The organism is Sphingobium sp. CECT 9361, assembly GCF_918741285.1.
Taxonomy (GTDB): Bacteria; Pseudomonadota; Alphaproteobacteria; order Sphingomonadales; family Sphingomonadaceae; genus Sphingobium.
In genome coordinates this window covers 1-228,270 of the sequence record NZ_CAKKNC010000003.1, presented here as the reverse complement: position 1 = coordinate 228,270, position 228,270 = coordinate 1, and the positions used below count along the sequence as shown (strand labels likewise).

Sequence of the window (228,270 nt, the reverse complement as noted above, 5' to 3'; positions counted from 1 at the left end):
ATAGCGACGCTTCAGATCGCTCACTTGGCCAAGAACGTACGATCCAGTCCAGAAGTCATTCGCCAATCGGCAGCGGGAGCGTGACCATGCTCGCAACTCACGCATCGTCGCTGGACCATCAAGCTCCCGACCCCGTCGCATCTCGCTGGCCGGTTTACGCCGCGGACGAGATTGAAGCGGCCGTGCACGTTCTGCAAAGTGGCCGGGTCAATTCCCTCCATCATGGCGATCACTGCGCGGCCCTCGAACGCGGATTCGCAAAGCTATGCAACATGCCCCGCGCCATCGCCTTGGCAAACGGAACGCTCGCGCTGGAAGTCGCGCTAAGGGCACTAGGTGTCGGGCCGGGTCACGAAGTCGTGGTCCCCGCTCGCAGCTTCATGGCAACGGCGAGTTGCGTTGTCGCCTGCGGAGCTAAGCCGGTCTTCGCAGACGTTGACCCGATCACCCAAAGCCTCACCCCCCAGACGATCGCACCCCGGATCAGTTCGAGGACGACGGCAATAATCGTGGTCCATCTCGCGGGCTATCCCGCCCCGGTCGATGAGATCGCGATCATGGCGAGCGACCTTGGCATCAAGCTGATAGAGGATTGCGCCCAGGCCCATGGCGCGACACTCGACGGACTGCCCGTCGGAGGGTTTGGCGATGCAGGTGCCTTCTCATTTTGCACCGACAAAATCATCTCCACAGGCGGCGAAGGCGGAATGCTGGTTCTAAGGGACGAGGCGGTATGGAAGCGCGCATGGGCGATCAAAGATCATGGCAAGGATCCATCCGTCGTCGCTCAGGGCGGGGATGGGATTGCGTTTCGCTGGTTGCACAATAATTTCGGCAGCAACTATCGCTTGACCGAAATGCAGGCCGCTATCGGCGTTGTCCAACTGTCAAAGCTGGAAGACTGGCTCGCTCAGCGTAGGGCGAATGCTGAGGCCTTGTTGGCAATGTTGACCGATATACCTTCATTGCGGCTGATCGAACCCGATGACCGTATCGCGCACGCTTATTATAAATTTTACGCGTTCATTCGCCCCGAACTTTTACGAGATGGCTGGACTAGGGACGACATAATCGCCCGCGCTCGGACCAGCGGCGTTCCGTGCCAATCGGGGAGTTGCCCCGAAATCTATCTCGAACGCGCTTTCATCGATGCCGGCCAAACCCCCGCCGAGCGCCTGCCCATGGCGCGCCATCTGGGGGAAACCAGCATCCTCTTACCGGTAGACCCCACCCTCAGCCCCGACCAATGCCGACATATGGGCCGGGTGCTTCGATCCATTCTGATCCGGGCAACGGTGGGCGACCATGCCTGACCGCAAGCCCGCCTTCATTATCATCGGCGCCGTAAAGGGCGCTACGACCTGGATTGCGCATCAGCTACGCTGTCATCCCGATCTGTGGCTCCCGGACGCCGAGCCACATTATTTCAGCACGGAATATGCGCGGGGCGAAAAGTGGTATGCTGCCTTGTTCGAAGAAGCGCCCGCCGATCGGATCGTTGGAGAAAAATCGGCTGACTATCTGGCGCATCCCGAAGCGGCCGCCCGGATGGCAGGTATGGTACCCGACGCTCGATTGATCGTTCAACTGCGCGATCCGGTCCAACGTGCCTATTCCGACTATTGCATGTTGTTTCGGCGCGGCATGGTGAAGGACGACCCCCGCCCATATCTTGATGGGAAGCGAGCAGCGCAGTCGCGATTTCTAGAGGGCGGCCTCTACGGCAGGCACCTGAACCGGCTCCTGCATCACTATCGTCGCGATCAACTCCATGTCATCTTTTATGAAACACTGCGCACGTCTGCCGACAAAGTCGTGGCGGAGGTTTGCGATCATATCGGTGTAAGGGTGCATATGACGCCGCAAGCACTATCGACGCGTCAGAATGACAGCGCCTCGCCGATGCTTCCGCTTGGCCTTCGCAGGTTTTTAAAGCCGATGCGCCCTGTTCTCGATCCCCTGCGTGCCAACCCACTCTTCTCGCGTTTGCGCGCATCGCTCGCGACGCCCGTGCACTACCCGCCGCTGACCGAAGAATTGCGAGCTATGCTTCGGGATTATTATCGGACGGATATGCTGGTCCTTCAGGATCTGCTGAGAACCGACCTGAGTGGGTGGCTGAGCGAGATACCACAGGGCGGCAAGGTCGAAGCGCGGGGCACGTTTGCCCGAACTGCTGAAATTGGGAGGACACCATGAAATCCTGGATAGTCGCACTGACTACGGTCGCAGCTCTATCGATCTCGGGATGCGCCAGCAGCGAGCGAGGCCTTTCGCCGCTTGTCGCGGTGGCTCCTACCCCCTATGAGCTCGGGCCGGGCGACCAGGTCCGGGTGAATGTCTACGGCCTGGACATGATGAGCGACACCTATCTCGTCTCCGACACAGGTGCCATTTCACTGCCCATGCTCGGCATCATCCCGGCGTCGGGCAAGACGGTGGAAGCTATTCAGCGGGATATCGCCGACGGCCTGCGCACGTCGAATTTGCTGATCGATCCGAAGGTTAGCGCGCAAATTGTGGCCTATCGGCCATTCTTCATCACTGGTGAAGTTCAGCGACCGGGACAATATCCCTTTGTGCCAGGCATGTCGGTCATGACCGCTGTTTCCGTAGCGGGCGGCTATACATTCCGCGCCTATACCAAGGAAGTCACCATCATGCGAGGCAAGCAAAAAGGGACAGCCTCCCCTGACAGCAGCATCATGCCCGGTGATCTGGTGCAGATTCGCGAAAGCTGGTTCTGACCGATGACACGGTTAGGGAGGGGCAAGACGGTAAGCTGCATGTCGTCGCGCTCTCTCAGACTGATCGTCGTGGCGGCGCTGGCGACTTCCCCACTCAGCGCCCAGGACATCAACCGCACGACGGCGATAGACGATCTGCCACGCCCCGGCTACGAACCTCGCACGATCCGGACGAATGGCTTCGTAATCATGCCTATGATCGAAACGGGCATCCGCTTCGACAATAATATCCTGGCCTCAGACCTGAACAAGCGATCGGACACTATTTTCCTGATCGAGCCGAGCATTGAGGCGCGTCGGGAAACGGGTGACTCCAACCTGCGCACACGCGCATATGCCAGTCTTTCGCGCTATGGTAAGAATTCGCGGGAGAACACATCCGAATTTGGAGCCTACCTCCAGTATCGCAAGGATGTCAGCCAGAAACAGTCGGTGTTCACCAAGGTCGCTTATGACCGCACATTCGAGCGACGCGGCGATCCGGAAGCGAACTTCGCCAGCGCGCGAAGGCCGGCTCTGATCGACATGACCTCAGCGGAACTGGAATATGGGCATAACGGCCCGCGCGTCGGAATTGTGGCGACGCTGGGCGTGACCAAACTCAATTATCTTTCGGTTGAGGATGCCGATCGCGATATGGTCACCTACCGCGCCGCCGTGAAAGGTAGCGTCAACCTATCCCAGCGGATCGCGGTTTTTGTTCAGCCTTTCGCCAATAGGCGGGTACCCAGGCTGAATCGGGACCGTTTCGGCGTCAACCGCACTACCACGACCTATGGTGCGACAACCGGCGTGGCGCTGCAAGTTGCAGACAGGTTGACCGGCGAAGTCGGCGTCGGCCTGTTTCACGCGGACCCCAAGGATCTCAATCTGCGTCCCTTTGACGGACTGGCAGCGAATGGCCGTGTAACCTGGCGTCCGCGCACGCGCACGGCCGTTATCTTCAACCTGTTTAGAGGGGATGTGGCGACCATTCGCAGTGGCGCGCTAGGACGCATCGATTCGCGCTTCGACCTGAATATCGATCAGGAAGCGCGCCATAACCTGATCCTGCGCGGGTCGCTGGGCGTACGTAACATTCACTATCGGGGCGGTTTTGACCAAGATCAGCGCTATTTCGACGTCGGCGTAAGCGCCCGCTATCTCGTCAACCGGCATATGTGGATCGAACCGGCTGCCAATCACAGTCGGCGCAACTCGGCAAACGCGTCCGAAGACTTCCATAAATGGAGGGTCGCACTGAAAATGGGCTTCATTTATTAACTGGATCTTGCGGCTATCTTGGGGCTTTACCGATCTGACGACAACGTGATTTTCAAGATTCGAGAGCGGATCAGGTGGTGAGGGACTCCCGCACCAAGACCTCCCACTGCGCTACGATCCGTGTGGGGGTCAGGCGCGATACCGAGCGTCTGGCCGCGCTGCCTAGACACTTTCGCAATTGCTGATCGACGATGAGGCGCTCGATCGCTCTGGCAAGGGCTGGCACGTCTCCGGGTGGAATTAATAGGCCATCGATACCCTGTATGATGAGATCAGATGGGCCAAATGGGCAATCGAAGGCTACCACTGGCAAACCGCTTGCCATGGCTTCGCCTAAGGCATTGGGAAACCCTTCAAAGCGCGACGACAAAGCCATGATGGCCGTTTCATGAACCCAACCACCGGGAATTTCGCTGGTGCCTGGCAATAATATTTGGTCGTTCAACCCTAAGGCACGTACCTGCATTTCCAGCGCAGGCCGCATCTCTCCCTCGCCCCATATCATTAACTTCCAGTCAGGATGTCTCGACGCTATGCGTGCGAACGCATCGATCAAAAGATCGAACCCCTTTTGATATGTCAGCCTGCCAACGGCAGAAACTACCCGCCGTTCCATGTTAATAAGTTGGCTCGACTGCGGCGGCAGAATTGGATTGGGAATAATGCGCGCCTTCGCCCGCACATTGGGCGGCAGACAGTCCATGCTCGCCCGTGTTTGCATCACGATAGCTTCTGCACGCCCGTAAAAGCGGGCCAGCAGAATGTTCCAGGCAGCATTTGCAGGTTGGGCCTGAGGATTGTTTCGCTCCGAAACGATAACCTTGTGCGACGTTCCTATGGTCGCCACAAGCGTCAGCAAGTTGATCTTTGTCAGCAATGATATGACGATATCGGGCTGTAACAGATTGAGTGCTCTTCGTATCGCAAGGATACGGCGCCCCTGCATAATGACGGAACGAATTTTCCCGCCGCCGCTACTTAGTCCAAGTCGCCGTATTTCCACGGCAGGATGGAAATCATGATAAATCGGATCTTCTGGTCGGTCGAACGCTAGAATGGTCACCTGCCATCCTTTCGTAATCCATGCAGTAGCGATCAGGCTGACAACTTTTTCCACGCCGCCAGCGCCTAAACCCGCAATTATAAAGACAGCATTCTGCTGACGAAGAGCATTCTCGGCAACGGGCAAGGCGGTAACTTGCGTCACTATCGTGGAATTGGACCGTCAGGTATGACGTTGCCAGCCTGCCCCATGATGCACGAAGCGGACCATCTCGGGTCGGCAGATATATGATCATATGCGAGAAGAAATCGAATCATGATGGGAGAGACTCACTAACCATCGCCTGCATAATGGATTGACTGCCGGAGCGAATAGTAGAACATGAAGTGACTGTGACCGGTGGCTATTCCGAAGATCGTTGTCTTTGATGTAGTAAGACAAAAGAGCGCTAACCTTTTCAAAAGAGTTGCTCCTGTTTCCCAGGTTCCCGGATCACACTATCGCAAACTCCGCATGCGTCATGGCGATGCCATCAGTAAGCGTGGCAAACTGCATGGCAGCGCCAGCGCCGTAGCCGCCTACATCGAATAGAGCGGCAGGTCGCGCTGCTGCTGGAGTTTCAATCGTCGGCATCAGGCCCGCCGCGACTTTCAAGAAGGCATGCGCCGATACGCCCTGTTTGCCATGCGGCAGAGGGGCAAGGTCCGTCTTAATTGTTCTCGTTATAGCAACCCGGCTGCCAAGCCCCTACCTTCTAGTCACAAAAAGAATGGACTATCTATCGAATGCTATGCGCGTAAGGCTCGGTGTTCTCATATCCCTTCGCCCACACAATCGGTGCGCGGCTTGTAGAAATCGCTGACCGCCGTAGCATCGGGCATTGCGAACATTACCTAGCGCAGCACCCAGTCGTGCGCGCTAGTGATGGTTGCAGAGGAACCGCAATGGCCAGCTACAGAGTCTCCTTTTTCAATGATATCCCGGACTCAACTGGACATGATCATCATGTCTGCCAGCGTTCGATCGAGATCACCGGTGCGGAAGACGAAGCTCAAGCGATCAGGCGCGCCATCGTCGAATTCGAGCGACTGGAAGGTGTGTCCCATTGGGATTTGCATGCAAGAACGATGGAATGTTCGCAGCTAGCGACGCCTTAGGCGATCTCGACCGCGATCGATGCTGAACAGAGCATTGATCTGACGGTTGGAAAGCCATGAGCCATGGAGCGGGAATGTTCGAGGAATTGGAACTCAAGCTGGAACTATCGCCAGAGGATGCAGCGTCGCTGGAAGCTTCCCCGCTGCTGCCGGACACTATGAACCGCGCCAAGCAGCGATCGATTTATTTCGACACACCGGATCAAAGCCTCGAGCAGGCCGGCCTGAGCCTTCGGATCAGGCGCCAGGGGCGTAAGCGGATTCAGACCGTCAAAGCGGGCAACGCCAGGTCTGCGGACATGTTCGTACGACCGGAGTGGGAGATCCCCGTCAAGAACGACACACCAATAATCGAGTGTTCTTCACCGGTTCATATGCTGATTGGCAAGGCAGTGGAGGATCTCGCGCCCGCCTTCGTGGTTTCCGTGGACCGGCATACATGGGACATCGATGAAGGCGGGGCTCACTTCGCGATCGCCCTGGATCGCGGCTTGGTCGTCGCGGGCGACCGTCGATCGTCTATCTGCGAGCTGGAACTGGAGCTCATAAGTGGCGATCCGGTTGGCCTATTCACCTTCGCACGCAAGATTGATGCGACCGCGCCGGTGCGCCTCGGTGTTCTCGCAAAGGCCGAACGTGGCTATGCGCTGCTGGGGCCCGCAGCCACCGTGTTCAAAGCCGAGCCTGTGGCCCTGTCCAAAGACATGTCGGCATCCCTGGCATTCCGGCACGTCGCCCAAACCTGTCTACGGCAGTTCCGGCTGAATGAGCGTCTGCTCGAAAATGGCTATCGAGCAGAGCCGTTACATCAGGCCCGTGTTGCCCTGCGCCGCCTTCGCGCGGCTTTTTCGATCTTCAAGGCGCTGACCGAAGGCGACGCGACCTGTGATCGGCTACGCGACGATCTGCGATGGCTTGCCGGTGAACTTGGTGAGGCGCGGAATCTGGACGTTTTGCTCGAACGCATCGATTCCGGCGTTCTTTACGAGCGGCTCGCCGTCGCTCACCGATCCGCCCTTGAGCGGGTCGCGGAGGTATTGGCGTCCGACCGCACGCGCGCGCTGATGCTCGATCTCACGGAATGGACCGTGAGGGGTCCATGGTTAAGGAACGCGCACACCGAAGCTCAACGCCAGATGCCCGCACGCGCATTTGCCGTCGGCCAGCTCGACCATCTCCGCCGCAAACTGAAAAGGGATGGCAGGCACCTGGCCGATCTTGCCGATGCCGCCCGGCACGAAGTACGGAAAGATGCCAAGAAACTGCGCTATGCGTCCGAGTTTTTCACGGCTCTTTTTGAACGAAAGCAGGGTCGGCGCAGATACAAGACATTCGTCGACATACTTGAGGACCTTCAGGACCAGCTAGGCCACCTGAACGACATTGCGACTGCGTCCGCCGTACTGGCTAAGCTCGATGCGCTTGACGTGGATGGAGCGTCGGCGGTGGTCGCGCCTAGCGGAAGGAAGAAGCTTCTCGCTGCTGCAGAAGACGCTCATGATGCTCTCGTCGATGCCAAACGCTTCTGGAGATAGCTGCAGACCCCCGCTTTCAAATCATCGGATCGTCGTCCACGGCACGGCCCCGGCACCAGACCAAAACGAGCGATTGTCAGCATGGCGCACGGGCGTGATCAGTGGCCGATCACCAGCGGCAGTTTACAGTTGGAGAGCATGCGTTTGGTGACGCCGCCAAACGCCTCCATCAGTCGACCGTGGCTGTAGGCGCCCATCAGAATGTATTCGGCGCGCCAGTGCCGGGCGGCATTTTCGATCAGAACGTCAGCGTGATGGACGCCGTCCTCAACGATCTTCACATTCGCGTGAATGCCGTGCCGTGCGAGATAGGCGGCGGCTTCCTCGGGCTCGATCTTCGCTGCGCCGTCGCGAACCATGAAGATTTCGACGTCGGAGGCGAGCTGTAGAAGGGGCACGCAGGCCCGCATCGTCGCCGCGACCGATTCCTGCCCATCCCAGGCGATGATGGCGCGACCCTTCGCGTTGAAGCTCTCGACCTCCTCGGGAACCGCCACGATCGGCTTTCGGGCATGCATGAGCACGCGACTCGTGATCGTGCGCATGTCCGGCAACGGATAGTCGTCAAGCGCGCGGTTTAGCACGATAAGGTCCGCGAGATTGGAAGCATCGATGACGCACTGGGCGAAATCGCCCGTCGCATCCTCCCAGCTCCAGGAGATATTTGCGCCTGCAACGCGTTCTTTCATCCGTGCCTTGTTCCGCGCCTCGTTCTCCCGTTCGTCATTCAAGAGGACCGAAGCACCAAGACCTCCATAAGCGTTTCCGGCATAGACTGGCGACGGGGTGACATCGATGCAGATCAAATGCCCGTCCAGGGCGCGAGTAAGGTCAATGGCAGTGTGCAGACGCGCAAACTGCCCATCATCGTCATGCACCAGCAAAAGGATGTTTTTCATGATCGCCTCCATGCCGTTGCCGCAATGTTACGCAGGCAGCGGGTGCGCCAATATGCGCAACAATACGTACGCAGCTGGTTACAGGAGCGCTGCAAATGGCAGCATTGCACAGCAAGCCACGGCACTCAGCGCCAATGCTGCCGCGGCGTCCCTGCCCTTAGTCCAGCCCGCGATGCTAACTGCAGTAGCGGCTTTGACCAGCGTATTGAGAATCATCGGCACGGCAAGAACCAAGGCGGCCGTTCGTTCATCGAGAAGGGTGGTAGGCAAACCACCGATTGTTATGATAGCCGCATCAACGTCAATAGCTCCTGAGATTGCGAGTGTGGCAGCAAGCCCTGCCTGGCCGAACTGCGCCAGCATCCAGCGCGATGTGACGGAAAACACCATTATCATGGCCATCATCCCGATTGCTGGCCACAAGTCGAAGGGGTTGCGTATCTTCACCTGATACGCACCGTCTCCCGGCTCAAGCGGCGCGGAGCGCAGCATCCAAAACGCAGCGGCACAGCTAATGATTGCAGGCGGCAAGGCCAGCAAGGCCACACCCTTTAATGCGATAGGGGCCAGCGCACCTACCATGACGAGCACCCGTAGGAACATGACGGCGGACGCCGAAGCGATAGCAGCGCTTAACATATGCTGATCGGCGTCGTTCTCCCGGAGTCGGCTCGCTAGCGCAGCGGTGACGGCGGTTGAGGAAACGAGCGCTCCTGCCCCTGCGGTCGCGAGTGTACCGTTTCGGGAGCCGAGCCGCTTGCAGGCCAAGTAGCCGACGAAGGAAAAACCGGACACGAGGACGACGACCAGCCAGAGGTTGCGCGGGTTCCATGCGTCATAGGGTCCATAGGGCCGGTCTGGGAGCAGCGGAAGGATTGCACCGGCAATGAGCGCGAACCGGGCAATCGCCCCGATCTCCAGCTCGGTCAGATGTTCAAGCCAGACGTGAAGTTGTGAGCGCAGCGCCAGGACCAGGGTCAAGAGGACGGCAATAACGCTGGCAACTTGTTGGTGGCCGGTCGTCGCCAGGTAGCCGCAGCCAAGCGTCAACAGGCCAACAATGCTAGCGGTACCGCTTACCGTTCCGTTCTTTCTGGACGTTCGGACGTATCCCAGAAGAATGAGGATCGCGCACGCCGCGACCAGAATGATCGCCAAGTTGGGGTCGATAGCATGTAGTATGCCGGCAAGACCGCCCTCTAGGCCGATTAGACCAAAGGTTCGGATCCCGGCAAAGCGAGTGCCGTCAGCGGCATTGCGCAGCGCCCAGCCGCGCTGCACACCGATGAGCAGCCCCAGCCCCAGCGCAAGAGACAGTGCCACTATTTTTGGAAAGACCGCGGGAACTGCAAGGTCAGTCACGAACCCATACAACTGGGCCTCCATGAGTGACGATGGCGCAAGCAATCGTAGGCCCTAGCTACTCCGCGCATGCGATGCATCGCGAGGCAGCTGGCAGCGCCTCCAGCCGACCGGAGGCTATGGGTTCACCGCAGACTCCGCAAAGCCCATAGGTTCCGGCCTGTAGGCGCGCGAGCGCTGCCTTGATCTGCGCAGCCTCTCCCAGAGCGGCCCGCTCAATCGCCGTGAGCGTTTCGTGGCCTTCCATCGCGACCGCCTGCTCCTCAAAGTCATCGTCTAGAAGTTCGCGCCGCTCCGCTTCGAGACGCTCGACCTCTATGTCGAGTGCGCCCAGCCGCGAGGCAAGGCGATCACGGATGCTGACAACGTCCATCGTCAGGCGACCTGATGCTCGGCAATCATCTCGGCTATCTCATCCAGCAGATGCAGTCGCTGCTTTTTAAGACCCTCGAGACGGTCGTCAGAACAAGCTTGGTTCCCGCTTTCGATCTGTCCGATCGCCTGAACAAGCTCATGGTGTTGACGTGCAAGGGAGCGGTAATGTTCGCTTTTGAGCTTGAGGCTGTGCAGCACTGCAATTTGCGCGGGAAACAACGCGTGGAGATCGTTACCAAGTTCACTCATGTACAATCCAATCCATCCATTCCTAAGCGCGATGATATGAAGTTTTGCGCCGAGCGCCCCCTATTGCCGGGTCCGTCTCTCGGTGTCGGTACGTGATGTTCCGGATGTCGGCCACGAAGGCTGCCCGTTAACATGAAATGCAGCTCACCCATGGCCAGCTGGAGGTGAGGACGCAGCTAAGCAATCCCCGCCCAATCTTCAGTCGGGCGGTATCTGATGGTTTGCCTGCGCCGCATGGTGTCGAAGCTGGCCGAGACAGATGAATCGTCTTGGTCTGGAACCCAATTAACAACGCCAGTGGGGCATACCCTGCGCAACTCTATTGTGATTCTCGCGTAGGGGTCTGCGCGCTGCCTCTACGTAACATTCCCAAAATCTTATCCCGCGCGACGCACATAAGTTCCCGTTAGATGCGAACAGGAGGAAAACCATGAGCGCGCACAAAACACCCAAGCATAGCATAATCGTTTGCCATCCCTCCCGGGACAGCTTTACCTGCACCGTGGCGAACCGTTACGCGCTCGCGGTACAGCGCGCCCGCCATGAAGTCGTTTTGCGCGACCTCTACGCCATAGGTTTCGATCCGGTGCTCAAGGACGCCGAACGGCCGTCCACTAATGGTTCAGTGCTCGCGGACGATGTGGAAAAAGAGCTCTCTCTTCTTGCCGGTTCGGACATCTTCGTTCTGATTTATCCGATCTGGTTCGGCCTGCCGCCTGCAATGCTCAAGGGCTATGTCGATCGCGTGTTCGGCGCTGGCTTCTCGCATCGCGCGGTGCGCGAGCAGATGATGCATCCGCTGATGACCGGGAAAGCTCTACTCAGCTTCACCTCGTCGGGATCGAGCCGCGCCTGGCTTGAGGAGCAGGGCGCTTACGAGTCGCTACGCACCGTCTTCGATACCTATATACGCCATGCATTTTCACTCGCGAGTGCACGCCACGTACATTTCCCGAACATCGTCGAGAACAGCAAGAAGAGCTATATCGACGAATGTCTGTTCGACGTTGAGGAAGAAGCCCGCGAGGCAGCGGCGGCTTTGCTCCTACCTTCACTCGACCGGAAATGAGGTGCGATCACACGCACATGTGATTGCGGAATGCTGTGGACGCAGCGAAAGCCCCAGAGCGGCGGCACCGTTTGCCCGCAAGCTGGCGACAGTCCCGACCGTATCGAGGCAAGTCCAGGGGTCGGAAAGCGGGACGGGGGCGTCGGTCTGTGACCGGGCCACGGTAAGATCCGCATCGGATGCTTCGGGCGGCCGCGCTTCGACGCGCGCGAACCGCTGGCGTTCATCGAGCCGCAGCCAAAGCCCATTAAAAGCGACGCCCGCTTGGCGCGCGACCTCTGCAATCCGATCACGTTCGTCATCCCGTCTGAACGTAGCGTCTGCTATCACGCTCTGCCCGGCAGCGAGTGCCTGCGTGGCTAGTCGCTCTATTTCGCGATAGACGGTTTGCGCGGTGCCTGCCGTGTAACTGCGGGGCGGTAGCCGCACCTCCGGCGCCACGCCAGCGATCCGCTTGCGTAGGACATCGCTGCGCAAGATGCGGGCCCCTGGCGCGCGCCCGATATGGCAGCCCAGTGCGCGGGCCAGCGTAGACTTGCCCGTTCCCGACAGGCCTCCGATCGCGACGAGACGCGGATCGGGGGCCGCCATCACACACTCGGCAAAATCAAGGTAGCGCAGCGCGCGCTTGGCCGCATCGCCAGCATCGCCCTCTTCCCTTGCCTGCGCCGCCTCGACATGCGCGCGCACGCACGCGCGCACGGCCAGGAACAAGGGCATGAGCCCGACAGCGGCCTCATCGAAGGCCGAAAGGTCAAGGTAGCGATTGTAAATGAGGTTTGCGGCACCCGCATACCCCTGTTCCCAAAGATCCATCAACAGGAAGGCGAGATCGTAGAGAACATCGCATGTTGCCAGCTCATCATCGAATTCGAGGCAATCGAACGGCACCAGTCGGCCATCGATCACAGCGATGTTGGCAAGATGCAGATCGCCATGACAATGGCGGACCTTACCCTCGCGACGACGTACGTTGAGGAGTTGGGAATGGTCGTCGAGGGACGCATAGAGCGTCCGGTTGACACCGGCGACACGGTCGGGTGGCAGCAGCTGCGAAAAGCGCGCCATCGCCCGGGCATTGCCGTCGATGACCGTGCGCAACCGCGTCGATCCGCATGGCACGTCGGCAATGGCTGCCCTGCGGTGGAAATCCACCAGCGCATCGGCGAGATCGCCCAGAGCCCCGTCATCGACGGCATCTCTTGCCAATGCATGCGAAAGGAGGGCATCGTCAGGGAACCGGCGCATTTCCAATACCCAGTCCCTGGCCGGCCCCTCGCCGTCAAGCGTGAGGCCGCCTTGCCCGTCATCCTGGATTGGATGGACAGCAACATATAGATCGGGCGCCGTCCTGCGATTTAGCCTAAGCTCGGCGTCCAGTGCGGCCTTGCGTTTCTCAGGCGTCGAGAAGTCGAGATAGCCAAGGTTGACCGGACGCTTGATTTTCCAGGCGCGGTCGCCGTGGAGAAAGATGCTTGCGGCATGGGTATCGATACGCTCAACCGGCCCCGGAGCGGCGAACGCCGCCCCGCAGGCCAGCCAAGTCGAGACATCGGCCCCATGGCGTTGCTCAACAGGGGCCGATGCCGCAGGCATCAATGTTCGATCATGATCTTGTGTGACCGGGCGGCTGCCTTTTCGTCCTTGGCCAACATGACCTGCAGCACACCATTTTCGAACTTTGCCCCTATCGCATTGGCATCGACGTCAGTTGGAAGCGCAATCTGGCGTGTGAACGTGCCGTAACGACGCTCGCTCATATAATAGCCACCATCCTTGCGTTCGGACTGCTCCTTCTTTTCGCCGGAGAGAATCAAGACGCCGTCGACCACTTCGAGGTGGACGTCGTCGGCAGTAAGCCCGGGCAGTTCGACGGACAGGCGATACTCCTTCTCCCCGACGGTCATTTCAAGCGCGGGAACAAGGCCGGTCGATCTGGGACCGAAGTTGAAGATGCTCGGCGCAAGACGGCCAAAATCCTCGAAAAGGCGGTCGATTTCGCTGCGGATCCATTGCATGGGCCCACCATCCGCGGGCAAGTTGCCGGCTGAGGGCGTGCGGGTCTTCACGGGGATCCTCTCATTCATGGCTAGCTCCATTCTTGGTGTGAACTCGGCAGGTCAGGCGAAGAGCCCAGGTTGATCGGCTGCGTCGAACGGCTCCGGCACGACTAGTTGGTTGTGTTCGTCGCAATGTTCGTGCGGCTTGGGGGCATGTACGAGCGCCTGAACGGCTGTCAGCCACCACTCCGAGGCGAGGAGAAAGGGCGCCTCGAGCAATTCTTCGGCTTCGCGCCAGAGCGTTTCGGGGAGCGTGTTCTTCGGGGTTGGCTGGGTAGTCATTATCGCCTCCTGTCGAGCATGACCACATTATGGCCCACCTTTGCGCAGCAATATTGGTAGTGATACTTAAGGAGCGCGCAGGCTAGGCACAAGAACCGCTGCATTCTCGATCTGACCGGCGCGAAGCGCCTAGAGCGCGTCGTTCGCTTGGTCCAGTGGATAAAGCCTGACGCTTGGTTTCAGGCCGGACCGGTCAGCGGCCTCGAGAAACGATGTGCCGTCGTCGCGGGTGAGATCGGCGACCGAGACGATTCGACGTTCGCCCCACAGAGTCGCGTAGGGAAAGGCCGAAATGTCGCTCATGTGGATGCCGGCGCAGGCGACCGTCCCGCCCTTGTCGACAGCCTGGAACGCAACGAGCACGAGCGCCCCGACCGGGGCAAAGATGAGAGCCGCATCGAGAGGAACGGGCGCTGCATCGCTGGAGCCGCCCGCCCAGATGCAGCCGAGCTACCGGGCAAAAGCCTGCCCGGCAAAGTCGCCGTCACGCGTGAAGGCAGAGACCTAACGGCCCTACCAAAGCGCAACCTGCGCCAGAATATGCGCAGTGCCGCCGAAGCCGTAGAGCACGATCTTCCGTGCGTCTCCAGCAAAGCGCAGCGCGCACCAGCCGATAAGACCTGCACACAGCAGGGGCGCAGCCTCCACGTCGGAGAAGCGCTCAGGCAGGACGAAGCAAAAATGGGCATGGGCGATGGCATGGGTCGCATAGCCGCCATCGAGGGTGGCACCGGTGAACTCTGCCTGATCGCGGCTCGCCTGCCGCTGTCCGTGAATCTACTGATTTTCCGTCAAGCCTCTTTGGCCGATCAGGCGATCGAGCGGCGGGGAATTCTCCTGAGCCGCGATCGACAGAGGCAGACATTCATTATGAAAGCGCTTGTCTATCAGGGACCGGGGGCCAAGGCGCTCGAAGACCATGCCAAACCCTGCGTCATCGAAGCCGGCGACGCAGTCGTACGGATCACCCACACCACCATTTGCGGTACCGATCTTCACATCCTCAAGGGGGACTTGCCCAGCTGCACGCCCGGTCGAATCCTCGGCCATGAGGGCGTGGGCGTGATCGAAAGCGTGGGCGTAGGGGTCACCGCTTTCAAGCCGGGCGACCATGTTTTGATATCCTGCATCACATCCTGCGGTCGCTGCGACTATTGTCGGCGCGGCATGTATTCCCATTGTGCGACCGGCGGATGGCTCCTGGGCAATATGATCGACGGGACGCAGGCGGAATATGTCCGAATTCCGCATGCGGACACCAGCTTATACCCGATTCCGCCCGGTGCCGACGAGGAAGCGCTGGTTATGCTCAGCGACATCCTCCCCACGGGCTTTGAATGCGGCGTGCTTAACGGCAAGGTGTCGCCCGGCGGCACCGTGGCCATCGTCGGCGCCGGGCCGATCGGCCTTGCCTGCCTGCTGACGGCGCAATTCTATTCGCCGGCGCAGATCATCATGGTCGATCTCGACGACAACCGGCTGGATGTCGCCAGGCGCTTCGGGGCGACCGATGTGATTAACAGCACGGCTGGCGACCCCGTCGCGGCCGTCAAGGCGCTGACGGAAGGACGCGGCGTCGATACCGCGGTGGAGGCTGTCGGCCTGCCAGCTACCTTCGCGCTTTGCCAGGACCTTGTGGCGCCCGGGGGGATCATCGCCAATGTCGGTGTGCACGGGGTCAAGGCCGATCTGCATCTCGAGCGCTTATGGTCGCAGAACATAGCAATCACGACGCGTCTGGTGGACACGGTATCGACCCCGATGCTCCTCAAGACCGTGACCGCGAAAAAGGTCGATCCAACCCAATTGATCACGCACCGCTTCTCGCTGGCCGACACCCTTGCGGCTTATGACACCTTCGGCCGCGCCGCGGAAACACATGCGCTCAAGGTGCTCATCACCCCATGACGGCGCGCATGGAAGAGATTGCCCGCGAGATCGTTCGCCTGCAGACGGAACTGGACAGGGAGATAGAGCGCAAGCGCAAGGCGCTAGGCTGGTCATTAAAGGAGCACCTTGTCCATTTTGAGCAGGGTATCGTGGCCGAACAGCGCCGCTTGCGGACGGGTGTCGCGACTTTTCTTGCACGCTCGTCCTTCACAATCATCCTCACCGCGCCCGTCATCTATTCGATGATCGTTCCGTTGGTGCTTCTCGATCTTTGGGTGAGCGCCTATCAGGCGATCTGCTTTCGGGCTTATGGAATCGTCCCGGTGCGCAGGGCGGATTATCTGGCGTTTGATCGTGGCCGGCTTGCCTATCTGAACCGGATCGAAGCGCTGAATTGCCTCTATTGCGGTTATGGCAACGGGGTCATCGCCTATGCCCGCGAGATTTCCAGCCGGACCGAGCAATATTGGTGCCCAATCAAACATGCCATCCGCATCTCCGATCCCCATCAGCGCTATTATGAGTTTCTCGAATTTGGCGATGCGCAGGGCTATAGGACACGGCTCGATGCGTTCCGCGCCGAACTGCGTCGCGCGCCTGACGATGAAGCGCCCATTGTCGGACCTCCGGTTGCCGGCTGACCATCGATCTTGATCTCAAGCCATCTGGGGCGCCCTTCACGCGAACCGGCGTGCGAATGCAAGCATCCTGTCTTGTGCGCCTCTCCGGATCATTGCGTAACGACTGGCATCGGGGCGGCCATATGCGAAGCGCTTCAGGCAATGGGCTCCCGAGTGGCGGCCACATATGCCGGAAATGCCGAACGCACCGCAGCCTTTACCACGCGAACCGGAATCAAAACCTATTCCTTCTCGGTCGCCGACCACGACGCCTGCGCCGCGGGCGTAGCTGCTGTCACCCGGGATCTCGGCCCGATCGACATACTGGTCAACAATGCCGGAATTGGCGCGATGTTCGCCAGTCGCAACCGTGCACAAGCGTAGGCCGACGACGTTCGTATCGTCGTACAGCAGTTGACCCGGGGTTGGTTTGTCGATCAGTCCCAGCATATAGAGCAATGAGGCGAGCCATCTCGCTATATCTCCCGGGCGCCGGATGTACCTATCGAGCAAGGAGATGCGGAAAGGGCTGCGCTTCCTTGACGATGCCCGCAGAACCGCTCTGGACGGCCAACGCTTTTCACCCTGTATCCGTCCCCTCCCCTAGGATCACAGGTCCTCGGACAAAGGGTGGTTGGCCACCAAGCCTCGCCAGCAATCGACTTGGATTCGCAGCGACTATTCGAAACACTCGCTCAAGCTTGGTAAGGCTAAGTCGGGAGTTCAATCCTCCCCGGCCGCACCAGCATCTGCCCCCCAGTGCACTACAGGTTCGGATATGCTTTTGCGGGTTATCCACCTGGCGATCAGCGCTGGCTTGGCGCCATGTTCGATTTCCACTACAACATCCCAATACGCCTGCCACTGTCCGGGGGCCTTTTCTTCGAGCAGGTTTAGCGCGAACCGCCCCCGTACGCGGTCGCCCGAAGGAACCGGTGACAGAAAACGAATTTTGTCGAAGCCATAGTTGAGGCTCATGCCTTCGCCTTCGACAGGCGGGACGGCATCGTAGAACATTGCCGAAAGTAGCGACAGGCTGAGGAAGCCGTGCGCGATCGTGCCGCCGAAAGGCGTAGCGACCGCTTGCTGCGGATCGACATGGATGAACTGACGATCCTCGGTCACATCGGCAAAGGCGTCAATCCGCGTTTGATCCACGATGAACCAACGCGACAAGTGAGACGCCTCCCCAGCCATTGCCATGAAAGCGTCCAGCGACATGGGTGACTGGGTCATATGAGATGCCCCTCAGTAATGGACCATGGCGCAACCGCGTCGATCGCCTGGGCGAGAGCTACGTCGCGATGTGAGAGGCCGGTGGCGTCATGTGTGGTCAGCACGATCTCTACCCGATTATAGACATTCGACCACTCAGGATGATGATCAGCCTTTTCAGCGATCAGGGCGACGGTGGCCATGAAACCGAAGGCTTCCGGGAAATTGGCGAACAGCAATGTGCGCGTTAGAGCGTCGCGGTCGGGTGTTGCTGTCCAAAGCGGCAACGCGGTAGCCAAGCCTTGCCGTTCCTCTGCCGTGAGTGCGCTGACCATAAATTCTCCTCCATAGCCTGCTTGCGCTATGCATTGTGCCGGGCTGACGACCATTGCCGTTGCAGTAGATCAGCGGTCGCGTCGCGGCATATCTCAACGGTCAGGCGGCCAGCCGGGCGCGTACCATCCGCCGGGTGCAGGATTGCGGGGCGCCATCCTGCATCCGGCGCCAGACCGAATGCGCAGCAAAGGCATTGCGCGGCTGGGGCAATTGGCACTCGCGATGGCGATGAAGCCGGCGTAAGCGGGGCTATACAGGCAACGCCGCGCTGACCGCGATCTCCAGCGCATAGGCCGGATTGGCGAGGACAGTCTGGATCGTCGTGCGCGTGGGCGCACAGCCCGGCACGATCCAGCGGTCCCAGGCCGCGTTGACGTCGGCCAGATAGGCGATATCGGCTAGATACAGGTTGGCAGTGAGCAGGCGCGACCGGTCGGTGCCCGCCTCGGCCAGCAGCGCGTCGATCCGTTCGAGTATCTCGCGCACCTGATCGGACACGGGACTGCTGCGATGGTCGATCGCGACCTGACCGGACAAGTGTACGACGCCGCCATGGACGACCGCACCGCTCATGCGCGGATTGCCCTGCAAGCGGATGATCTCAGGCATGCGCGCCACCGTTTGCCATGCGGCGATATTCGATTCGGGCGATAGCGCGGTTATGCACCTCGTCCGGCCCATCTGCGAGGCGCAGCGAACGCGCGAGCGCGTAGGCTGCGGCAAGCGGGAAATCCTGGCATACGCCACCGCCGCCGTGTGCCTGAATTGCATCATCGATGATCTTGAGCGCCAACCGGGGACCAGCGACCTTGATCATCGCGATCTCGGCCTGCGCCACTTTGTTGCCGACCTTGTCCATCATGTCGGCGGCCTTCAGGCAGAGCAGCCGGGTCATCTCGATATCGGTGCGCGCCTCGGCGACTCGCTGTTCCCAGATCGATTGGTCGGCGATCCGCTTCCCGAACGCCTCGCGCGCGAGCAACCGCGCCACCATCGCGTCGAGAGCCATTTCGGCAAGGCCTATCGCGCGCATACAATGGTGGATGCGCCCTGGGCCGAGCCGACCTTGCGCGACTTCGAACCCCCGCCCCTCGCCCAGCACGATATTGGCCGCGGGGACCCGTGTATTGTCGAACGTCACTTCACAATGGCCATGCGGCGCGTCGTCATAGCCCATCACCGTCAGCGCCCGGCCGATCGTGACGCCCGGCGTGTCGACAGGGACGAAAATCTGGCTGTGTCGCGCATGGCGCGGGGCGTCAGGATCGCTGACCCCAAGTACGATCAGCAATTGGCAGCGTGGGTCTCCCACGCCCGAAATCCACCATTTCCTGCCGTTGATCACATAATCGTCGCGCTGCCGCTCAATCCGGGTCGCGATGTTGGTTGCGTCCGAACTGGCGACCGCGGGTTCGGTCATCGCAAAGGCGGAGCGGATCGTACCGTCCATCAGCGGGCGCAGCCAGCGCGCCTTTTGTTCGGGCGTACCGTAACGGTGCAGTACCTCCATATTGCCGGTATCGGGCGCCGAACAGTTGAATATCTCCGACGCCCAGGGAATGCGCCCCATTTCCTCGGCGCAAGGTGCGTAGTCGAGATTGCTCAAGCCAGCGCCATGATAGTCGTCGCTGTCATGCGTCGACGGGGGCAGAAACAGATTCCACAGCCCTTCCGCTTTGGCTTTCTCCTTCAGCTCTTCGATCACAGGCAGCACGCGCCAACGGGTCGGCCCCTCGTCAATCTCAGCACGGTAGCGCGCCTGCGCGGGGGCGACATGCTCGGTCATGAAGGCGCGGACGCGGCCGGACCAATGGGTCTGTGTGTCCGAAAAGGAGAAATCCATGAACTGATCAGTTCCTTGTCTGTGCGAGGGCGAGCGCGGCGATGCGCTCCATCTGCTCGACTGCCTGAGCCGCCTGCGGCGAGGAGGCCGTGCCTCTGATAAGCCGCCCCTTGATGCCGTGGATGATCGCCGCCAGCCGGAACAGGCTGAACGCGACATAGAAATTGAGGCCATCGATCCCGTCACGACCTGTGCGACGGCAATAGGCAGCGATATAATCGCCCTCGCTCGGAATATTGCAGGCCCGCAGATCAAGCCCGGCAAGGCCGGTCGAATATCCCGGCGGCATACGATAGACCATCAGATGATAGCCGAAATCGGCGAGGGGATGGCCGAGTGTCGACAATTCCCAGTCGAGCACCGCGATCACACGTGGCTCAGTGGGATGGAACAGCATATTGTCACAGCGGAAGTCGCCATGGACGATGCTCGCTTCCTCGCCGGGCGGGATATTGGCGGGCAGCCATTCTATCAGTGCATCCATCGCAGGGAGGCGGCCCGCGTCGGCGTCGTCCCGATATTGCCCGGACCAACGGCCGATCTGCCGCTCGAAATAATTTCCCGGACGGCCATAGTCGTCCAGCCCGATGGCGGCGGGGTCCAAATTATGCAGACGCGCGATCGTGTCGTTCATCGCGTCGAAATAAGCGGGCCGGTCGGCGTCAGGCACTTCGGGGAAAGCGGTGTCCCAGAAATTGCGGCCTTCGACCAGTTCCATGACGTAGAAGGCGGTACCGATGATGCTGTCATCCATGCACAGGCCAAAGGTCGCGGGGACGGGAAAGCCCGCGCCGTGCAGCGCCGAGATCACCCGATACTCGCGATCGACTGCATGCGCGCCCTTCAGCAGCACACCGGGAGGCTTGCGGCGCAGCACATAGTTGCGACCCGGCGTGCCGAGCCGGTAAGTGGGATTGGACTGTCCACCCGAAAATTGTTGCACGTCGAGCGGCCCGGCAAAGCCCGGTACGGTGTCCGCCATCCAGTTGGCCAGCGCCGCCTCGTCGAAGCGCTGCGCTGCGCGGACCGGAGCAAGCGCAGCGTCAACCATGCGCGGCGACCCTGTCCTTATCGAAGGCGCGCGACATCTCGAAGTGCGGCTGTTCGAGCCCGGTGGCTGGGACAATTTCGCCGGTGCGGTCCCTGATGCGGTCAAGGCCAGCGAGCACTTGCTCCGCCGCACAGTCGCCGCCGCCGACATAGAGCCCCTGCGTCAGCGTGATATGGGCACATTCAAAACTACCCGCACCCGCGCACATGATCATGCCGTTGGGCGCATCGTCGCACACCAGTGCCAGCATCGCCGGTGCGACGAAGGCGGGATCAAGCGCGGCCAGATCTGCCTCGCTCATAACGTCCGCGGTCATGCGCGTCGCTGCCGACGGCGCGAGGCAATTGACATGGACGCCATATTTCGCCCCCTCCTGCGACAGCGTCTTCATGAAGCCGACCAATGCCAGCTTGGCTGCGCCATAGTTGGACTGGCCAAAATTGCCGTAAAGACCCGATGAGGACGTCGTCATCAGGATGCGGCCATGGCCCTGCGCGCGCATCGGTTCCCACGCCGCCTTGGTGCAATTGACCGATCCCATCAGATGCACGTCGATCACCGTGCGGAAGTCGGCAAGGTCCATTTTGGCGAAGCTGCGGTCACGCAGGATGCCGGCATTGTTGATCAGTATGTCGACCCGGCCCCACTGGTCGATTGCCTGGGTGACCATCGCCATCGCCTGTTCTGCGTCGGTAACACTGGCGCCGTTGGACAACGCTTCCCCACCTGCCGCGCGTATATCCTCCACGACCGCTTCGGCCATTGCGCTGCTGCCACCGCTGCCGTCGCGCGCTGCACCAAGGTCATTGACCAGCACCTTCGCACCGCGCTTCGCCAGAAGCAGCGCGTGGGCGCGGCCGAGACCACCGCCCGCGCCGGTCACGATCGCCACACGGCCCGTCAAGTCTATTGTCATGCTGTCTGCTCCGATGGTCAGATGAAGGAGGAAGGAAGGGTAGCGAGAAGATCGCTGCCGGATTCGACTGGCCGCAACCAAGCGTCGATCCGGGGCAATTCGCGCTCCATGAAATAGCGGCTGGCCCATAGCTTGCCGCCGCGAAAGGGATCGTCCGGGGTGCCGATGCATAGCAGTGCTCGGTCCAGCCATAGCCAGCCCGACACGCCGTGGCCGAAGGCGCGTAATACTGACGTCGCGTGGACTGCGGCCGCTTCTGGGCCGTAGGCCGCGAGAACGTCATAGGCGTCGCTAAGACGGTCCCACCAGGCGGCGAGCATGACGGCCTGTTCAGGCAAGGAGCTTTGCGCCCGACGGCAAGTATCGGCGACGCGGGCGCGCAGCAGCGCCAGCGCTGCGCCATGGTCGCGCAGCAATTTGCGACCCACAAAATCGAGGCTCTGTATGCCGGTCGTGCCCTCGTGGATCGGATTGAGCCGATTGTCGCGCCACAGCTGCTCAACGTCGAAGTCGCGGGTATAGCCGTATCCGCCATGGACCTGAATCGCGATGTCATTCGCCGCCAGCCCCCATTCCGACGCCCAAGTCTTGGCGATCGGCGTGAGCAGGCCCAGTAGCGCTTCAGCATCCTCGTCCCCGCGCGCCGCCTCGTCGCTCAGCCGCGCGCAATACAGCACCAGTGCGAGCGCGCCTTCGGCATAGCATTTGGCGGCAAGCAGCATATCCTTGACGTCGGGATGTTCGATGATCGGCGCGGCGGGGTCGGTTGCGCCGGGCGGGCGGCCCTGCACGCGCGCCTGCGCATAGCGCACCGCAAGCCGGTATCCGCGGTAGCCGAGCGCCGCCGCGCCGAGACCGACGCCGATCCGCGCTTCGTTCATCATCCGGAACATCTGCGGAAGCCCCTGCCCCGGCTCGCCAACCATCCAGCCGATCGCGCCTGCCGCGCCGCCGGGCCGGTGGACGCCCTCGCCCAAATTCATCAGGCAGTTGGTGGTGCCGCGATAGCCCATCTTGTGATTGAGACCAGCGATGGCAATGTCGTTACGGTCGCCATCGGGCAGCGCGCGCGGCACGATAAACAGCGATATGCCCTTCGTGCCGGGCACCGGCCGCCCCTGTGCGTCCGGCACCTTGGCGAGGACGAGATGGACGATATTGTCGGCGAGGTCGTGATCACCGCCCGATATCCACATTTTGTGACCAGTTAGGCGATAGCGCGCACCAAGTTCCTCACTACCATCAGGGACCGCCCGCGTGGCAATGTCGGCAAGGTTGGATCCAGCCTGCGGTTCGGACAGACACATGGTGCCGAACCAGCGGCCGGCGATCTGCGGTAGTGCGAATGTTTCGATCTGCGCCGCGCTACCAAATGTTGTAATCAGTCGCGCGTTGGCGATGGTCAGCATCGGATAAGCGGCAGTCGCGACATTAGCCGCAAGGAATTGCGCGAAGGAAGCGTTGGCAAGCAATCCTGGCAGTCCCATGCCGCCGACATCTGACGAAAAGCTCGCCGAGAAGAGGCCAAGTTCTGCATAGCGCCGCAAGGCCGCGCCGATTGCGGGCAGCGCATGTGCGCCGTCGGCGTCCATATAGGGTTCCTGCCTGTCGGACTCCTTGTAATGGGAAAGGAAAGCTTCCGCCGCGAGCCGCTCCGACAGGTCGAGTATCTCCTCCGCCATGACGCGGTCGATCCCCTCGCCCGACCCGTCGAACATATCCTCCAGCCTGAGCCAGTCCCACAGCAGGAAGTTCAGTTCGTCGCGCGATATCAGTATGTCGCTCATCATTCTCCCAACGGCGGCACTGAGCGCACTCCACGGTGTCTTCCAATCATGCGGCCATAAGAAGTGGGGGCAATGCCGTCGAATATCAAAGCCATATCGAAGGCATCGAAAAACGGCATTTGCGATACCCGCCCGTTCCCCACAGCCTGCGGCCGACACATAAGGATGAACGACGATGGTCGACAAGGGCGAAGGGAAGCTTCACCCCGATATGCAGGCGATGCTCGACCGCCGCGCGGCGCTTGGCCTGCCCGGTTTTGCCGCCGGGTCGCCCGATGACGCGCGGCGCACCTTCGCTCAGTCGCAGACGGCGTTGCCGCCCGACCGGGGCGCGCACATAGCGTTGGTCGAGGATATCGCAATTCCCGCGGCGCATGGGGCAATAGCAGCACGGCGCTATATCGCACGACCGGGGGCCGTGGGGGGCCGCATTCTGTATTTCCACGGCGGTGGATGGGTGTTCGGCACGCTCGATGGGTTCGATGCGGTCTGCCGCGATCTGGCCCAAGCCACTGGTGCCGAAATCATCAGCGTGGATTACCGTCTCGCGCCCGAGCATCGCTTTCCCGCGGCGATCGACGATGGCTGGACTGCGTTGCTGGCGTACAGCGATGCGCGTCCGCTGGCCGTGATGGGGGACAGCGCCGGCGGCAACATCGCCGCGGCGCTTGCCCTGCGCGCCCGCGACATGGGCGGGCCGAGCATTGACCTGCAAATATTGCTCTATCCGGTGTTGTCGCCTGATTTCGAGCGCGAGTCGGTGACGCGCTATGGCGGGGGCGACCATTTTATCTCGCGCGCAGACCTCGCCTGGTTCTGGGATCATTATGTGCCCGGCGATCAGCGCACCACCCCCTATGCAGCGCCGCTTGCCGCCGAAGGATTTCAGAGCCTGCCACCGGCGATCATGGTGCTGGCCGGATGCGACCCCCTACACGACGAAGGCGAAGCCTATGCGCGGGCGCTGGACGAAGCCGGGGTCACAGTCACGCTGCGCGATCATGCTGACATGGCCCACGGCTTCTTCACGTTGGTCGGACTGCTCAAGCGTGCGGACGAAGAAGTCTCGGCGGTCGGTACGCTAATCAGGACTCAGTTCGCCAGCACAGCCGTCATTCAGCCGGAGGCGCGTTGATCCGATCGGTCACGAGCGAGACGAAATGATCGATCAACGGTGAACTTCGCTGCTTTGGCCACAACATGCTGATCAGCAGCGGCAGGTCGAGATCGACGAGGTCGCGCAGCACAATACCCGGCGGTGTGCGTCGTGGATCGGCTGCAGTGATGATGCCGAGACCGATGCCGGCTGCCGCCAATTCATAAGCGATGTCGACCGCCATCACCTCTACCGCTATGTCGGGCGAAACCCCCTGTGCGTCGAACGCGGCGATCAGCCGATCATACAGGCGCGGCGATATATGGCGCGCGGGCCACAGCAAGGGTTCGCCGCCGATGTCCCGCAACGTCAGCACCGACTTTGCGGCAAGCGGATGCGTATCCGGTAAAGCTACGACAAACTTGTCATGGCCAATATACAGTGAGGAGAAATGCTCGCTGTCGGTCGCCTCGTCGATAACGAAGGCGACGTCGATCTCATCCGCCACCATTCGCGTGCGTTGGGTGTCGGAGGGGAGCGGAAAGGCACGTAGTTCTACCTCAGGATAGAGCGCGCGGAATTCGCGAAGAACGATTGGCAGCACGGGCCGCCGCAACATGGCTTCGGAAAAGGCGACGCGCAACGTGCCGAGGTCGCCCCGTGCCACGCGCCGGACGTGACGGCCTGCATCCTCAATCGAGAGCAGGATGCGCCGCACGTCTTCGGCCAGCGCCCGGCCGGCGGCGGTGATCGCGACGCCGCGTGCCTGCCGTTCGAACAGTTCGACATTCCCCAGTTCGCGTTCAAGGTCGGCAATCCGTCGCGATAGCGCGGACTGCGCGATATTCAGCCGGTCGGCGGCACGGTGGAGATTCTGCTCCTCGGCTACCGCCAGGAAATAGGGGAAGTGCTTGGCAATTCGTAGCGTTCGGAGCGTGGCGACTTCGCGAGGGACGGCAGGCTCAGACGGGGTGGACATGGCGCGGTTCAGCTTTGCTTGCGAGTGACCGGTCAGCGTCGCATCAATTTCACAGATCATGACCGGTTACGCCAGCGCAACGCGCACAACGGCGCGCAGGCAGATGATGTCCTGAGCGCGCCCCAATATCTCGACATCAGCTTGGTTGCTGCCGTCCAGATGCCGAGCAAGAACATGCCCGGCAACGGTGTCCGGCGTGAGCCCGCCGGCGGGCTGGTGCAGCGAGACGAGCGATGCCCGGGGCGAACCCGACCATTGGCGGACAAGATCGCACATGCAATCGCCGATCGCACCGGCACCATCGACTGATTGCGTCAGGCTGACGGGCTGGCCAAGACGGATATCGGAAAATCGGACGTGCGAGCGCGCCTCAATATTATGGGCAAAGCGGTTCTGGGCCAACGACATCGATGTCTCCATTTTATATCTATCTTTTATATCATAAGAGCAAGGCAACGCCAGAGTCAATCGCGTGGTTATCAGACGACTTCTGCTGTCAATCTAATGGCCGATTTTTGCGTTAGGGGGGCTCATACCTTCCTAAAAAAAGCCGCTCTTTACTATTAAAGATAGTTATAGCAGAGAGGCGACCTATCAGGAGATTTCGCATGGCAACATTGAACGAACCTTCGTCCACCAATGCACAGAGTTTCGCCGCCAGTCTTGCGGCGCGACGTTCGCCCATGCCCGATGCGCTGGTCGCGCCCGGCCCTGGCCGCGCAGAGATAGACAGCCTAGTCGAAATAGCCTTGCGCGTACCCGACCATGGCCGACTGGGACCCTGGCGACTGATTTTGATCGCGGGAGACGCCAAGAAGCGTTGGGTCGACCGGCTGATGACGCTTGCTGAGGCGCGTGAGGACACGGCCAAGGTCCGCGTCAGCACGCGCAAGCTCTCGTCCGCGCCGCTGGCGGTCGTGGTGGTGTCGGCGGCTATCGCGGGGCATAAAGTGCCCGAATGGGAGCAATGGCTTTCAGCGGGCGCGGTCTGCATGAACATCCTCAATGGCGCGCATGCAATGGGCTATGGCGGGCAGTGGCTAACCGGCTGGCATGCCTATGACCCGCAGGCGACGTCCATGCTGGGGCTGGACGAGGGGCAGAAAGTTGCCGGCGTCATCCTGATCGGCACGATCGCCGAGGCCGCGCCCGAACGCCAACGCGCAAGCGCAGATAGCGTGGCCCGCTGGCTGGACATCTGACCATGCGGATCTCCGGCATGGTCCCGTCAATGCCGCAGGGCGTCCGCCATGACAGTGGCCGCCGTGTCAAAACCGTGCCGACGCTCGTCGCCACCTGCGGTATAATGCTCACGGATCGCGCGCTCGACGCTTTGTGCGTCGCCCTCTTCGATCGCGCGATAGATGCGTTCATGTTCGCGCGCGAGGGACAGCCGCACGGAGCGGTCGGCGAACGAGCCATGCACCAACTTGCTGCGGGCAAGCACATCGACCTGAGCCGACCAGAGATTTTCGAGCGCGCCGACGACGAGGCTCATCGTCTCATTGCCGCAATTGCTGACCAGCTCGGTATGGAAAGCGCGTGCCAGACCGATGAAGGTGTTGGGATCGTCAATAGCAGCCATACAGGCGTCGATATTGGCGCGCAGCTGCGGCAGCACCGTCGTCTCTCGATCAGGACGCAACGCCGCCTGGGCCGCGCAGGCGGGTTCGAGCTGACGCATGCCATCGGACAGGTCCATCAGGCTGACCGAGCGCGCCTGAAGCACGAGTCCGAGCATGTAGGCGGCGGTGCCCGGATGGGGGACATGGATGATCGCGCCGCCGACATTGCCGCGCAACACGGTGATGAGCCCCTCAGTCTCCAGTATGCGGAAGGCTTCGCGGATGGCGGGCGGGCTGACGCCAAATTCGGTCAGCAGCTCTTCCTGCTTGGGCAGCATGTCGCCGTCCGCCAGGGCGCCCGACAGGATACGCGCGCGCAGGCTGGACGCCACAATTTCGGCCACGCGCGGCTGGCGCAGTCTTTTCTTGGGGGCCTTCATACCGCTGCCCCCCCATCGGCTGCGTGCATAACGTCCATCGATACCAATCGAAAAAGCATGAAAATTCCCTGTAGGCTCACCCCTTTGCAATAGGCCCTACTGCAATCTTTGCAAGTTCAAGCGCCCAAGACCCAAAAACCAGTCAGGAGAGACATATGACCGCCGACACGGACCGCTATCAGGTCTTCACGATTAGCATCACGCCCTTTGCTCAGGATGGGTCGATCGATGAGGTGGCGCTGCGACGGCATCTGGCGAAATTCGCCGGGTCGGGCGTCGGGGTCTATGTCGGCGGCGGGGGCAGCGGGGAAGGGTATACACTCTCGCGCGACGAGACAGCGCGGCTGCTCGCAATTGCAGTCGAGGAACTGAAGGGTAGGACGTCGATCCGCGCAATGGGTGTGGAGCCGCGGACGGCACGCCAGATGATCGACTTTCTCGACCTGGCGAAGCACGCAGGGGTCGACGCTGCGCAGGTCTATTCGCTCGACGTCGGCCATGGGCATGTGCCGACACCGCGCGAGCTTGGCGCCTATTTCGACGAAGTGCTGTCGAACAGCGACATTCCCGCAATCCTCTCGACCCACCAGTCGGTTGGCTATACGATTCCGGCGCCGGTGATCATTGACCTTTTCAATCGTTACGACCGGCTGATCGGCCTCAACATCAGTCATCAGGATCCGGGCTATCTGCGTACGCTGATCGACGCGCTGGGCGAGCGGGCCGACATCTGCGTAGGCGGGCCGCATCTCGCGCCGCTCGCGCTGGCGCTGGGCGGACATGGGTTCCTGACGTCGGAGGGCAATCTGGCGCCGCGCTTGTGCCGCAGTGTGATCGACGCGGCGCATGCCGGCGACAATGCCCTCTTCCTGGAGCGGTGGGGGAAGCTGATGCGACTGTTCATGGCGCTATACGGGAATGGCGGCATCCGCGTGACCAAGGCAGTGCTGGAGCATCAAGGACTCGCCGGTGGCTATCCCCGCTCCCCCCGCCTGCCGTCCGAACCCGAGGCACTGACCAACGCGCTGGCGGTGGTCGAGGAGATCGGCCTGGCCGAGATCGAAGGCTGGTGACGCTTTTCTTGCAGTCCGACGTAACCGACGCGCAGCGCTATTCAGCCGCGACTGCGTCGGGCTGCAAGGGCGGCGGTTCCAGAGTAGCCGATCGGTCGTCCCAATAGGCCGACTCGCGCGCCGTATCGATCGACCGCGCACCGCGCACCCCGAACTTGCGACGCGCTTCCTCCAGCGGCAGGTCCATATATTCCTCGTAGCGCGGTAGAAACAGCGCGTCAGAGTCGCGACCGACATTCATCGCATAGCTCGCCAGATCCCACATGGTCGTGAACAGCTCAGGATAATGGAGCGGTCCGCGCATGAACATGGGGATGGTGAGCAGCGTGTTCTGCACGTTGAGTAGCCCGGCCAGCTCGGGCGTGAAGTGGCGGAAGAGATTCCCATATTTAAGGAATGCGGGCATGATCTCCCCTATTCCGTCGAAACCGCCGCCACTCAATATGTGCATGATGTCGTGGATCTGCACACCGCGAAGGAAGAAATACTCGAAGCTGGAGCGTGGCTCAAAGGTCGGTATGATGTCGACCTGCATGTTGCCGCTGGACAGCCACGCATACCAGATCCCGCCCACCGAGCCTTCGGGACAGGATTTCATGTCGTCGCGCGTTATGCGCGACAGCCATCGGTCATCGAGCCAGCGATCGAATTCAGGCCAGTCGCGGCGGGCCTCGTCGAACAGGGCTTCGATGCGCGTGTGGTCCTGCACCTCGCGCACCGCCTCGATCAGAGGCGGGATGCCATAGGTGTTAGGACAATCGCGGCCGTTGCGTTTGAGGCACTGGTTCGTGACCCACTCGCGGATGCGATAGTCGTTCAGATATTTCGACGAGCTGATGAGAATGCTGCTCGGCGTCTCGATTACCTGTCGGCCGCGCTGCAGATATGGAAGATCCTCGTCCTTCATGGCGTCTCTCCTGTCATTGTAGTGCACGGCGACGATCAGGCTGCCTCGACCGCCTGCCGCTGGACAACGGGGCCGACCATCGCGCCCGGCAATGCGCCGGTGAACGCGCCGTTTTCAAAGGTCGGCACCCCGTTTACCAGCGTCAGCCGCATCGGCGCGGCGTCGCGGGTAAAGCGCCAAGTATTGCCGCCCTCACCATCGGGCACGTCGAACACGCGCTTCAACGGCTGTTCACTGATCTCATCGAGATTGAACACAGCGATGTCGGCGCGATACCCGGCCTTCAAGACGCCTCGATCAGCGAAGTTGAAATGATCGGCGACCTTGCCGGTCATCACCGCCACCGCTTCCTCCAGCGTCAGCTCCTTATTCTTGTAGAATTGCGTGAACAGCAGAATATTTTCGCCGCCGCCACACAGCATCTGGCCATGTGCGCCAGCATCGGAAATGCCGCCAACGGTCTTGGGATCCTTCAGCATCTCGACCGTCTTTTCATGCATCATTGGGTGCGGCGTACGGCTGACAATCGACTCGACGCCGTTGGCGATCACCCAGTCGGCCAGCGCATCGGCCGGATGGACGCCGCGCTGGGTAGCCAGATCCCCGAGGCTGAGCCCGGTCGGCCCCGCGCCAGTTTCGCTGTCGTTGAGTAGCATCATGTCAGGATTGGCGACGAGCGACTGCTTATAGGCCTTGTTATCCCAGCTGTCGCGGGCGCGGGCGCGGAAATCGGAATCGTTGAGCAGAGCGAGCTTCGCGTCCACGGTCGGGGCCTGAACGACTTCGTGCCAGACATATTCGTTCGCCTGCGCGAAGGATGAGGAGGAGAAGAAATTAAGCGCGGTCGTGGGGGGCACATGGCCGAAGCTGGGCCAGAAATCCAAGTCCTCGGTCTTCTGTCGTTGAGTGATCGCCCAGGTCTTTTCACGGATATCGTCCTGAAAGCGCAGCAGTGCGCCGGCGCCGGCCATCTGCACACGCACGCCGGTGCCGCGCGCAAGGCGGCCCAGCCGCTCCATCTGCTCGGGCGCTTCCAGATGGAAGAAGGTATCAAGAATGACCTGGAGCTGCGTGCCCTTATAGCGAGCGAGCACGCCGAACAGGGCGGTCCATTCGGCATCGTCAGCCATCTTACTGGGGATAGGTCGACCCTCGCTGTCGTCGTCGAGCAAGTTGGAGGACATGCCGAGTGCGCCCGCCTGCAGCGCGTCCTCCAAATAAGCGCACATCTGCTTGATCTCATCCGGCGTCGCTGCGCGATCCCAGGCGGCCATCCCCATCACGGCCAGCCGGATCGCGATATGACCGACATAACCGGCGATATTGCACGCAGTTCTGGCATTGCGATCCAGCGAATCCTTATATTCCGACCAGGTGCGCCAGTCCCAGGGCAACCGGTCGAGGAACGGCTTGATCGGCACTTCTTCGAAAAAGGTGAAGATCTTGACCATCTCCATCCGCACATCGGGATCATCCGACACTGGGGCGGCGGTGAAACCACAATTGCCGATAACCGCAGTGGTAACGCCGAAGCCAGGCAGCGGATCAAGACTGGGCTGCCACCACATCACCGCGTCCATATGGGTATGGGCCTCGATAAAGCCGGGCGTCACGATGCAATCGGTCGCGTCGACGATCCGCTCGCCGGCAGGGTCCAGGTTCTGGCCAATTTCGGCGATCAATCCATCGCGTACACGGACATCGGCCGCGTAGGACGGCGCGCCTGTGCCATCAACTACGGTGCCGTTGCGAATGAGAATATTTGTCATGAGCTCTCCTATCTCCTGATGACGCGAATAGTCCACATTATTTATAAGATTGCAATGTTAGATGTTTGGCAAGTTCCGGACTCGCTCGATCTCGATGCCATGCCCTTCCAGTCCGACGAAATTCGTGTCGCTGTTGGTCAACAGCACAATGCGGTGGATATCGAGGTCGTTGAGGATCTGGGCACCGATACCAAATTCGCGCAAGGCGACCGTCCGTCCGCCACTTTCTTCGCGGCCCTGCTGGCGCGCGCGAATGACGCAGGCGACGATGTCGGGCGCTGGCGAACTGAGGATCACGATGACCCCGCTGCCTTCCTCAGCAATCGCAGCCATCGCGCGATCCAGCATGCCGCCGCGGGCATCCTGCTCGGCGAACAGGTCGCCCATCGGGGAATGGACATGCATGCGCACCAGGGTCGGGCCAGCGGGATCGATCGCGCCCTTCACCAGCACGGCGATCTCGCCGCCCGTCACTTTGTTGCGATAGCTGATGACGCGCCATTCCCCGCCCCAGCGGCTGGAAAATGTCATCTCTTCCCCCCGTGCGACCAGATGGTCGTTGCGGCGGCGGTAGGCGATCAGGTCACGGATAGTGCCGATCTTCATAAGATGCTTCTGCGCAAACGGAATAAGGTCGTCGAGACGGGCCATCGCGCCGTCGTTTTTCATGATCTCGCAGATCACCCCGGACGGGTTGAGTCCGGCGAGGCGCGCAACATCGACCGCCGCCTCGGTATGCCCGGTGCGCACCAGTACGCCACCATTACGCGCAACCAGGGGGAACACATGGCCCGGCGTCACGATGCAGTCCGGCCCTTTCGACGCATCGATCGCAACTGAGATGGTCCGGGCGCGATCGGCGGCGCTGATTCCAGTGGTCACGCCTTCGCGGGCCTCTATCGATACGGTGAACGCGGTTTCGTGTCGCGTCTCGTTGGCCGGACTCATCAGGCCAAGGCCCAGTTGTTCAACCCGCTCCTGCGCCAGCGCCAGGCAGATCAGTCCGCGTCCGTGCGTCGCCATGAAATTGATTGCATCGGGCGTCGCCATCTGCGCCGGGATGACCAGATCGCCTTCATTCTCACGATCTTCGTCATCGACCAGGATGAACATGCGGCCATTCCGTGCCTCGTCGATGATCTCCTGCGGACTGGCGAGGAAGGAGTGCGGTAGGGCCGCTGGCAACGCGCCCATCACAGCACCTCGAACAGGCCGGCCGCGCCCATGCCGCCGCCGATGCACATCGTCACGACCACATGGCGCACACCGCGCCGCCTGCCCTCTATCAACGCGTGACCCACCATACGCGCGCCCGACATGCCGAACGGGTGGCCGATCGCGATCGCGCCGCCATCGACATTGAGCAGTTCGTCCGGAATGCCTAGCCGGTCGCGGCATGGCAGAACCTGTGCGGCAAAGGCTTCGTTGAGTTCCCATAGGCCGATGTCGCTGATCTTCAGCCCCTGCCGTTCGAGCAGGCGGGGGATCGCATAGAGCGGTCCGATCCCCATTTCTTCGGGGGGGCATCCGACCACGGCCATTCCGCGATAGACGCCCAGCGGAGACAGCCCTTCGCGCGCCGCGACACCGGCTTCCAGAAGCACACAGGCGGCCGCGCCGTCGGACAACTGGCTGGCATTGCCCGCGGTAACATATTGGCCCTGCGTAACAAGATCGCCGCCCGACCAGACTGGTTTCAGCGCAGAAAGCCCCTCGATAGCGGTGTCCGCTCGCGGCCCCTCGTCGCGATCCAATGTGATTTCGCGCTCGCTGACCGTGCCCGTCGCCTTGTCCGTCACCAGCATCCGCGTCGTTAACGGGGCGAGCTCGGCATCATAGCGCCCAGCGGCGTAGGCGGCGGCGGTGCGCTGCTGGCTTTGCAGCGCATAGGCGTCCTGAGCCTCCCGGCTCACACCATAGCGTTGCGCGACAAGCTCGGCAGTTTCGATCATTGGCACATACATATGGGGGCTATTCGCCAGCACGGCCTGCGACACCGCGCGATAGTCATTCTTGTGCGCATTCTGGGTGAGGCTGATCGATTCGACGCCTCCGCCGACGGCGACTTCCATGCCGTCATGGATAATCTGCTTCGCGGCGGTTGCGATCGCCATCAAACCCGACGCGCACTGGCGATCAAGCGACATGCCAGCGACGCTCTCCGGCAGGCCCGCCGCCGCTGCGGTCAACCGCCCGATATTGTATCCCTGCGTGCCCTGCTGCGCTGCGCAGCCCATCACCACATCCTCGACCCGCGCCGGATCGATCCCAGCGCGGCGGATCGCCTCCGCCACGGCATGACCTGACAGCAACGGCGCTTCGCTATCATTGAAAGCGCCGCGATAGGCCTTGCCGATCGGAGTGCGGGCGGTGGAGACGATGACAGCTTCGCGCATGATGTATCCTGTAATGGCGGCAGGATTGCCGCAGCTTCGCCAGCGTCTAGCGCCGCCGCCCCGCCCCCTGCCATTGCCATTGGGCGATCAGCACCGTCACAAGCCAGCATCACCATCCATGGCGATGAATGGGGCAGGTCAGGCGGCGAGGCCCGCCTTCCGCCAGCGTGCGAAGTCCACGACTTGCTGCGCCACCAATTGGGCCCGCGCGGCGACCTTTGGATCCTGGCAGATGCCGTCACCGTCAAACAGCCGCGCCGACACGTTGACGGCGAGCCCGAAGGGCGTGGGCTAGGCACGCAAAGCATGGGCGATCGATCTCATCGCGACCAATGTGGTGCCGCAAGCCTGCCAGCCGAAAGCCGTGACGATCGATCCGAATGCCCGCCCCTCCAGAGAGGGACTGTCGTCGCGCGCCATATCCTCCAGCAGGTCCAGGATGTTCTTCACCGGCCCCGACAGGCTGCCATGATAACCGGGCGACCCGACGATCACGCCATCGCACTGGCGTATCGTATCTATGAAACAGATCTCGGCATCGGTGCGCTCGGCCCGGTCCGGATTATACATCGGCAGGGCGGCAATGAACGGGCCGTCAAACAGCGCAACCTCCTTGAGCTTCAGCACGCGGGTGCGCGCCCGTGTCCCCTATGTGACACGCGCGAATGTGGTCGAGTGCCGAAGCCTGATCGGAGCGATCGGAATAGGGCAGCGGGGACGGCAAGGGAGCGATGCTCGCACGCTAACACTCCACCGCTCAAACGGCATTTGAAACAAATGGCGGCGGCGTGGACTGTCGAAACGACAAGCTACACCCTTTTTTTTTGAGAGATAGTGATGCGTTTTTCCCTGATTTTCGAGGCTCAGATCACCGACGCATCGCCGCGCGGCGAACGACAGGTATTTGACGAACTTGTCGAGCAGGCGCTGCTTGCCGAGCAACTGGGCTTCGACGTCATTTGGAGCGTGGAGCACACATCGCTCACCCATTATGCCCATATGAGCGCACCCGAAACCTTCCTGGCGTTTATCGCTGGCAAGACCTCACGCATCGGCATCGGCCATGGCGTCGTCTGCCTGATGCCGGCGATGAACCATCCGATCAAGGTCGCCGAGCGCATCGCTACGCTCGACCTGCTTTCGAAGGGACGGGTGCATTTCGGCGTGGGCAAGGGCGGTAGCCAGCAGGAAGCGGGAGCCTATGGCTATGACCTCAAGGAACTGCAGCCACTGATCGACGAAGCCATGTATCTGATCCCCAAGATGTTTGTGCAGGAGGAAGTCGAGCATAACGGCCCGCACCTGACGATCCCTGCGCGGCCAATTCACCCCAAACCTTACCAGGACCCGCATCCGCCCATGTACATGGCGTGCACCAATCTCGACACGCTCGCGCGGGCCGGGCAGCGCGGGTTGGGCGCGCTGGTGCTCGGTTTCGGCGGGCCGGAGGAAGTGGCGAAGAAGAATAAAATCTATCGCGATGCCTGGGCATCGCGCCTGCCCGAAGATCAGGTCGGATATCGCCCGATCCAGCATTTGGCCGCGCTCTGCCCGACCATCGTGCTAGACGACGCCGACCGGGCGCGCCAGATCGGCATCAAGGGCCAGCGATACTTCTACGAATCTCTCAATTACTGGTATGGCGGTGGACCCAAGCCCGAACCCGAAACCTGGGACGACAAGCTGCTGGAGGAGGGCACCGATACAATCATCACGACCAAGCTGGCGTCGGAGACGATCACGATGGACTTGCGGCCCGACGAGGACGGTCGTCGGCCGAGCGGGGGCATCCTGAGCGCGAAAAGCGCCTATGGCAACGTTGCCGACTGTATCGACTATGTCAGTCAACTCGCCGACGCAGGGGCGGACGAAATTCTGTTCATGACCAACATGGGCACCGTGCCGCAATGGGCGCAACTGGAGACGATCCGCAAAATCGGCACGCACGTCATCCCGCATTTTCGCTGAAGCCAGGGTAGGCAAGCGATGAGCATCGTGCGCGATCCCGTGAAGCTTGGCGGCCGCACGGCGGTCATCAGCGGGGCCGTGTCAGGGATCGGGCGGGCGCTGGCGCTACAGACTGCCGGTAGCGGCATGGCGGTCGCGGCGTGCGTCGGGGAAGGATTGGCCCGGCTGGGGTCATAACTGCGCGCCCGCAGGTGACCTTTTTGCGGCCGTGGTCAAGAAACTCGGCCCCGCCTGACGCGCTGCCGCATACAATCAGATGATCGACGCGCCGCCGTCCACCGCCAGGATTTGCCCGGTGATATGCGCGCCGGCGTCCGACGCAAGCAGCAATGTCGCACCCTTCAGGTCATCGTCGCAGCCAAGCTTGCCGCGCGGCGTGTCAGCAACCAGTTCGGCGCCGTGGGTGTCGATCACATAGCCGGTGAGCTTGGACGGAAAATAGCCGGGCGCGAGCGCATTGACGGTGATACCAAGCGCCCCCCATTCTGCGGCAAGCGCGCGCGTAAAATTGACGAGGCCGCCCTTGCTGGCATTGTAGGCGATGGTACCGATCATGCGAGGATGATGACCGAGCAGCCCCTCGACCGAGGCGATGTTGACGATGCGCCCCCAGGCCGCCGGGATCATATAATCGCGCGCGATTGCCTGTGCCATGAGAAACGGGCCGGTCAGGTTGACGGCCATCAGCTTGTTCCAGCCGTCGAGAGGCATTTCCTCCGTCTTGGCGCCCCAGGATGTGCCTGCATTGTTGACCAGTATGTCGATATGGTCGCCTTTCGCCTGAAGATCCGCGACGATCTGGGCCGGGGCTTGGGGATCGCCGACATCGGCGGCGATCGCCCGCGCGGTAATGCCCAAGGCCGCCAGATGCGCCGTCGCAGCGTCAAGCTCATGCTGCTTGCGCGCCGTCAGGATAATCTTTGCACCAAATTCGCCCAGCGCCTCCGCCATGGTAAGACCGAGGCCACGCGACCCTCCGGTGACGAGCGCCGTGCGGCCTGTGAGATCGAACAAGGTCTTCAACGATGTAGACATGCAAAACCCTTTTGTCGGGGCCGGATCAGCCGGCTGTGTAGCCGCCATCGACGAATACAGTCTGGCCGGTGACGAAGGCGGATGCGGGGGAGGCAAGGAACAGCAGCGCGCCCATCAGATCCTCAGTCTCACCAAGGCGACCCAGCGGCGTGCGGCGCACGATCTGTTCGTAGAGCGCGGGCTGGGTACGGACCAGTTCGCGGTTGAGATCCGTGACAATGACAGTCGCGCCCAGCGTGTTGACGGTTACGCCGTCCGCGCCGAATTCAAACGCGCAGGCTGCGCCGAGATTGGCGAGCCCCGCCTTCGATGCGCAATAGGCGGCGCGATTGGCCATTCCGCGGCCAGACAGAATCGACCCCATGTTGATTATCCGGCCATAACCGCGACCGATCATTGGCCGCACAAAGGCCCGGATGGTGTGGAAGGCTCCGACGACATTGACGTCGAGCACCTGGCGAAAATCCTCCGGCGCGATATTCAGCAAGGCCTGCGGATTGGTGATGCCCGCATTGTTGAACAATATGTCGATCCGGCCGACCGCATCGACGGCCTGCGCAGCGGCATCCTCCATCGAGGTGGCGTCGCTAGCGTCCGCTTCGACGATGCAGGCCCGGCGGCCTGTAGTGTCGATCGCTGCCGCTGCCGCGTCCAGCTTCGTGCGATTGCGACCCACAAGCACGATATCGGCTCCTGCCTCCGCCAGCGCCAGGGCACCGGCCGATCCGAGTCCGCCGCCCCCGCCAGTCACAACCGCGACCTGACCGTCTAGCGAAAAACGCTGCAGGCCGCTCAACGTCATAGCGTCATGCCCGCGAGCGACCGCAGTTCGATCAGCGCGGCGACGCGCGCATGGAGATGCGCATATTGCCCGGCCAGCAAGGCATCCTCGCTCTCCTTGAGCCTATGGGCCAGCGTCAGCATCTCCGCCAGCAGGCGGCTCTCATGGCCTTCGTCGGCCTGCGCCATATCCTTGTCCTTCATAGCCGGTATCCGTCCTGCCGCTCATCGGTCCAGCGCCGCGCCTTATAAGCGAAGCCCTGAAACTCTGAGCGCGGCACTTCGCACACGTCGACCCACATATTGCTGCGTTCCTTGATTGCGGCGCGCACCGACTGGACCAGTTGCGCGCGGTCCTCTGCGCCGAGACCCGACTGATGCTCAGCGACCGCGATCTTCACCTCGACCTCGGTCTTCCCGTCGCGCGTATAGACCCGGCCCTTATACTCGCCGACCTGCGGGTGGGCGAAAACGGCGGCGTCGAACATCGACGGCCAGATATTGTTGCCGCGGATTTTCATCATGTCGTCGAAGCGACCGATCATGCCGCATTCGATCGCATTCCAGGCTGCGCCGCCGCATTCCTGCCAGGGCACGAAGACCGCAGCGTCACCGGTGCGGAAGCGTACGGCGGGGCTGCCCTCGACCGACAGGTTCGTCACGACCATCTCGCCCTGTTCGCCGGGCCGGACAGGAGCGCCTGTTACCGGATCGACGATCTCGATCAAATGCTCCCATTCGAACAGACGGATCAGGCCGCGCGCGCCCTTGTCGCCGAACACGCCGGCCGCTGCAGTCGATCCGCCAAAACCATTGAGCTGGGTGCTACCATAGCCCTCTTGCAACCGGCAGCCCCAGTGTTCCTCGATCTTTTCCGCCCATTCGAGGGGATAGCCCTCCGCAGCAATGAACAGGCCGTGCATGTCCGGAAAGGCTTCGCGCGGGACAATACCACGTGCCAGCAGCGTTTCGGTTAGCGTGTGGAGATAATTGGTCGATGCATAGATGAAGTGAATGCCGCCCAGTTTCAGCATCAGATCGATCTTGGCGTCGGTCGACAGGTTGCCGCCGACATGAAAGGGGGTCGCGCCCAGGATACGGATCGCCTCGCCCGGCCCCCAGCCGCCCGTGGTCATGCCGCCGGCGGGCACGCAGTTGATCGCGGTGTCGCCCTTTCGCAGCCCCGCCATATACCACGGCAGCGCATGCAGATAGCCGAGCATATGCACGTCGCGCTGGGTGCGACCGTATATCTCCTGCCCCTGCCCCGATGTGCCGCTGGTCATGCTGATATGGACGACCTCGTCGCGATCGACACCCAGACGGCGGCCGAACGGCGGCGCGTCCTTCTGGTCCTCCAGGAAATCAGCCTTGGCTGAGGTAGGAAAGGCTTTCGTGTACCTATCAAGACTGTCGATGACGCCGCCTACCAGCCCCGCCTTGTCCATTCTGTCTCGATAATAGCCGCTTTTGGCGTAAAGCCGCGCGCATAGCGCCTGCACCTTGCGCAACTGATGCGCCTCCAGTTCTTCCCGCGTGACAGCGGCAAAGCGGCGCAGCAATGGGGAAGCGGCGAACGGATCGTGCAGGGCTGGTACGATCGACGGGGCGGCCATGCTTAGCCCTCCGCAGGCCGGAACGCTGGCAGCGTGATCTCCGCCGTGACCCGGTTGAACCCGATCTCTACGGGCATGCCCGCGCGCACATCCTCAGGCGCGCAATCGACCAGATTGCCGGTCATCCGGCAGCCCTCCTCAAGGTCGATCAGCGCGACGACATAGGGCACAAGATCGGCATAGATGTCGCGCGGCACCGGATGGCGCACAACGATCCAACTGAACACCGTCCCCTTGCCGCTCGCTTGCGTCCATTCGGGTCGTTCCAGCGAGCCGGGGCAGAAAGTGACGGCCGGGAACAGATATTCGCCGCTCGACGCGCAACGCTGGAGCATCAGCTTGCCCTCGCGCATCCCGTCCCAGAAAGGCGTGCTTTCCGAATCGGGGACCGGCAGGGGCTTTGCATAAGGTTTGCTGGCCATTTTTCAGTTCCTCAGGATCATGGCGCTGCCGCAGGTCATGGCGCCCGCCGTGGTGAGGGCGATCTCCGCACCCTCGATCTGGCGCGCACCCGACTGGCCGCGCAATTGCTCGACCGCTTCGATCACATGGTTGAAGCCGTGGATGTAGGCCTCGGACAAGAGGCCGCCGTGGGTGTTCACCGGCAGCGCGCCAGCGCGCGCGATCCGGCCATCCATCACGAACGGGCCGCCCTCGCCATCCTTGCAGAAGCCGAGCCCCTCCAGCGCCATCAACACGCTGTAGGTGAAGCAGTCATAGATTTCGGCGACGTCGACATCCTCGGGCTTTATGCCCGCGCTGCCCCACAAGTCGTCGGCCAGATATTTGAAGCAATTGTGGGAATGGCTGGGCCAGCGGATCGCATCGAACAGGTCGTCGCCCTGGCTGGGGCCGCCGCCATAGGCGCCGCCCATTATGTAGACCGGCTTCTGCTTGAGGTCGCGGGCATGTTCGGCGGCGGTGATGACGACCGCACAAGCGCCGTCGCTTTCCAGGCAGATGTCGTACATGCGGAAGGGATCGACGATGAAGCGCGAGTTGTAATAGTCGTCCTTCGTCATCGGCGTACGCTGCATCGCGCGCGGATTGATCACGGCATTGTCGCGGAAGGTGGTCGCGATTTCCGCCCAATGCTCTTCAGTCGTGCCGAAGTCGATCATGTGGCGGCGTGCCCACATCGCCATCGCTTGCGGATAGGTGATCCAGCCCAGCGGCGCTGTATATTGGGTGACACCATAAGCCGACATGTCGCGCCCGCCGCCCAGGCGAAATCCCGAGCGACCGTTCATGGCGCGGAAGCAGACGACGTTCTTCGCCAGTCCCGCCTCGATCGCCGCAGTCGCCGCCAGAGTGATCAGGTTCGCGCCATTGCCGCCCGCCGCATAGTCGACCGCATAGCCGGCATTCACTATGCCCATCTCCGTCGCAACGCCCATCGCCGGGGCGCTGTCGTTGAAGTTGAAACTGACGATGCCGTCGATATCGGCGACGGTGAGGCCTGCATCCTCAATCGCCTTCAGGCAAGCCTCGGTCGCGAGGCTGCGGACGGTCCGGCCGGAGAATTTGCTGTAGTCGGTCGTGCCGATCCCAGCGATCGCATATTTGTCGCGTAGCTTGAACATGGCTATCAGTCTTTCCTGGGCGCAACAGAGTGCGGCGTGCGGTTTTTCTGGCCGAAGCGTGGAGCGCGCTTCTCCTTGAAGGCCAGCAGGCCTTCGGTGGCGTCGGCTTCAGTGGTGGCGTAGCGGTGCACGAACGCGATCTCTTGCCGCAGTCCTTCTTCATAGGGCGTGTCGAGCGTCATGTTGGCGAGCCGCTTTGCCCCGGCAAGGCCAACCGCGCTCTTGGCCGCCATGGCTGTGATCCAGTCCTTCGCCGCTTCGACTAGCTCTGCATCGGGCACGACCTTCGTCACCAGGCCCCACTTCTCCGCCGCTTTTGCATCCAGCAGTTCGCCCGTCAGGATCAGATGCTTGGCGCGCAGCAGGCCAATCGCACGCGGCAGACGCTGCGACCCGCCCGCGCCCGGAAGCTGTCCGAAATTGAGATGCCCGTCGCCGATCTTCGCACTTTCCGAGGCGATTCCCATGTCGCAGGCCAGCAGCAGTTCGATGCCGCCTGCGACGCAGACGCCGTTGACTGCTGCGATCCAGATCGCCCGCGCCCTTTCGATGCTGGTTAGCATCACGTAGAAATCGTCGAGAAATGCCTGAAATTCAGCGGGCTTCTGATAAAGCCGGATATAGCCATCGAGATCGCCACCGGCCGAGAAACTGCGCCCCTCGCCCGTCAGCAGCACGAAATTGATCGCTGGCCTCGCCTCGATCTCGGCGACCGCCGCCTTCAACTCCTTGACAGTCGACCAGTCGAGCGGATTGAGCTTGTCCGGGCGCGCCAGCGTAAGATACGCGGTGCGGTCTTCATAGACGAGCGTAATGTTGTTGTACGTCATGCCGGCACAGCCCAGCGCCGCTTGGCGTCCGCAGTGAGTTCGCCCTTGGCGACCTTGCCCCCCGAAGACCGGGGCAGATCGTCCATCAACACGAGATATTCGGGAAACCACTCGCGCGATACGCCACGATCGTGGAGATGCGCGATGATAGCTTCCAGCGTCAGCGCATGATTGGCACGCGGGGATACATAGATGCACACCCGTTCGCCAAAAACCGGATCAGGGGCCGGCACGGCAGCGACCAGCGCGACGCCGGGGTGAGTCGCGACTTCGGCCTCTATAGCGGGCGCGGAGAGATTCTTACCGCCCCGGATGATGAATTCCGATGTACGGCCGACGACACGCAGATAGTCCTCGTCATCGATTTCAACGATATCGCCCATCAACATCCATCCATCTGGCGTGAATAATTTTCCGTTCGCGGCATCATCGTCCCAATAGCCAAGGCAGGTCGCCGGACCACGGCAGGCGGGCTGCCCCCGCCCAGCAACTTCCGCGCCGGTCGCAGGATCGAACAGGCGCACGTCCATCTCGGGAATGATTTTTCCCGCCGTCGTCAGCCGCCGGTCGCGGCTGTCGCTGGCTGTGGTGCGGCTGAGCGCGCCGGTCTCGTTGGATCCATAGAATTGCAGCACTACAGCACCGGTCACTTCCTCGAACTCGGCGGCGCGGCGATAGGGCACCGCTTCGCCGCCCGTGAACATCGAGCGCAGGGACGACAAATCGCGCGGTCGTTCGGCCTGTTCGTTGAGCAGCATGATGAATTGGGTGCTGACGCAGCACAGCACCGTCACCCGCTCGCGTTCGATCATGTCGAGCGCGACGCCCGCATCGAACTTCGGCAGAACCACCGTCGGGCAACCGAGGATCGCGGGCGAGAAATGTGCGGTCCACAACCCAAAACCGAACGGCGCCGGCACGGCTCCCAGAAAAATCTCGTCGGGTCCGAACCGTCCGGCCTCGGCCGCGAGCTGATGGAAATAGAACCAGCGATTTTGCGTGTGCATCACGCATTTCGGCATGCCGGTTGTCCCCGAAGTCGAGTTGATCAGGAAAAGTCCGTCGGGGTCGGACGGAGGGAAAGGCGCATGAAACGGGCGTTCGCCCGCGCTCCAGTTGCGAAAGGCGATCAGATCGGGAATCGTCAGCCAATGTTTGAGCGTCGCGCCTTGCGCCTGCACTGCTTCGACGAGCGCCTCGATCGACTGGTCGCGCATGTATTCATGGGAGATCAGAAGTTCGGCGCCGGTGTGCTTCAGAAGGTAGCTGATTTCGGCAAGGCCCGCGCGCGCGCCGATTCCGACCGCGACCATCCCTGCGCGCTCGACCGCTAGCAACGCAGCATGCACCGTCGGCCCGTCGGGCAGGATCACCGCGACCCGCGCGCCCGGCGCAAGTCCCTTGTCCGCGATCAGCGCCGCCAGCCGGTCGGCCGCGCGGTCATAGGCGCCCCAGCCGATGCGACCCTCCGGCGTAATCCACGCCGGTTCCTCTGGCTTACTTGCGGCCAGTGCGGCGACGCGTTGCGACAGGGTGCGGTCGCTCCACCAGCCAGCGGCACGATAGCGCGCCGCTTCGGCCGGATCGGCACGCATCGCGCGGGCGACATCAAGCGACTTCATGGAGCATTTCCCGTTGGCCGGCAGCGCCGAACGTGCAGTCCGGACCGAGCTTTGCAGAGAGGACATGCGCCGCGACCCGCTGGCGGTGAAAAGCGGCGGTGCCCCAAGCCTGGCTGAGCGCGGTCGCGCGCTTCAGGAGAAAATGCACGTCGACCTCCCAACTGAAGCCCATCGCGCCATGCACCTGGACGGCAGCGTGGGTGGCGATATCGGCTGCCGCCGCGGCAGCAAGGCGCGCGTGGCTGATCCGCGCACGGTTGTGTTCAGATGCGTCCGATGCGGCGGCGGCCAGCACAACCGGCCGGGCAAATTCAATCTTGATCTGGGCGTTGGCGAGCAAGTGCTTTACCGCCTGGAACCCACCGATCGATTTGCCGAACTGCTGGCGCTCCTTCGCATAAGCAGCGGCCATGTCGACCGCCCGTTGGGCGACGCCGAGCACTTGCGCACCGCCGAACAGCGCACCGCGGTCGAGCGCTTTGTCCCAAAACACTTGCACCGCCGATCCGTGCCCGATCCGCGTAGCAGCCGACGGGGTCCAGTCGACCCGGAAGAGCCGCCGGAATGGATCGAAGCTCGGCTGGCGCACCAGAGTGACGGCGTCGCGCGGTACCAGATGGATCGCCTCGCCATCAGCCAACAACAGCGCAACGGCGCTGTCGGCGTCAGCCACGAACGGATGTGTGGGATGGCCGATGGCGACAATTTCACCTGCAATCGCGCGGGTCGCCAGTGCCGCGTCCAATTCCGCCAGCATCGGCAGGACCACACCGGCCTGCTCGACTAGTGGCTCGGGCAGCAGCCAATAGCCGCAAGCGGTGGCGATGAGCGCCATTTCGGTCGCACCGAGCGCGCTGCCTCCCAAGCTTTCGGGCGCCATTACGCCGGGCAGGCCCATGGCGACGATGGCCTCCCACCGCTGCGTATCCCGTGCCGCAGATTCATCCAACATTCGTCGGAGGTCGGCGCTGCCGCAGCTTTCGCGCAGCAGTGCCTCGACCGTTTCGGCCAGCATCTCCTGCTCCTCAGTCAGACGGAAATCCATGACCGTCAGCCCCTCGGCAAGGCGAGCATACGCTCGGCGATGATGTTGCGCTGGATTTCGTTGGCCCCAGCATAGATCGGCCCGGCGAGCGAGAAGACATAGCCGTCGAGCCAGTCGCCCAGGTTCGCCGCGCGATCCGGCGCATCGGTCGTTAGTTCGGCTTCCGCCCCCAGCAGGGCGAGCGCCGTGCGATGCAGGTCGAGGTCGAGTTCCGACCAGAAAATCTTGTTGGTGCTGGTTTCCGGCCCAATCGCGCCACCCGCCATCAGTCGGCTGGCGGTGGCGTAGATCGACAGCGCATAGGCGTCGGCGTCCATCCACGCCTGCATGACCGAGGCGGCGAGCGCCGGGTCGGCCTGATTGGCGCGGCTGCGGTAAAGATCGACCAGATTCGCAGCGGCGACCTGAAAGCGGGCGGGGCTGCGTAGCATCAATCCGCGCTCGAAGCCCGCAGTCGACATGCAGACCGACCAGCCCTCGCCTTCGCCGCCCAACCGGTTTGCGACCGGCACGCGCACGTCGTCGAGGAAGATTTCGGCGAACACCGGCTTGCCGTCCATCCGCTTGATCGGCTGGACCGTGATGCCCGGCGCGTCGAGCGAGAACAGGATCAGCGAAAGCCCTTTATGCCGCTCACTGCCCGGCGCGCGGAACAAGCCAAATGCCCAGTCGGCATGCACAGCGCGTGACGACCAAATCTTGTGCCCCGACAGGATATAATCGTCGCCTTCGCGCGTGGCGGTTGCACGGACCCCGGCAAGGTCGCTGCCAGCCGTGGGTTCCGACCAGGCCTGCGCCCAAATCTCATCGCCTGCCGCCATGGCAGGCAAGAAGCGCGCCTTCTGTTCGGAGGTGCCATATTCGATGAGCGTGGGGCCGAGTAGGAAGATGCCGTTCTGATTGACGCGCAACGGCGCGCCCGCGCGATAATACTCTTCCTCGAAGATCAGCCAGCGGATGAGGTCCAGCCCGCGCCCGCCATAGGCCTGCGGCCAGGTGACCATGCTCCAGCCACCCTTATGCAGGGTCCGTTCCCATTCCCGATGTGCTTCGAAGCCATCGCTGGTGGAATCGAAATCGGGCAACGGCGCGCGCGGCACATGGCTGTCCAGCCAATCGCGCACTTCGGCGCGAAACGCTTGCTCCACCGGGGTGTAGCGAAGGTCCATCAGTATTCCGCCGCCTTACCGGTGGCGACGAAGGCGTCGCGCGCCTTTTGGCTATCCGCATGCAGGTACATTTCGAGCGTGAAGCCCTGTTCGAAACGATAGCCCTGATCGACGTCACGCGGCTCCAATCCGTTCAGCGCCTCCTTGGCGGTCGTCAACGCCTTGCGGCTCTTCGATGCGATGACCGCGCAGAAAGCGCGCGCTTCTGCGACCAAGTGATCCGGTGCAACGACTATTTCGACGGCACCCAGCCGATGGGCCTCCGCCGCGTCGATGCGGCCCGCGGTAAAGAAGGCGGCACGGACTTTTTGCAGCGGAAACATGCGCATCAGATGACTAGCTCCGCCCATCGCGCCGCGATCGACCTCCGGCAGCGAGAAGAAAGCGCCCTCTGCCGCGATTACCACATCGGAGGCGCCACAGATTCCGATTCCCGATCCGATGATGAAGCCATGGACAGCGGTCACCACCGGCACTTCGCACGCGCGAACGGCGCGGAAGGTGCGGAAATTGCCACGATTTAGCTGCACGATGCGCTCGGGATGCGCCTGCATCTCCTTGATATCAACGCCGCCGCAAAAACCCTTCCCCTCGGCGCGGATCAGTACGCAGCGGACATCGGGATTGCGGCCCATCTGTTCGACGATATCGGGCATCTCATTCCAGCCGGTGCTGTCCAGCGCATTGACCGGCGGATGATCGAGGATGATTTCGCCGATATGGTCGGCAATATGGGTACGGATCGGCATCAGACGACCTTTCGATCGCGCGTGGCGACGGGCATAATCGCCGCCAGCCGGGCCCGCGCGTCGGCCTCTATGCTTGCGAGCAAGGTAGCTACATCGGGTAGGTCGTCGATCCGGCCAGCAACCAATCCGGTCGCCATCAGGCCATTGTCCGCGTCGCCCGCGACGACGGCACGCTGAATGAGATAAGGCGCGGCGGCGGCGCGTAGTGCCTGAGACAGGCTGAGGCCGCCATGCGCCTGCATGTCACGCGCCATCCGCAGCAGTTCGGCCCAAGATGTCTCGGCATCGCGCTTGGTAGCCAGACCTGCCAGCGCCGCGCTCCAGAGCGAGCGGATCGTTCCGCTCTTGGCGTAGCGGTCGAAGGCCTGGTTGCAGATCATGCGCTGGGGCAAGCCATCGATGTTGCGCGTCACCTGGATATCGCCCGTCTGCGCTGCCAGATACGCGCGCTTGACGGCATCGGGCACCGGGCTCTCAAGCGTCATCAGAAATCGCGTGCCCATAGCGATGCCGACGGCGCCATAAGCGAGTGCAGCGGCCAATCCGCGGCCGTCGGCGAAACCGCCCGCCGCAACGACCGGGATATCCACCGCATCCAGCACCTGCGGCAACAAAATCGTCGATGCGACCGATCCGGTGTGCCCCCCGCCCTCGCCCCCCTGCACGACGATCATATCGACGCCCAGCTTCCACATTTTGCGCGCATGGTTGACCGCGCCGACGGTGGGCGCGCACAATATGCCAGCATCACGAAAGCGCGCGATCATTCGTGCATCGGGTCCACGACCGAAGCTGACGGCGCGTATCTGATCCCGGTTGGCGATGATGCTCCCGACGATCGCATCCGCGCCGGGCTGAAACATATGGAAATTAACGCCGAACGGGCGTGCCGTGAGGTTGCGCAGGTGCGCGATCTTGTCAGCCACTTCAGCGGGCTTCATGACGGCCGCGCCCAGAAAGCCGAAACCGCCTGCCTCGACCGTCGCCGCAACCAGCGCAGGTTCGGCGATCCAGCCCATTGCAGTCTGGATGATTGGCAGGCGGCACCCCAGCGCTCGGGTCAACGGTGTGTCTAGCGGATCGGTCATGACGGCTTGCCCGATCCGGCCTCAGCCTGTTTGTTCGATGCGGCGGCGCTTTTGCCGGTGACGCCGCCCAGCGCATGTCCAGTGGTAAGGTCATTCTGCGCATGGGCGAAATGATGCATGTGGAAGACAGCGTCCATCGCCGACCGCTTGCCACGCAGATCCTCGACCTGATGGATGGCCTGCTTGGTCAGCCACATGCCGAGCGACTCCTGGCCGACCAGCTTGGCGGCCATTTCTGCAACGGCCCGCTCCAGATCGGCGCGTGGCACGACTTTATTGACCATGCCGAAGCCATAGGCGCGATCGGCGCTCATTCTTTCGCCTAGCAGCAGGAATTCTTTGGCAACGCGCGGCGGCAGTTCAAAGCCATGGGCGAAATATTCGACCCCGGGAATGCCCATTATCCGACTGACCGGATCTTGGAAAAAAGCGTCATCGGATGCAACAATCAGGTCGCAGATCCAGGCGAGCATTAGCCCGCCGGCGATGCAGGCGCCCTGCACCATAGCAATGGTCGGCTTGCTTATGTCCCGCCAGCGACGGCACATACCCAGATAGACTTCTTGCTCGCGCGTGTAGAGAAATTCGGCGGCCGGCCGCCCAACATGATCGGGCAGCAAATGCGCGCGGGAGAAACTGCGGCTGACGTCGCGGCCGGGCGTACCGATGTCGTGCCCGGCGGAAAAATGCTTGCCCGCGCCAGCCAGCACGATCGCCTTGACCTCAGGATCATCAACGGCGCGGCGAAAGGCATCGTCGAGCGCATAAGTCATTTGGCTATTCTGCGCATTGTTGAAGCGTTCACGGTTCATCGTCACCCAGGCGACGCTTTCGCGCACGGCGTACAGGACAGGCGCATCCGTCTCATAGATAATATCCGGCTTTTCCGCCGATATGCCCGCCATCGCTCGTCCCGCTTCCTTCATTTATAATATCTATCTTTATAATGTTTAGCGCAGTCAACGGCGGTAATGATAGCATCCGAGCAAGCCAGCAGTGCCGTATCGGTATCGGGCGCCTGTCAAGCGATGCGCTGCGCCGATGGATTGCCCTTGATCAGCGTCGCGCGGATATCATGAGGGTCGAGTGCACGAATAATAGAGAGCGCTTCGGGCGTCGGCAGCGCAGTGACGGGCAGGACTTCACCGCTCCAGGCGAGGTCGAATCCGCAGTTGTCGCGGACCTCTTCAATCGTCACGCCGGGATGCAATGAAATCGGCCGGATCGCATGATCGCCTCCCCCGAAATCCATCACGCACAAATTGGAGATAATCCACCGCAGTTCCAGCCCCAGCGGCTTTCGGCCATTGGCCCAGCGCTTCGGGTTATAGCCGACCGAGCAAACATGATCGACTTCGCCTGCGACAAAACTGCGCCTGTTGTGCTGCGGGATGAAATAGCTGTTGGGATGGCTGGCGCTGTTACCGGGGAAGCCGCGCGCGCCGAGCAAAGCCGCCTTGGGTCGGACGTGGTCGCCGATCACGCTGATATTGGTCTGGCCGAACCGGTCGATCTGCACCGGCGCGACAAGCGCATGGCGGCGACCGCCCCACAGATTGTCAAAGGTGCGCGCGTAGGGCGCCCAGCCCTCCACAGTCGGCGACGTATCGCGCGGCCCGAGAGGCGCAGGCGTTTCAACCAGCATATTTTCCGCGTCGGTGATCATCAGGCGAGGGTTGAAGCTGAGCTTGGCAAGGCTGGCTCCCAACCGCGGGATCGGGGTGATGCCGGTTGCCAGCCATTCGGGATCGTCGCGCCATACTTCGGCGCAGGCGACAATCAGCAGTTCGGCCAGCGTGGCGGTCGTCTCTGTCACTTGGGAACCCTCAATAGACTGGCGCGGGAATGGCGCGGATCGCGTCGGTGCCACCAACCGCAGCGAGATAGGCGGCATCGTCGACTGCGACATACTTCCGGTGATAATCGGCCCAGCCCTCGCCCTCCGCCGCCGCATAGGTACGCAGATGCGGCAGATCGAGCTGATAGTCGGGCGCCGCACTGGTCGGGTGCGCCCCGAACGGCGCCTCTGCGACGCCGGTGATCAGCGACCGCTCGACCAGATGATAACGCGCATTAGAGGGCAGGCCGAGGTCTTGCGTCGCCACGATCTGCTCGGCCGTCACGAATGTATGCGCCGCCGCCCGCGCCATCAGTTCGTCGAAAAACGGGTCCGGCGACAGGGTCAATATATTGCCCTTCTCGTCCGATCGGTGGACATGGAGCAGCGCCACGTCCGGCCGGATCGCAGGCATGGCGAGCAGAGTCTCGCCATCGTCATAGGGACTGCGGATCGTGCGGAACGCCGGATGGTCCGCGATAGCCGTGCCAATGCCGACGCGGGTGGGCAGGAACGGTAGGCGCATCGCTGCAGCGCGCAAGCCCCAATGTAGCATGCCTTCGTCCAGTTCCCACACGGGGAGCCCCGCTTGACGCGCGGCCTTGAAATACGGCTCGATCGGGATGTGATCGAGCGAGACGAACGCGAAGATCAGCTTCGCGATCTTACCACTCGCGGCGAGCATACCGACATCCGGGCCGCCGTAGCTCACGATCGTCAGATCCTTGAGATCGGAGCGCGCGATCGCGCGGATTAGCGCCATCGGCTTACGCCGTGTTGCCCAGCCGCCGATGGCGATGGTCATCCCGTCGCGCAGCTGCGCCACGATGTCATCGATCGACATGCGTTTATCGAACATGATAATCCTTCGGGTGGCCGTGGGCTGCAGCATCCCAGGATCGGGTCGCCGCAGCCGACGGGCCGGTGGTCTTGGACTATTCCGCGGCGACGAGCGCCGGGCGCCCTTCTACCTTGACATCTTCGGCGACCGGGAATTTATACAGCTTCTCGGCATTGCCATGGAGAATCGCAGCCTTCACCGGCGCGGGTACGCCCGCCATGGAAGACTGGATCGTGCGCCAGCTATAGGGATAGTCGGCGCTGATATGCGGATAGTCTGTAGACCAGAGCACGCGCTCCGGATTCATCGCATTCAGATTGTTCAGGCCGAAACTGTCGGTCATGTAACCAAAGTAGAAATGCTCGTCGATATATTCGGACGGCAGCCGCTTCAGGCCGAAATGATTCACCTTTTCCAGCCGCTGATAATTATTGTCGATCTGTTCCTTCACATAGGGAACCCAGCCAAAATCAACTTCGGCAAAAGCGACCTTCAGATCAGGGTAGCGATCAAACACGCCGTTGAAGATGAACTCGATGCAGCGGTTGGGCGCGTCGAAGAAGCGGCCATAGCCTGGGAGCTTCGCCTTGTGCGGGCTGGGCTTGTAAATGCCGAGCGCGACATGGATGTTGAAGCTGACGTCCCGCTCGTGGATCGCGGCCCACAGATAGTCATGCTCGTCTGTCATGGTGGTTGTACCGGTCGGATAGGCCTGCGCCATCACCGCGCGCATCCCGGGACGGCCAAGCACGCGATCCATTTCCTCGACCGCGACCTTCACGCCCCCGCGGTTGGGTAGATAAACCAGACCGCAGAAGCGGCTGGGATCGTAAGCGACATATTCCGAAACCCAGTCATTATAGGCGCGGACCAGCGCGAGATGAAATTCCTCGTCCTCGACCAGTGCGATGGCGGCCTGGATCGACGGTGTTGGATACATAACCTCGGCGGTGACGCCGTCGCGGTCCTGCTCCTTGACGCGCTCGGCCGGATCCCAGCCACCCTTCCGCATATCGTCGAAGCGCATCCAAGCCTTCATCTCTTCAGGCTGAAGACCGGCGCAGGCGTTCCAGCCGAAATTACGCGGGCCGTCCAGGCCTTCGAAAATCCAGCCGTCGCCCTCGGGAAAGCTCTCCATGCGCGGCGCGCGGGCCTTGAACTTTTCTGCCACCCGCTTGGTAAAAAGGTCGCCGGGTTCGTTAAAGTGGCTGTCGGCCGAGATGAGTTTGGAGCTTCCTAAAGGCATATCATATCTCCTACATTGCTATCTTTTATATGATAGCAATCTTAAAAAAGAGGTCAATCGCGAATGTCAGGCATCTGCTTTTTAGCCTCTCAAATTGCGCGGGTTTTGCGGAACACCAATGTCCAGAAAGCGATGAAGGCGCCGACTAGGATCAACAGTATGCCCACGGTCACGAAAGTAGCGTGGATGCCGAGATTGAGACGCACCGGCGCCGTGAGCAGCGGGTTGAGAAAATGGCCCAGGAACAGCGCGGACGACGCGAGCCCGATCGCATAGCTACGCTGTCCGGGCGCCACCCGGTCTAGAATACGGTTCATAAAGAAAGGCATGTTGAGGCCCGCGCCGATCCCTTCGATAACTACGCAGAACAGGACGAAATTATAACTGGGGGCAAGGCCGGCGCCGACGAACCCAATGCCCATAAGGCTGGAAGAGATCACCAATGTCCATGCGCCGAGTCGGGCGTAGATGAAGCCGAAGGAAAAGGCCGCAAGGATGGAGATCGCGGCGCTGAGCGCGGGTACGCGTGATACGAGCACCGCGCTGGTGATGCCATTTTCCTTCAGGAGGAAGGGCATCTGAAAAGACGGCATGGTGTGGCCGATCGACATGACGAGCGACAGCAGCAGCAGCGGCCATATCTGCCAGACCGACGCGCGCTCCTGGTCGGGCGCAATACGTTCGCTGACGATCGGCCGGTTGAAGGCGATCAGCGAAATCAGCAGCAATACGCCGGGCAACAGGAACATGATGCCGGGCGCGCGCCAGCCGAATTTCTGCGCCAACGCGCCACCCAGGAGCATCGTCAGAACGGTGCCAATCGACGAGATGGCGTGGCGATAACCAAGCAGCTTTGATCGCAACGTGCCGGAAAATTGCGCAGCCAGGATGCTGGTCATCGCCACATCGGCGATTACCGCACTGAAGCCCAGGACGAACCGGCTGCCGAGAAGCAGATAATAATTATGCACAACCAACTGCATCAGGCCGGCAACGGTGCAGACGCCCAGGCTGAGAAAGGTCATGCCGCGCAGGTTACGGTTGGACACTAGCAGGCCAGCCAGGAGACCGGCGATGGCCATGCCGATCGGTGCCATCGTCACCACGAACTGCGCACTGAGTACGGCGTCCCGGCTCGCACTGAATTCGCGCGCAATCAACTGGAGCGCGGGGACGACGGTGGTAAGGGCCAGCGTGGTCTTGATGCCGCCGGTCAGCATAATGAGGATGATCAGCGAACGGCGCCATGCCGCAAGTTCGACCGCAGGCGACGGCGCGTTTGGAGCAATCTCGGAAATCGTCGCCATCAATCATTTCCTCTCTTACTTATCTTTATTGAGATAGCATGATTGGCGGCGTTTTCCGTTCGCCTTTTGGCATCTCCGCGGTGCTGAGCTTGCATCGTATCTTAGGCAATGGGCGAGCCGGTCCCCGGCATATTCGCATTTCAGTCTAGCGTCGCTCCGCCATCAACTCGCCATATCGCGCCAGTGACATGGCTGGCGGCGGGGCTTGCGAGAAAATGCACCACCCGCGCCACATCGTCGGGTGCGCCGATGATACCCCTTTCGTGGCGCTTCGAAGGTAAGGCCGAATCGGGCGAGGCGGACAGTCGCGCGGCCACCGCCCGAGTCCCTTCGGTGAGAATCGGACCGGCGGCCACGGCGTTGACGCGGATCGCATGCGACGACAGTTCTCGTGCCATCACACGGGTCAGCGCCTCAAGCCCAGCCTTTGACGCGGCATAAGCGGATTTTCCAGCGGTCGAGCGCTCACCCTGCACCGAACCGATATGCACGATCGCGCCGCCCCGCCCGCCGTCGCGCATTGCACGGGCGACGAGCTGGCTGATCCGCAGTGTCCCCTTAAGGTTGACGCCCAGCACGGCGTCCCAATGATCCTCTTCGAGATCCAGCAAAGGCATGCCGGGAAATATGCCCGCGGCATTGACCAATATGCCCGGGGCCGCACCGCCGAGCGCAGCCGTCAGTTTAGTCTCTATGCATAACCAGTCTGTGATATCGGCAGCCAGCGACATTCGCGTGTCGAGTTTAGCGGCCGCAGCCGCCAGCGTGTCGCCATTCTTGTCGATCAGCAGAAGCCGAGCACCAGCAGCCTGCAATTGCTGCGCTACCGCGAAACCGATCCCCGACGCGGCACCGGTCACCACCGCCAGTTGATCGTCCAGCCGCGCCAACGCCAGTAGTGACGAACGATCACTCATGATCGCGGGCGCGGACTGTCGGGTTGCCTGGCATCCTCATGCCCCTCTAGAAGTCCAGACCCAGCGCCACGCCATAATAGCGTGGACGATTATACGTGCCCGCAAGCACGGCGCCGAAGTCCGATGCGAATGTCAGGTAGCGATTGTTCGAAAGATTTTCACCGAACACTTGCGCCGTCATTTTCTTGCCCGCCAGATCGAAAGCCCAGATCAGACGCGCGCTATAGTTGGATTCCTTGCCGAAGAAAGGAACCTGCGCTGTGTTGGGCGCCTGCGACAGGATGGTGTACGTCGAGCTATTGCTCTTACCCGTGAAGTCGCCGCGCAGAGTCAGGCTGCCCACGTCCGCTGTCTCAAGTGTATACTGCGCCCCAGCGTGATAGGTCCATTTGGGGATGTTCGAGAACCTCGCCTGCGAGGCTACATTGGTTGGGACGCCGCCGACGGCCAATATATACTCCTTATAGACCGGATCGACATAGCCGACGTTACCGTCAACGCGGAACCCGCCGAATGCGACCTGGGTCTCGATCTCGAATCCACGATAACGCGCCTTACCGGCGTTGGTCAGAAGGTTGGTGTTCGTGGCGATATTATAGCCGTTGACCTGTAGATCGTCATAGTCAGTCTGATAAGCAGCGGCGTTAAAACGTAAATGCCGGTCGAACAGGTCGGCCTTGAAGCCAGCCTCATAGCTGATCGCCTTTTCCGGATCAAAGGGTGGGACGCCAACGGTCGGCGCATTGTAGCCGCCCGAGCGATAGGCCGATGCGGCGCGCGCATAGAGCAATATGTCCGGCGTCACTTTGTAGCTGATCGACCCCAGCCAGCCCACATTGTGCCACTTGTCCTTGCGCGACTGTGTCGCTCTGGTGGTGGTGATCGTCGTGGACACCGAGCTGGAATTAAGCGCCTTCTTGTCCTCAGTGTAGCGAATGCCGCCGACGATTTCGAGCTTGCCGTCTGCAAAGGATGGCTTCCACCCGGCCTGCACGAAGGCGGCATAGGATTTGGAATCGATCACGTAGGTCGTGCTGCGGTTGAGTCGGATCGCGCTGGTAGCGGAAAGCGGCGAGTTGAGGATCGTGGTAATCGTCTCATCGACAGACTCATCATAATAATAGAGGCCGACGAGATAATTGAAGTCGCCGACATCGCCCAGTAGCTGCAGTTCCTGTGTGAACTGGCGCTGCTGGCCCGGATTGGTCGGGGTGACATGAACCGACACGAACTCGACCGGCTGTCCCGCCACCGCAGGATTGGCAACCGTACCGCGCGTCGCGCCACCCCCCAGATTGCCGCGCAAATTCTGGTCGATCGTGTTGTAGGCGGTGATTGACTTGATACTGAACGCGTCGCTGACATGGTGGTCCAGCGTCAGCACGCCCCCCTTGGTTTCCACTACGGATTTGCCGCTGGTGCGCGGATCGCGATAGCTATAGTCGCGCGGCCCTACCCCAATCGGGAAAGCGATGCCGCTAGCCGTAGCTGCATTGGCGAAATAGGCGCGGCCAACAGGGGTGGCGGACAAGGCTTCCCAGCCGGTATAGGATATGATCTTGTTGTAGCGGCCCCGCAGATCGACCGTGAGGTTGCCCAGCTCACCACGAATGGCAGCGCCAAAGCCATAGCTGTCGAGCGCGCCACCCCATTGCGAGGGCGAATGATTGGGTGTTTTAACCCAGCCGTCGCGCGAGTGGCTCTGCGCGGTCAGTTTCACGCTGAAGGGCGTGTTACCGATCTTGCCAAGCTGCAGTATCGCTGAACCGATCACTTCCTCGCGCGATCCGTACGAAAAGCTGACCTTGCCGCCAAATTCCTCGGTGGGATTGCCCGTAGACAGCAGGATCGCGCCGCCGGTAGTGTTCCGGCCAAACAGAGTACCCTGCGGGCCGCGCAGTACCTCGATGCTGGAGACGTCGGGCAGATCGAACGTGTTGCCGCTGGGGCGCGGCGTATAAACACCATCGACATAGACGCCGACCGCGGGCTCGACGTAGAGCGCAGTCGACAGCGTGCCGATACCGCGAATGAAGATTGCCGGCGCGTTGCCACTGCCGCTCGCCTGAGTGATGCGCAGGCTTGGCACAAGTTGCGTGATGCCCTCGATCCGCACGATGTTTAGGTCGGTGAGTTGCTGCTGCGAAATCGCGCTTATCGAGACGGGAGTGGATTGGGCACTTTCCTCGCGCCGACGCGCCATGACGACAATATCCTGGATCAATCCCCGCGTGTCGGCTTGATCCTGCGAGATAGTCGCTTCGTCGCCTGCCTGTAATGGTGCGGCGTAAGATACTGCGGGCAAACAAGCCGCTATAAAGATGATACCGACGGCTGTGGAGCATCGTATGGTCCGCGATACCCGATCGCCCACTTCGATCCTTTGATCTCGGAACATATGCTACCACTCCATTAGTATCATTTTTTCTCCTTTTAGGACACGGTCGGAGCAGGACAAATGTGAAACGAACACGACAGCAATGCAAAGCGGGCATCTTCGGTCCAAAGTCCGCAGTAACCGTGACGAACCGGTTTATCTCATCGGGGGGGCAGATCAGGCAAAGACAAACGCCGACTGATCTCTTGCAATCTCTATGTTACCGACATCACCACGCTACATTAGATCAATACGCTGTGGGACGCCTGGAAGCTCCGGTACGCACGACGATCGAAACGCGTCTTACATCACCGCGCTATGCCCTGAAAATCGGAGCGGCTGCCGCAGTGCCATAGCGTTGGCACCGACCCACTCCGCCTTCAGCCGCGCATTTCTTCGACGAGTTCGGCAATGCGCCTGATCCCTTCCGCCGCATCCTGCACGCTGGCAAGCGAGAAGCTCAGGCGGATCGTGTTCTTTCGGGGATCGCTGGGGTAAAAGGCTGCTCCCGAAATTGTCGAAACTCCACGCTCCACCAGCGCCCTTTCGGCGAAACGGCTGCCATCCATCCCCTCGGGCAGTAGCACCCAGACATAGAGTCCGCCTTCGGGCCGCGTCCAACTCACGTCGGCAGGCATATGTCGCGCCAATGCGTCTAGCATCGACCCGCAACGCTCGGCATAGACTGCAGACATACGAACAGCCTCGCTATCTAGGTGATCGCGCACCACGTCGAGTAGCACCATCTGGTTGAGCGCGCTGGTTGCAAGATCGCTTGCCTGCTTAAGCAGGGTCAGCTTGCGTACCGCAGCCGCCGGCCCCGCGACCCATCCAACGCGAAGCGATGGCGCTATCGTCTTGGAAAAAGTTCCAGTGTACAGCACCCCGGCATTTTCGATGCTGCCGGTGCGGGCCACGCCGAGCGCGAGCAGCGATGGAATCGTCTCGCCGACGAAGCGCAGTTTTTCATAGCAACTGTCTTCGACGATCGGCGTACCCGCCGCAGCGGCCAGCGTCAGCAGGCCTTCACGCTCCGCACGAGTCAGAGTTGTGCCGGTGGGGTTGCGGAAGTCGGGGCCCGCATAGGCCAGCTTTGCGCCCGCAAGCGTCGCCCCTGTCGCAGTTGTATCCTCCGGAATCGCGATATACTGCGGCTGATAAGCATCGAACGCACGTAACGCCCCAATGAAGCTCGGCATCTCCACCGCCGCGACATCGCCGGGATCGAGCAGCATCTTGCCGATCAGATCGAGCGCCTGCTGTGAACCGTTGGTGATGACAATGTTCTCGATGCCGCACGGCACACCCAGCGATGCCATATACCCCGTCAGCCATTCGCGCAGCGGTAGGTGCCCTTCGCTCGGGGCATATTGCAGCGCCAAGCGGGCACGCGCGGGATCACCGAGAATGGCGGCGCTTGCTTCGGCCAGCAGATCGTAGGCAAAGATCGCGGGATCGGGCAGCCCGCCACCGAGATGGATCAGTGAGTGCTGGTTGATGAGGCGCATCCGTTCCCGGATTTCTGATGGCGCCACCCGCTTCATGCGGGTGGCGTAGAGACTATCCCAGTCGGGGCCTACGGCGGCCTTATCGAGTGTCATCCATTATCTCCGAAGCGGAAGCGCAGTTGTAGCCCGATCATGCGCGGCTCGTTGTAGATGCGCTGGTTGATGCCAAGGCCCGAATTGATCAGCGAAGCGCCGCCGATCTTGTAGGTCACATCGAACAGGTTGGTGACGAACAGGCTGGCATCGATGGGACTACCCAGCATCCGCTTCCATGCCAGATTGACATCCACCGTTCCCGTTTCCTTCTGGACGCTTTCGCCGTCGGGCACTGCGACACCGTTGACGTTGATGAACGGAACAAGGCCAAGGGTGATCGAAGACTTGTAGGCCCAGTTCGCGGACAGGCTGATGTCTCCGCGCTTGTCGCCGACAGGCAGTGTATAGGTGCCGCCGATGTTCAGCTTGTGCCGTGGTGTGAAAGGAAAGATGCGGCCTGTGAACAGCCCCGGCGCGTTGGTCACCGGGTCGCGCCGGTTGTAGTCCAGAAAGGCGCCATAGGTTGCTTCGGTATAGGCATAGGCGGCACTCAGGCTGAGATGCCCGTCGGGGCGCAGAACCGCTTCGGCTTCGATCCCCTTGATGCGCGCTGATGCGGCATTCACAAGCGCGCTCACCGTCGAGGTTCCTACGCTGAAGGTCTGGTTGAGCTGTGCTCCGGTGAGCTTGTCGGAATAGGCGGCGATATTGGTCCGCAGCCGCCAGTTACCGCCTAGATTCCAGTCCGCCTTCAGGCCGATCTCGACATCATTCAGGAATTCGGGCTGGTAAGTGAACAGGCTTTGGGCGTTGGGGATCGGTGGATTGGCCAGCAACACCGGCGCGGCGAGCGGGTTCAGCCCACCTGCACGATAGCCACGACGGGCCGCTATATAGGTCAAAATGGAGTCGGTGATTTTCCAGTCGAAGCCAAGAGTATAGCTGTCAGTATTGAAACTCGTGTTGAATTTCGCCGAACATTGCGGCGCATTGCCGGGGTCGGCAACAACCGTGCCCGTCGCGCCGGTGGTGCATCGCCCGCTCGCTACCTGGATCAATGTCAGGCCACGCTCATCGTGCGTCCGTCGATAGCCTGCCGTTGCCGTCAGACCCTTGACCAGCGCCGACAAATCATAGCTCAGCTGGCCATACACAGCCCGGCTGCGGTCCCGGACCCACTGATTGACATCAGTAGTACTGCCGAACACCGAAGTCTGGTGTATGTAATTGGCGGCCGGCGTCGTGGTGTTGGAGCCGAAGACCCCGACCGTATATGTCAGCACGTCGAAGGCCGTGCCTTGAACCTGGAACTCCTCGGACCATTGCTCGACATTGAGGGACCATGGCTCGGCCGGATTGGCCGGATGGCACGAGGCCGGGGTAGCGCAGATATCGAAATCGAGCAGCGTCAACGGCGTGCCATCATAATCGAACCGGTTGAGCTGCTTGATCCGACGCAAGCCGACGATGTTCTTGATCGTGAGCCCGTCGACCGGGTGCACCGTGGTGATGTTCGAGAAGCCCCAGGATCGGATCGCATCGCGACCCGGCACGCTGGAGATGGCAACATACGGCCCCAGCACGTTTTGCCTGGCCAGTTGCGCCTGAACGGCGCCGGCAAACAATCTGGGTATCGTGGCGTTGGGATCGACCGCCGTCAGGTGGTTAGAACTGCCGTTGGTCGTCGAACGGAGATAATCCGCGACAAGAATATTTTCGAAAGCATCCGAAGGCTGCCACAGGATCGATGCCCGCGCTGACCAATAGTTGCGATTATCCTGATCCTGGCCGGTGGTCTTGTTCAAGGTGAAGCCATCGCGCTCCTCCCATTTGCCGGCCACGCGGACCATCAGTGTTGGCGCGACGGGGAGATTTATCGCCCCTTCCAATCCGCGCTTGTTATAGTTTCCGATATCGCTCGCAAGGTAGCCGCCAAACGCATTGCCGGGTCGGCGCGGCTCGAACAGGATCGCGCCGCCGGTCGAATTGCGGCCAAACAGGGTGCCTTGGGGGCCTTTCAGAACCTGCACATTCTGCAGGTCATAATAACGGCCCGGACCGCCGCCATCGCCGATCGGAAGTGGTACCTGCGCCATATAAGCTGGCACGGTAACCTGCTGGCCGGAGATCGAAGCGCCCGAGCCGGATTGGGCGCGGATGACGTAGTTTTCCTCGTCGCGGCTGCTTTGCGCAGACGTCAGCGCCGGAACGATCTTGGAAAGGTCAGTCGCGTTTTCGATCCGTCGTTCGGTAAGCGTCGCGCCGTCGAACGCCTGCACCGCAATCGGCACGGCCTGAAGCGATTCTTCGCGCCTGCGGGCGGTGACGACAATTTCGTCCAACCCCGTTCGCGCTGAAGCCCCACCTTTCGGCGTCGTATTGGCGTCTTGCGCCCGTGTCGAAACCGATGTCATCAGGGCGAGCAACCCCGCGCCGCAAAGCAGCGGCAAACGTACCTTGGTCATGCTATCCTCCCTCAAAAGAGACCAGCGGATCTGCGCCCGACTTGGCCCGGTTGATTATCCGTTCATGCGTGGTGTCGTAATTCCTCCATCGATCGGTATGGCGGCGCCGGTGATGTAGGACGCGTCATCGGAGAGCAAAAAGGTGATCCCCTTGCCGAATTCCTCAAGCTGGCCGACCCGGTCGATATGCGACAGGCTGTCGAGATAGGCCTGACGATCGGGGGTCCGGGTCCAATGTGGGGGATTTCCCAGCACCACCGCATTGACGTTCACGCCCTTGCGCGCGACTTCCTTGCTGACCGAGCTGACGAGCGCGTGCAGCGCCAGCTTGCCCGATGCGTAGGCACTGCCCGATTCCTGGCCCATGACTGCCGACATCGAGCTGACGCAAACAACCTTGCCATAGCCTCGCGCAATCATCTGCGGCAGCAGCGCGCGCAGCACCATCGCCTGGCTGAAGAAATTGACCTCGAAGATCGCCCTGAAATGCGCGAGGTCGCTTTCAGCGAATTCATTCCACGGCGTCATCGGCGGTCCGCCGCCTACATTGTTCAACAGCAGATCGACCTTGCCATGTTCGGCGATCGCCGCTTCGGCCATCGCCGCGACAATCGACGCATCGGTGACGCTCCCCGCATACGTGCTGACAGTGGCGCCCAGCGCACGCAACTGTTCGGCCGAGGCCTGAAGCTTGGCATCATCGACGTCGTTCAGAACGAGCGTGGCGCCGCCCTTCGCAAGCTCGGTCGCGGTCGCAGCGCCGACCCCCTGGCCAGCGCCGGTGACAAGTGCGACCCGCCCGGCGAACCGGGCTGTCATGCCGCCTTCTTCTTGGGCGCGCCGAACATCGGGTTGGCGGCGTTGTTGGTCCAGATCAGATGCTGGACGAACTTCCAGTCGCCCTTCGCCTTGCTAAAGCTGAACAGATAGGTGCCTTCGTGGAGGCCCGAGACCCAGACGTCATCCTCCTGCCCCATCAGCGCCATCTGGTAATGGCATAGCGCCCAGGCCGACTGCCCGTCGTCGGACACGCGATTGATCAGCGTGCCGATCAGGTGGCGGATTTCCAGACCCTTGATCTTGGTCAGGTCCCGCTTTTCCATTTCGACGCCCTCGGCGCGGGGAAGCGCGGGATTCATGTGGAGCGCGATCAGCGCGTCGCGACCGCGCACGGTCTCGTCGAGCGTGCCCGACATGATGCGCTCGATGTCGTCGTCATAAATCTCGCCCAATATATCCCAGCGCCGGCTATCGCAGGCGAAGGCATATTCATGGACCAGCTCGACGATGCGCTGCTTGTCCGAAAGGAACTGCAGCTTGTCATCGATCGACATGCGCACGGCCTCGTGCATCGGCACCAGTTCGCGCCACTTGGCATAAGCATCCCAGATCATCCGAATATCTCCCAGAAATTAAAGGTCAGACGCCGCCCTTGCGGCCACCGGCGACGTTCAGCACTTCGCCGTTGATAAATTCGCCGTCGGCGCTGCACAGAAACGCGATCGTGGCGGCGATGTCGTGCGGCATGCCAATCCGACCGGCGAGCGTCATGTTCGCCATATAGGCGATCTCTTCAGGACGCCGGTTGCGCTTCATCAACGGGGTGAGGATCGGCCCCGGCGTCACGCAATTGGCGCGGATGTGCTGATCGGCATGATCGATCGCGAGCGATTTGGTGAGCGCGATGACACCGCCCTTGGCGGCGACATAGGCCGGGTTCTTCATCATACCCGTCAGCGCTGCGCCTGAGGACACGTTAATGATTGCTCCGCCGTCCGCTTCGCCGATCGCCGGGATTGCCGCCTTGCACATCAGGAAGGTCGAGGTGAGATTGAAGTCAACCCAGCGCGCCCAATCCTCAACGCTCATGTCGACGACAGTTTGCCCCGGTTTGCTACCGCCAACGACGTTGATCAGCGTCGTCAATCCGCCGAACGCTTCCTTTGCGGTGGCGACCGCCCGGCGGGCGTCGTCCCACGAAGTAGCGTCGGCCTTCAGCGCGCGAATGTCGGCGCTGCCCCCGGCGAGTTCGACGGTTTCGGCGAGACCGGCTTCATCGATATCGGTCGCGATAACCTTGGCGCCCCGTTCGATGAAAAGGCGCGCAGTTGCCTGGCCGATGCCGCCGCCAGCGGCCGTCACGATGGCGATCTGCCCGTCCAGCCGACTCACCGGTGTACCTCGGCCATCATGTCACGACTAAAATACGCAAGTCTGCCGCCGCTATCTGGCATACCTCTGCCCCCCCTAACGTGTTTGTTATCTATTATTGATATAATAGCTATGTTAGATATTAATGACGGTCAAGGCTGGCCGCGATGCTTGTTCGTGTGAATCCGAATGCAGCCAGCGCAGCGATTAGCAACGCTGCGCCGATCGCGACGAACGCGCCATGGATTCCAAGCGCCAGCCGCAAGGGCGTGACGATCAATGGGTTAAGGAAATCGGCGGCATAGAGGATCGTAAACATGAAACTGATCGCCCGCGCACGCAGATCGAGCGGTGCGCGGCCGAGTATCAGGGTCTCGATATGCGGCGCGATCATTCCCCCGCCGCCGCCGCTGATCACGGCACCAGCGGCAGTAACCAGCACCGATGCAGAAATGCCGATGATGAACAACCCGGCACCCAGCATCCCGATCACCAGGCAGGGCATCAGCCGCGTGCCCAGCCGGGCGAGGATTGGCCCATACGCGGCCCCCATCACACCCCCAGCAAGGACGCCACCCGCGATCACCAGCGATCGCTGGATCGGGCTGTCGATATGGTCTTCTGCCAGCAGAAAGGACAGCTGGATCGAGGTCATGAAATAGCCGGCGAACAGGCCAAGCGCCAAAAGGTACACCGGCCAAAGCTCGAACAGGTCGCGCACGGACCCGACCGCTTCATGTCGGCGCAGCGGAACCTGCGAACCCTTCAGCCCGAAAAGCGCAAAGACCAGGACGACAAAGGCAAGCAAGTAGATCCCGAACGGCGCTCGCCATCCCACCCTTTCGGCAAGCACGCCAGACAGCAGCAGGAAAACAAGCGCCGAAACGCCCGCCGTGCCCGCCTGGAATCCGAGAAAGCGGGCGCGAGACAGCCCGCTAAACCAGCTGCCCACGATGACGCCGATCGCAGTGGAAACATGCGCCACAGCCAAGCCGAGGATCATGCGAGCCACCAGCAAGACCGGCAAACTGTCCAGATAAAGACCGGAAGAGCCCGCTAGTCCAAAAACGACGAGCCCCGTCAACAGCACCGGCTTGGTGCCGAAACGATCAACCATTATCCCTGCCACAAGGCCCCCTGCGATCACCCCCAGCGCAGGCACGGTCATGATCATCTGCGCTGCGAACGCACCACCATTGGCGCCACCGAACTGCGCCGCGAGCAGCGGAAGAATCGGCCCGAGCGCAGCGAACATCATCGCCATGAGCGGCGATCCGGCCAGCAACACGGCAAGCGCCGTCAACGGTGGACGGAACTGGGCTGCGGCCGTTGGCGAGTTCGCCATCCGATCAGACGTTCGGATTGCGCCGCGCCACGGCATCCTCGCCGCGCGCCTTGATCCAGTCGGCAGCGTCCGAATGTGTCATGGCGTAGAACTGATTGGTCTTGATCGCATCGATGCAGATTTGCGCGGCGTCTTGCGGCGGCAGGCCGTCGTCACGCATTTTCTTCAGCATTTCGCGGAAACCCGGCGGTGCGGGATCGACCTCAAGCAGATCGGGGAGGCTCGCGGGTCGGCGCTTCTCCGAATCACCAAGCGTCGCGGGTACAGCACCGGGGCACAGTGCGGTGACATGAATATGGGATTTTGCCGCCGCCAGTTCGCGATAGAGGCTCTCGGCATAGGAAATGACCGCCGCCTTGCTTGCGCAATACGGGCCATTCCCGCCGACGCCCATGAACGAGCACACACCCGATGCCGTTATCACCACCTGCGCGTCGTTCGCCGCGACAAGCTTTGGCATGAAAGCCTGTACGGTATGGATCACGCCGAACAGATTGACGCCTAGCACCCAATTCCAGTCATTCATCGACATCATCGCCATCGGCCGGCCGACCAGCGTGACCCCCGCATTGGCAACAACCAATTGCGTGCCGCCGAATTCCTCCTGAACCTTGGTAGCCAGCGCCTGCATCGCATCCCATGACGCGACATCGGCGGCTTCGGCCATCACTTCGGTGCCATTAGCCCTCAACTCTTTGGCGATCGCATCGAGCGCGGGTCGCTCGACCTCGACATCGACCAGCACCAGCTTGCAACCCTCACCGGCCAGTCCGCGCGCGAGCGCTGCACCGATGCCGTTGGCGCCGCCCGTGATTACGGCGACGCGCCCCTCCAACCTTTCCATTGTCCCCCCAGACTTTTGTTTGTTTTTCAAATTAGAAGTTTTGACGTTCGGAACTATGCTACAGATCCTGCAACCGCCGCTCAGACCAAGGCTCAGCGGCTTGACGGTCAGAATTGGCCGATCAGGCGCACACCAAAATTGCGCGGCCGATTGAAGACGGCGGTCCCAAGCGACGTAAAGTCAGTCGCGAAAGTAATAAATCGCTGGTCCGTCAGGTTGTCGACAAAGGCTTGCGCCGTCAGGTTAAGCTTGCTGCTAACTGGAATTTTCGTCCAGATCACACGTGCGCTAAGGTTGATATCCCGACCGGATCTGATGTTCTTCACGACAGGCGAAAACTGGTCGACGCTTGCCAGGTCGGTACTGCTCTTTTGAGCGTAATCAACGCGGAAGGTGAGTGCGCCATAGTCCGTTTCGGAGGTTTTGACCTGCCCACCTATGTGGAACGTCCATTCCGGAACGTAGGAAAAATGCGCCGTGCTCTTAATATCGGTCAGTACTCCGTTCACGACGAAGAAGTACGACTTATATTCCGGATCGATATAGGAAACATTGCCATCGACCTGAAAATGCTGGCCAAGAACCGCTGTTCCTTCAACTTCAAATCCCTTGTACGCAGCCTTGGCGGCGTTGGCGATGAAGTTGGTTGAGGTCGTTCCGTTGCTGATGAACTGGTTAACCTGAAGATTGTCATAGTCTGTCTTGTAGAGCGTAGCGTTCAAGCGAACGCGACGATCAAACATATCCGTTTTCAGACCGGCTTCGTAGCTTACGGCTTTTTCGGGGCTATAAGGCTGGGCCGCGAGCGCGATGTTATTGAACCCGCCGGCCCGATAGCTCGACGCGACGCGCCCGTACAACATGACTTCGGGCGTAAACTTGAAGCTCGCCGAAAAGCTGTAGCCAAGATTGTACCAACTGTCCTTGCCGCTTTGCGTGGTGTTGGACGTCGTCGTGGTGGTCTGGATCGTATTAGAAGTCTCGCTTTTATCGTCCTTCGTATAGCGCAAGCCGGCAGTCAGTTCGAGGCGGTCGTCCAGGAATGCTGGCTTGAACCCGAGTTGACCAAATCCAGCCCATGATTTGGTGTTCTGCGAATAGGTCACGCTCCTGTTGACGCGAATGAAATTGCTGCCGACCGCCGACGCGAGAATCGTCGTCACATTTTCTTTCACGTCTTCATTGTAATAAAATAGACCCGCCAGATAGTTGAGCTGACCCAGATCACCGGTGAGTTGCAATTCCTGGCTGAACTGCGTCTGATGGCCGGGATTGTAGGGCGATGCGTGTACGCTGATGGGTTCTTTCGGGTTGCCCGGCATAGCGGGGTTGAGCACCGTGCCGATAACATAACTGCCGCCCAGATGGCCGACGAGCATTTGGTCCAGCTTGTTGTAGCTGGTGATCGATTTCAGGTTCAGCGCGTCGCTGATCAGCAAATCGAGCGTCAGCACATCGCCCCAGCCGCTGATCGTGGCATTGCCGGTCAGGCGCGGATCGCGATAGCTGAGATCGAGCGGCTTTGTGTTGACCAGGAACGGCGGCCCCGACGGATTGGCCGCAGCCGCATTCCGGTAAGCCGTCAGCGCGGCGGGCGTACCACCAATGACCTGCCAGCTCGTGAAGCTGTCGATTTCCGAATAGCGGAAGCGGTTGTCGATTGTGAGCTTGCCGATATCGCCACGCAGCGCGAAGCTGAGATTGGACGCCTTTTCGTTGCCGCCCCAGTCCGAACGGTTGAAGCCGGGCGAGTTGACCCATCCATTGCGCTTATGAAGCTGCCCGGCGAATTTGGCCTTGAAGCCGGTGTTGCCGATCTCTCCGGTCTGCAGAACCGCATTAACCAGCATCTCGCTATTCGAGCCATAGCCCAGCTCAACGCGGCCGCCTGCTTCCTCGGATGGCGCTTGGGTGGTGATCAGCACGGCGCCGCCGGTCGTGTTGCGACCGAACAACGTGCCCTGCGGGCCGCGTAGCACTTCAAGCCGCTCGACGTCGGGCAAGTCGAATGCGTTTCCGGTCGGACGTGGCATGTAGACGCCATCTACATAAAGGCCGACCGCTGGTTCGGCGTACATGGCAGTGGTTATGGTGCCGATGCCGCGGATGAAGATCACCGGCGCGTTGGCGCTGCCCGATGCCGTGGTGATCTTTATGCTCGGCGCGAGTTGCGCGATGTCGCTCAGGCGAACGCTGGCCAGATCCTTCAACTGCTGCCCACCGATCGCCGTCACTGAGACAGGGGCCCCCTGCCCGCTCTCCTCGCGACGACGCGCCGTGACTATGATGTCCTCGATGCTTGCGCGCGCCACTGGCGCGTCAGACTGATCCTCGGCCGCAGCCGCGGAAACAGGCGCCATCATCGCTACGCCAATAGCAAAGAGCGACGCCTCTGCCCCTAACGGCAACAGACCGCGTTTGTATTCGCTGCTCTTGGAAACTGCTTTCATGGTTATCCCCTCTCTCCATTTTTTGGTCGATTTTTCGACTGTTACGTCAAGATTTAGCGCTGCCCCCTCCGTCAGCCTGGCACCTCCACCAGCGTGCGAAATGCCGTCGCGGAAACTTGGGCGCCTCGTTTCAATTCGCAGAGCGCGACATCGAACCGCGCGCTTGCCTGCGATATGAACGAAGGATGCGTCAGGATCAGGAAATCGCCCTGATCGATCCCTCGAAAAGCGATGTCGGCTACCTCATCGGGCGTCATGGTTTCGGCGGATGCAGCGCGATCCGGATCGGCTTGATCAAAAATTGCGGTCGAAACAGCACCGGGCATCAGCAGCGACACTCCGATCGTCGAACCCGCCGCAGAAAGATCGTTACGTATTGCTTCGGCAATTGGCCAAAGCGCGTGTTTGGCGGCGCAATAGCCGCCGAGATCAGCATAGTTCGCCATGGAACCGGTTGAGCCGGTGATAACGATATGTGCATCCGGACCATGATCCCGCATGCGAGGCACAAAAGCTTGGACCGTCGCGATCGCACCAAAGACGTTGACGTCGAACAGCCGTTTCAGCTCGGAAATCGGCATCTTGAGCAGGCTGCCGAGCTGCAAGATTCCTGCATTGGCAAACAGCAGAGTAACCGGCGGCAAGGCCTGTTCCGTCCGTTCCGCAAAGGCATGCAAAGCTGCGGCGTCCGTGACGCTCACCCTTTCGCTCACGCACTCGGCCCCAAGCGCCCGAACCCCAGCCTCCGTGGCACGCAGGCCGTTGTCGTCGAGATCAGCCATCGCCACGGCCATGCCACGCTTCGCAGCAGCGAGCGCCAATGCCCGACCGATACCGGAAGCGGCTCCGGTAACGACAGCCGTGCGGCCAGCAAGCAAGAGCCGCGTCTGATTCATCTGAAGTGCGGAATGACGTAGGTTCCAATTTTCCGCAGCGTTTCAAGCTGCGCCCATTGCGGTACCGTGCCCATGTTGGTCATGAACAATATTTCGTCGGCACCCGCTGCAATCAGTTGTTCGACATAGTTGATACAGTCGTCGACCGTCCCGTACGCATTATCGGCACTCAGGATGCCGTTGCTGGGGCGACGCCCGCCTTCGTCGGGCTTCAGCTCCATCGTCAGCGTTTCGGACGCAAGCTGTGTCGTAATGATCCGGTTGGTCCCCTCTTCGACCAGTTCGCTCCCCCAGCTATCGGGGTCGGGGCGAGGACCGCCACCATACCAATAATTCAGCGACTCATAGAAATAGCGCTGACCACGAATGCCGATCCGGCGCGCTTCGTCGCGATCGTTTAGAACGATAGTCGGACAAAGCGCCGCAAGATGTTGAATGGGGCGATAGCCCACCTGATCGCAGAGCGCACGATTGTCCCAAGCCGTACGATAGATGTCGTTCTTGGCAGCCACTTCCGAAGGACCACCGAAACCGAGCACCAACGCCCCCAGACCGCGCTCCCCGGCGCGCGCCAGCGTTTCCAAGTTGGTACACGCCATGTACATCGGCGGATGTGGCTCCTGGTACGGCTTAGGATGGATCGGTCGGGGCGGAATCTGGAAATACGTCCCGTTGTGCTCGACCTCATCCTGCACGAACATTTTCGGGATGAGATACATGGACTCATCGATCATCGGCTGAAGGGTCTTCAGGTCATGGCCATAGGCCCCTGCTTCCTGCTGGCTGCCGCCCTTGCCGATGCCGAAATGCACGCGCCCTTTAGATAGGATGTCGAGCGTCGCGATACGCTCGGCAACTTTGATGGGATGGTTCATCGCTGGCATCAGGCAAACGACGCCATGACCGATGCCAATACGCGAGGTCTTTCCAGCAATATAGGCCAGGAACGTCTCCGGCGCGCTCATGTGGGCGTAGTGCGTGAGCGACGTGTGCTCAACGCTCCAGACAACGTCGAAACCCAAATTTTCCGCCAGGATCGCCTGCTCGACAAGCTCATCGAATACCTGCCGCTCGCCGCGCCTTGAGGCATCGACAGTCTGCGCCTCGAATATCAGTGAAAAACGCATCAATACCTCTGGTTCACAGTGTCCCCTGTAAACTCGCCCTCAACGAGGCTGGCATCAAATGCCGATTAGGTACCATAATGTTGTCATGCCAGCATCGCTTGAACCCAATCGTCAGATCGAAAGCGCAACGCGCTGCCTATCACGGAACATTTCCCGTTTTTCCCGATGGTTGCCGAAGAACAAAACCTGCACCGCGCCGCCGAACGGCTGAATATCGCCTAATCCGCGCTTCACGGCGCATTTCGGACCTTGAATGCGAACTGGGCGATGAAGCCATCGTCAGACGGTCTCTGCTACCGGTCGTTCTTCTCAGTATGATCTGGCCGCGCAGCAATACTTCGCCCATGGCTCAGCATTTCATATCGCTGGTTACCGAGATGCTGGCTTCAGCCTAGGAAGGGCGGGTGAGCTGGTCGCGGATCATGCCTTCGCGCAGACGAAGCGCTGATTTCGGCCAGCGTTCGCCATTTTCGATGTCAGCGATCCTGACTGGGTGGGTATCATTTATTGCGAAAACTGTAAGCTAGCGCAATCGCCACCCGTAATTGACGGGGGTCTATGAGGGGGCTAGCTGCATGCACGTGGATTCCGCTGAAGATTTCGTGGGTGAATACGGACCACGCACTTTTCTGAATTCCCTCGGCCTTGGTGTGCTGGCGACGGGTTCGCTGCTGATCGGCACGATGCTGACGGTCGTGATCCCGATCCTTCCCAACATTGCCAAGGAAATTCCGAGCGGCGGCAGCGTCGGCCTTCCCACGCAGATCCTCATTGCGCTGCCGATGCTCGGCCTGGTGATCGGTGGCGTGCTGTCGACGATGCTCTTTTCGCACATCCGTGCGCGAACGGTTTTTCTCGGCGCGCTGGTGCTCTACGCCATTGTCGGCGGGCTAGGCTATTTCGCCGATGTTACCACCCTGATTGTCCTGAGACTGCTGATGGGCATCATTTCTGCGTGTATCGGAGCAGCCTCGACGGCGCTTGTCGGTGAACGCGTAGCGCCCGACCGCCGCCCCCGCATCCTCGGCTTGACGATGGCCGCCGCATCCGTGATTTCAATTGTCAGCATGCTCATTTCCGGCCGCGTCGCCGACCTATTCGGCTGGAGAGCAAGTTTTCTTGTGTTTCCGGTCCTTGCCATGATCTTGTTCGCAATCGCCGCGTTCTTCACCAAGCCTTCCACAGCGCGAGTTGTTACAGCCAAGAAGACTGAGGTAAGCAACTGGCAGGCCATCTCTGCGCTGTGGCCGGTCTTCCTCTTCGTCGTCGTCATCAATCTCACGGCCTTCACCACCAATTCGCAGGCCAGTTTCGTCCTTGCTGAAGGGGGGATTACGACCTCCAGTGGCCGCGCCCAGGTGATGAGCGTCAACCAGATCATGATCGTTGTCGCAGCGCTGATGTTCCCCGCAGTGCGCGGCTGGATCGGCATGCGCTTCATGCCGGCGATGATCCTGATGGTGATGGGCTGCGGCCTCGTCCTGCTCGGCATGACGACGAGCATGGTACATGCAGCTATCGCGCTGGCGATCCTGGGGATCGGCAATGGCTGGCTCTTCCCCTATCAGTCGAGCCTGCTGCTGCAGCGCGCATCGGGCGCGGTGCGCGGTCAGGCCGCGGGGCTGATGGTGAGCAGCCAGTTCCTTGCCGATGCCGTCAATCCGATCGTGCTCGGGCCGCTGGTCCTTACGATCGGGCTGCGCAACACGATCGCGGTCGTGGGTGCTCTCTCACTGCTCGGTTTCATGGCCGCCCTCGTCGTCGGCGCACGGACTACGGAAGCGCCCAGCGGAAATCAGCAGCTCTCGGCGGGATGAAGGCCTAGAAGATTGAATCAGGCGCTCAGGCCGAGAGGAGCGCGAACAGCAATCGTTCGATCGTCTCCGACGATGCCTCGACCGCGCAGAGCGCGCCGACGGTCGCAAAACAGGCCAAAACGCGCATTTTGCAGGCATCGGGATCGAGTTCCGGACGATGTCGATGAGTCTCGCCCGACCAGCGTTCAAGCAAACGATCGCGTGCGTCCACGACGCGGTTGCGGTTGTCGGCATCAAGATCGGGCATGTGTGCGTGCAACAGGGCCAACATATCCTGCTCGGCCGCCACGCGCCCGACCATCTTCGCTACAAAGGCATTCAAACCGGATACGGCCACGCGCTCGCCCGGACCGATTGCAACATCCGCAAGAGCCGCATCCACCGCCTTCACCAGCAGTTCGACGACGATATCCTGCTTGCGGGCGAAATGCCGGTAGATGGCGGGTCCGCTGATCCCCATCCGTGCGCCGATCGCGTCGATGCTGCCGGCTTCATAACCCTGCTCGGCAAACACTTCGGTCGCAGCATCAAGGATCATTGCACGCCTGAGGTCGGGCGCCAGCCGCGTTCGCTTTGTGGACGATGAGCGATGTTCAGATGCCATCGCTGGCGTCTAGCGCATTGCATCCGGTTTCGCTAGTTAACGCTGACTAACTAGGAGCGAACAATGACCGGCACGCGAATCCAGGCCAATCCCGATTGCTTCGACCCCGATTATTTCGCGAAGCACGGTTATCCGCACGACATCTGGGCGCAGATGCGCCGCGACACGCCGGTTGCCTGGGTCGATGATGGGGTGCGCGAACCCTTCTGGGCGGTTACGCGCCATGCCGACATTTGCGAGATCGGCATGGACAGCAAGCGCTTCATCAGCGGCAAGGGCGTGACGATCATGCGCCGTGACATGCTGGAAGGCGGCGAGATACCACGGAGCGTCCCACTGATGCTGACGATGGATCCGCCAGGACACGAAAAGAACCGCACCATCCTGCGTGAACGGTTCAAGCCCAGCGTCATGCGTGCGCTTGAGGAGCATATCATCGAGCGCTGCCGCCTGATCGCGGATGAAGTGGCAGCGCAACGCGTTGCCACCGCTGCCGGCGGCGGGGGACCAATCGATTTCGTCGATGCAATCGCGATGCGGCTGCCGCTCGACGTGATCCTTGAGCTGCTTGGCGTACCGACCGACGATCGCGACCAGATGTACCTTTGGAGCAACGCCGTGATCGGCAGCGAAGATCCCGATTATGGCGATGTCGCGCTGCCGCGCGACGCGATTGTCGGCGCGCAGCAAGCGATGTTCGGCTATTTCATGAAGTTCATCACTGCCCGCCGCGCTGCGCCACGCGACGATCTGGTGAGCCTGCTGGTCGAAGCGCGCATCGATGGCGAGCCGCTTTCGGACATGCAAATCCTCGGCTTCTGCTTCCTGCTTGCAATCGCGGGCAACGAGACCACGCGCAATGCGACGAGCGGCGCGATGCTGGCGCTGATCGAGCATCGCAGCGCGATGAACGCGCTCGCCTCCAAGCCCGAACTGATGACAAGCGGGGTGGAGGAGCTGCTGCGCTGGGTCACGCCGATCATCTACATGGCGCGGACCGCAGTCGAAGATGTCGAGATCGCCGGCCAGCGCATCGCCAAGGACGAGAAGGTCGTGCTTTTCTATCCGTCGGCCAATCGCGATGAGGCTGTGTTCGAAGCGCCCTTCAGCTTCGATCTGGCGCGCAAGACCAACCGGCATTTGACGTTCGGCTTCGGTCGGCATTCGTGCCTTGGCAACAACCTGGCGCGGATCGAACTGCGTGCGGTGCTCAACGAAATCCTGACCCGCTTTCCGGCAATCGACCTGGCCGGAGCGCCGCAGCGGCTCCGGTCCAACTTCGTCGGCGGGATCAAGACGATGCCGGTGACGCTCGAATAGCTATTCCGCCGCGATTGGTTGCTCTACGCGTGGGTGGAACTGCTTGTACCATTCACGATATTTCAGGATGGGCCCATCCGCCGAACTCAGCATAGGCTCGGCGACATTTTTCTTGTGTGGCCAGATATTGCCGTCGCTCCACTGCTCCTTCTCACCATGTTCTGCGGCGAGGCTAGTGAAGCGATCGATCGCCTCGTCGGACATGGTGCAATCGTCGTCGATCAGGAACAACTGGTGGACGTAATAATGGCTGAGGCCAGCATACACCGGCGTAACCGAGACATAGTAGATGGTCATCACGCCGGGTGCGTGCGGTGTGCGGCTTTCTACGCGCGAAAGGCCACCGCCCCACACCTCCGATTCAACCGTCGATCCGATTTCGGGAGAAACGGGGCCCTCATAGTCCATCGGCAGAATGCGCACGGGGCTGTAAAAGCGCGGCCCGTCCGTGATGATCGCGCCGTCGCTGATCGCTTTGCCGGTCGAATGCACACCAGGGAAATGCGCGAAATCGACGCCGTTCTCAAACACGTCCTGCGGGTGTGCCGCACCGAAATCATCGTGCATCTTGCGGAAACCGGCGCCGGGACGCTTGCGACGCTCGTCCCACACCGGCAGTTCCCATTGCGGCGGCGCACCGTCAAGATCGTGCCAGATGAAGATCATGCCGCCGCGCTCAGCGACCGGCCAAGTACGCACGCGCGCACGCGGCGGCACCACCTTGGCGAAGGGCACGCCGACACAGCGGCCACCCGTATCGAAGCGCCAGGCATGGAATGGACAAATGATGGTCTCGCCAACGACCTTGCTGTCATAGCCCAGATGCGCACCCAGATGTGGGCAGTGCGCATCGATGACGACGGCGGTGCCGCCCTGCGTCCGGAACAGGACGAGATCGCTGTCGAAATATTTGAGCGGTCGGACATCGCCCGGCGCCAGATCATCCGCGAAGCCGACGGCGAACCAGCCGGTGGGAAAGGGGTGGAACGGATAGCGCGTTCCAAATGAGCTCAGCACAGGCATGGCATCCTCCTAGTTCGATTCAGATGATCGTCGCTCCGTCCCCATGACTTGTCTGGTCTATCTTCAAGAGCTTGGAGAGCGTCAAGCGACGCTCCGATGACATCTCGACACCGCTCGATTGCCCAACAAACATCAAAATCATGCGATCGCCGTGCCCGTGCCCGATCACAGCCGACTTCCGCCTCGGCGACTCGTCCCGATCGCCGGCGCCGCCAAAGAGCGCTAGATCGCAAAGCTTATGACGATCGCCGAAGCACGCGAAGATGCGCCCAAAGCGCGCGTGGGGCTGAAGAAGCTTTTCGGTGCCCCGCTTGTGGTTGCCGTCATCTCCTCACTGATCGCCCAGCACAACATTCCCCAATGGGAGCAGTAGCTACCGAAGGGAGCCTTGGGCATGAACCTGCTCAACGCCACCGCGGCGATGGGGTGCCCGCTCTGCAACTCGATCACGATGGTGGATATCAAGGCTGCGGACGCCCGCCCTGGCACTAACCGATGGGACAGTCTCGCTGATCCATTACTCGAAGCGCTGGTGCGCGAGGGCATGCGCGATGACGGAACCTTCATCGCTTTTCGATCTCGCTGATCGGCTGTGCCCCTCCGGCCCCCCGAGGGGGATCGTCATGCTGGCGTTTCCCAGCCTGTTACTCAACGCCCTGTCGCCCGAAATGGCCAGGCAACAATGGCTGCTCGTCCGTCAGAGGTTCGACCATGGTTCATGGAAACGACTGTTCTAGCCGGTCGATGTCGGGAGCTACGGCTTCAGCCGCGCCTCCTTATCCACCAACAAGTGCTGGAGCACACGCTTTTCGAGTACCAGCAAAGCGCCGACGTTATTGGTCCGCATGACGAGCCCCTCAGCAAACGGCTTAACATTTTGGTGTAAGATCCCAGCAAGACGCTGAAACTCAGGTCTCGCCCGACCGTCTATCCCGTGGAGCGCGCAAAGCTGGCGCCAATCATACACGAAGCTCTCAAGGGCTAACGTGAACGGCGCAGCGCGGGTCTTCGCCTCCGCAGACACCGCCGAGAGTTCGGTGCACAGATCATCGACCAGCAGCTGCACTTCGGCGGCCGGCATTATCGCCGTGCGCTTGTTGCCTTCGGTGAGCAATTGCGAACGCCTTTCCGGTTGCCAGCCCACCGTACGCCATTGCTCTCGAGGCGGGGGCTCCCCGCAGGCAAATTGCCAAAATGCTGCTGTGCCGCTGGTATCCGCGACGAGATGGATCCGCGCCGCCTGAGAGCCGTTTTCTACATGATGCCGACGCCAATTGTCGAATATCCAAGCCTCTCCCGCGGCCATGTGCACCGATTGGCCGTCGCAGTGGAAACGAACCTCCGGCTGCGTGAAAATCGGAATGTGCATCCGCACGCGCGTATGCCAGTGATAGTTGATGTCGGCATGCTCTGGTACGCGCGCGCCGGGCGCTAGGCGCATAAGCCGTGAGCGACCCCATACAACGCCAAAGCCGGCGAGGATCTGGTGCAAATAAGGCATGGTGCCAAGCCAGCGCGTCGGCAGCATTTGCCCGTGAACGTCATCCGTCTCGACGCCATCTACGCTGATCAGTCGTGACGCGCTGTTGCCCGGGACAGCATCCGGATGCGCTACCCATGCCTCGCTTGGCAAGGCGGCGACCTCGGCCTGCAAACGCACCACATCGAAGAGTATCGGAAGCTGGAAGAATGGGCGCGATAGCCGCATCAGGCCCTCCCTTCCGTCAGTGCATCGCCCAGCGCCTCTCGAAGCGGGGCCAGCCAAGGCGCATAGTGCCGCCATTGCGTCAGACCATCGCGGCCGATGGGCTGGCGCACTTGCTCAGAACTGGGCGTGCGCACGCTACGCCGCGTCCGGTGGAAAGCAAGGCACGCAGGTTCGAAGGGCAGGCCGATATGCTCCAGCATTTTCCGGGCAATGCCTTCGAGATCTTCGACTACATCCTCATACCGCACCTTCAACACTCGGCCCGGCAGTATTTCGTCCCAATGGCGCATGACATCGAGATAGGTGCGGTAGTAGCTAGCAATGTCGTTGACGCCATAAGTGAATTCCTGGTTCGTAGTCCCGAACAACTGTTTGAGATTGCTGAAACAGCAAGCCATGGGTTCGCGCCGCACGTCGATGATTGTCGAGCCTGGCAGGATTAGATGAATCAATCCGATATGCCAGAAATTGTTAGGCATCTTGTCGATGAAGAAGGGGCGGCCCAGCCTGCGATAGGTTTGCGTGTCCGAAAGAAAGCGCTCGCCGAGTGCCTTGGCATCGGCAGATGTAAGCTGCTGCACGGCCTGCGGGTCAACCGGCAGGCCGCAATAGGCATCTGCACCGCAAAGTTCGCTGACATATCGACCAATTTCGTTCAGTTCTTGCGTGCCCTCCACTTGGGTATGAGACGCCAGTATCTGCTCGATCAAGGTCGATCCCGAACGGGGCAACCCCAGGATGAAGATGGGCGCCCCCTCGTTCAAGCCCCAGCCTGCTCGAGCGGCGAAGAAATCCGCATTGAAGACCTGCTTCACTTGAAGCGCGCAAGCGGCTGCACCCTCAGGTCGATAGCGGCTGGCGTTCCTTCGAAGCGCATTGCCGCGCGCATAATAAAGCCAGGATGACGCATGATCGCCACTGTCTTCCAATGCCTTGCCGAGAGCGAAACACAGGTAGATGCGGTCCATTTCCTGCGTGCCTGTGTGAAATTCTGCAGCGCGCATGTGCTCAATGTCATCCAGGGAGAAGCGATAGACTTTAAGATTGGCAAGGCTGAACCAAGCCACGCCATAGTCTCGGCGCGCCGCAAGGGAAGCGCGATAATCGGCAATAGCGTCGTGCAGACGACCGGTAATTTTCAGCGCATTCGCTCGCCAAAGACGCAGATCGGCGACTTCGTTGGGAGAAAGGGGGCGGTGAGCCAACAGCTTTTCATAGAGATCGATTACCGGTTCATGGTCGCCCATCCCGATGCACGCCGCAGCATATTGTTTCAGATAGTCGCGATTGTCGGGTTCGTGCCGGAGCAGGTGCTCGGCCTCTCGCCGAGCCTGAACATGCTTCTGCTGTTGCATCAGCAACATGGCATAGTCGAGGCGGGCCGCGTGATAGTCCGGCGCGTGTTCCAGGACCGATATGAGCAATGCCTCCGCTTCCTCCGGCGCGTCTCGATCTTGGCAAATACGCGCCAGCAGGCGAAGGGCACCCAGATTGTCACGATCTTTATCGAGATAACTGCGGATGACCTCCTCGGCCGGTGCGAGGTCGCCATCTGCACTCAGGCTGTTCGCCATCACGATTTCGGGCGGGAGCTGTCCCAGCATAGTGAGATGCCGCTCCGCCACAGACGCCTGGACGGTATCGCCTAGCATACTATAAAGCTGGGACAACATATCCCAGCTTGCCGGCAGCGTCGGGTTGAGGCGGACAGCCTCCTGAAGGGCCTTAATCGCCGCTGGCGCATCGCCCAGCAGAACATGGCAGTGGCCGCGCTCCTGATACAGGCGACTAAACCGGGGGTGCAGCGCCTCCAGCCGGGCAAGCAGGGCCAAGGCTTCCGGTACGCACGCACGTGCGCGCAGGTCTCTGATCTCGTGCATGAGAGCATCGCGCTCGTCTGAGCGGCGCAAGCTATTCATCGTGCCGCGCTGGCGAGCAGGAACCGCTCCAACCAGGCTGGGTCAGGCTGGTCGGCATCATAATATTCAAAAATCAGGTGGATGCGGTCAGTGTCACCACCATTGCGCACCCAATGGGCAGCGAGATTATTGACCTCTACTGCTTCACCTCTCCGGAAATGGCGTTCCTCACCGCCGAAGAAGGATATTACGTCGGCATTGGTGACGAGCGGAACATGAATCTTATGTGGCCATTTCGCCGCGGGATTAGCATCGATGTGCGGGTGGATCACGCCGCCCGCCGCCATCCGGGCAAGCATGACCCGCGGGAATACACCCTGCGCATAACCGTAGGCGAAGACGGCCTGCGCCAGCACCGGCTCCAGCAGCGCGCGCCATTGGGGCCACATCGAGCGATCATGCGAGCTACGCCAATCGCGGGGACTGTCTATGAAGCGAAACACAATGTGGCGGGTCGCATCCAGCGCCTCAAACTTGTTGGGCTTAGCGGCATTTTCCGCGCACCAAACCTCCTCTGGAATCGCCAGCACCGCCGCTTGCAACGCCGCAATATCCACGCAGCCAAGCGCGCGCACTGTCGGGGTCTTTCTTGGGTTGGCAGCAGGGCTCATCGCACGCCTTCAAAACTGTAGCCGAACAAGTCCAAATCCTGCGCGTAGCGAGCAGTGACGCCGTCGATCAGGGCTTTATCATAGTAGCAGCGATAGTCGTCATGCCTGGTACCGTTGACTCGGTCGAGCGGACGCGACGCCATGCCGATATGCGCGCAGATGGCGTCAAAGGATGTTTGCATATCCTCGACGCGTCCGACGGCATCGGTGAGTAGTGTTGTGCCATTCTCATCCACGAGCAGTGACGCCTGCGGCTGAAACAGGATATGGTCGTTCTGCGGATTGCGGAACAGAAAATGGCGCATAACCTCTTGCGGCCGCAGTTGAAAATCATTGCCGCCGCGCAGCATGAAAGCACAATAGGAAATGAAGCGATCGAAGGGATTGCGTACGAAAGCGAACTTGAAATAGTCGGCAAACGCCTCCTCACCGAGGTAGGGGCGCACCTGTTGCAGCGAAAGGTGACCATGCTGGATCGCCGCCAAATCGGCCCACGGGAAGCGCCTGTTCACGAACAGGCCCACCTGTTCGACATCCTCGTCGCCCATCTGCTCGCGCAGCGCCTGTCGCACGGCATGCGTGCCGGTCTTGGGCACGGCCGCGAAAATGAAGCGGTGGCGATGCGAAACAATCATTTCTCTGTCACATGTAAAAGCGCTCCCCTCATGGGAGGGGAGCGCAGTGTGGTATAGGCGGTCGTCTCAGAACTTGAAGCTAAACCCGGCCATATAGGTCGTGCCGCTTTGGTTCTGATTGTAAAGATAGCGGTTCTGGCCCCAGAACTGCGTATCCTTCTGGTTCGTCAAGTTGATCGCATTCAATGTGAGCTGGATCTCCTTGGTGACGTTTATGAAGGCCGATGCGTCGACATAGGTCGTCCCTTCAAAACCGCGCGTATCCGCACTCATCACATCGTCATTCCGCCCCGTGTAATAGCGGGCGCGGTGGCTCAGCGAGCCACGGAGACCCCAGCGATCGGTTTCATAATAAAGCGTCGCGTTATAGCTAGTTTTGGAAATGCCTGTAATCTCCTTGGGCGCATCGACATAGGTAAAGTTCGCCACCACACCCAAGCCGTCGAAGGGCGCGGGCAAGAAGGAGAATTGCGCCTGTGCGGCCACTTCTACACCGGTGAGGCTCTTCGTCCCCGACACGTTGATCGGTACATTAAAATCCGTGACGATTGTATTGGCCGTCGCGCCGGGGATCGTGGTGAACGGGACACCGGTTTCGCTGAAGGGAATGTCGTGGAGTGTGTCAGATGAGATGAAGTTCTTGATCCACTTTTTGAACACACTTGCCGACAGCAGGCCGACCTTGCCAAAATAATATTCGGCAGAGACGTCGATCGTTGTGTCTTTGTAGGGCTTGAGGTTGGGATTGCCGCGCGACACTGTGATCTCACCATTATCGTCGTTCTTGAAGGCAGTTCCCTCAGCTGCGATCGAGCCCAGACCCGGACGGTTCAAATTCTGCGATGCGGCAAATCGTACCAGCATCTCTGGCGTAAGCTCCAACACCGCGTTCATTGCGGGCAGTACGCCTGAGTAGCTGCCTTCCACGTCCGTGGTACCCAGATAGGCATAGCTGTCGCCCTGGATCCAGCCGGTGCTGTGCGTTTTGGTATGATAGCCGCGCGCACCGACATTGCCGCGGAAGCGCATGTCGCCAAGCTGCGTGTCCCAATCCATCTGGACATAACCAGACTCGGTCTCTTCAGTTGTTGTATAGACATTCTCGATGTCCTGAAGCGCAGAACCTGAGCCGTCCTTGTTCTTCTCCAGCCGGTGATACTCGTTATATTTTGCGAAGCCCTTGGCGTAATTCCCGATCAGCCACGAACCGAACTCGTTCTTGAACACGTCTGTAATGTCGACGACGGATGTTCCCCGCGTCTTGGGCCGAGTCCCGTTGACATTGCTGTCATAGAAGAGATCCTGACCATCCTGTTTGAAGTGGTGGTAAGCGCCGCCCGCCCGAAGAGTGAGATCTTCGCTGATCTTATACTGGAGGTTAAGCACGCCCTCCTTCAACTCCGATTCATTGTTGAAGGCGCGGTAGTAAAAATCATCCATTGTGTAATTTTTCGGATCGGTCAGATCCGTACCCGGATATTCGAACGAAGCCGAACGCCCATCCATGCCATAGTCGGCGATCAGGTTGCCCTTGGCGCGCATGTAGAACTTGTCGTCATAGGGCGTCTTGTAAGTCGATTTCTGATAGCCGACATGCCCGTCGACGGTCAGCGTATCCGACACATCCCACTTGCCGGTCAGCTCGATCGACCGGAAACGGGTCTTGTTCAGCGACCGGCGGTTTTCGCTGCCGAACGTCGTGTTGGAGACGTCGGTCCTGGTTACATAGTTGCTGCTGTCCACGGTAAAATCGTTGAGGACCGAATTAGTCTTGAACAGGGCCGGCCAAGGGTTGCCAGCCGCAGTTTCCAGGGCGGTGGAGCCGAAACCTTTGATCGGTCGCGTGGCAAGGTGCAACTCGCTGCGATGGGTGGTGAGTTGGCCGTACAAGCCGTCCAGTGTGAACAGCACATCGTCTGAAGGTTGCCACTGCACCGCAGCGGTAACGCCCAGACGTTCCTGCTTCGCGTTCCAGGAGGAAATGCGGTTGCCATCGGCGAAATAGAGGTCGCCCGCAAGGAACCGTGCCTGCTGCGCAGCCGAAAGGCGGGAGATATCCAGGCCAGCATTAACCAGGTCAGGAGCATCGCCAGTTAGGACCCCATTAACAAGTTCCGACTTGCCCAATTGACTATAGTTGTAGGTGTTATGTCCCTGCTCCGTGGTCTTGCGGCGCGAATAGGCCACGGAAACCAGGACGCCGAATTTATTGTCCCAATTATGGCTGAGAAGCGCGGCAACGCGCGGCTGGGCATCCTTGGTATACTCGTTCGTGCCGAGCTTGCCTACCAGGGCGCCCTTGGTACCAGATGCGTAATCAAATGGCTTGCCGGTGAACAGACCGACCGTGCCGGCCATGCCGCCTTCCTTCTGCGCCGCCTGGAACGTCTTTTCCACTTCAACGCGCGAGAACAGTTCCGAGGCGAAGATATTGAAGTCGAACGCACGGTCGCGGGTGCGCTGGCCGCGGCTATCCTGCGCGGAGTCGACATTGCCCAGCACTTCCATGCCGTTGAGCTGAACGCGCGCGAAATCCGGGCCGAGGCCGCGCAGTGATATGCGACGACCTTCGCCCGCTTCTCTTGTGATCTGGACACCTGCGATGCGCTGTAGCGATTCAGCCAAATTGAGTTCGGGGAACTTCGCCATGTCTTCGGCGACGATCACGTCCTTCTGAATTGTAGCTTCTTTCTTGATGTCGCGCGCTTTGCTCAGCGACTCCCGATAGCCGGTAACGACGATCTCCGAAGTCGAACCATCGCTGGCCACTTGCGCGAGAGCGAGTCGTGGATTGGCGACAGTGATGACCGCGACAGTGGCCAGCAAAAAGCTTTTAAGATTTCGGTACTTGGCCGGAACGAAACAATGGGTCGTCATAAAATGCCCCCGCATAATTGGTATGGACCAGAAGCCTAAAGCAGGTTGGCAAGACATCTCCGTGACAGTGATCGTAGAACCCAGATAAAACATAGTAGGCAGCTAAATTTACGAATTCTTCACCGCATGCTACTGGGAAATCGGCGAGGATCGTAGAGCTTGGGGCGGCTCAAATAACTGGACTATACCAAAATACAGTCAGTAAGCCGCTTTTGCTAGCGCCTCGGTCTGCGCGCGACATACCGTGGGGTCTGGGGGAGGCGCATGCTCGCGTATCTTCGCCACCTCTTCGCGCGTCGCCTCCATATCGGCGCGAAACGCTGCTGAACCATGCAGGACCGCGGTAGCAGCGGCACCTGCCAGCCAACCTGCCTGGACCGCGCTAAGGCTATGCGCGCCACAAATGATGCGGCTTTCGCCGAAGGCACGTCCGCGCGCTAAAATCTCGGCCGCCCGGTCGGGCACGAGTTCGGCAAGAATTAGCGCCTCCATCCAACCATTCGCAGTGTGGCCCGACGGATAATCGCCATTGGCGGCGAGGCTTGCGGTTTTGGCCTGACAGATTGGCGCCATCGAGCCAATATAGGGGCGTGCTGTGCGATAATATTGCTTAACCGGGTCGACTAGTCCGGCGGTACCGGCCCGGTCCAAGAGACGCGCCAATGCGGGAGCCGATTGGGCGGTCAGTTTGGCTCCTAGTGCGCAGGAAAAATGCTCGAAGGGTCCTGTGTCGACGTCCGATGTCGCAACCTCCCAACGCGGCGAACCCCGCAATGCGCGAGTCTCCATGAACACATCATGGTCCAGTTGGGCCCTTGGACTAGCCGCTGCTGGCGGCGGTGGCAGTATGCGGATGCTGTCAGGTATGTTTTCCGCCGAAAGATAGGAAGTATCCGTCCGTCTCGGCGTCTCGACCGCTGTGCCGGCACATCGACGGGCTGCCCGCACCGGATTGCACAGCATCGCAGCCCCGTCGGGCAAGCGCACGTGATAGCCGTTCTTAAGCCGGGGCTCTGGCCAAATGTAATCCGTCGAGACGAATTGTGCTCCGGACGCGAGCGCCGCATCGCGCCGTATGGTGTCATTACCGCGCGCTTCGACTGTGCCCGAATCAGCGCGGGTGCGAACGATGAAGCCGGCCGCAACTGCCTTTCGAATATGCTCCGCCTCCGCGATGGGGTCGTTAAGGGTCAGATACGCGGCCGCAGGCGAACTCTCGTCGGTATTCACAAAGAATACCCGGCCTTCCAGTGACTGCCGGTTGCCGCGATAGACGGCGACCTTGGCCGGGTCCTCGTCGAGGGCGAAGAGCACTTTTCCACGCGCTTGTCCAAGGGTCGGCCAGGCGTCATGGAGCACCGCGTCTCGCAGAGTGGGATAGCGACCTTGCACATCGTCGGGCGTAATCAGCGCCTGGGGCGGAAACACCGCGCGCACTTCCTGATCCAGCGCATCGAAGGCGGCGGCATCAAAAGGTAAGGCGTCCACGCCGTCAGGGAACGGCGATCGATCGGTCTTGGCGTTGACCATCAACAGGATGGGCGCATGGTCGCGATGGGCCAGCGACCAGCGCCGGACGATGCCGAGGCAAGCCCGGAAGGTCACGCAGGCGCCGAGGACATCAATATCCTGAATGTGCATAACCTTTAAGCCCGGCTCCGTCAGCGCCGCACGCCGTGCTGGATCGAGCGTTGCGCCAACCGCTCGCAGTCCAGCGGGATAGAGATAGCGCCCTCCCTCGGGATCGCGGTAGACATCGATCTCAAGCTGACGAACGCCTGCGTCCAACTGTTCCGACAGCGGACGATGCCGATAGTCGATCTCGTCGGCGCGCTCTGCGCTGGCCGTGCGGATCATAGTCAGAAGCTTTTCAGGAATTGCGGTCTTGTAGCTGTTGTGCGTGCCGACGGTCACGACATCGTTGAGCTTCAGGTTCCTGTCCATCCAGGCGCGTTGACAATCGGTGCCGACGTGCGCCGCATCGACAGCGGAAAGATTACATTGGGGCGGCGTAGCATCCGCGCTGTTACACAGAATACCGCCAGCTAGAATCGCCGTTACTGTCTTCCACATCTTTGGTTCCTCGTAACGTAACCGCCATACCAATGGTCTAGACCACAAATGTGAGACGAAGAGATGACGGACCATATTGGCGAAGAAGTGAGGACGGAAATGGTGACGGTTCAGGATCGCCGGAGTTTCATTCGTACTATGATGGCGAGCGCGGGGGCGGCTGCGGCTTTAACCCCTGCCATAGCCCGCGCGTTGGAGATCCCTGCCGACCGTCGGACGGGAACATTGCACGATGTCGATCATTTGGTGATCCTTACGCAGGAGAACCGCTCCTTCGATCATTATTTCGGCACGATGCGCGGGGTGCGGGGCTATGGCGACCGCTTCGCCATCCCTGCTCCGCCCCTGCCATCCGCGCCGCGCCGCACCGTCCTGCTGCAACCGAACGAGCATCCCGGGGCTACCCCCCCGCTGATCGCACCGTTCCGGCTCGATACAACGACTGATTTTCGTCTCTATCGCCCTCTGGGTACGCCGCATGGTTTCACCGACAGTCAGGCGGCCTGGGACAATGGCCGGATGGGCGCATGGCCGCATTCCAAGCACAATCACGCAATGGCGCATTTCACGCGGCAGGACATACCGTTTCAATATGCCCTGGCCGAAGCCTTCACCTTGTGCGACGCCTATCATTGCGCCCTGCATCTGTGCACCAATCCCAACCGTCTCTATATATGGACGGGCACGCATGATCCGCAGGCCAGGGGCAACGGCCCCGCGATCGACAATGGCTATGACGATCTGAAGTCTGATCCGCTGCATCATGGCGGCTATCTGTGGACGACCTATCCCGAACGACTGATGGCCGCCGGGATCGGCTTCCAGATCTATCAGGACATGGCCGACAATTTCGGCGACAATTCGCTGGTCGGCTTCCAGACCTACCGCAAGGCCAAAGGATCCTCCGATGCGGCTGCGGCGCTCCTTGCGCGCCGGACGATCGCCACCCGAACGCTGGCTGATCTGAAGCAGGATGTGCTGGCCAAGCGTCTGCCGGAAGTCTCCTGGATCGTCGGACCGACTGCGTTGTCGGAACATCCAAGCGTTTCCACGCCGCTTCAGGGGGGCGATTATACGGCCCAGGTGCTGGATGCGCTCACCGCTAATCCGGAGGTCTGGGCACGTACGGTGCTCCTTATCAATTTCGACGAGAATGACGGCCTGTTTGACCATGTGCCGCCCCCCGCGCCCCCCGCCCGCACATCCGGCCGAACCATTGGCGCAACGACAGTTCCGGCTGACGATGAATATCACACTCATTCACAGGGAGCCGAAGACGCGGCCTATCTGAACCGGCCCTATGGTCTTGGTCCTCGTGTGCCGCTTTATGTCGTGTCGCCGTGGAGCAAGGGGGGGCACGTCGCTTCCGAAGTCTTCGACCATACCAGCGTCCTGCGCTTCCTCGAAGCACGCTTTGGAGTCCATGAACCCAACATCAGTGCCTGGCGACGCGCTGTGTGCGGCGATCTTACTTCCTGCTTCGATTTCCACGCACCGGATACGCGCGATTTCATCGCGGCGCTGCCTGCCACGGCGGCACTGTCTGAACGCGCGGCAGGGTTGAAGGAAATACAGCCGCCGCTCCCAGACGAAGCGCTCGCTCCCGTGCAGGAAGTCGGCTTGCGACGGCGGCGGGCAACTCCCTATGTTCTCGACGCCCGCCTACGGAAAGAAGGTGCCAGCCGCGCTTTGATCTTCGCCAACCATTCGGTCGAGCGCGCTGCGGTCTTCCATGTCTATGACGTGGACAGGCTCGACGCGGATCCCGCGCGCTATACAGTGGGTGCCGGGCGGGAACTGACCCATCAGCTCCCCGACACAGACGAAGCGGTGGATTTCTTCATCCTCGGCCCCAATGGCTTCCATCGGCGCCTGACCGGGCGCAGCGACATCTTCTCCGCCAGCATGGATGGCGCCTCGCTCAGCCTTCACAATCTGACATCCGACCCCCAGTCCATCGTCATGACGGATAGGGCCTATGGTGCAGCGGCCAGTACGATCACATTGGGGGGCGGAGAAACGCGCGCCATTCCCGTGAGCCTCAAGGATAGTCACGGCTGGTACGACCGGCAGTTCGCAGCCGCCGGTCAGAGCTTACGGCTCGCAGGTCATGTCGAGGACGGAACGGCGTCCTATTCGGACCCTGTGGCCGGTGGAGCCGGTCCCTTGCAGTTGACCTAGTCCGTCCAGAATCCACGCGATATGCGGCGGACGACAATCTTGGTAGGCGGAAGCGCAAAGGCGGTACTGATCAGACCCGCATTACGCCAATCGCGGGGTCGGTGCGGCCCGGGCGGCCATTTTCGACCTTTCCTGCATAGTGCCAGAGCGCCGCATCGTCCGATCCAAGCGTCACCGACAGATCATACCAATTGTCGCTTTTCGACAGGCGCCAGAGGTCGCCCACGGTCTTGCCGGGCGCAACCGTGACCTTGCGCATCCGCGCGGCCTGGGCGAGATAAGAGTCGGCAAGTGCAATTGTGAAGGTCAGCGGCACCGTGCCGCGATTTTCGAGTTGAAGTTCGACAGCGTCCAGCTCCGGGCGGTCGAGCAAGCGCACCTCGCGATCCCTGCCACCGCCCGCGAATCGCCGCCAGAAGCCATTGGGACCATGCAATGTCAGGTCGAGTGCGTCCACTTTCCAGAGATCCTCGATCCGCTCTCCCGCACCGATCGTATAGTGACGCGGCTCCTCTTTGCCGCGATTGTCGTGGACCGTCAGGACAGCGCCGGTCTTGCCGTTATTGGCCATCGCAATAATCATGCTTCCATCGGCGTCGATCCGACTGTCGGCAGCGGTCCGATAGGGCAACGGCCGGTGCGCACGCTGGCCGGACATCTGCATTGTCGGCACCTGTTGGGCGGGAATCGCATTAACCGTTCCGGCCGCCGACCGGGCAACACGCTCGCGGAAATCGTCCGTGCCGGGCAGTGAACGTGCCGGCATCGCTTGCGCGCCTGTGAAGTCGAAGGCGGACGTTAGGTCGCCGCAGACCGACCGGCGCCAAGCGCTGATGTTTGGCTCGCGCACTCCGAAGCGTTTTTCCATGAACTGCAGGACCGACGTGTGGTCGAACAACTCCGAGCAGACCTGACCGCCTCGGCTCCACGGCGAGACGATAACGGCTGGCACCCGGATGCCAAGGCCGATCGGGTGCTGTTCGTCCCCCGCCTCGCCCGATCCACGATAGTCCTTGGCCTCGCCATCGATGGGCACTGTGCTCTTACCGCGATAGGTGCCGACTGGCGGCACGGGCGGCGGCACATGATCGTAAAAGCCTCCGGACTCGTCGTAATTGAGGATGAAAACGGTTTTCGCGAAAACGTCTGGATTGTCGACCAGCGCCTCGATCAGCTTTGCGGTTACATGCTCGCCCTTCGACGGTTCGGCTGTGGGATGTTCGGACAGGTCGGCGGCAGTCACGATCCAACTGATCTGCGGCAGTTGTCCGCTCTCTATGTCGCGGCGGAAGGCGGCGACGAGCTGTTCGCCGTCCGACCGGGTGCGGTCCTTGCCCTGTGCCTGTTCGCTGACCCAGGACCGACCGCGGCGATAAAGTTCGCTGTCCTCCGCGCACGGCCGGAACGGCGGAAAGACCGACAGCAAATTGTCACCGAAATTGTCATATTCCTGATAAACCTTCCATGCGATGCCCGCCGCTTGCAGCCTTTCGGCATAGGTGGTCCAATTATAGGCCTTGGGATCGATGGGCTTGTCCGTCGCCATGTCGGCGCTCGGTGTCTCATCCTCGCCATAATTGTGCATCTGCGGATCGCCGCCGACACCGCCGCCGCCGTTGCACCCGGTGAACAGATGCAAGCGGTTTGGGTAAGTCTGGGTCATGGTCGAGCAATGATAGGCATCGCAGACGGTGAAGGCGTCGGCGAGGGCATAATAGAAGGGCAGGTCGCCGGGGCCGTAGTGCAGCATCCGCTTGTGCAGATCGCCGCTGTGGCCCCAGCGGTCATAGATACCGCGATTGAAAACATGCACATTCTCGATATGCGACTGGTCGGCGCCGTCGACCAGGAAGGACTGCGTCGTCTTCGAATCGCCGTGAAAGGGCATGACATAGCCGTCCGAATGCTGGCCCGAAGGCTGCGACCAGACACTGCGCCCGCCAGGCAAGCGGAGCGGTCGCGGATCACCGAAGCCACGCACGCCGTTCAACATGCCGAAATAATGATCGAAAGACCGGTTCTCCTGCATGTGGACGACGATGTGCTGGACATCCATGATCGATCCGGTACGGCGCGCTGGGGCAATGGCAAGCGCGCGGTCGAGCAAAGCGCCTGACAGCATAGCCATCGCCGATCCTGCGCCAGCGAAACGCAAGAAATCGCGCCTGTTTCGTCCGTTCATGCCGCAGCTTCCTTCACAAGAGACGACATTGACTGTCGCCAATATGACCTAAAACTGGTATAGTCCAATTCTACTACAGATTGGCGACATGCTGACAGCGGGTCGTCCCCGTGTCCGACCTCTCCTCACCGTGCGAGCATTACAGCCCTATGACGACCCAGATCATCGACGACATTTTCACACTTCTGCGCGAGTCCGGAGATCTGAGCTATGGAGAGGATGTGAGCCAGATGGCGCACATACTGCAATGCGGCCACCTCGCCCGGATCGACGGCGCGTCCGATGCGCTGGCCGCAGCCGCCTTGCTGCACGACGTCGGCCAGTTCCTGAACGATGCGGGTAATGCGGCCGAGCAAAAGGGAATCGACGCGCAGCACGAGGTGACCGGCGCCGCCTTTCTGGCGCGCTGGTTTTCTCCATCAGTGACGGAGCCGGTTCGGCTGCATGTCGAAGCGAAGCGCTATCTCTGCGCGGTGGAGCCCGGCTATGTCGAGGCGCTCAGTCGGGCCTCCGCGCTCAGCCTAAGGCTGCAGGGCGGTCCGCATGATGCGCAGGAACAGGCCGACTTCCTGGCTCTGCCAGACGCACAGGATGCGATCCGTCTGCGGCGCTACGACGATCAGGGCAAGCGGTCCGACTGGGACGTGCCGGACCTGGAGAGCTATCGCCAGCTGCTCACGTCGCTGCTGCGTCCCTGATCTTCGCCATTGACCTGGCGGGGTGCCAGCCGCCAACATAGCCCTTCCTCCCGCTGCTGGTGCCCCAATGCCTTCGAAGACCGAGCCACTCTCCTGGACGCGAACGCCCGGCACCACGTCCGACGGCCCGCAATATCTGGCGCTTCGCGACCAGATCGCCCTCAACATCGAAAAGGGCAATCTGCCGCCCGGCGCGAAACTGCCCTCCGAACGGCAATTGCAGATCGGCAGCAATGCTGCGCGCGGCACTATCCGCGAGGCGCTCTTTCAGCTTGAGGCGGAAGGGCTGATCTACCGGCGTGACCGCAGTGGATGGTATGTGTCGCCGCCCGCTGTCACTTACGATCCGATGCGCTGGGCCGGATTCATGACTTATGTGACAGAACAGGGCCGAACGCCAACGACCGAAACGCTATCGAAGAACGGCATGCCCGCCTCGTCCGCTTTGGCCGATATTTTCCGGGTCGCGCCAGGCACGACGTTGCACACCATCCGACGGCGAAGGCTGATCGACGGGCGGCCAGTGTTGGCAGAGCGGATCATCGTCGATCCAGCGCTCGCGCCCGACCTGCTCTCCCACTCGCTCGACGGATCGCTGACCCACATCCTCACGACTCATTATGGCGTAACGGTCGCGCGCAACCGCGTTGACATGCAGCCGTGCGCGCTGGTGAAGGAAGCCGCCGACGCTCTGGGCGTCAAGTCCGGCACGCCCGGCCTGCTGGTGGTACGCACCAGCCTCGACGCCTCTGGCCGGGTGGTCGAATATGACCAGGAATACTGGCGACACGACGCAATCCGCGTGCATGTCGATCTGAACGTGCGGGCTTAGTCAGCCGATCGGCAGCTTCGCCAGCGCTTCGGGCAAATCGGCTAAGGTATCAATCACCATATGCGCGCCTGCATCCTCCAACGCCGCGCGGGCCCTGGCGACGCGAGCGGCGCGCTCATCGACCGCGAGCGCGTTGAACGCCGCGAGTGACAGGCCCACGCCGTTCCCGCTCGCCGCGACGCCGATGGTCCAGACCCCCGCAGCGCGCCCTTCGGCGATGCCGACCGCTGCGTCGTCCACCTTGACGCAGGCGGTAGCGGGCCACGCGCCCAGTTCCACCAGATTTTTCCACAGCATCAGCGGTGAGGGCCGTCCGGCGGCTGTGTCGCCTGCACAAACCAGCATGTCGGGCTTATAGCCCTGCGCTTCGGCGAGCGGCAGGATATCGGCCATCATCGGCCGCGTATAGCCTGTGCACGACCCGATCTTGACGCCTGCTGCGCGAAGCCGTGCCGCGACATCGGCAGCACCCGGGATCAGTTCGGCGCATTCGCGTGCAGCCTCGCGCATCATCGGGCCGATATCGGCGAAGAGCCTTTCCACATCTACCGCGCTCGGTGCCTGACCGTGCACTGCCGTCCAGGCGTCGCGGACCCGCGGTCTGACCAGAATCGAGGCGATGTGATCGCTCTTCGCCATACCCATGTCAGCCCGCGCTTCCGCTTCGGTCAGCGGTACGCCCGCCGCCTCGAATAGATTGCACAACGCCACCACCGGCGCGCGGCTACCGAAATCGATGATCGTGCCGGCCCAGTCGAACACGACTGCCTTCAGTGCTGCATTCATGGTTATTCCCCTAACTGTCGAAAATGCCGCCGACCACATCCTCGGCCAGCGCGAAGGATGTCGACGCGCCTGTGCCGCTCGTGACCACCGTCAGAGTGACTCCCTCCGTCGGCGTCCGGACGATGCTGTGACCATCCGCGGATGCATAGGTTCCGGTCCACCGCTCGATCACGGGCGGCGCAGCGCCTAGCACCGCCTCATATTGCCGCAGCATCTCGGCATCGATCGCTTGCGTAGAAAAGGGATCTGGCGTCGCCGCATAGTCATGACTGTCGCCAACCACCAAGCTGCCATCCGCACTCTGGACCGCAATCAGATGTATGCCGTATCGCAGCGCTTCGCTCTCTTCCCGTTCCAGACGGGAACGCAAGGCGGCGGCTTCCCCCAAATCGGAATAGCCGAGATAGCGCACCATGCTAAGATCAGCCATGACTGGCGCTGGCAAGCGCCAACCGGGCGCCGCCAGCCGCAGCATCTGAAGTTTGCATCGCCGGATACCCGCCTCGGCGTAAATTTCAGGGTGGAGCGTCGCCCAGTCGTCGCCCGGACACAGGAAGATCGTATCAGCGCGATGGTCGCCATCCGTGCAATGCACCCGCCCCGTTTCGGCATGGAGGACAGCAACGCCGCGCAGGAATGCGACGCCATGAGCCTTTTCCAGCCACGCCGCTAGCAAAGGGATGGCGGTGCGCGATTCCACGCGCAAGTCGTGTGGGCTGAACAGACCTCCAGTCGCCGGGGGCGCGCCGGGAAGGCGCACTGCAACCTCGTCCGCGCTCAGCCGCTCGCACGCTTCGCCCATCTCTGTGGCGAGAAAAGCGTCGATGACGGCCGCTGCTTCCTCCCGCTGGGCAACCAGCAGAAAGCCCTCCTGTTCGATGCGGATTCCGGCTGGTCCAGCGATCTCGCGCCACGTCCGGGCGCTGCGCCGCGCCAGATCCCATACGCGCCCGCGCTCCTGGCCGGTCACGGTGACGAACCCGAAATTGCGGATCGACGCGCCATTGGATTGAGCGTCCCGATCGATCACCAGCACCCGTTTGCCGCGCCGCGCGGCAGCCAGCGCTTGGGCGAGGCCGACGATGCCTGCTCCCACGACGATCACATCATGCATGGACGGGAGCCTCCGCCGACTCTTGCCGCTGGAGGCGAAGGAAATGGAATGCCGACAAGAGCGTCATTAGGGTGACCAACGCCGCCGTCCCATAAGCGCAAGATATGAAGAAGGGCAGCCAATCGACTTTCGGCGCAGCGAGGCTGCGGTAGAGCAGCAGCGCGACGCTGCCGCAATAGCCGGAGGAATCGGCGATATAGATGAGGAACCCCGCATTGCCAGTCCGGCCAAGCGCCGCGATCATTCGGTCGAAAAGCATGGCGTTGAATGGCGTGTAGCCAAGATAGAGGCCCGCACCGGTCAGAATCATCCAGGGGAGAGGGCCCAGCAGATGCGCCTGGAAGGCCAGCGTCGATCCGCCGAGCAGCAGCGCGCCGAGAATTATGGCGCCGTGCATTGCCAGCAGTGCGCGCATGTTGTCGCGCACCAGCATGAGCGCACCCAGACCGGTCAGCGCAATCAGCGCGACCGGGAGTTCGCTTTGCGAGAAAATTGACGCAGCGCCACCGAATCCCATTGCCGTCCAAAGTTCGACCGCAAAATTGTCGCGAAAGTCACGCAACGCCGTTAGCAGCACATAGCCCGACACCAGCACCGCCATCGGCAGGCCATGTTCGCGCAGGAAGGCCCGCCGGTCGGCCTGCCGCATTGGCCCGCGGGCCGTCCGCTCTGCCTCGTCACGCGCATCGGGCGGCGGCAGCCGTTCCAGCACCCAGAGCGAAAGCAACAGTACCGGCACGAAGGCGATGCCCGTCGCTGCGGGCATCCAGCTTTCGCTGACACCCTGCTGCATGATCCAAATGGCGACCGATTTCACCACGCCAGACGAGAGTATGAAGCTGGCGCAAAGCGTCGCGCCCAGCATTTCCGAGCAGCGCCGCCCTTCGACATACGAAAAGACAAGCCCCCAGATCATGCCAAGCGGCAGGCCATTGAGCAGCAGGCAGAAGGGCCCCCAGCCCGTGGGCAGGATCGCGAACAGGACCAGCGCTAACCAGGACGCGCCGATCAGGCAAAGGATAGCCAATGCCCTGCCTCGGCGACCGAACTCGGCGATGACGCGGATCCCGATCAACTTGGACAAGGCATATCCGATCACCTGCGCGATCAGCAGCCCGGTCTTATAATCGACCCCGAACGGCAGCAGACCCATATCTTCATAGGTGCCCGCCGAAAACGGCTTGCGAAAGGCATACATGGCAAAATAGGCACCGAACGCGGCGAGCCCGCCGGCAATCATTAGCGCTCTGCCCCCGGCAGGTTTGCGCCCTACGCGCTGATGATCGGATCCACCATGAAACATTGCATGGTTGGTCTATACCAGATTAGCGACAAGTTTGTGACTGTTCCTATTGGGCGACGATCATTTTGGACGCCGCTAAGCGGCGCATTGGAAAGGCCAGATGGCAGTTGGTAGCCGACCCGATTGAAGGGGGAGAAGCCACGTTTTGCCAGTCAGGATCGCCCCATTGCACGCCCGCCCAAATTAAGCAGCGGAAGACACCCGCGGCCCGCTCGCTACGATAAGCAGCAAGGTCAGTTCGGTTAAGCTTCCAGCACAAGCAAACGAAGAATTCCTGCTCTGCGGCCCGCATCGTGCGAAGAGCTATGTCATTTCGACCCTGAGCCCGCGAAGTCGCATGGCCCTGGTGTGCAAGCCAGCAATTAAACGCTGCGTGGGATCAAACGGCTTGACCGCCACATATGGGAGAAGTGGAGCGACCATCATCGCCGCAGCCTCGTCGAACCGAAAAGCTGTCTGCGCGCGAGGATCGACCGTCTAAGGTAGAACCAAAGAAATAGCTGAGCCTGCCATGATGTCCGGCTTCGCGCTCAACCCGCCTCAGTACTTAGATAGTCCTCTATGGGGTCCGGGAAAGCCCAGTTTTCTGCAGGCTTCAGTAAATGGTGCCCAGAAGAGGACTCGAACCTCCACGCCCTTGCGAGCGCCAGCACCTGAAGCTGGTGCGTCTACCAATTCCGCCATCTGGGCACGGGGTAGGCAGCGGCGGATAGTCGGCGGGCTGGATGCTGTCAATCGCCTGTATGCGATATTTTTACGGCACGATGCCCCTCCCCCGGTTGTTTCGCGCGGCGTGCTGGGGCAAGGGAGCGCGAGACATTCCCTTTTTGCTTTGGTCACGGGGTCCATGATGCAGGACAGGCTGGTTACGATTTTCGGCGGTGGCGGCTTTCTTGGTCGCTATGTAGCGCAGGAACTTCTTTCGCGTGGTGTGCGCGTGCGCATTGCCGAGCGCAATCCGGGCAATGCTGTGCGGCTGAAGCCTTTGGGTGGGCTCGGCCAGATCCAGCTTATGTCCGCCGACATAAATAAGCCGATGAGCGTCGCACGTGCCGTGGCCGGTGCGGACGTGGTCATCAATCTGGTCGGGATATTGAACGGTGCGTTCGACGCGGTGCAACGCCAGGGCGCACAGACCCTGGCGGAAGCCGCGGCAGAGGCTGGCGTACAAGCCATGGTTCAGGTTTCCGCCATCGGCGCCGATCCGGATAGCGCGTCGGCTTATGGCCGCAGCAAGGGGCAGGGCGAAGCCGCCGTCCGGGCAGCCTTCCCGGCCGCCACGATCGTTCGTCCGTCCATCATCTTTGGGCGGGAGGACCAGTTCCTCAATCGCTTCGCACAATTGATCCGCATGGCACCGGTGGTCCCCGTCATCAGCGGCGGCACGAAATTCCAGCCCGTCTATGTGGTCGACGTAGCGAAAGCGATTGCCATCGCGGCACTGGATCCGATGACACATGGCGGCAAGACCTACGAGCTAGGCGGCCCCGAAGTACTGAGCATGGAAGCCATCAACCGCTGGATCGCCCGCGCGATTGGCCGTGACAAGCTGTTCGTGCCCGTCCCGGCGGCAGCCGCCTCGATAATCGCTATGCTACCCGGCGGCCCAATCACCGGCGATCAGCTCAAGATGCTGGCGCACGATAATGTAGTCGCACCCGGCGCGTTGGGATTCCAGACACTCGGCATCGCCCCTACCCCCATGGCCGCCGTCGCCGACACTTGGCTGGTGCAGTATCGCAGACATGGCCGTTTTGCCGGTCGCGCGGAAGCATAACCTCCAAACCGAAGGACTGTCAGCCCTGTGACAACCGACTTTCTGACGGCCACCCTGCTCGGCATTGTCGAGGGGCTGACCGAGTTTCTGCCGGTGTCCTCGACGGGCCATCTGATCCTCGCCAGCGAATTGCTGGGCTATGATGCCGAGCAATGGTCGATGTTCAACGTCGTCATTCAACTTGGCGCCATCCTGGCTGTCGTGGTGCTGTACTGGCGGACGTTCTGGGCGGTCGCCGTCGGCTTGCTTCAGAAGAACCCGGTATCCTGGCGTTTCCTGCACAATCTGGTGATCGCTTTCATCCCGGCGGCGGTAATCGGGCTGGCACTGCATAAGCAGATCGATGCGATGCTCGGTTCGCCGATGACGGTGGCAGTCGCACTGGTCGTAGGGGGCGTGGCGATCCTTGTGATCGAGCGCCTGATCCGCGACGCGCATATTGTGGGGATTGCCGACATACCCGTCGCGCGGGTGATCGGCATCGGCTTTATCCAGTGCATATCGATGATACCGGGCGTCAGCCGGTCCGGAGCGACAATTATGGGCGCGCTTGCATTGGGCGTGGAACGGCGGACCGCGGCGGAGTTCAGCTTCTTCCTCGCCATCCCCACCATGCTGGGGGCCACGACGCTGGAGCTGGTGAAGAACCGCGATGCCTTGATGTCTGGCGGGATCAACTGGCTGGAGATTGGCGTTGGCTTCATCGTAGCATTTATCGTCGCGGTGCTGGTCATCAAATGGTTCGTAGGAATCGTATCGAAGCATGGGTTTGCGCCCTTCGCTTGGTATCGAATCATTGCCGGAAGCGCCGCAATCGTCTGGCTTCTCATAAGGTAGGTCCGGAACGGCCGTTATATTTGAAATATTGTTACGGAGTGGCGTCCTTATCTGTCCCTTTCCCTCAAATATAAGTCAGTGTTGCTGACCTATATCGCAAAAAGCCCGTGACTCTGCGGCTTTCCGGCGATATGGCCGCGTCCAGCGCCATTAGGGCGGGGAGCAGAGACTATGGCCGACACGCCAATGCTGAAATTCGTCACCAAGGGGCAGCATTACCCTGAAAAGCGCGCCGCCGATGCGCGCGCTACGGATTTCAACGAAATCAGTACCAGCTTTCCGATGCCCGATGCCGAGGAGCAAGCATCCCGCTGTTCGCAATGCGGTGTCCCATATTGTTCGACGCATTGTCCGCTGCACAACCACATTCCCGACTGGTTGCGCCTGACTGCCGAGGGGCGTCTGCGCGAAGCCTATGAATTGTCCAACGCCACATCGACCATGCCTGAAATCTGCGGCCGCATCTGTCCGCAGGATCGGCTTTGCGAAGGCAATTGCGTTATCGAGTTTTCCGGTCACGGTGCCGTCACCATCGGCAGTGTGGAAAAGTTCATTACCGACACCGCCTGGAAAGAAGGCTGGGTCGAGCCGCTGATACCCGGCGCGGCGCGCGGCCAGTCGGTCGGCGTCATCGGCGCAGGACCGGCCGGTTTGACAACCGCAGAGTATTTGCGCGCATCGGGTTATGAGGTGCATGTCTATGACCGGCACGACCGTGCGGGCGGCTTGCTGACCTACGGAATCCCGGGATTCAAGCTTGAAAAAGACGTTGTCATGCGTCGGGTCAATCGCCTGAAGGACGGTGGCATCGTCTTTCACGAAGGCTTCGAAGTCGGTCGCGACGCCACGATGGAGGAGTTAAGGCAGCGCCACGACGCGATCCTGATCGCGACAGGCGTCTATAAGGCTCGCGACATCCGCGCGCCCGGCATCGGTGCGCAGGGCGTCGTGAAAGCGCTCGATTTCCTGACGGCCTCTAACCGCGCCAGCTTCGGCGATGCGGTGCCCGAGCATGAGGACGGGACGCTCTATGCCAAGGGCAAGAATGTCGTCGTCATCGGCGGCGGCGACACGGCTATGGATTGCGTCCGCACCGCGATCCGGCAAGGCGCGAAATCGGTAAAGTGCCTCTATCGTCGCGACCGGGAGAATATGCCGGGATCGCAGCGAGAGGTCGCCAATGCCGAGGAAGAAGGCGTCGAGTTTGTCTGGCTCTCCGCCCCCATTGCATTTGAAGGGACCGAGCATGTCACCGGCGTAAAAGTCACCGGCATGCGCCTGGGCCAGCCCGACGCTTCGGGCCGCCGCGCGCCGGAACCCGATCCGGGCAGCGAATATAGCATAGAGGCCGATCTGGTCATCAAGGCGCTGGGGTTCGACCCCGAAGACCTGCCAAAAATGTTCGGCGCGGAAGACCTTTCGGTCACCCGTTGGGGCACGCTTCGGGTCGACCACAAGACGATGATGACGTCGATGGATGGCGTCTTCGCAGCGGGCGACATCGTACGCGGCGCATCGCTGGTTGTCTGGGCGATCCGCGACGGTCGCGATGTGACGGACCACATGCATAAATATCTAAAGACCAAGGCCCGCGCGAAGGCGGGTGAGCGGGTGGCGGCGTGATGCGCATGACTTGGATAGCTTTAGCACTGGCGACGACGATGCCAGCCACTGCAATGGCGCAGGTGGGCCCGTCCGCACCGGCTGCAGAAACATCGGGTCTGGGAGCATCCACCCTTCCCCCTGTCGATCCCGCATTGCTGGCACAGGCACGACCCATCGCTTTGATCATCCTGCCTGACGGGACGATGGCAAGGATGATGGGTCCGATGATGCAGAAGATCATGGCACCGATGATGGACAGCTTCACAAAAATGCCCATCCGCGACCTGCTCAAAGCGGGGGGTATAGAAGCGGACAAGGCTGATGCACTCAATCCTGCTACGATTGAGGAGATCATGGCGATCTTGGATCCGAATTTCCGCAAGCGCATGGATGTCATGCTCAATACCATGATGCCTGCCCTCGGCCAGTTCATGGGCCGCTTTGAGCCTGACATGCGGGAAGGCATGGCTGAAGCCTTCGCCAGCCGTTACAATGCAGCAGAGCTGGGCGAGATTAGTGCTTTCATGAAAACGCCCACCGGCGCCAAATTTGGCTCTGGTTTCATGGAGTTGGCTGCCGACCCCCATTACATCGGCAAGGTGCAGGCGATGATGCCTGAAATGATGCGTGCCATGCCCGAGATCTTGCAGAAGTCCGTTACCGAAATGGGAACGTTGCCTAAGCCGCGGACCTACAAGGATCTCACCCCAGCCGAACGGCAGCGCTTGGAAGCGCTCATCGGCTTAGACTCGAAGAAGGTCACGCAATGATGGACCACATGGAATCCGAACGCCTCCGCCTTGCCGAAACCGGCATGTATCGTCCCGAGTTCGAGGGCGACGCCTGCGGCGTGGGCCTTGTCGCCGCGACCGATGGCAAGCCCAGCCGCCGCGTGGTCGCCTCGGCGATCGATGCGCTCAAGGCCGTGTGGCATCGCGGTGCCGTCGATGCCGATGGCAAGACCGGTGATGGCGCAGGCATCCATGTCGACCTGCCCGTCCGCTTCTTCGACGATGCGATTGCCGACAGCGGGCATAAGCCCCTGCCCAACCGCCTCGCGGTCGGCATGGTCTTCCTGCCCCGCACGGACCTGTCCGCGCAGGAGACCTGCCGCACCATCGTCGAGAGCGAACTGATCGACGCCGGGTACAAGATCTACGGCTGGCGCCAGGTGCCGGTTGACGTGTCCGTCATCGGCGACAAGGCGCAACGCACGCGCCCGGAAATCGAGCAGATCATGATCGCCGGGCCGATGCCCGAAGAGCGCGACATGGCCGAGTTCGAAAAGGATCTCTACCTTATCCGCCGCCGGGTGGAGAAGAAGGTCGTTGCTGCGCAGATCAACGATTTCTATGTTTGCTCACTGTCCTGCCGCTCGATCATCTACAAAGGATTGTTCCTCGCGGAATCGCTTTCGGTCTTCTACCCCGACTTGCAGGATGAGCGGTTCGAAAGCCGTGTCGCGATCTTCCATCAGCGCTATTCCACCAACACCTTCCCGCAGTGGTGGCTGGCCCAGCCGTTCCGCACGCTTGCCCATAATGGCGAGATCAACACGATCCGCGGCAACAAGAACTGGATGAAGAGCCACGAAATCAAGATGGCTTCGCTGGCGTTCGGCGAGCAGTCCGAAGATATCAAGCCGGTCATCCCGGCGGGCGCATCCGATACAGCCGCGCTCGATGCAGTATTCGAAGCGATCTGCCGCGCTGGACGTGACGCGCCCACCGCCAAAATCATGCTCGTACCCGAAGCATGGCAAGGCGGCGCCGACACGCCCGAATCGCATCTCAACATGTACAACTATCTCGCATCCGTCATGGAACCGTGGGATGGCCCCGCTGCGCTGGCGATGACCGATGGCCGCTGGGTCGTGGCCGGGGTAGACCGCAACGCGCTGCGCCCGCTGCGCTATACGCTTACGTCCGACAATCTGCTGATCGTGGGGTCCGAAACCGGAATGGTCGTGGTTCCGGAAACCACGGTGCTGCGCAAGGGCCGCATGGGTCCGGGCGAAATGATCGCTATCGATCTGGCCGAAGGTGAACTCTATTACGACCGTCAGATCAAGGACCGGATCGCTTCCGAGCGGCCTTATGCCGACTATGTGAAGGATTTCCTTTTCGCGAAAGACTTGCCCACCCCTGCCCCTGACGCCTTACCGTCATGGGACAAGGCGGAACTGACCCGGCGTCAAGTCGCCGCGAACATGACGCTGGAAGATCTTGAACTGATCCTGGCCCCCATGGTCGAGGATGCGAAGGAAGCCATCGGATCGATGGGCGACGATACGCCGCTTGCCGTCATTTCGGACAAACCGCGTACCATCAGCCATTTTTTCCGCCAGAACTTCAGTCAGGTTACCAATCCGCCCATCGATCCGTTGCGCGAACGGCATGTGATGAGCCTGAAGACACGCTTCTCCAACCTCGCCAACATCCTGGAGGACGACGCGCAGCAGGGCCATGTGCTGGTACTGGATGCGCCGGTCTTGACGTGCAAGGCATGGACGCAATTGAAGGCGCATTTCGGCGCCGCAGTTGCCGAAATCGACTGCACTTTCCCTGCGGCCGGCGGACAGGAGCAGTTGCGCGCTGCCATCGCTCGTATCCGTGAAGAAGCCGAGCAGGCCGTGCGCGAAGGGCACACCGAACTGTTCCTGACCGACGAGTCCGTCAGTGCGGATCGGGTGGGCATTGCGATGGTGCTGGCAGCAGCCGCAGTCCATACGCATCTGGTCCGCAAGGGGCTGCGCTCTTACGCATCCATTAACGTCCGCTCAGCCGAATGTTTGGATACGCATTATTTCGCGGTGTTGATCGGTGTCGGCGCGACGACAGTGAACGCCTATCTGGCAGAAGCCTGTATTGCAGACCGCCACGCGCGCGGTCTGTTTGGAGAAATCACACAGGACGACGCAATCGAACGCTATCGCTCCGCGATCTGCGAAGGGCTGCTCAAAATCATGTCCAAGATGGGCATTGCGGTCATCAGCTCCTATCGGGGCGGCTATAATTTTGAAGCCGTCGGCTTATCGCGCGCGCTGGTCAACGATCTGTTCCCCGGCATGCCTACCAAGATATCGGGCGAAGGCTACGCCTCGCTTCACTATAATGCGATCCTACGCCACGAAGCGGCCTATGATGCCGCGATCGTGAAATTGCCCATCGGCGGCTTCTACCGCCAGCGGAACGGCGGCGAAAGCCATGCTTACTCCGCGCAACTCATGCATCTGTTGCAAACGGCCGTCGCGACCGACAGCTATTCCAGCTATCTGCAATTCTCACGTGGCGTGCGCGACTTGCCGCCCGTCTATCTGCGCGACTTGCTGGAATTCAACTTCGCCCGCGAAGCGGTGGCCATCGACGAAGTCGAAGCCACCACGGAAATCCGCAAGCGTTTCGTAACGCCGGGCATGTCGCTTGGGGCGCTTTCACCCGAAGCGCATGAAACACTGGCCATAGCCATGAACCGGATCGGCGCGAAAGCCGTCAGCGGCGAAGGCGGCGAGGACGCCAACCGCTTCAAGCCCTATCAGAATGGCGACAACGCCAACTCGGTCATCAAACAAATCGCGTCGGGCCGCTTTGGCGTTCATGCCGAATATCTGGGCGCAGCCGAAGAGCTGGAGATCAAGGTCGCGCAAGGTGCGAAGCCCGGCGAAGGCGGCCAGTTGCCGGGTTTCAAAGTCACCGAGTTCATCGCCAAGCTGCGCCATTCGACGCCCGGCGTGACGCTGATCTCCCCACCGCCGCATCACGACATCTATTCGATCGAGGATTTGGCTCAGCTTATCTATGACCTCAAGCAGATCAACCCGCGCGCGCGCGTCTGCGTCAAGCTGGTAAGCCAGGCCGGGATTGGCACAGTCGCGGCGGGCGTGGCAAAAGCACATGCCGACGTCATCCTAATCGCGGGCCATGTCGGCGGCACCGGTGCATCCCCCCAGACCAGCATCAAATATGCTGGAACGCCTTGGGAAATGGGCCTGTCGGAAGCCAATCAGGTGCTGACCCTCAACGGCCTGCGCCACCGGGTGCGGCTGCGTACCGATGGCGGCCTCAAGACCGGGCGCGACATCGTGATCGCGGCGATATTGGGCGCGGAAGAGTTCGGAATCGGAACGCTCAGCCTCGTCGCAATGGGCTGCATCATGGTGCGCCAGTGCCACAGCAACACCTGCCCCGTGGGCGTGTGCGTACAGGATCAGCGCCTGCGCGACAAGTTTACCGGCACCCCGGAAAAGGTCATCAACCTGATGACCTTCATCGCCGAGGAAGTGCGCGAAATCCTCGCGCGGCTTGGCTTCCGCAGTCTGGACGAGGTCATCGGTCGCACCGAATTGCTCAAGCAAGTCAGTCGCGGCGCAGAGCATCTCGACGATCTCGATCTCAACCCGATCCTTGCAAAGGTCGACGCCAGCGATGAGGAACGCCGGTTCAGTCTATCGACCTATCGCAACGCCGTCCCCGACAGCCTCGACGCGCAAATGCTCAACGATGCTAAGGCCGTGTTCGAGCGTGGTGAGAAGATGCAGCTCACCTATACCGTACGGAATACGCACCGTGCGGTCGGCACGCGGCTGTCTTCGGAAGTCACAAGCAAGTTCGGCATGACCGCATTGAACGACGGCCATCTGACTGTTCGCCTGCGCGGATCGGCGGGGCAGTCGCTCGGCGCATTCTTGTGCAAGGGCATAACGCTGGAAGTCTTCGGGGACGCCAACGATTATGTCGGCAAGGGCCTGTCAGGCGGCATCATCTCTGTACGCCCGATGGTGAGTTCTCCGCTGGTGACCAAGGACAACACGATCCTTGGCAATACGGTGCTGTACGGCGCAACAGCCGGCAAGTTGTTCGCCGCAGGGCAGGCTGGCGAGCGCTTTGCTGTCCGCAACTCCGGCGCGCAGGTCGTTGTCGAAGGGTGCGGTGCCAATGGCTGTGAATACATGACAGGCGGAACGGCCGTAATCCTGGGGGCGACGGGCGCCAACTTCGGCGCAGGCATGACCGGCGGCATAGCGTTCATCCTCGACGAAGACGGCAGCTTCCCGGCGCGCGCCAATCCCGAAGGCATCGTTTGGCAACGGCTGGACAGCGCACATTGGGAAGCGGTGCTCAAGGCTCTCATCGCAGAACATGCCGTACGCACCGACAGTCGCTGGTCGCATACCATCCTCGATGATTGGGATCGCTGGCGCGGACATTTCTGGCAGGTGTGTCCCAAAGAAATGCTCAACCGCCTGCAGCACCCTTTAAGCGATGCGGAAGCCGCCGTAGCGGCGGAATGAACCTGAAAGTCGTTCGTCCGGGAGCCTCTCAGGACGAACGACTTACGGGGCAGTCTTAGTCCGCGTTCGGATCGCGGAAATTGAGGCCGCGCGTCACGGTATAATCCATCACCCCGACGAGCAGATAGCTGATCCAGCCTTTAAGCAATGTCAGCGGCCCTCGTCGCGCTCTATGGACTTCCGGCGTGATATGTTCGCTCTCCGCCTGCCGCCGGTCGATCATCGCCCGCACCTGCGCTGCAAAAGCGGCGTCTTCGATGCGCAGCATAAGTTCCAGGTTGAGGAACAGGCTGCGCATGTCGAAATTGGCGGAGCCGATATAGACGGTATTGTCGATGACAACGAGTTTCATATGAAGCTTGCAGGGCAGATATTCGTAAATGCCGATGCCTCGCTTGAGCAGCGGCCCGTATAGAAGCCTGGACGCAGCAATTGTTGCGCCGTTGTCGGACTTCGCGGGTAAAATGATACGGGCGCCATCGCGGCGCGCGAGCCGTTTGATCCGCCGCAACATGCCCTGCCCCGGCGAAAAATAGGCTTCGATCATGTCGAGGCGGCGACCAAGATCAAGATCACGCTTCAAAACTTGCGCCCATGGCGACAAGCGCCGCGTCGGGCCACCAATCAGCCATTGGAACGGCGCTTCAGGCGATGCCCCGGCCCGCAATCTCCGACGCCGCACGAGCGCGCGCAACAGACGGAAACTCTGCTTCCGACTGGCGGTCCAGCGCCACAGTTCACTGTACCATCGCACCATGTGCGCAACCTGCGGCCCTTCCAACGACAATCCCAGATCGCGCCAGCAGTCTTTCCCGTTACAAAAATAGGCGTCACCGACATTAAACCCGCCGATAAGCACCCGGGTATCGTCGGCTATGGCCAGTTTTTGATGATTGCGGATGAGGTAGCGGGTGGAACGGCGCGCACCGAACCAGCCGAAATGTCCGCCGGCCTTTACCAACGCATCGAAGAAGCCGGGGCGCGCACTGGCTCCACCAAACGCATCGACCATCAGCGTTACCTTTACGCCGCGTTCCAGCGCCGCGATCAGCCGTCCCAGCACCAATTGGCCACTCGCATCGCTTTCAAAAATATAATAACATAGCTTCAGGCTGGTATGCGCGCTCTCGATCAAATCGAGCAGAGCCGCCTGTAAATCCGGTCCGTCCTCGATAACCGCAACATGATTGCCTTCCAGCGTACATGCCGCCTGATGGTCGGCTTGGGGATTCATCCTTGCGCTTGTGGCGTCCATCGGCATTTCATGCGCTGTTTTCAGGGCCGTTGCCATAGGCTTGCCGAACTTTTGACCCCAAAGCGCAGTTTCATTGACTTGTTTGCCGGTCGCTGCTAGCGGTTCCGCCTTCCAATAAGATCAACAGATTCAGGAGGCCCGATGGCCCGCGTTACTGTCGAAGATTGCGTCGACAAGGTTACCAACCGTTTCGACCTCGTCCTGCTCGCCGCCCAGCGCGCGCGGGAAATTTCCGGCGGTGCCGAATTGACCGTCGACCGCGACCGGGACAAGAACCCCGTAGTAGCCTTGCGCGAGATCGCGGACGAGACCGTCTTGCCGCATGAATTGCATGATTCGCTGATCGGCAGCCTGCAGAAGGTTCAGATCGACGACGACGATACGCCAGACGAAATCGGTTCGCTGTCGCAATCGGCCGAGGCGTTGCGTCTCACCGCCGCTGCGCCGCCGCGTAACCAGAATATCGGCGGCGATTACGACGGCTGAACCAGCCGCGTCCAACTGCATCGGAGAGGATGCAAAAAGCCCGCCTGCGACACCGTCGCAGGCGGGCTTTTTATTGATCGGTCACGTCGCCTAGCAACAAGGTTCCGAAATCAATCTTCAGGCGCGATCGTTACTTTGAGGCCTTCCAGCGCATCTGTCAGGACAATCTGGCAGGACAAGCGACTGGTTTCGTTACGATGATCGGAACTGTCGAGCAGATCGTCTTCGTCTTCGCTCAGCGCAGGCAACGCTGCCTCAAATGCCGGATCGACATATACATGGCATGTCGCACAGGAGCAGCATCCACCGCAGAGCGCCAGCAGCTCGTCAAACCCGTTGTCGCGGATGACTTCCATCACGGACAGGCCCGTATCGCCTTCAACGGACTTCTCTTCGCCCGCACGGTTGACCACAATCAGCTTCGGCATATACGCACTCCCTAAAGTCTTGCAGCGCCTATTGCGGTTGGCAGCAAGGAAATCAAGGCTCACACGCATTTTTGATGCGCACCGGGCGAAGATTGGGAAAGTTAATCCGTGGTATCCAGCCCCGAGCAAATACGTGAAAGTCTGGACGCGCTGGCGACCATAGAACCTGGTTTTGCCGCCGCGCTCGGTCGGGTCGGATATCCGCAGCCACGCGGCCGCGAGCCGGGCTATGAAACCTTGCTGCGGACCATCGTCGGCCAGCAGGTAAGCGTCGCGGCTGCCGCGTCGGTCTGGAACAAGCTGGAGTCGGAACTGGGCGTGGGCTGCGCACCCGAAATATTGTTGTCGCGCGACTATGACGCCTTACGCGCCTGCGGAATGTCTCGCCAAAAGCAAAGCTATGCCCGCAGCTTGGCCGAACTGGTACTAGCCGGCACGCTGGACTTGAGTGCATTGCCTGAGGATGACGAGGAGGCCATTGCCCACCTGATTTTGGTGAAGGGTATCGGGCGATGGTCGGCCGAGATTTACCTGCTGTTTGCAGAGGGGCGGCCCGACATTTGGCCCGCAGGCGACCTGGCCGTACAGATTGAGATCGGGCGTATATTGGGCTGGCCCGAACGCCCGAGCGAAAAAATGGTTCGGGAGGTTGCAGAGCGCTGGCGCCCGCATCGCGGTGCGGCAGCCATCATGGCGTGGCACCACTATAACACGAAAATGGACGTGCTGGGCTGACACACCGCCCCCCTTGCCGTTCCAGCGGGACGCACCACCTTTAAGAACAAGCTAGAAACAAAAGGTGCCATGATGACTTTGCCCCCCGCCCGATACATCGTTATGAATCATGACGGCGAATGGAAGATCAATCTCGACAATCGCTATTATGGGCCGTTCAGGACGAAAGAGATCGCAGTGGAAATGGCGATCGAGACGGCAAAAAAAGCCGATGCCGCCGGTTATCCTGCTTCTGCTCTTTTGATGGCGGACGCGTCGTTCGAACCGCTGTGGGCCAGCGCCCCCAAAGCCGATGAGCAGAAGACCGATTAGCTTAAGCCAGTAGCGCATTGATCTGCTTGGCCAGATCGATGTCTCTTTGGGACAGTCCGCCCGCATCATGGGTCGTCAGCAAGATATCGACCCGATTATAGACATTCGACCATTCAGGGTGATGGTCCGCTTTTTCGGCAAGGATTGCGACGCGCGTCATGAAACCGAAGGCGTCTACAAAGCTGCCAAAGGAAATGCTGCGCGATATGCCATCAGGTTCCGCAACTGTGGTCCATTCCGGCAAGTCGTTGAGTGCAATGGCGCGTAGGGTATCGTCCAGTTTTTCGACCATATCGTAAAGCATCCTGTTTCGGGAATGCGCCCGACCCCTGTATCGAGGGATATGGCGCGAAGGGATATACTGTCCTATGTCGCAGCGATGAAGGATCAAGGTCAACAGGCTAGCTTTGCGCCCGATGCGGCGCATATAGAGACGCTTGCCCGTGCGGCCCTATCGCGCCTGCCCTCACCCTTTACCGAACATCTCTCGAACGTTGTTCTGTTTGTCGAAGATTTTGCTGATGAACAGATATTGATGGAAATGGAGATAGACGATCCTTTCGCATTGACCGGTCTATATTCCGGCCGACCGATCGGCGACGCCGAACAGACCGGCGATCTTCCCCCGGCCATTCACCTGTATCGCCGACCGTTGCTTGATGAGTGGGTGGAGACAGGTGTATCGCTGGAAGCGCTCATTGCGCACGTCGTTGTGCACGAAGTCGGACATCATTTCGGATTGTCGGATGAGGATATGCACAATCTCGAAGAGATGGTCACGGCATGAGCATCGCGGCGCTTAGCCTGTCCAACGTTGCCTGCCTGCGCGGCGGGAGAATGCTTCTGACCGGCGTGACTGTGGCTCTGGGTCCGGGGGACAGCGCCGTGTTGCGTGGCCCCAACGGCACCGGCAAGTCGAGCCTCATCCGCGCCGTAGCGGGCTTGCTGCCCGTTTTTTCGGGTACCATCAGCCATGAGGGAACGATGGCGCTCAGCGACGAATCGCTCGCGCTCGATACGCAAGCAACCTTGGCGCGTGCCTTGGCCTTCTGGGCGAAGATAGACGGCGTAGACGAGCGAGCGGTACACGACGCACTGGCTGCGCTTGACATGACACGGCTTACTGACGTCCCAGTGCATATGCTCTCCACGGGCCAGCGCAAGCGGGCAGTGCTGGCGCGCGTTGTGATCAGCGGCGCCCCCATTTGGCTGCTGGACGAACCCACCAATGGGCTGGATACCGCCTCTGTCGAAATGTTGGGCGAACTGATGGCGACACATTTGGCTGCAGGCGGGATCATCCTGGCGGCCTCACATCAGGCGCTGCCTTTGCCGGGTGCGCAAGACATCGACATTGCCGCCTATCGGCCAATCGAGACGGAGGCATGAGCGCCCTGCCCCGCCTGATTGCACGCGATACCGCGCTGGCGTGGAAATCCGGCGGGCTATGGTTGCCCGTTGCGTTTCTGCTGCTCGTCGCTGCGCTATTCCCATTTGCCGTAGGACCGAACGCGGCGGTGCTGGCCAGAACCGGTGGCGGTATGCTGTGGATTGCCGCCCTCCTAGCGAGCCTGCTCCCGGTGGACAGGCTCGTCGCGCCCGATCGTGATGGCGGCGTTCTCGATCAACTCGTCTTACGCGGCATAGGCGATGAAAGCATCGCGCTCACAAAGCTCATTGCCCACTGGATAGGCTTCGGTCCCCCGCTCATGGTCGCCGTCCTTCCTGCCGCTGCTCTGCTCAAGCTGGATGGCGCGACGATACTGACGCTGGAGGTCGGATTACTTCTCGGCACACCTGCCTTGGCCGCGTTGGGCTTGCTGGTGAGTGCCCTAACGTCCGGTCTTCGGTCCAGCGGCGCCCTTGCCGGATTGCTGGCCCTGCCGCTCGCTGTACCCTTGCTTATCTTCGGCGCGGGATCGTTAGGGGATCAAAGCGGCAGCGCGCTTAAGCTACTCGCGGCCTGCTCACTTCTGCTCGTGGGTATCACACCCTTTGCCGCCGGGGCCGCGATGCGCGCGGGGCGAGAGTGACGGCCGCCTAGAGCGACCAGCGCGCCCAAATCGCCGTAGGAAGTGCCAGTCCGCGCGCTTCTTCTCGAACGGCCAGCTCTCCTGCCTCCACCTTCCCGGGCAAATCCGAGAACGCCTGATTGAGCAATTCCTTCAGCGCCAATGCGGACATCCGAACAGCATATACCGTCAGGAACAGAAAACGGCTGTCGGCGTCGAGCAACTGGCGGCAATCAGCGATCAGCTTCGGCAAATCCTCTTCCAGACGCCAGACTTCGCCATCAGGGCCGCGTCCATATTTAGGTGGATCGAGCAGGATGCCGTCATAGCGGCGCCCGCGACGGACTTCCCGCGCCGTAAATTTGGCCGCATCGTCTACGATCCAGCGGATCGGCTTGTCCGCCATTCCCGATAGTTCGGCATTCATCCGCCCCGCCGACACGGATTTCTTGGAGGCATCGACGTGCACCATCTGCGCACCGGCTGAGGCCATGGCGAGCGTGCCTACTCCAGTATAACCGAACAGGTTCATCACCTGTGGCTCCGCTTTGTCGGCGACCCGTTCGCGCATCCACGTCCAGACCGGCGCCATGTCGGGAAAGAAGCCTAGATGCCGAAACGGGGTGCAGCTTGCCTGAAACGTCACATCGTCCCAGCTTAGCGGCCAGCCATCCTTCGGCACCGGCTTTTCATAGTACCAGCGACCGCCGCCTTCATCATCCGAGCCGGGGATGAATTCGCCATCGGCTGTCCAATCCGCAGTGGCGGGCGCCCACATTGCCTGCGGCTCCGGACGGATGAAGCGATAGCTACCGTAACGCTCAAGTTTACGCCCATCACCCGAGTCCAGCAGGCCGTAGTCGGCCCATGGCTCACCGATCAGCGTATCGAGCGTCATGCCCGTGGGGTCGCGTGGTCCGCGACATAGGCCGTGATCGCCTCGAACGTTCCGGGCAGCTTGCTATAGGCTTCCTCACGATCGAACAGGCTGCCTACACGCGCAGGCAGCGGCGGACGTGTTCCGGTGGCACGCTCGACCGCATCGCTGAACTTGGCCGGATGCGCGGTCGCCAATGTCACGACGGGGATCGTCGGATCGAGATCGTCAGCGCGTGCAGCCGCCAGACCGACCGCCGTGTGCGGATCGATGATCTGCGCCGCCCCTTCATAGGCCCAGCGCATCGCTAGCCCCATGCCTTCGGCGTCGACACGTGCGGACCGGAACAACGCCGATGCACCTTCGCGCTGCGCATTGGTGAGGCGCATGGCGCGACTCGCTTCGAAACCCGCCATTTGCTCGGCCAGCGCTACGCCGTTGCGGCCGCCTGCATCGAACAGCAACCGCTCGAAATTGGAACTGACCTGAATGTCCATGCTCGGCGTTGCGGTGGGTACGACGGTGCCTTGGCTGTAGTCGCCATCGGCAAGAGCGCGATGGAGAATGTCGTTGACATTGGTGGCGACGATGAGGCGCGCGACGGGCAAGCCCATCTTCGCTGCGGCATAGCCTGCGAACACGTCACCGAAATTGCCAGTAGGCACCGCAAAGGCAACCGGACGCTCGGGCGCACCCAGACGAACGGCGGAATAGAAATAATACACGATCTGCGCCATCAGCCGTGCCCAGTTGATGCTGTTCACCGCCGACAAATTGAAGCGGGTGGAAAACTCCGTGTCGTTGAACATCCGCTTCACCAGCGCCTGCGCATCGTCGAAGCTGCCGGAAATGGCGATATTGTGGACGTTGGGTGCTCGCACGGTCGTCATCTGGCGGCGTTGCACGTCGGACACGCGGCCTTCGGGATGGAGCATGAAGATGTCGATCTTGTCACGCCCTGCCACGGCATCGATCGCCGCGGATCCGGTATCGCCGGATGTCGCGCCGACGATGGTCAAATGATCGTCGCGACGGGACAGGAAACGCTCGAACAGTTGCCCAAGCAATTGTAGCGCCACGTCCTTGAAAGCCAGCGTGGGGCCGTGGAACAGCTCCAGCAGCCAGTGGCGATGATCCAGTTGTACCAGCGGCGTGATCGCCTGATGGCTGAAACGACCATATGCCTTTGTACAAAGGTCACGCAGTTCGTCTTCCGTCAGCGAACCCGCGACGAACGGCGCCATCACCTTCACCGCCGTTTCGACGTAGGACAGCCCGGCGAGCGCCGCGATATCGGCGTGCGAAAACTGTGGCCATGCCTCCGGCACATAGAGACCGCCATCGGACGCGAGGCCCGCCAGCGTCACATCTTCGAAACCCAGCGCTTTCGCGCGCCCCCTGGTGCTGACATATTGCATAGTGGTTGGCGCGGTAGCGGCCACAGCCCGCCAGGGCAAGGCTTTAGCCGTCGTCAGAGCGTTGCAGGCGCCAATCGCTTCCGAACTGCAATGCCATAGATGATCAGCGCGACACCCGCGAACAGGAACCATTGCACCGCATAGGCAAGATGATTGTTGGGAATATCCTCTACATGCGGTGGCACTGCTGGCTTAAGATCCGGTGCCGGCGCTCGTGCGATAAGCATCGGGCGCAGCGGCATTGAGTGACCAAAGGCGCGCGAAAGCAGCGAACGATGGTCAGGCTCTTGCGATATCCAGCCTTCGACTCGCCCTCCCGACCATTGCGGCTTGGCATCGATCTTCGGCGACACCCCGACATTGATCAAAGCCCCCGGCCCTTCGGCACCCGTCGCGCACTCGGCAATGAGGCGATAGCCGGTAGTGCCATCCGCGGCACGCCCCGCTTCCCGACGCCAGCCGACAACGCGCAGGCACTGGACCGAAGATTTGCGGAACATCAGTTCCGGATCGACCGGCGGCAGCTTGGGAAAAGCGACGGAAGGTTTTGCAGGATTGGCGCGAAGGATCGCAATCGCCGCCTCCTTCTCATCCCTGCGTTGCAATTGCCACACACCCAGGCCGATCATCGTCACAACCGCAAGGAGCACGATAATCGTGGGGATCAGAGGCAGGCGACGGATCATGGCTTGGTTTCCGCCGGGACGATTTTACCGTCGCGCGCCTTGTTACGATATTCGAGGATCAGCAGAGCGCCCTTAGCAACACGGAGCGATCCCATAACCGCTGCGATGATCAGAGGCGTCCACAAAACGAGGTGCAGCCAAAGCGGCGGATGCACCTTGAACTCCAACACAAGTGCCAGCGCCAGGATGACGCCACCGACAATCATGGTCAGAAAGGCCGCCGGACCGTCGCCCACGTTGAATTGCGCGTAATCCAGACCGCACGCTGGGCAATTCGGTGCAAAGCGGATGGGCCCAGCGAAAAGGGTCTGCGCCCCGCATTGCGGACACAGACCCTTTGCCGATTGGATCAACAGATGCGGGTCCGATGTGGGCATGGCCCGGTGTCTCCGCTTCTCTGGTTTCCGGCTCTCCCGATCACCGGGAGAGCATCTGTATCATGTTAGGCCAGCTTATCCTGCGTGGATGGGAGCACCCCAGCCACCCCAGACATATACGGCGACGAAGAGGAACAGCCACACGACGTCGACGAAGTGCCAGTACCATGCAGCCGCTTCAAACCCGAAGTGCTGACGCGGCGTGAAATCGCCCTTATATGCGCGGATCTGGCACACGATCAGGAAGATCGTACCGACCAGAACGTGGAAACCGTGGAAACCGGTCGCCATGTAGAAGCCCGAGCTATAGGGCGTTCCGCCGAAGGCAAACGGTGCATGCGCATATTCATACGCCTGAATGCTGGAGAACAGCATGCCCAAGATGATCGTTGCCCACAGACCTTTTTTCAGGCCATCGCGATCACCATGGATCAGCGAATGGTGCGCCCAGGTTACGGTCGTACCCGAACACAGCAGAATCAGCGTGTTGAGCAGCGGCAATTCGAAGGCATTCATGACTTCGATGCCCTTCGACGGGAACATTCCGTCGATCGGCGCAAGAGCCGAGGGGAACAGCGAAAAGTCGAAGAACGCCCAGAACCAGCCCACAAAGAACATGACTTCCGAGGCGATGAACAGGATCATGCCGTAACGCAGATGAAGCTGAACGACCGGCGTATGATCGCCAGCATGCGCCTCCGCGATCACTTTCGACCACCAGCTATACATCGTGTACAGCACACCGGCCAAACCCATCAGGAAAATCCAGCCACCATGTGCCGGCATCGAATCGGGGTGCATCCACGACACGGCACCGAATGCCATGACGAGTGCCGACATCGACCCGAGGAACGGCACGATGTCCGGCGGGAGAATATGGTAATCGTGGTTCTTGGCGCCTGCCATCGTATCATCTTCCCTGTTGCTTGCGGCCATGTCGGCGATGGGCTGCTTAAAAATCCCTTAGCTTGGCTTTTTCCCGTTCTCAACCGGGTAGAAGGTGTAGCTTAAGGTTATTTCCTGCACGTCCTTGTTATCGGGATCGTTCAGGATCTTCGGGTCCACATAATAGAGGACCGGCATTCGGACTTCCTGCCCCGGCTGCAGCGTTTGCTGCGTGAAACAGAAGCACTGAATTTTCGTGAAATACGCACCCGCCTGCGTCGGCGTCACGTTGAAGGTCGCTGTGCCGGTTATCGGCTTGTCCGACAGATTCTTCGCAATGAATATCTGCATGTCGCGTGCGCCGACCGTAACCGTGTCGGTCTTCTGCTCCGGATAGAATTTCCAGGGCAGACTGGGTGAAACATTGGAATCGAAGCGAATCGACATCGTGTGGCCCACGGCCTTGGTAACCGCAACGTCAGCCGAGGCGCGCTGCGTGGTGCCGCCAAAGCCCGTCCGTTCGCAGAACATCCGGTACAGAGGCACGGACGCGAAACCCAGCGTCAACATTCCAGCCGCGACGATAGCCATCACTATCATCGTGCGACGGTTGCGATCGACAAGAGTGTGATGCGGGGCCGTCGCCATTACTGCGCGCCCAGTTTCACGATGGTAATCGCGTAGAAAAGCAGGACCAGCCCACCCAAAATCAGACCTGTCACGATAGCACGCGACTTCTGTCGGGCGCGTATTTCCTTCTGTTCTTCAGGCGTCATGCGAATACCCAACGATCGACGACCAGCGCGCCGAATAAGAGGAACAGATACAGGATCGAGAATTTGAACAACCGCTTTTCAGGCAGCATCTTGGCTGGATCGCTTTCGCGGCGGTGCCCGACGTGAAACGCCATGACGGCAAAAATCGCGGTGCAAAGGAATGCGACCGTGCCGTAGATCGGTCCGGTGAGGCGCAACAGCACGGGAGCCATCGCTGCCGCAGCCATGATCGCAGTGTAAAACCAGATTTGCCGCCGCGTTGAGACTTCGCCTTCCACCACAGGCAGCATGGGGATTCCCGCATTCTGGTAATCCATCTTTACGAACAGCGCGAGCGCCCAGAAATGTGGCGGCGTCCAGAAGAAGATGAGGGCAAACAGCGCAATCGGCAAAGCGGTAACATCACCCGTCACAGCGGCCCAGCCGATAACCGGCGGGAAAGCACCTGCGGCACCACCGATCACAATATTCTGCACGGTGCGCGGCTTTAGCCAAGCGGTGTAGACGACGACATAGAACAGGATCGATCCGGCAAGAATGCCAGCAGCGAGCCAGTTGGTCGCAAGCCCCATCAGCACGACGGAGAACACCGACAAGCCAACGCCGAAATGCAAGGCCGATTGGCGGTCCATGCGTCCGGCCGGAAGCGGGCGCTTGGCGGTGCGCTTCATCATGCCGTCGATGTCGGCTTCATACCACTGGTTGAGCGCGCCTGCTGCCCCCGCTCCTACGGCGATGCACAGGATCGCCGTGAACGCGATAACCGGATGAATATTGCCCGGCGCTGCCAGCAAACCACATAGTGCAGTGAATACGACCAAGGTCATCACGCGCGGCTTGGTGAGTGCCAGAAAATCGCGCCAGTGCGCAGGCACGGCAACGCTCGAACCGATCATCGGCACTGCATTGCTACCCGTCAGGTCTATCGGCGAACTGGCCATCTGTTCCTCATACGTCACCCCGACACAAGGCCGGGGTCCAAAGTCCAGGCATTTGCCCAGACTGACGGTGCCCCAGCATTTGCCGGGACACCGTTCATTCGATCATCAAAGCCGTCAATCGATCGTCGGTACGGTTTCGAACTGATGGAAGGGCGGCGGGCTGGACAAGGTCCATTCCAGCGTCGTTGCGCCTTCGCCCCAAGGATTGTCCCCAGCCTTCTTGCCCGCAGCGAGCGACCAGATCAGGTTGACGAAGAAGAAGCCCATACCGACGACCATGATTTCATAGCCATGGCTGGCGATCTTGTTCCAATAAGCAAAGGCTTCGGGATAATCGGGGTAGCGACGCGGCATACCCGACAGGCCCAGGAAGTGCATCGGGAAGAACAGGACGTTCACGCCGATGAAGAAGACCCAGAAGTGAAGCTGACCCAGGACTTCGTTGTACATCTTCCCCGACATTTTCGGGAACCAGTAATAGAAGCCAGCGAAGAGGCCGAACACGGCGCCCAGCGACAGCACATAATGGAAGTGGGCCACGACGTAGTAGGTGTCGTGCATCACGTCATCGACGCCGCCATTGGCAAGGACCACACCGGTCACACCGCCGACGGTGAACATGAAGATGAAGCCGAGCGACCAGACCATGGGGGTCTTGAAGCTCATCGAGCCACCCCACATCGTCGCAATCCACGAGAAAATCTTGATGCCGGTCGGCACCGCAATCACCATCGTTGCGGCCGTGAAGTACATCTTGACGTTGACCGACATGCCGGTCGTGAACATGTGGTGCGCCCACACAACGAATCCGACAGCACCGATCGCGACCATGGCATAAGCCATGCCGAGATACCCGAAGACTGGCTTACGGCTGAAGGTCGAGACGATCTGGCTGACGATGCCGAAGCCGGGCAAGATCATGATGTACACTTCGGGATGGCCGAAGAACCAGAAGAGATGCTGATACAGTTCCGGATCACCACCACCGGCTGCGTCGTAGAACGTCGTACCGAAGTTACGATCGGTCAGCAGCATGGTGATTGCAGCAGCCAGAACCGGAAGTGCGAGAAGTAACAGGAATGCGGTAACCAGCACCGACCATACGAACAGCGGCATCTTGTGCAGGGTCATCCCCGGCGCGCGCATGTTGAAGATGGTTGTGATGAAGTTGATCGCACCCAGGATCGAACTGGCGCCAGCGATGTGCAGCGACAGGATCGCAAGATCGACGGCCGGACCAGCAGAACCGCTCGTGGAGAGCGGCGCATAAACCGTCCAGCCCGTGCCAGCGCCATTACCCGTGCCACCCGGAACGAAGGTCGAACCCAGAAGCAGCAGGAATGCAGGCACCAGCAGCCAGAACGAAATGTTGTTCATGCGCGGGAACGCCATGTCGGGCGCGCCGATCATGATGGGGACGAACCAGTTGCCGAAGCCACCAATCATCGCAGGCATGACCATGAAGAACACCATGATAAGGCCGTGCGCTGTGATCAGCACGTTCCAAAGATGGTAGGCCTGATCCAGCGTCGCCTGATCACCTGACATCATCGATGCCCAGCCCTGAAGATACTGAACGCCCGGCTGCGCCAGTTCTGCGCGCATCAGGCCTGAAATGGCACCGCCGATGATCCCCGCGATAATCGCGAAGATCAGGTAGAGGGTACCGATATCCTTGTGGTTGGTAGACATGAACCAGCGCGCGAAAAATGCCGGCTTGTGATCGGCATGATCGTCGTGGTGTGCGTGAGATCCGGAAAAATCATCCGGGGTTGCGGTAACGGTTGTCATGACGTGCGGACCCCTTGCATCAAATCTTGGCAGGCGCGGCTGCGGGCGCAGCGGCAGGCGCACCTTCCGGCGGCCCCGGTAGAACGCTGCCCTGCTGCGGACCCGACGCTCCTGCCGGTGCGGCGGTAGCACCGGCCAGCTTGCCGCCCTGCGACAGAACCCATTGGTCGAACTCTGCAGGTGGCAGCGCTTCTATAGCGATCGGCATGAAACCGTGGCGTGCACCGCAAAGCTCCGAGCACTGCCCGTAGTAAACACCTGGCTTATCGATGGTGAAGCTCTTCTCATTCAAACGACCCGGCACCGCATCCATCTTCACCCAAAGCGAAGGAACTGCGAAGCTGTGGATCACATCCGAACCGGTGATGATCAGCTTGATCGGGCGACCGGCGGGGAGAACGAGGCGATTATCTACCGCAAGCAAATTGGGCTCACCATTTGCCAGCGCCTTTTCAGGCGACAGGATATTCGAAACGAATTCAGGAATACCGGCATCGGGATATTCGTAACCCCAATACCACTGATATCCCGTCACCTTCACGGTCAACGCATCCTTGGGCGCTGGCTTATACTGGTCGGCAAGCAGGCCGATCGAGGGCACCGCAATTGCCAGCAGGATGACGACCGGAAGGACTGTCCACAGCACTTCGATCGTGGTGTTGTGGGCCGTTTTCGAAGGAACGGGGTTTGCCGACTGGCGATAGCGGAACATGACCCAGAGCATCAGCAACAACACGAACACCGAGATGATCACGATGATCGGAAGCAGCATGATGTCGTGGAGCCAGCGCGCCTGACGACCTGTCGAAGTGAACTGCTCTTGCAGCGTGTATTCGCCCGGCTTCGGCATACCGATGCCCAAGGTCGGCTTCATGCGCGGCGGAGCGGCAACGGTTGCTGCGGCAGGCGCAGCGTCCGTTGCGTTCGCAGCTTCGGCTGCGTTTCCGGCAGCCGCCGAATCAGCGGGCGTCGCTGCAGCAGTTGCTGCAGGCGCGGCAACCGCGTTGTCCTGAGCCAATGCCGAATGCCCCAAAACCGGCGCAAACGCCAGCAATCCTGCAAGTACGACCGATTTCACCATCTTCATAAGCGTCTCGACACCCTGTAACCCCTGACAGCCGACCACCCTCCAGACATAGGGTCCGGGAAGGTCTTGCTCGGGGCGGCTTATAGGCATGGTTATTCCACGCCTCAAGCACCTATAAGCTGATTTTCTTCGCTGTTGCAACGCGGCCTTTCGCCCCCTATCTGCCAGCGCGAGACTGAGGGGGCACAGCAGACCGGAAAAGGTCGCAGCGATAGCCCGCGCCAAAGGGACAAAGCGCAGATGACCGACGAAGAAGTGCTGGCCGAATTCAGGGCGGCAGGAGCGTTGCTGGAAGGGCATTTCGTTTTGTCCTCCGGCAAGCACAGCGGCAATTACCTTCAGTGCGCGCGGGTTCTGATGAACCCGGAACGCGCCGGCATGCTGGCGCGAGCGCTGGTGCAGACATTGCCCCGCGAGCTTCGCAACGAGATTGACGTGGTGGTGTCGCCTGCAATGGGTGGCGTGATCATCGGGCATGAAGTCGGTCGCGCGCTGGCGGTGGATGCTATGTTCCTTGAACGCCCGACTGGCACTTTCGAATTCCGGCGCGGTTTCGCACTAAAACCGGGGCAGAAGGTGCTGATGGTCGAGGATGTCGTGACGACCGGCCTTTCCTCGCGTCAGGCGATGGAAGCCGTGACGGCCGATGGCGGAGTCGTGATCGCTGAAGCTGCACTGGTCGACCGTTCGGCGGGCGCAGCCGATCTGGGCGTTCCCTTCTATCCCTTGGTCAGCATCAACTTCCCGGTATATGATGCCGACACGCTGCCGCCCGAACTGGCAGCAATCCCCACCACCAAGCCCGGCAGTCGGAAGTAGCGATAGAAGTGCGGCGCGGGCGTCTCTTGCTCCTGCTCCTTGGCTTAGGCCTCGCGCTTCCGAGAGCCGCGTCAGCGGATGTACCGATCGACAAAGCGATCAGCCGCATTGCTGCCGACGCCCAATTCGATGGCTGGGTGCTGGTCGCGGATCGCAACCGCATACTGAGCGAACAGGGCGCAGGGACGATTGGCCCCCTCGCACCGGATGAGCGTTTTACCGCCACGCAGATATGGCCGTGGGCGTCCGTCACAAAGCAAGTCGTGGCCACGATGGTCATGCAGCAAGTGGCTGAGGGCAGGATCGACCTGGATCGGAACGCTGCCGACTATCTGCCCGCCCTCGCTGGCCCCATAGCGCCGCCGACCGTGCGACAATTGCTCCAGCATCGCGCAGGGCTGCGCAATCCCGATGACTCGCCGAAGGATGCGCGGGGGACGCCGTCCTTTTACTGGGGTGGGCCCACGGGGCTGGACTGGTGCCTTGGCGGACGCGCTGCGGCGGGTGGCGATTGGCGCTATAATAATTGCGATTACATCGTGCTGGGCGCTTTGCTGGAAAAGGTGGCGGGCACGCCGTTCGATACGCTTTTCCGGCAAAAGATCGCGCGGCCTGTAAAACTGCGCAGCGCAGCCATGCTGGAGGGCAAGGCCGTGGCGGACATGGTCCCGGCGGCGCCCGCTTATGTCACGGCCCTCCCCCGCTATGGCAGCGCCGGTGCATTGGCGGGAACGGCACGCGACATGCTGGCGTTCGACCGAGCGCTTCTGAACGGCAAGCTCCTGCCTGCCAAGGCGCGCGATACGCTGTGGGCGGGCGATCCGGCCTTGGGCTATATGGCGTTGGGGCAATGGGTCTTCTCCGTTCCCGTCAAAGGGTGCAAGGTGCCGGTGCGCATCGTCGAGCGGCGCGGCGGGATCGGCGACTTCCAGGTGCGCAATCTGATTCTGCCGGATCTGGGACTGTTCGTGATCGCCTTCACGAATCGCGAGACGTTCAATTTCGGCGAGATATGGACAGGCAAAGGCTTTTCGCACGACCTGCTGCAACAGGTCGCCTGCACGGAGACACGGAAATGAGTGATTATCTGCGGCTGGGCGTCAATATCGATCATGTGGCGACCATCCGGAATGCCCGCGGCGGGGCACATCCCGATCCGGTGAAGGCTGCATTGATGGCCGTCGAGGCTGGCGCGGACGGCATTACCGCACATCTGCGCGAAGACCGGCGCCATATCCGCGATGAGGACATCAGCGCGCTGATGGCGGCGCTGACCGTGCCGCTCAATCTGGAGATGGCAGCGACGCAGGAGATGCTCGACATAGCCTTGCGCCACAAACCCCATGCCGCCTGCATCGTGCCGGAAAAGCGCGAGGAACGGACCACCGAAGGCGGGCTGGACGCTGCGGGGCAGTTCGATACGCTCGCGCCGGTCATAAATGCGCTGAACGCAGCAGGCATCCGCGTCAGCCTGTTCATCGAGGCGGACGCTGCGCAGATCGACGCCGCCATCCGGTTGAAAGCGCCGGTCGTCGAGTTCCACACCGGGCGGTACGCGCATGTCGAGGGGCAGGAGCGCGCCGACGAATTGCGCCGGATCGCCGACGCGGCTGCGCTGGCGATGAAGAACGGGATCGAACCCCATGCGGGGCATGGACTGACATATGACAATGTGGGGCCGATTGCCGCCATCCCCCAGATCGCCGAACTCAACATCGGCCATTTCCTGATCGGCGAAGCAATCTTCGATGGGCTGGCCGCCAGCATCCGCGAAATGCGGCGGCATATGGACGCTGCGCGATGATCATCGGTCTCGGCTCCGATCTCTGCAATATCGAGCGGATACAGCAGTCTATCGACCGGTTCGGCGAACGGTTCGAGCAGCGCGTGTTCACCGACATAGAACGGGCCAAGGCCGCGCGGCGTCCGTTCACCAAGGCTGGCACTCTGGCGAAGCGGTTTGCCGCGAAGGAAGCCTTCTCCAAAGCCGTTGGAACCGGGTTCAAGGCTGGCGTGTTCATGCGCGATATCGGGGTGGTCAATGGGCCGTCCGGCGCGCCTACCCTCCACCTGACGGGCGGCGCGCAGACGCGGCTCCTTTCGCTCATTCCCGACGGCCACCGGCCCGTCATTCATCTGACGCTCACGGACGATCATCCATGGGCGCAGGCGTTTGTAATTATCGAAGCCTTGCCCCAATAAGGGCGACAGACAAGACCCGCGCGACACATAGCTCAAGGGACGCAGATGACGGCAGCGCATATGGATGCGGGGAACGACTCCGGTCAGACACTGGACTTCGATCCGGCACCCAGCCACGAAGGACAGGGTTCCGGCCCCGAAGACGGCACACCAGTGCGCCATCGGGTGGACTGGTGGCAGGAGTTCAAGAGCATCTTCGTGCTGATCGCCGCGGTGCTGGCGTTCCACAGTTTCGTTGCCAAGCCTTTCTATATCCCTTCTGAGTCGATGATGCCGGTGCTGCTGACCGGCGACCGGCTGGTGGTGAGCAAATATCCCTTTGGCTGGTCCTATGTGTCGCCCAGCTTTCATCCGTTGCCTTTCATCAAGGGTCGCATTTTCGGTCGGTTACCCGAACGCGGCGACATCGTGATCGTCACGCCGCAGGCGCGCAAAGAGGACTATATCAAGCGCGTCATCGGCTTGCCCGGAGACATCCTTGAGGTGCGCGACGGCATCGTCATCCTGAACGGCATACCTGTGCCACAGAAATGGATCCCGCCGCTGCGCATCCCCGTCGATGCTAATGCCCCCTGCCCGCCCGACCAATTCCCCGGCGCACTGGTGGAGGATCGTGACGGCAAAAGCTGGTGCGAGTTGCCGGTGAAGCAGGAGACGCTGCCCAACGGCAAGACGTACAAGATCATCGACGTGGGATCGCGTTCGCTCGACTGGTATGGGCCGGTGCGTATTCCCGCCGATCATGTGTTCCTGATGGGCGACAATCGCGACAACAGCGCGGACAGCCGTGCGACTCTGGAGGAAAAGGGTCTGGGCGGTCCGGTGCCTTGGGAAGCCATTGGCGGGCGCGCGGAGTTCATCACTTTCTCGCTGGACGGCACGGCCAGTCTCAATCCCCTGAGCTGGATCACCGCCCTGCGCAGCGGGCGGGCCGGCAACAGCCTGCGTCCGGCGACCGCGACCCCCGAATAAGCCGCCGCGTTTTTCGCGGAAAGCCTCAAAGGCCTCACTACGTCACCCCCCAGTTGCATCCTTTGGCTCAGTCGATGGACGCTGCAATGGGGTGAGGAAAGTGCGCGCAGAGTAACCTGAACATACGGGCCAGCCGGTCCCCCGCGGTCGCGTGCAGCTTTGGGGCGCTGCTTCCCCGCGTTCTCATACCCGCTGCGTAATAACCTCAGCATCAATGCCGCCCTATGCCACCCGGCTGGTCGACCCGAAGGGCCGAGGGGTTTCAAGGCATGGACGTGCCTGCAGGGCGTTGGCCCGGAGTATGGGTCGGGTGTAGCGGAGACGAGGGCGTGTAGGACAGGGGAAATTGGTGGGGATGGAGATGAGGAGAGGCGAGAAGCGACCATTCTTGGTAGCTCCGCCAGATCATCCGCTTTCCTGAAACCGGTCACTCACGCCGATGGCAAGTCGAAGGGTGAATGACTTAATTTGGTAGGGAACGGTCAGTCAGCTATTGGCGTGGCGTGGGGAAGGCGGCGTTTATGCAGGCCGTCCTTCGGATCGAAGGCCATTCCCCGTGCAATATCAGTTTCGTCCTTTCGGCGACCCCACCGGATCGGCCCATCCTCGTCCTATAATGAATTGGCATGCGGTCGACACGACGCGCGATAAGGGGAACGCCGTGACGATCCATCAAGAGACCATGGAGCCTGCCGAAGCCGGTTGTATCGACGCCTCGACGGCCGCCTATCAAGCGATAGACATGATGTTGAGTATTATGTCGGACGGTCTCGACCATCCAGAGCTATGGTCTCTGGTGCCAGCAATCGTCGGCGAGAACCCGGTCGTTCCTCAAGCGCTGCAGCAACGTTCCGTAACCGAGAAAAGCGTTCGACTGCGCGTGCAAATGCTGCTTGGGCTGTCGATCGCCGCAGGTGGTTCGCCACGCGACGCGCTCGATGCCCTCATGCCACTTAGTGCCGGTGAAAGTCAGAATGTCCAAGTTCAGGGTGTACTGTTCTACCTGGAGGGGCTGGCAGACCCTACAAACCCGAAATATCAGCTGACGGGAAAGGTCTGCTTAAGGCCTTTCATTGAGCTCGACGTACTCGAAGGCACGACGCATCTTTGCTGCGCCAGCTGGCTACCCACCTCGACTGGTAATCTTGCCCATACACCTTGGCGCGACATCTGGAATGGGGATGCGGCCCAAGCCATTCGAAGCAGCATGCTCGATGGATCTTATCGCTATTGCAACAAGCGCACCTGCCCAACGATCCAGAGCAGCCAGTTCTTGTCGGTTGAGGAACTCGAAGCGGATCCCAAATGGAGTGACATCGTAACGAGCAGCGAAACGATTATGCCACGCGGTCCGGAAGTGCTGAACCTTTCCTATGACCGGACGTGCAACCTCTCCTGCCCTAGCTGTCGAAGCTCGACCTATGCCGCTGACGAACAGACGCGGATCAACTTCGACGTAATGCAGCAGAACGAGATTCTGCCCCTGCTCAAAAACGCCAAGACCGTATATGTAACCGGATCGGGCGATCCGTTCGCGAGCAAGAACTTCCGGCGCCTGATGGAGCAGTTGGACGCGAAGGAGTATCCGGACCTGAGGTTCATCATCATGACCAACGGAATGTTGCTTACGCCGCGACAGTGGGCGGCCTTCCCCAGCCTCCACAAGCGGGTGGAATCCCTTCGTATAAGTCTCGATGCCGCGACCGGTCCAACCCATGAAAGCCTCCGTCGCGGTGCGCGTTGGCCAGTTATGGAGCAGAACTTGAAGTTTGCAGGGCAATTGCTGAACGACGGACTTATCGAAGATTTCATGATCACGTTCACCGTTCAGTCCGAGAATTATCGTGAAATGGGAGATGCTGTAGATCTGGCCCATCAGGTGGGTGCGAGCCATGTCTATTTCGGCCGAATGACAAATTGGGGCACATTCACGGCCGAGCAATATAAGCAAAAGGCCGTCTTTGTTCCGGGGCATCCGGAGCACGAAGACTTCGTTGCCGCGTGTTGCGATCCTCGCCTTAAGGACTCAATCGTTTGCCCGAGCGATCTTGACGAGTTTTTCAAAAGCTCGGCCACGCATGACACGGATACCAACGCACTTGCTGCCTGAATCCAACGAAAGCTAGCCAGCAGACCTGCGGATTCCCCGACCGCAAACTACTGACTCGCCTTACACCCGGAGCGTCATTTGTGCATCGACAGGTTCCGGATTAGCGAAGTGCCAATCGCCGGTTATCTGTCCAAAAGCTGGCCGATTGAAAACCACCCATAATCGTCATTTCCGCGAAAGCTGGGGTCTCATGCGGCAGCGAGGGGACGATTGGGGAGAGGCGCAATGCACCTCCCTCAATCCACGTCGAACAATTCTCCGCCCGTCATCGGTTCCGGCACTCCCGTTGTCCCAGGAAAACTGATCGGCAGATCCTTCAGGCTGCGAACGGCCATATAGGCGAATCCTTCCGCTTCAATCGCATCGCCGTTCCACCCCAGGCCGTCGACCGATTCCACCGCCACCCCCGTCACTTCGCCCAGCATCCGCATCAGCGTGGCGTTGTGGCGACCGCCGCCTGCGACATATAACGCCGTCGGGCGTGCGGGGAGTTGGCGCAGGGCGAGTTCCACCGAATGGGCGGTAAAGGCGGTCAGCGTCGCTGCGCCGTCCGCCAGCGACAAGCCTCGCACCGGCTGCAATGTGAAATCTTCCCGGTCGATGCTCTTGGGCGGGGGCATGTCGAAAAAGGGATGATCCAGCATCGCCGTCAGCACCGTCTGATCGACGCGCCCGGCGGCGGCGGTTGCGCCATCTTCGTCGAACGGTTTGCCGCCTTCCATTTGCATCCAGTTGTCGATCAGGCCGCTCGCCATGCCGGTGTCGAACGCCACCAGCGATCCATCCGCGCCGATATAAGTGATGTTCGCCACCCCGCCCAGATTGAGCACTGCCACCGGCTTGTCGAGATCGGCGGCCAATGCGCGATGATAGACGGGCAAGAGTGGCGCGCCCTGCCCGCCTGCCTCCACATCCGCGCTGCGCAGATCAGCGACCACGGGAATCCCGAATGCCCCGGCCAGCCCGTCCGCGTCGCCGATCTGCCATGTCCAGCCCCGATCCGGCTTGTGCGCCACCGTGTGCCCATGGAAGCCGATGACATCGACGTTCTGTGCCTGCCACCCGGCGCGCGCCAGCAGGTCGGACACGGCCTCTACATGGGCCTGTGTCAATTCCGTTTCCACCGAATCGATCAGCGGCTCGAACGTCGGTTCGTCCATCGTCATCGCCCGTGCGCAGACCTCGGCCAGCCGGACGCGAAACCCTTCGCTATAGGCTGTGCCGTGAAAGGCGAGCGGCTCGACCAGCCCTTCGCCGTCGGTGCGGATCAATGCCGCGTCGATCCCGTCGCGCGACGTGCCGGACATCAGCCCAATTGCAACCATGCTACCCAAGCGCCATTCTCCATGCTAAGCGCGCCGCGCTATGAGCCAGTACACATCCGATCTTCTCCGCTTACTCGACACACGCGGTTACATCCACCAGCTAACCGATGCGTCGGGCCTCGATGCGCTTGCGGTCAAGGAAATCGTACCCGGCTATATCGGGTTCGATCCTACGGCACCGTCGCTGCATGTCGGCAGTCTGGTCCAGATCATGATGCTGCGCCGTCTACAACAGGCGGGGCACAAACCCATCGTGCTGATGGGCGGCGGCACGGGCAAGATTGGCGATCCCAGCTTCAAGGACGAAGCCCGCAAGCTGCTGACGACCGATACGATCGCGTCCAACGTCGCGAGTATCAAGCGCGTGTTCGAGAAGTTCCTGACCTTTGGCGACGGTCCGTCCGACGCCGTGATGGTGGACAATGCCGATTGGCTCGACAAGCTGGAATATATCCCGTTCCTGCGCGACATCGGTCAGCATTTCTCGGTAAACCGGATGCTCAGCTTCGATTCGGTCAAGACCCGGCTGGATCGCGAGCAGTCGCTTTCCTTCCTCGAATTTAACTACATGATCCTTCAGGCTTACGACTTTCTGGAGCTGTCGCGGCGCTCGGCGTGCCGTTTGCAGATGGGCGGATCGGATCAGTGGGGCAATATCGTCAACGGCATAGAACTGTCGCGCCGGGTTGACGGGACGCAGGTCTATGGCCTCACCACCCCGCTCATCACCACGGCGGATGGCGGCAAGATGGGCAAGACAATGAACGGCGCGGTGTGGCTGAATGCCGATGCGCTGCCTGCTTATGATTACTGGCAATTCTGGCGGAATACGCAGGATGCCGATGTCGGCCGCTTCCTGCGCCTGTTCACCGATCTGCCGCTCGATGAGATCGCGCGCCTCGAATCGCTAGAAGGCGCGGAGATCAACGACGCGAAGAAAATCCTGGCGGACGCAGCGACTACGATGGCGCACGGTTTGGAAGCAGCCGCCTCCGCCGCGCAAACCGCCCGCAAGACGTTCGAAGAAGGCGCTAGCGACGCCAACCTGCCGACCGTCGCACTGGTGGAAGGCGCGTTGACGGTCACGCAGGCCAATGTCGCGCTGGGCTTTGCCTCGTCCAACAAGGAGGCGCGTCGCAAGCTCGCCGAGGGTGCCATTCGCGTCAACGGCGATGTCGTGACCGATCCTGCGCATCCGTTGCAGCCGGGTGACAAGGTCAGCTTCGGCGCAAAAAAGCACGGCCTTGTAATCGCTTGATTTCCTAACGCGCGATTAACCACGAACATTCACATCGCGTCAGCATCGCTACCCCTATCATGCTAACAAGGCATTGAAAAAAGGGGCATAATGTGAACAGATCGCCGCGGACTGCAAAGGCGTCCGCGCCCGCCGAAGCTCGGCGGGCGCGTCGAGATCTGGTGGATTTCGGAGCCCCTGCAACCAACGCATCGGGTATTCACGACATCAGGATCGTCAACATTTCCCCGCTTGGCCTGATGGGCCGCGTCCCCACCACTCTGGTCGCTGGCGAACGGCTGATGTTCGATCTTCCCCATGTGCGGCGCGTCGAATCGGTGGTGCGCTGGGTGGAGGATGGTCGCATAGGCGTAGAATTCGTGCGGGCCATTCCGGCCGATCATTATGCCATGATGCTCGCGTTCATGCCGCAGCGTAAGACACGCTGGTAAAGTCACCGGGCCATTGACCGGACACGCCATCGGACTACAACGCGCCATGGCCAAAGCTGATCGTCTCGAACGTCTCGACACCCGCCGCGAGGAACTGGAAGCAGAGTATCGCGAAACGCTGATCGCGGCGCTTGAGAAAACTGCAGGTGGAAGCTGGGGTCTGTTCGACCACCGGCAGGACAAGGCCGCGCGTGCGGCCATCACCCCGGTCATCGAAACCCTTGATGAGATCGGGCAGACGGTGGATTCCATGCGCGAACAACTTGGCATGGCCCCGTTCACGCTGCACCGCGATTTCATGGCGGATCGTGGCCCGGTCAAATCGAGCGCCGTGGGCGAGCCCAAACAGGCGCAGGCTTGGCTGGAGAAATTGAAAGCGTCCGGCAAGTACGACGGCTAATGCTGAACCTCAGGGCGTTGGCTTCACCCTACGCGCGGTCAGGATCGTCACCACGGGACTGAGCATCTGCCCCTTCATCACGCCTTCCCCTTCGGTCGGAGAAGTGGGTGCGACCAGTATCTTCCGCACGACATCCATTCCCTCGACAACAGTTCCAAACGCGGCAAACCCGGCAATATCGCCTTCTCCGCCTGGCTGCGCATCCATCGATGGCATAGGCCCGAGCGTGATGAAGAAATCCCCGTTCGCGCTGCCAGGCGCATAGCGCGCCATAGAAATAGTGCCGACATCGTGGGTCAGACCCGTGACGTTGGTCGGTTCATGCGCGATGGGCGGCAGGACACGCTTGGGATCGTTACGCGTACCGCCCTGAACGAAGCCCAGATTGGGCCAGCCCGCCACTTTCAAAGCCCGATAAAACGCCGTCCCGTCGAGCCGCTTCTCGTCCACATAGCGCAGGAAATTGGCGGTGGTGATGGGCGCGCGGACCGCATCCAGCGCCAGTACGATGGCGCCCTCGCCCGTTTCCATGCGCACCAATTGCCGCGTTTCCACCGCAACGGGATTCGCCGATTCCACTTGCGCAGCGGCAGCCGGCGCCACCAGTAAAAAGGCCCATATACCAAGAATGAAGCGGATCATGCGCTCACCTTACCCAAAAGTAGGATAGATTGCCCTAAACTTATGTCGTTAACCTTCTGCAAAACTATCTCCATAATGGCTCTTGTGCTACCTGACGCGCGCTGTATTTTGCGCTGCAGCATTTTTATCTTGTGGGAAGCGCAAAAATGCATTTGGGGGCATGCACTGTCAGCGGCGGCATCGGCACGATGCCCTTCAGATTGTAACAGACCGACGTCACCATGCCCATTCTGCCATTCGTCCTATCGACATCTAATAAAATTGGGGTTTTGTCATGCATATCACGATGATTGGTTCAGGCTATGTGGGCCTGGTATCGGGTGCTTGTTTTGCAGACTTCGGGCATGACGTCGTCTGCGTCGACAAGGATGAGAACAAGATTGCCGCTCTCCTCGCCGGTCGGATGCCGATCTTCGAACCGGGCCTGGACGAACTCGTGGCGCGCAATGTCGCCGCCGGACGCCTGCGCTTCACCACCGATCTGACGGACGGCGTGAAGGATGCGGACGCCGTGTTCATCGCCGTGGGCACGCCTTCGCGTCGCGGTGACGGTCATGCCGACCTGTCCTATGTCTACGCCGCAGCCGAGGAAGTGGCGCACGCCATCAAGGGCTTCACCGTCATCGTCGACAAGTCCACCGTGCCCGTCGGCACCGGCGACGAAGTCGAGCGGATCATCCGCGAAGCCAATCCGGACGCCGACTTTGCTGTCGTCTCCAACCCCGAATTCCTGCGCGAAGGCGCAGCCATCGACGATTTCAAGCGGCCCGATCGTATCGTTATCGGCGGCGACAACCCACGCGGTCTGGAAGTCATGCGGCAAGTCTATCGCCCGCTATACCTCAACAAGTCGCCGCTCATCGAAATGAGCCGCCGTGGCGCCGAGCTGACCAAATATGCCGGCAACGCTTTCCTCGCGACGAAGATCACCTTCATCAACGAAATCGCCGATCTGTGCGAGAAGGTCGGCGCGGATGTGCAGGATGTCGCGCGCGGCATCGGCCTGGACAACCGCATCGGCTCCAAATTCCTCCATGCCGGTCCAGGCTATGGCGGCTCGTGCTTCCCGAAGGACACGCTGGCCCTCCTCAAGACCAGCCAGGATTATGACGCACCCCAGCGGATCGTGGAAGCCGTGGTTGCCGTCAACGACAACCGCAAGCGCGCCATGGGCCGTAAGGTCATCGCGGCGATGGGCGGCGATGTCCGTGGCAAGACCGTCGCCCTGCTGGGCCTGACGTTCAAGCCGAACACTGACGATATGCGCGACAGCCCCGCCATCGCGATCACCCAGACGCTGGAAGACGCAGGCGCCATCGTCCGCGCCTATGATCCGGAAGGCATGGAATCGGCCAAGAGCTTGCTGCCCAAGGTCGTTTATTGCACCAGCGCTTATGACGCAGCGGACAAAGCCGACGCTATCGTAATCGCGACCGAGTGGGACGCCTTCCGTGCGCTTGACCTCAACCGGATCAAGACGCTGCTGACCGAACCGATCATGGTCGATCTGCGCAATGTCTATCCGCGCGAAATGATCGAAGGTGCAGGCTTCGCCTATCATGGCGTCGGGCGGTAAAAGGTCCGCCGCCTAAACGGACGTAAAAAAGGAAAGGCCCGGCAATCCCCCCAGATTGCCGGGCCTTTCGCCCATCGGTCCTGTAATCGTGGCGCCTATCAGGCGACCTTCGCTTCCAGTTCCGTATCTTCGTCCTCGTCGCGCAGCACATAGCCGCGACCCCAGACCGTTTCGATATAGTTATCGCCACCGCAGGCCAGCGACAATTTCTTGCGCAGCTTGCAGATGAAGACGTCGATAATCTTGAGTTCCGGCTCGTCCATCCCGCCATACAGGTGGTTGAGGAACATTTCCTTGGTGAGCGTCGTGCCCTTGCGGAGCGAGAGCAGCTCCAGCATGGCATATTCTTTTCCGGTCAGGTGAACGCGATTGCCGTCCACTTCCACGGTCTTTGCGTCCAGATTGACGGCCAGCTTGCCGGTACGGATGACCGACTGGCTGTGACCTTTCGAACGGCGAACGACCGCATGAATGCGCGCCACCAGTTCGTCGCGATGGAAAGGCTTTGTCACATAATCGTCGGCACCGAAGCCGAAGCTGCGCACCTTGCTATCCATTTCGGCAATGCCGGACAGGATCAGCACCGGCGTCTGCACCTTGGCCGCCCGCAATTTCTTGAGCACATCATATCCGTGCATGTCGGGTAGATTGAGGTCGAGGCAAATGATGTCGTAGTCATACAACTTGCCCAGATCGAGGCCTTCCTCGCCCAGATCCGTCGTATAGACGTTAAAACCTTCGGTCGTCAGCATCAGCTCGATCGCCCGTGCGGTCGTCGGCTCGTCTTCAATCAACAGCACGCGCATTATGCAGCCCCTCTGTTCATGGTGTCCATCCCCTGCAAGAACGACAGCCAAGGCAATTCATTAACCACAAACTATCTGAACGCAAAAGGTTAATTTATCGCTAACCCACTCAAACATGGCGAGTCGTATTGGAAATGAATCTATTTCAGAGGCTTACGGCGCCAACGCTTGCGCCAAATAATCCAGACAGGCATCCACACGGGCGGGCCGCAAACGCGATGGGGGCGTTACCAGATGCAGGCCCACGGTCGGCGACGGCCAATCCAGCAATATCGCTTCGAGCGTTTTGTTCTGGAGGTCCTCGCCAACGATGAAGTCGGGCAAGCGCGCTATCCCGACCCCGGCCCGCAACGCCGCCAGCATGGCGTCGCCACTGTTGCTCATCATCCGCGGGCGCGGCTGCACCGCCACCGTTTCCCCTCCGGCGCGCGAAAAGCGCCACGTCTCCGGATTGGGGATGTTGGTGTAGAGAAAGCAATCGTGTTCGCTCAGTTGCGAGGGATGCGTCGGGCGTCCCTTTCGGTCCAGATATTCGGGCGACGCGACATAATGCGTCATCACGTCACACAGCCGCCGCGCGCGCAACGAGCTGTCCGGCATGGCGGCAATCCGCAATGTGGCGTCCAGTCCGCTCTCCACCAGATCGATGCGCTCGTCCGACAGGTGCAGGTCGACAATGATGGCAGGATGCAAGGCCATGAAGTCAGCCAGCACCGGCGCAATCTTCTTCAGGCCGAAGCTCATTGGCGCGCCGAGGCGTACGATCCCCGCCAGTTCCGATATCTCGTCGCGCGCGGCTTCCTCGGCGGCCACGCCTTCGCTCATGATGCGCGCGGCGTGATCGGCGAGCCGCCGTCCGCTTTCCGTCAGCGCCAGCCTGCGGCTCGTGCGACTGAACAGGCTGGTGTCGAGATGCTGCTCCAGACGGCTGATCGCTTTGGACACCGTGGCCTTGGACACGGACATGGCACGCGCGGCATCGGTGAAGCTGCGATGCTCTACTACCGCCGCAAACATCGCCCATGCTTCAAAGTCTGGCAATCGCATTAGGAAACAATCCGTTTCATCACTGTCTATTTATGAAACGATGGTGGCGCGTATATCGGAGGAAATCAAGATTGAAAGGACGGTCTCATGTCTGACATTGCAATTGCACCGCGCCTGGCCACTGTAGAACGCCGGGCCTTTTCGTCACTTGGCCATGCCAATCACGGATGGCTCAATGCGCGTCATCATTTCTCTTTCGCGGACTATCATGATCCCGCCCGCATGGGCTGGGGCAACATCCGCGTGTGGAACGACGACGAGATTGGGGCGAACAGCGGCTTTCCACCCCATCCGCACCGCGACATGGAAATCATCACCTATGTCCGCAAGGGTGCGATCACCCACAAGGACAGCATGGGCAATGAAGGCCGCACTGCCGCCGGTGACGTTCAGGTGATGAGCGCAGGAACGGGCGTGCGTCATGCCGAATATAATCTGGAGGACGAAACGACGACGCTGTTCCAGATCTGGGTGCTTCCCCGTGCAGCGGGCGGCGCGCCAAGCTGGGGCGCGAAGCCTTTTCCGCAGGGTGACCGGTCGGGCCGCTTTGCCGTCCTTGCCAGCGGATATGAAGCGGATGCCGATGCCCTGCGCATTCGTGCCGATGCACGGTTGCTGGGCGCCACGGTTCAGGCTGGCGAAACGCTGACTTACGACCTCGACGATGACCGCTTTGCCTATCTTGTTCCGGCGACGGGTCGCGTCGAAATCAACGGCCAGCCGTTCGAAGCACGCGATGGAGCCGCGATCCGTGGCGGCGGTTCGGTCGTTATAAAGGCCTTGGAGGACAGTGAGATCGTGCTGGTCGATAGCCAGTAAGATCCTGTTCTCCGCCGCCCGCCCGTCGGTCCCTCCCCCGGCCGGAGCGGGCGGCACTGTTTCTCTCCCCCCTTTTTGTGAAGGAGCCTCCCAATGGCAAAAGTTCTCGTTCTTTATTATTCCAGCTATGGCCACATCGAAACGATGGCGAATGCCATTGCCGAGGGCGCACGCGGCGCTGGCGCTACCGTCGATGTAAAGCGCGTCCCTGAGACCGTTCCCGAGGAAGTCGCCAAGGCGGGCCACTTCAAGCTCGATCAGGCGGCACCCATCGCCACCATCGACGAACTGGCCGATTATGACGCCATCATTGTCGGCACCGGCACGCGCTTTGGTCGCATGTCGAGCCAGATGGCGGCGTTCCTCGATCAGGGCGGCGGTCTATGGGCGCGTGGCGCGCTGAACGGCAAGGTCGGCGGCGCATTCACCTCCTCCGCCAGCCAGCATGGCGGGAACGAGACGACCTTGTTCTCGATCATCACCAATCTGCTGCACTTCGGCATGACCATCGTCGGGCTGGACTATGGTCATGCCGGCCAGTTGGGCCATGAGGAAGTCGTGGGTGGTGCACCCTATGGCGCGACCACCATCGCGGGCGGCGACGGTAGCCGCCAGCCGAGCGCAGCGGAACTCGACGGCGCGCGCTATCAGGGCCGCCGCGTGGCCGAAGTCGCGCTCAAGCTAAAAGCGTAAACGTTGAAGCGGCGCGGCTGTTCTACTTCCCGAGGAGCAGCCGCGCCGTGACCTTGTTGCTATCCAGCAGATAATGCGTGGCAACCGGGACGATCACGGCAATCGCCAGCAGCACCCCCTTGCCAAAATAGGGCGAGAGATAATGCACCAGCGGCACATGCAGATACATGACCGTCAGTGACGCCGCGCCCAGCCAGCGCACCGGCGCTGACCCCAGCACCGGCCAGCGTGCAATGCGAAAGATCACGAACGAAATCGCCGCCGCGCCAATGAACGACGCCACCGGCCAGCCATAATCCCCCGCCTTCATATTGAGCGGCGGCCCGAATGTCAGCACACCCGCACCAATCGGCAGCAGCAGCGCCCACATCCACGGTTGCCATGCGACGCCCCGCCACAGCCATCCCGCCCACAGCAGCACCAGCGCCATCGGCACGGTCAGCACGCCCAGCGGCGACACATCCGTCATTGCGCCCACGCCATAGGCGAACGCGGCACTGCACAGCGCAATCGCGACCCACGCCCAGCTTCGCGGATCGCCCCAGCGCATCCCGATCGCATTGCAGACGATCCGCGCGACGATCAGGCACGGCACGAACCAGAACACCGTAAACGGCCCGCGCAGTTCCGACCCACCAAAGGCGATCCGCCCGATATCCCCCGGCCAGTCATGAAAAATCGGCCGATGCCCCCGCGCGCCTTCGATCAGCACATCCGCCGCAACCAGCAACGCCAGCCACAGCACATAGCTCAAACCCTGCGTCGCCATCTGCGCGCGGACGAACGCAACCGTGGGCTTTGGTCGGAACAGATACCCCGACACCAGAAAAAACAACGGCATGTGAAACGCATAGACGGCGTCGCGCACCGCCCCGCGCGTCCACACATGACCCACGACTACGGCCAGGATCCCCAGCCCCTTGGCCGCGTCGATCCACTCCAGCCGTTCGCCCGATTTCGGCGCCGAAGCTGCTGCTCTTCCCCCGCTCATGCCAAATGCCTATAGGAACGCCAAGTTACGTCAATTGTCCCTCTGCCGGTCATTCCCGCGAAGGCGGGAATCTATCTCCCATCGATGCGTCATTCGATAGCGTCGGAGATAGATTCCCGCCTTCACGGGAATGACGAAAATGGGGGCGACATTGGCGTTAGACATTGAAGTTTGCTCTAACCATCGGAACCCGTTGTGACCCTGCTTGCCGACCGCGTCCTCTTCATCGATGGCGAAGCGATCATCCTCGACAAGCCTGCGGGCCTGCCGGTCGATCCCCCGCGCGACGGCTCGCTCAGCCTCGAAAACCATCTGGACTCGCTCAAATTCGGCTTTCAACGCTGGCCGTTGGCGGTGCACCGGCTCGACCGCGACACCTCCGGCTGCCTCCTCCTCGCCCGCAACCCAAAGGCGCACAAGCGCTTCGGGCAAGCGTTCGAGAACGGGCAGGTCGCCAAGACCTATCTCGCCGTTCTGGAGGGCGTGCCCACCGAGACGAGCGGCGAAATCGACCTGCCGCTCAAGAAGATCAGCAGCGCCGAAGAAGGCTGGCGCATGGTCCCCGACGCGAAGGGCAAGGCCGCGCTCACCCGCTGGACCCTGATCGCCACCCACGAAGGCCGCGCGCTCATCGGCTTTGCGCCGACGACGGGCCGCACGCATCAGATCCGCGTCCACGCTCTCCACGGCATCGGCTTCGGCATTGTCGGCGATCCGATCTATGGCACGCCGGACGATGGCGCGATGCTGCTGCACAGCCGCTTCCTGTCCATCGCCCGCGCAGGCAAGCCGCCGGTCGAAGCCACAGCGCCCCTGCCCCCGCACTTCATCGAAGCAGGCTTCACGCCCGACATGCTGCCTGACTGACGAGCAGCATGGTCGCCATAGCTATCACCCGCTCCATATCGATAGATAGCGATGAGCTGATAGAGAGCTACACCCGGTCGAGCGGCGCTGGCGGTCAGCATGTGAACACCACTGACAGCGCGGTGTTGTTGCGTTTCGACGTCGCCAACTCCCCCAACCTTCCCGATGCGGTCAAAAACCGTCTCGTCGCTTTGGCGGGGTCGCGCATGACGCAGAGCGGCATTCTGATCCTGCGAAGCGAAGGGTCGCGCTCGCAGCTTTTGAACAGGGAAGAAGTTCGCACAAGACTGATAAGCCTTATCGCGGAAGCGACGATCGTTCCCAAAAAGCGCCGTCCGACGCGGCCTACGAGAGCTTCGCAGACGCGCCGGGTAGATGGGAAAACGAAACGATCCGCAGTGAAGGCGGGGCGGGGAAAGGTGTCTTTCGATTAAGCTCCCTCCTGTCATTCCCGCGAAGGCGGGAATCCATCTCCCAACCTTAGTCCTTGGCGATAGCTTGGGAGATAGATTCCCGCCTTCGCGGGAATGACGATTGTGGGAGAAGATGGACGAACCCCACCCCGCTCCCTACATTCCCCCCATGTTCGATCTCAAAACCCCCAGCACCACCGACAAAGCGGCGCTCTATGCCGATCTCCTCTCCGCAGCCGACGCGCTGACTCGCGACGAGCCGGACGCCATCGCCAACATGGCCAATCTGTCGGCGCTGATCTGGCAATATCTCCCCGATCTCAATTGGGCGGGCTTTTACCGCATGATCGGCGATGAACTTGTCCTCGGCCCATTTCAGGGGAAAGCCGCCTGCATCCGCATCGCGCTGGGCAAAGGCGTGTGCGGCACGGCTGCGGCCACGCGCGAGACGCAATGCGTGGAGGATGTCCACGCCTTCCCCGGCCACATCGCCTGCGACGCGGCATCGCGATCCGAAGTGGTCGTGCCCGTCATCCACGACAATCGCGTCATCGCCGTGCTCGATCTCGACAGCCCAATCCCGGCCCGTTTCGACTCGGACGATGTGGCGGGTCTCGATGCGCTGGTTGCCCTAATTGCATCGCGCATCGCCTGACGGGTTAACCATCTTCCGAAAGAAAGCGCCGCCGCCGCGCTAATTCCGAACGCGCATTTGCATCGTTTCGATACACTCCCACACGCCTTCGCGCTTGGAAAAGCAGGGCTCGCGATGCTAAATTCCGCGTTAATTATACGCTGCGTCCGGGTAAGAATCCCCGCCCGGCGCGACAGGGAGTGTTAACGATGCGGACCTTTGTGATTCCAGCCCTTGCAGCGATGGCCGCTACGGCAACCCCTGCCATTGCGCAGACCGCAGGAACTACCATCGTGAAGACCAGCCCCGGCACCACCGCTGTCGTGCGCACCGCACCGCGTTGGGGCCAGCGCATCGACGGACGCTGGCATGGCGGCGTGCAAGCGCCCGGTGGCTACACCGCCTATCGCCGCCCCGTGCGCGGCTATGCCCTTCCGCGTTACTGGATTCAGCCCAGCTTCTACATCGGCAACTATGCGACTTACGGCCTGCCCACCCCGCCGCAGGGTTACGGCTGGTCGCGCTATTACGACGATGCCGTCATGACCGACGCTTATGGCCGCGTGTATGACAGCCGCAGCGATGTTCGGTGGGAGAATTACGAAGGCGGCTATGAACCCGATCAGCCGCGCTACGCAGAGCGCCGCGACACCGGCATCGGGGGCGCAGCCATCGGCACGGTTGCGGGCGGCGTTGCGGGCAATGTGATCGCCGGTCGCGGCAATCGCACCGTCGGCACGCTGGTCGGTGCTGCAGCCGGTGCCGCCGCCGGTCTGGCCATCGACAAGGCCGAAGATCACCCCCGCATGGCCGACAATGGTCGCTGGGAGGATGAACGCGACTTTGACCGGGTTGACCGCATAGACCATGGGCCGGATCGCGGCCCACCGCCCCCTCATCGCCGTGGCCCGCCACCGCCCCATCGCGGCGCGACCTATGCGGGTGCCTATGACGGCCACTGGACCGGCACATGGACCCGCGAAGACGGATCGACCTACACCGGGGAATATCGGGGCCGGTTCGAAGGGGATGTGGAAGGCGCTTACACCCCGCCGCACTGGAATCAGGCAAATGGCGGCTATTTCGCGAACGGCTATTATTATCCCGCGCCGACGGTGACGACCATCACCATCCAGCCGTCGCAGCCGACCTATACGGAAACCGTGTCCTACGTGACCGTGCGTCGCCCCGTTCGGCACTGGCGCAAGACAGCGCGCAGCAAGGCGAAGTGCGCCTGCTGACGGCTTATACCAATGTACATTGATAGGAACTCATAGTCAGTTGTCCCCGGCGAACGCCGGGGTCCAGTTTCGAGCGTGGAGCTGGACCCCGGCCTTCGCCGGGGAACGCCAAGACCGTTGCCATCAGTCGCGATCATCGTACTTGGCATTAGATCAAGTTGATCTTCTCATGATTGCGAACGCTGCGAAGGGACCAAACCCGACCACCCCACCAATGCGCAAACGCAAATCGTCACCGGAAAAGGCACGGTTAGCCGACGGTTTTACGATTTGCGTTGTCATTGCCCCGTCGATCCGCATATCGCGGCGGCAATGGGTTGCGCAGATACGTATACGATGTTCGAGACGCAGGGTCGTGCCTTGCCGATGCTTGTCCGCGGGGATGCACTCGATCTCCTGCGGCAGACATTTGGCGGGCCGGACGACGCGCGTGACCTGATCGCGGAAAACCGCGAAACGATCGACGCCATTGCCACCTTCCTGATCGAAGAGGCTGGCCATTGGCAATGGTCGCTTGAAATCGACCGCGACACGATGCTGCGCTGGGGCCGTCAGCGCGATCTCTGGCACTGGAAGCCGGTTTAACCATCTTTGGTCGGGCCGTTGGGGATGCGGTCTGTCGCATCTTACCGCTTCCTCCGCTCTTTCGTAGTAAACAGGCTTTTAATCCGCGCCGACGCACGTCATAAGAATCTTAACGATTCAACTGCGTCGCCGGATGGCACGCCAACACAGGACGGTGGATGCAGTGAGCGCCCCATTTCGCTTCCCCCGCTTCTTCGTAACGAACCCCAGCCCATGCCCCTATCTTCCGGGAAAGCATGAGCGGAAAGTCTTTACCGAGCTATCAGGCGACCATGCGTCGGAACTGAACGATGCGCTGGGTCGCATAGGTTTTCGCCGCAGCCAGAATGTCGCCTATCGCCCAAGCTGCGCGGATTGCTCCGCCTGCGTATCGGTGCGTGTCGTCACCGGGGAGTTTCGCCCGAACGCCACCCAGCGCAAGTTGCTACGCCGCAACGACGATCTGGTCGTTACCGCGTGCAAGCCCTGGTCGACAGAAGAACAATATAGCCTTCTCCAGCATTATCTTCAGTCGCGTCACCCCGGTGGCGGCATGGCGGAGATGGACGAGATGGACTATGCTGACATGGTCGAGCAGACGCCCGTCGACAGCCATGTCATCGAATATCGCGAACCGGGTATCGACGGTCGCCCCGGTCGGCTCGTGGGCGCATGCCTGACCGACCGACAGGCCGACGGTTTGTCGATGATCTACAGCTTCTTCGATCCGTCGCTGGAAACCCGCCCCAGCCTGGGCAATTTCATCATCATGGATCACATCCTGCGCGCGCACCGCGCCGGGCTTCCCTATGTCTATCTTGGCTATTGGGTCGCCGGATCGCAGCGGATGGAATATAAAGTCCGCTATCGCCCGCTCGAACGTCTGGGCCGCACCGGCTGGACGCGCTTCGATCCCGACGAGCAGAGCAGCGCCATCAAAGAGGTCGCCAATCGCGACGAACCGCCCCTGCCGGTTGAATTGCACGGCATTTTCCGTAAGTAGGGCGGATGCCCGATCTTTTCGCCTACAAGATCCTGACCACCGAGCAATTCGCTGCTCTGCGCAGCGATGGCCATTTCGCGGGTGCGCCTGTCGATCTTGAGGATGGCTACATCCACATGTCGACGCAGGAACAGGCCGCAGAGACAGCGGCCAAGCATTTTGCGGGGCAAGACAATCTCGTGCTCGTCATGGTCGATCTGGTGCCGCTGGGCGAGCAGGTGAAATGGGAGGAATCGCGCGGCGGTCAGCTTTTCCCACACCTCTACGCGCCGCTGCCGCTGGGCGCAGTGACCAAGCATGTGGTCCTGCGCCTCGACAGCGACGGCAAACATCAGTTTCCTGCGGGTTTCTGAACGCCGATCCAAAATTTGGCGGCGTCCTACATTTCCAACACCGCTAAGCCCCGCCTATCTCCATATGGGCGATGATAGAGAAGTTTGAACACTATGTCGCATCAGGTCCACATCATCGGCGGCGGTCTCGCCGGATCGGAAGCCGCCTGGCAACTGGCGCAGGCGGGGATCAAGGTCCGCCTGTCGGAGATGCGCGGCAGCGGCGACACCACCCCCGCGCACCAGACTGACGGACTCGCCGAAATGGTCTGCTCGAACAGCTTCCGCTCCGACGATCCGGACAAGAATGCGGTCGGCCTGCTCCATCAGGAAATGCGGACGCTCGGCTCGCTGATCCTGTCCGAAGCCGACAAGGCGAAAGTCCCCGCAGGCTCCGCCCTCGCCGTTGACCGCGACGCCTTCTCCGATGGCGTGACCCGCGCCCTGCTCGCCCATCCCAATGTGGAGATCGTCCGCGAACGCATCGACACGCTCCCCACCGACGGCCTCACCATTGTCGCTACCGGCCCGCTGACCGCAATGACGCTGGCGAAGAGCATCGGCGCGGCGACGGGCATGGACTCCCTCGCCTTCTTCGACGCCATCGCCCCCATCGTCTATCGCGACAGCATCGACATGGACATCTGCTGGATGGCGAGCCGCTGGGACAAGGGGACCGTCGATCCCGACAACCCCGAATGGGATGGCCGCGACTACATCAACTGCCCGATGGACAAGGACCAGTATCTGACCTTCGTCCAGGGACTGATCGACGCCGAAAAGACCGACTTCAAGGATTGGGAAAAGGACACGCCCTATTTCGAAGGCTGTATGCCCATCGAAGTCATGGCGGAGCGCGGCCCCGAAACGCTGCGCTACGGCCCCATGAAGGGCAAAGGGCTGGACGATCCGCGCACCGGGCGCTGGCCCTATGCCGTCGTCCAGTTGCGACAGGACAATGCGCTTGGCACGCTGTGGAACATGGTCGGCTTTCAGACGAAGATGAAGCATGGCGCGCAGGTGGAGTTGCTGCGCACCATCCCCGGCCTGCAGAACGCAGAGTTCGCGCGGCTCGGCGGCCTGCACCGCAACACCTTCATCCAGAGCCCCAAGCTGCTCGACCCGCAATTGCGCCTGAAGGCCGCGCCGCATGTGCGGTTCGCCGGACAGATCACCGGCTGCGAGGGCTATGTGGAAAGCAGCGCCGTCGGCTTGCTCGCGGGCCTGTTTGCTGCGGCGGAGATAACCGGGCGCCCGATGCCCGTGCCACCTGCGGAGACGGCTCTGGGCGCATTGCTGGGCCACATCACCGGCGGCGCGGATTCCGACAGCTATCAGCCGATGAACGTCAACTTCGGCCTCTTCCCGCCGATGAACGACACCAAGAAAAAGCAACGCAAGGAAGCCATGACCTCACGCGCCCGTGAAGCGCTCTCGTCATGGATCGCCGCGCTACCGACGCTGCAACCCGCCTAACAGCGGCAGGCGGGTTTCGGCTTGGGTTTTGGCGCAGTGGCCGCGAACTCCGGCGGCGTAACCTTGCCGTCCTTGTTCGCATCCGCCGCTGCGAACCGATCCCCGGTCGCCGCCGCCCACTCCTCGAACGACAGCAAGTTATTGCCATCGGTATCGAGCGCCTTGAACGCCTTTGTCCGGCTGGAGAGCATTTCGGGGCGCGTAATGATCCCGTCGCGATTGCGATCATAACGAGCAAAGCGCCGCTGCTCGCGACTGGCTGGTGACGCGCTGGCGGGCATGGGCGGGGCCGCCCCGAAAGCATTCTCATCACCCTCCGGCAATGTGTCGTCCACTACGGCAGCGACAGGCATGGGCCGGGGCGTCGCTTCCGCTGCCGCCTGCGTCTTGCTCTGCCACCAGAACAAGGCCGCCGCCGTCAGCAACAAGCCTGCTGCAATGCCCGCCAGATACCGTCCCATCGCCCTGCCCCCTATCGCCCCAAAGCCGCCATCCGCAGCAAACGCAGATATAGCCGTGGCGTCAACGCCTGCGGCCCGGTGTGTCCAAGCGCAATATCATGCCGCGCCAAACCCGTCGCCAGCCTGACCGGCTTTTGCCCGCGGGACGGCACGGGCAGATAGCTCTGCGCCAGTGCCACCGCCCGCTGCGCCGTCGTGGCATCGCCGATATGGCCAGACAAGTCCCACAAGGCCCAAAGCGCGCCAGCCTTTGGATCGGCACTGTGATCCAGCGCCCGAAACAGTCCGCCGCCACGCCCATCGGCAAAGCTGCGCAAGGCATCCTCATCCAGTGGCAACGGATCGAGCAACATCTCCCACCCGTCGATCATCGCCAATAAGGCATCCCGCATGGCCGAGAGGCCCGGATCGGCACGCAAGGCGTCCACCAGCGGATCGCCCCGCCCCTTTGTGCCGCTATCGTCGCTCAAAACCTCATGCCACCAGGTCAGCCGCATCTGGCCCACCATCGGCTCCCGCGTGGTCCGCACCACATCGGCCAGCCGCGCGTCATAAGCCCACACCAAACGATGCCGCGCCGCCTCGCGTCCCGCATAGCTCGCCAGAAGGCGCGGGAGTGGCGCGATGCTTAGCGGCTCATTAACCATCTCGATTGTATCGATCCTAACCAGCGCAAGCGCATGGCACATATTGGAATCAAACCCGGTGGGGATCCGGGCCTGTTGGGCATGGACGATTTATGAGCAATTGGGTGGGCAATTCAATCGGTTTTCTAGGCCGTTTGCGTAAGGATGTTCGCGGCAACACTTTGGCACTCGTTGCGGCGGGCATGCTCCCTCTGCTGGGCCTGATCGGCGGTGGCATCGACATGAGCCGCATCTACCTCGCAAAATCACGCTTGCAGCAAGCCTGCGACGCTGGCGCGCTGGCGGGACGAAAGGCGATGGGCGGCGGATCGTGGACGCAAAACAGCAGCGCCCCGAACACTGCAGCCCTCGCCATGTTCGACGCCAATTTCGTAAACGGGGCTTATGGCACCACCAGCCGCACCCGATCATTTGCCGAAAATGCCGGCACGGTCACAGGTACGACATCCGTAACGGTGCCGATGGCGATCATGAAGGTCTTTGGGCGGCAGAGCAAAGTGCTGAACATCACCTGTCAGGCTGAAATGCGCATCCCAAATTCCGATGTGATGTTCGTGCTGGATAATACAGGTTCGATGAGTTCATGCCCCGAGGGATACGAATGCAATAGCGGACCTAATTCGAAAATCGTCGGCTTGCGCGCCGCCGTGAAGTGCTTTTACGAAGCACTGGCCAAGGTTGATACGGACCAGGACTGCGGATCGACTCCTTCCACAGCGAACGGCAGCGACGTGCAACTCCGTTTTGGGTTCGTACCGTATGCCGTAAACGTCAAGGTCGGTCGTCTTCTAGAGAATGACTGGATGGTGGACCGCCACACCTATCAGTCGCGCGTACCGGTTCTGAAAGCCACCCCAAGCATTGTTGCTACGTCGAATACCGCAGTGTCAGGAACCTATTCAACGGTCGGAACATATTACGATTCTAGCAGCGTACTTTGTACAGCACGAGCCAACTCTATGGTTTCCGGTACAGATACCGCGCCAGAGAGCGACAGGTTTAACCTCAAATTTACTGGCCGTAGCGACGCATTCACATCAGATACGCTGGTCGACTTTAATGTTACAGCGCCAATGAATGGATGGTACTATAGGGTCAAAAGCTATAGCAAAAGCAATGGCCAATGTGTGATTGAACGTGCCCAAGGGCCGTTCACCCAAACACGCACGTATAGCTTTTTCGATTACTACACCTATCGCCCCGTAGAACTTGACGTCTCGGCGCTGAAGACCGGCGGAACGACCTGGTCAAATGCCGTTAGCTTGCCGTGGGGGACGCGCGGGATTTACGCCAATGCCAACTGGGATGGATGCATAGAAGAGCGGCAACCTTACGTTATCGATAACGACCCATCTAACGACTACACGCCTATTCCCGCGTCGGCTTTCGACATGGATATCGACATGGTGCCGACTGGGAACGACGCCACACGATGGAAGCCCATGCTAGATGAAGTCGTATGGGGACGAACCCACGGCGGCAACAATTCGTACGCCAACGTAGATACTACCAGTGACCTTTCGCGGAACTATTCTTATAATTGCCCTGCAGCGGCAGCACGACGCCTCCAAGAATACCCGACATCCACGGATTTTGACAATTACGTCGATAGTATGGTTCCCGGCGGCAACACCTATCATGATATCGGCCTTATATGGGGCGCTCGGCTACTCTCGCCCACTGGCCTTTTTGCTGCCGATAACGCGACCACGCCAGAAGGCGGAGAAATCCAGCGCCATTTGATCTTCATGACCGATGGCGACACGGTGACCAATAATAAAAATATAACTCCGCATGGCGTCCCTTGGTGGGACCGTCGTCAGACAAATCCGGCGAATGCGCCAAGCGACACGTTGTTGACCAATAACGTCAACGCCCGAACGCAAGCGCTGTGCACCGCGATCAAGAATATGAACATCACCCTTTGGGTTATCTCCTTCGGGAGCGGCGTCAGCAACGCGGCGCAAACGCGCTTGCAGAACTGCGCGTCTACGGGGCGGTTCTATAACGCTGCGAACAGCGCCCAGTTGATCGATCAGTTCCGCCAGATTGCGGACAATATTTCGCAACTCAGGTTGACGAACTGATGGCGCGGCGCACCTCCCTCCACTGGTTGTCCCAGGATCAGCGCGGCATGTCAGCGGTGGAGTTTGCGCTCATCGCTCCGGTGTTCCTCATGCTTTTGCTTGGCGCATTCGATATGAGCCATTCGGTTTACATGAAGAGCATCCTTCAAGGCGTGCTGCAAAAGGCAGGTCGAGATGCCACGCTGGAAACGGGTACGGAAACCGCGCGCCAGGCGGAGATCGACACGATTGTATCGTCCCAGGTGAAGTACCTCGCCAAGGGTGCCAATGTCACCATCACGCGGCGCTATTACAAGGACTTTACCAAGGCGGCCCAAGCGGTCGGCGAGCCCTTCACCGATACGAATGGCGACACACTATGCAACGCCGGGGAGCCATATCAGGACACCAACAACAACTCCGTTCGCGATGCGGATGGAGGCGATGACGGGCAAGGCGGGGCCAAGGATACGGTGATCTATACCGCGACCGTGCGCTACCCGCGCATGTTCCCGATGTACAAACTCGCCGGTTTGAACCCGAATGTAGAATTGCTCGCCACCACCGTTCTGGCCAACCAACCTTATGGCGAACAGTCGCAATATGCCGCAGCCACCGTGAGGAACTGCCCATGATAGCGGCGCAGCATAGGCACCAACTTGCCGCTGAGCTCCTCCGTTTAAAAGCGGATCGCAGCGGCATGGCTATGGTGGAATTTGCCCTGTGCCTGCCGTTCTTTATTGCCTTCACCATGGGGGGCGTAGAGCTTGCTAATTTCATCACGACAAAGATGCGCTTGAGCCAGATCAGTCTGCAAGTGGCCGACAATGCCTCTCGCATTGGGTCCGGTTCGCTGTTGTCCGCCAAGCAAATCAGCGAGACCCAGATTAACGATTTGCTGACGGGCGCGGGACTGCAGGGCGGCGCGATGAACCTTTACACCAATGGGCGCGTGATCTTGTATAGTCTGGAGCCTGTTGCCAATCCCAACACGACCGATCGCTATAAAATCCGTTGGAAACGATGCCGCGGCGCGAAGACGGCATATGTCGGCAGCTATACGCAGGGGCAGACCAACTTGACCGGGTTCGTTTCTGGAACGCAGACCATTAAAGCCCCGGCCGATGGCGCAGTCATGGTCGTGCAGCTATCCTATACCTACCGTCCGCTCATCGCTCAGGCGTTTATCCCGAAACCGGAAATTATCGAATTCGGGGCAATGACGGTCCGCGACACGCGGGATATGGTGGGACCGGCAAATGGCGTGGGCATTTACAATACTGAAAATGCCACCATTTCATCATGCTAGGTTCGCGGGGAAAGCGATCAGCTTCCCCCGCAAAAATACTTACCGGTAACACACCTTTTTTGCCGCAACGACTACGCGCGATGCGTCGATCAGTGCGGCCTTTTCCAGATTTGCAGCATAGGGCAATGGCACGTCTTCGTTGGTGACACGCAGGACAGGCGCGTCCAGATCGTCGAAGCACTGTTCCATCACCACAGCAGCAATTTCCGATGCGATGGAGCAGGTTGGCCAGCCTTCCTCGACCACCACGATGCGGTTGGTTTTCTTCAGGCTCTCCAGCACCGTTGCGGTGTCGAGCGGACGCAGGGTGCGCAAGTCGATCACTTCGGCGTCGATGCCTTCGCCTGCCAGCGTCTCTGCCGCTTCCAGCGCAAGGCCTACGCCGATGGAGTAGCTGACCAGCGTCACGTCCTTCCCTTCGCGGACGATCCGCGCCTTGCCGATCGGAAGGACATAATCGTCGATTTTGGGAATGTCGAAGGTGCGGCCATAAAGCAGTTCATTCTCAAGGAACACGACCGGGTCCGCACAGCGGATCGCTGCCTTGAGCAGTCCCTTGGCGTCAGCAGCGTCATAAGGCGCAATGACGATCAGGCCAGGCACGCTGGCGTACCAGGGCGCATAGTTCTGGCTATGCTGTGCGCCGACGCGGCTTGCCGCACCATTGGGGCCACGGAACACAATCGGGCAACGCATCTGGCCGCCGGACATGTAATTGGTCTTGGCCGCTGAGTTGATGATGTGGTCAATCGCCTGCATCGCGAAGTTGAACGTCATGAACTCGATGACCGGGCGCAAGCCGCCCATCGCTGCGCCCGTGCCGACACCTGCAAAGCCATATTCGGTGATCGGCGTATCGATCACGCGACGCGGACCGAATTCGGCCAGCAATCCCTGCGTCACCTTGTAAGCGCCCTGATATTCGGCGACTTCTTCACCCATCACGAAGACGCGATCATCGGACCGCATTTCCTCGGCCATCGCATCGCGCAGTGCTTCGCGGACGGTGATCTTCACATATTCCGTGCCTTCGGGAATGGCGGGATCGGACACCAGTGCCTTCGCCTCGGTGGCGAGCTTGGCCGTGCCGGACTCGGCTTTCTTCGGCGCCTCAGCTTCGGCATTAGCAGCGGGCTTCTCCGCCACTGGAGCAGCTTTCGCGGGCGCTTCTTCCGCGCCGTCCTCACCAGCCATCGTCGCGATGACCGTGCCGACTTTCACGCCGTCGGTGCCTTCGGCAATCATGATCTTGCCGATCTTGCCTTCGTCGACCGCTTCAAATTCCATCGTGGCCTTGTCGGTCTCGATTTCCGCCAGGATATCCCCCGACTTCACTTCGTCGCCTTCCTTGACCAGCCATTTCGACAGCGTGCCTTCTTCCATCGTGGGCGAAAGCGCCGGCATCTTGATTTCGATACCCATCAGTATTGCTCCACCAGCACGTCAGTATACAGTTCGGCCGCATCCGGCTCCGGCGAGGACTCTGCAAAGTCCGCTGCCTCACTCACGATTTTGCGGATATCCTGATCCATCTTCTTGATCTCGTCTTCGCTCACGCCTGCCTTAAGCAGATAGGCTTTCGCGCCTTCGATCGGGTCGGACTTATCGCGCATTTCCTGCACTTCTTCGCGCGAACGATATTTTGCAGGGTCGGACATGGAGTGGCCGCGATAGCGATAGGTCTTCATTTCAAGCAGGATCGGGCCTTTTCCGGCCTGCACCCACTTAAGCGCCTCTTCAGTCGCTCCGCGTACCGCGAGAACGTCCATGCCGTTGACCTGAATACCGGGAATACGGAAGCTTTCGCCGCGCCGGTATAGTTGATCTTCGGCGGATGAGCGGTTGACCGACGTACCCATCGCATATTGGTTGTTCTCGATCACGAAGATGATCGGCAGCTTCCACAGCTCAGCCATGTTGAAGCTTTCGTAGACTTGCCCCTGATTGGATGCACCGTCCCCGAAATAGGCGACACATACGCCCCCGTCGTCATTATATTTGTGGGCAAAGCCCAACCCTGCGCCAAGCGACACCTGAGCGCCGACAATGCCATGCCCGCCGTAAAATTTATGCTCGACGCTGAACATGTGCATCGAACCGCCCTTGCCGTGCGAAATGCCCGCACCGCGGCCCGTCAATTCCGCCATGATGACGTTGGGATCGATGCCATAGGCCAGCATATGCCCATGGTCGCGATAGCCCGTGATCACGCTATCCTTGCCGGGCGTCAACGCAGACTGGATGCCAACGGCCACCGCTTCCTGCCCGATATACAAATGACAGAAACCACCGATCAGGCCCAAGCCGTAAAGCTGCCCTGCCTTTTCCTCAAAGCGGCGGATGAGGACCATCTGGCGATAGAATTCAAGAAGCTCTTCCTTGCTCGCCTTATAGTCCGAAGGCGCGTCAGGGCGTTCACGATTGTGATCTGCGGGAGCAGGGGCAGATGCGGATGCCGGCGCTTTAGCGGATGCTGCGCGCGGCGAAACTGATTTTGCCAAAGGAGGAACCCTTCTTTGTCGTTCCGGGGGGAGTGAGGATGCGATATAGAGCCAGTCCCAGCCATAATGCAACGCCCACACCTTACCCAACAGGGTAGAAGCTATGGGAAAATGCTTCAGCGACCGCTATTTCGAGCCGGCTGGTTACAAGAGTTACTTAAGTGGCACGATAACTTCGTCGGGATGCCCGACATTGAGTTCCTTGCGGACCAATTCATCGACGATATCCGGATCGGCGCGGCGCGGATCGAGAAGGTGCACGCGATTCTTCAAGCGATCCCGCTCGATCTTCACCATCGCCAATTCGGCACGACTATCATGCAACTGACGCGAATAATCGCCCCAGGCAAGGATACCGCTCGATCCGAAGACCGCATAGCCAGCGAACAACAAAAGCAGCAGTATCGCGAAGGCAGGTCCCATCGCCGATAACAGCAGCATTCGTAACTTCGCGATATGAACCATAGGCTTTTGAATCACAGTCGATTCGCGCTTGCAACGGAAAAATAGTTAATCCGCGATCAACCGAACAATATTGACGAAAAAAACCTGCCGATCCCCATTCGAAGCCATGAAATGGATCGGATCGGCAGGACGGCGGGATCAATGGAAAATGGAGCGACCGGCAAAAACCGCAACGTCACCCAGTTCTTCCTCAATGCGGATCAACTGGTTGTACTTGGCCAACCGGTCCGAGCGCGCCAGCGAACCGGTTTTGATCTGACCGCAGTTCGTGGCGACGGCGAGGTCGGCGATCGTCGCATCTTCGGTTTCACCCGAGCGGTGCGACATGACCGCTGTATAACCTGCGCGTTGCGCCATCGAGACGGCAGCGAGTGTCTCGGTAAGCGTACCGATCTGGTTGACCTTCACCAGAAGCGAATTGGCCAACCCCTTTTCGATACCCATCGACAAGCGCTTGGGATTGGTCACGAACAGGTCGTCCCCAACAAGTTGGACCTTATCGCCGACCAGATCGGTGATGGCCTTCCAACCGTCAAAGTCATCTTCGCTCATCCCGTCTTCGATCGACTTGATCGGGTACCGCGCGCAAAGGTCGGCAAGATAGGCAGCCATCTCGTCGGGCGTGAGCGACTTGCCTTCGCCAACCATTTCGTATTTGCCGTTCTTGAAGAATTCGGTCGCGGCACAGTCCAGCGCCAATACGACATCGTCGCCGGGCGTGTAGCCTGCCTTTTCGATGCTCGCCATGATGAAATCCAGCGCATCGGTGGTCGAGGCGAGGTTAGGCGCGAAACCTCCTTCGTCGCCTACTGCGGTCGCCAGCCCCTTGTCATGCAGGCCTTTTTTCAGCGTATGGAAAATTTCTGCGCCGATACGCACTGCGTCAGCCAGATTTTCCGCACCGACCGGCATGATCATGAATTCCTGAAAATCTATCGGATTGTCGGCATGTTCGCCGCCATTGATGATGTTCATCATGGGAACCGGCAGGACATGCGCCGACACGCCGCCCACATAGCGGTACAGCGGCAAACCGCGTGCGTCGGCAGCAGCCTTGGCCGTAGCAAGGCTTACGCCCAGAATAGCGTTGGCGCCGAGGCGGGATTTGTTTTCAGTGCCGTCCAGCGCAATCATGGCCGCATCGACTTCGCCCTGATCTTCCGCGTCGATCCCCACCAGCGTTTCGGCGATTTCCGTGTTCACGGCTTCGATTGCTTGCAGGACGCCTTTACCTAGATACTTGCTCTTGTCGCCATCCCGCTTTTCGACGGCTTCGTAGGCTCCGGTGGACGCGCCTGAGGGGACTGCGGCCCGGCCGAAGCTGCCATCCTCCAGCATCACGTCAACTTCCACTGTGGGATTGCCCCGGCTATCGAGGATTTGTCGCGCATGGATATCGAGAATGGCAGTCATTAAGTGTCCCCTGAGGATAAAGTCCGCTTCTGGCGCTTCGCTTAGCCAGCATGACCAATATTGGCAATCGAGGATGGCCCTATAAACACATATCAGCCCGAGATATTCGTAACGAAAGCGATATGATAATGGCGCGGGATGTTGAATGTGGTAACACTTACGGAACCGTTACCGATGGTAAGCATTGAACGAGCGAAGATGCATCGCAAGGTGCGTGGCGCACAATACGCAAAAGGAACTGAGCATGGCTGATCCGCTGAACCCCCTGAACGGCAACGATGTCACCACCTCTGCCAAGCGGACCGCATCCAACACAGCAGCAGAGATTGACGGCGCGGCAACGAAGATCGCCGCAGACGCCAAGACCACTGCCCGCAAGGTTGCTGCCGACGTCGAAAGTCGGACAGCAGGCAAGAAAGGCGTGAAGGAAACCGTGAAGGCGAGTGCCGCTTCCGTCAAGGCAGCGGCGGTCAAAGCTACGGAAAATGTCGACTGGAAGGCGCATGGCGAACAGTTGAAGGATCAGGCGACCAAGACGGCGCGCAATGCCGCTGACGCGGCCAAGGAGAAGACCGGTTCGGCAATGCAGAACCTGTCTAAACTCATTTCCGATACCGCCAGCACGGTCGATGCGAAATTGGGTCCGCAATATGGCGATTACGCCCGCTACGCCGCCGAAGCGGTGGCCGGTGCGGCGAAGTCGCTGGATGAAAAGGACGTCGATCAACTGGTCGGAGACGCGCGCGATTTCGTGCGTAAGAGCCCGGCAGTTGCCATCGGTGCAGCAGCGGTTGTCGGCTTCGTGCTGATGCGTTTGGCCAAGGGTTCGGATTCTTCCGATAAAGCTTGAACGTAGCGGGTTGGTTGCAATCCGACGGAGCAAAACTGTGCGAATGAAATTATGACCGTCGAGATTACGCCGGAAGATTTGTCGTCCCATGCGGAGAACGAGTGGGTATCGCAGCCTTCGGAAAGCGATGACTCAATCGGTGTCGTATTCGCAAGGCTTGTAGATAGCGGCAAGGATTATGCTCAGGCTGAAGTCAATCGGCAGCGTTTCAAGGCAGGTGTCATTGGTTCAGCGGCACGGGATGTTGCCATTCTCCTGGGTCTTGCCATCATCCTCGTCTTCGCTTCGATCGTCTCCTTGCTCGTTGGCTTGATCATCGCTCTTTCGCCCATGCTGTCACCCATCGGTGCAACAGCGGCAGTGGTGGGCGGAGCGCTGATCGTTGCAATCCTGTTGGCCCTTGGTGCCAAATCTCGCGTTGGGAAAACAAAGCAGGCACTCAAGTCGTGAATGATCGCATGGACTATCGCGACGTTGCCGCTCTTGCTGATGCCAAAAAGGCGCGGTTTTTGGAAAATGTCGGTATCGCGCGGCTTCGGGTCAGCCCCGCGCGCCTGAAGTCCGATGCCAAGGCAGGCATCAAAAACGCAACAAATAGTGCAGTAGACAAAACCAAACGCACCGTCCGGGAGCATCCAATTGCAACAACCGTTGCAGGCTTCGGCTTATTTGCTTTTGTCTTTCGGCGTCCTCTTTGGGCCCTGATTATTTGGGTCAAAGGGCGCCGTTCCGGTGCCACAGACGACGCCGGAGCGACCGACCAGAATTTCGTACGAACACATCCCGCAACAACACAGCCTCAACCGGAGATCTCTGATGAAGAGCGATATTAACGAGAAGCTCGATCGAGCACGTGGCTATGCGGCGGACACCGCCGAAGTCGCTTCCGACAAGTTTAAAGAAGCACGCGACGTAGCCAGCGAAAAACTGGCCCGGTCGAAAGAAAAGGCCGCAGTGCTTTACAGCGATGCGCGCGACAAGTCGTATCACGCCGCCGATCGGGCAAACACCTTCGTACAGGAGCATCCCATTGCGGCCACTGCAGCCGCGGCCGTAGCAGGCGCCCTCGTCGCCGTGATCTTTCCAAAAGGTCGGGCGCTTTTGCGCTCCGCCCCTGGCGCGCTGGCGGCTATGGGTTCTCATGTGAACAAGGCAGCGCATGATGCTCTGGAAGTGATCGAACATCGTGCCGATGATGCCCGTGCAACGGCCAGCAGTGCCGCATCGGAGACACGGTCTGCAATCAGTCACGCCGGTTCGAAGGTAGCCGATGTGGCGGATGCCGCCGTCTCTCGCGCCAAAGATGCGCTCACCGCAGCCAGCAAGGCAGCCGAAAAGCTGCGCAAGTAAGGCGCTTTTTTGAGCGAATTCCGCGACTAGCAAGGCCGGGTTTCTCGTGAACCCGGCCTTTCTTTATGGTCGCTGCACTTGGAAAATCATGTGCTGGCTGCTACCGGCATGGTCTTCTCCCGGGAAGCAAGGATAAAGCCATTGAGCAAGATGCATCTGGTTATGGGCGGTCGTGTCAAAGACCCGCAGACCCTAGAATTTGAAGATTTGAGCGCCATCGATCTGGTGGGCGTGTATCCCGATTACGCCAGTGCAGAAAATGCGTGGAGAGCGGCTGCGCAGCGTACCGTGGACGATGCTGAAATGAAGTATGTCGTGGTGCACTTGCATCGGTTGCTGGAACCCGATCAGCCAAAGTAAACAGCTATCGTTTGTTCAACCCGATCGGTCCCTTGCGAAAACGCAGATGCAGGATCGGTCGGGTCAGGACGAGACCGGCAACAAATCCGCCGATATGAGCGCCAACCGCTATCTGGCCCAGTTCCGTCCCCCCGCTGCCGGAAGTGGCCAAGGCGATCATCAACTGGATGATCGTCCACCCTGCCGCCAGCCAGGCTATACGCACTACATTGGCCGAGAATGGCCCGATGGCGCACACCTTCTGATGGCTGTACATCAGCGCATATGTTCCCAGCAGAGCCGAGATAGCTCCACTCGCACCTACCATCGGGGCCATGCCGGTCGGATTGAGCGCCCATTCCGCAGCCGCCGCAGCGTACGCCCCTAAAATATACAGCAGCAATAGCAGCTTGGAGCCGAGCACATGCTCCACATACCGGCCGCAAAACATCAGCATCAACATATTGAAGCCAATATGCATCCATCCGCCGTGGACCAACGTGGCGGTAACCGGGGTCAGAAACGCCGGAACATATACCGGTCCCAATGCATGCGCGAACGCACCCGGATTACTAATGCGGGCCGGAATGAAGCCACCCACGATCGCGGCATAGTCGATCTGCCCCAGCCCCCAGGTCAGGACGAACAGGCCAACCGTAACGACTGCCAGCCAGTTCGTCATCCGGCCTGACGGGAGCTTCACGACCCTGCGCCCGGCACGATCAGATTAGCCCGCTGGTTCAAACGAACGCGATCTTATCGACCAGATAGAATTTTTCGCCAGCGGGGACGGTCACTTCGACCTCATCGCCCTTTTGCCGTCCGATCAACGCACGACCCAGCGGGCTATTGTACGAAATCATGCCCGACTTGGCATCGGCCTCCGCCTGACCGACGATCTGATAGGTCACCGGCTTATCGTCTTCATCCATCAGCGTGACCGTCGCGCCAAACACGATCTTGTCGCCCGACAAAGTCGTGGGGTCGATGATCTGCGCGCGCGAAAGCTTGTCTTCCAGATCGGCGATTGTCGCCTCAACCTGGCCCTGCCGTTCCTTGGCTGCGTGATATTCGGCATTTTCAGAAAGGTCGCCATGGGCACGCGCTTCCTCGATCGCATCGACGATCAACGGACGCTCGGCTTTCAGTTCCTTCAACTGCGCCGTCAGCTTTTCGTAGCCGATCATCAGCATCGGCATCTTTTCGGCGGTCGCCATCTACGTTCCTTTGTCAAATATTCCCTTTGGCGGCCCCTCCGTGCGATGGGCCGTCAGCAGCTTTACTGAAGTGCAGGGATTCAGGTCAGCGACCCGGAATAATAGGATTGCAAGGACCGAACTTCAAGGGGACGGGCCAGTAAAGCCTCAATCGCATCGACAGCCGCCACACTGGCCGCAGCCGTCGTAAAACTCGGAATCCTCTGTTTCAGTGCACAAGCCCGGATCGACTGACTGTCCTTTAGCGACTGCCACCCTTCGGTCGTATTGAAGATCAAATCCACACCGCCGTCGGTAATGCGGTCGACGATATGCGGACGTCCCTGCGCAACCTTATTAGCTGTTTCGACAGGAATGCCATTTTCCTCAAGGAAGCGGGCGGTTCCCCCGGTCGCTATGATGGCAAAGCCCTGCGCCACAATCTTGCGCGCGGCGGGCAGGATGACGGCCTTGTCGCTGTCCTTGACCGATATGAACACGGTGCCCGAAGTCGGGAGCATTGTCCCCGCCCCCATTTGCGCCTTGGCAAAGGCCGTCGCGAAATCGCCGTCGATGCCCATGACTTCGCCGGTCGACTTCATCTCCGGCGAGAGGATGGGATCGACACCGGGGAAGCGCGCGAAGGGAAAAACCGCTTCCTTCACGGCGACGTAATTGATCTTGTGGCGATCGATCTGCGGCAAGTCGCGCAGCATTTCGCCCGCCATCACGCGCGCCGCAATCTTGGCGATGGGGGTGCCGATGGCCTTGGCGACGAATGGCACCGTCCGGCTGGCGCGAGGGTTGACTTCGATGAGGTAGACGTCGCCATCCTTGACCGCGAACTGGATGTTCATGAGGCCGCGAACCGACAGCGCCCTTGCCAACACGTCGGCCTGACGGTCGATCTCGGCAATGATCTCCGCAGACAGGCTGTATGGGGGCAGCGAACAGGCGCTATCGCCGGAATGGACGCCCGCTTCCTCGATATGCTGAAGCACACCCGCCACGACGACATCCTCGCCATCGCACAGCGCATCGACATCGACTTCGATGGCATCGCGCAGATACTGGTCGATGAGGACCGGAGAGTCGCCCGACACCTTCACGGCGGTCGTAATATACTCCTCAAGCTGCGCCTGACCGTCGACGATTTCCATCGCCCGACCGCCCAAGACGTAGCTGGGGCGCATCAGCACCGGATAACCGATGCGATTTGCCACCGCGATGGCTTCTTCCCGGCTGCGCGCGATCCCGTTTGCAGGCTGCTTCAACTTCAACTTGTCGATCAGCGCGGCAAAACGCTCGCGATCTTCGGCCAAGTCGATGGCGTCGGGCGATGTACCCAAAATCGGGATGCCCGCGTCTTCCAGCGCCTGTGCCAGCTTGAGCGGGGTCTGCCCACCGAACTGCACGATCACGCCGACGAGCTTTCCATTGGAACGCTCGACGTCGAGGATTTCCAGAACGTCTTCTGCGGTCAGCGGCTCGAAATAGAGGCGGTCCGACGTGTCGTAATCGGTGGAAACCGTTTCCGGATTGCAGTTGACCATGATCGTCTCATAGCCCGCCTCTTCCAGCGCGAAGCAGGCATGGCAGCAGCAATAATCGAACTCGATCCCCTGCCCGATCCGGTTGGGACCGCCGCCGAGAATCACGACCTTGTTACGCTCGCTCGGCATCGCCTCATTTTCAGGCTCGCCAAAGCTGGGCGCTTCGTAAGTCGAATACATGTACGGCGTTTTCGCTTCGAACTCCGCGGCACAGGTGTCGATGCGTTTGAAGACTGGGCGCACACCCAGTTTGTGCCGCAGGGCGCGCACTTCGGCCTCGGTGATCCCGCCGGTCATCGCGACGACGGCTTCGCGGATCAAACCCGACCCGCCAGCCACCGCCCGCGACATGCCGGGGCGCAGATTGGCGGACTTGAGCGCCAGCCACGCCAACCGCTTGTCGGAAAAGCCCATCGCCTTAAGCCGACGCATGGAATCGGCATCTTGCGGCAGGCCATTGTCGAGCACTTCCTGCTCGGCATCGATGATTTCCTTGATCCGCTCCAGGAACCACGGATCATATTTGGCGATGGCGTGTATTTCCGCGACGGTCAGCCCTTCGCGCAACGCCTGCGCCGCGACCAGCAGGCGGTCAGGCGTCGGCTGAGACAAGGCCGCGATGATATCGTCTTTGGGCGCGCCGACCAGATGATCGACGATGTTGAACCCGCTCAGGCCCGTTTCCAGACCGCGCAGCGCTTTCTGCAGCGACTCATGGATCGAGCGGCCGATAGCCATCACTTCGCCCACAGACTTCATCGCGGTGCCGAGCAGCGGCGCTGCGCCCTTGAACTTCTCGAACGCGAAGCGCGGGATCTTGGTCACGACATAGTCGATGGTTGGCTCGAACGATGCAGGTGTCGCGCCGGTAATGTCGTTGGTAATTTCGTCCAGCGTGTAGCCTACGGCCAGCTTCGCTGCGACCTTGGCAATCGGGAAGCCCGTCGCCTTCGACGCCAAAGCCGATGAGCGCGACACGCGCGGGTTCATCTCGATAACGACAAGACGCCCGTCCTTCGGATTGACTGCGAACTGTACGTTCGAACCGCCTGTTTCCACACCGATTTCACGCAGCACCGCGATACTCGCGTTGCGCATGATCTGATATTCCTTGTCCGTCAGCGTCAGCGCCGGGGCGACGGTGATGCTGTCGCCGGTGTGGACGCCCATCGGGTCGATATTCTCGATGGAGCAGATGATGATGCAATTGTCCGCCTTGTCGCGGACGACCTCCATCTCATATTCTTTCCAGCCGAGCAGCGATTCCTCGATCAGCACTTCGGTCGTCGGCGAAGCGTCCAGCCCGCCGGTCACGATGGCGACGAATTCCTCGCGGTTATAGGCGATCCCGCCGCCCGTGCCGCCCATCGTGAAGCTGGGACGGATGATCGCGGGCAGGCCGGTGAACTCCAACCCTTCCAGCGCTTCCTCGACCGTATGGGCGATGCGCGAGCGGGCGCTTTCCAGCCCGATCTTGTCCATCGCGTCGCGGAACTTGATGCGGTCCTCCGCCTTGTCGATGGCTTCGGCATCGGCACCGATCATCTGACAGCCATATTTCTCCAGCGTCCCATCGTTCCACAGCGCCAGCGCCGTGTTCAGCGCCGTCTGCCCGCCCATCGTCGGCAGTACCGCGTCGGGCCGCTCTTTCTCGATGATCTTCGCGACGATCTCCGGCGTGATCGGCTCGATATAGGTCGCGTCCGCCATGTCCGGATCGGTCATGATCGTCGCGGGGTTGGAATTCACCAGAATGATCCGGTACCCCTCTTCCTTCAGCGCCTTGCACGCCTGCGTCCCCGAATAATCGAACTCACACGCTTGCCCGATAATGATCGGGCCTGCGCCGATGATGAGGATGGATTGAATATCGGTACGTTTAGGCACGGGCAGTTCCAAGGAAAAAGGCCACAAGAGCAGTGAAAAATTGGGTCAATCCAGCTATGGCGCTGGCTCGTTCGAGGTTTGCAAAAATCAGATCCGCTTGTGGATCGGGAGCCTCTGTCAAAACTAATGCCGACTGGATGTATGCGCGCGCTTGCGTAATTTCCCATCCATTACCGGCTGGCTCAATTGCTAAGCGCCTATCAGCCTCTCTGAGTAGTATCGCAAGGTCTTCTTTTCTGACCGAGTCCAACTTAAAATTGGCAGGAATTCCTGTCCAAGTAGTACTTTCAAAGGAGATACTCTGTAAATGCTTTAAGGCTCTTTCAAAGCCGGCAAATCTACATGCATCCGACAAGACTGATTTATGTTCGCTGATAAAGACGGGCATTCTGGAACCGGGCGTGTAAAAATTTAGCCCAATTTCAATATCGTAATCTATTTGCATCAGAACACCCATTTCATGGTGATCTACCGTTGCCAGGTCTAAAATATCGACATCTGGATCGATTTCATAAATTACGTCGGCTTTTGCCAGAGCGCCCAGTGAAACCCGAAATTCCTGATCAGAAATTTGAGTGTCAAAATAACGACGATAGGCCTCAACGAGACTTCGTTCGTTCACGAAGTCACTGTCGTTGAGTAATAAAGCTACAATACGCGCTTCAACAGAAGCCATTGAAGCTCCCCGTAAAATAGTAGGCACAGGCACAAATCAATGCATCGCCCCCGTCTGCGCTTCGCATCCCCAGCCGTCATATTCCACGTCGAACATGATTTCGATCTGGAGGCATTTGCGGGTCAGCGCGCGGATCGATTCCTCGTCGACGGCCTGTTCGCATTCCAGGAACAGGTAAGGCTCGCCGTCATCCTCGCCTTCTTCGCGGTCAAGTTCGACGAAACCGAACTGGCTGGCGGCTTCGGCAAGGCGTTCCAGATCCTTTTCGCTGCCCCGGAAGCTGACGTCCACGGCGCGCGGAGTCTTTGCCTTGTCGCCATTGGCGGCGAGGTTGGCGAGGACGTCCTTGTCCGCTTCCCATTCCTCTTCCAGCCGCGCAGGATCGACCTTGGGCAGTTTGATGCTCATGCGTCCGCGCCCTGGCTCTGGAGGCCTGCCACGAACCGCTCGAACAGGTAGAAGCTGTCCTGCGGCCCCGGTGAGGCTTCGGGGTGATATTGCACGCTGAACGCGCGCTTGTCGGTCAGTTCCAGCCCGCAATTGCTGCCGTCGAACAAGGATACATGTGTCGGCTTAACATTGGCGGGCAACGTGTCGGTGTCGACCGCAAAGCCGTGGTTCATGCTGGTGATTTCGACCAGACCGTCGGACAGCCGCTTGACCGGATGGTTCGCGCCGCGATGCCCCTGATGCATCTTCATCGTCTTCGCGCCTGCCGCCAGCGCCAGCAACTGATGCCCCAGACAGATGCCGAAGATCGGTACGTTGGCATCCAGCAGGCTGGCGATCACCGGCACGGCATATTGCCCCGTCGCGGCGGGATCGCCCGGACCGTTGGACAGGAACACGCCATCGGGATTGTGCGCCATCACGTCATCCAGAGACGCGGTCGCGGGCAAGACGGTAACCTTCGCACCGGCCTTTACGAGATTACGGAAGATGTTGTTCTTCGCGCCATAATCTATGGCGACGACATGGGGGCGGCTGGCGCTACCCTCTCCGTTCGTGCTGTACCCGCTGCCCAGCTTCCACTCTCCGCCGTCCCATGCGCGGCTTTCCTTGCCCGTCACTTGAATGGCGAGGTCCATGCCTTCCAGCCCCGGCCATGCCTGCGCCTTGGCGATCAGCGCGGGCAGGTCGAAAGCGCCTTCAGGATCGTGCGCGATCACGGCATTGGGCGCGCCCTTCTCGCGGATCATCCGGGTCAACGCGCGGGTATCGACGCCGGAAATACCGATGCGTCCGTTGTCCTTCATCCACTGATCGAAAGGTAACACGTTGCGGAAGTTGCTCGGCTCGGTCACGTCCTGCCGCACGACACAGCCCAGAGCGAACGGCATGTCCGCTTCCACATCGTCCAGATTGGTGCCGACGTTGCCGATATGCGGGAAGGTGAAGGTCACGATCTGCCCGGCATAGCTGGGGTCGGTCATCACTTCCTGATAGCCGGTCATCGCGGTGTTGAAGCACACTTCACCGACGGCATCGCCGACCGCGCCGAAACCGCGCCCGAAGACGCAGGTGCCGTCCGCCAATACCAATACCCCGCTCGCTCCTTTGGGCACGTTGAGGGTCTTGGCATCTGCCATTGCGAGCGGTCCTTTTTTGCTTTTGATAGGGGCCCGTCTGCGGCGGGTTAAACGGCCGGTCACCTATGCCGGTGGGACCGTTCGGTCAACTCCTGTTAAAAATCTCTTTTCTCGTTATAGCTGTTCGTTTCCGCCAGACAGGAACTATTTTTCCGATGATTCGTGACGCCATAAAAGCCGCCCAGATCGAAGCGATGAAAGCCGGAGACAAGGAACGCCTTGCCGCCGTGCGGCTGATTTCCGCGAAATTGAAGGACCGCGACATCGAACTGCGCACCGCTACGCAGGTGCCGGAGGACGATGCCATCGTCGTGGACGTGCTGCAGAAGATGGCGAAGCAGCGCCGCGAATCGATCACCATGTTCACCGATGGCGGCCGCGATGAGTTGGCTGCGAAGGAGCAGGCTGAACTGAGCGTCATCGAAAGCTTCCTGCCTGCGCAAATGAGCGAAGAGGAAACCCGCGCCGCCATCGAAGGCATCAAGGCAGAAGTCGGCGCGACGACGCCCAAGGATATGGGTAAGGTGATGGCCGTCCTGAAGGAACGCCACGGCACGGTGATCGACATGAGCAAAGCCAGCGGGCTGGTGAAGGCAGCGTTGAGCTGATCTAAACTCCCCTCCCGCTTGCGGGAGGGGTCGGGGGAGGGCATGTTCGCAACACCTGCTATGGACAAAGCCTACAACCGCCCCACCGCCCGCGCTCGCGAACTCCGCAGCAACGCAACCGACGCAGAACGCCTGCTGTGGACGCACCTTAGCGCAAGAAAAACTGGAGGAATCCGGTTCAATAGACAGGTCCCCATCGGCCCATTCATTTGCGACTTTGTGTCGCGAAGCCTTCGCTTGGTGATCGAAGTCGATGGTGGGCAGCACAGTGCGGACACCGACGCTAGCCGCACCCGGTTCCTGGAAGACAGCGGCTTCATCGTCATACGTTTCTGGAATAACGAGATATTGTCGAACATCGAAGGCGTGGTGGCTGAAATAGAGCGCGTAATTCGTGACATGCCCTCCCCCAACCCCTCCCGCCCGCGGGAGGGGAGCCTGTTGCGCAAACGCTCATGAGCCTCACCCCGCAATGGCTGGACGAACTGCGCGCTCGGACGACGCTTTCGACGCTCATCGGCAAAAGCATCAAAGTGCAGAAGGCCGGGCGCGAGTATAAGGCCTGCTGCCCGTTCCATAATGAGAAAACGCCCAGCTTCACGATCAACGACGAAAAGGGTTTCTACCACTGCTTTGGTTGCGGCGCGCATGGGGATGCGATCCGCTGGATGACGGAGCAGCGCGGCCTGCCCTTTATGGACGCCGTGAAGGAACTGGCCGCGACGGCGGGGATGGACGTCCCTGCCGCCGATCCGCAGGCAGCCAAACGGGCCGAAAAGGCGCAGACCCTCCATGACGTAATGCAGGCTGCACAGGACTGGTTCGTCGCGCAAATGGGCGGTGCCGAAGGCAATTTCGCGCGGGACTATCTCAAGACGCGGGGAATGCGCGCCGACACGATCAAGGCGTTCGGCTTCGGCTACTCGCCCGATGCGCGTGGGCGGTTGAAAGAGGCGCTCAAAACGCATGGTGAGCCGCGCCTGATCGAAGCGGGGCTGTTGATCGATCCCGAAGCGACGGGCGACGCCAAACGCGACAGCTACGACCGTTTTCGCGGCCGTTTGATGATCCCGATCCGCGATCCGCGCGGTCGGGTGATTGCTTTTGGCGGACGCATATTGGGCGTGGGCGAACCCAAATATCTCAACTCTCCCGACACGCCGTTGTTCGACAAGGGTCGCACCCTCTACAATCTCGACCGCGCGTCGCCTGCTTCGCGTCAGATGGGCCGGGTGATCGTCGTCGAAGGCTATATGGATGTGATCGCACTGGCGCAGGCCGGGTTTGCCGAATGCGTCGCGCCGCTGGGCACCGCTTTGACCGAGCATCAGATTGAGCGGCTGTGGAAAATGGTCGAAGTGCCGGTGCTATGTTTCGATGGCGACTCTGCAGGTCAGAAGGCAGCTATTCGCGCCGCCATGCGCGCCCTGCCCCTGCTGCGCCCCGGCCACAGCCTGGCGTTCGCGACCTTGCCGCAGGGGCAGGATCCTGACGATCTGGTTCGTGCTTCGGGCGCTGCGGCATTCGAAACCGTGCTGGGGGATGCCGAACCGTTGGTGGACCGCCTGTGGAATCACGCCATTGCGTCGGGTCCGCTGGATACGCCGGAACAGCGTGCCGCGCTCAAGCAAAAGCTGGCGGAATATACCGAAGCGATGACGCATGGCGACGTGCGCGCGCATTACACCCAGATTTTCCGCGAGCGGCATGACGCCCTCTTTTTCGCCCGGCGCGCTTTCACGCCTAGCGCTCCCCGCCCGCAGCGCGGCGCGATGGATCGCAAAGGCCAGTGGAAGCCACCCATCGCTCCGCCCATCAGCGAGACGCGCGCGATTCGCGCCAGCGGAACCGAGGGAATGCTTCTGTGCGGGGTCATTGCCGGACTGTTACGCTATCCTGACCGGATAAAAGAGCATCAAGAAGAACTCTCGACACTGCGAATCGCTGATTCGACCTTGGCTAAGCTTATGGAAAAGCTGTTGTCGGGCGCATTACGCGAAGAAAGTGTTGAAACAGATGGCCTCCTTACCATATTGGGGACAGGTGAATTGTATAATAGGGCGAAAGGGCTGCTCCGGGCCGACGCGCTTACGTTCACTTTTACCCGAAAGAAGGCCGATGAGATTCGCGCTCGACGCGATCTCGATGAGGCCATTCGAGTAATCGCGGCAGGACCGGAGATTGATGCGGCATTGGCTGATGCCACCCGTGCCATGGGCGAAACGCTGGATGAAGCAAGTTATCTGCATCAGCAGAAACTTCGCGAATTGAAAGCGGACCATGAGCAACGGCTGGCGGATCTGATGCAGCCCGAAGACACAGTTTAGCGGTTCCTCTGCGAACCACGGGGTTAAGGCGAGTACATGGCGAGCAAGGCTAATAAAGGCACTACCACCGAAGATACCGATACCGGCGATGCACCGCTGCTCGACCTCAACGAAGCATCCGTAAAAAAGCTGCTCTCGCGTGCCAAGAAGCGCGGCTACATCACCTATGACGAACTGAACAACGCTTTGCCGCAGGACCAGATGTCCTCCGAGCAGATCGAGGACGTGATGTCCGCGCTCAACGACATGGGCGTCAACATCGTCGAAAACGAAGAAGCGTCGGAAGACGGCGACGAAGAAAAGCAGCGTGAAGACGAGGCCGCCGACGATGAAGCCGATGACAGCGAGGACGAAGGCTCTCGCCCGGTAGCGGAAAAGAAGAAGGAAACGGTCGATCGCACCGACGATCCCGTTCGCATGTATCTGCGCGAAATGGGCGCAGTCGAACTGCTGAGCCGCGAAGGCGAAATTGCAATTGCCAAGCGGATCGAAGCCGGTCGCGACACCATGATCCTGGGCCTGTGCGAAAGCCCGACGACGTTCAACGCGATCATCGAATGGTCGACCGCTCTGAACAACGGCGAAATGCAGCTTCGTGAAATTCTCGATCTGGACGCGATGCTGTCGAAAGACCCAGCGCCGGAGAGCCTAGAAGAAGGCGCAGAGGACGACGACGGCGAAATCAGCGCCAAGACTGCCGGCCCTTCGTTCAAGGAAGAGGAAGAGCCTGAAGAGGCCTCCGCCGATGCGGACGAAGACGAAGATTCGATGACCGAACGCCGCGCGCCGCGCGTCGAGGAAGACGATGAGGAAGACAACACCCTCAGCCTCGCGCAGATGGAAGAGCAGCTCAAGCCTATCGCGCTGGAGAAGTTTGCGACCATCACCGATATCTTCCGTGCCTTTTCCAAGGCGCAGGAATCGCGCCTGAATGCGATGGCCAATGGCGACGCTTATTCGGCCAAACACGAAGCGAAGTATCAGCAACTGCGCGAAGATCTGACTGCGCAGGTCGAGAGCGTGCAGTTCCATCAGCAGAAGATCGAATATCTGGTCGATCAACTTTACGCCTATAACCGCCGCCTGACCGCGCTGGGCGGTCAGATGCTGCGTCTGGCGGAGCGCCATAAAGTGCCGCGCAAGGATTTCCTCGACCGCTATATCAACCATGAGCTGGACGAAGGCTGGATGGCCAGCGTTGCCAATCTCGACAAGAAGTGGACGGCTTTCGTCACCAACGAAGGCGCGGCGGTCGATCGCATTCGCAACGAAGTCGGCGAAATCGCTCAGGCGACCGGCATGGCGCTCAGCGAATTCCGCCGCATCGTTAACATGGTGCAAAAGGGCGAACGTGAGGCGCGTATCGCCAAGAAGGAAATGGTCGAGGCCAATCTGCGCCTCGTGATTTCCATCGCAAAGAAATATACTAATCGCGGCCTGCAGTTCCTGGATCTCATTCAGGAAGGCAATATCGGCTTGATGAAGGCAGTCGATAAGTTCGAATATCGTCGCGGCTATAAATTCTCGACCTATGCGACATGGTGGATCCGTCAGGCGATCACCCGGTCGATTGCCGATCAGGCACGGACGATCCGTATCCCTGTCCACATGATCGAAACGATCAACAAGCTGGTCCGCACCAGCCGCCAGTTCCTGCACGAGCAGGGCCGCGAACCAACGCCGGAAGAAATGGCCGAGCGTCTGTCGATGCCGCTCGAAAAGGTCCGCAAGGTGATGAAAATCGCCAAGGAGCCGATCTCTCTCGAAACGCCAATCGGTGACGAGGAAGACAGCCATCTGGGCGACTTTATTGAAGACAAAAACGCGATCATCCCCGTCGATGCTGCCATTCAGGCGAATTTGAAGGAAACCGTGACGCGCGTTCTGGCATCGCTCACGCCGCGTGAGGAACGCGTGCTACGTATGCGCTTTGGTATCGGTATGAACACGGATCACACGCTGGAAGAAGTCGGTCAGCAGTTCAGCGTGACGCGCGAACGTATTCGCCAGATCGAAGCAAAGGCGTTGCGCAAACTCAAGCACCCTTCCCGCAGCCGCAAAATGCGCAGTTTCCTCGACCAGTAAACCGGCTTGAAAATATTGCTGTTCTTTTACACCGTTTAACTTGGTCTTTACCCCCCTCTGCGTAAGTCTAGGCAGGTAATTGCCGGTCGGCAGGCGGCTATTTGTTTGCCGCCCCGTCCGACCCGGCGAATTTGGGGTTAGTAATGGGCACAGCGGTTCCGCGCAGTTCAGAGGGCGATGTCGGCAACGTAATCGCCGCGCTTGTTGCCGCAGACGGCACGGGCGCGCATGTCTATGCTCATCCGGCAAGCGCGAGCCGACTGGCGGCATCGATCGCCAATCTGGCTGATGCCGCGCACTATCTGTGCATGCTGCATGGCAGGCACCCTGGCGTAATCGATCATGCAGCGTCACGCACGGTGGATAACGCCGCACGGTCATGGTTGCTCCAGGCTTCCGATGCTTTCGCTGCGGAACGCGCATTTCTGACGCAGGTGACCGTTGCTGTCGGTCCACTGCCGAGCACGTCGGGGCAGGATCAATGCGACGCGACTGTCCTGCAACAACGTCATGCTCTCGACATGCTCGCGCAATCGGATCGCCGAGGCTGCGCCATGGGCGCTGCCATCGCACTCGTGCTGGACTGGCGCGCTGTTCGTAAAGTTCTGGAAGTGGCGGCGCTTCGCGTCGGCATCGAACCACCCCCCTCGCTTATCCCGACATCCTCTGCGACCCTCGCGGTTGCCAAGGCTCTCGGTACAGATGAAAATATTACCCGTGCCTTGCACTTCGGTGCCCGCCAGTTGCTTGGCCAGCACCGCGGACTGTGGGATTTGCTTCAGGCCCGCGCGAGCATTCGCCAGCAAAGCTAATTGCATGAGGCAAGCCCTGTGAGGCTTGCATGCTGCTGCCTCCGCCCCTAGTCCAAATGCGTTGCAATGGAGGACGGACAGATCATGCGTTTTGAAGGCACTCCCGATTATGTGGCTACGGCTGACCTAAAGGTTGCCGTTAACGCTGCCATTCTCCTTCGCCGTCCACTTCTCGTCAAAGGCGAACCGGGCACCGGCAAAACGGTATTGGCGCAGGAAATCGCGACGGCCCTCGGCGCGCCACTGATCGAGTGGAACGTGAAATCAACGACGAAGGCGCATCAGGGCCTCTACGAATATGACGCAGTTGCGCGTCTTCGCGACGGACAATTGGGCGACGAGCGCGTCCACGATATTTCCAACTATATCCGCAAAGGCAAATTGTGGGAGGCTTTCACGTCCCCCACCCTGCCCGTCCTGCTAATCGACGAAATCGACAAGGCGGACATCGAATTTCCAAACGATCTGTTGCAGGAACTCGACCGGATGGCGTTCCATGTCTATGAAACAGGCGAGACGATTGCGGCGCAGGAACGCCCAGTGGTCATCATCACGTCAAACAACGAGAAGGAACTGCCCGACGCATTCCTGCGCCGCTGTTTTTTCCACTACATCAAGTTTCCCGATCGCGAGACGATGCAGTCGATCATCGACGTTCACTTCCCCGGCATTCAGAAAATCCTGGTGAACCGCGCGATGGATATATTCTACGATATTCGCGACGTGCCGGGTTTGAAAAAGAAGCCTTCGACATCCGAACTGCTGGATTGGCTCAAGCTGCTTATGGCTGAAGATTTGCCGCTCGATACGCTCCAGTCGCAGGATAGCAGCAAGGCTATTCCCCCCTTGCACGGCGCATTGTTGAAGAATGAGCAGGATGTGATGATGTTCGAAAGACTGGCTTTCATGTCACGCCGCAAGGGGTGAGGTGACGATCATGCTCCGGTCTCGACCAAACCCAATTCTGCGGCAAGAGCGTCAAGATCCGCACCTGGCTTAACGAGCAGCCAGTCTCGGCTGGCTGCACCGTTCACAACCGTCACAGCGCCCTTGGGACAAATGCCAAGACAACCGACGTCCAATATACCGGCGTCGCCTTTTCGTCCTTTTTTTAACGACAGATGCTTCTTGAGCGCCTTGCCGAGCGGTTGATTGCCCTTGGGTCCAAAGCCACCATCGACTTTCTTGGAGCATTTGCGACACACCAGAATGGCGGTTTTCCAGTTGGACCGCACACTGGCTTTCACGCGCGGTCCCCAGCCGAAGACCCAGTGGGTTTCCACGTTCTGCGCTCCTCCGCGACGCGCAGAACATCATATGCCGCCTGAATGGCCTGAAACCGCTCGGCCGCATCTTTGTCGCCGGGGCGGACATCGGGATGGTTGACCTTGGCCAGACGCCGCCAGCTTTTGCGCACGGCCTCAAAATCGGCGTCGGTTTCAAGTTCCAGCACCGCGAGCGCCCGCATCTCGTCCCGCGACCGCGTACCATCCCCAGGGCCGCCCCAGCCGTAGAAGGCACTACCCTGAAACCCGCCGGCGTCACGCTGCTCGGCTTGCTCGCGTGATGCACGCTCTTCCGCATCCAGTCCTTGAAAATAGTCCCAGTTGCGGTTGTATTCGCCCGCATGTTCGGAACAGAAATACCAGCGCTCGGGGCTGTTGGGAGACTTGGGTGCGGGGCAGTTGCCGGGGCGGTCGCACCCATGGCGATCGCACATGCGCACCTGCTGCGCTTCCGATGCCGCACCATAGCTGCGCCATCGGGGGAAACCCCAGTCGTTCGATCGTTTTGCTCTGGACATCGCGCCAATGTAGCCGCTGCGGCACCTCAAAGAAAGGAAGTGAGCAAAAGAAACTCGTACGAAGTGCCAGGGGGCCTGTAAGCCGGGTTCTGTCCATCATCTTGCGATGACTGGGCGACCATTCCTCTAGGACCATGATCGCTCATGGCCTCAAGCAACCAACCCGGGCGGTCCAGGCCGAAAAATGCCTTGGCGATTGCTCGCCGCGCCGCCCCTATTCGGTCTTGCTCCCGGTGGGGTTTACCATGCCGTCGCCCGTTGCCGGGGACGCGGTGCGCTCTTACCGCACCCTTTCACTGTCACTGGACCGAAGTCTTAGCGACCTGCTCTCTGTTGCACTGTCCCTGAGGTTACCCTCGCCAGCCGTTAGCTGGCACCGTCTTTTCGTGGAGCCCGGACTTTCCTCGCCGTATTCCTACGCCGCGGTCGCCCGGCCCCCTGGCCGCTATGCCCCTAGCGCGGTTTTTTGTGTCAGTCATCCCCTCTTGGCTTGGGGAGCAACAGCGCCAAAAGGATGGCCCGACATTCGCCATCCACGATCCCGTCGATCAGTTCGGGCCGAAAACGTCGCTGAAACGCAACAACCGCCGCCGTTTGATCGGTGATATCATAACCAAAGCGTTCGAGTGCGAGCATAAACCCGCTGTCGGTCCAGTGCGGGTCCATCAAATTTTTGGTCGGTCGCGGCAAGGCGAGCCGCAGACGCGCGAGTGTGTGCCAGGGAAACAGTTCGCCCGGGTCTTGCTTTCGCGCAGGGGCAATATCGCTATGGCCGACGACATTGCCTCGGGTAATCCGATAGCGCTGCACGATATCGTTTACGAGCGGTACCAGAGCCTGCATCTGCGTATCGGGGAAAGGTCGATAGCCCCATTCATGGCCCGGATTGACAATTTCTATGCCGATGCTCGCCGAATTAATGTCCGACACGCCCCGCCAGTGCGACTTCCCAGCGTGCCACGCCCGCTTATCCTCGGCCACCATTCGGATGATCTTGCCATCTTCCGTGACGACATAATGCGCGGACACTTTGGATTCTGGGTTAGCGAGCCAGTTGATGGCGCTCGCGGCGTCCGGCATGCCTGTATAATGCAATACTAACAATGATATCGGTGCGCTACGCTCATCGAAGTTAGGCGATGGGGTGTCGATCATGCTGGTATCGGTCACGCCGATACCTCGATTATCTGGCCACGTTTAGCGGTACGGATCGTTAGAATTGCTACACCTATCAGCACGAACACTCCTCCCAACATCATCATCCCTGTGATCGGCGTGTCGAATATCACAGACGATACAATGATCGAGAGCAAAGGCGCAATCAAGGTATATGGCATTACGGCGCCAATTGGATGCCTCTGGACAAGCCAAGACAGTCCGCCATGACCGATCAGTGTCGATCCGATTGCTGAGAATGCTATCCACCCTAATCCAGCGATTGGAAGCGACGCCAAATTAGCCATTGCCAGTGGTTCCAATAGCATAGCCAGCGGCCCCAATATCCCGGCGCCTGCAAGTCCAAGCCAGGCGAACAGCGTTGTGATGCGTATATCGCGCATGTGGCGCGTCAATAGCGAACTGATCGCCCACATAAGCGCAGACAGCGCCATCAGCGTAAGGCCTAGCAACTCATGCAAGACCGCGGGATCGAAGCCCACGATCAAAACACCGGAAAACGCGAGGATCAGCCCGACGATGCGAGGGAGCCGTATCTGCTCCTTCAGGAAAATGACGGATAGCACCACAGCAAAGGGGGCGCCCAATTGGCTCGCAATGACCAACGCGCCCACATTATCCGAAATCGCCAATGCCACGTTGATCGGGATGTAGAAAAGCGCGCCGGTCAGTACAGCGTATAGCCCGACAAGCCGCATCCTACCAGGCACCCACCGGAGAAATGGGATACAAACCAACGCCACCAAAGCTTGACGAAGGAAGGCCGCAGTCAAGGGCGATGTCATCTCAATGGCGAACTTGACCGCGATGACGTTCAGCCTCCACGCCACGTTCATCGCAACAATAATGGCCCAGTCACGCGCTCCAAAGTTGCGAGGAGAAACGGGATTTTGAGCAGGAGGCATACGCTCTCCCTAACTCAAATGCTTCCGTAAGACAGGCTAATTCAACGCGCGCGGCGAATAGTATGTTCAGCCACCTCGCCAAGGCCGCCACGGCGTTCATAACTTCCCCGAAACTCGCGGCTGGACAGGAAATCATCGGTCTGGCCAATGACGGTCTCGCCCGCACCAAGCATGAGATAGCCACCGGGGCGACTATACTGCGCCAGTCGATCAAAAACCTTGCGCCGCATTTCCAGCGAGAAGTACAAAAGCACATTACGGCACAGGATCAGATCATAATGCCCCCCCGGTACTTTGGGCTCTAGAAGGTTATCGGTGCGGAAATCGACCATGCGACGTAAGTCTTCGTTGATCTTCCAGTCGTCACCGACCGGCTCAAAACAGGCAAGAAGGTCGGTGATCGCAAGTCCGCGCTGCACATCGATCTGCGAGAAAATACCCGATTGCGCCCGCGCGATTGCAGCGGTCGAAATATCGGTGGCCAATATGCTGATACGCCATCCGCGCCATAACTCCGCATTCTTCTGAAACTGAATTGCCAGCGAGTAAGCTTCCTGCCCAGTCGAGCATCCTGCGCACCAAACACGTAAAACCTTGTCCGGACGAGTGGCCTGAATATGGGGCAGCAGTTCACGGGAGATCATCTCGAAAGTCTGCAAGTCGCGAAAAAAGCTGCTTTCGTTGTTCAGCAACGCATTGACGACATCGTCGCTCAGTTGCCGCTCGATCCCCGATAGCAACCGAGAGACAAGTGCTTCCAGATCGGTCAGGCCATTAGCTCGCAGTATCGGCTTTAGTGCAGTTTCGATCCTCCAGATGCGGTTTTCAGACAAGATCTGCCCGGTGCGCGATTCGAGCAGGCCCGCAAGAACGCGCATTGCGCCCGTGAAGGTGGTGCAGGGGGCAGCGTCGCTCACGCCATGACCATCGAATGCTGTGCAACAAACGCCATAATTTTCTCCGGCGGTAGCAAAGCGGTGGCCAACCCCGCGCGCGCTACGGATCCGGGCATGCCCCAGACAACGCTGGTGGGTTCGTCCTGCGCGATTATCATCCCGCCGGCGTCGACGATATGACCGGCACCGACCGTCCCGTCCCTCCCCATACCCGTCAGGACCACGCCAGTGGCCGTAGAACCATAGCATCGCGCCATTGCCATAAACATAGGATCGACCGCTGGGAGCGCACTTAACGGCGTCCGGTCGGCGGAAAGCGCGACGATGATCTGCCCATTCCAACTGCGACGACATCCCAGGTTGGCCTCACCCGGCGCGATATATACCTTGTCGGGGGTCAACACCTCGCCATCCTCTGCGACCTTCACAGGCAGGTTCGTCATGCGTGCCAGTTGTTTCGCGAAGTAAGGAATGAACGTTGGCGGCAGATGCTGCGTGATCAGGATCGGAACACCCAGCGGCGCGGTCATCCCGGCGAACAATTGGCCCAGAGCGTGTATGCCTCCGGTAGACGCGCCTACGCCCAAACAGGAAATGTTGCTGTGCCCGTTATCAGCCCGTAGACGTATCGAAGCGGGAGTGTCTTCGTGTTCCGATCCTACGATCCGAACGATCCGCCCGAGCAATGCACGAGCGAACTGATCGCCAAAAGATCCGTGATCGGGCTTTGAAAGGATATCGCTCGCGCCAAGCGCAAGAGCTTCGACCGCTTTAGCGCTGCCCTCTTCGCAAATTGCCGACAATATGATGACTTTCGCTCCTCGCCCGGCCTTTAGAATAGCAGGAAGAGCAACGATCCCGCTCTGCCCTGGCATCTCTACATCCAGCAAAACAAGATCGACCGGCTCGCGGGAAAGAGCATCCAGCGCTTGTTGGGCGTTGCTGGTTTTTTGGGTTACGACAAAGCCGCCATGAGCCGCCAAGATGCGCTCCAGAACCGTTCGAGCGACCACAGAGTCGTCCACGATCAGAACGCGGTATGGCGAACCTTCCTTACTGGTCCGTGCAATCGCCGTGATATCTGAGGACATGGGTGAGAACCTTAAGACTGCGGCAACAAGCAATGCGACAAAGGCAAGTTAGATAATGCCGACGATCTGCAACTTGCTTTCCAACGTGTCTCGATCGAATGGCTTCATGACATATTCGTCTGCGCCTGCTTCAACCGCCGCCTTGATATGGCCAAGTCCGTTTTCGGTTGTGCAGAAAATCACCTTGGGCCGCGCCGCCATCTTGGTTCTGGAGAGTTCCTGGAGGAATTCCATGCCGGACATGACCGGCATGTTCCAGTCCAGCAAAACCACGTCAGGGATGGATGCTTCGCACTGGGTAAGGGCATCCCGACCGTCGCATGCTTCCGTTACGTTGATGTCGAGCGACTCCAGTATATGGCGCGCAACTTTACGGATAACCTTTGAGTCATCTACGACGAGGCATTTCTTCATGGAGCCAGACCTTTTTATGGCATTTCAATGCGTAAACAGAGGGGTAGCGTTGAAAACTGAGAGAATCGTAAACGACTTCATATCTTTCGCAGTTATGCCGCCAGGGTGAGCGCGGGATCGATGAAGCTTGCTAACGATACCAGTAGATGCGGCTCTCCTTCGTTTTCCACAATCGCTTGGGCAAACGGCATCCATGCTGGCGAAAGACGTCCACGCAGCGGCAACGGGCCTTCGGATACGGTGCAAATGTCACTGACGCCCTCGACGATCAGGCCGTAGCTATGACTGCTGATGTCAGCGATAATTGCCAGTTCGCGTTGCTCGTGGGGGGTTGGAACGCCCCTGATCAGCGCAGCGACGTCGATCATCGTCAGCACGCGGCTGCGAAGCGCTGACAAGCCCGCGATGTGAGGCGGCATGCCGGGCACGGGCGATATATCCGTCAGTTTGACGACTGCCTCTATTTCCTCGGTCCGCACCGCAATTGGAGTGCCGGCGACACAGGCGAAAAGATAAAGCTGGTTCATCATGCCACGCCCCCCCGCCGAGCGGAATCGATCGCTGCCATCACTGCGTTACGATCATAGCGGTAGATGCTGCGATCTTCATTGCTGTGCGGTTTCGTTGCCGATCGAAGTTGAACGATGGGCCGATCCGTAGACAGAGCCTTGGCAGTATCCGCGTTCACACACAGGATAACATCGTCTGGCCGAAGAGCATGGCCCTCTGGCATTCCAATCAGCACATCATATCCTGCTTGTTTTAACAGCGGCGACAGGATCTCCTTCGCCCAAACATCGTCACTTTCAGCAAGAATGCACCGCGGGACATCGATCGGCGCGACCGGTTCGTCGGGAACGCCAGCAAACAGAGTGAAAGGGTCAAGAATTTCCAGATGGGCATCGTCGATAAGCACGACCCCGCTTATCAAGCCTTCCGACAGGGCCATGTCCGGAGTAGACGGCACCTGCACAATATCGGTGACGCGAGCAACGGGGTAGCACACTTCCCGGTCGCCATCGCGCAGGCGAAGAGCCGTTACCGTTGGCTGGTCGAATGTGTGATGTCCGTTCGCAACCCGCAGCAAGCGCCCGTCGACGTGCACAAATGCCTTCCCGCCGGACAGGCCGAACAATCCAGTATCTATATCCTCTACCCGCTCGACTAACGAGAGCCGCACCAGCCGCTCCTCACCCGTCAGTTCCTCGAACCGCAGGGTGCTGAGCATTTCGATAGGACGGGCTTCGGGCTTGCCCAGATCGACGGCCTGATTCCCCCTATCTTCGTCGACATTGGAGAGATTGGCGGTATTCGCCAACCCCCCGGCATCGAGCAGCAGCATGGGTTGGCCGTTATCCGGCAGTGTCATCCCGGCATACATACCTGTCGCCATGATGAGCGGAGAGGCAGGCCGAATTACCAATTCTTCGTGATTGTCCACACTCGCCACGCTCATTGCGAACGGGACACCAGACGTTGAACGAACGACCATAACCGTGCGGGGGCCAGCCTGATAATGGCGAGGCAGGCCAAGCACATCTTCAAGATCGATCATCGAATGCCGCGTGTTACGAATGGTTGCGATACACGCCCCTCCGATCCGGGCGATCGACAATGTTGCATTGTTTTCATGGAGAATTTCGACAATCGCAGAGCGCGGAATAGCAAATTGCTGTCCGCCAGCAGTCACGATCAGGCCGGGGATGATAGTAAGGGTCAAAGGGACACGCAGAGTGATCTTCAAACCCCGGCCCGGCTGGTTCTCAAGTGCAATGACGCCGCCGATCCGCTCGACATTGGCACGGACCACATCCATCCCGACGCCACGCCCGGAAACAGCCGTCACCGACTTGGCCGTGGACAACCCGGGCAGGAATATAAGGTCGAGTTTTTCCTGCTCGGTCATGCGCGCTGCCGTGTCTGGCGTCACCGTGCCATTCTGCACCGCCTTGCGAACGAGCGCATCGGTATCGATACCTTTGCCGTCGTCGCTTATCTCAATGACGATCTGATTGCCCGATTGACGCGCCACCAGACGAAGCGTCCCATGCTCCGGCTTTCCAGATGCAGCTCGCTGAACGGGCGTCTCAATGCCATGATCGATGCTGTTACGAACGATATGCGTAAGCGGATCGAGCACCATCTCGACCATTTCGCGATCCATTTCGACATCGCCGCCCTCCAGGTCGAGGTCGATGCGCTTACCCAGTTCCCGACCCAAATCGCGCACCATCCGAGGAACAGCAGCAAACAGACGATCGACCCGTTGCATACGTGTCTTGGAAATTGCGTCCCTCATGTCGGCAACGCAGGTGGACAGTCGCTCGAATGCGCTGTCGATGTCGGGATCGGATATATGGTCACGCAACTTGCGGGAAAGCTCATTGCGCGCCAGCACCATGTCGGACACGCCATTCATCAATTGATCGATCAGCGTAAGCGGCAAGCGGATCGTGCGTAGGGAGTTGATTGAAGATCCACTTTTTTGCAGTGGCGGTGCAGGGCTTCCCACGGTGGGAACGGTCTTTCCCGCCACCGCACTATCCTGCCGCAACGCTGCAATGAGCAGGTCGTCATTCTCGGATGGCAAAGAAACGCCGGAGGCCACCGCTTCTGCCAGCTCACCGATGCGATCCATTACTGCAAGCACAGCATTGACGGTGGCCGGGTCAGGGACGCTGCGGCCGGAACGTATCTCCGAAAGCACGTCTTCGGCCGCGTGACTAAGGCGTTCGAAACGCGGCAGGTTCAGGAACCCGCAGCTTCCCTTCACGGTGTGAAAGAACCGAAATATGGAATCGAGGCGATCGCGATCCGACGGATCGGCTTCCCACTCGACAACGACCCCGGCCAACGCTTCCAGCGTTTCCTGCGTTTCCGAAATAAATTCGCCGAGTAATTCGTCCATCTACCCCGTCCGATGCATCCACTTGGGCACATCATTGGAGAAATGTAGTTAAATCAGCGTTAAAGCATTGTCAGGAAACCGGAACTGCCATCGGTAAACTCACCCCGAAAAGGAGCACCGGATCGCCGGGCTGGGACAGCATGACGTCGCCTCCCGCCCGCTCTACGAGCGTCCTTACCATCCATGCCGCAGCCGTACGTGCAGAGAGCCCTTCGCTCCCAAGCGAGCCGCCCAGAGCCGCGCGCAATTCAGGATCCAGAATGACTTTCGGGCCTTCTGCACGGACAACAATTTCCGTGATGCTGGCACGTTGTTCCGCGCCGATATCCAGTTGGCCACCCCGCACCAGTGCGTCGCCCGCGATCAGGGCGAGGTTAAGCAGTATCTTGGCGGGCAGTTTCGGCAGACTGTCCTCCGAAACCATCCAGCCGAGCTTTACCCGACCCGTCGCTGCAAACATCCCCTCGATGGCGGTTTGTGCTTCGCTGGCAGGGACGCTGTCTCCGTAACCCCCGGCAGATCCGAAGGCCAGGCGGAAGAATTTTAGCTTATTGGCCGACGTTCGCGCACTGTCGCCCAATAATTCCAGGCAACGCTGGCGCATTTCCGGGTCGGTCTCGTCGGCCATTAATTCCAGGCCGTTGTTCAGCGCACCGACGGGGCTGAGCAAATCATGGCACAATCGCGAACATAGCAGCGCAGCAAATTCAAGGCTTTGGTCGTTCGGCAGATCGGTCATGCTAAGGCTTCCGGGCGGATCGAGAAACGGGCCTGCGTATAGGCAACAGATGGGCCCTCTTGCCGGGAGGCAGCTTGCGATGCAAGCCACGATGCGGCCAAAGACGACCGTTTAGCCGGGTAATAGGATCAAATCCTCCGTCTGAAAGCAATTATGGACCCCTTGTCCCACAGCCCGCCAAAGCCGTGCATCATCGTGGCCCACTATTAGCCAGAGTAGTCCGTCCGCACCCGCATCGGCACCATCTGCCACTGACGGAGCGCTGCTGCCGTTGGGATGTGAGTGGTAGTGTCCGACGACCGGGGTACGATTCGCGCGGGCTTCGCGATGCGTCGCCAACAATATGGCCGGGTCGATTTCGAACCGGACGGAAGCATCCTCCGCTACGTTCGGAGCAGGGCGTATGTCCGTAATGTGCGTGAGGTTGCCGAGCAGCAGACCGCAAACCTCGTGCTCCGGTTCGGCGCGCGCCAGGCATATGATCCGGTCATAAAGCGACCTTGATAATTTGACGGCCATCACCACATCCTTATCCGATGCCATCGGGGGTTTCCACATTATACGCTAAGATCTCGGCGGAATGCGCCGGGACAAGGCTGGACAAGGCGCTTGCGATGCTCTTGCCGGACCTTTCGCGTGAGCGGGTAAAAGCGTTGATTTTGGAAGGATGCGTTGTCGGCTCTGCAGGACAGCGCGTATCCGATCCGGCTCTGAAAGTCGCTTTCGGCCAGACATTTTCAATAGCCGTGCCCGCCCCCACCGAATCTGCGGCCCAGGCCCAGAATATCGCCTTGAACGTGGTCTATGAAGACGCGGATCTCATCGTTGTCGACAAGCCTGCAGGAATGGTCGTCCATCCGGCAGCGGGCAATGCTGACGGTACGCTGGTGAATGCCCTGCTTCACCATTGTGCAGGGCAGCTTTCGGGGATCGGTGGCGTTGCCCGACCTGGCATTGTGCATCGCATCGATAAAGACACGTCCGGTCTTATTGTGGCCGCGAAAACCGACAAGGCGCATGAAGGGCTGTCGCGACAGTTCAAGGATCACAGCATTGAACGCCTCTACGCAGCGATAGTAGCCGGGCGCTTGATCCCTCCTACCGGCACCGTGTCGCAGTGGATCGGCCGATCTGATGGCGACCGCAAGAAGATGGCGGTGCATCCTGAAGGACGCGGCAAACACGCCGTTACCCATTACCGGACATTGGAACCATTGCACGAGGCATCGCTTGTAGAATGCAAGCTGGAAACCGGCAGAACGCACCAGGTTCGCGTACATATGGCGCATCTGGGGCATCCACTGATCGGCGATCCCGTTTACAGTAAATCAAAAAAACATTTCAAATCGATACTGGAAACGCTAGGTTTCAAACGTCAGGCATTGCACGCCAGAACGCTGGGGTTTATCCACCCGCTCAGTAGCAATGCTTTATCGTTCGAAAGCCGAATACCGGCTGACATGCAGGAACTGTTAAGCCAGCTTCGCGTACTATAATGGAAGTTGATTAGTGTCCGGATGCCTATTGGAGGGTCCGGTTCACGGAAGGGAAGAAAGTTGTCATGGCAAAGGGAAGCAATGTCCCCGCGACGATCCCCGCACTCGGCGGCGACGCGAGCCTGAACCGTTATTTGAGCGAAATCCGCAAATTTCCGATCCTGGCCCCCGAACAGGAATATATGCTCGCGAAGCGTTACGCCGAGCATCAGGATCCCGAAGCGGCAGCGCAACTCGTGACCTCCCATCTTCGTCTCGTGGCGAAGATCGCGATGGGCTATCGTGGCTATGGCCTTCCGGTCAGCGAATTGATCTCCGAAGGCAATATCGGGCTGATGCAGGGCGTGAAGAAGTTCGAGCCGGAGCGTGGTTTCCGTCTTGCAACATACGCGATGTGGTGGATCCGTGCTTCGATACAGGAATTCATTCTGCGTTCGTGGAGCCTCGTCAAGATGGGCACCACGGCATCGCAGAAGAAGCTGTTCTTCAACCTTCGTCGGATGAAGAACAACATCGAAGCGTTCGAGGACGGTGACCTGCGTCCGGAAGACGTGACGCACATTGCGACCAAACTGGGCGTGTCGGAGGATGACGTCGTCAGCATGAACCGTCGTATGGCGATGGGTGGCGACACGTCGCTGAACGTGCCGCTCCGTGAAGATGGTGAAGGTCAGTGGCAGGATTGGCTGCAGGATACCGATCCTCTGCAGGACGAACGGGTCGCCGACGCACAGGAACGCGACCTGCGCCACAGCATGCTGATTGAAGCGATGCGCGATCTCAACGAGCGCGAGAAGCATATTCTGGCGGAGCGCCGCTTGGCAGAAGAGCCCAAGACGCTCGAAGATCTCAGCCAGGTCTATGGCGTGTCGCGTGAGCGCGTTCGTCAGATCGAGGTGCGTGCCTTTGAGAAGCTGCAGAAGGCCATGATGCGGATTGCAGGCGACAAGCTGAGATTGTCCGCGATCTGATAGTCCACAGTTAATGTAAACGGATGGGCCGTCGATCGCAGGATCGGCGGCCTTTTCTTGGTGCATAGAGGACGGGTGACGGCACGGGCAGGTCACGCTAGGTTGGCGCCATGACAGAAGCCCTTCTCTCCTCCCCTACCGCAAAACCCCGCAAGCGCTTTCGTTGGAAACGGATGATCGTCAAGCTGGTGCTGGCGTTTCTGATCCTCTCGCTTCTGCCGGTGGCCTTGTTCCGTTTCGTGCCGCCGCCGGTTACGCTGACCATGCTGTTCGACCCGCGGGGCTTTACCAAGGACTGGATGAGCCTATCGACGATGGACCCGGATATGGCGCGTGCGGCGATTGCGGCGGAGGATGGAAAGTTCTGTTCGCATCACGGGTTCGATGCGCTCGCGATTGCGCAGGCGATGCGGCACAATGCCAGCGGCGGGCGGATACGCGGCGGATCGACGATCAGCCAGCAAGTCGCGAAGAACGTGTTCCTGTGGCAAGGCGGCGGCTTCGTCCGCAAGGGGCTGGAAGCGTGGTTCACGGTGCTGATCGAGACGCTGTGGGGCAAGCGGCGGATCATGGAAGTGTATCTGAACGTCGCGGAGACAGGCCTGGGCACTTATGGCGCCAATGCCGGGGCAATGCGCTACTTCGGGCATGATGCGTCCCGGCTGTCGCGGACGGAGGCAGCGCGGATCGCCGCGATCCTGCCGCTACCCAAGAAGCGCGGCGCCGTCGCGCCCAAGGGCTTTACCCGCCGCTATGGCAACAGCATCGCCGCGCGGATCGGCGTGGTGCAGCGCGATGGGCTGGATAGCTGCCTTAAGTAGCCGCGTAACTTTTCTAAGGTCGCCTATATGGCGTACCGGGCAAGGCCGATCCAACATTTCCAACAGACATGAAAAAGGGCGCATCCCGAAGGACGCGCCCCTTTTCTGTAGCGATGTCACGCGATCAGAAGCTGAAGCGAGCGCCCACGCGGATCGTGTAGAGCGACTGGCGCGAGTAGATCGTGTCGCTGGGCGTAGCATTCGGCAAGCTGTACCGATACTGCGCGCAGGTTTGCCCAGTATTGGTTGCGGGCGTTCCGGGCGTGCCCGTCGGCGTAGGAGCCTGCAAACACTGAACACGTGCAGCAGGAGCGGTGTAGGAGAACTGATATTCGCGAATTTGTCCCCAGTTCTTGTTCAACAAATTGGTGAAATTCTCGACATCTGCAAACAAGGTGATTCGCGATTTCCCAACAAACGTAGGTATTTCCTGCGAAGCGTGGAGATCAATCCGTGTAAACCACCTTGAATTGAACGCGTTACGTGGAGCAATCTTACCACGGTATTTAGCGAGGCCAGACGATTCAAAGAATGCATTCAACGTATTGGCCGTCGCCGCCGAGTCATAGGATACACGAGCGTCGTCGATCCCGGTCGGTACATATATCAGATACCGCGCACTCGAGCCGGTGGTTCCGAAAACAGCACTGCGACCGCTGGACGTGTCCTGGAATGTGTAGCTGTAAGGACGACCAATGCGCGTTTCGCCAAACAAAGCCAGTGTGGTTTTGTAATCGCCGAAGAAGGCACGCTCGAACGTCACGTCATACTTGAAGTTATACTTAACTTCATCGTTCGACACGCCATAGGCCGCGCCATTCGCGTCAAGGAACGCGCCATTGGCATAGTTCGAACCTGCAGTCGATGATGTTGCCGGCGCCTGATCCTTGACATCCTGATAGGTGAAGCTGCCACCTACATTCAGACCGAAATCCCATCCCTTACGGATGCGCGCAACAGCAATGTAGCTTCGGCCTTTCTTGGTATTGGTAAGCAGAATGTCATTCAGCGTATCGCCAAAAGTGGTCAGCGAGCGATAACGAACGCGGCCATCCGGCGTTGTCAGGTTCGTTGGCACCGAGCGAATGTCGGTGAAAAAGACCTGATTGCGGACGTCAGAGTAGAAGAAGTCAGCCCCGAATTCCCAATTGTCACCCAAGCTGCCAAAGTCGGCCTTATAATCTGCTGACAATGTAAAGCGGGCCTGAGAAGGCAGTTTGAACTTGGGATCGAGTGCGTTGGTAGCTGCTGCCGAGACGCCGCCAGCGATATAGGTGTTCGCTGCGCCAGGGATGGCAGCACCATTGACGTTCGTCAGCACCGATGCGGCATTAAAGCCAACCGGGAACGGGCTATTGCCTGTGTACGTTCCGTTGTTCTGCTGAATGATGTCGATGGTATTCGATAGAATGCCCGTGTTCGAGAAGCTGTTAGATGCATAAACATCTGGCGTACCGCCCGAGAATATGCCGAAGCCGCCGCGAAGCGAAAGGCGATTGATCGGTCGGAAATCAAAACCGATGCGCGGTTGAAATACGCCACGACCACTGATGAACGCATTGTTGGAGAAGCCATAGCGATTGGCAAACACAGGATTGGTAGCCGGGCGGCTTTTGCTGCCATACGTGTCGTATCGCGCACCATAAGCGACCGTCAGAATATCGTTGACGCGCCAAGTGTCCTGCACACCAAAGGTGTAGCTCATGTAGTTGAACTGCGCCGAGGCATCGTCGGGGTTCAGTGACGGGACAGCATTTGTGTAGCCAAAGCGTTGCGCGTTGCCGGCTTCGAAGTCAGCAATCGAGTCAAAGTAATAGGTGCCCGATGTCCCGCCACGAGGGTTGGAATTGCTCAAAAACGCATTGAAGATCTTGGTACGCTGGACATCCGCAAAAATGCGCAGATCATGATCGTTTAGCTGAAGACGAGTCTGCAACATACCGCCCCAGGTTTCGGTATTGAGCGCGTTGGTCTGGCGCGAAACGTCGGGTCCAAAAGCAACGGTCGCAAAACCGGGCGCGCACGTGACAGATGCGCTGGCGCCCGCTGCCCCGGGCGCTGTCCGGTCGGAAGTGGGTGCGGTACACACACGCATTTCCGCGAAACCGCGACCCAAAATCGGGTCCTGCAGGCGCTTGTAGTTTTTGTAGAAACCGCGTGCTTCTGTAGAAAAGCTGTCGCTCCATTCGGAGTTGAGCTGGAATACGCCGGTGTGCAAGCGGTTGCCCTGCAGATAACCGTTCGATTCCAGACCAAGCGAGGGAGCACCCGTGCCCGAACTAGTATTGTTGGTAAGCTTGATGGAGTCCTTCGCATATGTGTAGGTGATCGATGCGCGCTGAGTATCAGAAATGTTGGCGTCGATCTTTGCCACTAGGCGATCATCGCTATCGTCCGAATTGGCGATCACGCCGCCGGGGGTATAGCTGTAGCGCGATGTTGCGATGCCGGTGATGCGATCAACCTGCGCCTGCGTCAGAGTGGGAATGCCCACACCCGCGTTGTTGTCGAGCGGGCCTTCCGAGATGGGCGTTCCAGCCCTGATGCGTTCGCCAGCGACCATGAAGAACAGACGATCCTTGATGATCGGGCCGCTAAGTTCTGCGCCGTAGTTCTTGATTTCGAAGTTCGGCAGCGTCACGCGACCGGTTGTAACGCCCGGGCCAGCCTTGGTTTTTTTGCCGGTCAGTTCGTCCGACGAATAGGCATAGAAGCCCGTTCCCTGGAAATCGTTCGTGCCGGAGCGCAGGATAACGTTGACCGTGCCACCTTGGAAATTGCCTTCACGGACATCATATGGCGCAACCTTCGCCTGGAACTGGCCAATGGCATCCAGCGGGATCGGCGAACGACGCGATGGCAAGCCATCGGGGTTCAAGCCGAAGTTATCCGTGATGGGAACGCCGTCTACCGTGAAGCGATTGAAGCGCGCATTTTGTCCAGCGAACGACACTGCACGGCCGCCCCCGGGGGTGTCGTCAAGCCGCGCGAATGGGTCACGGCGCATGAGGTCGCGTACGTCGCGATTGACAGTGGCAATCCGCGCGATGTCTTCCGACGTCAATACGGTTGCCGGACCTTGCGAAACGGTGCCTGCACCCTTGATCGATGCAGCCGTGACGATGATCGCTTCGCCCTCGCTCGCCAACTCTACGGGTAATGTGAAGTCCTGAGAAACGACGGTATAGATATCCGTCACAGTGGCATCCGCATAGCCCGGCGCCTTAACCACCACCGAGTAGGGCCCGCCTGCGCGTAGTGCACCGGCGACGAACGTGCCGTTACCCGTTGTCGTCAGGATCGTCTTCGATCCCGTGCCATCGTTGGTGATTTCGACTGTTGCTCCAGCAACGGGCGTCCCGGCACTCTGCACGGTGCCGCGAATTGTGGACGTGGTTTCCTGCGCAAATGCAGGAGTCGCTATGGCTGTGGCCAAGCTGATCGACGCCGCGCTGGCGGCAAGAAATAACTTAAGGTCCCGCATTTCCCTGTTCCCTTGGCTTTGTGAGTGTCCCAACTTTCTTAGTTTGGGACATTCGAATAACTGTATGTGTGACTCGCCCGCTGCATGTGGGGGCGTATGACGTCGCCCCTGTGATGTTGTGGTTGCAGTTTTGTGACGATGCCGCGCTGCGCTGTGTCATCGTACCTGCGGTGCCAGCCGATATGGGGGCAGGCAGGGGCGTCTCCTGTGCCGTCGCTAACGCGCGAACGGCCATAAATCACGGGTTTTTGTGCGGGTGCGTAACAAGAGTGAACAACTGCGGCAATTTTGCAACGCTGCAGATAATTTGTGTTGCAAGTGCGTGAAGGGCGGAACTGCCCTATGCGCATATCACAAAAAAGGGGCCGACATTGCTGCCGACCGCTTGTTTACTTAACGATAGAGAATGTCAGGCGGCGTCGCCGGCCTTGCGCTGTTCGCTGAACACGCGGACGGGGTCTTTGCTGCCGGCGACCACATCCTTGTCGATCACGACTTCGCCCACGCCCTGCATAGAGGGCAAGTCGAACATGGTGTCGAGCAGGATCGATTCGAGGATCGAGCGGAGGCCACGTGCGCCAGTCTTGCGCTCGATGGCCTTGCGGGCAATGGCGACCAGCGCTTCGTCGGTGAAGCTGAGTTCGACATCTTCCATCTCGAACAGCTTCTTATACTGCTTTACGAGGGCATTCTTGGGCTCGCCCAGGATCTTGACCAATGCCGCGACGTCGAGGTCTTCCAGCGTCGCGATGACGGGCAGACGGCCGACGAATTCAGGGATCAGGCCGAATTTGAGCAAATCTTCCGGCTCACTCTGACGCAGCAGCTCGCCGGTGCGGCGTTCCTCGGGCGCGGCGACATGCGCGCCGAAGCCGATGGACTTGGCTTCCAGACGATCGCCGATGATCTTTTCCAGACCCGCAAACGCGCCACCGCAGATGAACAGGATGTTCGTGGTGTCGACCTGCAGAAACTCCTGCTGGGGATGCTTGCGGCCACCCTGCGGCGGGACGGACGCCGTGGTGCCTTCCATCAGCTTGAGCAGCGCCTGCTGCACGCCTTCACCCGATACGTCGCGGGTGATGGACGGGTTCTCGGCCTTGCGGCTGATCTTGTCGATTTCGTCGATATAGACGATGCCGCGCTGCGCCTTTTCGACATTATAGTCGGACGCCTGTAACAGCTTTAGGATGATGTTCTCGACATCTTCGCCGACATAGCCCGCTTCGGTGAGTGTCGTCGCGTCGGCCATTGTGAAAGGCACATCGAAGGTCTTGGCCAGCGTCTGCGCCAACAGCGTCTTGCCGCAGCCGGTGGGGCCGACGAGCAGGATGTTCGACTTGGCGAGTTCGACTTCGCCCGTCTTCGTGCCGTGGTTGAGGCGCTTGTAATGGTTGTGGACCGCGACGGAGAGGACGCGCTTGGCGCGATTCTGGCCGATCACATAATCGTCGAGCACGTCGCAGATTTCCTGCGGCGTCGGCACCCCGCCATCCTTCCGTCCGACGAGACCGCCTTTGGTCTCCTCCCGGATGATGTCGTTGCACAGTTCCACGCACTCGTCGCAGATGAACACAGTTGGCCCGGCGATGAGCTTACGCACTTCATGCTGCGACTTGCCGCAGAAGGAGCAGTAGAGCGTACTCTTGGAATCGGAGCCTTGAAGCTTTGTCATTACGGTCTTTCCTGGCCCGGCGGGGGGCGGCGGACCCACCCCGCATCGCCGGACTTTTCATGTCCACGGTCCAGTCTAGACCGCGTTACGCGCGTTTCACAAGAGACGTTTATGTGACAGCCACGTAAATACTCCCTTAGCGTCGCGGACGTCGCCAAGGATTTCATCGCATTATTCCGGCAATGCGGCCGCTGCGGGACGCTTGCCGTACACTTCATCCACCAGTCCGAAAGCCTTGGCTTCGTCCGCTTCCATGAAGGTATCGCGGTCCATAGCCTTCTCGATCTCCTCGATCGGCTTGCCCGTATACTGGGCGTAAAGACCGTTGAGACGCGCACGGATGCGCAAAATTTCTTTGGCCTGAATTTCGATGTCCGACGCCATGCCCTGCGCGCCGCCTGATGGCTGATGCACCATGATGCGCGCCTGGCTCAATGCGACTCGCATCCCCGGCTCACCGGCGGCAAGCAGGAAGCTGCCCATCGAAGCGGCCTGACCGATGCACACGGTGCCGACCTTGGGCCGGATATACTGCATCGTATCGTGGATCGCCATGCCCGCCGTGACGACACCGCCCGGCGAGTTGATGTACATATAGATGTCCTTCTTCGGATTCTCCGATTCGAGGAACAGCAACTGCGCCACGATCACCGATGCCATCTGGTCCTCGACCTGACCGGTCACGAAAATGATGCGCTCACGCAGCAGGCGCGAGAAAATGTCGAAGCTGCGTTCGCCGCGGCTCGACTGTTCGATGACGATGGGGACCATTGCTGCGAGGGTGTCGTTCAGATGCCCGGAAATCATGTCTCTCATTGTGCTCTTTCGGTGAGTGCTTTTGCCCTGCCCTACATCGGGGCAAAGCAGGACAGGTTCAAGGGGCTTAACGGTTAAGTCCGGACGGACGATTAACGGTCGCGCGCAAAATCGCTGGGGGCGCGAAATGTGAGATAGGCGAGACGGCGCACTTCACGGCGACCGCGCACCACCGTATCGAGGATGAGGCCGCACATGCCGTTCAGCACCGCGATGATCATCAGCCCGGTGATGAGGATGGCGGTGGGGAAGCGCGGGACGAGGCCGGTTTCGAGATAGGTGATGAACAGCGGTACCGCGAGGATGAGGCCCGCGAGCGCGAACAGCGCCCCGATAGCCCCGAAAAACACGACCGGCCGCTCGATCCGATAGAGCTGGGCGATGGTACGCAGGATACGCCAGCCGTCGCGATATGTGGACAGCTTGCTGACCGATCCTTCGGGGCGCGCGGCATAGGCCGTCAATTCTTCGGCCACAGGCATCGCGAGTTCGAGCGCGTGGACGCTCATTTCCGTTTCGATCTCAAACCCCGCCGAAAGGACGGGAAAGCTCTTGACGAAACGGCGGGAGAAAATGCGGTAGCCCGAGAGAATATCGGTGAAGCTGCGGCCGAAGAGGCGACGTAGCAGGCCGGTGAGGACCGCGTTGCCGAGGCGATGACCCCGGCGGTAGGCAGCCTCGACTTCGGACTTGCGCGCGCCGACGACCATGTCGAAATTGTTGGTGAGCATCGCGGCGACCATGCGAGGCGCGGCGGCGGCTTCATAGGTCGCATCGCCATCGGCCATGACGTAGATGTCGGCGTCCACATCCGCGAACATGCGGCGGACGACATGCCCCTTCCCCTGCTGGCGGACGGAACGGACGATGGCACCAGCCGACGCAGCGATGGCGCGGCTGTCGTCGGTGCTGTTGTTGTCGAAAACGTAGATGTCGGCGCCGGGCAGCGCCTGCGCAAAGTCCCGCACGGTCTGTGCGATCGCCTCTGCCTCATTGTAACAAGGCAGGAGAACGGCGATGCGGGGCTGAGATTCGCTCATAGTGACATTCCTTGCCCCGTTCGCCCTGAGCTTGTCGAAGGGCTGCACTTTTCCAAAAAGAACAAGGCTTCGACAGGCTCAGCCCGAACGGGGCAAGGTTTATTCAAAATTGAAAGCGACGATGTCAGGCGTCGGCCTTCTTCGCTTTTGGCGCTGCCTTCTTGGCGGGCGCTTTCTTTTCTTCGGCTGCCGGAGCTTCGGCCGCGTCGGCAGCAGCGGCCTTCTTGGCCGGTGCCTTCTTGGCGGGCTTGGCTTCGGCTTCTACCGTTTCGGCAGCAGGTTCAGCGGCTTTCTTGGCCGCAGCCTTCTTTGCCTTGGGCTTTTCGTCGTGATCGTGGCCGCAATCGGGACCGTGGACGTGCGGCTTCAGATCGCCGTCTTCTTCCTCGATCGCCGCTTCCAGATCGGCACGGCTGACGGTGCGGTCAGCAATTTCTGCCTTTTCGAACAGGAAGTCGACGACCTTGTCTTCATACAGCGGCGCGCGAAGCTGAGCAGCGGCCATCGGTTCCTGACGGACATATTGAATAAAACGCTCACGGTCCTGCTGGCCATACTGCTGTGCAGCCTGCATGATGAGGCGGTTCATTTCGGCGTCGCTGACCTGAACATTGTTGGCCTGACCGATTTCCGACAGCAACAGGCCGAGGCGAACGCGACGTACCGCGATGGCGCGATAATCGTCCTTGTCCTTTTCCATTTCGGCCAAGGCAGCTTCGGGGTTCTCGTCATGCCCGGCTTCATGCTCAAGCTGCGCCCAGATCTGATTGAATTCGGCTTCGACCATGCTGGGGGGAACATCGAAATCATGCGCGGCGGCAAGCTGATCGAGCAGCTTGCGCTTCATGTGGGTACGCGTCAGGCCGTTATGTTCCTGCTCGATCTGGCCCTTCAACAGCTCTTTCAGCTTGTCGAGACCTTCAAGACCCAGACCCTTGGCGAAATCTTCGTCCAGCTTGGGCTTCGACGAATCGAGGATGGACTTCACGACGATGTCGAACGTCGCGGCCTTGCCCTTCAGATTTTCGGCATTGTAGTCTTCGGGGAAAGTGACGTTCAGCACCTTTTCGTCGCCAGTCTTCACGCCGATCAACTGGTCTTCGAAACCGGGGATCAGGTTGCCCGATCCGATTTCGACCTTCATGTCTTCGCCCGTGCCGCCGTCGAATGCTACGCCATCGACCTTACCGACGAAATCGACGACGACAGTGTCGCCGGTCTTCGCCTTGTGCGTCTTGGGGAACTCTTCGAATGCGCCCTGCTGCGATGCAATCTTGCCAGCAGCTTCGTCAACCTGTTCGTCGGTCACTTCGGCGATCAGGCGTTCCAGCTTGAGGCCGTCGATGCTCGGCGCAGCGACTTCGGGCAGCACTTCGAGTGCGACCTTGATCTGCGCGTCCTTGCCGAATTCGAAACCTTCGTCGAGTTCGACCGAAGGCTGCATCGCGGGACGCAACTTGTTGTCGGACAGGATCTTCTGCACGCCTTCCTGAATCGCGGTGTTCAGCGCATCGCCCTGAAGGCGTTCGCCGTGCATCTTGCGGACGAGATTGGCAGGCACCTTGCCGGGGCGGAAACCGGGCATGCGGACCTGCGGAGCCATGGTCTTCACTTCCTGATCGACGCGGGCGTCGATGTCAGCAGGCGTGATGGTCAGGGTGTAGGCGCGCTTGAGGCCTTCGTTCAACGTCTCGACAGTCTGCATTTTTCTAACAACGCTTTCTAAAGCTGAAATCGGTGGCAACATCCATCTTAAGGACTAACCAGCAAGCACAGGCATTACTGGTGCGGGCGAAGGGACTCGAACCCCCACATCTTGCGATACCAGAACCTAAATCTGGCGCGTCTACCAGTTTCGCCACGCCCGCATCGGTCGCCGGTCGGCGGGCCATAGAACAAGGTTGCGCGAAGGGCAAGGGATAGTGGCCATAAGCCGATACATGCGGAACCTTCCTCGCCTCCGGTGCTTAATGAAGGAGCAAGGAGACGATCTCATGGCCAGCCGCCCCGACCACGACCGCGCCGAAATCCCACCGCCCGATGTGATCGAACCGCAATCGCCGCCGGAGTTGCCACAGATCGATACGCCCGACGAAACCCCCTATCGCGAACCGCCCGAAATCGCGCCGGAGACGCCGAATATCGATGAGCCGGGACGTGGGCCGGACGAGGTTTAGCTATTGGGTTGTAGCGCCAGTTGCCCGTAGACAATTTCGCCTGCGCGCAGCTTTGCCACATTCCCACGGGCGAACAGGATGTAGATGGGCGCAAGCAAAACTTTCGCAGCGTCGTCGCCCTTGCCACCCTCCCCCTTGTCCAGAAGCTCGCCGGTGAGCGGCAGTTGCCTGTCCCCTACGGCAATGTAGGTTAACTGGACTTCAAGACGACCGCGCTTCAGTCCGGCTCCTGCGTCCTTGGCTTCACGAACGATTCCAAACGCAGGCGAACCGGCTGGTATGGTTACGCCTTTCGTTTGAAACGGCTCATCCACCATCAGCTTGACGACGTCGCCCGCCTTGGCCTGGCTCGAATTGACCTCACGCAGCACCATTAATTTTATGCGTGGCGCAGCATTCACGGCCGCTGCGGCGGGAGGCGGAGAAGCGGGGCTAACATCACTCTGCGCGAGACTCTGCTGAGATAGACAAAGCACACCGACCGCAATCGTAAACCCTAAACCCACTCGTTTCATACTGCCCCCATGTACATGTCGGCGAATGTTAGATCATACCGTTGCCAATCGCAAAGCCGCGTAATAGGAATTCGCTCCTGTTTTGGAGGGGGATTCCATTGATGACTTATAAGTTCGTAAGTGCCGCCATGATTGCCGCGGCAATGACGGTTTCTAGCGGTCCGGCCACTGCCAAAGACACGCCTGCAAAACCCTATGTGGTTGTGAACGAGGATGTCGGCGTACCGGTATTTCCCAACGACATTACCGACCGTCCCTATGAAGTGATCGGGGAAGTCAAAGCTGAGGTGCGCAAAGGCACCATCTTCAGCAAGGAAGCCTCTCAGGCCAAAGTCTACAAGGAGCTTTGGGAGCGCGGCCAGAAACTTGGGGCGGATGCCGTAATCAAGGCGCAATATGGCGACGCGCGCGTGACGCTGATGAGCTGGGGCAGCGTCAAGGCAACGGGCACGGCCATTCGTTTCAAGGCGGCTGAAACGCCCGTAACGCAATAATATCCGAAAGGGCGGCCCGACGTGGGTCGCCCTTTTCGTCAGATCAGCCCAAAGCCTTCTTCAAAATCTCATTCACGACCTTCGGGTTGGCTTTCCCGCCCATCGCTTTCATCGTCTGGCCGACGAAGAAGCCGAACAGGGCTTCCTTGCCGCCGCGATACTGCTCCACCTTGTCGGCGTTGTCGGCGATGACCTTGGCGGCGGCTTCTTCGATGGCGCCGGTGTCGCTGGTCTGTTTGAGGCCTTTTTCCTCGACGATTTTGCCGGCGGCGTCGCCGGTTTCGAGCATGATTTCGAAGACCTGCTTTGCCAGCGTGCCCGACAGCGTGCCATCTGCGACGAGGGCGAGCAATTCAGCGCCCTGTGCGGGGCTGACGGGGCTGGTTTCCAGATCCTTGCCCAGACGATTGAGCGCGCCGAACAGTTCGGACAGCAGCCAGTTGGCAGCGGCCCTCGCAACGTCGCTTTCGCTCTTGCCCTGTGCGCGGGCGCTTTCGCTGACCAGAGACTCGAACCAACGGGTGGTTTCGACTTCGGCGGTCAGCGTCGCGGCGTTGTAGGCGGAGAGACCGAGTTCGGTCTCATAACGGGTGCGCTTGGCGTCGGGCAGTTCGGGGAGCGACGCGCGGCATTCGGCCAGAAACGCATCGTCCAGTTCCAGCGGCAACAGGTCGGGATCGGGGAAGTAGCGATAATCATGCGCGTCTTCCTTCGACCGCATGGACCGGGTTTCGTTCTTGTCCGGATCGTAGAGGCGGGTTTCCTGCACAATCTTGCCCCCGGCTTCGAGGACATCGACCTGCCGGTTCGCTTCATGCTCGATCACGGCCATGACGAAGCGGACGGAATTGACGTTCTTCGTTTCCGTGCGCGTCCCAAATTCCTCACCCGGCTTGCGGACGCTGACGTTCACGTCGGCACGCATGGAGCCTTCTTCCATATTGCCGTCGCACGAGCCGACATAGCGCAGAATCGATCGCAACTTACGGACATAAGCCCCTGCTTCGACAGGAGAACGCATGTCCGGCTTCGACACGATTTCCATCAGCGCGACGCCCGACCGGTTGAGATCGACATAGCTGCGCGTCGGGTGCTGGTCGTGCATCAGTTTGCCGGCGTCCTGCTCGACATGGATGCGCTCCACGCCGATGGTCTTGGTGGCGCTGTTGGGGTGTTTCTCGTCCAGCGTGACCGTGATCTGCCCTTCGCCCACAATGGGGTGATAGAGCTGGCTGATCTGATAGCCCTGCGGCAAATCGGCGTAGAAGTAGTTCTTCCGGTCGAAGCGCGAATATTTGTTGATCTGCGCTTCGATCGCCATGCCAGTGCGCACCGCCTGCCGGATGCATTCGCGGTTGGGCGCGGGGAGCATCCCCGGCATCGCGGCATCGACCAGCGACACCTGCGTATTCGGCTCCGCGCCGAACGCGGTCGCCGCGCCGGAGAACAGCTTTGCGTTGGAGGTGATCTGGGCGTGGACTTCCAGCCCGATGACGACTTCCCAATCGCCGGTGGCGCCGTGGATACGATAGGTTGATTCAGTCATGTTACCACCATTTGTCCGGGCGTGCCGTGAAGCCTGCGCGCTCTTCGATAGCCAGCGCGGCGTTGAGGACGCTTTGTTCGTCGAGCGCTTTGCCGATGATCTGCAGACCCAGCGGAAGCCCCTGCGCGTCGAGACCGCCGGGGACCGACATCGCGGGCAGACCGGCGAGCGAAGCAGGCACGGTGAAGACGTCGTTCAGGTACATCGCCAGCGGATCGGCCTGCTTCTCGCCCAGCGCGAAGGCGGCGGACGGTGCCGTGGGTGTGAGCAGCAAATCGCAGCTTTCCCAGGCGCGGTCGAAATCGCGGGAGATCAACGTGCGGACCTTCTGCGCCTGCGTATAATAGGCGTCGTAGAAACCGGCGCTCAGCACATAGGTGCCGATCATGATGCGGCGCTTCACCTCTGGCCCGAAACCGGCGGCGCGGGTGGCGGCGTACATATCCTGCAAGTTCGCGCCATCGGGCAGATCGCGCAGGCCGAAGCGCACGCCATCATAGCGCGCCAAATTGGACGACGCCTCTGCCGGGGCGATGATGTAATAGGTCGGCAACGCATATTTGGTGTGCGGGAGTGAGACCTCCATGATCTCTGCGCCCGCATCCTTCAGGAAGGCGATGCCCTTTTCCCAGAGCGCGTCGATTTCGGCGGGCATGCCGTCGACCCGATATTCCTTGGGAATACCGATGCGCTTGCCCTTGAGATTGCTCGACAATCCTGCCTCCCAAGCGGGGACAGGCAGATCGAGGGAGGTCGAATCCTTGGGATCGAAACCTGTCATCGCTTCAAGCAGGATGGCATTGTCGCGCACGGTGCGCGCCATCGGTCCCGCCTGATCGAGCGACGACGCGAACGCCACCACGCCCCAGCGCGAGCATCGGCCATAGGTGGGCTTGATGCCGCTGATGCCGACGAAGGCGGCAGGCTGACGAATAGAGCCGCCGGTATCGGTGCCGGTCGCAGCGGGGCAAAGCCGTGCCGAGATCGCCGACGCGCTGCCGCCTGACGAACCACCCGGCGCAAGCGAGGCATTGCCGCCATCGTTGCGCTTCCATGGGGAAATGACGTTGCCGAAGAAGCTGGTTTCGTTGGAGGAGCCCATGGCGAACTGATCGAGGTTCAGCTTGCCCAGCATCCCCGCGCCGGCATCCCACAGCTTGCCCGATACGGTGGATTCGTAGGTCGGAATGAAGCCTTCGAGGATGTGGCTGGCCGCCGTGGTCTGCACGCCATTGGTGCAGAACAGATCCTTCATCCCGATGGGCACGCCCGAAAGCGGCTTGAGATCGCCAGAAGCGCGCGCCGCATCGGCTGCGTCCGCCGCGGCAAGCGCATGGTCGGGCGTTTCGACGATGAAGGCGTTCAGCGCCTTGGCCGCGGCGACATTGGCGTTGAAGCCTTCGGCCACTTCGCGCGCGGTGAAATTGCCTGCGCGGAAACCGTCGCGGATTTCAGCGACGGTCAGATCGGTTACATTGCTCATTATTCGATCACCTTAGGCACCGCGAAGAAGCCCTGTTCGGCTTGCGGCGCATTGGCCAGCACCTTTTCGCGCACATTGCCGTCGGTGACGACGTCGTCGCGCAGGCGCAGCGTGTTGGGGATGACGGCGGTCATCGGCTCTACGCCGGCGACGTCGACTTCGCCCAGTTGCTCCACCCAGCCAAGGATGTTGTTGAGTTCAGGCACCAGCGCCTGCGCTTCGCCGTCGGTGACGGAAATGCGCGCGAGGCTGGCGATCTTTTTGACGGTTTGCAGGTCTATGGACATGCGCGCGGCGCTAGCATTGCGCGCCCGCTCCATCAAGCGCGATTGCCCGATTGGGCGCAACAGGATAGGCGCGGTGGTAACAAACGCATGTGGAGCGCCCGTTGGCCCGAAAGTTTCTCTATGTCATTGCAGCGCTGATCGTGTTGGCGATTGCGTCCGCCTTTGCCTATCGCATTTTCGGGCAGCAGCTCATTGACGCGACGATGGTGCCCAAGGGGGCGTTCAGCGCGCCTCCGCCCGCCCCGGCGGATGCTTATGCGAAGGCTGACCGCTGGATTGCACGACCGGACATCGTGAAGAACAATCCGACGCTCTGGCGACCCGCGGGCTATAAGGAGGCGGCGGAACCCGCACGGGCAGCAGTCTTCTTCATCCACCCCACAAGCTATCTGGCGCTGGCAACCCAAGCGCAATGGAACGCGCCACTCAGCGACCGCGAGTCGCAGGACATGGCTGCGCGGTTCGTGCGCAGTCAGGCGAGCGCTTTCAACGGCGTCGGCGCGATCTGGGCACCGCGATACCGGCAGGCGCATTATGGTGCATTCCTGACCGACAATGCCGATGGGCAGAAGGCCATCGACGCCGCCTATCGCGATGTGGCGCAGGCGTTCGAGGCGTTTCTCGCCGCCAATCCGTCCGGGCCGATCATTCTGGCCGGACATAGCCAAGGGTCGCTCCACCTGTTGCGATTGCTGCATGACAAGGTGGCGGGGACGCCCATCGCGGCGCGGATCGTGGCGGCCTATGTCGTCGGCTGGCCGGTTTCGATGGAAGCAGACATCCCGGCCCTGGGCCTTCCCGCCTGCACGATGAAGGGACAGGCCAACTGCGTGCTAAGCTGGCAGAGCTTTGCCGAACCGGCAGATCCGTCCGCCGTTCAGAAGGTGTTTGACGGCGGCACAGGCTTCACGGGCAAGCCGCGCCCGGGAACGAAGATGCTATGCACCAATCCGCTCACCGGCACCGCCGACGCCACCGCACCTGCCAGCCGCAATCTCGGTACGTTGGACGGGCGGGATAAGGAAGACAGCCCGACACTGGTGCCGGGTGCAATCCCGGCGCGATGCGGCAAGGACGGTTTCCTGCTGATCGGCGATGCGCCGGACCTTGGCCCCTATGCCCTCCCCGGCAACAATTATCATGTGTATGACTATGCGCTGTTCTGGGCAAATATCCGGGCCGACGCGCGCGAAAGGCTGACGACATTTCTGAAAAAGCCCTGATAACCGCAGACCGCAATGCCTTTCGGGATGCCTTGCCCGATGGTGGGCGGCTGATCGGCATGGACGTCGGCACCAAGACAGTGGGGCTGGCGCTGTGCGATTCCCAATGGGTGATCGCCAGCCCCGCGCACACCATCACGCGCGGCAAATTTTCCAAGGACAAGGCGACCATTGCGACGTTCATGGCGCAGCAGTTCGTGAAGGGCATCGTCATCGGCCTGCCTCTCAATCTGGATGGCAGCGCATCACCGCGCAGCCAGTCGTCGAAATCCTTCGCGCAGAATATGGGGGATATGGGCGTGCCGATCCTGCTGTGGGACGAACGCTGGTCGACGCAGGCGGTGACCCGCACGCTGATCGACGCGGACGCCAGCCGCGCGCGGCGCGACGTGCTGGTGGACAAGCTGGCGGCGAGTTACATTCTGCAGGGTGCGATTGATGCGCTGCGGGGGTGAGACGCTTGGTCCTTGGTGAAGCGTTCTCCGGCGCAGGCCGGGGTCCAGCCCCACGCTCCGAGCTGGACCCCGGCCTTCGCCGGGGAACGGCCTAACTAAGCGCTCCCCCTTCCCTCGCCCGCAAATTGGCTTTAAGGCCTCCCGTCATGCCGCAGCAGACCCGCGAGACCATACCCACCGGCCTTATCGGTCGCGAACAGTTCCCGCACAGGCATTTGCTGGCGATTTCCGCGCTGATGCCGTGGGAAATCTCCTTTCTGTTGGACGAGGCCGAGCATTGGGTCAGCGTGAACCGCGCGCACAGCCGCAAGCATGACGACCGGCTGGGCGGCCTGACGCAGATCAACGCGTTCTTCGAAAACAGCACGCGCACGCTGCTGTCGTTCGAGATTGCGGGGAAGCGGCTGGGCGCGGACGTGGTCAATATGCACGCGGCACAATCGAGCGTGAAGAAAGGCGAAACGCTGATCGACACGGCGATGACGCTGAACGCCATGCGCGCCGACGTGATCGTGATCCGTCACGGCAGTTCGGGCGCAGTGCGGCTGATCGCGGAGAAGGTCGATTGCCCCGTCCTCAATGCAGGCGATGGCTGGCATGAGCATCCGACGCAGGGATTGCTCGACGCGCTGACCATCCGGCGACGCAAGGGCGGGATATCGGGGCTGGTCGTGGCGATCTGTGGCGATGTGCTGCACAGCCGGGTCGCGCGGTCGAACATATTATGCCTTGGCGCCCTGGGCGCGCAGGTGCGCGTGATCGCACCGCCGACCCTGATGCCCGCCGCCATCGATCAGATGAGCGTGACGCCCTATACCGACATGAACGCAGGGCTGGACGGCGCGGATGTTGTCATGATGCTGCGCCTTCAGAACGAGCGGATGGATGGCGCATTCATCCCCTCCCCGCGCGAATATCATATGCTGTACGGGCTGACGCCGGAGCGGCTGGCGAAGGCCAAGCCCGATGCGCTGGTGATGCACCCCGGCCCGATGAATCGCGGCGTGGAGATCAGCAGCATCGTTGCCGATCACCCCGAACGGTCGGCGATCACCGAACAGGTCGAGATGGGCGTGGCGGTGCGGATGGCCTGTCTGGACGTGCTGACCCGACGGGCGCGCGGTGTGGAAGGTTGGGCGTGACACATTCTCTCGCCATCACCAACGCCCTGCTGGCCGATCCGGACGGACAAGCCGTCACTTCCGGCAGCATCCTGATTGAAGGCGACAGCATTATCGCGGCGGGGGACATCGCGATCCCACTTGATGCAGAGAAGGTCGATGCCAAGGGGATGCTCGTCGCCCCCGGTCTCGTCGATCTGGGCGTGTTCCGCACCGACAAGCCTGCGTTCAAATTCGGCGGCATCACGCGCGCGGCGTTGATGCCCGACCAATCCTCACCGCTGGACGATGTCGGCCTGATCCGGCACGCAACGCGCGCCGGCAAGCCCGATTTCTGGGTCCACCCCCTCGCCGCTGCGACGCGCGGGCTGCATGGGGCCGAGCTCGCGGAGATCGGCATGATGCAAGCCGCAGGCGCGCGCGCCGTCAGCACCGGGCGGCACTGGATCGCGGACTCAGGGGTGATGCTGCGCGTTTTGTCCTACGCTTCGGCTTTGGGGCTGACCGTCATTGCCCATGCCGAGGACGGTGGCCTGACCGGCAAGGCGGTCGCCACCGCAGGCGAAACGGCGACCCGGCTGGGTCTGGCAGCGGCCCCCGCCTGCGCCGAAGCGATGGCCATTGCGCGCGACATCATGCTGGCGCGAGAAACCGGCGCGGCGATCCATTTCCGGTTGGTGACGACGGCGGCGGGCTTTGCGCTGATCCGCGCGGCCAAGGCGGAAGGGTTGCGCGTTACGTGCGGCATCAGTCCGGCCTATCTGTTCCTGTCGGACATCGCCGTTACCGATTTCCGCACCTTCGCGCATCTTGCGCCGCCTTTGCGGAGCGAGGATGACCGGCAAGCCGCGATCAAGGCGGTGGCGGATGGAACGGTGGACGTCATCACCTCCAGCCACGATCCGCGCGGACCCGAGGACAAGCGCTTGCCCTTCGCCGATGCCAGCCCCGGGATGGCGGGCGCGGAGACGCTGCTGACACTGTCACTCAACCTCGTGCGGAACGGGCATCTAACGATGAACGCGCTAATGACGTTGCTGTGCGCCAATCCCGCTAAGATATTGGGTGTAAAGGCGGGGCGTTTCGCGCCGGGCTATGCCGCCGACATCATCTTCATCGATTCCGAAACGCCGTGGATCGTCGATTCGGCGCGGATGGAAGCGGCGGCAGGCAATACCCCGTTCGACAAGGTGCCGGTACAGGGCCGGGTGCGCCGAATAATGAAGGGCGGCCAGTTCCTTTAACCGGCCAAGAGTCCGTTCGCCCTGAGCCTGTCGAAGGGTCTTTCTTCTTCAAAGAAGGACAGGCTTCGACACGCTCAGCCCGAACGGACTGAGGTATAATCTTCGAATTTAGCGCGAAGCGAATTGCTGGCGCTTGGGGGTGGCCCATGCCCAGCGCATCGTCGGAGCGGCTGCACGGATGAAGCACGCGCCGCCCTGGCTGCGGACGGTCCGGCACATCTGATCGGCTGTCCCCCGATCGGCAAAGCCGCCGAGCGAGAGGCGATGATAGACGCGGCCCTGCACATTGGCGGTCGTGTACGCCACCGGGAATTTGCTCAGCGCGGCATTCTTGCGCGCCATATGCTGCCAGCGTTCCTTGGCGATGGCGGCACTGTCATATGCACCAAGCTGCACGGCCCATTTGGTCGTGGCGGAAGGCGCAATGATTTCGAATGAAGCGGCCTTGCGCATCATGGTCGTGGCCGTTGCCAGAGGCGTCGCAACCGGGACGACTGCTGTGCGAACCGGCGCTTCGGGTGCGCGGATCACCGGCGTTTCGGGTTGTTCAACCGGAGCGACGGCGATTTCAACGGGCGCCTGCTCGGGGGCTGCTTCTGGCGACGCGGCTGGCATTTCTGCTGCTGGCGCTTCGGCCTGCGCCATCTGAACCACGAGCGCAGGCGCTGGCGCAAGGGCCAGTCGCACAGGCACCCCGGCGTCGTCGGCGCGCATCTTCGTACCGATGAACGCAGCCACGCGCGCAGGTTCAGCGCCCGGCTCCGCATTCTGCGCCCAACCGATGATGCGCTGCGTAGCAGCAAGCGGATCGAGATCCTGCGCCGCCATCAAACGGGCTTCGCGCCACTGACCGGCCAGCGCATAGGCATAAGCGAGGTTCTGGCGCGTCTTGATTGTCGCATCGGGTTCCTGCGCAGCGGCAGTCAGGATGCGGATCGCTTCCTGCGGATCGCCTGCCATCGCCATCGCAAGGCCGTAATCGGCTGCAGGCACCGTATCCATATGGGTGACGAGCAGCGCGCGGGCATCGGTCGATTTGCCCAGAGCGACCTTGGCAAGCACAAGGCTGACCACCGTGCGGGTGTCGGTATTGCCCAGCGTCATCGCGTCGGAAAACGCCGTTTCGGCAGACGTGAAGCGACCGTCCGCCAGATAGGCGCGGCCTAGCAGAACGCGATAGGCGGCATTGTCGGGCTTGGCAGCAACAGCAGCCTCAGCGGATGACAAGGCAAGCGCTACATCGCGCTTTGCCAGCGCTTTTTCGGCGGTCGTGGCGGATGCACCGGCCTGCTTTTCGATGGCATTCATCTTTGCGCCCGGTTGCGCCATCATCGCGGCACCGCCGGTGCAGCCCACCATCGTCACACCGACGATCAGCAACGAGACGGCAATCTTCAAAAAGGCCTTGTTCTGCAAACTGCGTTTCATGGTCCAGTTCACCCCAATTATTTGTCGGTGCCGCGCGGACGCGGCAATTGTTCGGCCAGCGCGTCGATCTGCGGCTGGCTGTCGAGAAAGGCGTCGAGCGCCTGCGTAACGATATGTTGCGCGGACCGGTTGGCCACGGCGCAGGCAAGGCGCAGGCGCAGATGGCGTTCCGGATCGAGACGCAGCGTGAAGGCCGCTTTGCTACGCGCCGTCTGCTTCAGCGGGGCTGTCGGCAGAACAGGTGCCGCGATAGTCGGCTCAGGCGAAACGGGAGAGAGCTTTTCGGAAAGAACGCGGCGCTGTTCGATCACCACGGGCACGGGTGCGTCCTCCGGCACCGGCATCTGGTCGACGATCGGCGCAGGCGTGAACGACAGGGGCGATCCCCCCATCGGCGCGAGGCCTGCGACGGCGAGCGGATCGCTTTGCCGGACGCTGTCCTCGCCCATGTCGTTCCAGCCCAGATCGTCATGGTGCTGGGGATCGGATATGGCGGCAGCGCCCGTCATGCCATTGAGCATGACCTGGCGACGCATGGCGGGAGACGCGGCGCCCTTGCGCGCGAGCAGGCCCGAGGTCAGTGAGGCGAAAGGCTTGGGTTCGGCCATCTGTGCCACCTCTTACTGGCCGATGACGCGGCGGCCGAAGCCCCCGCCCAACGGACGGAGCGCGCCGGATTGCCCGGCTCCACTCGGCACGGAAAAGACCGTGCGGCGGAAGTTCTTTTCCAGCCGATCGGAAACATAGGACCAGAGCTGCACCACTTCCTGAGCGGAACGACTGTTGGGGTCGACTTCCATGACGGTGCGGCCGTCGATCATCGACGCAGCGTAATCGACGCGATGGTGCAAGGTGACCGGGGCAACGGTACCATGCTGCGACAAGGCAACGGCGGCTTCGGACGTGATCTTGGCTTTCGGGGTGGCCGCGTTGACCACGAAGATCAGTGGCTTGCCCGCGCGCTCGCACAGATCGACAGTGGCACCCACGGCGCGCAGGTCATGCGGGCTGGGGCGGGTCGGCACGACGATGAGTTCGGAAACGGAAATAACGCTCTGGATTGCCATGGTGATGGCAGGCGGTGTGTCGATGACGGCCAGCTTGAACCCCTGCTGACGCAGAATTTCCAGATCGGCGGCAAGGCGCGCAACGGTCGTCTGTGCAAAGGCGGGAAATTCCGCCTCTCGCTCGTTCCACCAATCGGCCAGCGACCCCTGCGGATCGATATCGATCAGAACGACTGGCCCTGCCCCGGCGCGCTGCGCCTGAACCGCCAGATGCCCTGACAGTGTCGTCTTTCCAGACCCACCCTTTTGCGATGCCAGTGCCAATACCCGCACGAATTACCCCCGAAACCATGGAATTGGTTATAGAGTTGCCACGCCCGCACCTAAGAAATGGTTAATCCGCTGGCGATCCTGTTGACGCCGTAGGGAGATAAGCGATGGCATAGCCGAATCGTGCGCAGTTGTGGTAAGGATTGATTAAGTATGTTCCGCCAGTAAGGCGCATCTATACTTGCGGGCGGAGCGACAGCATGAAGCATTTCCTGATAGGTGGAGCGGTGGCACTGGCCGCGCCAGTCGCTGCGCTGGTGCTGGATGGCGCGATGTTCTCCGGCCCGGCACAAGCCGACGTAAAGACCGGCGTCGATGCGTGGACGCAGGGCGATTACGTCAAGGCCGTGAACGACTGGCGTCCGCTGGCGAACGCAGGCGATGCCGATGCGCAGTTCAATCTGGGGCAAGCGTACAAGCTGGGTCGCGGTGTACCGATGGATGTGCCCATCGCGCTGGAGTGGTTCCGCAAGGCTTCGGAGCAAGGACATTTGCGCGCAGAGGACAATTACGGCCTGCTGCTGTTTCAACAGAACCGCCGCGAAGAGGCTTTGCCCTACATCCGCAAATCCGCAGAGCGCGGCGAAGCGCGGTCGCAATATATTCTCGGCACCGCGCTGTTCAACGGCGAGTTCGTGACCAAAGACTGGGTGCAGGCTTATGCGCTGATGACCCGCGCTTCGGCTTCCGGGCTTTCCCAGGCAACCGCCAGCCTGGAGCAGATGAACAATTACATTCCCGCCGATCAGCGCAAGAAGGGACTGGCGCTGGCGTCCGAGCTGGAAAAGAAGAACGCGATGACGCTGGCGGCAGCGACAAAAGCCCTCGACCCACCTATGCCAGTACTGCGTCCGGTACCCAAGCCGATTAAATCGGCCGCCATTCCGCCATCTGAGCCTGCGAAGCCCGTCCAGGTAGCCGCCGCGCTTGTAAAACCCAAGGTTGCGCCCGCGCCGAAACCCGCCGCTGCGACGCCATCGGGCGAATGGCGCATCCAGTTGGGCGCATTCGGCGAGGAAAGCCGCGCGACCGCTTTATGGGCAACCCTGTCGAAAAAGGTCAGCGGCCTGGCCGCCTATCAACCTTTTTACGTGAAGGGCGGCGCGGTTACTCGACTTCAGGTCGGCCCGTTGCCTTCGTCTGCAGAAGCGGAAAAGCTGTGCCAGTCGGTCAAGGCGACCGGGAATGTGTGCATCCCGAAGAAGGGATAGTCCGTCATTCCCGCACAGGCGGCAATGACGGTAGTTAGGCGTAGGTCGCTTCATATCGCTGCCCCGTGACATTACACGCGCAACACCCTATGTGCGCGGCATCATGGCAACGACATTCCCCCCCGCGCCCAAGGTCGGCATGGTTTCGCTTGGCTGCCCCAAGGCGCTCGTCGACAGCGAACGCATCCTGACGAAACTGCGCTCCGATGGCTATCAGATGTCCCCCGATTATGCGGGGACCGACGTCGTGCTGGTCAACACCTGCGGCTTTCTCGACTCCGCGAAGGAGGAATCGCTCGAAGCGATCGGTGAGGCAATCGCCGAAAACGGCCGCGTCATCGTCACCGGCTGCATGGGCAATGAAGCCGAACTGATCCGTGCACGCTTCCCCAGCGTGCTGGCAATCACCGGCGCGCATCAATATGAGGATGTGGTGAATGCGGTGCATGAAGCATCGCCCCCCGTCCCCAATGCGTTCGTCGATCTGGTCCCCGAAGGTGGTCTGAAACTCACGCCGCGCCATTACAGCTATCTCAAGATTTCCGAAGGCTGCAACCATCGCTGCGCCTTCTGCATCATTCCTTCGCTGCGCGGGGATCTCGTCTCGCGCCGGATCGACGCGGTGTTGCGCGAAGCTGAAAAGCTGGTCGCGGCAGGTACGAAGGAACTGTTGATCATCAGCCAGGACACGTCGGCTTATGGCGTCGACACCCGGCACGAAACGCGCAACTGGAAGGGCCGCGAGGTCCGCGCGCACATGACCGACATGGCCCGCGAGCTGGGCCAGCTACGCACTGCCGAGGGTCAGACTCCTTGGGTGCGCCTGCATTATGTCTATCCCTATCCGCATGTGGATCATGTGATCCCGTTGATGGCCGAAGGGTTGCTCACGCCGTATCTCGACATTCCTTTCCAGCACGCAGCGCCCAATGTGCTGAAACGCATGAAGCGCCCGGCGAATGAAGCCAAGGTGCTGGAGCGGGTCAAGAACTGGCGCACCATCTGCCCGGACATCGCCATTCGTTCGTCCTTCGTCGTTGGTTTTCCCGGCGAGACCGAAGCCGATTTCCAGTATCTTCTCGACTGGCTGGACGAAGCGCAGCTCGACCGCGTGGGCGCGTTCCGTTTTGAGCCTGTCGAGGGTGCAGCCGCCAACGCCTTGCCCGACCCGGTCCCCGAAGAGGTCAAGGAAGAACGCTACCAGCGGATCATGGAAAAAACCGCTGCCATCTCCGCCGCCAAGTTGCAGGCGAAGATCGGTCGCATCCTTCCCGTCATCGTCGATGAAGTCGGCGAACCGGACGAAGACGACGGCAGCGTCGGCGCGACCGCTCGGTCTCAGGCGGACGCACCGGAAATCGACGGCAATGTTTTCCTGCGCGATACGTCAGGTCTGCAACCCGGCGACATCGTATATACGGAAATAGAAGACGCCGATGAGCACGACCTTTTCGGCGTGCCTGTGCAAGAGTATCGCTGATATTCGAACACCCACTGTGCAGAGGGAGAATATAATTGGAAGCAGTCTATATCGTATCCGGCGTACGCACCGCGATCGGTGATTTCGGTGGGAGCCTGAAGGATCACACGCCTGCCGATCTCGGCGCGAAAGTCATTGCCGAAGCGATCACCCGCGCGGGCATCGCCGCTTCTGATGTCCAGCATGTCGTGATGGGTCAGGTAATCCAGACCGTACCGAACGATGCGTACCTCGCGCGCGTCGCTGCCGTGAATGCAGGCGTACCGATCGAAGCGCCAGCGCTTACCCTCAATCGCCTGTGCGGTTCGAGCGTTCAGGCGATCATTTCCGCCGCGCAGATGCTGACCCTTGGGGAATGCGATGTCGCCGTTGCGGGCGGTGCAGAAGTCATGAGTCGTGCCCCGCATTATGTTTCGGCGGCACGCTTTGGTCAGAAAATGGGCTCGGTCGAAATGGTCGATGCACTGATCGCCACATTGAGTGACCCGTTCGAAGGGTTCCACATGGGAATCACCGCGGAAAACATCGCTGCGGACTATGACATCAGCCGCGAAGAGCAAGACGCCACCGCCGCGCAGAGCCACGCACGCGCCGCTCTGGCACAGGCAGATGGCCGGTTCACCGATCAAATCCTGCCCATCGACATCAAGACCCGCAAGGGCGTCGTTAGTTTTGCGGCGGACGAGCATGTGCGCGGGGAAACGACCGCAGAGAGCCTAAGCGCCCTGCGCCCTGCGTTCAAGAAGGACGGCTCGGTAACGGCGGGTAACGCCAGCGGCATCAACGACGGCGCCGCAGCGGTCGTTCTCGCCTCGCAAAAGGCCGTTGACGCGCATGGGCTGAAGCCGATGGCCAAGATTCTGGGCTGGGGCTTTTCAGGCGTCGAACCTTCGCGCATGGGCATCGGCCCGGTGAAGGCGGTGCCAATCGCGCTCGAACGCGCCGGACTGACACTCGACCAGATCGACGTGATCGAAGCGAACGAAGCCTTTGCCGCGCAAGCCTGCGCCGTGTCGAAAACGCTCGGCTTCGATCCTGAAAAGGTCAATCCGAATGGATCGGGTATATCGCTTGGCCATCCGGTCGGCGCGACCGGCGCGATCATCACGGTGAAGGCGATGTATGAATTGCAGCGCACCGGGGGCCGCTATGGCCTGATCACCATGTGCATCGGTGGCGGTCAGGGCATCGCACTCGTCATCGAGCGGGTGTGATCGAACGGGTGTAAAAAACATCGTGCGGGATTTCGGTCCCGCACGGATACCTTGCGACCCTGTCACAGAGCACAGCGTTTCGCTCGCCTGTCGGCGTTGCATCGCGCATAATGTCAGGAAATGGTGGAGCCTAGCGGGATCGAACCGCTGACCTCTTGCATGCCATGCAAGCGCTCTCCCAGCTGAGCTAAGGCCCCATCTCTTCACTGCGCCAACGTGGGATTCGGCGCATCGTTCTACCAGAGTGAACCGCCCCAAAGGGCCGATCTCGCTGGCGAGGCGCTGCCCTTAAACGAGCAGCGCCCCCCTTTGCAAGTGCTTAATTGTCGTCGTCGCCTTCATCGCCGGCAGCTTCGACGCCCAGGTCGTCATCGCCACCCAGATCGACGTCGTTATCCGGCGAGTCGTCGTCCTCATCGATATCCAGATCGACGTCCAGATCGTCGTCCACAGCCTCGACCGCGCCGTCAGCCGTCTCGACGACCTTCTTGGGCACGATTTCCTCATAGGGAACCGGCTGTTTGGATTTCAGAACAGGCTCTGGATCCCAAGGATTGTTGCAGTTGATGCAGACAACCGGGTTTTCCTTGCCAAGATCGTAGAAGCGCGTTGCGCATTTCGGGCAAGTCCGTTTCGTGCCCCATTCAGGCTTCACCATGTGCCGCCGTCCATCCTTGATAAAAGTAAATAGGTAAAAGCGCGCGACAGCGGGGCTGCGCACGAAGCGACGCGGGCATTGCCATAGCAAGGCCGCACTGTCAAAAGCCGGATCGATTTTTTTGACCCTTTAATGACGTTCGGACTTTCATGCACTCCCATGACGACGCGGCGATGCCCGCGACATTCACCGCTGCGCCCCCTCTTTCGGGCACCGTTACCGTGCCGGGCGACAAGAGCATTTCGCACCGTTCGCTGATGCTTTCCGCGCTCGCCATCGGCGAAAGCCGGGTCGAAGGCTTGCTGGAGGGTGAGGACGTCCTGGCGACGGCCGCCGCAATGCGCGCAATGGGCGCCGACATAGTGCGCGACGACGATGGCGTGTGGCACATCGATGGCGTCGGCGTGGGCGGCCTGCTGCAACCGGAAACTGCACTCGACATGGGGAACAGCGGCACGTCGACCCGTCTGCTGATGGGATTGCTGGCGAGTCACGATCTCACCGCGACCTTCATCGGCGACGCTTCACTCAGCAAGCGGCCCATGGGCCGGGTCATCGAGCCGCTATCGGCCATGGGCGCAGAGTTCACGGGATCGCCCGGCGGTCGCCTGCCGCTAACCTTGCGCGGCCTGTCACCCGCCGTACCCATCGAATACCGCCTGCCGGTCGCATCGGCGCAGGTGAAGTCGGCGGTGCTGCTGGCCGGATTGAACACGCCGGGGATCACCCGCGTAATCGAGCCCATTGCCACCCGCGATCACAGTGAGCGGATGCTGAAGGGATTCGGCGCCGACCTGACGGTGGAGATCGACAGCGACGGCGCGCGCGTCATCAGCCTGGTCGGCGAAGCGGAATTGCAGCCGCAGAATATCGTTGTGCCGGGCGACCCCTCCTCCGCTGCCTTCCCGATGGTCGCAGCGTTGCTGGTGCCGGGATCGCGCGTAACGATCGGCAATGTCGGTCTTAACCCGACACGCGCGGGGCTGATCGACCTGCTGCGCGAAATGGGCGGGATTATCGAAATCGTGAATGCTCGCGATGTGGGCGGCGAACCGGTCGGTGATCTGATCGTCACCGCATCGGCGCTGAATGGCGTAGAGCCAGACCCAGCCCGCGCGCCCAGCATGATCGACGAATATCCCGTGGCCTTCGTCGCCGCTGCGATGGCGCAGGGCCGCAGCGTCTTTCGCGGGCTGGAAGAATTGCGCGTCAAGGAATCGGATCGCCTCACCGCCATGGCCAACGGCCTGCGCCTGATCGGTGCGCGCGTGGAGGAGATCGAGGACGGCCTCATCATCGACGGCACCGGCGGAGAACCGCTGACGGGCGGCGGACCGGTGGCAACGCTGCTCGATCACCGCATCGCGATGAGCTTCGCCGTAGCGGGACTGGTATCGCGTAATGGCGTGACGGTGGACGACATGCGGCCCGTGGCGACGAGCTTCCCGGGCTTCGTCGATCTGCTCCGGGCCATGGGTGCGGTGGCGTGACCGTTTTCGTGCGAACACCCTCGTCATTCCCGCGCAGGCGGGAATCCATCTCCCAGCCCCTCGCCAATTTGCTATGTCCGGAGATGGATTGCCGCCTGCGCGGGAATGACAATCTGAAGAGAGCGTATTTGCGTCGCAGGCCCACCCCATGACCCCAGTCCTCTCCCCCTTCGCCGCGAACGTCATAGGCATGATCGGCAGTGCGATGATGGTCTACGCCTATGCCTATTCCAACGTCGTGAAGACGATGAACTTCCTCTTCTTCAACCTGCTCAACTTCATCGGTTCGCTGTTCCTGATCGCGTCGTTGACGGTGCACTTCAACGTTGCGTCGATGGCTATGGAAATCGTCTGGGCCATTGTCGCCGTCTTCGGACTTATCAAGGTACTGCGAGGGGAAAAGGCATGATCGTCGCTGTGGATGGCCCCGCCGCATCGGGCAAAGGCACCATCGCCAAGGCGCTGGCCGCGCATTATGGCCTCCCCTGCCTCGACACCGGGTTGCTGTATCGCGCCGTTGGATTGGCCGTATTGCAGGCCGGCGGCGATCCGGATCTTGAAGCGGATGCACTCGCAGCCTGCGATTTTGACGACAGCATCTTGGTTGAACCCGCTCTGCGCAGCGAAGCCGTCGGCTCGCTGGCCTCACGGGTATCCGTGCACCAAAGCGTCCGCGCCGCGCTCATCTCCCGCCAGCGCGACTTCGCAACGCAGGCGGGCGGCGCTATCCTCGACGGGCGCGACATTGCCACCGTCATCGCGCCCGATGCGGATGCCAAGATTTTCGTTACTGCCAGCGTCTCTGTGCGCGCGCAAAGGCGCTTTGCCGACGCCCTCGCGCATGGCGGCCATCCCGACATGGATACGCTGATTGCCGACATCCAGGCACGCGACACTCGCGACATGAGCCGCGATCACGCCCCATTGCGGCAAGCCGACGGCGCAGACTTGCTAGATACCAGCGATTTGACTATAGACGCGGCCGTCCGTCAGGCGATTGCTTTGGTGGACGCACAACTGGACAGTCACGCAAAAGCATGACGCGCGCAGCGGCCGGGACCACCCGCCGCCCTTTTCGCATTTCCTCTATCGTGCGTCCCTCGATAGCATTTGTTTGAAAGACGCCCGGAAAACATACGGTTTTGCGGGCATTTTGGCCAAAGACCACCGGAGACAACCGGTTGGCCAGCAACGACTATGAAGGACTACATTTATGGCCTCTACGGCATTTCCGTCGCGCGACGATTTCGCAGCGATGCTCAACGATTCTCTTGGTGGCGAAGACGGCGGCTTTGAAGGCCGCGTCGTAAAAGGCACCGTTACCGCCATTGAAAACGACCTTGCCGTCATCGACGTAGGTTTGAAGAGCGAAGGCCGCGTGCCTTTGCGCGAATTTGCGATGCCCGGCCAGAAGGCTGACATCAAGGTCGGCGACGAAGTCGAAGTCTATGTCGACCGCGTCGAAAACGCCCATGGCGATGCCATGCTGTCCCGCGACCGCGCCCGCCGCGAAGCCGCTTGGGACAAGCTGGAAGCTGAATTTACCGAAAGCGCGCGCGTCGAAGGCGTCATCTTCGGTCGCGTCAAGGGCGGCTTCACTGTCGACCTGGACGGTGCCGTAGCATTCCTTCCCGGTTCGCAGGTCGATATCCGCCCCGTGCGCGATGTTACCCCGCTGATGGACATTCCGCAGCCTTTCCAGATCCTCAAGATGGATCGCCGTCGCGGCAACATCGTCGTGTCGCGTCGCGCCATTCTGGAAGAAACGCGCGCAGAACAGCGCACCGGCCTCATCCAGACGCTGGCCGAAGGTCAGATCATCGAAGGCGTGGTCAAGAACATCACCGATTACGGTGCGTTCGTCGATCTGGGCGGCATCGATGGCCTGCTGCACGTCACCGATTTGAGCTACAAGCGCATCAACCACCCCAACGAAATGATCAACATCGGCGACACCGTCCGCGTGCAGATCATCCGCATCAACCGCGACACGCAGCGCATCTCGCTCGGCATGAAGCAGCTTGAGAGCGATCCGTGGGAAGGCGCAATGGCCAAGTATCCTGTCGGCGCCAAGCTGACGGGCCGCGTAACCAACATCACCGAATATGGTGCATTCGTCGAACTGGAAGCTGGCATCGAAGGCCTGGTCCACGTTTCGGAAATGAGCTGGACCAAGAAGAACGTACATCCCGGCAAGATCGTTTCGACCAGCCAGGAAGTCGAAGTCATCGTTATCGAAGTCGACAGCGAAAAGCGTCGTATTTCGCTGGGCCTCAAGCAGGCACAGTCCAATCCCTGGGATGACTTTGCAGACAAGCACCCGGTTGGCTCCGTCGTCGAAGGCGAAGTCAAGAACGCCACCGAATTCGGTCTGTTCATCGGTCTGGACGGCGACGTCGACGGCATGGTCCACATGTCCGACATCGCATGGGGCATTTCGGGCGAAGACGCGCTGGCTCTGCATCGCAAGGGCGAAGCAGTCACGGCCATCGTTCTCGACATCGACGTCGAGAAGGAACGCATCAGCCTTGGCATGAAGCAGCTTGAAAAGGGCGCTCCTGCCGTCGGCAGCAGCGGCACCGCTTCGGCCGGATCGAACCTCAACAAGAACGCAATCGTCACCGTGACCGTCCTTGAAGTCCGCGATGGCGGCCTTGAAGTGCAGTCGGGTGAAGACGGCGCAACTGGCTTCATCAAGCGCAGCGACCTTGGTCGCGACCGTGACGAACAGCGTCCCGAACGCTTCCAGCCCGGTCAGAAGTTCGATGCGATGGTCATCGGCTTCGACCGTGCGAAGAAGCCTAACTTCTCGGTCAAGGCGATGCAGATCGCCGAAGAGAAGCAGGCCGTTGCACAGTATGGTTCGTCGAACAGCGGCGCATCGCTGGGCGACATTCTGGGCGAAGCGCTCAAGGCAAAGAACGAAGGCTGATAGCCTGATCCTGACGGATGCGCCTGCAACGGCGCATCCGATAACGGTAACAAAATGGCGTGACGGCATCCCCGTCACGCCATTTTGCATTATCGAAACATCGCCGGTGCAATCATGTTGCGCGAAAATGAGACAGTCGTTTGATTTTCCACGATAGTCTATCCCACTTACAGCGTTGTCAGCCGCCTTGCTTTTGATTAAGGCAAATTGCTGGCGGCATGTGGGGTGCAGCCTAAGTGGGGGAGAAAGCAATGATCCGCTCGGAATTGGTTCAGAAGCTTGCCGATGATAATGTGGACCTGACGTTGCAGGAAATCGAACGGATCGTCGATCTGTTCTTCCGCGAAATAATCGATCGTCTGGCATCGGGCGGTCGCGTGGAATTACGTGGCTTCGGTGCGTTTACCACCCGCGATCGTGACGCGCGCACGGGTCGCAATCCGCGCACGGGCGAAACCGTTCCGGTAACGGCAAAGCGCGTCCCCTATTTTAAGCCTGGCAAGGAAATGCGCGAGCGGCTCAACACCAAATAGTCTTTGGGCCCGATGGCGGAGGCGGCAATCGGATCGGGATTGCCGCAAAGCCGGTCTCCTTTTCGTGTGACGAACAGGAAACATTTTCAATCCACACAAATGCCGTTAAGGCACGTCCCGTCGCCCATCGGCGACGGCAGATCTCGCACGTGCGGACGTGGCGAAACCGGTAGACGCGACAGACTTAAAATCTGTTTCCTATGGAGTGCGGGTTCGAGTCCCGCCGTCCGCACCAGCATTCTGGAACAAACGCTTTCACCGCGACGTTGCATCGCCTTGAGTTACGGCTATTGCGTGCCTGCTGACGAACGCGCTGGGGGAACAGTTTCATATGGCATCGGGATTGATTGCGCTGCTCGACGATATCGCGGGGATTGCCAAGCTGGCTGCGTCGTCACTGGATGATGTCACCGGCGCTGCCGCCAAGGCCAGCAGCAAGGCCGCCGGCGTGGTGATAGACGATGCCGCGGTCACCCCCCGTTATGTGGTGGGCCTGACCCCCGACCGCGAACTGCCCATCATCTGGAAGATCGCGCTCGGGTCGCTGCGCAACAAGCTGCTGTTCCTTCTTCCCGCCGCCATCGCGATCAGCGCCTTTGCGCCATGGGCGTTGACGCCGCTGCTCATGATGGGCGGCTCCTATCTATGCTTCGAAGCGGCGGAGAAGCTGTTCGAAGCGATGAGCGGCCAGCATGACGAACCCATCGAAGACCTCGCGGAGATTGCCGATCCAGCGGCGTTGGAAGACCGTCAGGTCTCCGGCGCTATACGCACCGATTTCATCTTGTCGGGCGAGATCATGGCGATTGCTTTGTCTTCGGTATCGACTGTCCCCCTGTGGGAACAGGCTCTGGTCCTGGCGGTCGTATCCGTGCTGATTACCGCAGGCGTCTATGGCGCCGTCGCTTTTATCGTGAAGATGGACGATATCGGCCTGCACATGGCGCAACAGCCATCGTCGTTCAACCAGACGGTCGGGCGCGGTCTGGTCAATACGATGCCGGTACTGATGCGCGCACTGTCGGTCATCGGCACGGCGGCCATGCTATGGGTCGGCGGCGGGATCATCGTGCACGGGCTGGAGGTGTTCGGCCTGGCCGCGATTCCCGATACCCTCCACCATCTGGCGGCAGCAGCAGGCGCCGTAACCGGTCCACTGCACGCCGTAACCGAATGGTTGGTCACTGCGCTGGGATCGGGCATCGTAGGGCTGATCGTGGGCGGCGTCATCGTAGCGGTGCTTCACAAGTTCAAACATTAGGGACTGGCGGCTTGGCGCGGCGGGCGGCGCAGGCTAGACCGGATCACCGGCCCCCGCTTTCAGGAACCGCCTCGCTCATGTCCCGCCGTCCACGCACCGTCTTGCTGTCTTTCTCTGCTTTTCTGGCGGCGAGCGGCATGATGCTGTCCGCCTGTTCGGAAAAGCAATCCGGACCAGTGGTCGTGAGCGTTATCGGCACGCCCCGTCAGTTGGCCGATCCCATGCGCGATATCCTTAGCCCGGCGGGCAAGCTCATGCTGGAATCGACGGCGCAGGGGCTTGTGGCCTTCGACGCGCGCGGCGATATCCTGCCTGCGCTTGCCCAACGCTGGATCGTTCAGGATGACGGCCGCAGCTACATTTTTCGCCTGCGTCGTGCGCGCTGGGCTAATGGTGCGCGCATAAAAGCAGTCGATGTTGCAGCCCTGCTGAAGAACCGGATCGCTGCCAACCTCGCCCTCGACAGTCATGGCGATCTCGCGGCGATTCAGGAAGTGTCCTCGATGACCGGCGAAGTGCTGGAAATCCGCTTGTCCGTCCCCAGGCCCTATCTGCTGCAAATGCTGGCCCAGCCGCAAATGGCGATCACCCGGCGCGACGGCGGCACCGGTCCCTACCGAAAGGAAAAGCGAGGCGAAGCCTGGTTCCTGCGCCCCATTGTCGATGACAACGCGGACGACGAGGAGCCTATTGCCCCGTGGGAGAATCGCGTCCTGCGCGCCGAGCGCGGATCGATGGCCATCGCCCGCTTCAAACAAGGGCTGTCGTCCCTCGTACTGGGTGGCCGCTATAGCGACATCCCGCTTCTCAAGCGCGCGGACATCGACAATCGCGACGTACATGTCGATCCCGTACAGGGATTGTTCGGATTCGCGGTGGTCGGCCGCAGCGATTTTCTGAACGATGACCGCGTGCGCGCAGCGCTGAACATGGCCATAGATCGGACACCCTTGCCCGATGCCTTCGCCCTAAGTGGATGGGTCATCACCGACCGATTGATGACGCAACAGCTCGATCTGCCCGCTGCCCCTGCAGCGCCGTCATGGTCGGCCATGCCGATGGACGACCGTCGCAGCACCGCCCGTGCCGCCATTGCGATCTGGCGCAACGACAACGGCGCCATACCGCGCCTGCGCATTGCCATGCCGAAGGGATCGGGCTCACGCTTGCTCTACAGCCTGATCGCCGCCGATCTCAGCCGCATCGGCGTACCAAGCCAGCAGGTCGAGCGCGATGCCGATGCCGATCTGCGCCTGGTCGACGAAGTCGCTGCATATGACAGTGCGTCCTGGTATCTGGGCCGCATAAGTTGCGCGCGAAAGGTGCATTGCGATCCCGCCGCGCAAGAGCGCCTGATCGAAGCGGAAATGGCACCGACATTGGAGGTCAGTCAGGCACGGTTGGCGGAAGCCTACGACCTTATGACTGCCCATAACGGCTACATTCCGCTGTCGATGCCGGTGCGCTGGTCGCTGGCTACCCGTGCACTCAACGGGTTCGCCCCCTCCTCCCGTGCACGTCACCCATTGAACCAGTTGTTCCGCGCCACCAATTAGGGTGCAGAGGAGTAACAGTATTGCCGATTTCGCAAGACCAGTTCGACCGCATTGCGCGTGATCTTCCCGGCTTTGGCAGCGATCCCGCATCGGTGCGCCGCCGGATCGAGGCAATGGAGCAATTGCTGGAAGGCATGTTCGTCCTGCCCGGCACCAATCGCCGCGTCGGGCTGGACAGCATCGTAGGCCTCATCCCGGTGATCGGCGACATCGCGACCGCCGCAATGGGCGCGTGGATCGTGTGGGAAGCCCGCAATCTGGGCATGTCGAAATGGCAAATCACCCGAATGGCGGGCAATGTCGGTTTCGACACCTTGGTTGGCGCAATTCCGTTCGTTGGGGATGCCTTCGACTTTTTCTTCAAGTCCAACACCAAGAACTTGAAAATCATTCGAAAGCATCTGGACAAACATCACCCCGGCACGGTCACCATCGACCGCTGAGCGTCTATTGCGGCCTGATGCGCAGGCTGTCCGCAGGCTTCAGTCCACCCTGATGGGTCGGACAACGGGCATTGCGGAAGCGACGGTCAAGGCAGAGCCACACCTCGTCCAGCCACCCCTCGCGCGTCGCCGTGACGCGCATCATGTCCGCACGCAGCCCCTTGTTGGCGGCAGCAAAGGCACTGGCAAAAGCGCCCGCGGTCATCGTCCCACGCTGCGCCAGTTCCGCCATGTCGGGAAAGCGTAGCTTGCCATACATGGCTCGCGACCGGTTGAAATACGCATTCGGGCTTATTGGCTGGCCATTGGCGCGCATGCAGGTGCCGTGCTTCGCCCATTCGTGCTGGATCAGTTGTGCCGACGGCGTGACGCATAGATTGCGGGCAATCGTGGCCCTAGGCAGGATCGACGTTGCGCGACAATATTGCGGCCAGTCCTTGCCCACGCCATCGGGCCACAGCCCATGCAGCGTGAAACCGAACCGCGCATTCCGATTGCCACATTGGAAAGCATCCCGCTCCCCGCTTTTGCCATCGCAATATTGCGGCGACCATGTGATCGCGAGCGTATAACCGTCAATCGGCAACACGCGCTTTGGCTGGCTGTCCGACGGCAGATCGGGTCGCGGGCGTGGGATCGTGCTGGGCACATTGCACTGCTCGACTTGTGCGACGGCAGCAACCGGCGTGAGCATCGCGGCAGCGGCGACGATTATTCTAAACATGCGCGAAATCCAGTCCGACATCGGCGGCGGGCGCAGATTGGGTCAAACGCCCCACGCTCACATAGGTAACCCCCGTCTGCGCAATCGCGCGAATGGTGTCCAGCTTCACACCGCCAGACGCTTCCGTCGGCACACGCCCTCCGACCAGCATTACTGCGCCGCGGAGCGTCGGCGGGTCCATATTGTCCAGCAGCAGATGCGTCGCACCCGCCTCCAGCGCCGGTTCGATCTGATCGACCCGGTCCACCTCCACGATGATGCTGGCGATTCCGGCAGCCACTGCGCGCCGCACGGCTTCGCCGACCGATCCGGCCACCGCCACATGATTGTCCTTGATCATCGCGGCATCCCACAGGCCCATGCGATGATTGGTCGCTCCGCCCATATGCGTTGCATATTTCTCAAGCCGCCGAAGCCCGGGAATCGTCTTGCGGGTGTCGAGTAAGGTCGCGCCCGTGCCGACGATGGCATCGACATAGCTGCGCGTCATCGTTGCAATGCCGCTCAGATGTTGAACCGTGTTGAGCGCAGACCGCTCCGCCGTCAGCATTGCACGCGCCTTACCGCGCAGCCGCATCAGTTCGGTGCCAGCCGCCACCTGCTGCCCGTCCTCGACCAGCATGTCGATCTCGACATCCGGATCGAGCGTGCGGAAGAATGCCTCGGCAATCGGCAGCCCCGCCACCGTCACTGGATCGCGGCTATCCATCACACCCACGAACAGCGCGTCGGCGGGGATCACAGCGGTGGAGGTTATGTCCCCGCCCTCCCCCAAATCCTCGGCCAGCGTAGCGGCGACGAATGCGTCGAGGTCAAAGCCCTCCAGAACGAATGTCATCGCGCGCCCAGATCGCCCTGCCCCACCGTGCCGCTCGCCATTTCCAGCATCCGGTCGAGTGACCTGCGTGCCGCAATACGCACGCCTTCGTCCATCTCGATGCGTGGCTGCAGATCGCGCAACGCGACATAGAGCTTCTCCATCGTATTGAGCGCCATGTACGGGCAGATATTGCAGTTGCAGTTACCGTCCGCGCCCGGCGCGCCGATGAACTGCTTCTCCGGCACTGCCTTTTCCATCTGGTGGATGATATGCGGCTCCGTCGCGACGATCAGCGTATCGCCCGGCATGGTCTTGGCAAAGTCGAGGATACCGCTGGTCGATCCGACATAGTCGGCATGATCGACGATATAAGGCGGGCATTCGGGATGCGCGGCGATCGGCGCATCAGGATGTTGCGCCTTAAGTTTCAGCAATTCGGTTTCGCTGAATGCCTCGTGCACGATGCACACGCCCGGCCACAGCAGCATCTCGCGCCCCAGCTTGCGCGCCAGATAGCCGCCCAGATGCTTGTCCGGGCCGAAGATGATCTTCTGCTCCTTGGGAATCTGGCTCAATATCTTTTCAGCCGAACTGCTCGTCACGATAATGTCCGACAGCGCCTTCACTTCGGTCGAACAGTTGATGTAGCTCAGCGCCATATGATCGGGATGCGCCTCCCGGAACGCCTTGAACTGTGCGGGCGGGCAACTGTCCTCCAGACTGCATCCTGCGTCCATGTCGGGCAGGATCACGATTTTTTCGGGACTCAGTATCTTCGCCGTCTCTGCCATGAAACGCACGCCGCAAAACGCGATGACATCCGCATCGGTCTCCGCCGCCTTGCGCGACAGCTCCAGCGAATCGCCGACGAAGTCGGACAAATCCTGTATCTCCGGCGACTGGTAATAATGCCCCAGAATGACGGCGTTACGCTCCTTGCGCAGCCGCTCGATTTCGGCGCGCAGGTCCACGCCTTTCAGGCTTCCACCTATTCCACCTCTGGCGTCCATGTTCGCTGTCTCTTCCTTATTCGCCGGCGAATTTCGCCACTACGGTTGCCTTTATCCCCGCTGCGCGCAGCGGCATAGCAAAACTGCGCTCAATGGCGTTGCGCGTCGCATCGCGGGCAAGGCGCATCGGCACTTCGCCCTTCGCCTGCTTGAGCAATTCATCCTGCCCCCGCTTGCGATTGGCCGCGTCCAGCGTCGCTTCCGCATCGGTCAGCGCCATCAATATGCCCCCGCCATCATATTGGCGGATGCCCGACAGGTCGACTTCGGGACCAGAAAGAATCAGTGGGGGTAGCGCGACGCTGAGCGTGTTGTTTTCCTTGTCCCACTTCACATCGGCGGGCTTTAGCGCATTGAGGTCGACTTCGTAGCGGACAAGCCCGGGCATGATCATCGTCTGCTCGGCCTTCAGCCCGAACCGCGCCTGCTCGCTGCTCACCACTGCCACGAAACTGGCGATGAACGCCGTCAGCCGCGCCTGTTCGCGCAGCCCCTGTAAACTGGCGGTCGCAATGGTTTCGACCTTGCCATCAAGCTGCTGGTTCACCCGCTGCTGAAAGAAATATGCCCCGCCGAACGCCAGCCCGAACACGACCAGCGCCAGGACGATCCATTTGATCATGCCCTTCATGCGGCGATTGCTTCCCACTGGCCATCCTGCTCACGCGCCAGCCCGCGCGCGCGCAAATCGATCAGATGCGCCAGCACGGAACGCCCTGCCGCCGGATGCAGGCGCGGATCGACACCCTTGTACATCTCGGCCACCATATCGGGGATCGCGGACGATCCACTGGTTTGCAGATGCCGGACGATCTGCCCTTCCCGATGACGGCGGTGGCCCATCATGGATCGCGCCAGCCGCTGGGGCTTGTCCACCGGTTCGCCATGCGCAGGGTAGTAGACGACATCGTCCCGGTCGATCAGCCGCTGCATGGACCGCATATAGTCCGCCATGTCGCCATCGGGCGGCGATACCACCGTCGTCGACCAGCCCATGATATGATCGCCGGTGAACAGTGCCTGCTCCTCGATGAGCGCGAAGCACAGATGATTGGAGGTGTGTCCCGGCGTGGCTACGGCTTGCAGCGTCCATCCTGTCCCCTGCACCGTGTCACCATCGGCCAGCACATGATCAGGGGCATAATGCGGATCGAACGCCGCATCGGCGCGCGGGCCGTCATCGTCCAGTGTCAGTGGCGCACAGCCGATGATGGGCGCGCCGGTCGCCTCGGCCAGCGGGCGCGCCGCCGGACTATGATCGCGATGGGTATGCGTGCACAGGATCGCCGTGACCCGGCGGCCCGCGATGGCCGCTTCCAGCGCTGCCAGATGTAGCGGATCGGCTGGACCCGGATCGATCACAGCGATTTCCGTGGTCCCCACCAGATAGCTTTGCGTCCCGGTAAAGGTGAAAGGCGACGGATTGGGTGCCAGCACCCGTGACACCAGTGGCGACAGGGACATCGATACGCCGGTGGGCAGGCTATTCAGGTCAAAGGGTGCATCCATGACATCCCATGTGCCACCTCCCCACCGATTTTCAAGCGCGCAGACCCCGTCGCCGCGAAAAAGCGGGTTGCGTTAATCCGTCTCGCGGCGGCTTCGGGCCCTCTCCCGCGCCCCCTCAACACGTTCGCGTTCCATCTCTGCTATTTCCCGGCGTATTTCGGCGCGGGCACGGCCAAGCTCAGCTTTTGCCTGCGCACGAGCATGCGCGGACATGTACTGCGCCGATGCGACTGCGCGCTCCGCTTCCGCCAATTGCACCTTCGCTTCTGCGATTCCTGCCCGTGCTTCCTCGCGCCCCGCTTGCGCTTCGGCCATGGCCTGCCGCTGGATCGCTTCCTGGCAGATCCTCACCCGAACCTGCCTGTTACCCCAAGCATCGGTGTAGCTTTGCGTGCTCACATCTTCCCCACCATTGCACCGACGTTCGACGCGGACATTGGGCACCATCGTCGCGATTTCGGCTTTCGAAGGATAAGCAATGGCGCGGTAGGAGGTCGCGCTGTCCGCGCTCGCACTCTTCACCTGCCGCGCACCGCTCGGCACCGCCGGAGGCGTCGGGGGCGTTGGCGGAGTCGGGGCAGCCATGGCTGCAGGCGCTAGCGGCGCTTCTGGAGCCACCGGTGTCTCGGGCGCAGGATAAGGCTCCGTCATTTCGGGGCGATAGGGCGGCTCTGGCGTTTCCGGCACCGTTGCAACCTGCGGCATGAACGTTGCCAGCTTCGTCAGCTTGGCGCTGCTCAGCCGTGTGGATACACTCGCCATTTCCTTGGCAACCTGGCTGCCCGATGCAGTCAGCGCGAGCCCGGATACAGTCACGGCCGCCACGGCAGTCATGCCCCAGGTGATACGGCGCAAAGAGTCTGTGTGTGTCGAAAGCATTTTCAGCCTCCCCTTGAGAGTGTCGACAGTGTTGAGATGACAGATGCTGAAACGGTTACCCCCGTTCAGCGGCGTGGCCGTTGCGGCTTTAAGGATCGCACGGCCATAATCCTGCGCATGGATCGCGCCATGCCGCGCCAGAACCTGCGCATCGCACGCCAGTTCCTGATCCACGCGAAAGGCACGATACGCGATCCACGCAATCGGGTTGCACCATTGCAACGCCAGCAACAGCGCTGCGATCAGGTTGGCAAGCAAGTCCCCGCGCTGATGGTGCATATGTTCATGCGCCAGCGCCATCGCCTGTTCCTGCACCGAATAGCGATCGGCAAAGTCGATCGGCACCACGATATGCTTGTGCACTATGCCGAACGCCAGCGGGCCGGAGGCATGGACGCTTTCCAATGTCGTGACCTTGCCGTCGCGGCGCACAAAGGTGCCGTCCGACAGCATCAGCCGCCGAAACCGGTAATAACCAATGGCCTGCACCGCCAGAAACACCACCGCGCCTGCCATCCACAGCATCAGCGCCGCTTCAATCCACGGAAATTGCGCCACTGGCACCTGCACGGCTTCGCGCACATAGCTGATTGGCACCGGAGCATGGTGCACCGGCAGATAAGCGGAAGGGCTAGCCTCTTCCGGCAAGCGGGGCAGAATCAGTCGCAGCAGCGGTAAAGCCCATAAGGCATAGGCCGCACGCACGCCGAAATAACGCGCCACCGGACGCCGCAACAGCATCACCAGCGCCAGTAGTATCGCCGACGCCATTAGCGCCTCGACGAACCACTGCGTCACATCCTGCCCGCTCATGATTTCAGCGCCTTGAGCAGCGCTTCAAGCTCTTCGATATCTTCGCGGCTCAACTGATCCTGCTCGGCCAGATGCGCGACCAAAGGCGCGGCGCGGCCACCGAAAAGCCGATCCACGAAACGCCGAGACTCCCCGGTCACATAGGCTTCGCGCTCCACCACGGGGCGATAAAGAAACCGGCGGCCGTCCTGCTCTGCGGCAATGATGTCCTTGGCCAGCAGCCGGGAGAGCAGCGTCTTGACTGTCTGGATGCTCCAGCCGCGCGACTCTTTCACCCGTTCCGTCACGTCGGCGGCGGTCATGGGGGAAATCTCCCATAGTGCCTCCATCACGGCATATTCCGCGTCGCTGACTTTTTCCGACATGGCTCACCCCATCTGCTCTGTGACTACAGGTGTAATCGAATCGACTACATCTGTAAACAGTGAAATCCATGGGCCGAAAACGTCGGGAATTTTTACATGCTGATGACCCGATAGTATCGCCTTAACCACCAATACCCGCACAAAAGCAGGGCTGGGCCGATCTGGCACACTGCCTGCATCGCTCTCAGCCTATGTCTCTTCCCCGAGAACCGGGGGATGCGGGCGGATTGGTCTCCGCTTTCGCGTCCCCCTGACAAGCGAAATGCCAAGGCAAAGAAAAAGGCCGCAACGTTTTCACGCTGAGGCCTTGAAATTCTTTCAGAAGAAACGGTCAGCCAGCCTTGGCGACGCCCTGCTCATCCATCATGGCCTGCAACTCGCCCGCTTCGAACATCTCCATCATGATGTCGCTGCCGCCGACGAACTCGCCCTTCACATACAACTGGGGGATAGTCGGCCAGTCGGAGAAAGACTTGATGCCCTGACGGACTTCCTGATCCTGCAACACGTCGACGCTGTCGTAATCGACGCCCATATGTTCCAGAATGGCGATGGCCTTGCTGGAAAATCCACATTGCGGGAACAGCGGCGTACCCTTCATGAAGAGCACCACGTCGTGGCTGTTCACAATCTGCGCGATGCGCGTGTCGACGGCTTCGGTCATAATGTCATGCTTCCAATGCGAAAATTGCTATAGCCGCTAGTTGGGAACGGCAGTGGTGAGTTGCAAGGCATGAAGCACGCCGCCCATTTTGCCGCCTAGGGCAGCATAAACGGCCTGATGCTGTTTCACCCGGCTGACACCGCGGAAACTTTCCGACACGATCCGCGCCGAATAATGATCGCCATCCCCTGCCAGGTCGGTGATCTCCACCTGCGCATCGGGGATCGCGGCTTGTATCATCGCTGTGATGTCATCGGCGGCCATCGGCATCGCGGCGGATCTACTTCTGTTCCATGAACTGGCGACGGGCGTTGACCGCCATGTCCTCCAGCGCGGCGCGCACGGTGGGCTCGTCGGTATCGATACCAGCAGAGGTCAGATCGCCGACAATCTTGCGGATTACGTCCTCGTCACCGGCTTCCTCGAAATCAGCCTGCACCACGGCCTTGGCATAGGCGTCGGTTTCTTCCGGGGTCAAACCCATCTTCACGGCGGCCCATTCACCCAACAGGCGATTGCGGCGCGCCGTAATGCGGAACAGCATGTCCTGATCGTGCGCAAACTGATTTTCAAAAGCGCGTTCGCGATCGTCGAAAGTCGTCATGGACGGTGGCCTCACTGGCTGAAAAAAGAATGTAGCTCTGCAGATAGAACGCAGGGCGGCAATAGGCAACGATGGAGAGTTATGAAATCATCTGTTCCTGCGAAGGCAGGAACCCAGGGGTCATTCCGGAGGCAAGACTTATTGGGCAGGAATACGTGCTGCGCCGGAAGCTAGGCCGCTACCGGCACCAGCCATGGCTCCACGCCCGTTCGCCGCGTCTCGTAAGATCCGATCGCATCGCCGCGCGCCATCGTCAGGCCTACCTCGTCCAGACCGCCCATCAGGCAATCCTTGCGGAACGGATCGATCTCGAACGTCAAGCGATCCTGAAACGGCGTTGTTACCGTTTGATGCTCCAGGTCGATATGGATCGGATCGGTCTGCGCGACCTCCATCAACCGATCGATCGCTTCCTGCGGCAATACGACCGTCAATATGCCATTCTTGAACGCATTGCTGGAGAAAATATCCGAAAAGCTCGGCGCAATCACGGCCTTCACGCCCATGTCGAGCAGCGCCCATGCCGCATGTTCACGGCTCGATCCGCACCCGAAATTGTCGCCTGCGATCAGGATCGGGCTGCCGACATATTCCGGATTGTCGAACACATTATCGGGGTCGGTGCGCAACGCTTCGAATGCGCCTTTGCCCAGACCGACGCGGCTGATCGTCTTGAGCCATTTCGCGGCAATGATCATGTCGGTGTCGACATTTTTCACGCCGAACGGATAGGCGCGACCGTCGATCGTCGTCACAGGCTCCATCAGTGCGCAGCCTTTTCCTTGCTCACCGCAGCTTCGCTACGCGGCGTCGTATCTTCCGCCCGACCGATGCTTGCCGCCATCACGGCGCTGGCCAGCGCACCAAGCGCCAGCAACCAGAATGCCTTCTTCACGCGACCCGTCCCCCGAAAATCTCGTTAACCATCAATCGACTGTGGTCAGTTCGCGCACATCCGTCAACCGTCCGGTTACGGCAGCGGCGGCAGCCATGGCGGGCGAGAGGAGATGCGTGCGTGCGCCCGGCCCCTGCCGACCCATGAAATTGCGGTTCGATGTCGATGCGCAGCTTTCGCCTGCAGGCACCTTGTCCGGGTTCATGCCCAGGCATGCCGAACAGCCCGGCTCGCGCCATTCAAAGCCCGCTTCTGTGAAAATCCGGTCCAGCCCTTCGGCTTCCGCCTGCTTTTTGACCAGACCCGAACCCGGCACCACCAGCGCCTGCTTGATTCCGCTCGCGATATGCCGACCGTTCAGTACGGCGGCAGCAGCGCGCAAATCCTCGATCCGGCTATTGGTGCAGCTTCCAATAAAGATGTGCTGGATGCCGACATCCTGCATCCGCTGCCCACTCGTCAGGCCCATATATTCGAGCGCAGTCTGCGCCGCGGCACGCTTCGACGGATCATCGAAGCTATCGGGATCGGGCACGGTGCCGGTGATCGGCACCACGTCTTCCGGACTGGTCCCCCAGGTGACGTTGGGCACGATGTCGGCAGCATCCAGATAGACCGACGTATCGAACGTAGCGCCTTCGTCGCTGCGCAGTGTCCGCCAATAGGCAACCGCAGCGTCCCAATCGGCAGCGCTCGGGGCCATTGGACGCCCCTTGATATAGGCGAACGTCGCTTCGTCGGGCGCGAACAATCCCGCTCGCGCGCCGCCTTCGATCGACATATTGGAAACGGTCAGCCGCCCCTCGACACTCATCGCGTCGAAGGTGGAACCGCGATATTCGATCACATGCCCGGTGCCGCCCGCCGTGCCGATCTTGCCGATGATCGCCAGAATCACGTCCTTGGGCGTCACGCCAAAACCCAGCGTCCCTTCAACGCGCACTTCCATGCTCTTCGATTTCTTGAGCAACAGCGTCTGCGTCGCCAGCACATGCTCGACTTCGCTGGTGCCGATACCGAACGCCAGCGCGCCCAGCGCGCCATGCGCCGCGGTATGGCTGTCGCCGCACACCAATGTCATGCCGGGCAGCGTAAAGCCTTGCTCCGGCCCAACGACATGCACGATCCCCTGATTGACGTCAGTCGCCCCGATATAGCGGATGCCGAACTCCGGCGCATTACGCTCCAGCGCGGCAAGCTGCTGCGCGCTTTCGATGTCGGCGATGGGGATGCGGTTGCCCGCCGCGTCCAGGCGCGCGGTCGTCGGCAAGTTATGGTCCGGCACGGCCAGCGTCAGATCCGGGCGACGCACTTTGCGCCCCGCGATCCGCAGCGCTTCGAACGCCTGCGGGCTGGTTACTTCATGGACGAGATGCCGGTCGATATAGATAAGGGCCGTGCCATCGTCACGTTGCTCGACGACATGTGCGTCCCAGATTTTGTCATAAAGAGTGCGAGGCTGTGTCATGCCGTCCCTCTAGCGCCAACTTTGCGATGGTTAAAGAGGATGGGGCACCGCGCGTAACAATATTTCTACGCCGTCCGATAGTCCGCCGTAATCGTACCGCAAGCGGCCAACTCCGCCTCATGCCCGACCTCACGCCAGCTTTCGGCCAGTGCTTCGGCTTCCCACTGCTGCATGGCCGGATGCGCGATGATGCGGTCGACCCACGCCTGCCCCGCCGCACCCACGTCCAGCCCATAGGTCCGCACGCGGAACGCGACCGGCGCGAAGAAGGCATCGACCACCGTGAAAGCTGGACCTGCAAGCCATGGCCCACCAAAGTCGGCTAACCCCTGCCCCCACAATTCTGCGATCCGCGCAATGTCCTTCTGCAGCGCCGCCGACATCGGCTTGGGCGCGACGCGGACGCCGACATTCATCGTGCAATCGTTCCGCAAGGCTGAAAAGCCGCTGTGCATCTCGGCAACCGCAGACTGCGCCCATGCCCGCGCGCCCTCATCGGCAGGCCACACGCCGGCGTGCCGGTCCGCCAGATACAGCGCTATGCCCAGCGAATCCCACACCGTCCGCGCGCCGTCGATCAGGCACGGCACCGCCCCGGTCGGGGAAAAGACGCGAAACGCTTCGTAATTGCTATCCGCCGTGAACGGTTCGATCCGGTCGGCAAAGGGAATGTCCAGCGCCTTCATCAGCATCCACGGGCGCAGCGACCAGCTCGAATAATTCCGGTTTGCAGTAATCAGCGTATATGTCATCGGCGTCCCCCTACCGCGTTTGTACCTGCGCCACATCCTTGTCCGCCAGACCGGGCTTCAGATCCAGCCAGTCATGGAAGGGCAATCCATAGGCCATGTCGAACAATTCCGGCTGCAACCGCCACGGAATGGACGACTCACTGTTCCACAGCAGCACGATACCAGTCTTCGTCGTCGGATCGAACATCATCGCCGACCGATAGCCAGCCACCGCCCCGCTATGCCCAACAAGCCGGTGCTCCTTATAGGTAAAGCTGCGCATTCCAAGGCCATAGCCGGGGCTTTTGAGCTCGCGGCCCAAAGCCGAACTACCATAAGGGCGCGGCGTGTTGACCCGCGGCGTCTGGATCGTCGCCAGCACGTCGGAAGGCAGCATATCGCGCGCCAGACCCATTTGCGCCTGCATCCAGCGCGCCAGATCGACGATGGTCGAATTGACCCCCGCCGCCGCCGGAACGCGGTAATAATAATCGAGCACCGGCAATATCCGCCGACCCCGATGCGGCCGCGCCCAGTTTTTGGATTTGACCAGCCCATCCAGACCCACGCTCGCGCCGAACATGCCGAGCGGCTGGAACAGTCGCGTATTGGCGACGGCACCATAGGGCTTGCCCATCGACGCGCCAATCACTTCGCTGATCGTGTCATATGCGACATTCTGATAGCTGTGGCAGGTTCCCGGCGGACACATATCGGCGACCTTCGCCAGACTCTGCCGGATCGCCACCGGCTCCTGACCAGCCTCCAGCCGGTCATCATACGCATTTTTGGGCAGGCCCGTGCGCTGCGACAGCAATTGCTCCAGCGTCAGGCGGCGCTGGGCATCGCCTGGCAGGCGCAGGCTCGTCGGGAATTTCCCGACCGGATCGGACAACGAGAAAACGCCGTCCTCCGCCAGCCGCGCACTCAGCGTGCCTGCCACTCCCTTGGACAGCGACGCCCAGCGGAACGTCGTCCGCTCATCGACTGGCTCACCCGTCTCGGTGGAGGCGAGGCCATAGCCCTGCACGAAGGACAGCCGCCCGTCCTCGACCACGGCAGCGGTGAGCCCGGTCATGGACGGATCGTGCATCAAGGCCCTGATCCGGCTGTCGAGCGCGCGATAATCGATCTTGCCATGCCATTCGGATGGCTTGAGCGGCAATTTGGGTTGCGCGGCGAAGGCTTCGATCGGCCACCGCACGGCGGGAGCCATCGGCCCGCGCCACGGCCACGCCGCCAGCCCGAGGACGACGCCACCGGCCAACACCCCGGCGACAATCTTGATACGTGCGCCGGACAATATGCCCCGTTTGGGGGCCTTACGTTTGATCTTATAAGATGTAATGGGCCGTCGTCCTCGCCTTCACGTCTTCCGCCGTGATGCCCGGCGCCATCTCGATCAGCTTGAACGGGCTGTCATGGTCAGGGCGCTGGAAGACGGCAATGTCGGTGATGATCATATCCACCACATTCTTGCCTGTCAGCGGCAGTGTGCAAGCGGGAATGAACTTGGGATCGCCATTCTTGCTGCTATGTTCCATCACCACGATGATCTTCTTGACGCCCGCGACCAGATCCATCGCGCCGCCCATGCCCTTGATCATCTTGCCCGGAATCATCCAGTTGGCGATGTCGCCATTTTCCGCGACTTCCATCGCGCCAAGCACGGTCAAATCGATATGCCCGCCACGGATCATCGCAAAGCTGTCCGCGCTGGAAAAATAGGCGGTGTTGGGCAATTCGCTGATCGTCTGTTTGCCGGCATTGATCAGGTCCGCGTCTTCCTCGCCCTCGAACGGGAAAGGCCCGATGCCCAGCATGCCGTTTTCGGACTGCAACGTCACTTCGACGCCTTCAGGAATGTGATTGGCGACCAGCGTCGGAATGCCGATGCCCAGGTTTACATAGAAACCGTCCTGCAATTCCCTTGCGGCGCGCGCCGCCATTTCGTCACGGGTCCAGCTCATGCGGCAACTTCCTTCTGGCGAACGGTACGGAACTCTATCTTCTTGTCATACGGCGCGCCGATAATCATGCGCTTCACATAGACACCGGGCAGGTGAATGCCGTCCGGATCGAGGCTGCCGACCGGCACCACTTCCTCGACTTCCGCGACGCAGATTTTCGCGGCGGTCGCCATCGGCTGATTGAAATTGCGCGCCGTCTTGCGGAAAATCAGATTGCCGCTCTCGTCTGCTTTCCACGCCTTGACGATGGCCAGATCGGCGAAGATGCCGCGCTCAAGAATATAATCCTGACCGTCGAAATTCTTCACTTCCTTGCCTTCGGCCACCTGCGTACCGACGCCCGTCTTGGTGTAAAAACCGGGGATGCCCGCACCGCCAGCGCGGCAGCGTTCGGCCAAAGTGCCCTGCGGACAGAACTCCACTTCCAGCTCACCTGCCAGATACTGCCGCTCGAACTCCTTATTCTCACCGACATAGCTGGCGATCATCTTTTTCACCTGCCGCGTGCGCAGCAGCTTGCCAAGCCCTTCGCCGTCGATCCCGGCATTATTGGACGCGATGGTCAGGTCCTTCGTCCCGGCGTCGCGGATCGCATCGATCAGGCGCTCAGGGATACCGCACAGGCCAAAACCACCTGCGCAGACGTGCATGCCATCGAACAAAAGACCTTCCAGAGCAGCGGCGGCGTCAGGATACAGCTTCTTCATAGGCATGGCCCCTTTGTTCAAAGATCGCGAAGATGAAACGCCCATAAGCGGCACAAACGCGCGGGTCAATTTGGCTAATGCCGAACGCGTTGAACAGGGTCGCTATTCCGGACCAAACGACGTCCGTTTGCAGGCGTCGCGATACGGTCGCCAATAAGTCGACACGTAAAATCCGCTATGATGTACATACATTTTTGTACGTACATCTCCCGTAGGGTGAGAGCCATAGAAAAAGGGTCGCACCAGCATAGCCGGTGCGACCCTTTCCGAACGCTGCGTCAGGCGAGGATTGCTATCCTCAGACCTTGTCGCCAAGCGCGCCCTTTACAGAGCCTTTAAGGTTCTGGGCCTCGCCCTTCTTTTCCTGGGCTTTGCCTTCGGCCACCTGGCCCGGATCGTTGCGTGCGTCGCCCACGGCTTGCTTCACATTGCCAGCCGCTTCGTTCGCCAGACCCTTGGCCTTGTCGGTCAGTTCGCCCATGAGAATTCTCCTTCATGTATAGGTCGTTATCGACCTGCTGCATAAAGAATGATCGAGGTTAGGGACGGTTCCCGGCGCAGTTTTCGAAATGCGCCGAGTTGAGTGGTCGTTACGCCGCCGACTTGACCCGCGCGCGATAGGCATGGAGCAGCGGTTCGGTATAGCCGTTGGGCTGCGTCAACCCCTCGAACACCAGTGCGCGCGCCGCCTGATAGGCCAGGCTGGTCTCTGCATTGCCGGCCATTGGGCGGTACAGCAGATCGCCTGCATTCTGCGCATCGACCTTCGCCGCCATCCGCTCCAGCGCCGCGTCGGCCTGCTCCGCCGAACACACGCCATGCAGCAGCCAGTTCGCCATATGTTGCGACGAAATGCGCAGCGTTGCGCGATCTTCCATCAGGCCGATGTCGTGAATGTCCGGCACCTTGGAACAGCCAACGCCCTGATCGATCCAGCGCACGACATAACCCAATATGCCCTGCGCATTATTGTCCAGCTCGTCGCGCACGTCCTGTTCCGACCAGTTGACGCCCGCAGCAACCGGGATGGTCAGCAGCGCGTCGAGGCTGGCAACCGGCTCCGCCTTGCGCTCTTCCTGCCGCGCGAAGACGTCGACGCTGTGATAATGCGTCGCGTGCAGAGTAGCGGCGGTCGGCGAAGGCACCCATGCGGTGTTCGCGCCCGTCATCGGATGCCCGATCTTCTGCTCCAGCATGTCGGCCATCCGATCCGGTGCGGCCCACATGCCCTTGCCGATCTGCGCCTTGCCCGACAAGCCGCAAGCCAGCCCGATCTGCACATTGCGATCCTCATAGGACTTGATCCAGCTCGACGTCTTCATGTCGCCCTTGCGGATCATCGGCCCGGCCTGCATCGACGTGTGCATCTCGTCGCCGGTCCGGTCGAGGAAGCCGGTGTTGATGAAGACGATCCGGTCCTTCACGGCATGGATGCACGCGGCGAGGTTCGCCGATGTCCGCCGTTCCTCGTCCATCACGCCGACCTTGATCGTGTAACGTTCCAGCCCCAGCATATCCTCGATCGCATCGAACAGGTCGTTGGTGAACGCGACTTCCTCCGGCCCGTGCATCTTGGGCTTCACGATATAGATGCTGCCCGCGCGGCTATTCACGAAAGCGCCCGCGCGCTTCAGGTCATGCAGCGCAATCAGGCTGGTCATGATCCCATCCAGAATGCCTTCGGGCGCTTCGCTGCCATCGGCCAGTTGCACCGCAGGGTTGGTCATAAGATGCCCGACATTGCGCACGAACAGCAGGCTGCGTCCCGGCAACGTGACGGTGCTGCCATCGGCTGCCGTATAGCTGCGATCCGCGTTCAGCCGGCGCGTCATCATCGCCCCGCCCTTTTCGAACGTGTCCTCCAGATCGCCTTTCATCAGCCCCAGCCAGTTGGTGTAGGCCGCGACCTTGTCCGCCGCATCGACCGCCGCGACCGAATCCTCCAGATCGCAGATCGTCGACAGCGCGGATTCGAGGATCACGTCGGCAATGCCCGCCGGATCGGTCTTGCCGATGGGGTGCGCAGCATCGATCACAACTTCGATGTGCAGCCCATTGTTTTGCAACACGAGATTGTCGCCGTTACGCCCGACCATCTGCGCCGGATTGCGCAATGCCAGTTCCCCGCCAGTCCAGTCCGCCCATGACCCCGCCGCAAGCGGCACAGCCTTGTCCAGAAACGCCTTCGCCCACGCAATGACCTGCGCCCCGCGCGCGGCGTCATAACCCTTGCCTTCCGCCTTGCCCGGCAAAGCATCCGTCCCATACAGTGCATCGTACAGGCTGCCCCAGCGCGCATTGGCGGCATTCAGCAGAAAGCGCGCATTCAGGATGGGCACGACCAGTTGCGGCCCCGCCAGCGTCGCCAGTTCATCGTCCACCTTGGTCGAAGTAATCGCGAACGGCGCAGGCTCCGGCACCAGATAGCCGATCTCGCGCAGAAACGCCTGATACTCGGCCATGTCGAGGGGCTTGCCTGCGCGTGCCTGATGCCATGCGTCAATCTGCGCCTGCATATCATCGCGCTTGGCCAGCAAAGCCGCGTTCTTCGGCGCAAACTTGGCGAAAATATCTGACACACCCTGCCAGAAAGCCTCCGCCGCAATGCCGGTGCCCGGCAACGCCTGCGTCTCGACGAAGGTCGCCAGCTCCGTTGCGACGCCGATGCCTGCCTTCTGAACGATGCCCATGTCACACTCCTGATCTTGCACTATGCCGCCGCTATAGACCATCGCCATTACAGCCGGTAGATGATAAACATCAGCAACAGTTTTTCCTTTTATGCAATAATGGGGGCAGGCGCATGATGGACCCCGACTATGACCTGTTCATGGCGATCGTCACCGCGGGCAGCCTGTCCGCCGCAGGACGCACCCTCAACACGTCCCCAGCAATGGTATCCAAACGCCTGCTTCGTCTGGAAAATCGCCTCGGCACCCGCCTCCTCCACCGCTCCACCCGCAAGATGGCGCTCACGCCGCAAGGCCAACGCCTCCACGCCGATCTCAAGGCAATCGTTGTCGCGCTGAAGGAAGCGGAAAGCCGGGTGCAAGGCCAGACGGACGTCCCCAGCGGCGCGCTGCGCGTTTCCGCCCCCACCTCCTTCGGCCGCCTGCACCTTGCCCCGCATATCGCGGCATTCCTGCGCGTCCACCCGCGCGTCGACCTGTCGCTCGATCTGTCGGACGGCTTCGTCGATCTCTTCTCCGGCGACATCGACATCGCCATCCGAATCACCGCCGACGTTCCGCCAAGCCTGACCGCCCATCGCCTCGCCCGCAGCGCCCGCGTCCTGTGCGCCGCGCCGGACTATATTGCCGCGCATGGTACGCCTGAGACGATCCCTGACCTTGCTGCCCATCGCCTGCTCGCCGCCACCGGCCAGCTGCCCTGGCGTCTGACCGGCCCCAAGGGCACGACAAGCTGGGATGGCATCAGCCACGTGCGGACCAATTCCAGCGAAGTCGTGCGTGAACTGACCATCGGCGGAGTCGGCATAGCCTTGCGCTCCCTGTGGGACGTGAACCGCGAACTGGCCGACGGCACCTTGCAGCGCGTACTGCCGGACGTGTCGGGTTCGTCGGACATCGCCATCTACGCTGTCCATCCCCCCGTCCCCACGATCCCGCCAACCGTCGCCGCCCTCATCGGCTTTCTGCGCGAGACCTACGGCCCCGTCCCAACGTGGGAGGTCGATGCGCACTGAGTCGCATCGCCTCTTGCCTCGCCCCCTCCCCCCCGGCAAAGAGGCCCCGCATGACCGGAGCATCGACAGTATCGCAGCAACGAGGGTTTGCCCGCTGGACGCTGGGCTGGACCTTCGCCTTCGCGCTGCTCGCGGGCGGCGCGTTTCTTGCGCATGTCACCTATGCCATTGGGCACGGGATCACGGAGATCTTCTTTCTCGATCAGGATTTTCCCGCCCTGCTGATCGGCCTTGCCGTGCTCGCCCTGCTATCGCCATGGGCCAATCGCGCATCGGCTTATGCCTGGCCCGACCCTGATTGGAAGCGCATCGGCGGCCTCATCCTCCTTGCCCTGCTCGTCGCCTGGGCAGGCCGCTATCTGGTGTTTCAGAATTACAGCCTCTCCCGCGACGAGGAAATGGCCGAACTGGGCGCAGCTTATCTCGGCGCAGGCAGGCTCGCCTGGCCGATCCCGCCCGAATGGCTGGATTATCGCCGCGCGATGGTGCCGGAATTCTACTCCCCCTTCGGCGCAGCGCATTATTGGGCCGCCAACTATCTGCCCGTGAACAGTGCCATCCGCGCTGCCTTCGCGTGGATCGGCGACGCCAATCTCGCGCCGCCTGCCTTGCTCGCCATCGGCCTCGGCGCCTTGTGGCACAGCGCTCGCCGCCTGTTCCCCGACCGCCCCGATGCCGTGTGGGTCGCGATGCTGATGGGGCTCACCTCAGCGCAGCTCACCGTCACCGCGATGACGCCTTATGCGATGACAGGGCATTTCGCGTTCAACATGCTGTGGCTGGCCTTCATGCTGCGGGGCGACTGGCGGGGGCATATCACTGCCGCTGCCATCGCGCTGCTTACCGGCGGGATGCATCAATGGCATTTCATCCTGATCTTCCTCATCGGCTTTCTCATCTGGTTCGCGCTGCAGCGCCGCTGGTGGGCGCTGGCGTTCCATGCTTCGGTCTGCGTGATGATCGTCGTGGTCTGGCAGAAACTCTGGCCCAGCCTGCTGATCGACCTGTTCGGCCCCGCCAGTGACATCCGCCCGTCGGCTGGCGTGGCCGACAAGGTGTCCAGCCTCGCCGCCCGCGTCCTCAAAAAATGGTATCCGCTGGCCTATTCGGTCCGCTTCATCGTCTGGAACAATCTGTTCCTCGTGCCTCTCGCCGTCGCGGCCGTGATCGGCGCAGGCTGGCGCGGCCTGCTGCGCGGACCGACGCTCATACTGCCCCTCGCCATCGGCTGCGCGGCTGGTGCTGCGCTGATGACCAGTCAGGTCTATGGCTGGGGCTTCCGCTATATGCATGGCTATATCGGCAGCTTCTGCCTGCTTGCGGGTTATGGCTGGATCGCCGTTACGCGCAACCGCGCCGTGTCGCTCCGCCCGATACTAGTCGCCTGCGCCCTTGCGCTGTTCACCACCGGCTTCTTCGCATGGCGCGCGCATGTCTATGCCGCGCCTTATGCCCAAAGCGACCGCCTGATCCGCGCGACCGATGCCGATATAGTCCTGGTGGACCCGCGCGGCGGCGTGTTCGCGACCGATCTCGTCCGCCCGCAACACGGCGTCTTTACCCGCCCCATCGTCCTGTCGCTGCCCCTGCTGGATCCGGCGAAGCTGGATCGCCTCTGCGCCCGCTATGACGTCGCGATCTTCGACCGGACGGCCTTCCGTCCGCTTGGCATCCCGCTGGCCCGCTGGCAAAATGGCAATACGCAGGCGTCGCGAAACCATCTCGATGCCCGGCATTGCGGCCGCGTGATCGAGACAAATCAGGAATTTCAACGCCCTGCCCCGATCCGGGCGGTTTCTACCGCAGTTGCGAAATAGCAAGTCGCGGCATCGCAAATCTTGACCTAGGTACGAAATCGGCCATGCTGTCGGCATTTCAGTCGGCACATGGGCACACCCGATCGTCCTGCTCTCCATAAAAACGGACATAGTATGAAACGGATACGCAAGGCTGTTTTCCCTGTCGCCGGTCTCGGCACCCGCTTCCTTCCCGCTACCAAGGCAGTGCCCAAGGAATTGCTAGCGGTCGTCGACCGCCCCCTGATCCAATATGCCGTCGATGAAGCCATCGAAGCAGGCATCGAGCAGATGATCTTCGTCACCGGTCGCGGGAAGAATGCGATCGAGGACCATTTCGACATGGCGTTCGAACTCGAATCGACGCAGCGCGAACGCGGCAAGGATATGTCGGCGCTCGAAGGCACGCGCCTTGCTCCGGGTAACGCTGTCTTCATCCGTCAGCAGGAGCCTTTGGGCCTTGGCCACGCGATCTGGTGCGCACGCGACATCGTGGGCGACGAACCTTTCGCTATCATCCTGCCCGACGAATTCATGCACGGCAAACCCGGCTGCC

General features: G+C 60.7%; 229 protein-coding genes, 4 tRNA genes and 1 other RNA gene (1 of these 234 only partly in view). 91 read left to right on the top strand and 143 right to left on the bottom strand.

Translation table 11 applies throughout. From position 1 onward, the window contains the following. The 5 genes in view from LQ220_RS07795 to LQ220_RS07775 are tightly spaced (at most 39 nt apart) and all read left to right on the top strand, a layout consistent with a single transcriptional unit that may run on beyond the window. Positions 1-84 carry the 3' portion of a nucleoside-diphosphate sugar epimerase/dehydratase gene (locus tag LQ220_RS07795; RefSeq protein WP_230187739.1) on the top strand. 1,971 nt of this gene lie to the left of the window's left edge, so the window shows 84 of its 2,055 coding nt (coding positions 1,972-2,055); its start codon lies off the left edge, out of view; the stop codon is at positions 82-84. A gap of 2 nt (positions 85-86) precedes the next feature. Next, positions 87-1,313: a DegT/DnrJ/EryC1/StrS family aminotransferase gene (locus LQ220_RS07790; protein ID WP_230187738.1), complete on the top strand. Its 1,227-nt coding sequence runs from the start codon at positions 87-89 to the stop codon at positions 1,311-1,313. Beyond that, positions 1,306-2,199, top strand: coding sequence for a sulfotransferase (locus LQ220_RS07785; protein WP_230187737.1), 894 nt, complete (start codon positions 1,306-1,308; stop codon positions 2,197-2,199). The genes LQ220_RS07790 and LQ220_RS07785 overlap by 8 nt, the downstream gene beginning before the upstream one ends. Then, a complete protein-coding gene (locus LQ220_RS07780; RefSeq protein WP_230187736.1) occupies positions 2,196-2,747 on the top strand; it encodes a polysaccharide biosynthesis/export family protein in 552 nt (183 codons plus the stop codon). Before LQ220_RS07785 ends, LQ220_RS07780 begins: the two co-directional genes overlap by 4 nt. Positions 2,748-2,786: 39 nt before the next feature. Further along, entirely contained in the window at positions 2,787-4,010 is a 1,224-nt protein-coding gene (locus LQ220_RS07775) for an outer membrane beta-barrel protein (protein ID WP_230187735.1), read from the top strand. Positions 4,011-4,080: 70 nt separating this feature from the next. Here LQ220_RS07775 and LQ220_RS07770 read toward each other — a convergent pair whose 3' ends face one another. Next, positions 4,081-5,199: a glycosyltransferase family 4 protein gene (locus LQ220_RS07770; protein ID WP_230187734.1), complete on the bottom strand. Its 1,119-nt coding sequence runs from the start codon at positions 5,197-5,199 to the stop codon at positions 4,081-4,083. 306 nt (positions 5,200-5,505) lie between these two features. Further along, positions 5,506-5,646: a hypothetical protein gene (locus tag LQ220_RS07765; RefSeq protein ID WP_230187733.1), complete on the bottom strand. Its 141-nt coding sequence runs from the start codon at positions 5,644-5,646 to the stop codon at positions 5,506-5,508. A gap of 598 nt (positions 5,647-6,244) precedes the next feature. Between LQ220_RS07765 and LQ220_RS07760 the strand changes: the two genes are divergently transcribed. Beyond that, positions 6,245-7,705 carry a CHAD domain-containing protein gene (locus tag LQ220_RS07760; protein ID WP_230187732.1) on the top strand — a complete coding sequence of 487 codons (1,461 nt, stop codon included), beginning with the start codon at positions 6,245-6,247 and terminating at the stop codon, positions 7,703-7,705. Positions 7,706-7,803: 98 nt separating this feature from the next. On the opposite strand, the gene LQ220_RS07755 is transcribed toward LQ220_RS07760, so the two are convergent. The 4 genes from LQ220_RS07755 to LQ220_RS07740 all read right to left on the bottom strand — a co-directional run bounded on the left by LQ220_RS07755 (position 7,804) and on the right by LQ220_RS07740 (position 10,590). Beyond that, positions 7,804-8,604: a universal stress protein gene (locus LQ220_RS07755; protein WP_230187731.1), complete on the bottom strand. Its 801-nt coding sequence runs from the start codon at positions 8,602-8,604 to the stop codon at positions 7,804-7,806. Positions 8,605-8,682: 78 nt separating this feature from the next. Continuing rightward, positions 8,683-9,966, bottom strand: coding sequence for a DUF4010 domain-containing protein (locus tag LQ220_RS07750; RefSeq protein ID WP_230187730.1), 1,284 nt, complete (start codon positions 9,964-9,966; stop codon positions 8,683-8,685). A gap of 58 nt (positions 9,967-10,024) precedes the next feature. Beyond that, the gene (locus LQ220_RS07745) at positions 10,025-10,339 is read right to left on the bottom strand and encodes a TraR/DksA C4-type zinc finger protein (RefSeq protein ID WP_230187729.1); all 315 of its coding nucleotides are present in this window, start codon (positions 10,337-10,339) and stop codon (positions 10,025-10,027) included. Positions 10,340-10,341: 2 nt separating this feature from the next. Beyond that, positions 10,342-10,590: a DUF465 domain-containing protein gene (locus LQ220_RS07740; RefSeq protein ID WP_230187728.1), complete on the bottom strand. Its 249-nt coding sequence runs from the start codon at positions 10,588-10,590 to the stop codon at positions 10,342-10,344. A gap of 430 nt (positions 10,591-11,020) precedes the next feature. Between LQ220_RS07740 and LQ220_RS07735 the strand changes: the two genes are divergently transcribed. Beyond that, a complete protein-coding gene (locus tag LQ220_RS07735; protein ID WP_230187727.1) occupies positions 11,021-11,659 on the top strand; it encodes an NAD(P)H-dependent oxidoreductase in 639 nt (212 codons plus the stop codon). Here LQ220_RS07735 and LQ220_RS07730 read toward each other — a convergent pair. From LQ220_RS07730 to LQ220_RS25015, 4 genes are all read right to left on the bottom strand, one after another. Next, positions 11,642-13,255: a bifunctional aminoglycoside phosphotransferase/ATP-binding protein gene (locus LQ220_RS07730; protein ID WP_230187726.1), complete on the bottom strand. Its 1,614-nt coding sequence runs from the start codon at positions 13,253-13,255 to the stop codon at positions 11,642-11,644. The genes LQ220_RS07735 and LQ220_RS07730 overlap by 18 nt on opposite strands. Further along, on the bottom strand, positions 13,255-13,746 hold the full coding sequence (locus tag LQ220_RS07725) for an Hsp20/alpha crystallin family protein (RefSeq protein WP_230187725.1): 492 nt from the start codon (positions 13,744-13,746) through the stop codon (positions 13,255-13,257). The genes LQ220_RS07730 and LQ220_RS07725 overlap by 1 nt, the downstream gene beginning before the upstream one ends. 33 nt (positions 13,747-13,779) lie before the next feature. Then, on the bottom strand, positions 13,780-14,001 hold the full coding sequence (locus LQ220_RS07720) for a hypothetical protein (protein ID WP_230187724.1): 222 nt from the start codon (positions 13,999-14,001) through the stop codon (positions 13,780-13,782). A 129-nt stretch (positions 14,002-14,130) separates the two neighbouring features. Continuing rightward, complete coding sequence (locus tag LQ220_RS25015; RefSeq protein ID WP_354957296.1) at positions 14,131-14,304, bottom strand: hypothetical protein; 174 nt, start codon at positions 14,302-14,304, stop codon at positions 14,131-14,133. Between LQ220_RS25015 and LQ220_RS25010 the strand changes: the two genes are divergently transcribed. The 3 genes from LQ220_RS25010 to LQ220_RS07700 all read left to right on the top strand — a co-directional run bounded on the left by LQ220_RS25010 (position 14,305) and on the right by LQ220_RS07700 (position 16,895). Further along, positions 14,305-15,909: a zinc-dependent alcohol dehydrogenase family protein gene (locus tag LQ220_RS25010; RefSeq protein ID WP_354957294.1), complete on the top strand. Its 1,605-nt coding sequence runs from the start codon at positions 14,305-14,307 to the stop codon at positions 15,907-15,909. After that, positions 15,906-16,532 carry a hypothetical protein gene (locus LQ220_RS07705; protein ID WP_230187723.1) on the top strand — a complete coding sequence of 209 codons (627 nt, stop codon included), beginning with the start codon at positions 15,906-15,908 and terminating at the stop codon, positions 16,530-16,532. The genes LQ220_RS25010 and LQ220_RS07705 overlap by 4 nt, the downstream gene beginning before the upstream one ends. Positions 16,533-16,673: 141 nt before the next feature. After that, a complete protein-coding gene (locus LQ220_RS07700) occupies positions 16,674-16,895 on the top strand; it encodes an SDR family oxidoreductase (RefSeq protein ID WP_230187722.1) in 222 nt (73 codons plus the stop codon). Positions 16,896-17,234: 339 nt separating this feature from the next. On the opposite strand, the gene LQ220_RS07695 is transcribed toward LQ220_RS07700, so the two are convergent. From LQ220_RS07695 to LQ220_RS07665, 7 genes are all read right to left on the bottom strand, one after another. Next, complete coding sequence (locus tag LQ220_RS07695) at positions 17,235-17,747, bottom strand: MaoC family dehydratase (protein WP_354957291.1); 513 nt, start codon at positions 17,745-17,747, stop codon at positions 17,235-17,237. Continuing rightward, positions 17,744-18,061, bottom strand: a complete 318-nt coding sequence (locus LQ220_RS07690; RefSeq protein WP_230187721.1) for a 4a-hydroxytetrahydrobiopterin dehydratase — start codon at positions 18,059-18,061, stop codon at positions 17,744-17,746. Before LQ220_RS07690 ends, LQ220_RS07695 begins: the two co-directional genes overlap by 4 nt. Before the next feature lie 250 nt (positions 18,062-18,311). Further along, on the bottom strand, positions 18,312-18,671 hold the full coding sequence (locus LQ220_RS07685) for a RidA family protein (protein WP_230187720.1): 360 nt from the start codon (positions 18,669-18,671) through the stop codon (positions 18,312-18,314). Next, a complete protein-coding gene (locus tag LQ220_RS07680) occupies positions 18,664-19,905 on the bottom strand; it encodes an acyl-CoA dehydrogenase family protein (RefSeq protein WP_230187719.1) in 1,242 nt (413 codons plus the stop codon). The genes LQ220_RS07685 and LQ220_RS07680 overlap by 8 nt, the downstream gene beginning before the upstream one ends. A gap of 7 nt (positions 19,906-19,912) precedes the next feature. Continuing rightward, positions 19,913-20,956 (bottom strand): phosphotransferase family protein, encoded by a 1,044-nt coding sequence (locus LQ220_RS07675; protein WP_230187718.1) that lies wholly within the window; start codon positions 20,954-20,956, stop codon positions 19,913-19,915. Further along, a complete protein-coding gene (locus LQ220_RS07670) occupies positions 20,949-21,872 on the bottom strand; it encodes an SDR family NAD(P)-dependent oxidoreductase (protein ID WP_230187717.1) in 924 nt (307 codons plus the stop codon). Before LQ220_RS07670 ends, LQ220_RS07675 begins: the two co-directional genes overlap by 8 nt. Before the next feature lie 17 nt (positions 21,873-21,889). Further along, positions 21,890-23,659, bottom strand: a complete 1,770-nt coding sequence (locus LQ220_RS07665; RefSeq protein WP_230187716.1) for an acyl-CoA dehydrogenase — start codon at positions 23,657-23,659, stop codon at positions 21,890-21,892. A gap of 175 nt (positions 23,660-23,834) precedes the next feature. On the opposite strand from LQ220_RS07665, the gene LQ220_RS07660 reads away from it, so the two are divergent. Then, positions 23,835-24,794, top strand: coding sequence for an alpha/beta hydrolase (locus tag LQ220_RS07660; protein ID WP_230187715.1), 960 nt, complete (start codon positions 23,835-23,837; stop codon positions 24,792-24,794). Here the strand turns inward: LQ220_RS07660 and LQ220_RS07655 are convergent. Next, the gene (locus LQ220_RS07655; protein WP_230187714.1) at positions 24,772-25,794 is read right to left on the bottom strand and encodes a LysR family transcriptional regulator; all 1,023 of its coding nucleotides are present in this window, start codon (positions 25,792-25,794) and stop codon (positions 24,772-24,774) included. The genes LQ220_RS07660 and LQ220_RS07655 overlap by 23 nt on opposite strands. 6 nt (positions 25,795-25,800) lie before the next feature. Further along, complete coding sequence (locus LQ220_RS07650) at positions 25,801-26,142, bottom strand: hypothetical protein (protein ID WP_230187713.1); 342 nt, start codon at positions 26,140-26,142, stop codon at positions 25,801-25,803. Positions 26,143-26,342: 200 nt separating this feature from the next. Between LQ220_RS07650 and LQ220_RS07645 the strand changes: the two genes are divergently transcribed. Next, positions 26,343-26,936 carry a nitroreductase gene (locus LQ220_RS07645; RefSeq protein WP_230187712.1) on the top strand — a complete coding sequence of 198 codons (594 nt, stop codon included), beginning with the start codon at positions 26,343-26,345 and terminating at the stop codon, positions 26,934-26,936. Between the two features lie 26 nt (positions 26,937-26,962). On the opposite strand, the gene LQ220_RS07640 is transcribed toward LQ220_RS07645, so the two are convergent. Further along, positions 26,963-27,739, bottom strand: coding sequence for an FCD domain-containing protein (locus tag LQ220_RS07640; RefSeq protein WP_230187711.1), 777 nt, complete (start codon positions 27,737-27,739; stop codon positions 26,963-26,965). 155 nt (positions 27,740-27,894) lie between these two features. Here LQ220_RS07640 and LQ220_RS07635 point away from each other — a divergent pair, with 155 nt between their 5' ends. Further along, positions 27,895-28,812, top strand: coding sequence for a dihydrodipicolinate synthase family protein (locus LQ220_RS07635; RefSeq protein WP_230187710.1), 918 nt, complete (start codon positions 27,895-27,897; stop codon positions 28,810-28,812). Between the two features lie 37 nt (positions 28,813-28,849). Here the strand turns inward: LQ220_RS07635 and LQ220_RS07630 are convergent, their stop codons facing one another. From LQ220_RS07630 to LQ220_RS07610, 5 genes are all read right to left on the bottom strand, one after another. Continuing rightward, positions 28,850-29,719 carry a Coq4 family protein gene (locus LQ220_RS07630; RefSeq protein WP_230187709.1) on the bottom strand — a complete coding sequence of 290 codons (870 nt, stop codon included), beginning with the start codon at positions 29,717-29,719 and terminating at the stop codon, positions 28,850-28,852. Positions 29,720-29,754: 35 nt separating this feature from the next. Then, positions 29,755-31,488, bottom strand: a complete 1,734-nt coding sequence (locus tag LQ220_RS07625) for an amidohydrolase family protein (RefSeq protein WP_230187708.1) — start codon at positions 31,486-31,488, stop codon at positions 29,755-29,757. Positions 31,489-31,545: 57 nt separating this feature from the next. After that, a complete protein-coding gene (gene ribB / locus LQ220_RS07620) occupies positions 31,546-32,682 on the bottom strand; it encodes a 3,4-dihydroxy-2-butanone-4-phosphate synthase (protein ID WP_230187707.1) in 1,137 nt (378 codons plus the stop codon). After that, positions 32,682-33,884 (bottom strand): acetyl-CoA C-acyltransferase, encoded by a 1,203-nt coding sequence (locus LQ220_RS07615; protein WP_230187706.1) that lies wholly within the window; start codon positions 33,882-33,884, stop codon positions 32,682-32,684. Before LQ220_RS07615 ends, ribB begins: the two co-directional genes overlap by 1 nt. 291 nt (positions 33,885-34,175) lie before the next feature. Continuing rightward, the gene (locus LQ220_RS07610) at positions 34,176-34,511 is read right to left on the bottom strand and encodes an NAD(P)H-dependent oxidoreductase (RefSeq protein ID WP_230187705.1); all 336 of its coding nucleotides are present in this window, start codon (positions 34,509-34,511) and stop codon (positions 34,176-34,178) included. A 210-nt stretch (positions 34,512-34,721) separates the two neighbouring features. On the opposite strand from LQ220_RS07610, the gene LQ220_RS07605 reads away from it, so the two are divergent. Both LQ220_RS07605 and LQ220_RS07600 read left to right on the top strand, forming a co-directional pair. Then, positions 34,722-35,852, top strand: coding sequence for an LLM class flavin-dependent oxidoreductase (locus LQ220_RS07605; RefSeq protein WP_230187704.1), 1,131 nt, complete (start codon positions 34,722-34,724; stop codon positions 35,850-35,852). Positions 35,853-35,870: 18 nt separating this feature from the next. Beyond that, positions 35,871-36,029, top strand: a complete 159-nt coding sequence (locus LQ220_RS07600) for a hypothetical protein (protein ID WP_230187703.1) — start codon at positions 35,871-35,873, stop codon at positions 36,027-36,029. A 75-nt stretch (positions 36,030-36,104) separates the two neighbouring features. Here LQ220_RS07600 and LQ220_RS07595 read toward each other — a convergent pair whose 3' ends face one another. The 29 genes from LQ220_RS07595 to LQ220_RS07455 form a co-directional block, all read right to left on the bottom strand. Continuing rightward, positions 36,105-36,887, bottom strand: a complete 783-nt coding sequence (locus LQ220_RS07595; RefSeq protein WP_230187702.1) for an SDR family oxidoreductase — start codon at positions 36,885-36,887, stop codon at positions 36,105-36,107. Between the two features lie 25 nt (positions 36,888-36,912). Next, entirely contained in the window at positions 36,913-37,689 is a 777-nt protein-coding gene (locus LQ220_RS07590; protein WP_230187701.1) for an SDR family oxidoreductase, read from the bottom strand. Then, positions 37,686-37,871 (bottom strand): hypothetical protein, encoded by a 186-nt coding sequence (locus LQ220_RS07585; protein WP_230187700.1) that lies wholly within the window; start codon positions 37,869-37,871, stop codon positions 37,686-37,688. Before LQ220_RS07585 ends, LQ220_RS07590 begins: the two co-directional genes overlap by 4 nt. Next, on the bottom strand, positions 37,868-39,283 hold the full coding sequence (locus LQ220_RS07580; protein ID WP_230187699.1) for a hypothetical protein: 1,416 nt from the start codon (positions 39,281-39,283) through the stop codon (positions 37,868-37,870). The genes LQ220_RS07585 and LQ220_RS07580 overlap by 4 nt, the downstream gene beginning before the upstream one ends. 2 nt (positions 39,284-39,285) lie before the next feature. After that, positions 39,286-39,705, bottom strand: coding sequence for an OB-fold domain-containing protein (locus LQ220_RS07575; protein ID WP_230187698.1), 420 nt, complete (start codon positions 39,703-39,705; stop codon positions 39,286-39,288). Between the two features lie 3 nt (positions 39,706-39,708). Beyond that, entirely contained in the window at positions 39,709-40,866 is a 1,158-nt protein-coding gene (locus LQ220_RS07570; protein WP_230187697.1) for an acetyl-CoA acetyltransferase, read from the bottom strand. A gap of 5 nt (positions 40,867-40,871) precedes the next feature. After that, positions 40,872-41,696: an enoyl-CoA hydratase/isomerase family protein gene (locus LQ220_RS07565; protein WP_230187696.1), complete on the bottom strand. Its 825-nt coding sequence runs from the start codon at positions 41,694-41,696 to the stop codon at positions 40,872-40,874. Next, entirely contained in the window at positions 41,693-43,318 is a 1,626-nt protein-coding gene (locus LQ220_RS07560; protein WP_230187695.1) for a class I adenylate-forming enzyme family protein, read from the bottom strand. The genes LQ220_RS07565 and LQ220_RS07560 overlap by 4 nt, the downstream gene beginning before the upstream one ends. Next, the gene (locus LQ220_RS07555) at positions 43,305-44,363 is read right to left on the bottom strand and encodes an acyl-CoA dehydrogenase family protein (RefSeq protein ID WP_230187694.1); all 1,059 of its coding nucleotides are present in this window, start codon (positions 44,361-44,363) and stop codon (positions 43,305-43,307) included. The genes LQ220_RS07560 and LQ220_RS07555 overlap by 14 nt, the downstream gene beginning before the upstream one ends. Before the next feature lie 5 nt (positions 44,364-44,368). Further along, positions 44,369-45,532, bottom strand: coding sequence for an acyl-CoA dehydrogenase family protein (locus LQ220_RS07550; RefSeq protein ID WP_230187693.1), 1,164 nt, complete (start codon positions 45,530-45,532; stop codon positions 44,369-44,371). After that, a complete protein-coding gene (locus LQ220_RS07545) occupies positions 45,532-46,281 on the bottom strand; it encodes an enoyl-CoA hydratase family protein (protein WP_230187692.1) in 750 nt (249 codons plus the stop codon). Before LQ220_RS07545 ends, LQ220_RS07550 begins: the two co-directional genes overlap by 1 nt. After that, positions 46,281-47,369, bottom strand: a complete 1,089-nt coding sequence (locus tag LQ220_RS07540) for a nitronate monooxygenase (protein WP_230187691.1) — start codon at positions 47,367-47,369, stop codon at positions 46,281-46,283. The genes LQ220_RS07545 and LQ220_RS07540 overlap by 1 nt, the downstream gene beginning before the upstream one ends. Then, positions 47,366-48,274: an enoyl-CoA hydratase gene (locus LQ220_RS07535; protein ID WP_230187792.1), complete on the bottom strand. Its 909-nt coding sequence runs from the start codon at positions 48,272-48,274 to the stop codon at positions 47,366-47,368. Before LQ220_RS07535 ends, LQ220_RS07540 begins: the two co-directional genes overlap by 4 nt. A 116-nt stretch (positions 48,275-48,390) precedes the next feature. Beyond that, positions 48,391-49,185: a ketoacid CoA transferase gene (locus LQ220_RS07530; protein WP_230187690.1), complete on the bottom strand. Its 795-nt coding sequence runs from the start codon at positions 49,183-49,185 to the stop codon at positions 48,391-48,393. Positions 49,186-49,195: 10 nt separating this feature from the next. After that, positions 49,196-50,065: a CoA-transferase gene (locus tag LQ220_RS07525; RefSeq protein ID WP_230187689.1), complete on the bottom strand. Its 870-nt coding sequence runs from the start codon at positions 50,063-50,065 to the stop codon at positions 49,196-49,198. Positions 50,066-50,141: 76 nt separating this feature from the next. After that, positions 50,142-51,293, bottom strand: a complete 1,152-nt coding sequence (locus LQ220_RS07520; protein ID WP_230187688.1) for an amidohydrolase family protein — start codon at positions 51,291-51,293, stop codon at positions 50,142-50,144. A gap of 89 nt (positions 51,294-51,382) precedes the next feature. Continuing rightward, positions 51,383-52,600 (bottom strand): MFS transporter, encoded by a 1,218-nt coding sequence (locus LQ220_RS07515; protein ID WP_230187687.1) that lies wholly within the window; start codon positions 52,598-52,600, stop codon positions 51,383-51,385. Positions 52,601-52,740: 140 nt separating this feature from the next. Beyond that, complete coding sequence (locus LQ220_RS07510; protein ID WP_230187686.1) at positions 52,741-53,517, bottom strand: SDR family oxidoreductase; 777 nt, start codon at positions 53,515-53,517, stop codon at positions 52,741-52,743. Between the two features lie 46 nt (positions 53,518-53,563). Continuing rightward, on the bottom strand, positions 53,564-55,822 hold the full coding sequence (locus LQ220_RS07505) for a TonB-dependent receptor (protein WP_230187685.1): 2,259 nt from the start codon (positions 55,820-55,822) through the stop codon (positions 53,564-53,566). Between the two features lie 452 nt (positions 55,823-56,274). Further along, positions 56,275-57,495: a PLP-dependent aminotransferase family protein gene (locus LQ220_RS07500; RefSeq protein WP_230187684.1), complete on the bottom strand. Its 1,221-nt coding sequence runs from the start codon at positions 57,493-57,495 to the stop codon at positions 56,275-56,277. Next, complete coding sequence (locus LQ220_RS07495; RefSeq protein ID WP_230187683.1) at positions 57,492-59,903, bottom strand: TonB-dependent receptor; 2,412 nt, start codon at positions 59,901-59,903, stop codon at positions 57,492-57,494. The genes LQ220_RS07500 and LQ220_RS07495 overlap by 4 nt, the downstream gene beginning before the upstream one ends. A gap of 54 nt (positions 59,904-59,957) precedes the next feature. Next, complete coding sequence (locus LQ220_RS07490) at positions 59,958-60,722, bottom strand: SDR family oxidoreductase (protein ID WP_230187682.1); 765 nt, start codon at positions 60,720-60,722, stop codon at positions 59,958-59,960. Further along, complete coding sequence (locus LQ220_RS07485; protein WP_230187681.1) at positions 60,719-61,297, bottom strand: nuclear transport factor 2 family protein; 579 nt, start codon at positions 61,295-61,297, stop codon at positions 60,719-60,721. The genes LQ220_RS07490 and LQ220_RS07485 overlap by 4 nt, the downstream gene beginning before the upstream one ends. A gap of 25 nt (positions 61,298-61,322) precedes the next feature. Next, a complete protein-coding gene (locus tag LQ220_RS07480) occupies positions 61,323-62,075 on the bottom strand; it encodes an SDR family oxidoreductase (RefSeq protein WP_230187680.1) in 753 nt (250 codons plus the stop codon). 121 nt (positions 62,076-62,196) lie between these two features. After that, a complete protein-coding gene (locus tag LQ220_RS07475) occupies positions 62,197-63,399 on the bottom strand; it encodes an MFS transporter (protein WP_230187679.1) in 1,203 nt (400 codons plus the stop codon). Positions 63,400-63,403: 4 nt separating this feature from the next. Continuing rightward, positions 63,404-64,243: an SDR family NAD(P)-dependent oxidoreductase gene (locus LQ220_RS07470; protein WP_230187678.1), complete on the bottom strand. Its 840-nt coding sequence runs from the start codon at positions 64,241-64,243 to the stop codon at positions 63,404-63,406. Positions 64,244-64,350: 107 nt separating this feature from the next. Continuing rightward, complete coding sequence (locus tag LQ220_RS07465) at positions 64,351-66,693, bottom strand: TonB-dependent receptor (RefSeq protein WP_230187677.1); 2,343 nt, start codon at positions 66,691-66,693, stop codon at positions 64,351-64,353. Between the two features lie 71 nt (positions 66,694-66,764). Then, entirely contained in the window at positions 66,765-67,589 is an 825-nt protein-coding gene (locus LQ220_RS07460) for an SDR family NAD(P)-dependent oxidoreductase (protein ID WP_230187676.1), read from the bottom strand. Next, positions 67,586-68,716: an LLM class flavin-dependent oxidoreductase gene (locus LQ220_RS07455; protein ID WP_230187675.1), complete on the bottom strand. Its 1,131-nt coding sequence runs from the start codon at positions 68,714-68,716 to the stop codon at positions 67,586-67,588. Before LQ220_RS07455 ends, LQ220_RS07460 begins: the two co-directional genes overlap by 4 nt. Positions 68,717-69,291: 575 nt before the next feature. Between LQ220_RS07455 and LQ220_RS07450 the strand changes: the two genes are divergently transcribed. Beyond that, on the top strand, positions 69,292-70,533 hold the full coding sequence (locus tag LQ220_RS07450) for an MFS transporter (RefSeq protein ID WP_230187674.1): 1,242 nt from the start codon (positions 69,292-69,294) through the stop codon (positions 70,531-70,533). Between the two features lie 25 nt (positions 70,534-70,558). On the opposite strand, the gene LQ220_RS07445 is transcribed toward LQ220_RS07450, so the two are convergent. Further along, the gene (locus tag LQ220_RS07445; RefSeq protein WP_230187673.1) at positions 70,559-71,071 is read right to left on the bottom strand and encodes a helix-turn-helix domain-containing protein; all 513 of its coding nucleotides are present in this window, start codon (positions 71,069-71,071) and stop codon (positions 70,559-70,561) included. 129 nt (positions 71,072-71,200) lie between these two features. Between LQ220_RS07445 and LQ220_RS07440 the strand changes: the two genes are divergently transcribed. After that, a complete protein-coding gene (locus tag LQ220_RS07440) occupies positions 71,201-72,457 on the top strand; it encodes a cytochrome P450 (RefSeq protein WP_230187672.1) in 1,257 nt (418 codons plus the stop codon). Here the strand turns inward: LQ220_RS07440 and LQ220_RS07435 are convergent, their stop codons facing one another. After that, a complete protein-coding gene (locus tag LQ220_RS07435) occupies positions 72,458-73,480 on the bottom strand; it encodes a Rieske 2Fe-2S domain-containing protein (RefSeq protein WP_230187671.1) in 1,023 nt (340 codons plus the stop codon). A gap of 238 nt (positions 73,481-73,718) precedes the next feature. Here LQ220_RS07435 and LQ220_RS24885 point away from each other — a divergent pair, with 238 nt between their 5' ends. Further along, positions 73,719-73,853, top strand: a complete 135-nt coding sequence (locus tag LQ220_RS24885) for a hypothetical protein (protein WP_290369023.1) — start codon at positions 73,719-73,721, stop codon at positions 73,851-73,853. Between the two features lie 21 nt (positions 73,854-73,874). After that, positions 73,875-74,066: a hypothetical protein gene (locus tag LQ220_RS07430; protein ID WP_230187670.1), complete on the top strand. Its 192-nt coding sequence runs from the start codon at positions 73,875-73,877 to the stop codon at positions 74,064-74,066. A gap of 168 nt (positions 74,067-74,234) precedes the next feature. Here LQ220_RS07430 and LQ220_RS07425 read toward each other — a convergent pair whose 3' ends face one another. From LQ220_RS07425 to LQ220_RS07400, 6 genes are all read right to left on the bottom strand, one after another. Continuing rightward, a complete protein-coding gene (locus LQ220_RS07425; RefSeq protein WP_230187669.1) occupies positions 74,235-75,188 on the bottom strand; it encodes an aspartyl/asparaginyl beta-hydroxylase domain-containing protein in 954 nt (317 codons plus the stop codon). After that, positions 75,188-77,068 (bottom strand): sulfotransferase, encoded by a 1,881-nt coding sequence (locus tag LQ220_RS07420; protein ID WP_230187668.1) that lies wholly within the window; start codon positions 77,066-77,068, stop codon positions 75,188-75,190. The genes LQ220_RS07425 and LQ220_RS07420 overlap by 1 nt, the downstream gene beginning before the upstream one ends. A gap of 35 nt (positions 77,069-77,103) precedes the next feature. Further along, positions 77,104-77,718, bottom strand: a complete 615-nt coding sequence (locus LQ220_RS07415; RefSeq protein ID WP_230187667.1) for an aspartyl/asparaginyl beta-hydroxylase domain-containing protein — start codon at positions 77,716-77,718, stop codon at positions 77,104-77,106. Then, positions 77,715-78,353 carry a sulfotransferase family 2 domain-containing protein gene (locus LQ220_RS07410; RefSeq protein WP_230187666.1) on the bottom strand — a complete coding sequence of 213 codons (639 nt, stop codon included), beginning with the start codon at positions 78,351-78,353 and terminating at the stop codon, positions 77,715-77,717. Before LQ220_RS07410 ends, LQ220_RS07415 begins: the two co-directional genes overlap by 4 nt. A gap of 66 nt (positions 78,354-78,419) precedes the next feature. After that, positions 78,420-81,230 carry a TonB-dependent receptor gene (locus LQ220_RS07405; protein WP_230187665.1) on the bottom strand — a complete coding sequence of 937 codons (2,811 nt, stop codon included), beginning with the start codon at positions 81,228-81,230 and terminating at the stop codon, positions 78,420-78,422. A 198-nt stretch (positions 81,231-81,428) separates the two neighbouring features. Beyond that, positions 81,429-83,303 carry a Ca2+-dependent phosphoinositide-specific phospholipase C gene (locus LQ220_RS07400; RefSeq protein WP_230187664.1) on the bottom strand — a complete coding sequence of 625 codons (1,875 nt, stop codon included), beginning with the start codon at positions 83,301-83,303 and terminating at the stop codon, positions 81,429-81,431. A 63-nt stretch (positions 83,304-83,366) separates the two neighbouring features. On the opposite strand from LQ220_RS07400, the gene LQ220_RS07395 reads away from it, so the two are divergent. Further along, positions 83,367-85,484 (top strand): phosphocholine-specific phospholipase C, encoded by a 2,118-nt coding sequence (locus tag LQ220_RS07395; protein WP_230187663.1) that lies wholly within the window; start codon positions 83,367-83,369, stop codon positions 85,482-85,484. 70 nt (positions 85,485-85,554) lie between these two features. Here the strand turns inward: LQ220_RS07395 and LQ220_RS07390 are convergent, their stop codons facing one another. After that, positions 85,555-87,666 (bottom strand): phosphocholine-specific phospholipase C, encoded by a 2,112-nt coding sequence (locus tag LQ220_RS07390; RefSeq protein ID WP_230187662.1) that lies wholly within the window; start codon positions 87,664-87,666, stop codon positions 85,555-85,557. Between the two features lie 149 nt (positions 87,667-87,815). On the opposite strand from LQ220_RS07390, the gene LQ220_RS07385 reads away from it, so the two are divergent. After that, on the top strand, positions 87,816-88,364 hold the full coding sequence (locus tag LQ220_RS07385; RefSeq protein ID WP_230187661.1) for a phosphonate degradation HD-domain oxygenase: 549 nt from the start codon (positions 87,816-87,818) through the stop codon (positions 88,362-88,364). 67 nt (positions 88,365-88,431) lie between these two features. Next, a complete protein-coding gene (locus tag LQ220_RS07380) occupies positions 88,432-89,196 on the top strand; it encodes a UTRA domain-containing protein (protein ID WP_230187660.1) in 765 nt (254 codons plus the stop codon). On the opposite strand, the gene phnX is transcribed toward LQ220_RS07380, so the two are convergent. The 4 genes from phnX to LQ220_RS07360 all read right to left on the bottom strand — a co-directional run bounded on the left by phnX (position 89,197) and on the right by LQ220_RS07360 (position 93,089). Next, a complete protein-coding gene (phnX, locus tag LQ220_RS07375; protein ID WP_230187659.1) occupies positions 89,197-89,982 on the bottom strand; it encodes a phosphonoacetaldehyde hydrolase in 786 nt (261 codons plus the stop codon). A gap of 10 nt (positions 89,983-89,992) precedes the next feature. Further along, positions 89,993-91,096, bottom strand: a complete 1,104-nt coding sequence (locus tag LQ220_RS07370; protein ID WP_230187658.1) for a TIGR03364 family FAD-dependent oxidoreductase — start codon at positions 91,094-91,096, stop codon at positions 89,993-89,995. Beyond that, positions 91,089-92,336, bottom strand: coding sequence for a DUF5690 family protein (locus tag LQ220_RS07365; RefSeq protein WP_230187657.1), 1,248 nt, complete (start codon positions 92,334-92,336; stop codon positions 91,089-91,091). The genes LQ220_RS07370 and LQ220_RS07365 overlap by 8 nt, the downstream gene beginning before the upstream one ends. Positions 92,337-93,002: 666 nt before the next feature. After that, a tRNA-Leu gene (locus LQ220_RS07360) sits at positions 93,003-93,089 on the bottom strand. 160 nt (positions 93,090-93,249) lie between these two features. On the opposite strand from LQ220_RS07360, the gene LQ220_RS07355 reads away from it, so the two are divergent. From LQ220_RS07355 to gltB, 5 genes are all read left to right on the top strand, one after another. Then, entirely contained in the window at positions 93,250-94,176 is a 927-nt protein-coding gene (locus tag LQ220_RS07355) for a complex I NDUFA9 subunit family protein (protein WP_230187791.1), read from the top strand. A 27-nt stretch (positions 94,177-94,203) separates the two neighbouring features. Next, a complete protein-coding gene (locus LQ220_RS07350) occupies positions 94,204-95,013 on the top strand; it encodes an undecaprenyl-diphosphate phosphatase (RefSeq protein WP_230187656.1) in 810 nt (269 codons plus the stop codon). Positions 95,014-95,184: 171 nt separating this feature from the next. After that, positions 95,185-96,636: an NAD(P)-dependent oxidoreductase gene (locus LQ220_RS07345; protein WP_230187655.1), complete on the top strand. Its 1,452-nt coding sequence runs from the start codon at positions 95,185-95,187 to the stop codon at positions 96,634-96,636. A gap of 206 nt (positions 96,637-96,842) precedes the next feature. Next, positions 96,843-97,388: a DUF2059 domain-containing protein gene (locus LQ220_RS07340; protein WP_230187654.1), complete on the top strand. Its 546-nt coding sequence runs from the start codon at positions 96,843-96,845 to the stop codon at positions 97,386-97,388. Then, complete coding sequence (gene gltB / locus LQ220_RS07335; RefSeq protein ID WP_230187790.1) at positions 97,388-101,908, top strand: glutamate synthase large subunit; 4,521 nt, start codon at positions 97,388-97,390, stop codon at positions 101,906-101,908. Before LQ220_RS07340 ends, gltB begins: the two co-directional genes overlap by 1 nt. A 55-nt stretch (positions 101,909-101,963) precedes the next feature. Here the strand turns inward: gltB and LQ220_RS07330 are convergent, their stop codons facing one another. Next, positions 101,964-103,163: a cardiolipin synthase B gene (locus LQ220_RS07330; RefSeq protein ID WP_230187653.1), complete on the bottom strand. Its 1,200-nt coding sequence runs from the start codon at positions 103,161-103,163 to the stop codon at positions 101,964-101,966. Positions 103,164-103,304: 141 nt separating this feature from the next. Here LQ220_RS07330 and rpoZ point away from each other — a divergent pair, with 141 nt between their 5' ends. Further along, positions 103,305-103,649, top strand: a complete 345-nt coding sequence (rpoZ, locus tag LQ220_RS07325; RefSeq protein ID WP_230187652.1) for a DNA-directed RNA polymerase subunit omega — start codon at positions 103,305-103,307, stop codon at positions 103,647-103,649. Positions 103,650-103,759: 110 nt separating this feature from the next. Here rpoZ and LQ220_RS07320 read toward each other — a convergent pair whose 3' ends face one another. After that, complete coding sequence (locus LQ220_RS07320; protein WP_230187651.1) at positions 103,760-104,077, bottom strand: 2Fe-2S iron-sulfur cluster-binding protein; 318 nt, start codon at positions 104,075-104,077, stop codon at positions 103,760-103,762. A 108-nt stretch (positions 104,078-104,185) separates the two neighbouring features. Here LQ220_RS07320 and LQ220_RS07315 point away from each other — a divergent pair, with 108 nt between their 5' ends. Then, on the top strand, positions 104,186-104,812 hold the full coding sequence (locus LQ220_RS07315) for a DNA-3-methyladenine glycosylase 2 family protein (protein ID WP_230187650.1): 627 nt from the start codon (positions 104,186-104,188) through the stop codon (positions 104,810-104,812). 69 nt (positions 104,813-104,881) lie between these two features. After that, a complete protein-coding gene (locus LQ220_RS07310; RefSeq protein WP_354957262.1) occupies positions 104,882-105,124 on the top strand; it encodes a DUF2188 domain-containing protein in 243 nt (80 codons plus the stop codon). A 1-nt stretch (position 105,125) separates the two neighbouring features. On the opposite strand, the gene LQ220_RS07305 is transcribed toward LQ220_RS07310, so the two are convergent. Continuing rightward, on the bottom strand, positions 105,126-105,416 hold the full coding sequence (locus tag LQ220_RS07305; protein WP_230187649.1) for a 4a-hydroxytetrahydrobiopterin dehydratase: 291 nt from the start codon (positions 105,414-105,416) through the stop codon (positions 105,126-105,128). A gap of 87 nt (positions 105,417-105,503) precedes the next feature. On the opposite strand from LQ220_RS07305, the gene LQ220_RS07300 reads away from it, so the two are divergent. The 3 genes from LQ220_RS07300 to LQ220_RS07290 are packed head-to-tail and all read left to right on the top strand — an operon-like array spanning position 105,504 to position 107,157. Then, entirely contained in the window at positions 105,504-105,911 is a 408-nt protein-coding gene (locus LQ220_RS07300; RefSeq protein WP_230187788.1) for a metallopeptidase family protein, read from the top strand. Continuing rightward, positions 105,908-106,513: a heme ABC exporter ATP-binding protein CcmA gene (ccmA, locus tag LQ220_RS07295; protein ID WP_230187648.1), complete on the top strand. Its 606-nt coding sequence runs from the start codon at positions 105,908-105,910 to the stop codon at positions 106,511-106,513. Before LQ220_RS07300 ends, ccmA begins: the two co-directional genes overlap by 4 nt. Then, complete coding sequence (locus LQ220_RS07290; RefSeq protein ID WP_230187647.1) at positions 106,510-107,157, top strand: heme exporter protein CcmB; 648 nt, start codon at positions 106,510-106,512, stop codon at positions 107,155-107,157. The genes ccmA and LQ220_RS07290 overlap by 4 nt, the downstream gene beginning before the upstream one ends. A gap of 7 nt (positions 107,158-107,164) precedes the next feature. On the opposite strand, the gene LQ220_RS07285 is transcribed toward LQ220_RS07290, so the two are convergent. From LQ220_RS07285 to coxB, 10 genes are all read right to left on the bottom strand, one after another. Next, positions 107,165-108,034, bottom strand: coding sequence for a class I SAM-dependent methyltransferase (locus tag LQ220_RS07285; protein WP_230187646.1), 870 nt, complete (start codon positions 108,032-108,034; stop codon positions 107,165-107,167). After that, positions 108,031-109,431: a threonine synthase gene (gene thrC / locus LQ220_RS07280; RefSeq protein ID WP_230187787.1), complete on the bottom strand. Its 1,401-nt coding sequence runs from the start codon at positions 109,429-109,431 to the stop codon at positions 108,031-108,033. The genes LQ220_RS07285 and thrC overlap by 4 nt, the downstream gene beginning before the upstream one ends. Before the next feature lie 53 nt (positions 109,432-109,484). Next, a complete protein-coding gene (locus LQ220_RS07275; protein WP_230187645.1) occupies positions 109,485-110,117 on the bottom strand; it encodes an SURF1 family protein in 633 nt (210 codons plus the stop codon). Continuing rightward, entirely contained in the window at positions 110,114-110,494 is a 381-nt protein-coding gene (locus tag LQ220_RS07270) for a DUF983 domain-containing protein (protein WP_230187644.1), read from the bottom strand. Before LQ220_RS07270 ends, LQ220_RS07275 begins: the two co-directional genes overlap by 4 nt. 75 nt (positions 110,495-110,569) lie before the next feature. After that, the gene (locus tag LQ220_RS07265; protein WP_230187643.1) at positions 110,570-111,400 is read right to left on the bottom strand and encodes a cytochrome c oxidase subunit 3; all 831 of its coding nucleotides are present in this window, start codon (positions 111,398-111,400) and stop codon (positions 110,570-110,572) included. 57 nt (positions 111,401-111,457) lie between these two features. Further along, positions 111,458-112,027, bottom strand: a complete 570-nt coding sequence (locus tag LQ220_RS07260; protein ID WP_230187642.1) for a cytochrome c oxidase assembly protein — start codon at positions 112,025-112,027, stop codon at positions 111,458-111,460. Further along, on the bottom strand, positions 112,027-112,155 hold the full coding sequence (locus tag LQ220_RS24880) for a hypothetical protein (protein ID WP_281821210.1): 129 nt from the start codon (positions 112,153-112,155) through the stop codon (positions 112,027-112,029). The genes LQ220_RS07260 and LQ220_RS24880 overlap by 1 nt, the downstream gene beginning before the upstream one ends. Further along, a complete protein-coding gene (locus LQ220_RS07255) occupies positions 112,152-113,051 on the bottom strand; it encodes a heme o synthase (protein ID WP_230187786.1) in 900 nt (299 codons plus the stop codon). Before LQ220_RS07255 ends, LQ220_RS24880 begins: the two co-directional genes overlap by 4 nt. Before the next feature lie 159 nt (positions 113,052-113,210). Continuing rightward, on the bottom strand, positions 113,211-114,887 hold the full coding sequence (gene ctaD / locus LQ220_RS07250) for a cytochrome c oxidase subunit I (protein WP_230187641.1): 1,677 nt from the start codon (positions 114,885-114,887) through the stop codon (positions 113,211-113,213). Positions 114,888-114,906: 19 nt separating this feature from the next. Then, positions 114,907-115,974 (bottom strand): cytochrome c oxidase subunit II, encoded by a 1,068-nt coding sequence (gene coxB, locus LQ220_RS07245; RefSeq protein WP_230187785.1) that lies wholly within the window; start codon positions 115,972-115,974, stop codon positions 114,907-114,909. Positions 115,975-116,214: 240 nt separating this feature from the next. Between coxB and pyrE the strand changes: the two genes are divergently transcribed. The 6 genes from pyrE to LQ220_RS07215 all read left to right on the top strand — a co-directional run bounded on the left by pyrE (position 116,215) and on the right by LQ220_RS07215 (position 122,077). After that, complete coding sequence (gene pyrE, locus LQ220_RS07240; protein WP_230187640.1) at positions 116,215-116,793, top strand: orotate phosphoribosyltransferase; 579 nt, start codon at positions 116,215-116,217, stop codon at positions 116,791-116,793. A 26-nt stretch (positions 116,794-116,819) separates the two neighbouring features. Next, positions 116,820-117,872 (top strand): serine hydrolase domain-containing protein, encoded by a 1,053-nt coding sequence (locus LQ220_RS07235; protein WP_230187639.1) that lies wholly within the window; start codon positions 116,820-116,822, stop codon positions 117,870-117,872. Next, on the top strand, positions 117,869-118,597 hold the full coding sequence (locus LQ220_RS07230) for a pyridoxine 5'-phosphate synthase (RefSeq protein WP_230187638.1): 729 nt from the start codon (positions 117,869-117,871) through the stop codon (positions 118,595-118,597). Before LQ220_RS07235 ends, LQ220_RS07230 begins: the two co-directional genes overlap by 4 nt. Further along, on the top strand, positions 118,594-118,995 hold the full coding sequence (gene acpS / locus LQ220_RS07225; protein WP_230187637.1) for a holo-ACP synthase: 402 nt from the start codon (positions 118,594-118,596) through the stop codon (positions 118,993-118,995). The genes LQ220_RS07230 and acpS overlap by 4 nt, the downstream gene beginning before the upstream one ends. A 45-nt stretch (positions 118,996-119,040) precedes the next feature. Further along, on the top strand, positions 119,041-119,967 hold the full coding sequence (gene lepB / locus LQ220_RS07220) for a signal peptidase I (RefSeq protein WP_230187636.1): 927 nt from the start codon (positions 119,041-119,043) through the stop codon (positions 119,965-119,967). Positions 119,968-120,628: 661 nt separating this feature from the next. Further along, a complete protein-coding gene (locus LQ220_RS07215) occupies positions 120,629-122,077 on the top strand; it encodes a radical SAM protein (RefSeq protein ID WP_230187635.1) in 1,449 nt (482 codons plus the stop codon). Between the two features lie 236 nt (positions 122,078-122,313). Here the strand turns inward: LQ220_RS07215 and LQ220_RS07210 are convergent, their stop codons facing one another. After that, positions 122,314-123,402, bottom strand: coding sequence for an anhydro-N-acetylmuramic acid kinase (locus LQ220_RS07210; RefSeq protein WP_230187784.1), 1,089 nt, complete (start codon positions 123,400-123,402; stop codon positions 122,314-122,316). Between the two features lie 40 nt (positions 123,403-123,442). On the opposite strand from LQ220_RS07210, the gene tyrS reads away from it, so the two are divergent. The 3 genes from tyrS to LQ220_RS07195 all read left to right on the top strand — a co-directional run bounded on the left by tyrS (position 123,443) and on the right by LQ220_RS07195 (position 125,491). Continuing rightward, positions 123,443-124,660, top strand: coding sequence for a tyrosine--tRNA ligase (gene tyrS / locus LQ220_RS07205; RefSeq protein WP_230187634.1), 1,218 nt, complete (start codon positions 123,443-123,445; stop codon positions 124,658-124,660). Between the two features lie 92 nt (positions 124,661-124,752). Further along, on the top strand, positions 124,753-125,091 hold the full coding sequence (locus LQ220_RS07200) for a PilZ domain-containing protein (RefSeq protein ID WP_230187633.1): 339 nt from the start codon (positions 124,753-124,755) through the stop codon (positions 125,089-125,091). 46 nt (positions 125,092-125,137) lie between these two features. Further along, positions 125,138-125,491, top strand: coding sequence for a hypothetical protein (locus LQ220_RS07195; RefSeq protein WP_230187632.1), 354 nt, complete (start codon positions 125,138-125,140; stop codon positions 125,489-125,491). Between the two features lie 9 nt (positions 125,492-125,500). Here the strand turns inward: LQ220_RS07195 and LQ220_RS07190 are convergent, their stop codons facing one another. After that, on the bottom strand, positions 125,501-126,133 hold the full coding sequence (locus tag LQ220_RS07190; RefSeq protein ID WP_230187631.1) for a peptidylprolyl isomerase: 633 nt from the start codon (positions 126,131-126,133) through the stop codon (positions 125,501-125,503). Between the two features lie 274 nt (positions 126,134-126,407). On the opposite strand from LQ220_RS07190, the gene LQ220_RS07185 reads away from it, so the two are divergent. Beyond that, complete coding sequence (locus tag LQ220_RS07185) at positions 126,408-127,709, top strand: UDP-glucose/GDP-mannose dehydrogenase family protein (RefSeq protein ID WP_230187630.1); 1,302 nt, start codon at positions 126,408-126,410, stop codon at positions 127,707-127,709. A gap of 98 nt (positions 127,710-127,807) precedes the next feature. Here the strand turns inward: LQ220_RS07185 and ctrA are convergent, their stop codons facing one another. Together ctrA and LQ220_RS07175 are read right to left on the bottom strand one after the other, a co-directional pair. Then, a complete protein-coding gene (ctrA, locus tag LQ220_RS07180) occupies positions 127,808-128,515 on the bottom strand; it encodes a response regulator transcription factor CtrA (protein ID WP_230187629.1) in 708 nt (235 codons plus the stop codon). A 153-nt stretch (positions 128,516-128,668) separates the two neighbouring features. Next, positions 128,669-129,562, bottom strand: a complete 894-nt coding sequence (locus LQ220_RS07175) for a LysR family transcriptional regulator (RefSeq protein WP_230187628.1) — start codon at positions 129,560-129,562, stop codon at positions 128,669-128,671. Positions 129,563-129,649: 87 nt separating this feature from the next. Here LQ220_RS07175 and LQ220_RS07170 point away from each other — a divergent pair, with 87 nt between their 5' ends. Then, positions 129,650-130,381 (top strand): pirin family protein, encoded by a 732-nt coding sequence (locus LQ220_RS07170; RefSeq protein ID WP_230187627.1) that lies wholly within the window; start codon positions 129,650-129,652, stop codon positions 130,379-130,381. 93 nt (positions 130,382-130,474) lie between these two features. Then, on the top strand, positions 130,475-131,074 hold the full coding sequence (gene wrbA, locus LQ220_RS07165) for an NAD(P)H:quinone oxidoreductase (RefSeq protein WP_230187626.1): 600 nt from the start codon (positions 130,475-130,477) through the stop codon (positions 131,072-131,074). A 22-nt stretch (positions 131,075-131,096) separates the two neighbouring features. Here the strand turns inward: wrbA and LQ220_RS07160 are convergent, their stop codons facing one another. After that, the gene (locus tag LQ220_RS07160) at positions 131,097-132,065 is read right to left on the bottom strand and encodes an acyltransferase family protein (RefSeq protein ID WP_230187625.1); all 969 of its coding nucleotides are present in this window, start codon (positions 132,063-132,065) and stop codon (positions 131,097-131,099) included. 195 nt (positions 132,066-132,260) lie between these two features. On the opposite strand from LQ220_RS07160, the gene LQ220_RS07155 reads away from it, so the two are divergent. The 8 genes from LQ220_RS07155 (at position 132,261) to trmFO (ending at position 138,595) form a co-directional block, all read left to right on the top strand. Continuing rightward, on the top strand, positions 132,261-132,932 hold the full coding sequence (locus tag LQ220_RS07155; protein WP_230187624.1) for an RNA pseudouridine synthase: 672 nt from the start codon (positions 132,261-132,263) through the stop codon (positions 132,930-132,932). A gap of 8 nt (positions 132,933-132,940) precedes the next feature. Continuing rightward, positions 132,941-133,366 (top strand): alternative ribosome rescue aminoacyl-tRNA hydrolase ArfB, encoded by a 426-nt coding sequence (arfB, locus tag LQ220_RS07150; protein WP_230187623.1) that lies wholly within the window; start codon positions 132,941-132,943, stop codon positions 133,364-133,366. A 148-nt stretch (positions 133,367-133,514) separates the two neighbouring features. Then, positions 133,515-134,000: a GAF domain-containing protein gene (locus LQ220_RS07145; protein ID WP_230187783.1), complete on the top strand. Its 486-nt coding sequence runs from the start codon at positions 133,515-133,517 to the stop codon at positions 133,998-134,000. 188 nt (positions 134,001-134,188) lie between these two features. Next, the gene (locus LQ220_RS07140) at positions 134,189-135,220 is read left to right on the top strand and encodes an RcnB family protein (RefSeq protein ID WP_230187622.1); all 1,032 of its coding nucleotides are present in this window, start codon (positions 134,189-134,191) and stop codon (positions 135,218-135,220) included. Between the two features lie 336 nt (positions 135,221-135,556). Continuing rightward, complete coding sequence (locus LQ220_RS07135) at positions 135,557-135,805, top strand: hypothetical protein (protein ID WP_230187621.1); 249 nt, start codon at positions 135,557-135,559, stop codon at positions 135,803-135,805. Positions 135,806-135,968: 163 nt separating this feature from the next. Beyond that, positions 135,969-136,787 carry an arginyltransferase gene (locus LQ220_RS07130; RefSeq protein WP_230187620.1) on the top strand — a complete coding sequence of 273 codons (819 nt, stop codon included), beginning with the start codon at positions 135,969-135,971 and terminating at the stop codon, positions 136,785-136,787. Positions 136,788-136,792: 5 nt separating this feature from the next. Continuing rightward, on the top strand, positions 136,793-137,140 hold the full coding sequence (locus LQ220_RS07125; protein WP_230187619.1) for a DUF952 domain-containing protein: 348 nt from the start codon (positions 136,793-136,795) through the stop codon (positions 137,138-137,140). A 93-nt stretch (positions 137,141-137,233) separates the two neighbouring features. Beyond that, positions 137,234-138,595 carry a methylenetetrahydrofolate--tRNA-(uracil(54)-C(5))-methyltransferase (FADH(2)-oxidizing) TrmFO gene (trmFO, locus tag LQ220_RS07120; RefSeq protein ID WP_230187782.1) on the top strand — a complete coding sequence of 454 codons (1,362 nt, stop codon included), beginning with the start codon at positions 137,234-137,236 and terminating at the stop codon, positions 138,593-138,595. Here trmFO and LQ220_RS07115 read toward each other — a convergent pair. Further along, complete coding sequence (locus LQ220_RS07115) at positions 138,592-139,056, bottom strand: EF-hand domain-containing protein (RefSeq protein ID WP_230187618.1); 465 nt, start codon at positions 139,054-139,056, stop codon at positions 138,592-138,594. The genes trmFO and LQ220_RS07115 overlap by 4 nt on opposite strands. 11 nt (positions 139,057-139,067) lie before the next feature. Beyond that, on the bottom strand, positions 139,068-139,703 hold the full coding sequence (locus LQ220_RS07110) for a squalene/phytoene synthase family protein (RefSeq protein WP_230187617.1): 636 nt from the start codon (positions 139,701-139,703) through the stop codon (positions 139,068-139,070). Positions 139,704-139,807: 104 nt separating this feature from the next. On the opposite strand from LQ220_RS07110, the gene LQ220_RS07105 reads away from it, so the two are divergent. The 3 genes from LQ220_RS07105 to LQ220_RS07095 are packed head-to-tail and all read left to right on the top strand — an operon-like array spanning position 139,808 to position 143,078. After that, positions 139,808-141,790, top strand: a complete 1,983-nt coding sequence (locus LQ220_RS07105) for a pilus assembly protein TadG-related protein (RefSeq protein WP_230187616.1) — start codon at positions 139,808-139,810, stop codon at positions 141,788-141,790. After that, entirely contained in the window at positions 141,790-142,404 is a 615-nt protein-coding gene (locus tag LQ220_RS07100; RefSeq protein WP_230187615.1) for a TadE/TadG family type IV pilus assembly protein, read from the top strand. Before LQ220_RS07105 ends, LQ220_RS07100 begins: the two co-directional genes overlap by 1 nt. After that, a complete protein-coding gene (locus LQ220_RS07095; RefSeq protein WP_230187614.1) occupies positions 142,401-143,078 on the top strand; it encodes a TadE/TadG family type IV pilus assembly protein in 678 nt (225 codons plus the stop codon). Before LQ220_RS07100 ends, LQ220_RS07095 begins: the two co-directional genes overlap by 4 nt. Positions 143,079-143,117: 39 nt before the next feature. Here LQ220_RS07095 and LQ220_RS07090 read toward each other — a convergent pair whose 3' ends face one another. The 4 genes from LQ220_RS07090 to eno form a co-directional block, all read right to left on the bottom strand. Beyond that, a complete protein-coding gene (locus tag LQ220_RS07090) occupies positions 143,118-144,500 on the bottom strand; it encodes a pyruvate dehydrogenase complex E1 component subunit beta (RefSeq protein WP_230187613.1) in 1,383 nt (460 codons plus the stop codon). Continuing rightward, positions 144,500-145,579 carry a pyruvate dehydrogenase (acetyl-transferring) E1 component subunit alpha gene (gene pdhA / locus LQ220_RS07085; RefSeq protein ID WP_230187612.1) on the bottom strand — a complete coding sequence of 360 codons (1,080 nt, stop codon included), beginning with the start codon at positions 145,577-145,579 and terminating at the stop codon, positions 144,500-144,502. Before pdhA ends, LQ220_RS07090 begins: the two co-directional genes overlap by 1 nt. 153 nt (positions 145,580-145,732) lie before the next feature. Then, the gene (locus LQ220_RS07080; RefSeq protein ID WP_230187611.1) at positions 145,733-146,044 is read right to left on the bottom strand and encodes a septum formation initiator family protein; all 312 of its coding nucleotides are present in this window, start codon (positions 146,042-146,044) and stop codon (positions 145,733-145,735) included. Positions 146,045-146,182: 138 nt separating this feature from the next. Beyond that, positions 146,183-147,457, bottom strand: coding sequence for a phosphopyruvate hydratase (gene eno / locus LQ220_RS07075; RefSeq protein ID WP_230187610.1), 1,275 nt, complete (start codon positions 147,455-147,457; stop codon positions 146,183-146,185). 244 nt (positions 147,458-147,701) lie between these two features. Between eno and LQ220_RS07070 the strand changes: the two genes are divergently transcribed. From LQ220_RS07070 to LQ220_RS07050, 5 genes are all read left to right on the top strand, one after another. Further along, the gene (locus LQ220_RS07070) at positions 147,702-148,307 is read left to right on the top strand and encodes a hypothetical protein (protein WP_230187609.1); all 606 of its coding nucleotides are present in this window, start codon (positions 147,702-147,704) and stop codon (positions 148,305-148,307) included. A gap of 51 nt (positions 148,308-148,358) precedes the next feature. Then, positions 148,359-148,757: a phage holin family protein gene (locus LQ220_RS07065; protein ID WP_230187608.1), complete on the top strand. Its 399-nt coding sequence runs from the start codon at positions 148,359-148,361 to the stop codon at positions 148,755-148,757. Continuing rightward, complete coding sequence (locus tag LQ220_RS07060) at positions 148,754-149,140, top strand: hypothetical protein (RefSeq protein ID WP_230187607.1); 387 nt, start codon at positions 148,754-148,756, stop codon at positions 149,138-149,140. Before LQ220_RS07065 ends, LQ220_RS07060 begins: the two co-directional genes overlap by 4 nt. Then, a complete protein-coding gene (locus tag LQ220_RS07055; protein WP_230187606.1) occupies positions 149,124-149,657 on the top strand; it encodes a hypothetical protein in 534 nt (177 codons plus the stop codon). The genes LQ220_RS07060 and LQ220_RS07055 overlap by 17 nt, the downstream gene beginning before the upstream one ends. A gap of 141 nt (positions 149,658-149,798) precedes the next feature. Further along, entirely contained in the window at positions 149,799-150,017 is a 219-nt protein-coding gene (locus LQ220_RS07050) for a DUF4170 domain-containing protein (protein ID WP_230187781.1), read from the top strand. A gap of 4 nt (positions 150,018-150,021) precedes the next feature. Here LQ220_RS07050 and LQ220_RS07045 read toward each other — a convergent pair whose 3' ends face one another. The 6 genes from LQ220_RS07045 to carA all read right to left on the bottom strand — a co-directional run bounded on the left by LQ220_RS07045 (position 150,022) and on the right by carA (position 156,897). Further along, the gene (locus LQ220_RS07045; RefSeq protein WP_230187605.1) at positions 150,022-150,699 is read right to left on the bottom strand and encodes a rhomboid family intramembrane serine protease; all 678 of its coding nucleotides are present in this window, start codon (positions 150,697-150,699) and stop codon (positions 150,022-150,024) included. A 37-nt stretch (positions 150,700-150,736) separates the two neighbouring features. Then, positions 150,737-151,213 carry a transcription elongation factor GreA gene (gene greA, locus LQ220_RS07040; RefSeq protein WP_230187604.1) on the bottom strand — a complete coding sequence of 159 codons (477 nt, stop codon included), beginning with the start codon at positions 151,211-151,213 and terminating at the stop codon, positions 150,737-150,739. 80 nt (positions 151,214-151,293) lie between these two features. Beyond that, positions 151,294-154,632, bottom strand: a complete 3,339-nt coding sequence (gene carB, locus LQ220_RS07035) for a carbamoyl-phosphate synthase large subunit (RefSeq protein ID WP_230187603.1) — start codon at positions 154,630-154,632, stop codon at positions 151,294-151,296. Beyond that, positions 154,625-155,308 (bottom strand): hypothetical protein, encoded by a 684-nt coding sequence (locus LQ220_RS07030; protein ID WP_230187602.1) that lies wholly within the window; start codon positions 155,306-155,308, stop codon positions 154,625-154,627. The genes carB and LQ220_RS07030 overlap by 8 nt, the downstream gene beginning before the upstream one ends. A gap of 36 nt (positions 155,309-155,344) precedes the next feature. Then, on the bottom strand, positions 155,345-155,716 hold the full coding sequence (locus tag LQ220_RS07025; RefSeq protein WP_230187601.1) for a ribonuclease E inhibitor RraB: 372 nt from the start codon (positions 155,714-155,716) through the stop codon (positions 155,345-155,347). After that, a complete protein-coding gene (gene carA / locus LQ220_RS07020; RefSeq protein WP_230187600.1) occupies positions 155,713-156,897 on the bottom strand; it encodes a glutamine-hydrolyzing carbamoyl-phosphate synthase small subunit in 1,185 nt (394 codons plus the stop codon). Before carA ends, LQ220_RS07025 begins: the two co-directional genes overlap by 4 nt. Positions 156,898-157,052: 155 nt before the next feature. Here carA and LQ220_RS07015 point away from each other — a divergent pair, with 155 nt between their 5' ends. The 6 genes from LQ220_RS07015 to LQ220_RS06990 all read left to right on the top strand — a co-directional run bounded on the left by LQ220_RS07015 (position 157,053) and on the right by LQ220_RS06990 (position 163,656). After that, on the top strand, positions 157,053-157,505 hold the full coding sequence (locus LQ220_RS07015) for a GatB/YqeY domain-containing protein (RefSeq protein ID WP_230187599.1): 453 nt from the start codon (positions 157,053-157,055) through the stop codon (positions 157,503-157,505). 42 nt (positions 157,506-157,547) lie between these two features. Further along, positions 157,548-157,964, top strand: a complete 417-nt coding sequence (locus LQ220_RS07010) for an endonuclease domain-containing protein (RefSeq protein ID WP_354957240.1) — start codon at positions 157,548-157,550, stop codon at positions 157,962-157,964. Then, positions 157,961-159,832 carry a DNA primase gene (gene dnaG / locus LQ220_RS07005; protein ID WP_230187598.1) on the top strand — a complete coding sequence of 624 codons (1,872 nt, stop codon included), beginning with the start codon at positions 157,961-157,963 and terminating at the stop codon, positions 159,830-159,832. The genes LQ220_RS07010 and dnaG overlap by 4 nt, the downstream gene beginning before the upstream one ends. A 36-nt stretch (positions 159,833-159,868) precedes the next feature. Then, positions 159,869-161,917: an RNA polymerase sigma factor RpoD gene (rpoD, locus tag LQ220_RS07000; RefSeq protein ID WP_230187597.1), complete on the top strand. Its 2,049-nt coding sequence runs from the start codon at positions 159,869-159,871 to the stop codon at positions 161,915-161,917. Between the two features lie 143 nt (positions 161,918-162,060). After that, the gene (locus tag LQ220_RS06995; protein ID WP_230187596.1) at positions 162,061-162,729 is read left to right on the top strand and encodes a hypothetical protein; all 669 of its coding nucleotides are present in this window, start codon (positions 162,061-162,063) and stop codon (positions 162,727-162,729) included. Between the two features lie 84 nt (positions 162,730-162,813). Continuing rightward, a complete protein-coding gene (locus LQ220_RS06990; RefSeq protein WP_230187595.1) occupies positions 162,814-163,656 on the top strand; it encodes a MoxR family ATPase in 843 nt (280 codons plus the stop codon). An 8-nt stretch (positions 163,657-163,664) separates the two neighbouring features. On the opposite strand, the gene LQ220_RS06985 is transcribed toward LQ220_RS06990, so the two are convergent. From LQ220_RS06985 to LQ220_RS06930, 12 genes are all read right to left on the bottom strand, one after another. Beyond that, positions 163,665-163,976 (bottom strand): (2Fe-2S) ferredoxin domain-containing protein, encoded by a 312-nt coding sequence (locus tag LQ220_RS06985; protein WP_230187594.1) that lies wholly within the window; start codon positions 163,974-163,976, stop codon positions 163,665-163,667. Beyond that, entirely contained in the window at positions 163,973-164,533 is a 561-nt protein-coding gene (locus LQ220_RS06980) for a J domain-containing protein (protein WP_230187593.1), read from the bottom strand. Before LQ220_RS06980 ends, LQ220_RS06985 begins: the two co-directional genes overlap by 4 nt. 62 nt (positions 164,534-164,595) lie before the next feature. Beyond that, positions 164,596-164,975: RNase P RNA component class A (rnpB, locus tag LQ220_RS06975), an RNA gene on the bottom strand. 29 nt (positions 164,976-165,004) lie between these two features. Further along, on the bottom strand, positions 165,005-165,703 hold the full coding sequence (locus LQ220_RS06970; protein ID WP_230187592.1) for an N-acetylmuramoyl-L-alanine amidase: 699 nt from the start codon (positions 165,701-165,703) through the stop codon (positions 165,005-165,007). After that, complete coding sequence (locus LQ220_RS06965; protein ID WP_230187591.1) at positions 165,700-166,614, bottom strand: DMT family transporter; 915 nt, start codon at positions 166,612-166,614, stop codon at positions 165,700-165,702. The genes LQ220_RS06970 and LQ220_RS06965 overlap by 4 nt, the downstream gene beginning before the upstream one ends. 41 nt (positions 166,615-166,655) lie before the next feature. Further along, a complete protein-coding gene (locus LQ220_RS06960) occupies positions 166,656-167,492 on the bottom strand; it encodes a protein-glutamate O-methyltransferase CheR (RefSeq protein WP_230187779.1) in 837 nt (278 codons plus the stop codon). 35 nt (positions 167,493-167,527) lie between these two features. Next, the gene (locus LQ220_RS06955) at positions 167,528-168,601 is read right to left on the bottom strand and encodes a chemotaxis protein CheB (protein ID WP_230187590.1); all 1,074 of its coding nucleotides are present in this window, start codon (positions 168,599-168,601) and stop codon (positions 167,528-167,530) included. A gap of 48 nt (positions 168,602-168,649) precedes the next feature. Next, on the bottom strand, positions 168,650-169,015 hold the full coding sequence (locus LQ220_RS06950) for a response regulator (RefSeq protein ID WP_230187589.1): 366 nt from the start codon (positions 169,013-169,015) through the stop codon (positions 168,650-168,652). Between the two features lie 92 nt (positions 169,016-169,107). Then, positions 169,108-169,542, bottom strand: coding sequence for a chemotaxis protein CheW (locus LQ220_RS06945; protein WP_230187778.1), 435 nt, complete (start codon positions 169,540-169,542; stop codon positions 169,108-169,110). Further along, positions 169,542-171,923, bottom strand: coding sequence for a chemotaxis protein CheA (locus LQ220_RS06940; protein WP_230187588.1), 2,382 nt, complete (start codon positions 171,921-171,923; stop codon positions 169,542-169,544). The genes LQ220_RS06945 and LQ220_RS06940 overlap by 1 nt, the downstream gene beginning before the upstream one ends. Before the next feature lie 70 nt (positions 171,924-171,993). Beyond that, positions 171,994-172,662, bottom strand: coding sequence for a histidine phosphotransferase family protein (locus LQ220_RS06935; protein WP_230187587.1), 669 nt, complete (start codon positions 172,660-172,662; stop codon positions 171,994-171,996). A 111-nt stretch (positions 172,663-172,773) separates the two neighbouring features. Continuing rightward, the gene (locus tag LQ220_RS06930; protein WP_230187586.1) at positions 172,774-173,205 is read right to left on the bottom strand and encodes a M67 family metallopeptidase; all 432 of its coding nucleotides are present in this window, start codon (positions 173,203-173,205) and stop codon (positions 172,774-172,776) included. Here LQ220_RS06930 and LQ220_RS06925 point away from each other — a divergent pair. The 3 genes from LQ220_RS06925 (at position 173,199) to mtgA (ending at position 175,950) form a co-directional block, all read left to right on the top strand. Further along, positions 173,199-174,158, top strand: coding sequence for an RluA family pseudouridine synthase (locus LQ220_RS06925; RefSeq protein WP_230187585.1), 960 nt, complete (start codon positions 173,199-173,201; stop codon positions 174,156-174,158). The genes LQ220_RS06930 and LQ220_RS06925 overlap by 7 nt on opposite strands. 65 nt (positions 174,159-174,223) lie before the next feature. Next, entirely contained in the window at positions 174,224-175,129 is a 906-nt protein-coding gene (gene rpoH, locus LQ220_RS06920) for an RNA polymerase sigma factor RpoH (protein WP_230187584.1), read from the top strand. Positions 175,130-175,239: 110 nt separating this feature from the next. Next, complete coding sequence (gene mtgA / locus LQ220_RS06915) at positions 175,240-175,950, top strand: monofunctional biosynthetic peptidoglycan transglycosylase (RefSeq protein ID WP_230187583.1); 711 nt, start codon at positions 175,240-175,242, stop codon at positions 175,948-175,950. A 124-nt stretch (positions 175,951-176,074) separates the two neighbouring features. Here mtgA and LQ220_RS06910 read toward each other — a convergent pair whose 3' ends face one another. From LQ220_RS06910 to LQ220_RS06885, 6 genes are all read right to left on the bottom strand, one after another. After that, entirely contained in the window at positions 176,075-179,434 is a 3,360-nt protein-coding gene (locus tag LQ220_RS06910; protein ID WP_230187582.1) for a carboxypeptidase regulatory-like domain-containing protein, read from the bottom strand. 409 nt (positions 179,435-179,843) lie between these two features. Next, a complete protein-coding gene (gene clpX / locus LQ220_RS06905; protein WP_230187581.1) occupies positions 179,844-181,109 on the bottom strand; it encodes an ATP-dependent Clp protease ATP-binding subunit ClpX in 1,266 nt (421 codons plus the stop codon). A gap of 171 nt (positions 181,110-181,280) precedes the next feature. Next, a complete protein-coding gene (clpP, locus tag LQ220_RS06900) occupies positions 181,281-181,925 on the bottom strand; it encodes an ATP-dependent Clp endopeptidase proteolytic subunit ClpP (protein ID WP_281823648.1) in 645 nt (214 codons plus the stop codon). A gap of 92 nt (positions 181,926-182,017) precedes the next feature. Continuing rightward, complete coding sequence (locus LQ220_RS06895; RefSeq protein ID WP_230187580.1) at positions 182,018-182,965, bottom strand: glycosyltransferase family 2 protein; 948 nt, start codon at positions 182,963-182,965, stop codon at positions 182,018-182,020. Between the two features lie 124 nt (positions 182,966-183,089). Continuing rightward, a complete protein-coding gene (gene tig, locus LQ220_RS06890; RefSeq protein WP_230187579.1) occupies positions 183,090-184,670 on the bottom strand; it encodes a trigger factor in 1,581 nt (526 codons plus the stop codon). Positions 184,671-184,748: 78 nt separating this feature from the next. Next, positions 184,749-184,833: transfer RNA gene (locus LQ220_RS06885), tRNA-Leu, on the bottom strand. A gap of 126 nt (positions 184,834-184,959) precedes the next feature. On the opposite strand from LQ220_RS06885, the gene LQ220_RS06880 reads away from it, so the two are divergent. After that, positions 184,960-185,142: a hypothetical protein gene (locus LQ220_RS06880; RefSeq protein WP_230187578.1), complete on the top strand. Its 183-nt coding sequence runs from the start codon at positions 184,960-184,962 to the stop codon at positions 185,140-185,142. On the opposite strand, the gene LQ220_RS06875 is transcribed toward LQ220_RS06880, so the two are convergent. Beyond that, positions 185,139-185,516, bottom strand: coding sequence for a hypothetical protein (locus LQ220_RS06875; RefSeq protein WP_230187577.1), 378 nt, complete (start codon positions 185,514-185,516; stop codon positions 185,139-185,141). The two genes, LQ220_RS06880 and LQ220_RS06875, sit on opposite strands and share 4 nt — an antisense overlap. A gap of 242 nt (positions 185,517-185,758) precedes the next feature. Between LQ220_RS06875 and LQ220_RS06870 the strand changes: the two genes are divergently transcribed. Beyond that, positions 185,759-186,151 (top strand): hypothetical protein, encoded by a 393-nt coding sequence (locus LQ220_RS06870; protein WP_230187576.1) that lies wholly within the window; start codon positions 185,759-185,761, stop codon positions 186,149-186,151. A gap of 43 nt (positions 186,152-186,194) precedes the next feature. Here LQ220_RS06870 and gatB read toward each other — a convergent pair whose 3' ends face one another. From gatB to gatC, 3 genes are read right to left on the bottom strand one after another with little or no spacing between them, the layout of a single operon-like run. After that, complete coding sequence (gatB, locus tag LQ220_RS06865) at positions 186,195-187,697, bottom strand: Asp-tRNA(Asn)/Glu-tRNA(Gln) amidotransferase subunit GatB (RefSeq protein WP_230187575.1); 1,503 nt, start codon at positions 187,695-187,697, stop codon at positions 186,195-186,197. A 1-nt stretch (position 187,698) separates the two neighbouring features. Next, a complete protein-coding gene (gene gatA, locus LQ220_RS06860; RefSeq protein WP_230187574.1) occupies positions 187,699-189,180 on the bottom strand; it encodes an Asp-tRNA(Asn)/Glu-tRNA(Gln) amidotransferase subunit GatA in 1,482 nt (493 codons plus the stop codon). Continuing rightward, a complete protein-coding gene (gatC, locus tag LQ220_RS06855) occupies positions 189,180-189,467 on the bottom strand; it encodes an Asp-tRNA(Asn)/Glu-tRNA(Gln) amidotransferase subunit GatC (RefSeq protein ID WP_230187573.1) in 288 nt (95 codons plus the stop codon). Before gatC ends, gatA begins: the two co-directional genes overlap by 1 nt. Before the next feature lie 101 nt (positions 189,468-189,568). Here gatC and LQ220_RS06850 point away from each other — a divergent pair, with 101 nt between their 5' ends. The 4 genes from LQ220_RS06850 to LQ220_RS06835 all read left to right on the top strand — a co-directional run bounded on the left by LQ220_RS06850 (position 189,569) and on the right by LQ220_RS06835 (position 193,510). After that, positions 189,569-190,690 carry a DUF3089 domain-containing protein gene (locus tag LQ220_RS06850; protein ID WP_230187572.1) on the top strand — a complete coding sequence of 374 codons (1,122 nt, stop codon included), beginning with the start codon at positions 189,569-189,571 and terminating at the stop codon, positions 190,688-190,690. Then, positions 190,687-191,145 carry a Holliday junction resolvase RuvX gene (gene ruvX, locus LQ220_RS06845; protein WP_230187776.1) on the top strand — a complete coding sequence of 153 codons (459 nt, stop codon included), beginning with the start codon at positions 190,687-190,689 and terminating at the stop codon, positions 191,143-191,145. The genes LQ220_RS06850 and ruvX overlap by 4 nt, the downstream gene beginning before the upstream one ends. A 146-nt stretch (positions 191,146-191,291) precedes the next feature. Further along, positions 191,292-192,287, top strand: coding sequence for an aspartate carbamoyltransferase catalytic subunit (locus tag LQ220_RS06840; RefSeq protein ID WP_230187571.1), 996 nt, complete (start codon positions 191,292-191,294; stop codon positions 192,285-192,287). Then, a complete protein-coding gene (locus LQ220_RS06835; RefSeq protein WP_230187570.1) occupies positions 192,284-193,510 on the top strand; it encodes an amidohydrolase family protein in 1,227 nt (408 codons plus the stop codon). Before LQ220_RS06840 ends, LQ220_RS06835 begins: the two co-directional genes overlap by 4 nt. A gap of 108 nt (positions 193,511-193,618) precedes the next feature. On the opposite strand, the gene LQ220_RS06830 is transcribed toward LQ220_RS06835, so the two are convergent. The 3 genes from LQ220_RS06830 to LQ220_RS06820 are packed head-to-tail and all read right to left on the bottom strand — an operon-like array spanning position 193,619 to position 196,278. Beyond that, entirely contained in the window at positions 193,619-194,938 is a 1,320-nt protein-coding gene (locus LQ220_RS06830; RefSeq protein WP_230187569.1) for an SPOR domain-containing protein, read from the bottom strand. Between the two features lie 17 nt (positions 194,939-194,955). Continuing rightward, positions 194,956-195,546, bottom strand: a complete 591-nt coding sequence (locus tag LQ220_RS06825) for a hypothetical protein (protein ID WP_230187568.1) — start codon at positions 195,544-195,546, stop codon at positions 194,956-194,958. A gap of 12 nt (positions 195,547-195,558) precedes the next feature. Beyond that, positions 195,559-196,278, bottom strand: a complete 720-nt coding sequence (locus LQ220_RS06820; protein ID WP_230187567.1) for a ParA family protein — start codon at positions 196,276-196,278, stop codon at positions 195,559-195,561. Positions 196,279-196,475: 197 nt separating this feature from the next. Between LQ220_RS06820 and LQ220_RS06815 the strand changes: the two genes are divergently transcribed. The 3 genes from LQ220_RS06815 to bktB all read left to right on the top strand — a co-directional run bounded on the left by LQ220_RS06815 (position 196,476) and on the right by bktB (position 200,180). Further along, positions 196,476-197,486: an SPOR domain-containing protein gene (locus LQ220_RS06815; protein ID WP_230187566.1), complete on the top strand. Its 1,011-nt coding sequence runs from the start codon at positions 196,476-196,478 to the stop codon at positions 197,484-197,486. Positions 197,487-197,589: 103 nt separating this feature from the next. Further along, positions 197,590-198,966 (top strand): 30S ribosomal protein S12 methylthiotransferase RimO, encoded by a 1,377-nt coding sequence (gene rimO / locus LQ220_RS06810; protein WP_230187565.1) that lies wholly within the window; start codon positions 197,590-197,592, stop codon positions 198,964-198,966. A 35-nt stretch (positions 198,967-199,001) separates the two neighbouring features. Continuing rightward, positions 199,002-200,180 (top strand): beta-ketothiolase BktB, encoded by a 1,179-nt coding sequence (gene bktB / locus LQ220_RS06805; protein ID WP_230187564.1) that lies wholly within the window; start codon positions 199,002-199,004, stop codon positions 200,178-200,180. Positions 200,181-200,301: 121 nt separating this feature from the next. Here the strand turns inward: bktB and LQ220_RS06800 are convergent. Both LQ220_RS06800 and LQ220_RS06795 read right to left on the bottom strand, forming a co-directional pair. Continuing rightward, positions 200,302-200,377, bottom strand: a tRNA-Ala gene (locus LQ220_RS06800). Positions 200,378-200,499: 122 nt separating this feature from the next. After that, entirely contained in the window at positions 200,500-200,838 is a 339-nt protein-coding gene (locus tag LQ220_RS06795) for a TIGR02300 family protein (protein ID WP_230187563.1), read from the bottom strand. 149 nt (positions 200,839-200,987) lie between these two features. On the opposite strand from LQ220_RS06795, the gene aroA reads away from it, so the two are divergent. The 9 genes from aroA (at position 200,988) to LQ220_RS06750 (ending at position 209,053) form a co-directional block, all read left to right on the top strand. Next, positions 200,988-202,328 (top strand): 3-phosphoshikimate 1-carboxyvinyltransferase, encoded by a 1,341-nt coding sequence (gene aroA / locus LQ220_RS06790; RefSeq protein ID WP_230187562.1) that lies wholly within the window; start codon positions 200,988-200,990, stop codon positions 202,326-202,328. 148 nt (positions 202,329-202,476) lie between these two features. Next, positions 202,477-202,737, top strand: a complete 261-nt coding sequence (locus tag LQ220_RS06785; RefSeq protein WP_230187561.1) for a hypothetical protein — start codon at positions 202,477-202,479, stop codon at positions 202,735-202,737. Then, positions 202,734-203,369 (top strand): (d)CMP kinase, encoded by a 636-nt coding sequence (gene cmk, locus LQ220_RS06780; protein ID WP_230187560.1) that lies wholly within the window; start codon positions 202,734-202,736, stop codon positions 203,367-203,369. Before LQ220_RS06785 ends, cmk begins: the two co-directional genes overlap by 4 nt. A 172-nt stretch (positions 203,370-203,541) precedes the next feature. Next, complete coding sequence (gene rpsA / locus LQ220_RS06775; RefSeq protein ID WP_230187559.1) at positions 203,542-205,260, top strand: 30S ribosomal protein S1; 1,719 nt, start codon at positions 203,542-203,544, stop codon at positions 205,258-205,260. A gap of 251 nt (positions 205,261-205,511) precedes the next feature. Continuing rightward, a complete protein-coding gene (locus LQ220_RS06770) occupies positions 205,512-205,793 on the top strand; it encodes an integration host factor subunit beta (protein WP_230187558.1) in 282 nt (93 codons plus the stop codon). Between the two features lie 151 nt (positions 205,794-205,944). Beyond that, a tRNA-Leu gene (locus LQ220_RS06765) sits at positions 205,945-206,028 on the top strand. Positions 206,029-206,124: 96 nt separating this feature from the next. Further along, on the top strand, positions 206,125-207,054 hold the full coding sequence (locus LQ220_RS06760) for a DUF808 domain-containing protein (RefSeq protein ID WP_230187557.1): 930 nt from the start codon (positions 206,125-206,127) through the stop codon (positions 207,052-207,054). A gap of 77 nt (positions 207,055-207,131) precedes the next feature. After that, positions 207,132-208,610: an ABC transporter substrate-binding protein gene (locus LQ220_RS06755; RefSeq protein WP_230187556.1), complete on the top strand. Its 1,479-nt coding sequence runs from the start codon at positions 207,132-207,134 to the stop codon at positions 208,608-208,610. A 20-nt stretch (positions 208,611-208,630) separates the two neighbouring features. Next, positions 208,631-209,053, top strand: coding sequence for a DUF4112 domain-containing protein (locus tag LQ220_RS06750; RefSeq protein ID WP_230187555.1), 423 nt, complete (start codon positions 208,631-208,633; stop codon positions 209,051-209,053). 4 nt (positions 209,054-209,057) lie between these two features. On the opposite strand, the gene LQ220_RS06745 is transcribed toward LQ220_RS06750, so the two are convergent. The 19 genes from LQ220_RS06745 to LQ220_RS06660 all read right to left on the bottom strand — a co-directional run bounded on the left by LQ220_RS06745 (position 209,058) and on the right by LQ220_RS06660 (position 224,902). After that, positions 209,058-209,777: a ribonuclease T gene (locus LQ220_RS06745; RefSeq protein ID WP_230187554.1), complete on the bottom strand. Its 720-nt coding sequence runs from the start codon at positions 209,775-209,777 to the stop codon at positions 209,058-209,060. Beyond that, complete coding sequence (nadC, locus tag LQ220_RS06740; RefSeq protein WP_230187553.1) at positions 209,770-210,615, bottom strand: carboxylating nicotinate-nucleotide diphosphorylase; 846 nt, start codon at positions 210,613-210,615, stop codon at positions 209,770-209,772. Before nadC ends, LQ220_RS06745 begins: the two co-directional genes overlap by 8 nt. Further along, positions 210,612-211,607 (bottom strand): quinolinate synthase NadA, encoded by a 996-nt coding sequence (nadA, locus tag LQ220_RS06735; RefSeq protein WP_230187552.1) that lies wholly within the window; start codon positions 211,605-211,607, stop codon positions 210,612-210,614. The genes nadC and nadA overlap by 4 nt, the downstream gene beginning before the upstream one ends. Positions 211,608-211,623: 16 nt before the next feature. Continuing rightward, on the bottom strand, positions 211,624-212,238 hold the full coding sequence (locus LQ220_RS06730) for a DUF4230 domain-containing protein (RefSeq protein WP_230187551.1): 615 nt from the start codon (positions 212,236-212,238) through the stop codon (positions 211,624-211,626). Beyond that, complete coding sequence (locus tag LQ220_RS06725; RefSeq protein ID WP_230187550.1) at positions 212,235-213,116, bottom strand: MBL fold metallo-hydrolase; 882 nt, start codon at positions 213,114-213,116, stop codon at positions 212,235-212,237. The genes LQ220_RS06730 and LQ220_RS06725 overlap by 4 nt, the downstream gene beginning before the upstream one ends. Before the next feature lie 72 nt (positions 213,117-213,188). Further along, a complete protein-coding gene (locus LQ220_RS06720; protein ID WP_230187549.1) occupies positions 213,189-214,808 on the bottom strand; it encodes a M56 family metallopeptidase in 1,620 nt (539 codons plus the stop codon). Next, positions 214,805-215,173 carry a BlaI/MecI/CopY family transcriptional regulator gene (locus LQ220_RS06715; protein WP_230187548.1) on the bottom strand — a complete coding sequence of 123 codons (369 nt, stop codon included), beginning with the start codon at positions 215,171-215,173 and terminating at the stop codon, positions 214,805-214,807. The genes LQ220_RS06720 and LQ220_RS06715 overlap by 4 nt, the downstream gene beginning before the upstream one ends. Positions 215,174-215,504: 331 nt before the next feature. Next, a complete protein-coding gene (grxD, locus tag LQ220_RS06710) occupies positions 215,505-215,837 on the bottom strand; it encodes a Grx4 family monothiol glutaredoxin (RefSeq protein ID WP_230187547.1) in 333 nt (110 codons plus the stop codon). Between the two features lie 36 nt (positions 215,838-215,873). After that, positions 215,874-216,107, bottom strand: coding sequence for a BolA family transcriptional regulator (locus LQ220_RS06705; protein WP_230187546.1), 234 nt, complete (start codon positions 216,105-216,107; stop codon positions 215,874-215,876). Between the two features lie 10 nt (positions 216,108-216,117). Continuing rightward, on the bottom strand, positions 216,118-216,441 hold the full coding sequence (locus LQ220_RS06700; protein WP_230187545.1) for a DUF1476 domain-containing protein: 324 nt from the start codon (positions 216,439-216,441) through the stop codon (positions 216,118-216,120). A gap of 170 nt (positions 216,442-216,611) precedes the next feature. Then, on the bottom strand, positions 216,612-217,205 hold the full coding sequence (gene leuD, locus LQ220_RS06695) for a 3-isopropylmalate dehydratase small subunit (protein ID WP_230187544.1): 594 nt from the start codon (positions 217,203-217,205) through the stop codon (positions 216,612-216,614). Beyond that, positions 217,205-217,336 (bottom strand): hypothetical protein, encoded by a 132-nt coding sequence (locus LQ220_RS24875; protein WP_281823603.1) that lies wholly within the window; start codon positions 217,334-217,336, stop codon positions 217,205-217,207. Before LQ220_RS24875 ends, leuD begins: the two co-directional genes overlap by 1 nt. A 31-nt stretch (positions 217,337-217,367) precedes the next feature. Then, positions 217,368-218,804 carry a 3-isopropylmalate dehydratase large subunit gene (leuC, locus tag LQ220_RS06690; RefSeq protein WP_230187543.1) on the bottom strand — a complete coding sequence of 479 codons (1,437 nt, stop codon included), beginning with the start codon at positions 218,802-218,804 and terminating at the stop codon, positions 217,368-217,370. A gap of 65 nt (positions 218,805-218,869) precedes the next feature. Further along, positions 218,870-219,556, bottom strand: coding sequence for a glutathione S-transferase family protein (locus tag LQ220_RS06685; protein ID WP_230187542.1), 687 nt, complete (start codon positions 219,554-219,556; stop codon positions 218,870-218,872). Positions 219,557-219,566: 10 nt separating this feature from the next. Then, complete coding sequence (locus tag LQ220_RS06680; protein ID WP_230187541.1) at positions 219,567-220,838, bottom strand: serine hydrolase domain-containing protein; 1,272 nt, start codon at positions 220,836-220,838, stop codon at positions 219,567-219,569. Positions 220,839-220,869: 31 nt separating this feature from the next. Next, positions 220,870-221,505 carry a CoA transferase subunit B gene (locus tag LQ220_RS06675; protein ID WP_230187540.1) on the bottom strand — a complete coding sequence of 212 codons (636 nt, stop codon included), beginning with the start codon at positions 221,503-221,505 and terminating at the stop codon, positions 220,870-220,872. Further along, on the bottom strand, positions 221,502-222,212 hold the full coding sequence (locus LQ220_RS06670; RefSeq protein ID WP_230187539.1) for a CoA transferase subunit A: 711 nt from the start codon (positions 222,210-222,212) through the stop codon (positions 221,502-221,504). Before LQ220_RS06670 ends, LQ220_RS06675 begins: the two co-directional genes overlap by 4 nt. 298 nt (positions 222,213-222,510) lie before the next feature. Continuing rightward, the gene (locus LQ220_RS06665) at positions 222,511-222,693 is read right to left on the bottom strand and encodes a CsbD family protein (RefSeq protein WP_230187538.1); all 183 of its coding nucleotides are present in this window, start codon (positions 222,691-222,693) and stop codon (positions 222,511-222,513) included. A 109-nt stretch (positions 222,694-222,802) separates the two neighbouring features. Then, the gene (locus LQ220_RS06660) at positions 222,803-224,902 is read right to left on the bottom strand and encodes a malate synthase G (RefSeq protein WP_230187537.1); all 2,100 of its coding nucleotides are present in this window, start codon (positions 224,900-224,902) and stop codon (positions 222,803-222,805) included. 113 nt (positions 224,903-225,015) lie between these two features. Here LQ220_RS06660 and LQ220_RS06655 point away from each other — a divergent pair, with 113 nt between their 5' ends. The 3 genes from LQ220_RS06655 to LQ220_RS06645 all read left to right on the top strand — a co-directional run. Continuing rightward, complete coding sequence (locus LQ220_RS06655) at positions 225,016-225,918, top strand: LysR family transcriptional regulator (RefSeq protein ID WP_230187536.1); 903 nt, start codon at positions 225,016-225,018, stop codon at positions 225,916-225,918. A 50-nt stretch (positions 225,919-225,968) separates the two neighbouring features. Continuing rightward, positions 225,969-227,735 (top strand): MFS transporter, encoded by a 1,767-nt coding sequence (locus LQ220_RS06650; protein WP_230187535.1) that lies wholly within the window; start codon positions 225,969-225,971, stop codon positions 227,733-227,735. A gap of 114 nt (positions 227,736-227,849) precedes the next feature. Further along, on the top strand, positions 227,850-228,270 hold a 421-nt coding region (locus LQ220_RS06645), incomplete at its 3' end, for a sugar phosphate nucleotidyltransferase (RefSeq protein WP_253073296.1).

Bases quoted from the DNA above. Each gene is read 5' to 3' on its own strand.
- LQ220_RS07690 (WP_230187721.1), bottom strand. From the start codon at position 18,061: ATGGTCAGCGCACTCACGGCAGAGGAACGGCAAGGCTTGGCTACCGCG.
- LQ220_RS07345 (WP_230187655.1), top strand. From the start codon at position 95,185: ATGGCCGACACGCCAATGCTGAAATTCGTCACCAAGGGGCAGCATTAC.
- LQ220_RS06665 (WP_230187538.1), bottom strand. From the start codon at position 222,693: ATGGGCGAACTGACCGACAAGGCCAAGGGTCTGGCGAACGAAGCGGCT.
- LQ220_RS07590 (WP_230187701.1), bottom strand. From the start codon at position 37,689: ATGACGTTGAGCGGCCTGCAGCGTTTTTCGCTAGACGGTCAGGTCGCG.
- LQ220_RS07470 (WP_230187678.1), bottom strand. From the start codon at position 64,243: ATGGAAAGGTTGGAGGGGCGCGTCGCCGTAATCACGGGCGGCGCCAAC.
- rpoH (WP_230187584.1), top strand. From the start codon at position 174,224: ATGGCAAAGGGAAGCAATGTCCCCGCGACGATCCCCGCACTCGGCGGC.
- LQ220_RS07760 (WP_230187732.1), top strand. From the start codon at position 6,245: ATGTTCGAGGAATTGGAACTCAAGCTGGAACTATCGCCAGAGGATGCA.
- LQ220_RS06955 (WP_230187590.1), bottom strand. From the start codon at position 168,601: ATGTCCTCAGATATCACGGCGATTGCACGGACCAGTAAGGAAGGTTCG.
- LQ220_RS07265 (WP_230187643.1), bottom strand. From the start codon at position 111,400: ATGGCAGGCGCCAAGAACCACGATTACCATATTCTCCCGCCGGACATC.
- LQ220_RS07275 (WP_230187645.1), bottom strand. From the start codon at position 110,117: ATGATCCGTCGCCTGCCTCTGATCCCCACGATTATCGTGCTCCTTGCG.
- LQ220_RS06730 (WP_230187551.1), bottom strand. From the start codon at position 212,238: ATGAAGGGCATGATCAAATGGATCGTCCTGGCGCTGGTCGTGTTCGGG.
- LQ220_RS06795 (WP_230187563.1), bottom strand. From the start codon at position 200,838: ATGGTGAAGCCTGAATGGGGCACGAAACGGACTTGCCCGAAATGCGCA.
- tyrS (WP_230187634.1), top strand. From the start codon at position 123,443: ATGAGCCAGTACACATCCGATCTTCTCCGCTTACTCGACACACGCGGT.
- aroA (WP_230187562.1), top strand. From the start codon at position 200,988: ATGCACTCCCATGACGACGCGGCGATGCCCGCGACATTCACCGCTGCG.
- LQ220_RS07410 (WP_230187666.1), bottom strand. From the start codon at position 78,353: ATGATTGTTTCGCATCGCCACCGCTTCATTTTCGCGGCCGTGCCCAAG.
- LQ220_RS07780 (WP_230187736.1), top strand. From the start codon at position 2,196: ATGAAATCCTGGATAGTCGCACTGACTACGGTCGCAGCTCTATCGATC.
- LQ220_RS07665 (WP_230187716.1), bottom strand. From the start codon at position 23,659: ATGAGCGACATACTGATATCGCGCGACGAACTGAACTTCCTGCTGTGG.
- LQ220_RS06725 (WP_230187550.1), bottom strand. From the start codon at position 213,116: ATGGATGCACCCTTTGACCTGAATAGCCTGCCCACCGGCGTATCGATG.
- ccmA (WP_230187648.1), top strand. From the start codon at position 105,908: ATGAGCATCGCGGCGCTTAGCCTGTCCAACGTTGCCTGCCTGCGCGGC.
- wrbA (WP_230187626.1), top strand. From the start codon at position 130,475: ATGGCAAAAGTTCTCGTTCTTTATTATTCCAGCTATGGCCACATCGAA.
- LQ220_RS07290 (WP_230187647.1), top strand. From the start codon at position 106,510: ATGAGCGCCCTGCCCCGCCTGATTGCACGCGATACCGCGCTGGCGTGG.
- LQ220_RS07520 (WP_230187688.1), bottom strand. From the start codon at position 51,293: ATGCCTTTAGGAAGCTCCAAACTCATCTCGGCCGACAGCCACTTTAAC.
- arfB (WP_230187623.1), top strand. From the start codon at position 132,941: ATGGTCGCCATAGCTATCACCCGCTCCATATCGATAGATAGCGATGAG.
- gatC (WP_230187573.1), bottom strand. From the start codon at position 189,467: ATGTCCATAGACCTGCAAACCGTCAAAAAGATCGCCAGCCTCGCGCGC.
- LQ220_RS06910 (WP_230187582.1), bottom strand. From the start codon at position 179,434: ATGCGGGACCTTAAGTTATTTCTTGCCGCCAGCGCGGCGTCGATCAGC.
- pyrE (WP_230187640.1), top strand. From the start codon at position 116,215: ATGACCGACGAAGAAGTGCTGGCCGAATTCAGGGCGGCAGGAGCGTTG.
- LQ220_RS07415 (WP_230187667.1), bottom strand. From the start codon at position 77,718: ATGAGCCCTGCTGCCAACCCAAGAAAGACCCCGACAGTGCGCGCGCTT.
- ctrA (WP_230187629.1), bottom strand. From the start codon at position 128,515: ATGCGCGTGCTGTTGATTGAAGACGAGCCGACGACCGCACGGGCGATC.
- LQ220_RS07010 (WP_354957240.1), top strand. From the start codon at position 157,548: ATGTTCGCAACACCTGCTATGGACAAAGCCTACAACCGCCCCACCGCC.
- LQ220_RS07460 (WP_230187676.1), bottom strand. From the start codon at position 67,589: ATGAATCAGACGCGGCTCTTGCTTGCTGGCCGCACGGCTGTCGTTACC.
- LQ220_RS06770 (WP_230187558.1), top strand. From the start codon at position 205,512: ATGATCCGCTCGGAATTGGTTCAGAAGCTTGCCGATGATAATGTGGAC.
- LQ220_RS07015 (WP_230187599.1), top strand. From the start codon at position 157,053: ATGATTCGTGACGCCATAAAAGCCGCCCAGATCGAAGCGATGAAAGCC.
- LQ220_RS07585 (WP_230187700.1), bottom strand. From the start codon at position 37,871: ATGAAGGACAAGGATATGGCGCAGGCCGACGAAGGCCATGAGAGCCGC.
- LQ220_RS06990 (WP_230187595.1), top strand. From the start codon at position 162,814: ATGCGTTTTGAAGGCACTCCCGATTATGTGGCTACGGCTGACCTAAAG.
- LQ220_RS06895 (WP_230187580.1), bottom strand. From the start codon at position 182,965: ATGAGCGAATCTCAGCCCCGCATCGCCGTTCTCCTGCCTTGTTACAAT.
- LQ220_RS07160 (WP_230187625.1), bottom strand. From the start codon at position 132,065: ATGAGCGGGGGAAGAGCAGCAGCTTCGGCGCCGAAATCGGGCGAACGG.
- nadA (WP_230187552.1), bottom strand. From the start codon at position 211,607: ATGGACGCCAGAGGTGGAATAGGTGGAAGCCTGAAAGGCGTGGACCTG.
- LQ220_RS07145 (WP_230187783.1), top strand. From the start codon at position 133,515: ATGTTCGATCTCAAAACCCCCAGCACCACCGACAAAGCGGCGCTCTAT.
- LQ220_RS07270 (WP_230187644.1), bottom strand. From the start codon at position 110,494: ATGCCCACATCGGACCCGCATCTGTTGATCCAATCGGCAAAGGGTCTG.
- greA (WP_230187604.1), bottom strand. From the start codon at position 151,213: ATGGCGACCGCCGAAAAGATGCCGATGCTGATGATCGGCTACGAAAAG.
- mtgA (WP_230187583.1), top strand. From the start codon at position 175,240: ATGACAGAAGCCCTTCTCTCCTCCCCTACCGCAAAACCCCGCAAGCGC.
- LQ220_RS07500 (WP_230187684.1), bottom strand. From the start codon at position 57,495: ATGACACTCGATAAGGCCGCCGTAGGCCCCGACTGGGATAGTCTCTAC.
- LQ220_RS07565 (WP_230187696.1), bottom strand. From the start codon at position 41,696: ATGACGTACAACAACATTACGCTCGTCTATGAAGACCGCACCGCGTAT.
- LQ220_RS24880 (WP_281821210.1), bottom strand. From the start codon at position 112,155: ATGACGCCTGAAGAACAGAAGGAAATACGCGCCCGACAGAAGTCGCGT.
- LQ220_RS07545 (WP_230187692.1), bottom strand. From the start codon at position 46,281: ATGCCGATCCGTACCCATATTGCCGACCATATCGGCGAAATCATCCTC.
- cmk (WP_230187560.1), top strand. From the start codon at position 202,734: ATGATCGTCGCTGTGGATGGCCCCGCCGCATCGGGCAAAGGCACCATC.
- LQ220_RS06930 (WP_230187586.1), bottom strand. From the start codon at position 173,205: ATGGCATCGGATAAGGATGTGGTGATGGCCGTCAAATTATCAAGGTCG.
- LQ220_RS06965 (WP_230187591.1), bottom strand. From the start codon at position 166,614: ATGCCTCCTGCTCAAAATCCCGTTTCTCCTCGCAACTTTGGAGCGCGT.
- LQ220_RS07400 (WP_230187664.1), bottom strand. From the start codon at position 83,303: ATGTGGAAGACAGTAACGGCGATTCTAGCTGGCGGTATTCTGTGTAAC.
- LQ220_RS07445 (WP_230187673.1), bottom strand. From the start codon at position 71,071: ATGATCCTTGATGCTGCGACCGAAGTGTTTGCCGAGCAGGGTTATGAA.
- LQ220_RS07135 (WP_230187621.1), top strand. From the start codon at position 135,557: ATGTTCGAGACGCAGGGTCGTGCCTTGCCGATGCTTGTCCGCGGGGAT.
- LQ220_RS06670 (WP_230187539.1), bottom strand. From the start codon at position 222,212: ATGAAGAAGCTGTATCCTGACGCCGCCGCTGCTCTGGAAGGTCTTTTG.
- LQ220_RS07745 (WP_230187729.1), bottom strand. From the start codon at position 10,339: ATGGACGTTGTCAGCATCCGTGATCGCCTTGCCTCGCGGCTGGGCGCA.
- LQ220_RS07425 (WP_230187669.1), bottom strand. From the start codon at position 75,188: ATGCGGCTATCGCGCCCATTCTTCCAGCTTCCGATACTCTTCGATGTG.
- LQ220_RS06875 (WP_230187577.1), bottom strand. From the start codon at position 185,516: ATGGTGCTGCGTGAGGTCAATTCGAGCCAGGCCAAGGCGGGCGACGTC.
- LQ220_RS07580 (WP_230187699.1), bottom strand. From the start codon at position 39,283: ATGGCCGCCCCGTCGATCGTACCAGCCCTGCACGATCCGTTCGCCGCT.
- rpoD (WP_230187597.1), top strand. From the start codon at position 159,869: ATGGCGAGCAAGGCTAATAAAGGCACTACCACCGAAGATACCGATACC.
- LQ220_RS07705 (WP_230187723.1), top strand. From the start codon at position 15,906: ATGACGGCGCGCATGGAAGAGATTGCCCGCGAGATCGTTCGCCTGCAG.
- LQ220_RS07755 (WP_230187731.1), bottom strand. From the start codon at position 8,604: ATGAAAAACATCCTTTTGCTGGTGCATGACGATGATGGGCAGTTTGCG.
- LQ220_RS07655 (WP_230187714.1), bottom strand. From the start codon at position 25,794: ATGATCTGTGAAATTGATGCGACGCTGACCGGTCACTCGCAAGCAAAG.
- LQ220_RS06960 (WP_230187779.1), bottom strand. From the start codon at position 167,492: ATGCGCGTTCTTGCGGGCCTGCTCGAATCGCGCACCGGGCAGATCTTG.
- LQ220_RS24885 (WP_290369023.1), top strand. From the start codon at position 73,719: ATGACGATCGCCGAAGCACGCGAAGATGCGCCCAAAGCGCGCGTGGGG.
- rpoZ (WP_230187652.1), top strand. From the start codon at position 103,305: ATGGCCCGCGTTACTGTCGAAGATTGCGTCGACAAGGTTACCAACCGT.
- acpS (WP_230187637.1), top strand. From the start codon at position 118,594: ATGATCATCGGTCTCGGCTCCGATCTCTGCAATATCGAGCGGATACAG.
- LQ220_RS07555 (WP_230187694.1), bottom strand. From the start codon at position 44,363: ATGGATTTCCGTCTGACTGAGGAGCAGGAGATGCTGGCCGAAACGGTC.
- thrC (WP_230187787.1), bottom strand. From the start codon at position 109,431: ATGCAATATGTCAGCACCAGGGGGCGCGCGAAAGCGCTGGGTTTCGAA.
- LQ220_RS07535 (WP_230187792.1), bottom strand. From the start codon at position 48,274: ATGGCGGGCATATCGGCGGAAAAGCCGGATATTATCTATGAGACGGAT.
- LQ220_RS07450 (WP_230187674.1), top strand. From the start codon at position 69,292: ATGCACGTGGATTCCGCTGAAGATTTCGTGGGTGAATACGGACCACGC.
- LQ220_RS07195 (WP_230187632.1), top strand. From the start codon at position 125,138: ATGGCCAAAGCTGATCGTCTCGAACGTCTCGACACCCGCCGCGAGGAA.
- LQ220_RS07080 (WP_230187611.1), bottom strand. From the start codon at position 146,044: ATGGTTCATATCGCGAAGTTACGAATGCTGCTGTTATCGGCGATGGGA.
- LQ220_RS06655 (WP_230187536.1), top strand. From the start codon at position 225,016: ATGATGGACCCCGACTATGACCTGTTCATGGCGATCGTCACCGCGGGC.
- dnaG (WP_230187598.1), top strand. From the start codon at position 157,961: ATGAGCCTCACCCCGCAATGGCTGGACGAACTGCGCGCTCGGACGACG.
- LQ220_RS07370 (WP_230187658.1), bottom strand. From the start codon at position 91,096: ATGCATGATGTGATCGTCGTGGGAGCAGGCATCGTCGGCCTCGCCCAA.
- ctaD (WP_230187641.1), bottom strand. From the start codon at position 114,887: ATGACAACCGTTACCGCAACCCCGGATGATTTTTCCGGATCTCACGCA.
- LQ220_RS07510 (WP_230187686.1), bottom strand. From the start codon at position 53,517: ATGAGTGATCGTTCGTCACTACTGGCGTTGGCGCGGCTGGACGATCAA.
- LQ220_RS06950 (WP_230187589.1), bottom strand. From the start codon at position 169,015: ATGAAGAAATGCCTCGTCGTAGATGACTCAAAGGTTATCCGTAAAGTT.
- LQ220_RS07355 (WP_230187791.1), top strand. From the start codon at position 93,250: ATGCAGGACAGGCTGGTTACGATTTTCGGCGGTGGCGGCTTTCTTGGT.
- LQ220_RS07330 (WP_230187653.1), bottom strand. From the start codon at position 103,163: ATGGACGCCACAAGCGCAAGGATGAATCCCCAAGCCGACCATCAGGCG.
- LQ220_RS07095 (WP_230187614.1), top strand. From the start codon at position 142,401: ATGATAGCGGCGCAGCATAGGCACCAACTTGCCGCTGAGCTCCTCCGT.
- LQ220_RS07625 (WP_230187708.1), bottom strand. From the start codon at position 31,488: ATGACAAATATTCTCATTCGCAACGGCACCGTAGTTGATGGCACAGGC.
- LQ220_RS07435 (WP_230187671.1), bottom strand. From the start codon at position 73,480: ATGCCTGTGCTGAGCTCATTTGGAACGCGCTATCCGTTCCACCCCTTT.
- LQ220_RS07170 (WP_230187627.1), top strand. From the start codon at position 129,650: ATGTCTGACATTGCAATTGCACCGCGCCTGGCCACTGTAGAACGCCGG.
- LQ220_RS07465 (WP_230187677.1), bottom strand. From the start codon at position 66,693: ATGAAAGCAGTTTCCAAGAGCAGCGAATACAAACGCGGTCTGTTGCCG.
- LQ220_RS07385 (WP_230187661.1), top strand. From the start codon at position 87,816: ATGACGACCCAGATCATCGACGACATTTTCACACTTCTGCGCGAGTCC.
- LQ220_RS07110 (WP_230187617.1), bottom strand. From the start codon at position 139,703: ATGGTTAATGAGCCGCTAAGCATCGCGCCACTCCCGCGCCTTCTGGCG.
- LQ220_RS07185 (WP_230187630.1), top strand. From the start codon at position 126,408: ATGCATATCACGATGATTGGTTCAGGCTATGTGGGCCTGGTATCGGGT.
- rpsA (WP_230187559.1), top strand. From the start codon at position 203,542: ATGGCCTCTACGGCATTTCCGTCGCGCGACGATTTCGCAGCGATGCTC.
- ribB (WP_230187707.1), bottom strand. From the start codon at position 32,682: ATGGGCGCGTTGCCAGCGGCCCTACCGCACTCCTTCCTCGCCAGTCCG.
- LQ220_RS07600 (WP_230187703.1), top strand. From the start codon at position 35,871: ATGAGCATCGTGCGCGATCCCGTGAAGCTTGGCGGCCGCACGGCGGTC.
- LQ220_RS07775 (WP_230187735.1), top strand. From the start codon at position 2,787: ATGTCGTCGCGCTCTCTCAGACTGATCGTCGTGGCGGCGCTGGCGACT.
- LQ220_RS07100 (WP_230187615.1), top strand. From the start codon at position 141,790: ATGGCGCGGCGCACCTCCCTCCACTGGTTGTCCCAGGATCAGCGCGGC.
- LQ220_RS07230 (WP_230187638.1), top strand. From the start codon at position 117,869: ATGAGTGATTATCTGCGGCTGGGCGTCAATATCGATCATGTGGCGACC.
- grxD (WP_230187547.1), bottom strand. From the start codon at position 215,837: ATGACCGAAGCCGTCGACACGCGCATCGCGCAGATTGTGAACAGCCAC.
- LQ220_RS07570 (WP_230187697.1), bottom strand. From the start codon at position 40,866: ATGTTCAAGCTACGCGACAAATATGCGATCGCTGGGATCGGCACGACC.
- LQ220_RS07630 (WP_230187709.1), bottom strand. From the start codon at position 29,719: ATGAAGGACGAGGATCTTCCATATCTGCAGCGCGGCCGACAGGTAATC.
- LQ220_RS06685 (WP_230187542.1), bottom strand. From the start codon at position 219,556: ATGACATATACGCTGATTACTGCAAACCGGAATTATTCGAGCTGGTCG.
- LQ220_RS07650 (WP_230187713.1), bottom strand. From the start codon at position 26,142: ATGTCGTTGGCCCAGAACCGCTTTGCCCATAATATTGAGGCGCGCTCG.
- LQ220_RS06700 (WP_230187545.1), bottom strand. From the start codon at position 216,441: ATGACGACTTTCGACGATCGCGAACGCGCTTTTGAAAATCAGTTTGCG.
- LQ220_RS06815 (WP_230187566.1), top strand. From the start codon at position 196,476: ATGAAGCATTTCCTGATAGGTGGAGCGGTGGCACTGGCCGCGCCAGTC.
- LQ220_RS07645 (WP_230187712.1), top strand. From the start codon at position 26,343: ATGGCAACATTGAACGAACCTTCGTCCACCAATGCACAGAGTTTCGCC.
- LQ220_RS07490 (WP_230187682.1), bottom strand. From the start codon at position 60,722: ATGACAGCCCGGTTCGCCGGGCGGGTCGCACTTGTCACCGGCGCTGGC.
- carA (WP_230187600.1), bottom strand. From the start codon at position 156,897: ATGGCAGATGCCAAGACCCTCAACGTGCCCAAAGGAGCGAGCGGGGTA.
- LQ220_RS07030 (WP_230187602.1), bottom strand. From the start codon at position 155,308: ATGGCTTCTGTTGAAGCGCGTATTGTAGCTTTATTACTCAACGACAGT.
- LQ220_RS06650 (WP_230187535.1), top strand. From the start codon at position 225,969: ATGACCGGAGCATCGACAGTATCGCAGCAACGAGGGTTTGCCCGCTGG.
- rimO (WP_230187565.1), top strand. From the start codon at position 197,590: ATGGCAACGACATTCCCCCCCGCGCCCAAGGTCGGCATGGTTTCGCTT.
- LQ220_RS07380 (WP_230187660.1), top strand. From the start codon at position 88,432: ATGCCTTCGAAGACCGAGCCACTCTCCTGGACGCGAACGCCCGGCACC.
- LQ220_RS07065 (WP_230187608.1), top strand. From the start codon at position 148,359: ATGACCGTCGAGATTACGCCGGAAGATTTGTCGTCCCATGCGGAGAAC.
- LQ220_RS07255 (WP_230187786.1), bottom strand. From the start codon at position 113,051: ATGATCGGTTCGAGCGTTGCCGTGCCTGCGCACTGGCGCGATTTTCTG.
- leuD (WP_230187544.1), bottom strand. From the start codon at position 217,205: ATGGAGCCTGTGACGACGATCGACGGTCGCGCCTATCCGTTCGGCGTG.
- LQ220_RS07725 (WP_230187725.1), bottom strand. From the start codon at position 13,746: ATGAATGAGAGGATCCCCGTGAAGACCCGCACGCCCTCAGCCGGCAAC.
- LQ220_RS07405 (WP_230187665.1), bottom strand. From the start codon at position 81,230: ATGACGACCCATTGTTTCGTTCCGGCCAAGTACCGAAATCTTAAAAGC.
- LQ220_RS07125 (WP_230187619.1), top strand. From the start codon at position 136,793: ATGCCCGATCTTTTCGCCTACAAGATCCTGACCACCGAGCAATTCGCT.
- LQ220_RS06980 (WP_230187593.1), bottom strand. From the start codon at position 164,533: ATGTCCAGAGCAAAACGATCGAACGACTGGGGTTTCCCCCGATGGCGC.
- LQ220_RS06755 (WP_230187556.1), top strand. From the start codon at position 207,132: ATGTCCCGCCGTCCACGCACCGTCTTGCTGTCTTTCTCTGCTTTTCTG.
- LQ220_RS07735 (WP_230187727.1), top strand. From the start codon at position 11,021: ATGAGCGCGCACAAAACACCCAAGCATAGCATAATCGTTTGCCATCCC.
- LQ220_RS07070 (WP_230187609.1), top strand. From the start codon at position 147,702: ATGGCTGATCCGCTGAACCCCCTGAACGGCAACGATGTCACCACCTCT.
- LQ220_RS07365 (WP_230187657.1), bottom strand. From the start codon at position 92,336: ATGATTGCCGGCGGGCTCGCCGCGTTCGGTGCCTATTTTGCCATGTAT.
- gatA (WP_230187574.1), bottom strand. From the start codon at position 189,180: ATGAGCAATGTAACCGATCTGACCGTCGCTGAAATCCGCGACGGTTTC.
- LQ220_RS07420 (WP_230187668.1), bottom strand. From the start codon at position 77,068: ATGCACGAGATCAGAGACCTGCGCGCACGTGCGTGCGTACCGGAAGCC.
- LQ220_RS07025 (WP_230187601.1), bottom strand. From the start codon at position 155,716: ATGAGCATCAAACTGCCCAAGGTCGATCCTGCGCGGCTGGAAGAGGAA.
- LQ220_RS07260 (WP_230187642.1), bottom strand. From the start codon at position 112,027: ATGGCGACGGCCCCGCATCACACTCTTGTCGATCGCAACCGTCGCACG.
- LQ220_RS07700 (WP_230187722.1), top strand. From the start codon at position 16,674: ATGGGCTCCCGAGTGGCGGCCACATATGCCGGAAATGCCGAACGCACC.
- LQ220_RS07740 (WP_230187728.1), bottom strand. From the start codon at position 10,590: ATGAGTGAACTTGGTAACGATCTCCACGCGTTGTTTCCCGCGCAAATT.
- gltB (WP_230187790.1), top strand. From the start codon at position 97,388: ATGGACCACATGGAATCCGAACGCCTCCGCCTTGCCGAAACCGGCATG.
- LQ220_RS07525 (WP_230187689.1), bottom strand. From the start codon at position 50,065: ATGTTCGATAAACGCATGTCGATCGATGACATCGTGGCGCAGCTGCGC.
- leuC (WP_230187543.1), bottom strand. From the start codon at position 218,804: ATGACACAGCCTCGCACTCTTTATGACAAAATCTGGGACGCACATGTC.
- LQ220_RS06745 (WP_230187554.1), bottom strand. From the start codon at position 209,777: ATGTTTAGAATAATCGTCGCCGCTGCCGCGATGCTCACGCCGGTTGCT.
- LQ220_RS06705 (WP_230187546.1), bottom strand. From the start codon at position 216,107: ATGCCGATGGCCGCCGATGACATCACAGCGATGATACAAGCCGCGATC.
- trmFO (WP_230187782.1), top strand. From the start codon at position 137,234: ATGTCGCATCAGGTCCACATCATCGGCGGCGGTCTCGCCGGATCGGAA.
- LQ220_RS07640 (WP_230187711.1), bottom strand. From the start codon at position 27,739: ATGAAGGCCCCCAAGAAAAGACTGCGCCAGCCGCGCGTGGCCGAAATT.
- LQ220_RS07210 (WP_230187784.1), bottom strand. From the start codon at position 123,402: ATGGTTGCAATTGGGCTGATGTCCGGCACGTCGCGCGACGGGATCGAC.
- LQ220_RS07540 (WP_230187691.1), bottom strand. From the start codon at position 47,369: ATGACCGATCCGCTAGACACACCGTTGACCCGAGCGCTGGGGTGCCGC.
- LQ220_RS07730 (WP_230187726.1), bottom strand. From the start codon at position 13,255: ATGCCTGCGGCATCGGCCCCTGTTGAGCAACGCCATGGGGCCGATGTC.
- LQ220_RS07695 (WP_354957291.1), bottom strand. From the start codon at position 17,747: ATGACCCAGTCACCCATGTCGCTGGACGCTTTCATGGCAATGGCTGGG.
- LQ220_RS07575 (WP_230187698.1), bottom strand. From the start codon at position 39,705: ATGGCCAGCAAACCTTATGCAAAGCCCCTGCCGGTCCCCGATTCGGAA.
- LQ220_RS07305 (WP_230187649.1), bottom strand. From the start codon at position 105,416: ATGGTCGAAAAACTGGACGATACCCTACGCGCCATTGCACTCAACGAC.
- LQ220_RS07300 (WP_230187788.1), top strand. From the start codon at position 105,504: ATGAAGGATCAAGGTCAACAGGCTAGCTTTGCGCCCGATGCGGCGCAT.
- LQ220_RS07615 (WP_230187706.1), bottom strand. From the start codon at position 33,884: ATGCGCGAAGCTGTCATCGTCTCCACCGCCCGCACTCCGATCGGCAAG.
- LQ220_RS07720 (WP_230187724.1), bottom strand. From the start codon at position 14,001: ATGACTACCCAGCCAACCCCGAAGAACACGCTCCCCGAAACGCTCTGG.
- LQ220_RS07190 (WP_230187631.1), bottom strand. From the start codon at position 126,133: ATGATCCGCTTCATTCTTGGTATATGGGCCTTTTTACTGGTGGCGCCG.
- LQ220_RS07340 (WP_230187654.1), top strand. From the start codon at position 96,843: ATGATGCAGAAGATCATGGCACCGATGATGGACAGCTTCACAAAAATG.
- LQ220_RS06675 (WP_230187540.1), bottom strand. From the start codon at position 221,505: ATGAGCTGGACCCGTGACGAAATGGCGGCGCGCGCCGCAAGGGAATTG.
- LQ220_RS07285 (WP_230187646.1), bottom strand. From the start codon at position 108,034: ATGACGCTCGATACGCTGATCGGTGAGCCATGGGCCGACTACGGCCTG.
- LQ220_RS06715 (WP_230187548.1), bottom strand. From the start codon at position 215,173: ATGTCGGAAAAAGTCAGCGACGCGGAATATGCCGTGATGGAGGCACTA.
- LQ220_RS06840 (WP_230187571.1), top strand. From the start codon at position 191,292: ATGCCGCAGCAGACCCGCGAGACCATACCCACCGGCCTTATCGGTCGC.
- gatB (WP_230187575.1), bottom strand. From the start codon at position 187,697: ATGACTGAATCAACCTATCGTATCCACGGCGCCACCGGCGATTGGGAA.
- LQ220_RS07310 (WP_354957262.1), top strand. From the start codon at position 104,882: ATGATGACTTTGCCCCCCGCCCGATACATCGTTATGAATCATGACGGC.
- LQ220_RS07660 (WP_230187715.1), top strand. From the start codon at position 23,835: ATGGTCGACAAGGGCGAAGGGAAGCTTCACCCCGATATGCAGGCGATG.
- LQ220_RS07790 (WP_230187738.1), top strand. From the start codon at position 87: ATGCTCGCAACTCACGCATCGTCGCTGGACCATCAAGCTCCCGACCCC.
- LQ220_RS07550 (WP_230187693.1), bottom strand. From the start codon at position 45,532: ATGGACCTTCGCTACACCCCGGTGGAGCAAGCGTTTCGCGCCGAAGTG.
- LQ220_RS07560 (WP_230187695.1), bottom strand. From the start codon at position 43,318: ATGAAGTCGCTTGATGTCGCCCGCGCGATGCGTGCCGATCCGGCCGAA.
- LQ220_RS06720 (WP_230187549.1), bottom strand. From the start codon at position 214,808: ATGAGCGGGCAGGATGTGACGCAGTGGTTCGTCGAGGCGCTAATGGCG.
- LQ220_RS06825 (WP_230187568.1), bottom strand. From the start codon at position 195,546: ATGGCCGAACCCAAGCCTTTCGCCTCACTGACCTCGGGCCTGCTCGCG.
- LQ220_RS07055 (WP_230187606.1), top strand. From the start codon at position 149,124: ATGAAGAGCGATATTAACGAGAAGCTCGATCGAGCACGTGGCTATGCG.
- LQ220_RS06830 (WP_230187569.1), bottom strand. From the start codon at position 194,938: ATGAAACGCAGTTTGCAGAACAAGGCCTTTTTGAAGATTGCCGTCTCG.
- LQ220_RS07680 (WP_230187719.1), bottom strand. From the start codon at position 19,905: ATGGATTTCTCCTTTTCGGACACACAGACCCATTGGTCCGGCCGCGTC.
- LQ220_RS07495 (WP_230187683.1), bottom strand. From the start codon at position 59,903: ATGACCAAGGTACGTTTGCCGCTGCTTTGCGGCGCGGGGTTGCTCGCC.
- LQ220_RS07430 (WP_230187670.1), top strand. From the start codon at position 73,875: ATGAACCTGCTCAACGCCACCGCGGCGATGGGGTGCCCGCTCTGCAAC.
- LQ220_RS07485 (WP_230187681.1), bottom strand. From the start codon at position 61,297: ATGATCTGGGATGCTTATGCCAAGTGGCGCGAACTGGTGCCGATGCAC.
- clpX (WP_230187581.1), bottom strand. From the start codon at position 181,109: ATGACAAAGCTTCAAGGCTCCGATTCCAAGAGTACGCTCTACTGCTCC.
- LQ220_RS07320 (WP_230187651.1), bottom strand. From the start codon at position 104,077: ATGCCGAAGCTGATTGTGGTCAACCGTGCGGGCGAAGAGAAGTCCGTT.
- LQ220_RS06870 (WP_230187576.1), top strand. From the start codon at position 185,759: ATGACTTATAAGTTCGTAAGTGCCGCCATGATTGCCGCGGCAATGACG.
- LQ220_RS07475 (WP_230187679.1), bottom strand. From the start codon at position 63,399: ATGGCGAACTCGCCAACGGCCGCAGCCCAGTTCCGTCCACCGTTGACG.
- eno (WP_230187610.1), bottom strand. From the start codon at position 147,457: ATGACTGCCATTCTCGATATCCATGCGCGACAAATCCTCGATAGCCGG.
- LQ220_RS07090 (WP_230187613.1), bottom strand. From the start codon at position 144,500: ATGGGTATCGAAATCAAGATGCCGGCGCTTTCGCCCACGATGGAAGAA.
- LQ220_RS07455 (WP_230187675.1), bottom strand. From the start codon at position 68,716: ATGCGTTTTTCACTGATATTCGAGGCGCAGACTGTCGATGCCTCAAGG.
- LQ220_RS07785 (WP_230187737.1), top strand. From the start codon at position 1,306: ATGCCTGACCGCAAGCCCGCCTTCATTATCATCGGCGCCGTAAAGGGC.
- tig (WP_230187579.1), bottom strand. From the start codon at position 184,670: ATGCAGACTGTCGAGACGTTGAACGAAGGCCTCAAGCGCGCCTACACC.
- LQ220_RS07140 (WP_230187622.1), top strand. From the start codon at position 134,189: ATGCGGACCTTTGTGATTCCAGCCCTTGCAGCGATGGCCGCTACGGCA.
- LQ220_RS06880 (WP_230187578.1), top strand. From the start codon at position 184,960: ATGGCCAGCCGCCCCGACCACGACCGCGCCGAAATCCCACCGCCCGAT.
- LQ220_RS07685 (WP_230187720.1), bottom strand. From the start codon at position 18,671: ATGCCTGAGATCATCCGCTTGCAGGGCAATCCGCGCATGAGCGGTGCG.
- LQ220_RS06660 (WP_230187537.1), bottom strand. From the start codon at position 224,902: ATGGGCATCGTTCAGAAGGCAGGCATCGGCGTCGCAACGGAGCTGGCG.
- LQ220_RS07595 (WP_230187702.1), bottom strand. From the start codon at position 36,887: ATGTCTACATCGTTGAAGACCTTGTTCGATCTCACAGGCCGCACGGCG.
- LQ220_RS06925 (WP_230187585.1), top strand. From the start codon at position 173,199: ATGCCATCGGGGGTTTCCACATTATACGCTAAGATCTCGGCGGAATGC.
- coxB (WP_230187785.1), bottom strand. From the start codon at position 115,974: ATGAAGATGGTGAAATCGGTCGTACTTGCAGGATTGCTGGCGTTTGCG.
- lepB (WP_230187636.1), top strand. From the start codon at position 119,041: ATGACGGCAGCGCATATGGATGCGGGGAACGACTCCGGTCAGACACTG.
- clpP (WP_281823648.1), bottom strand. From the start codon at position 181,925: ATGAGAGACATGATTTCCGGGCATCTGAACGACACCCTCGCAGCAATG.
- LQ220_RS07515 (WP_230187687.1), bottom strand. From the start codon at position 52,600: ATGGCGACGATTTCCGAGATTGCTCCAAACGCGCCGTCGCCTGCGGTC.
- LQ220_RS07395 (WP_230187663.1), top strand. From the start codon at position 83,367: ATGACGGACCATATTGGCGAAGAAGTGAGGACGGAAATGGTGACGGTT.
- LQ220_RS07605 (WP_230187704.1), top strand. From the start codon at position 34,722: ATGCGTTTTTCCCTGATTTTCGAGGCTCAGATCACCGACGCATCGCCG.
- phnX (WP_230187659.1), bottom strand. From the start codon at position 89,982: ATGAATGCAGCACTGAAGGCAGTCGTGTTCGACTGGGCCGGCACGATC.
- LQ220_RS06945 (WP_230187778.1), bottom strand. From the start codon at position 169,542: ATGAACCAGCTTTATCTTTTCGCCTGTGTCGCCGGCACTCCAATTGCG.
- LQ220_RS07115 (WP_230187618.1), bottom strand. From the start codon at position 139,056: ATGGGACGGTATCTGGCGGGCATTGCAGCAGGCTTGTTGCTGACGGCG.
- LQ220_RS07175 (WP_230187628.1), bottom strand. From the start codon at position 129,562: ATGCGATTGCCAGACTTTGAAGCATGGGCGATGTTTGCGGCGGTAGTA.
- LQ220_RS06995 (WP_230187596.1), top strand. From the start codon at position 162,061: ATGGGCACAGCGGTTCCGCGCAGTTCAGAGGGCGATGTCGGCAACGTA.
- LQ220_RS07765 (WP_230187733.1), bottom strand. From the start codon at position 5,646: ATGCCGACGATTGAAACTCCAGCAGCAGCGCGACCTGCCGCTCTATTC.
- nadC (WP_230187553.1), bottom strand. From the start codon at position 210,615: ATGACATTCGTTCTGGAGGGCTTTGACCTCGACGCATTCGTCGCCGCT.
- LQ220_RS07440 (WP_230187672.1), top strand. From the start codon at position 71,201: ATGACCGGCACGCGAATCCAGGCCAATCCCGATTGCTTCGACCCCGAT.
- LQ220_RS07675 (WP_230187718.1), bottom strand. From the start codon at position 20,956: ATGGTTGACGCTGCGCTTGCTCCGGTCCGCGCAGCGCAGCGCTTCGAC.
- LQ220_RS06785 (WP_230187561.1), top strand. From the start codon at position 202,477: ATGACCCCAGTCCTCTCCCCCTTCGCCGCGAACGTCATAGGCATGATC.
- LQ220_RS25015 (WP_354957296.1), bottom strand. From the start codon at position 14,304: ATGAGCGACATTTCGGCCTTTCCCTACGCGACTCTGTGGGGCGAACGT.
- LQ220_RS07390 (WP_230187662.1), bottom strand. From the start codon at position 87,666: ATGAACGGACGAAACAGGCGCGATTTCTTGCGTTTCGCTGGCGCAGGA.
- LQ220_RS07635 (WP_230187710.1), top strand. From the start codon at position 27,895: ATGACCGCCGACACGGACCGCTATCAGGTCTTCACGATTAGCATCACG.
- LQ220_RS06940 (WP_230187588.1), bottom strand. From the start codon at position 171,923: ATGGACGAATTACTCGGCGAATTTATTTCGGAAACGCAGGAAACGCTG.
- LQ220_RS06760 (WP_230187557.1), top strand. From the start codon at position 206,125: ATGGCATCGGGATTGATTGCGCTGCTCGACGATATCGCGGGGATTGCC.
- LQ220_RS06935 (WP_230187587.1), bottom strand. From the start codon at position 172,662: ATGACCGATCTGCCGAACGACCAAAGCCTTGAATTTGCTGCGCTGCTA.
- LQ220_RS07670 (WP_230187717.1), bottom strand. From the start codon at position 21,872: ATGACAATAGACTTGACGGGCCGTGTGGCGATCGTGACCGGCGCGGGC.